The sequence below is a fragment of the Streptococcus oriscaviae genome, from assembly GCF_018137985.1.
Lineage (GTDB): Bacteria > Bacillota > Bacilli > Lactobacillales > Streptococcaceae > Streptococcus > Streptococcus oriscaviae.
In genome coordinates this window covers 1,557,133-1,787,818 of record NZ_CP073084.1, presented here as the reverse complement: position 1 = coordinate 1,787,818, position 230,686 = coordinate 1,557,133, and the positions used below count along the sequence as shown (strand labels likewise).

The following is a 230,686-nucleotide window of genomic DNA, read 5'->3' as shown; positions in this document are numbered from 1 at the left end:
CTTGTTGGATATTTTGAAAAAGGATGCCGGTCTGTATGGTATTGATGAGATTTTGGCCCTATCCATTGTCAATCTCTACGGCTCGATTGGTTTTACCAACTATGGCTATCTGGACAAGGTAAAACCTGGAGTTATCGCCCATCTGGACAGTAAAATCGGACCGTCCTGCCATACCTTCTTGGACGATATTGTCAGTGCCATCGCTGCTGCTGCTGCCAGCCGCATTGCCCATAACGACCCCGCTAAAAGCTACATTACGAACCAAAACTAGTTCAGCAGGTCTTTCCTGCTGTTTTTGTGTGCAAATCATCTCTTGTCAAGCCTGGTCAAATATGCTACAATACTCTTGCGCAAACGTTTTCCTAAAAGGAGTTAAGTATGATTGAAGCCAACCACATCAGCAAAACCTATCAGGTCGTCGTTAAGGAGCCTGGATTAAAAGGGAGTATCAAAGCCTTTTTTAAACCGCAAAAGAAAGCCATCCCAGCTGTTCAGGACATTTCCTTGTCCGTGAGCAAGGGGGAAATTGTCGGATATATTGGCTCGAATGGCTCAGGGAAATCCACGACCATCAAGATGTTGACGGGAGTCCTCTACCCTGATTATGGAGCTGTGACACTCAACGGTCTGGCTCCACAAGAAAACCGCAAGGCCGTCAACAAACAAATCGGCGTGCTATTTGGTCAAAAATCCCATCTGGACTGGAACCTTCCTGTCTATGAATCCTTTGTACTTCACGCTAAAATTTATGATGTACCAGATGCTGTCTTCAATGAACGTTTGAACCGTCTGAAAAAATTGCTTGACTTAGACGACATGCTAAACCAGCCCGTACGCAATCTCTCGCTGGGCCAACGGGTTCGCTGTGAATTTGCAGCCATCTTTATCCACCAGCCGGCTATTGTCTTTCTGGACGAACCTACCATTGGTCTGGATGCCAGCGTCAAGGAAACAATTCGCTCCTTCATTCGCTATATGAACCAGCAGCACCAGACAACCTTCCTCATCACTTCTCACGATATGCAGGACATCGAAAGCCTCTGTGAGCGGATTTTTATTATCGACAAGGGGCGTAAGGTCTATGACGGTTCACTGACTCAGCTGAAAGAACGCTTTTCACAGGTGAAAACCATCAGCTTCTCTAGCGAGCATCCCATGTTGCCGCCACTCGACAGACCGGGTATTGAGGTGGATGTTAAGGACGACTATCATATCACTCTTCACTATGAAACCGCTCTGTGGACCAGCGCCCAGATTATTGAGCAGATGTTCAGGGATTACCGCATTGAGGAAGTGACCATGAAGGAGCTGGACATTGAAACTATTGTCAAGCAGATTTATGAGGAGGGATTGCATGCGTAAGTACCTCTACATGACCCGCCTGAGCATGATGACGGCCCTGCAATACAAGGCCTTCTTTCTGGCCAATATCATCTCCCTCTTAGCTCGGATTCTGGTTTCCCTCTATGTTTGGCAGACGATTTTTTTCAGCCAGCCAGAGGTCAATGGGTATACCTTGGCCAGCTTTACCAGCTACATTATCTTTGCTAATCTGCTTGCCAGTCTAAACTCCTTTTCGATAGGAGAAGAACTGTCACACTCTATTTTGCAAGGTCAGATTGCCGGGGAGTTTTTACGGCCCTATTCCTTTATTGTTGCCTTATTTTTCAAAGATTTGGGGATGAAATGCGTCGAGCTCTTCAAATTTTTACTGATTTTCGCTCTGATTCTCTGTCTTCAAATGGATTTTTACCTGCCAGACATCCAGACAATGCTCGTCTTTCTTATCAGCAGTATCTTGGGGGTCTTTATCGTTCAGCTTCTGGATTTGGCCTTTGGTTTTGCGACCTTTTTTACGGTCAATGCTTGGGGAATCTATGTACTGCGCAACGGTTTGTTTAACATTGCTTCCGGTGCCCTTTTGCCCTTGAGTTTCTATCCTGATGCTGTTGAGAAGGTTCTGTCTTTTCTTCCCTATAATTACGCCGTCAATGTTCCTGTTACCATTCTCTTGGGGAAAGAGAAGGATTTGCTGCCTCTGGGAATCCAGTTAGTCTGGATTCCGATTCTGCTCCTCTTTATCGGTGTACTGTGGCAGCAGGCCCAACGCCGCATTGTTATTTTTGGAGGCTAAGATGAAAAAATACCTACAACTCTATGTTTACAATATCAAGGTGTTCATGATGGCTCAGATGTCCTTTCGAGTGGACTTTTTCATCGGCCTCTTGTCCTCTCTGGTAGAACAAATTGTCTACCTGATTTTTCTAAATGTTCTCTTTGGCAATATTAAGGAAATTGCAGGCTTTAGCTATGGTGAGATGCTCTTTATTTATGGCATTAGCACGGTCGGCCGATCCATTCACTTGATTTTCTTTGATAATCTCTGGATGTTTGGTAGCCGCTATATTCGTCGGGGAGAATTTGAGCGCCTCCTGCTGCTGCCTGTCAATCCACTCTTTCAGCTGATTTGCGAGCGTATCCAGCCACAGGGGCTTGGAACAACAGCCATCGGTTTGCTTGCACTAGTTCAGTCCTCTCAGCTTCTGAACCTTGAGTGGTCTGTGTGGAAACTGGTCTTATTGGTTTTCATCTGCCTCTGCATTGGTCTGCTCTACGCAGCCATCCAACTAGGGCCAACAGCCTTAGCCTTTTGGATTGTTGAATCCTTCCCGCTAACAGTGGGAATCTTCTCGCTCAATCAAATGGCCCAGTATCCCATCAACATCTATCCCAAGGTCATTCAATTTTTCTTGATTTTTATCTTCCCCTACGCTTTTACGGCCTATTTCCCAGCCCTCTACTTCCTTGATTTATCGATGTGGGGCTTACTTCTCCCACTTGTTCTAATCGCCGTTTTCTCCGTCAACTACAAGTTGTTTCGATATGGCATGACCAAATTTACCAGTGTCGGCAATTGATACAAAAAGAAGGCTCCGTTACGACACGAAGCTTTCTTTTTTATCTACTTATTTCCAAATAGGAGCTCTTCAATCACGGTCATCACCCCAGCTTCTCTGTGAGAAGGAGCTTGGTATTTGGCAGCGCGTTTGACCCGTTCGTGTGCATTAGCCATGGCGTAGGAATATCCTGCATAGGACAACAACTCCAAATCATTGTCACTGTCACCAAAGGCTAGGACCTCCTCAGGGCGAATGGCTAATTCCTTCAAAATTTGTTCCAATCCCCAAGCCTTATGGATGCCAGCCGGCAAAATATCTATCGAACCATAACCGCTGGTCACTGCCTCCATCTCCCCTAAAAATTGCTGGTTAAATCGAGCCACCACATCATCCACCAGTTCCTCCTTGACCCACAAGCCCGCTTTATAGACAGTTCTCGTTTTTGGATAATGGGTCAAATCAGGTAAGAAGGAAATCCTTCTGAGAAAAGCCTCCAGCTGTTGGGGTTCAATACTGGTATGCCCATCAAAGGGACGAACAGCCCCTTCCTGCATATAAATGGACGTTTCGGTTCCCAGCATGACGCAGTAGTCCGTCAAGTGCCCTTTATAATAGTTCAAGATAGCATCTATCGCTTGGAGAGATAGAGTCTTTTGAACTTTTGTCATTCCTTTTTCATAGAGATGGGCACCGTTTGCCGCCACAAAAATAATGCGGTCTTCAAAGCCTTCAAAGAGCTTCAATAAGCGCTCCATACCGTTACCGCTTGCCACAACAAAGGGAATCTGTCGGTCTTCGAGCCCACTTAAAATCCGCTCAAAGCGTGCCCTGTCAAAGCTGCCGCGCTCATCCAAAAAAGTGCCGTCCATATCTGTTGCGATTAATTTTATCATACAATCTAACCTTTTCCCTTTCAAGGGGGTGCAAAACCCTAAAGGGGTGTGCAACTCGAATCCTAATATAACTTCTTCTATTATAACACAGAAACACCAAAAAGACGTGCAGAATTGACACGCCCTTGTCTTCTATAAATCAATCCGTACGCCATTTTTGAATGTCAGGCTGATTTTCTTACCCACTTTGATGTCTAGTCTCTCAACACTGGTCTGCCAGAGTTCTTGGTTGAAGTCTGTGATGAGGTCGTCCTGCTCTTTGAGTTGTTGGATAAAACCATCTAGGCTAATTCTCTTACTTTTCTGCTCTTCCAAGGATGACCTAGTTTCCTGCAACTCTTTCTGTTTTTCTTGGTAGGCTGTTACTAGGGTATCGTACTGCTTTTGGTAGAGTTCTTGATTCTGAGCCTTCCTCGCATTCCTATCGACCAAGTCCTTGATGTCTTGTCGTATGGTTTCAAGGTGATGCTCCAAGTCATCAATCCTAGATTCAAGTGGCGAGGTGTCTTTTGCCATGTCAATTAAGAGTTCTGTATTTGCGATAATCTCATCTCGATTACTGAGAAGTTGATTGATAGCTGAGAGGAACCAGGCTTTAATTTCTTCCTCAGTCACATGAGGTGTCCGACATTTATGCTCGCCCTTGTACTTGGCATTGCACTGGTAAATGGTTCGTTTGTACTTGCTGGTGGAGTGCCACACCTTACTTCCAAAAGCTCCCCCACAGTCACCACAGAACAGACGTCCTGTGAAGATGTTACTAGTTTGCCGTTTCTTCTCCAGCTTATCCAATTCAACTTGAACCAAATCAAAGACTTCACGCTTGATAATGGCTTCGTGGCTGTTCTCCACATAATACTGTGGAAGCTCTCCTTCATTGGGTTTAGTGCTTTTCGTCAAGAAATTGGTTGTAAAACTTTTCTGAAGAAGAGCATCCCCTTTGTATTTTTCATTCCGAAGCATACGCTTGACCGTGCCATAACTCCACTTCCTTTTCCCTTGTGGGGTCGGAATTCCTTGGGCAGTCAACTCCCTTGCGATTTTGTTGGGATTGTTTCCCAATAAGACCTGATGAAAAATATACCGAACAATCTTAGCTTCCTCATGGTCTATTTCAAAACCACCCGTGTCACTTTTCTTGAAGCCTAAAACTTGGCTATAGGAAAAGGTCACTTGCCCTTCAGCCAACTGGCGTCGTCTACCCCAAGTCACGTTCTCTGAAATGGAACGGCTCTCTTCTTGGGCTAGACTTGACATGATGGTAATCAGAAGCTCCCCTTTAGAATCAAAGGTCCAAATGTTCTCCTTTTCAAAATAGATTTCAACTCCTGCTTCCTTGAGCTTCCGAACCGTTGAGAGGGAGTCAACCGTGTTTCTGGCAAACCGACTGACCGACTTGGTCAGGATAAGGTCTATCTTTCCGTCAAGGGCATCTTCCACCATCCGTTGAAAGCCAATCCGTGCCTTGGTATTAGTCCCTGAAATCCCTTCGTCTGAATACATCTTGACAAATTCCCAATCCGAGCGACTGTTGATGTAGTCTGTATAGTATTTCATCTGAGCTTCGTAGGAGGTCGTCTGGCCTTCATGATCAGTTGATACCCTGGCATAGCCTGCCACTCGTCGTTTGGTAAAGCTCGGCAGGTCAACCTTATGGCTTACTTGTTTAGCTGGTTCTATCGTGATGACTTTTTTCATGCCTACCGTCCTTTCTGAATGATGATGTGTTTTTCTTTTCCATTTCTATAGGTAGCTTTAGCTTCATTGGTCACGCTATTAAAAGAAATATGGTGAATATCTTCTACCTTTAAGGTCTCGCCAAAAGCTTGAAAAAGTTGTTCTTCTGTAATAGTACGTCCTAGACAAGCCTCAACACCTTTGGCATCTCTTGTCCTGCAGTAATACCTTACTCGCTTTTCCTGATTGGATTTGGTTTCTACAGTCAAAAGCATATCTAAACCACAATGCTCACAATATACTTTGCCTTGTAACTTTGCTAGAGCATCGTGCTTTGAGACTCTCCTCCTAGCACGTCGCTTTTTCTCTTGATTGACCAGTTGGAAATACTCCGGTGTCACAATAGCTTCATGGGCATTCTCAACGATATACTTCGCCATCTGCCCATCATTTGGAATGGAGCGACTGCCAAATTGATCTCGAAAGGTCTTCTGTAAAATCAGTCGTCCACAGTAGGCTTCTTGATCAAACATGTTATAGATGACTCGTTTAGTGAAGCGATTCCCTAGCCTTGTTCGCTCACCCCTATCATCAAGCCTTTTAGCTATTTTAGGGGCTGAAAGTCCTTCCATATACCATTCGAAGACCTGCCTGACAATAGAGGCTTCATGGGGTTCAATCACATACTCGTCGCCATTCCACCGATAGCCAAAGATGTCTTGAGGAATATAAGGTTTCCCTTCTTCAAAGCGTTTCTTCACTCGCCATCTGATGTTTTGACTGATAGACTGTGATTCTTCTTGAGCCATGGAGGCAAGCAGGGTTAAAAGCAACTCCCCTTCAGCGGTTAGGGTGTCAATCTTCTCCTTTTCAAAGCGAACACTGATACCAAGTCGCTTCAGCTCACGAACAGTTTCCAAAAGCTCCACCGTATTTCGCCCAAAGCGTGAAATAGACTTGGTTAAGATAAGGTCAATCTTACCCTTACGACAATCTTCAAGTAACTGTTGAAAGTCTCGTCTATAAGCTTGACTGCGACCACTAATGGCTGAATCGCTGTAAACTCCCACATAGTCCCATTCAGGATTTGCCTGTATCATTTGGCTGTAGTGGCTGACTTGATTGGATAAGGACTGGAGTAAACTCGTATGCGAAACCCTAGTGTATGCAGCCACCTTTAACCTTTTAATGGCAGTTACCTTCTGGGCTTGTATCGTTTTGATTTGTTTCATTGATACATCTCCTTTCGCTATTATATATCACTCTAAAGCCCTTATTTATCAAGTCTTTAGGCCACTAATTGGCTCATAAAAGGCTCATATTTTTCGAGCATTTTTGCCTTAAATTCTTGGAAGATGGCTTCAGAAATCAGACCCTGGGACAGGAGCTGCTTTGCCTGTGCCATAGTCAGTTGGTAGGTAAGTTCTTGTTGAAAGTCTTGTTCTGTCATTTCTTGTCTCCAAATCTAGCAGTCACATAGCACTTACGACTACAATATTTTCTCTTAGGATTAGCGTAGGAGGTAAACTCACCCCCACAAGCCAAACAGACATGCTCGGTATAGGCTTGTCGATTGACTTCCTCCAAATGGCTGTTCCACCATGTTTGACGACAGGATGTTCCACAAAAGCGTTTCTTTTTCTTACCGTCTATATGCGTCAAAACACGACCACAAGCATGACAATAATCTGGCAGTTCGTCATCAGTTTTATCGCCTGCTTTTATTACCTCTCTACGACAAAATGACTTAATGGTATTAATAGATAAATTGAGTTTTATACCTATGGCTTTATAACCAAGACCATGTTCTCGTAAACAGCGAATAGCTACTTTTTGTTCTGGGGTCATTTTATTCCTCCTTCTACCTACTAGGGGAAATTGTGAACAGTTTAGTCCAAATATAATTTTATTCCTCCTACCTTACTAGGTAGGTTTGGGAGTAATTTTTCCGCACTTATTGAAAAAAAGGCAAAAAAAAATAAAGCCTGATGTTTCCACCAGGCTTATAACTAAATTATGAAATTCTAAACCAACCAACAACTTTACCGAGTTTAACTGTTCCAGTAGAATCATAGAGTGAGCCATCCGCCATCCATTGACGTTTCACACGACGAGTGATCCCACCGCCACCAATTTCTAATTGGTCATTGATACCGTTCTTATTATGGTCAGAATATCCATCAATATTCTGTTCCACACCATCAATACTTTTTCCATCTGAATCCGTCACACAAACACCAATATGCCCATAGACCAAACCATCCGTCTGAATGACATAGAAATCACCTGCTTTAGGATTCACACCCCAAGCATCGTAGATTACTTGGAAACCATTTGATTTTGCTTTCTTCAAACAATCAATGGCATTAGTATAGGACATATTCTTATCCGTAAGTTCTTGAACAATCTTATCTACCAAGGCAACACACTGTCCACCATAAGGGTTAGATGGAACGGTCACCTTTTGACCGACCTTAGATAAAGCTGACGCAACCACACGACTTGCAACACTGGTTGGAATAGCGGTTGTTGTCCTTGAAACTGCGTTGACCTTTAGAGTTTGTCCAACTCTTAAAATATCCGTCTTCTTCAAGCCATTTACTGCAAGAAAGGCATCAACTGTCAAACCAAACTTCCGAGCAATACCATAATACGTATCGCCTTTCTGTGCTTGATAGGTCTGCTCACTATGGCCTTTAGTTGTTCCTTCTACATCCTGCTCAAGCACCCATGACTTGATTCCATCAAGTAGATAAGCTCTCTTACTGTTGGACTGGTGAACATTCTTCACTTGGAGGATTTTGTAGGTACGCCCCTTGACCCAGTTAGCGATTTTCTGACCAGTCTGATAATGAGTCGCATGAGGCAACACCCTAAGACTATCACCAACAAGATAGATTGGTTTTGAAGGTGTTCTTGAACTCCCAACGGTTGAACTGGGGGTCGGGGGAACTATTGTCTTGACCTCAACTCCTGTTATTGCTGACACAAGACCTCTCGCAATATCCTCTTTCTTGTTTTCAAAAATCGCCATATCTTGTTCATTATCGATGAAGGCAATCTCCACCAAACGATAGGTATATCCACGACTCGCTGCTTGGTTGGCATTATAGAGCCAATCTACCTTCTTAATACCACGATTTTGGAAATAACGTGAAAGGAGAGATAGGATTGCCATATCTTCCTTATCTGCTTCTAAGGAGGATTGAATCAAGACTTCTGTACCTTTGGCACTGCCATTAAATGCATTGAAGTGCAATTCAGTAATTGAGTCGTATCCCTTACCAATACTAGTAATACTCCGATAATCATAAACATTTTGTTCGGTAATAAAATCAATCTGTTGTCCACTGTACTTAGACATTAACTTGGCTAATTCTCGAACCTTTCCTGCTTCTGTGATGCCTAGTTTGGCATTCACTGCTCCAGGATCATAGCCTGTTCGCCCCTGGCCATGACCACAAATGACTAGATGTATTCCCATATCTTCTCACCTCTCGTTGATTTGTTTTAGGATTGCTTGTAGTTTCTCAGGTATTGGTAGACCAATTCGAACGGTATTTTCTAGAATGCTTAACCCCTCATTACTGAGATAAAAGAATATAACCATGGTTCGAATTGTTCCACCCTGCTTGATAATAGCTGTATCAATCAGATGACCAATTGAAACTAAAAATAAAATGGCTATCTTTTTAAAGATGCCACGAAAACCGATACTACTTGACAATTGTTTCTCTACAACTGCCGCAAAAATTCCTGTTAGATAGTCAATAATAATGAAGACCAGTAGGGCATATAGAATACCATCCAACTCTCCAAATAGACTACCAATCAAGCCTCCAATCATGGAAAATAAAATCTTATTAAGTGTTAACAATTCCTTCATCGGTCACCTCACTTTCTACTGACCCTTCCTGCACAATGGAAGGGTCTGACCAATCTGGTTGACCGTTCTCATCAAACCGCATCAGATAGAAACAATCATGGAACAGATCAGAAAGGTTCAGTGTTAATGTGGTACTGCCCCACTGATTAAATGCCCAAACTGTTTCTGTTGTAACCAACTGCCGCTTTCCATTTTTAATGGCAGGTCGCCTTACTTCTTCAAGATACATGTAAAAATCCTGCTCGGCTGTCTTACAACGTATGAACTCTCCATTCTTACGCATGTAAGATAGGGCTGTCTCCAAATCAAATGGTTCTGTTACTTTGTCAATATTGAGTAGTGCCATAGCAACTATTCTCCTTTCTCTTCTTCAGGTTTTGTCTGAACTTCCAATAACTCAGTCAATTCCTGTTTTTCTTTACGCAATAGGCTAAGTTCCTCATCCCTTTCCACCAATTGGATGGCAATGAGGTTCTTAGCGGTGATTTCATCAGATAGCTTTGTGACAAGCTCTTGGATAGTTAGTTTTAATGATTGGTTGATTTGTTCTAAATTCATCTGTGAACTCCTTTATTTAATCGTATCCCATGTCAAGATGACATCACCTCGACCTGTGATGTTTACTAAGTGTTTGAAATTGTGATTGAATTGATGAAGTACATCCTTCAAGCTGACATAGGTTGTCCCATTTCGATAGATGCGGATATCTCCGATATTCAATATTGAACTTGGTCGGTCAGATGCTTTAAAGGCATCAATACTCAGTCGGTTAGGCAACGTTACAATTTCCCAGCCATCTGGATTGGTATATGGAGCACTGGCCAAACGAACCTTATCACCTACCACATCAATTTGGTCGGTATCTGTACCGTTCCATGCTCGAATTCCTACAAAGCCACCGTCATTGGCATTCCAGTTGTTCCATCGATTGGAACCGACAATGGTTACACCACATGGCTTGCCGTTTGAGGTACCTGTTTCAAATGAAACCCACTGGTGAGGATAACCACTAACCTCACGAGAAATGGATGGAGAGTTTGTAAAGAACTTGATGTTTCCAAGTGACAGATTGATTTTCATGGCTCCGTTGATTGCTGACAAGATTCCACCAGAAATTTTATTGGCAGATAGGGTTACTGCCTGCACTTGGTTTATAAAGGCTGATTTGGCAAACAACTGCTTGAGATAGGCTTCTGTAGCCATAAACTTGGTAAAGAATGCTTGGTCAACCTTTAATTTATCCGCAGTGATTGCTTCTGCTCCAATTCGAGCTGCTGATATGATGCCTGACGTAATCTTGCCTGCATCAAGACTGGCAATCTTACCACTTGCAATGACACCGTCTTGGATATAGGTTGTACCTGTTATTTGAACGAGTTTTCCATCAATCTTGACTGTGCCATCCTTATTGAGATTGAGCTGACTGAGGACTGTCCCTGCACTTGTCAAATTTCGAACCGACCACGACCCTGCAAGTGTTGAAACCTGTGTTTGAATGGCATTTACTGTTGCCGTTGTAGCTCGACTAGTTTCTAGATTGCCAACTCGTGTTACAATCCCAGTAGCCGTTTGAACAACCTGACTGATTTGATTGGCGTGATCTCCAATTGTCCGAGTGTGACTGCTTACAGTATCCCGCACTTCATGAAAAGCTGTCACTGTCGTAAAGTCGTCTAATGACGGTGTCCAATAGTCTGGAAAGATATCACCAGTTGAAACCATTAAGGCTCTCACATGGAACTTACCAGTCTTAACCCCATCAACTCTAACTTGAAGTTCAAATCCTTTAGAGTGTTGGTACATCTCTTGAGTGACGGTAGCGGTCAATTTTATCAAGCGATAGTTGTTACCAGTTGTCAGATTGCTGCTCCATTTATTGTAGAAAGGGTGATACAAATTCCAGTTGGTCCATGTCCAAACATTTTGACTATCCAATATTGGACCTTGAAGTTTCATTGTACGTGTCGTCACCGCAGAGTCAAATGTAATCTCATCCACTGAGACATGAACATATAAATGAACTTTTGATCCAACATAGATACCACTACTATCTCCAAATTGAACTCTTCCTAAAGAGGCTATCCAGTTACTATTGGTATTTATCGTCTGATAAGCACTCCATCTATCCGAAGTACCAGCTATTAAGTTGCGATGCGAAACTGAGGTAGGGATTCTGCTTTCCGTTTGACTGATTCGCTGGGTAAAACTATCAGAGGTGGTTCTAACCAAATTCTGCACACTAGTTGTCGTCGCATAAGGTTGGAGAGAACTGCTGGTTAGATAACCACGACCCATAATATTTGAATCGACCTGTGACTTGGTTTGGTAGCCTTTTGAGTTGATTGCAGATTCAACTTGCGTACTCGTCAGTCGTTGTTCGATTTGCCCAGCCTGTGTTCGGATAGTGGTTTCCACACTTGCTACTCGACCAGTCAAGCTATTAAAATCTGTCTTTGCAACTTTCTGTGAGATGGCATCATTGGCAATCCGTAAATCAGCCTTGGTTTGGGTAATCTGACTAGCGTTTGTGTTGGCCTTAGCTAAGGCATTGTCAGCGGTTGTTTTGACCCCCTCAAGAACAGTCTTATCAGCCTTAAGCAAGATGGATTGCTGTGTTTGTTGGATGGATGTAGTATGTCCTTCGACAGTTCGTTTCAAGTTATTGAAATCCGTTTGACTAACCTTCGAGGATACATCTGAAACTAATTGTCGAATCTGTGTTTCACTACTAGAAATCTTTCCATTTGCTTCGGTTAATCTTGTAGAAACCTGCTCTACACCAGAGGCCGTTTGCGTGATGAGTGTCCGTTGGGCGGTCAATTCTCCAGCAATATCTGCTGGGTTTTCTGAATACCCTGTATCCAGTGAGCTTTTTGCGACTTTCAATCCTGCTACATAGAATTTATTCCCATTTGGGATGGTGCTGCCATTGTACTCTGTCCGAAATTGAAGCGAACCATCAGATAAGACATGGACTGTTTTCCAGTAGCGTTTCCAGTCACTTGTGACGGATATTATATCGTCCGATTCCCTCACCCTTGCTACTGGAGCACGATAGACACTAGAACCGGACCAAATCGCTGAAACTTTGATGGAGGAAAGTGGCTGATTTGCTTTGGCATAAAAGCTAAAAGTAATGACATCTCCTGCTTTCACAACAATATTCTGATGACTTCCGTTATAACCCGATTGGGTCGAACGAACTACTAGTCCCCTAAAATGCTCTGTTTCAGTGGACCAATTATTTCCTAAATGCCAGGCATTTCCTTTATTCGACCAATCACGAGTACCAGTCATCAAATTTAGGCCATCTAGGCTAGTTGGAATTTTCGCATCCACCTGACTGAGTTCAGTTGTAATGCGATTCCTCAATTGCGTAATAGACGACTCGGCAGTTTCGATTCTCTGTTTCGCTTGGTTAAAATCACTGGTTTTAACACGCTGAGAAATTTGGTCTGCTTGTACTTGAATCATGGATTCTGCACCGGATACTCGACCAGTCAGACTATCCACCAGTTGCTTACTCGCAAGAAGTTTTATATCCTCCTTGGTTTGCGAGAGATTGGTACTGACAGTTGCCAACTGTCCACTCAACAGTGATTTTGCTACATCAACTAATCGACTAGCTTCAGTGATAGCTTGTGATTTAGCTGTCGCAATTTTTGACTCTGTTTGACTACGCTCCGTTACAGACAAGCGATTAGCTTCTTGAATGGCATCAAGTTTGGCTTGTTCTGCCCTTCTGAGGGCTTCAGTTGCCCCAGTTTGAGCCTGTTCTGCCTTTTGTTTGGCTTCTGTGGCTAGGTTGGTATTTACCCCAGCCTTTGCCATTAAATCACGAGTTGTGCGTTGCTGTTCCTCTTCTTGTTGCCGCATCTGTTGGTGAATAGTTGAAAGTTCACTGTCAATGCTAGCCTTTAATCGATCCGCATAGACCTCCCCATGACTTTGAGCCTGTTCGATAGCGGCATCGATGGCTACTTGACGTTTCTCAAATTCCGCATCAAAGGCTCTGTTGGCATTCTCAAGGGCAATTTCAACGGCAACATCCTCACTCCGCTTATTCCCATCAATGAGATTATTTGCTAGTGTAGTTAGGCTACCGCCAGTTTTACCTGTTCCGATACTTGCCTTATCATCAAATGTGATAGAACGGTAATTCTTAGCTAAAGGATCATAATCATAAGCGATGGCTTTCTTCCTCACATCAATTCCGTGTAGCTTGCTTTTTAAAGTTACTGTATCGCCTAGATGAACTGTTTGACCGTCTAACTCAAATGCCTCAATGATGATGGCATCTTTTGGTTTATCAATTCCCTCTAAGCGAAACTTGCTACTAGCCCACTCTATTAACTCTTGACGAGATCTGAGGTTATTATTGCTATAGGTCACTTCATTGATGAAAGGATAGGAGTTTATCAGTGGACTGTCTACTGTGACTTGAAGTTCAGTTTCCCTATCCTGCCCCTCTTGTTTAAACCTTGAAGTGGCATGGATTCGAGTGATAATCTGTGAACTTTCTTTTGTTCTCTGATACTTTTTCAAATTGTAGTGAGTAGAGATGACTACCCCACGGTCTTGTCCTCGCTCACTCTTTATAGTTAGGGCAAGATTATCACGAACCAGTTCCCCCTCCCAAGTTCCAATAATAGAATGTTTGCCATCCAACAGGCTGGAGTATAGCGTCTGTTCCTTATCTGTTGTATAGGTTCTGTTCTTGACAATGTCGCTGGTAAAAGAAAAATCTCCCAATGGAGACTTGCTTGCCATGACCATGCTTGATAGTGCTGTTGCACAGGGTACCTGTTCACACCTAAATGGCGATACCAACCTTGTCATGATGTCATCTGATATGTGATAGGCCACAACTTCAAGACTGGTGTCTCCTTCAATGACTTTCTTTATCCGAAACAATTGGTGTCCCAATACTGGAACTGGACTACGAACGAGGTAGTCCTCTTTTAACTCTCGAAATAATCCGCTATCTGTAATTGGATAGGTAAAATTCAGGACAAAATCCCCATTCAAGTTTTCTTTGACACTTGATTTTATGGTCTCTGGGAGTGGTTTCCCATGCCATTTTGCCGTTCGAACGGTTTTGTCTAATAAAGATAGCACTAAGCCCACCCCCAATTCATTTCTATTGTTAATGATGTGATGCCAGCACCTAAGACAACTCCAACTGAGTCATTCCTGCCTGCATCAATGGAGATAAAATCACCAGACCATTTTACAGGCTGACCTCTTTGTGTCTTAAAACTTGGCTGACTAAGATTATTATCCATAATGAGTGTTTCTTGTAATCGCTCCAAGCGGATGACATCATCCCCAATCGTAAAGCTAGTTTCACTACTTGAGTTGCCACTTATGGTAATCTTTGGAAAAGCAATGGCTGAACCTTGACTTCTCAAAGTACCACTAGTCCTAAACACCTGCGAGGTCGTCGTTTTGAACCACTTGGTTGGGTGACAAGAAAAGGTAACCTTAAACTCATACACCCCCAGCTTAGCCTTTTGAACTGGAGTATGGTGTACCTTGTAACACCAAAAGCGTATGGTCTTGAAACTAGCGTTCTCAAGCCAAAATCCTTCTTTCAAAAATAGCTTCAAAAAGGATAATAACTGTTCTTCACTAGGTTTTACAAGATAGAGGGTGTAGCTCAGTTCCATGACACTTCTGCGAGGATTGGTTTGAAGAAGCGCTCCTGACAGGCCTTGGTGTTCTATCAATTGCGTCTTACTTTCACTTACTGTGATAAAAGGGCTATCTTCCACGATTACCTTAAAAGGAAAACTAGACGTGGATACTCCCCCAATGGTTAATGCATTATGTCTAATCATGGTTTCATTCCTCTCAATCCTTGTTGACGTTCTAATTCATATACTAGTTTCTCTCCAACCATCTCCGCTAGTCGATGAAGGTCAGTCTCTTCTCTTACCGTGTTACCTGTAATAGTGATGTGAATGGTCGGTAGATTGCTTGTCATGGTCTTTGCGATTCCTCGACCAATTGCACCTAACGTTTGTTCATTCAAAGGCAAGACTGCTTCTTTTCCAGCCTCACCTCCAACCATTAGGCTATTGCCGTTTACCCCAAATGCGGTTGGTTTGGTTAAAATTCCTCCTTTGGCATACCAATCTATAGAAATTCTTGGAATTCCGCCCTTCAACCAATCGAGCGGATTGGCTGAACCAGATACTCGAAAATGAGGAAGGGGAATATGTGGCCATCTGATTTGGAAGTTAAAAAGATTTTTAATGGCATTGATGGCGTTACTCACGGCATCTTTTGCACCATTGATGGCACTTGAAATGGTATTTTTCACACCGTTCCAAACAGATGAAACTGTATTGGATATCCCATTCAGAATGTTGGATACGGTACTTCTGATACCATTCCATATAGTTGATACTGTTGAACCAATCGCAGACAGGACACTGGAAATTGTCGACTGAATAGCTAACCAGATAGATGAAATGACAGAACTAATGGCAGATAATACATTTGAGATGGTATTCTTGATACCCGTCCAAGCAGTTAAGATGTACTGGGCGATGAAATTGAGAGCTAAGGAAATAAGGGACTTAATGCCCTCCCATACCATCGACAAGCCCTGTTTGATGGTTTCCCAAGCGCCAGTCCAATCACCAGTGATAACCTGCATGACTGCCTTGATGACACCAAGTACCACATTGATAGCAGTCTCGACCACAATCTTTATCATCTCCCAAGCGGCTGTAATGATGAGTTTGATATTCTCCCAACTAGCTTGAATCAATGGTCCAAGAATTGTCATTACTGTAGTGATGACCGTTGAAATGGCATTCCATACTGTGTTTGCAGCATCGAGAATCAGTTGTTGGTTTTCACTCCACCATGTAGTAAGCGTCCCCCAAATGGACATGATAAAACTTGAAACTTCTTGAATGACGGTCGATATAAAGCTGGAAATAGCCGTCCATATTTCCAAAACAGCCGTCCGAAATCCTTCGTTATGTTTCCAGAGCTGTTGTATCCCAACAACTAAGAGGGCGATAACCGCAATTACTCCTAAAACCATACCAACTATGGGAGCTGCTGCAGTTAGTAAACCGACAATAGTTGTTCCCATAGCCATAGCGGCAGCTTGGAGCGCAAGAAAAACTGGGAGTAATAAACCAAAACCAGCAACTAGAAGTCCGACAATCACTAAAAACTGTTTTATCGGTTCTGAAAGACCAGAAAACCATGTCGCAACCTGCTGTAATAACTCCGCCAAGACTTGTAGTACTGGTGCGAGGGTTGATGAAATGGCATCACCTATTTCTGCCATTGCCAACTTGGCACTATTTTGTGCTGTTGTGAACTGGTCAATTGGATCAAGCGTACCCTCGTAGGTTTGAGTGACGATACCTGCAGCTTTTTCCGCTGTTCCTGCTAGGTCTTCAAATGTTAAAGCTCCTCGTTTAATGGCATCAACCATTCGTGGAGCCGCTTTACTACCAAATACCTCTGATGCCAACGACAGGGCTTCGGTTTCACTGGTAGATTGTTTGATTTGTTCTACCGTTCCAGCCAAACCATTTTTTAGAGTCAAGCCATCTTTGGCATAAGCTACTGTTGCTTTGGATAATGAAGAAAGAGCCGCAGATGAGTCCACCCCAGCTTTTTCAAACCGCCCCATAAGCGTCACACCATCATCAAATGATAAACCGAGTGATTTTATCTGAGGTGCTCCCGCAACTGCCTTATCCATCAATTCCTGAACACCGACTCCAGTTTCTTGACTGGTGTAAGTGACTGTATCAAGAACCCTTGCCAAATCACTAGCCTGCAAGCCATACGCTTCAATGGCTTGTTTTGCAGAAATAGCCGAACTTGAAACATCACTATCATTGATTTCAGAGAACTGAATCAGTTGAGTGGATGCTGATTTTAGGGCATCACCTGTCAAATCAAATTGCGTATTCAATAAACCAACTGCAGTCCCTGCGGTATTGAAATCGGTCGGTATCTCTGTCGCAAGCTGCTTAGCCATATCTGTCATCTCGTCAAGGGCGGCTCCAGTTGCCCCTGTCTTTGTGACAATCACGTCCATTCCTTCATCTATTTCAAGAAAGGCATCCAAGGATTGTTTTCCAAAATCAATTAGTTTCTGAGATAATTCGCTAATTTGGTCACCAAACTCCATCAGGAGGTCAGCTTTAAGGAGTTGATTAGTTTCAGAGAGACTAGACTTTGCAACATCTGAACTAGATGCCATTTCCTCCATCTCATTTTGAAGTTGGTTGTAAGCTACCTTAGTTTCATTGAGTATTTTCTCCAGTTTATTGGCTTCGATTGATTGATCACCAAACTCACTCTTAGTTAACTCCAGTTGTTTCTCTAAATTTTGAATCTGACGCTCCAGTATTTCTGAATGACCTGTCACTTTTTGATGAGCCAGTGCCAACTTGTCGGACTCACTTGCGTTTGAGCTAAGAGCGGATTCTTGAAGTTTTATAGAACTTGTTAACTTTTCACTCTCAGATACTAATTGAGCTTGTTCTGACTGAAGAGCTTGTAGTTTAGCCTTATTACTATCAACCTGACTGCTATTTTCAGAAATGGTTCGTGAGACGTTTTCTAGTTTACTTTCATAACTATTCAGAACATTTTTGGTGGTTTCAAGCTCCCGTTGAAAGGCTCTATACTGGTCTGCTCCAATACTACCTGCCTTAAACTGAGCCTCAACCTGTGATTGGGCTTGCCTTAATGTCGCTAGTTTTTCTTTAGTTGTTTCAACTTGTTTCGCTAAAACTTCCTGCTTTTGACTAAGGAGGGTGACATTGCCAGTATCAAACTTGAGAGCCTTATCAATCTGTCTTAGTTCTTTGGTAGCTTCAGATGCTTGTTTGTTTACACCCTTAAGTGCATCTTGTAAGGGTTGGGTATCGCCACCAATTTCAATCGTAATTCCCTTTATGTTTCCAGCCATAGTCCCTCCTTTCTATCATCAGAAATTATCAAAATCAGCTTGAGTTGCTCGTCGTGTTTGAGAAGTTTCTCGAGTACGCATCTCCACATAGTCCGTTTGATAGTCAAGTGCCATCCCAATAGAGATATGTTTTAAATCGTCAATGGTCAGACCAGTCTCCTTACAACAGGAGAAATAACTCTCTACTGTGAAGATTTCCTCACTCGCTGTTTCTGTTTCATCTGCTTTTTTCTAGTGGACATCCCTTGGTTCAACATATTCATCAAGACAGGGGCAATATCCTGCACTGGGAATTCTTCCATCTCCAAATAAAAATCCACAAATGGTTTCACTCGTGGATTGGCTGACTTCGCAAAGACCCAAAAGATTCGGTGGAAAAATGTCATGTCGAAATCAGACAGAATTGAAACATCAATATGATGTGCCTGTAATTCTTCTCCATCTTCTAACTGGTCAAGTTTTGCCAAGATTGCTTGACTATTGACCATAGAGAATAAATCTTGAAAATAGTCCTTGCCAAATTGCTCTTTATAAGCGATTGGTGTGTAGGCATTGGTTGCTAACTCGTAGGTCGTGCCTGCTATGGTAATACTTTCTCTCATGGCCATCTCCCTTACTTACGAGGTTCAAAAACTGCCTTGAACCAGTTTTGACGAATCTCATCACTCGTTTCCTCCGTTGTTCGTCGACGTACAACCTTATCTAGAGGGCGAGGACTGGCAGTAAAGGGCAACTCTACCTCATTGATATCTGAACCAGACTTGGTTTTTGAACCAACAGTCGGACGAGATGCGTAACAATAATACAAAACGTGTAATGTTTCTTTTTTATCCCCTTCAAAACGGAACATCAACGCAAAATTTTTCTTTTCGCTGTTTGCGATCTCTGAAATGGTGTTTGTCGTCGCATCCAACTGTTCTCCAAGGATTCGTGTCAAAAATTCCTGCGTTAGAAGGGCAACTTTTAGTGTTCCCTCATAGCCATCATTTGACTCTGTTGTATAAAAATTGATATTATCTGCCTTATAAGAACCCTTATCTCCTGTTGGTTCAAGGGTTAATTCTGCAGCACCACGAAGGCGTTCTACATTGCCGTACGTCAACGTACCATCAGGACCTTCGCTTGTAACTTCTGCCCAATGGACATCTTGTAGTCCAAAGGTGACCTTATTCTTTTCAGCCATATTATCCTCCATGTAATGTGATGTAATAGGTTATTTGGTAGAGTTTCTCTGATGAGATATAGGTCTCTACTTTTTCAAAATAAATAAGGTGGCTGTCAAATAATGACTCCACCTTTTGTTCAGTTGCTAAATCTTTCTTAGTGGTATAGAGTTCCACTAGAAGGTTATTCTGCTTATGATAGGTCCAATTGTCTGCACCATGATTTTCTGAATCAGTCACCAAATATACTAGATACGGTGGTCTTGGACGACTCCCTTCTTCAAAATGATGGTAGGCGAGTGGAAGCTGTAATTCTTTGAGAATGGAGTACATTTCGCTCAGTAACATGTCAGATCACACTCGCTTTCTCAGCTTTTCTTCTAAGGATTGTATCGCTTGTTTCTCAACAGGTGCGATATGCTTTATCCCCTCAACTCGCCCACCAAAGCTTTTGGCATGACCATTTTCTAACAGATGCGTCAGGCCTGGCGTTCGATTATGAATGGTTTTGGTTAGACCTGTACTGGTATCAATCGTTGCTTTACTCTTCCACCCTTTGGCATAAGATCCACTCTTTCTAGGTGACCTTGCTTTCAAGGTTTCGATGGATTCTTCAGTGACTTCCTCTACAACTTCACGCATCACCTCTGTGGTATCCTTTACATACTCAGCTAGCTCATTTGAGATGGCAGTTTCAAGTGCATCCAGTTCAATTCTAGTCATAACTCTCCTCCCTAATGGCGACGATGTAAATCAGTTGACGTGGCACTGTATCTCCATCAATAGACTCAATCTCATAGGTTTGACCACGAAATTGAATGTGAGTCGTTAAGGAATGAAGTCCAAGAATTGCCTTTTCATACCTGAGGGTGAACTGGACTTTCTCTTGTTCCAGTTTCGTCACACTCCCATCCCTTTCGGTCAAGGTGAGAGGACGACAAGAGCACCACCGGTCAAATAAAGGTATCCATGTCGAAGTTTCATTGCCAATCTCATCTTGAACAATCTGTCGAACATGAAACACCAAGCGTTCCCTCAAAGGTGCAATCTTCATCAGAACACATCCTTTCGTTCAGCCAACAACAAATGATAGAGAGTCTCTTTCAACTCCTTATGATTGGCATCTTCTCTGTGTTCATAAAGATAGGCAACCCCATAAAGGATTGCCGTCCTTAGAACGTCTGAATAAATTGATTGTCGCAAAATATCTTCGCAGAGTTGTTGACTGGTTTCAAGCAACTGCTCAATCAGTCCATCCTCATCCTCATGTTCCACTTTAAGATACTGTTTTGCTTCTGCTAAACTAACCATGACTACTTAGCTTTCACTGTTAGTGTCTTCACGGCTTCAGGTAGGACTAACTTACCATCAACACGTTGTGAAGCAAGAAAACCAATCTGTCCATTATTGGCATAGAGTTCGTTCAAACGTTTGAAGGTACGTCCCTGACGGTCCGCAATCCAATAATAGGAGAAATCACCAAATGCAATGGCCTTGTTTCCTGCTTCAGGGAGTGGGGCAAAGGTTGATGTATAGTATGGACGATTTAGAATCAAATCTGGTTGTCCAGCTTGAGTGGATGGCTGCCAAATGTAATTGCCATTATTATCTTTGAGTTTACGGATAGCTTTGACAGTCGTATCATGTAAAATCCAAACTGCGTTCTTACGATAGGGTGCTGGTAGAGAATGGTACAATTCAATCATGTCATCAAAGGTAATATCCTTTGTAGCTGTCGTTGGACCTGTAACTTCTGCCTGAGTAAAGATACCTGTCGGTTTCTTAGAACCATCCCCAATCAAGAATGCTTTTTCTTCTTCCGTTCCAATACGACGAGCAAATTCTGCTGTCATATAGGACTCAAGGTCGAATACTGAATCGTTAAGCAACTCTTCTGAAATACGAATGGCAGTCCCAATCTTATGAGAGTCTAGAGTCACCTGACCAAAGGTTTCTTCTGTTTCAGGATAGAGACCATTTTCATCCATCCATGAGGCCGAACCATGTCCAGTCACAACAGGAATCTTTCGCTCACCACTAGAGGTTTTGATAACAGTCGCAAGGCTGCGGAAGAAATTCTCTTCTTGTAATCCTTGAACTAGTTTCTTCTCATACTCATCAGGAACCAGATGACCACCTTCGGTATCTTCCCCTACTCGAAGGACATCTTTGACATCAAAGAAGTGACGTTTACGAACACTTGTCCAAAATGTCTTGGCATAGCTATCTGAAGCCACACCCTTCTTTTCCTCTTCAGTAGTCTTGTCATTCAGAACTGTAGTGGGCTGCCCAATTAGAGCCTGTGAGGCTGGTTGAGCAAGTTCAAGGTCAATCTTTTCTTGTCGCTCCAATCGAGCAATCTCTTGATTGTAGAGGTTGATTTTTGCTTCCATGTCATCATAGCGTTTGGAATCTTCCTCAGATACAAGTCCATCTTCTGTTCGAACAGAATCAAGGAAGGTTTTTGCTTGTTGCCAAGCTAGGTTACGTTTTTCTTTCAATTCAAGTAATTTAGACATCAGTTCATATTCCTTTCGTTATTTGAGCAAATTCAATCGTTTTTCCAACTGATTGATAGGGATTGTTTTCTTTGGTTGTTGGACTTCAAGCTTCGTCTGCATTTTGACAAGTAAATCTTGTTGCGCAGCAGTTCGACTGAAAGAATAACTCTCAATATCCATTCCATGTTCTCCTTGTTTGTCAAAGATAATCTTGTCCGCAAAGCCCAGTTCAACAGCCTTTTTGGCATTGAACCACGACTCTGAGTCCATGAGGTGTGATAGCTTGGTTCTTGAAAGTCCTGTTCTTAATTCATAGGCATTGATGATGGATTCCTTGATTTCGCCCAACATTTCAATGACCTTCTGCATATCCTTGGCTTCACCTTGTGCCACAGTCCAAGGGTTGTGAATCATCATCATGGCAACCGGACTCATAGAAACCGTTGTACCTGCCATGGCAATGACACTAGCAGCACTTGCGGCTAAGCCATCAATTACGACATGAACATCACCTTTGTAATCCATCAGCATGTTATAGATTTGAGCCGCCGCAAAAACATCACCCCCTGGACTATTAATCCAGAGGGTGATGTCTCCACTTCCTGCATGTAAATCATTTTTAAATACTTGTGGCGTGACTTCATCGCCAAACCACGTCTCATCAGCAATCTGTCCTTCTATACGAAGTATTCGACCACTATCATCTTCTGTAAAATTCCAAAACTTATGCATCCATATCCTCCTCAGCTTGAGTTTCCTGTTCTAACGGTGCTTGTTTCATAAAGCCACCCGCATCCTTCAGTTTCGTCATGTTTCCATTTATCAAGTAGAGATTGCCTCCTTCCTCATCTGAAAGGAGATTCAAGTCCTCAAGTTCACGAATATCATTCGTCGATAGCCAGCCATTTTGTCTCCCAATCGCATAGCCGTTCATACGACTCTGATAATCGCCACGAAGAAGACCATCTACATTGAACTTCACAAAGTAGGTTTTCTTTTCTTCAGGTAAAAAAAGAGACCTCTTGAAAGCCTGTTCAAGACGAACTACCCAAGGGTCTAAGGTATATTTAACAAATTCTAGAGATTGTTGCTCAATGTTTGAAAATGAGGATTTCTCCAAATCGCCAACCATATGAGGCGGAATGCGGTAGAGCCTTGCAATTTCATTAATTTGGAATTTTCTAGTTTGGAGAAACTGGGCTTCTTCAGGCGGAATGCCTACTTGAGTGTATTTCATCCCTTCCTCAAGGACTGCCACTTTATGGGCATTGGTTACCCCATTATAGACTGCATTCCATGAATCTCTCACTCGTTTGGGATCTTTGAGAATGCCTGGGTGTTCCAAAACGCCACCTGGATTTGCACCATTTTTAAAGAATGATGCACCATAGTTTTCCGTAGCCAAGGTCATACCGATAGCATTTTTTGCAAGGGCAATTGGAGAATAGCCAATCAATCCATCAAAACCCAGACCAGGTACATGAAGAACATCCACAGCTTTTAAAATAGCATCACCCTTTTCCTTAAAGTTAGGATTTTCTTCTGACTGACGCTTGTATTTGTAATAGAGCTTTCCGCTTTCGTCCCGATGAACAGACATCTTATCTGGTAAGAGTGGGTAAAGACTGATTACCTGTCCACTCCTATCTCGGATAATCTGGACATAGGCATTGCCCCATATCAGAAGATGGGTCATCAAGGTTTCTCTAAAGACGAAAGATGACATCTCAGGGTTAGGTTCATCATGTAAGAGAAAATAAAGGGGATGTTCCACCTTCTTCTCCTTTCCAGTTGCCGTTCTCTCAAATACATGAATGGGTAATGAAGCAACTGCTTCAGCTAAGATACGGACACAAGCATAGACAGCTGTCGTCTGCATAGCTTTAAACTCATCCACATTCTCCCCACTGGTCGTTCGTCCAAACAGATATGAGAAGTCCTGACCTTCATAACTATTATGTGGTTTATCTCTAGCACGCTTACGTCCCAGTAAATCTAGTAGTCCCATACTTCCTCCTTTTGAGTACGAAAAAAGCACCTCAATTGAAGTGCTTATCGTTTATTCTTAGATGGTTTTCATCTCTCCTTCTTCAAGAAGATACCAAGTTCAATCACTTTCTTGAAGTTATATCCTCATTAAGGAAAGTTTTAATGATTCCGAATATATTCTAAAATTTCATCATAATCTAATTCTGATGAAGCTACTCCAAGTCCTAGCTTCACTATTTCATCATCAGTCTGATTTAACACGATGCCATTTAATTCTAGGAAAATAATCATGACAAAAACTCCAATTCGCTTGTTCCCATCAAGGAAGGCATGATTATTAACTAGCGAATAACAAAGTCTAGCAGCCTTTTCTTCAATACTTGGATACTTCTCAACACCAAAATATGTACTAAAAGCTGAAGATAGTGAAGATTCTATTAAACCAACATCCCTAACACCATCTAAACCCCCAGTAGCTTGAATTAACCTAGTGTGTAATTCAATAACCTGTTCAACAGTTAATACTTTCATTTTGCCAATTCCTTAAATGCATCAAGATGGCGTGATAAAACTGAAGTCGCAACTTCATCCAATGTTGATTGTTCAACAACCGTAGGGCTTGCCTGTTCCTCTTTAATTAGACTCTGATAATCCACTAATACATACTTGGGTGTGTTATTTTTCAATATTACTGCAGTACCATTCGTATCGACCATACGAGCTACCTTAGAAAAGTTTTGATTTGCTTCAGAAATAGAGACTAAGTTTTCAATATTGATTTGCACGGTAATATCCTCCTTTTCTCTATTCTACCACTTTTTAGGATATATTCAACCTATTTAGGTTGTTTTCATCCTAAAAACTCAATATTCCACGTTCATCATACACACTTCCACCATCGGTTTGATGACGTATACAACGGTCCAGTCCCATAATGAGTGCTACAATACCGTCAATCTTCTCGACTGACTTTTCCTTATCAGGCTTGATATTACCAGCGGGGTCTTGTCTCATGACTACGTTTTGTCCCATCCATTTCAGAACTGGATGCCCACCATGTTGAATCTTGCCTTCCATCATAAGCTTATAAAGTTCCTTTGATGGTGGACTCATATCCTTGTATCCCTGACCAAAAGGCACCATGGTCAAGCCCATCCCTTCTAGATTCTGAACCATCTGTGTCGCATTCCAACGGTCATAGGCTATCTCCTTGATATGATAAATTTCCGATAATTCTTCAATAAATTTTTCGATAAAACCATAGTGAACGACATTACCCTCTGTAGTTTTGATGTAGCCCTGACGCTCCCAAACATCATATAGAACATGGTCACGACGACATCTCAGTTCCAGTGTATCCTCAGGTAGCCAGAAAAATGGCAGAACGATATAATTCTCCTCTTCAAATCTAGGAGGAAATACCAAGACAAAAGCTGTTATATCGGACGTACTAGACAGGTCTAGCCCTGCATAGCAACTACGACCCTTGAGGCTTTCATATTGAATTGGATCATTTCCCTTAGCATAAACATGTTCTGGAATCCAAGCAACACTTGAACTTGTCCACATATTTAGACGGAGCTGCTTAAAGACATTCTCTTCTGCTGGGTTATCAAGCGCCTGTTGGTAGGCTTCTCTAACACGGTCAATCCCAATAGTATGCCCTAGTGAAGGGTTAGCTCTTCTCCAGTTTGCTTCATCATTCCAATCATCTTCATCGGATAACCCATAAACCACTGGATAGAATGAAGTGTCCTTCTTTCTTCCATTCAGAATATCCAATGCTTTAGTATGCAATTCGTAACAGATAGAGTTTCTATCCGTTCCAGCTGTTGTGATAATAAAAAATAGGGGTTGTTCCCTTGCGTCTCCTGACCCCTTGGTTAATACATCATACAAATGACGATTAGGCTGAGCATGGATTTCATCAAAGACCAAGCCAGATACGTTTAGTCCATGCTTTGTCCCAGTCTCTGCAGAAAGAACTTGGTAAAACCCCGCATTAGAATAATTTACAATACGCTTGGTTGCTCCCATTATCTTTGAACGCTTTTCCAAAGGGCGACTCATCTGCACCATTTGCTTGGCTACATCAAACACGATTGACGCTTGGTTTCGGTCACAAGCCGCACCATAAACTTCTGCACTGGCTTCATTATCCGCATATAGTAGATAAAGAGCGATAGCTGCCGCTAGCTCTGACTTGCCATTCTTCTTTGGAATTTCTATGTAGGCTGTTAGAAATTGGCGATTGCCATCTTCCTTGACAATTCCAAATAGGTCACGGACAATCTGTTCCTGCCACGGCAACAAGTCAAATCGCTTTCCTGCCCACTTGCCTTTGGTGTGGGAGAGGTTATTGATAAAGGTTACTGCCCTATCAGCCTTTGCCTTATCATAGTGTGAGGTTGGAAGCATGAATGGACTTGGTTCATAATGATAGCTCATAAAATTCCTCCTAACAAATCTTCCATTTCATCACCACTACCAACTTCCGAATCCATCGTCGCTAAACGGTTACGTGCTGATGGTGTTAAACCAAACTGTTCACAGAATTTAAGCATGATTTTGAGATTAGTCTGGCTGATAGAGACTTGAGGGACTTGTTGGAGATAGCCATTCGGCGTTTTGATAATGGATCCATGCTTGGAAAGGAACTCTTCTGCCTCTTTCCAGCGAGCGTAAGCTTGACAATATCCTGCAAATGCAGTCATGTCCATTTCGGTCAAAATTCCCATCTGTTCGAGAATTTTTCCCATCCGTTTCCACTCCTTCTTTGCATCATCTTCAAGCCACTGTGGGCAACGTGGGGCTTTTTGTTTGGGTTTGACTTCATTCGTAGGGAGTGGTCGCTTACCAGGATTTCCCTCAAGTATTTTCATATTCGTAGGCTTTGGTTTTCGCCCCCTGATTGCCACAATCTCACCTCCTTTAGAATAAGAAAAAAAAGAACTCAATTTGAGTTAATTCTTAATGTTCATTAAAGTTATCAAGTACAGCCTTAAAGACAGTATCAGCAATATCCTCCATTTTATTCCAACATCTATATTAGTAGATATATTTACCATCTCGCTCGATAGTCAGTATTCGATTCCTAGCACCGTCTATGTTTCTCGGATCTGTTGTATCTTCACGGAGAAATTCGCAAACGTAATGTCTATCACCAACCGTTCGAGTCATTATTTCCCACATCTTACTTTACCTTTTCCACAATATCTATTCCATATAAAACATTCAGGCAACTGCCATTTTCCCACTTAACTAAGAGTGAGCCAATGTCATCCACTCCAATAACTGTACCAAGTGTTCCTTTAGGAACTGGATGCGGATCATCCATTTTTACTAATCTAACCTTTGTACCAACCGGATAGATTGTCTTTAGGTTATTGAAAATTTTTGTGTCCATGTTATTCTCCAAACATATCGAATGCCCACTTGACAGCGTGACCAAGATCCGTAACAATTATTGATTCCTTGTATATGCGATTAAGTCGGCATTCAAATAGTTCAAATTTTTCAAGGCTATCAACGATTTCGTAAATCTCAACTACTGTTTCTTTGTTTCCTTTGGATGCAACGATAACCCATTCCTTGTAAGGAATGATGCTTGCAGTTGTTGGGTAGATTTCATAGAGTTTTTCAAGTGTTGTTGTCATGGTTTTGTTCTCCTCTTCTTTTCTTGTGTACATATTAACTCTAAAGGAGACTTATATCCAGTCATTTATAGATTATTTTGAAGGTATTTTCGACTATTTTTCACTTGCTAGAATGGCACATCCAATGGCATAGACAACTGTTACCGTCACACCATTTCCAGCTTGTTTATACAGTTGGGCATCGGAGTTTACTGCTTGGGCTTTCTCGAACAAATCATCCGAAAAACCTTGTATGCGAAAACATTCTCGAGGGGTTAAACGTCTAATTTTCACCACTCGATCATTCCAAACCACAGCACCCATTTGACCACCGCAGGATAGGTTATGGGCGATTCCTTTCCCAACTCTTGCTCGTCTCGTTGGAGAGTTGGGATAAGATAAATCCACTGAATCACCTACCTCAGCAACTTGATAACCTTGCTTCGTACCATTTCTGACCTTGATGCCTTCAAGAACACCATGGCGGTCTTGAGAGGTCAATGTGAACATTGGCTCATCCTGTTCCTTGAGCCTACGTCCATTTTGACGTTTGTGGATTCGATTGGGTGTCAGAATGGGTTGAATTTCTAGTACTCCAGAGTTCATCGCAGTCCGTTTTGTAGCTCCAGCAGTATATCTTGCAGTGATACAGCGTGCCTCATCTGTCAACTTTGGTTCTGTCAAAGATTGGTCAATTAGATAAAGACCTGTCTTAGCACCTAGTCCTCCACCCTCACCAACAAGAGTTGTGGCAATTCCACTAGGGTCGTAGACACGATAGCTTTGCATACCACCTACAAGTTGCTTAAGATGGCTACCGCTTTCTCCGCTGATAGGTAGTACTTTTCGTCGACCTCTGCTTCTAAGATGTCCGAGAGTGTAGATGCGTTCTCGATTTTGGGGAACTCCGTAGTCTTTTGAATTGAACACTTGCCACTCAAGGTCATACCCTGCTTCATCCAGGATAGTGAGATAGTCGAGATAATCTCGTCCCCCGTCACTTGATAAAAGTCCCTTAACATTCTCAAGGAGTACCCACTCGGGTTTATCTTCTTCCTCTTGGCTTTGGAGGAGGTCAACAAATGTAAAAAAGAGTCCACTTCGTTCACCGTATAGGCCTGCTCGCTTTCCTGCGATAGACACATTTTGACAAGGGCTTCCCGCACACCAGAGATCTGCTTTTGGAAGTTGTGTTGGGTCAATGCTTGTGATGTCGTCATGAAACCATTCTCCTTTCGTGTCGTACATTGCTTCATAAGATTTTCTTGCAAATTTATCTTTTTCACAGTAACCGATACATTTGAAACCAGCTAATTCCAAACCACGACGAAAACCACCCACTCCTGCAAAGAAATCAAGAAAAGTTAAGGTCATACCGTCTCCTCCATCATTGAATAGGCTTCATCAAAGGTCAAAGTCTGGCCATCACGCAATACCGTCACGTTGTCATTTCCTGTTGACTCTATATAACGTTTGACAATGACATCCACAAACTTCTCATCCAACTCAATGCCGTAACAAACCCTTCCAGTTTGGTCTGCGGCCATTAGGGTCGAACCAGAACCAAGGAATGGATCAAGAACAATTGTCCCACGCATCGATGAATTTTGAATAGGATAGGCCATGAGCGGAATTGGTTTCATTGTTGGGTGGTCTTTACTAGATTTTGGACGGTCATATTCCCAAATGGTTGTTTGTCTACGGTCACTGAACCATTGATGTTTTCCCTTTTGTTTCCAGCCAAAGAGACATGGTTCATGTTGCCACTGGTAGGGACTACGTCCAAGCACTAATGAGTTCTTTTTCCAAATGCAACATTCACTGAGATAAAAACCAGCATCCTTAAATGCCTTACGGAAGTTCAATCCTTCCGTATCCGCATGAAATACATAGATGGAGGCATCAGCTTCCATATGCTTTTCTACTTGAGTGAACATGGAAAAGAGAAATTGGTAAAAGTCACTATCAGGCATATTGTCATTGAGAATCTTTCCAGCTGTTTCTTCTACATCAACGTTATAAGGAGGATCTGTCACAACCAAATTTGCCTTTTTATCACCTAACAGTTGGTCATATGTTTCAGCTTTCGTAGAGTCTCCACAAATCACTCGATGCTTACCAAGTTGCCAAATGTCTCCTTGTTTTGAAAAGGTGAGTTTCTTTAATTCCTCTTCTACATCAAAGTCATCATCCGATAGGTCTTTATCATGGACATTTGATAGGATGTCATCAATTTCTGGTGGTTCAAAACCAGTCAAGTCGAGATTGAAATCAGCCTCCTGTATATCTAAAAGCAAGTCCGCCAAAAGCTGGTCATCCCATTGACCTGTGATTTTGTTAAGGGCAATGTTCAGCGCCTTTTCATCTTCCTTGGTTAAATCAACAATGACACATTTGGCAGTTTCATAGTCTAAGTCCTTCAATACAGTTAATCGTTGATGACCACCAATTACCGTCAAGTCTTTATTGACGATGATGGGGTCAACGTAACCAAACTTGAGTAGGCTTTGCTTAATCTTTTCATACTCCTTGTCACCCTTTTTGAGTTTTTTTCGAGGATTGTAAGAGGCTGGGTGTAGTTCAGACAATCGAATTTCTCTAATTTCCATTTTTGGTTGGCTTGTCATTGGTTTCTCCTTTATAAAAGCGTGATTGAATGTAACACGAATGGCTACAAAATTTTCTACTTGGATTGGCATAAGATAAAAATGACCTGCCACATTGTTGACAAGTCAAATCTTCATATGCAGTTTTAGATTTATCGTGTTCGTCACAATGTGTTATCCACCAAACCTTACGACACTTATCCGAACAGAACTTCTTTGGTCTTCCTGTTTTATGAATTTTAAGTACTTGATAACACTGGGGGCAACGGAGTCCGTCATTCTGGTCGGCTTTTGCCATCTGCTTTATCGCCGCTCCAGGACCAAGCAATGCTGGATTTCGTTTACAGTATTTCTTAACTGAATCTCTAGATAGACCTGTAGCCCTGCCGATTAAGCCATAGCCAAGACCTTCTGCTCGCATTTTCCAGATTTGTTTGCGTTGACTTTCGTCCATTTGTTTTCCTTTCCATCAAAAAAGGACTAAAAACAACTATTTTCTACATTGTTTCTAGCCTTTTTCACTATTTTATTACCAAAATGACATACTTGGGAACGCTACATCCCCACATTAGAAACGTGATAACGGTGGGAACGAACGTAATAATTGAGCGATTTTAATGTACCCGCTTGCGAATTTTGCGAAATTGCACGTTTGAGGGGGCGTCGGTCTTAGTCTCCCAAGGGTTTAGAGATTTCATCCCCCCTCCCCCAATGAGTGAAAAATGAGATACTTTTGGAACGAAACTCCAAGACTAAAATCGATACGAATACTCCACATATCGGTCAGTTGTCTTGGTCTTGCGGTCGTGACATGACTTACAAAGTGCTTGCCAGTTGGTTTGATTCCAAAAGAGGTCTTGGTCACCTCGGTGGGGTGTGATATGGTCAACCACTGTTGCCTTGGTCAATCGACCTTTGACTTTGCATTGAACACAGAGTGTATGAACTTTTAAGTAACGAAGTCGTGCTTTATTCCACTGGGCATTGTATCCTTTGGCTTTGGTTGACTTGGTATCCAGTTGGTAGTTTGCTTTATGGTTCTCACAATACTTGTGACCATAAGGTACTAAGTTAGGACAACCATTTTGTTTACAAGGTGTGCTTGGCCTTCTTGGCATCTTACTTCTCCCAAGGAAGATAGGCTTTTGTGAAATGCCCAAAGCAAGATGTTTTGGTGTAGTCTACATTCAAGAGATGAAGTTCCTTAATGATACCTTGTGGGGTCAAGTCGTAGCGTTCACAAATCATTCCTTCCAGTTGTGTCGAGGTGTAGCGACTGGTTCCAAAGGTTTCTACATATACCGACACAGGTTCTGCAACTCCAATGGCATAGGCTAATTGTACTTCACATCGTTTCGCATACCCTTCTCTAACAATATCCTTAGCAATCTTTCGTGCCATGTATGCTGCTGAGCGGTCAACCTTGCTTGGGTCTTTTCCAGAGAAAGCACCGCCACCATGATGTGCGAAACCACCATAGGTATCTGCCACAATTTTTCGACCAGTAACTCCTGCATCCGCAAATGAACCACCAAGAACAAAACGTCCTGTTGGATTGACTAGAACTTTGAAATCTAGATTCTGACGGTAACGAAGTGCTACTGACATCATAGCTTCAGTCACAATTCGTTTCACTTTGGCAAGTTCGGCCATTTCAGTATGTTGGATGGAAACTAAGAAGGTATCAATCCGTTTCTTATCATAGTCGTAGGATACCTGAGCTTTTGCATCCTTTCCAAGTAAGGGGTGACCAAGCGACATCAGTTTCTCAAGGACTCGAGTTGCTAAGACATAAGGCAGTGGCAGGTACTCAGGTGTTTCGTCTGTCGCATAACCAAACATCATTCCTTGGTCACCAGCACCTCCATTATCTACTCCTTGTGCAATATCTGAGCTTTGGAGTCCAAGTAGGTTAGTTACCCGAATATTCTTCATACCAAGTGGCTCGACAACCTGACGAACAATGTTCTCGAGATTAAAGTAATGTCTAGTTGAAATTTCACCAGCTACCACAACTTGGTTATCCTTGATTAAGGTCTCAACTGCCACTCGACTTGATTTGTCATACTTTAGACACTCCGTCAAAATGGCATCTGAAATCTGATCACAGATTTTATCTGGGTGTCCAACTGAAACTTGTTCACTAGAAATAATCATAATTCCTCCACGCAAAAAGCCCAACCTTTATGAGGCTAGGCTTTACTTTATTTTACTGATTTTTGGCCTGCTTCGTAGGCTCTCTCCAATGCTCTTTTGATACCCCATACCGAAACATCGTAGAAGTCAAGATTGTCGCTCCAACGTTTTTCCAAGGTTTCTACAAAAAGTTCTTCTTTTGCAATTTCTGTTAAAAGGGCATTGAGCACGCCAAACGCATGAAGAAAATTTTGTTTTCAGAAAACAATTTCATAAAAAATTAGTATTTTATCCATAAAATTGTGCTATAATTATGAGTAAATCTTGGATTAAACGCCAAGTTTAATTTATTTTTTTAGAACAGTTCTAATTAAACGCACGCGATGAAAATTTTAAATTGTGTGCGTTTTCTTCATGCGTACGACGTGGGCATTGAGTTTTTCTTGTTGACGCTTTGTCATGGTATTGTTCTCCTCTTCTTTTGTTGTGTACATATTAACTCTAAAAAGGAGATATATCCAGTCATTTCTGCATAAATTTAAAGATATTTTAAACAGTTAAAACCAGCAAAACCGCCTCAAGAATGGCTTCACGTTCTTCTGTTTCAGGATAGAGTTCCCATCCTCTGTCGTAAGAAACGATTGTTTCTTCAGCTACTTCAATATCTAATTTGAAAACACATCCAAGGTCAATTCCAACTTCTGAAGGTTGGGGACTAACCTTGGCAATGTAATCCACTTTTTGTCCCTGATAATCAATCCGTCCGTCAGTCCACATGGTTATTCTCCTTTGGTTTTTCTAGGTGTATATTACCCTATCAGCCAAAGAATATCCAGTCATTTGAGGGAGATTTTTATCTTTTTTGACATCTTAAGTATATCACATGTCTAGGTTGAAAATCAGTACTAAACCAGTACAAATTTAGTGCTAATTTAGTACCAATTTAGTGCACTCAACCATCACTAGATAGGGATGTGATAATCTTCCACCTTAAGTTCAAGACTTTTTGAAGTCCAACGATAACACTTGCGTATTTGTTTTAGAATCTTACGCCTACGATAAGCAAGTGTTGAATGACTGATTTCATAAATCTCTTCTAGTTCAGTCCAACTCTTGCCTAAGTAAATTAAATCCTTGGCTAATGGCTTCAAATCCTCAGGTATTAGCTCCATAACGAACTCAAAGTAGTAAAGATCCATTTTTAAGCAGTAGTAGGTATTAAGCAAACTACTGAGGTACTCTTGATTTTCTTGTTCTTGTTTTTCTCTAAAACTAAGAGAAATCAGCTCACTACGACCATGGTTTTTACTTTTCTTGACCTTTTCATGCTCTGACTTCTCAAATACCAGTGACTGAATCACACTATTCTCTGAGATAGGTCGATAGTTGAGCAATTTCTCCTGAACTAAATGTAACTTCATTTTCATGTCACGATAGTTTTTAGCTATATATTCCACCTTATCCATCTGTTCCTCCTACTTGTGCTTTAACAGCTTCAATCAGCCGTTCTTGTTGTGCATCTTTGTTTCCTAGTGCCTTGAGGATTTCCTCATCAATCGTTCCTTCAGTCACAATGTGTTGAATAACAACTGTCTCAGCCTCCTGGCCTTGACGCCAAAGTCGTGCATTGGTTTGTTGGTATAGTTCCAAAGACCACGTTAATCCAAACCAGACCAAGTTGTGACCACCTTTTTGGAGGTTCAACCCATGACCAGCTCCAGCTGGATGAAGTAAGCCAACCGGAACATTACCCTTATTCCATTCACGAATATCTTCTTCTGTTTTCAACACCCTATTCTTTACCTTGAGTTTTTCCAAACGACCCATAATCCGAGCCAAGTCATGTTTGAACCAATAGGCAACTAAGACAGGTTCTCCATTTGCGGATTCAAGGATATCTTCAAGGGCATCTAGTTTCTGTTCATGAAGTGGCACAACCGTATGATCATCAGAATATACAGCACCATTAGATAACTGAACTAACTTGTTCGTAAGGCTTGCAGCATTGGCAGCAGTTACTTCTAGTCCATCTAACTCTGACAATACATACTCTTTCTTAAACTGAATGTATTTTTCTTTTTCCTTTTCTGTCATGCGCACCAGTTTCTTGGTAGAGATCAATTCAGGCATATCCAGATAATCTAGGGCTTTCATGGAAATGGTAATATCACTAATCTTGTCTTGAATTTGACACTCCGCATAATCCATGGGGATGTATTCATAGACAAGGTTTCCGTTGCGACGACCTTCTTCAAAGTAGCGACTACGAAACTCACCGATGAAGCGACCAAGACGTTCTCCTCCATCAATGACTTTAAACTCTGCGAACAAGTCCATCAGTCCATTAGAACTCGGTGTTCCTGTTAGTCCAACCACTCGCTTCATGTAAGGTCGCATAGCCATGAAGGCTTTGAAACGCTTGGACTGCCATGACTTGAAAGAACTCAATTCATCAATTACTACCATATCCCACTTGAAATAGGGACTACATTGTTCCACCAGCCAAGGTAGGTTTTCACGATTGACGATATAGATATCCGCATCTTTCTGAAGAGCTTCCTTTCGTTGCTTGGGAGTACCAACTATTTTCGAATAACGTAGGTGACGCAATTCTGCCCATTGCTCAATCTCATCACTCCAGACTGTATTTGCGACTCGCAGTGGGGCAATAACCAAAACCTTAGTAACCTCAAATCGGTCAAACATCAATTCATTTACTGCAGACAAGGTTGTTGCCGTCTTTCCCATCCCCATGTCTAGGATGACTGCTGCATAAGGGTGACCTATGATGAAGTCCTTGGTGACTTCTTGATAATCATGTAAACTCAATTTCATCTAGCACTTCTCCAATCTTCTCAACACTATCTAGCACATGTACCTTGAAACCCAATCCGTCAAACATCTTGTGCCTTGTCACTTGTAGTAAACGTGGCTTTCCACCAGGGGCTTTTACTTCCACCATGCCAAACTTACCCTTGGGTAAAAACACCAACCTGTCTGGCACACCGCCAAACGAAGGCGACACCCATTTGGGACAAACCCCACCACGCTTTTTCACTTCACTCACTAACTTCTGTTCAACAATTTTTTCACGCATACCCAATCCTTCCGTCAGAAACATCGCCAAAGGAAAAGTGCAGTTCACGCTAGTCAGTTACATTACTTTCCTATACCTCTTTTTATCTTTTTTTATTTTTCTTTATATCTAAGTTATAGAAAAGGCCTACTAAACCTGCACTTTGAAATCCCCTATGACAACTTTTGTATATGACCTTATCGACTTGCACTTTTTAAGACCCGTGAAAGTCGTGATAGTTTTGTCTAAACTCTTCTCATTACAAACGAACAATAACTCTCCGTGTTTCAAAGATTTAAGTTGTAACTTGACTATCACGGCTTACACCAACACCCTCTGATGATAAAAGCAACTTTCACTGATTTTCACGGTTAATCAAGAAAATCATCTTCTAATTTCAACTGTAGACCTTTTACCATGACACCCTTATTAGTTCTTTTCTTGGTGAATCCAGCGTTTGCCAAAGCTGTATAAAAGTCCGTCGTGCTGCGCGTGTACTCATTGATACGGGCACAGTGAGCTCGATAAGCAGAGTAAAGTTCTCCTGATTTCTCAGTCAAGTGGTCACCGATTTCACAACAATCTCCAAGGAATTGACCCATCCAGTCATTGGCTTCTCGATAAGCTGAGACAGAGTCCGCAACTACTTGTGGCAAGGTCAATTTGAAGTTTGCTTTGATGGCTTTTTCTGCCCCCTCAATAATCCAAGACATGATAGCTGGTGCTGCTTCGTCGTAAAGGTAGTCCGCAAAGTTTTTGATGTCTGACCGACCAGTGATTTTGGCATTAAAAGGAATGACAATCAGTCGTCTCCAAATCCCATCATCATTCGCACCTACTTTAGGCAGGTGGTTAGTGTAAAGAACCAGTGTATGTGATGGGACAAAATGGAAAGGTGCCTTGTACTTTTTCTCAGCTAAAATTTCATCTGTCGAACAGAGCTGTTTAACCATGGCTGTATTCAATCGCATTCCCTCACTCATCTCTGAAGCAATGATAAGACGTTTCCCTTTAAGTTCAGCCATTTCTGGACTGACATTCCGTCTCACACTCATGGTCAGAGCTTCAGCCGAGAGTTTTCCTGAATAGTTACCAAGAACTCTTGCGATGGTGTTCCAAAAGGTAGACTTGCCGTTTGCACCGCTACCGTAGGCAATAATCATATGCTCTTGATAAACTTTACCAATAGCAGCCATGCCTACAATCTCTTGAACATAATTGATAAGATCTGTATCATCACAAAAGAAGGTCGCAAGGGTCTCCTGCCACAGACAATCTCCCTTATCACTCGGAGAGGCATTGGTCATTTTGGTTAAGTAATCAGTAGAATCATGTTCCCTAACACCAGACAACCCCTTTGATAAGTCAATTGTTGCTTCAGGAGTATTCAGTAAGAGTTCATTTTTATCCAAATCCGACACACTCATACGAACCATATGCTTAGCCGTTTTAGCAATAGCTGACAGATTTCGGTAGTCACGGTATTTCATGACAAATTTATAGAACTCGAGTGCCTTCTTATAGTCCTGATAAGCGACGAGTTGAATTGATGTCTCAATAGCATTTTCCAACTTCTTACCTCCTTGTTGAATCAACATTTCAGGAATACCAGATTGCTTCAGTTTTTGAGTGGCATTATTAAGCTTGGTTACTGCAACTTCTAGCTGCATATCAAGGAACTGATGAATTTGACGCATGGCTAACTGCTCATCTTCCACCCAGTGCTTACCATCGTAAGCGAGGTAGTCTGTTTCCCTAGTAAAGGCAATCTTGTCACCAAACTCTCTAGCGAGAAGACCTGCTTCTCCGATATCTGAATAATCATCTGGTTGCATCTCCCCACGTTGAAACTCTTCTGGAGATTTATAATATTTTGAGTTTTTGATGGTTTTGTTATAGAAGCGAACAGCACTGCCCCAAATGGTATCAAGCTCTCCCTTCTCAAGAGGGGGAACACATTTGAGAGCTTGTTCATCAAAGCCGTCTCGTGCTTCTTTTGTTACACCTAATCGCTTAAGGATTTTCGCCGCAAAAACCGACATGGTTGAGTTCCGACTACCTTCTGTGATTGGTCCTGTTGGTGGTTGATAGAAATCTGAATCGAAGTCTTCTTCATCATCTTGGGAAGTCGTGTCATCAAGCAAATCCTCATCAATGGTCAACCAAGAGTCATGCCATAGGACTTGTGAGTTAGGATTCCCAAAGAAGAAACGAGCCGCATCTTTGGCATTAGTGTCAAAGATGCCATAGCGATTTACAAGTTCTTCTTTCAGTAAGGCATAGGTGTCCTTATCTGTGACTTCATTGATTTGGAAGTAGATATGGAATTTTGGTCTGGCGGCCTTATCCCCTTTTTGAACCAAATGGTTACGACTGGTCACTAAAGCAAAGTTGTAATCCGCAAAGATATCTTTAAGTAGCTCTTCCGTTACCCATTCATCAGAGTTGTCCGTATGGTCATTATCAATATCCATGACCAATACATCTGATTTGATGAAGTTGGCATTGGAACGAGTATTATTGGTAAACAAGCCAGCCACATGGTCATAAAGTGCTATCTTTTGAAGAATTGCTTTGTCTGAAACTGTTACTTGATGAGGATAGACTGTTGTCGTTTGAATACCAGTCTGTCCAGAGTGAGATAAGGTAAATTGCATACATCATGCCTCCATCTTTTGTTATTGATTGAGGAATTTCTCTTCCTAATTTACTAAGTAAAAATCAGACAAGATTTTCCACTTAAACAGAAAATTTTTTCTAAAAAAATAAAAGTTTCCTATTAATTGCACAGGAAACTTTTTTTGATGAGCAAATTTTTTCTTATCAGGTGGAAAAATTTATCTCAACCCTACTTAGTAAGGTGTAAGGGATAAAAAATAAAAAAATCTCTTCCAAAGTGGAAAATCCACTCAAAACCTTACTTAGTAAGATAGGAGGACCCAATATGGCAAACGAACCATACATTGAACCTGATGATGATGTGGCTGATACCCTCATAGCCATCAGCGTTATCTCAAAATTACTCGCTCGGAAAATTACGGAGGAAAGACAACATGAGCAAAATGAAGCAACTGAATGAACTAATTAACGAAATGGAAGGCACAGCCAAATACTACCTTCGCTTGGTAGATGAGTTTAGGAAACTCCTATCTTCTGAGGAAGAAACAACAACTTCAGAAGAACCCAAAGTTGAACCACAAAAGGAACTTAAACTCGAAGATGTTCGTGCCGTCCTTGCGACAAAAGCCAAAGACGGCTTCAAGAACGAGGTGCGGGCTCTTCTCAACAAATACGGTTCAGAGTCCCTGTCAGCCTTAGCTACTGAACACTACGCAGCGGTTATTGAAGAAGCTGGAGGAATCGGTCATGACTAACCATGCTCTTCTCTCTGCTTCCGCATCCCACCGTTGGCTCAACTGTCCGCCTTCTGTTCGATTGACCGAGGACATGCCAGATGTTACCTCTGAGTTCGCCCTTGAGGGAACTGACGCTCACGAGCTTTGTGCTTATCTTGTTGAGAAAGCACTAGGTAGAAAGGCGCGTGACCCAACTGAGGATTTGTCCTTCTACAATGAAGAGATGAAAACCTGTGCAGAAGAATATCGCAACTACATCATGGAACAGGTAGAAAAAGCTAAAGGCTACTCTCGAGATCCTACAGTTCTAGTTGAGCAACGTCTGGACTTCTCCAAATGGGTGCCTGAAGGTTTCGGTACTGGCGACTGTCTGATTGTAGCAGACGGACTGCTTCAAGTCATCGACTACAAGCATGGACTAGGCGTTCTAGTTGATGCAGACCATAACCCTCAAATGATGTGTTACGCTCTCGGTGCTCTTGAAATGTTTGATGGACTATACGACTTTGACAAAGTCACCATGACCATCTTTCAACCACGAAAGAACAACATCTCCACCTTTGAGATGGATAAGGCTGAACTTCTTGAGTGGGCTGAAAACCAACTCTCCCCTAAAGCTGAACTTGCCTTTAAAGGTGAAGGTGAAATGAAATCCGGCAAACACTGCCAGTTCTGCAAACTCAAGAATGTCTGTCGCAAACGTGCCGAGGATAACCTAGCACTCGCTAAGAAGGAGTTCGCAGACCCTGCTACGCTAAATAATGAAGATATTGCAGAGATTTTACCCAAACTGGACTTGCTGGTTTCGTGGGCAAATGATGTCAAAGCCTATGCTTTGAAAGAAGCAACTAAAGGACACAATATTCCAGGCTACAAACTTGTAGAAGGACGTTCGGTTCGTAAATTTTCAGACGAAGCTGCTGTCACTCAAGCTGTGATGGAGGCTGGCTTTGACCCTTACGAAAAGAAACTCCTGACCATCACTGCCATGACCAAACTTCTAGGTAAGAAAACTTTTAATGACCTACTTGGTGGTCTCATCATAAAACCAAGCGGTAAACCAACACTCGTTCCTCTTGATGATAATCGTCAAGAAATGAACTTAGCAACAAATGAATTCAAAGAGGATTAAAGAATGCCAATTAAAGTACAAACAACAAAGGTAATCACTGGTAAAAACACACGCTTCAGCTACCTGAACGCCAATGAACCAAAATCCATTAATGGAAGCACACCGAAGTATAGTGTCTCCCTTATCATTCCAAAAGATGATATTGAGACTGTGGACAAAATCAAAGCAGCGATTGAGCTTGCCTATAAGGAAGGCGAATCTAAACTCAAAGGTAATGGAAAATCTGTCCCTGCTCTTGAAGTATTGAAAACTCCGCTTCGTGATGGAGACTTGGAGCGTCCTGATGATGACGCTTATCGCAATGCCTACTTCGTCAATGCCAACTCACCGCATAAACCTGGTGTTGTGGACGGTAATCGTCAAGAGATTATCGATACTTCTGAACTCTACTCAGGTATCTATGGCCGTGCATCTATCTCCTTCTATGCCTTCAACTCTAATGGCAACAAGGGTATCGCTTGCGGACTTAACAACCTGCAAAAACTCCGTGATGGAGAACCACTTGGTGGTCGCACTCGTGCTGAAGACGACTTTGCAACTGATGACGATGATGATTTCTTGAACTAATAAGGGAGGATTTAACTTATGACAATCTATTACATTCTACTCTCAGCTGTGCTTGGAGCTTATGTCTTTCTTGGACTCTATCTCAACTACATGACCATTCGTGACGATATTCGTCGTGAGAGAGAGCGTAAGGCTGAAAAGAAACATCATAGTGACAACACAACACCGCTACGACGTAGCCGATAATACTTCTGGTGGCAGCACTCCTGCCACCTTTTTATGAAAGGACAAGCCATGCCAATTAAAGAACTATCAATTGACTTAGAAACCTACTGCGAGTTGGATTTAAGAAAATCTGGTGTCTATCGCTACGCAGAAGATGATTCCTTTGAAATCCTCCTCCTTGCCGTATCAATCGACAGTGGTCCAGTAACTGTGTATGACTTAATCCAAGAAGAACTCCCTCATGAAATCTTACAAGCCTTAGTTGATAACAACATTATCAAGTGGGCTTTTAATGCTTCTTTTGAACGTATCTGTCTGTCTAACTGGCTAAAGAAACATCATCCAAAATTATTGTCCAAGGGATTTCTTTCTCCAAACTCATGGCGCTGTAGTATGGTTTGGTCAGCATATCTCGGATTACCACTTTCACTTGAAAGAGTCGGAACTGTCCTTAAACTCAAAGATCAAAAGTTAAAGGAAGGTGGAGACTTAATTCGTTATTTCTCTGTTCCATGTAAACCAACTAAGGTCAATGGTGGACGAACACGAAACTTTCCAAATCATGCACCTGATAAGTGGTTAGCTTTCATTGATTACAATAAGCGTGATGTTGAGGTTGAACTAGCCATCAAAGAAAAACTCCTCAACCACCCTGTTCCTGACTTTGTTTGGGAGGAGTACCATCAAGACCAAGTCATAAATGATCGCGGGATTGGAATCGATGTGGATTTTGTCAAATCTGCTATTGCCATTGATGAAGAAAGTAAAGCCAAAATCCAAGAAGAACTAAAAGAGCTTACTGGGCTTGAAAACCCAAACTCTGTTCTTCAGATGATTGGTTGGCTACGAGAACACGGAGTAACAACTGATTCTCTCGATAAAAAAGCAGTCAAAGAACTATTAAAGGTAGTTGATGAAAAGACAGCTAAAGTCCTTAAGTTGAGACAACAGGCAGCTAAATCCAGCGTCTCTAAATACCAAGCCATGATAAACTGCATCTGTAAAGATGGCCGAGCTAGAGGGATGTTTCAATTCTACGGAGCAAACCGTACTGGTCGATGGGCTGGACGTTTGGTTCAGTTGCAGAACCTCCCTCAAAACCATCTACCTGACCTCGAAGAAGCAAGGAATCTTTTCAGAACTGGTGACTTAGAAGCAACTGAACTTCTCTACGATACGCAAGATAGCCTATCTCAACTTATTCGCACTGCTTTTATTCCAAGCAATGGTAAAAAGTTCATCGTGTGCGACTTCTCTGCCATTGAAGCAAGAGTGCTCTCTCACTTAGCAGGAGAGAAATGGCGGAGCAGAGTCTTTGAACAAGGCAAAGACATCTACTGTATGTCTGCTTCCCAGATGTTTGGAGTTCCAGTTGAGAAGCATGGACAAAACTCCGACCTGCGTCAGAAAGGAAAGATTGCGGAGTTGGCATGCGGATATGGTGGAGCAGTCGGTGCACTCAAAGCCATGGGAGCAATCGATATGGGGATTGAGGAAGATGAGCTCCAGCCACTTGTAGATTCTTGGCGACAAGCCAATCCAAACATCGTACTCTTTTGGTGGGATGTCGACAAAGCTGTAAAGTCTGCAGTAAAGTTTCAAGAGCAAATCGAAACACATGGTCTTCAATTCGAAGCTACTAAAGGCATGTTATTTATCACACTTCCATCTGGACGAAAACTTGCCTACGTCAAACCCAAGATGGGTGAGAACCAATTTGGTGGAGAGTCTGTTACCTATGAGGGCACTGGCACAGCCAAACGCTGGGAAAGACTTGAAAGCTACGGCCCAAAATTCGTCGAGAATATCGTCCAGGCCATCAGTCGAGACATTCTTGCTTATTCTATAAAACAGCTGAAAGACTTCAGGATTGTAGGTCACGTCCATGATGAAGTCATCATTGAGTGTGACCAGGACCAAAGCCTTGATGAGATTGCTTCATTGATGGGAAATCCACCAGTCTGGATGTCTGATATTAACCTCAGAGCTGACGGATACGAATGTCTCTTCTATCAGAAAGACTAGACAAAAAATCGCCACCTCAATTGAAATGGCGATTGGTTTTATTTGTTGAGTTCTTTGTAAAGGTCTAGGCCTTCTTGCTGAGTCTTATTGACTTTCTTATATCCTGCAGACTTCTTGACACCTAGAATTTCAAAGATTTCTTTATTCTCATAACCTTCAAACAGCATGTCCAAAATTACACGCGCATCGAAGTTGGTTTCTGCAATCTTATCCTTCAAAAATTCAAATTGATCCATCACTAGGTATAGTTCAATCGCTTCATCAGCAATTGCTAAATCTTGTTTTTCTGTGAAGGCTTCCCATGATGTGACTTCAAGAGTATTCTTCTTAGGTTTACGAAAATCCTTAAGATAATCATTGACTGAGCTATTATACCACTTAACCATTTGTTCATACACCTCTTCTGCAACAGGTACAAAAGCTGTTAGAATTGGAATACCCATGATACGGCATTGTCGAAATGTCCCACGGATTAGACCTGAATAACTTGACGACATATAATAGCCCTGCACAAACATTGGGGCTAGAACCTCACACTCTAGTGGTTCTACACCAGTTGATGAAGATTGAGCTTGACAGTAGTTGAAAAAGTTGACATTAATTGGCATTGTTTGACTCCTTTGACTTTGGCTTGCAAAGAAAAAGGGGATGACAATGCATTATTAAATTTAAATAGTGACCTCATATGCTTTTCCTTTGCGGTTATACATAATTGGTCAACTAACCATACACGTTGACATTTCCTACTAGCTGGTTCTTATGGTTAATGGTCATGATCAGTGACAGAACTACTAGTAGAAATTTATAAAGAGTTCTTACTCTTTTTTAGTAACTCTAGTGTACTTTAAAACGAAAAACCCTGTGTACCAGCCTAGGTGCACAGGGTTTGCAGTAATATCAACGATTTTCAAAAATTGAGTACAAAAAAAGAGCATTTCTGCTCTGCCAATGCACCTAGCCTAGGTGCAAATTTATTTTTCTATGCTGGAATCTGTTTTACGAGTTTCTCAAACTTATCAATATCGATTCCGTGGTATACAGATAAAAGTTGAGTGATATACTGCATTTTTTGGTCAGTTGGGTTAATGGTTCTGCCAGCAATAGCAAAAAATTTTTCAAGATAGATTGTTGGAATTTTCAACCCTACAAAAAGTTTCAAGAGTGTCATTTCCTCATATGAGGTACCTTTGAATTGACGAAGTTTACCTAAGAAGTTCCGATGAAGATTGGTTTGAGCCATAAATTCTTGATTATCATAACCTCGATAGTCAACGATTTTACTAACTACTTCTTCAAAAGAAAGGCGGATATCATACAAATAATCAACGATTCCAGCATTCTCAGTGATGATTTCCTGGATATAAACATTGAAATTATCAAGTGCGACTACCTCTTCCCTAACATCTAGTACCTCAGCATTTTGGTTAAAACCATTCAGAATTCGACCATAATCAGCATCCGATAACTTAAAGAGTGTGTACTCATACTGAGTTGATAACCCAGAATTAAAGCTTAGGTATTCATAACTAAATGCTAAGCAGCATTTACTCACGTCATTCAGCGCTTCTTCAGTTAATACTAAATGTCCGAATGGTCCAACTTCAACATAGCGCGAATCATTAACACAAACAAATTTGTCTGCATAGACATATTCACCAGAGAGCAGCAATTCGCTGAGCTCTTTATTAGTACTAGCTAAATTAATCAGTTCCGAAAAACCAATTGCAAAAGTCTGGTGTAGATAAATTTCTCCATTTGTCGAAGTGATGTGACTAGGAACATAGGAGCCATCAATATAGTCATATGCGCTACTATTATTTGAGAAACCGAGTTCTTCTAATCGAATCTTGGCGGACTTTCTAGAAGCATGATACGCAATAGCGACCTTATCAACGGCTTTGGCTAGAAGTGATAACTCAGTCACGTTACTAAAACCAAGGTAACTATACTCTCCCATAGTACTAATAACCATCTTCTCAACTGAGTTTTTCGGCATGAGAATTCTTGGTGCAATTCCCTTAGCTTGACATTCCATGGAGTACTCAGGATTATCGTTAACAAGATTGAGAGGTATTAGCTTTGGACTTCCGTAATGGTTAGTGAGCATTCGTTTGAAAGCGAAATGTTGCCAGTGATACTCCCAGTGTACACATTCATGCAAAATAGAATTATTCAACTCTCCAACTCGGTTAGGGTCAAGCAATTTGGCATCGACTATTAAGTCCCCCATATTTGGGGAATACTCGAAGATTTCCCCTGTTTCTGGATCAAAAGCTTTGACAGGTTCACTATCAAATTTGACCATGGCGCGCTGTTGCTCATTTACTTCCGATACATTCAAAAACACCACATTCAAGCCCATTCGTTGTGCCAGTACCATTACATCAATTGTACCAACATTGTCAATAGTCATTGAAAATTCAGGATAGTACTTGGATAAAATATGACTCGCAGCAAGATCGTACTCTCCACAATTCATATAGGGAATTAAATCAAGTCGCTGGGTAAAGTGGTTTTCAAGTCCTTCTGGTGCTGATGTTCTAAAGTTCATAACCTGTAAGTCGTCTACCATAAAGTAACCGTCTAACCAAAATGAAAATCGTGTTGTATAGGTCAACCCTTCACTCAAAGCCTTATACTTAACTACCGTACTGCATTCAGATACAAAATTCTCACGGTCAGTCCAATAGATAGTACAAAACTTGACTTGGTAAATTGAAATTTCAATATCATTAATGAAAAACGGAACATCATGGAGTGCGTCAAGGTATTCACGAATCCAACCATTAATGAAACCAGTAACTCGAGGGTTATTATTTAAATAGTATTTAAAGTCCAATGGCTCACCACTTATCTTTCTATAGTTAATTTTTAAATATTGTTCTCTATCTTTTCTCAGTGATATTATATCAGATAAACGAAAAAAATCAATATCTTGTGTCATCGATATGAATTCCGACACAAGATATTGATTTATAAGTTTGCTGATAAAGTACGTTTAATTAGTCATAGTTTATTAATTAAATAAACAAATTGAAACATGTTTAATTTATTTCAAGCTTAATTAAAATTTGATTTTTATTGAAAGAAAACTAATCTTCAGTAATTACAAACCTCTTATCCACATAATATTGCATTACCTCTTTAATATTGAAATATTCTTCAGAAATAAATAAATTAGGATTATTTTTACCATAGATACTTGATAATTGAAAATGTTGTTTTCTCTTTCGTCTTTCACACGGTAAGATAAGAGCTGAAAAAACACTTTTATATTTTGGTACAATATTATTTATATTCCGCTCATTTTCGATAATACCATAATAACTTTCATCATCAGTCGGAGATCCGTTCATTATAGATAATAAAGATTGTGGATATGGAATATTTGTTTTTGTATTATCAGGATACTCCCTTCCTAAATATCCTTCTAAGAACATATTGTAACAAATTTGCTTGTAGTTCATGCCATGAATATTTGAATAGTATTTTGCATCGAAAATAATTTGATTTTTGGCATCATCAATGAAGTAATAATCAGGTTGAAAATAGTGACTATCATTTAATGAGTTGGGATAAAAAGTTGGTTTTTCAAACTTTGCCTTGTATACGTTTGATTTTAACTTAAGTTCTCCGTCAGTAAAAGAATCAAAATTTCCATTCAAAAATTCTAAAATCATATTCTCCCAAATACTTTTAAAAGAATAATGCTTTAAATAATAGTTTCCTCCTACCTTGACTGACATAAAGAATTCAATAAGAGCATCTAATAAATCAATCTTATAATCCTTGAATTCCTTCTCCCTATACGACTGAAGTATATCAATTACATAATCCTTGTTACCTAAGAAATCAAACTCTGGAAACTCTCTACCGGTTTCAGGAAGGCCAATAAAATCCTTAAATTTCATTAAAGTATAATCAATAGCAAATATCATCGCTTCTGTCAAAAAGACGGAAAAGTTATATTTTTTCTCATAATAGAAAGGATATAGAACTATCTTTCCTCTTTCAATATAAAATTCTCCTTTTAAGATAGTCTCTTTCCATTTAATTTTTCCTCCTAGATTTGGTTTTAATATATACCTATCTTCCTGCAATAGACCAAATTCAGAAAAATAATTATACCCGTGGTGCTAGTTGATTTCAAAATATCTCAAGTTGTAAGCAAGTATGATTTGCTCAATTCTCAATTGTAACCCTGTCATCCCTCTAGCCAAAGTATGCTCTATATCAAAAAGAGTACAAAGCTCTGAAAATCGTGTTTCAATTGTTCGTCTCATAGCAAGCAGTTCCCAATTGTTATGTTGCTTAGCTCCAACCATATTTTGACGTAAAGGTGTCCACAGATGATAGCCCTTGTTTTCTAGGTCAGTTTTAAGTTGCAGACTTAAGTAACCCAAGTCTGCTAAAATAAAGGACTGTCGACAATTCTCTAATAGCTCCTCAACTGCTCTGATATCATGAACAGAGGCTGGTGTGATAACATAGTTCAGAATATAACCTGACAATGTTACTAACATAGATGGCTTTTTCTGTCCAACTTAATTTGACAATTTGGGAACCATAAAACCACATGTTCTTAGACGCATTATAGCCAATATCTGCTACTGTATTGAAAATAGAGACTCTATGGTTACGGACAGGTTGACAAAGTACCAGTGGAAAGCTATCCATAATAAGGATAGTATCAGGAGATATGTCATTATTCATAGCTTGACGAATGACTTGAACTAACCAAATTAAGTGTCTTGCTCGCCGATTAAAGCGACTTCTTTCTAGTAAGTTACCACAGGTGAATAGCCGACAGATTCTATAAAAGTGTCGTTGAGACTGGATACCTAACTCAGCTTGCAATAATAGCAACGTTAGAATGGCTTGATCGGAAACTTTGGCTAATTTAAGGTTACGGCGGTGTTTTAAGGCTTCAGGACAATAATCATTGTAAAATTGGGAACAAATGTTTGACAATTGTTGCATATTCCATTGTAAGTGATGAGATTTAGCGGTATACTGTAAGCGGCTCATTTGGACTAACCTCCTGTTTGTTTAGGCACTTACAGTATAGTCCTTTTGGGCTTTTTATGGTAGTGTCAAATCAACTAGCACCACGGGTAATTGTAACTTGAAATTAACGAACCCTACAGATATAGTTAAAAGTTATAACAACTCCAAAGCACATAGTTTAAAACTATATCTACACCTTAAAAACAGAAATGACTGAAACTGTTGAAATAACAGCAACTATAACTTAAAATAACAAGTGTAAAATAATAAAACAGGTATAGCTCACGAGCACATACCATATAGGAGGTAACTATGACACTAAAAACTTCAACCCTTGGCTACCCTCGTTTGGGAGAACATCGTGAATGGAAATTTTTGATTGAAAGCTATTGGGCTGGCAATATTACTCAAGAAGAGTTGCTAGATAAAACCAAAGAACTTCGTTTGTCATTCTTGAAGAAGCAGGCTGACGCTGGTCTTGATTTGATACCTGTCGGAGACTTTTCTCTCTACGACCATATCCTAGACCTGTCTCTCCAGTTTAATATCATTCCTAAGCGTTTTAAAGACCGCGACATTACACTTGACCTCTACTTTGACATTGCACGTGGCAATAAAGACCATGTAGCTTCTGCCATGAAGAAATGGTTCAATACCAACTACCACTATATCGTTCCTGAATTTAACAATGTCAAACCTCAACTGACTCACAATCGTCTACTTGACCTCTACTCAGAAGCTAAAGACATTATTGGCGATAAGGCTAAACCTGTTATCGTTGGTCCCTTGACTTATGTTTCTCTAGCTAGCGGTGTTGATGATTTTACGGCAACGGTCAAAAAACTGCTTCCACTCTACAAACAAATCTTTAAAGAATTCACCCAAGCCGGTGCTAACTACATTCAAGTCGATGAACCTATATTTGTCACTGATGAAGGCGCTAGTCTTTTAGAGGCTGCTAAATGTGTCTATGCTTATTTTGCTGAGGAAGTTCCTGAAGCTAAACTGATTTTTCAAACCTATTTTGAGGGCTTGATTTCTAAAGAACTTGCAGAGCTTCCCGTTGCAGCCTTTGGCTTGGATTTTGTTCACGGCTTAGAGGACAATCTCAAGCTCATTCACGAGGGATACTTCAAAGATAAGGTTGTCTTTGCAGGTGTGATTGACGGTAGAAACGTTTGGGCAAGTGACTTGACTGCCACCTCAAGCCTCATCACTGATATTCAAGATAAGGTTAAAGAAGTTATCCTTCAGCCTTCTTGTAGCCTACTCCACGTTCCTGTCACCAAGCAAAACGAAACATCTCTAGATCCTGTCTTGAAAAATGGACTAGCTTTCGCTGATGAGAAATTAGTAGAACTCACTATCTTAGCTCAAGGTACATCTCACCCTCTCTATGCTCAGCATGTCGCTGACTTTGAGGCACTCCAGGCAGCTGACTTCCGAAATGTTAACCTAGAAGATATTTCCAGCGTCAAAACAGAGCGAACCGCCTACAGCAAACGCGCAAAAATACAAGATGATAGATTTAAACTACCAACCTTACCAACAACAACGATTGGGTCATTCCCACAATCAGCTGAAGTTCGCCGCACACGCTTGGCTTGGAAACGTGGCGATATTACAGACCAAGACTACGAAAACTTTATTCAAGCTGAAATTGCACGCTGGATTAAAATCCAAGAAGACCTCGACATCGATGTCCTAGTCCATGGCGAATTTGAACGTGTTGATATGGTTGAATTTTTCGGACAAAAACTAGCTGGATTTACCACAACACAACTAGGCTGGGTTCAGTCTTACGGTTCTCGTGCAGTTAAACCACCGATTATCTTTGGTGATGTCAAACATATCCAGCCACTCACTGTCAAAGAAACAGTCTATGCCCAAAGCCTAACCAATCGCCCTGTTAAAGGGATGTTGACTGGACCAATCACTATTGTCAACTGGTCTTTCGAGCGGACAGATATTAGCCGTGGCGACCTCTTTAACCAAATCGGTCTAGCTATTAAGGATGAGATTAAGTTGCTAGAAGAGGCTGGTATTGGTATTATTCAGGTGGATGAAGCTGCCCTACGTGAAGGACTCCCTCTACGCAAGGCTAAACAACAAGCCTACTTAGATGATGCCGTAGTTTCCTTTAGATTGGCAACGTCATCTGTCAAGGACGAGACCCAAATCCACACCCACATGTGCTATTCTAAATTTGACGAAATCATCGACACCATTCGACAATTGGACGCTGACGTTATCTCTATTGAGACCAGTCGCAGTCACGGTGATATTATCCAAAGCTTTGAGACTAACAACTATCCTCTAGGAATTGGTCTGGGCGTTTATGACATCCACTCACCTCGTGTCCCAACCACTCAAGAAATCACGACCAATATCCTACGACCACTCCAACATCTATCTGCCAAACAATTCTGGGTCAACCCAGACTGTGGCCTAAAAACCCGTAAAGAACCTGAAACAGTTGCTGCTCTTGAACACCTAGTCGCAGCAACAAAAGAAGTCCGTGCCAAACTAGGCTAGAAAGTGGTGAACCATGTCAGACTTACTAGAAAAATTAAAAAATAAGGTTTTAGTAGCTGACGGTGCCATGGGAACACTGCTCTACTCCTATGGCTTAGACACCTGCCACGAAGCCTACAACCTCACCCACCCTGAGCAAATCCTAGCTATTCATGAAGCCTATATCAAGGCAGGCGCTGATATTATCCAGACCAACACCTACGGTGCTCAGCGCCACCGACTGACAGAATATGGTTATGATAATGATATTGTCACTATTAACCAGAAAGCAGTTGACTTAGCACGCCAAGCAGCTGGAGATAAGGTCTTTGTCTTGGGAACAATCGGTGCTTCCAGAGGGCGTAAGAGATGTCCACTAGACCTCGAGCAGATACTAGAGGAAACCAAAGAACAAGTTCAAGCCCTCCTCTCTACAGAAAAACTAGACGGACTCTTGTTTGAAACCTACTACGATAGTGAGGAATTACTGGCTGTTCTTGATATGGTACGACCTCTAACTAACTTGCCTATCTTGACGAATATCGCTCTGCACGAGCCTGGTATTACTGAAAACGGTCGTCCCCTTGTCGAGCTCATGAGCCAACTGGTTATGAAAGGTGCCGATATTGTAGGACTCAACTGTCACTTTGGACCTTATCACATGATACAGTCCCTCAAGCAGGTGCCACTATTTGCCCAGTCCTATCTGGCAGTCTATCCTAATGCCAGTCTCCTTGCCATTGACGCTGAAACCCAGCAATACCAATTCAGCTCAAACGCTAGTTATTTTGGAAAATCTGCGGAACTTCTGGTCGCCGAGGGCGTGCGAGTTATCGGTGGCTGTTGCGGAACAACACCTGAGCATATCCATGAAGTTAAAAAAGCGGTTAAGAATCTAAAACCTATTGCGCGTAAGCTCATCACCCCTACTGTCACCGAGGAAGACCTCATCAAGAGAGTTAGGCAAGAGGAAACCCTTGTTGATAAGGTTAAAAAAGAGGTCACTATCATCACTGAATTAGACCCGCCAAAGACACTAGACATCGCTAAATTTCAGGAAGCCATCCAAGCACTTGATAAAAAAGACATTGGTGCTATTACCTTAGCTGACAATTCCTTGGCAAATACTAGAATTTGCAACCTCAGTATTGCCAGTTATCTGAAAGATAGCATTCAAACACCGCTACTGCTACATTTGACAGGACGAGACCACAATCTTATCGGTTTACAATCTCGACTTATGGGACTAGATTTACTAGGTTTTCATAATATCTTGGCTATTACTGGAGACCCGTCAACTATCGGTGATTTCCCTGGAGCTACGAGTGTTTATGATGTCAATTCTTTTAAACTATTAACCTTGATTAAACAACTCAATCAAGGTCAATCTTATAGTGGTGCAAGCCTACGTCAGCAAACTGATTTTACCGTTGCTGCTGCTTACAATCCTAATGTTAAAAATATAGACCGAACCACGCGCTTGATTGAAAAGAAAATCGCAGCAGGTGCCGACTATTTCATAACCCAGCCTATCTTTGATGCCAGCAAATTTGAGCAATTGGCCAAAGTCATCCAGCCTTACGATACCCCATTTTTTGTAGGCATCATGCCCATTACCAGCTATAACAACGCCGTCTTTCTTCACAACGAAGTCCCTGGCATCCAACTCTCTGAAAGTTTTCTAGCTCAGTTAGAAGACCTCAAAGACGATCCTATTGCCTGCCAAGCATTTGCCATGAAATCCACTAAAGACTTGATTGATCAAGCTCTAAAATATTTCAAAGGCATCTATCTCATCACTCCATTCATGAGATACGACCTAACCTGCCAATTGATTGATTACATTAAAGAAAAACAACTTAGATAATTGTTTCCAACGATAAAAAAACGAGCAAATAATCATTTTTATAAATGTCTATTTGCTCGTTTTTTTTTCATGATTTTAGAAATACTCAGCTGACTTTATACAACAAACTAACTTGGCTGCAAACATGCAAATAGCTTTTAGAGTGGGATTGACAAAGTCAGTATCAAAACGTTCATCAGGCTAAGTATAAGTTAACGACCTTAGCTAAGGTTTTCGCTCATTATTAAACTCCCTTTCTTTGGCGAATTCTATGCACTAAGTAAAGTATGGCAAGAGTGTGCATGACAAGAGATAGCCCCGTGCCGTCGTTAATAAGGTCAAGATTACCAGAACTCGTATTTTTGAGATAAACCATACTGTCAGATACCCCATCTTCAAGAGGAGCAAATACGGTGACATCAAAAAAATTCCAAGCTGCATGAAAACCGCTAATAGCCCAAATACTTCCTTGGTATAAGTAAACTAGACAGGCAAAAATACCAAATAAAAACAAGTCTAGCATTCTCATCAGGTCAAAGTAGCCACTGCCAAAATGCAAAATCATAAAATACAAGGAAGATAGCACAACTGATGCTACTACTGACAACTCTCTGCTAAGGCGGCTAAATAGCCAGCCACGCATGCTAACTTCTTCAGCATGAGATTGTACTAGCCAGACAAGCAACCAGAGACAAGATTGAAACAAAAGTTGTGGATTGACTTGAATGCTAGCAATCTGAAAATGCCCAAAAAGAATCATCAAACCAATATAGATAGTGTAAAAGGTGGCACCCAGTCCCCAGCCAGCCGCTAATTGCCTAAGAGCTTTCTTCCGAATCAGACCAAGACTAGATAAAGGAGTCTTTTCACCATAACGAACCCAAATCATCACAACCAGACTTGTAAACGCAAAGGTCAGATTGGTCCATAGTCTAAAGCTAGGGCTATTTTCTGGAACTAAATGACCAACAAAGGCTAAAAATACTGATGATAGGACAGCTGCTAGTAGAGACAAGACCGTGATGATAACTAATACTTTCGCAATATACAAAATCTTTGCTTGCCAGCTTTTCCTATTTCTCTTAATCATTTCCATACTTTTCTCCTCTCATCGTATAGGTCAGCTCAATCATTCTACCAATCTAGGGTAAACCTAACCCAACCGTCATCTGTATTTTCTAAGCGGTAGTTAAATTTATGCCTACTTAAAATTTTCTGGACAATATAGAGTCCCAAGCCCGTGCCACCGTCCTTACGATTACGACTATAATCTGGTCGATAAAAAGGCTCAAAAACCTTGCTCAAGTCCGAATCACTCAGGAGAGTCTGAGCTTGATTTTCCACAACCAAGTGCTTCTCAGTCAACTGAATCCTAATCTTCCCCTCAGGCCTGGTGTACTGAAAGGCATTATCGATAATATTTTTCAAGGCTTTCTCTAGATAAATCCTATTAGCCTCAACCGTCACCTCAGAAAGAGCATAGTCGAACTCATAACCTTTCATCTTTGCCAATAATTGGTAAGTAGGTAACTGCTCCTCCAAAAATCTTGTCATGGCGTAAGTCTCCCAATACTTAGTATCCAAAAAGTCTGCCATATCAATCTTGGAAATGGTTAAAATATCTTGAACCAACTGAGATTGCTCTTCCAAGATACGACGACACTCTTTGAGGTAATAGTCCCTATTTTTAAAATCACCAACCCCCAGTAGCATGCCATCTACAATGCCCATCATACTGGTAATGGGAGTTTTCAACTCATGCGAGGTGATCCGTAAAAACTCCTCCTTTGAACGCTCGCTCAAAGCAGTCTTTTCAATTTCGACCTCTAGCCTAACCACGGTTTGTCGCAATTGCTGATACATACTGGTAATATCTCGACTCAACTCGGCAATCTCATCTTTTCCCTCTAGTTGACAAGACAATCCCTCCTTTAGACTAAGCATCTGTCTGCTTGTCTTAGATAAGAGTTTAATACGTTTGGTTGATGAACGACTGTATATATAAGCTACAATAGTCCCAATCACCAAGGCTATTACTAAAATGACTGGATAAATAGCTAGCAAAACACGGCTAGCATCAGAGATAGGTTGCAGAGAATATTGAGCTTCTAAGGTTATTTCTTGCCCATCTTTAGTCACAATCTTTTGACGCAGACTTCGTATCTCGCCCTCCACTGGTGGGGAAGAAACAGTGATTTCAAAGTCATTTAAAGGTTGGTCACTGTTGGTATTGTTCCTATCAACATAAGGATAGACGACTGTCTCTCCCTCAAACAGATAGAGACTAAAGGGCAAATCTTGATTATCCAAAGTCGTTAGACGCTTTAGCACCTCTTCCTTATCCTGTCCATCTAAATTTTGCTGAACCTTGTCAACTGCTTCCTTTACTTGATCAACCCTGACCTCTTCATAGTAGACAGGCATGAAAATATACAAGATAGCCAGAGTCACCGTAATAACTGAAAAAATTAAGCCATTGATAACCAAAAAATTTTTACTTGTCAGTTTCATACTAGCCCTCTCCCAATTTGTAGCCCATGCCTGTCATGGTTTGCAAGGGTAGCTGAGGGCATTTTTTGCGAATATTTTTGATGTGATTATCCAAAACACGACTGTCTAGCTCGCTGTAACCCCAGACTGTATTCATCAACTGCTCCCGTGTCACCAACCGACCTTGATACTTTATCAAAACCGTCAATATGGCATACTCTTTCTTGGTCAGGATAATTCTCTCTCCCTCATAGACCAAGGCACTATTATCATAATCTAAATGATAAAGGCTATCAGATGAGCTTTTTTGTACCTCTTGACGTAGGATATTTTCCACACGCTTCAACAAGATGAGAGGTGAAAAGGGCTTGACCACATAATCACTGATAAGATGATTAAAGCTGACCAGCTGCGTGTATTCATCATCAACTGCCGTCAGCATCATGATAGGCACTTGGGAAGTTTGACGCACCCTTTTTAGGACATCAATTCCATTGACACTCGGGAGCATAATATCCAAGATAAGCAAGTCAAAGTCTGCTGAAGCAACTTGGTCTAAGGCATCCTGTCCATCAAAAACAGATGTCACCTGATACTTATTCTCTTTCAAAAATTCACAAATAACTTGATTGATGATTGGATCATCTTCGACCACCAAAATATGCTTCATTTTTCGCTACCTCTCATGCCTTTTTCCATTTTTTATTCCTATTCAAAGCGTAGAGCTTCAATCGGATTGAGTTTTGATGCCTTGATTGCTGGCAACAAACCAAATACTATCCCTATTATACAACAAAATAGCAGACTAACAAGAACAGACAACAGGGACAAAATATAAGGATAGGCTAGTGATTGTGTGATGATAAAGCCACTGACAATACCCGTAAAGACGCCAATGAAACCACCAATCAAGGTCAAAATTACCGCTTCAATCAAAAACTGCCTGAGAATAATATTCCTCCTTGCTCCCAAGGCTTTCTTGATACCAATTTCCCGTGTTCGCTCTGTCACAGATACCAACATGATATTCATAACACCAATGCCACCAACCAGAAGAGAGATACTGGCAATACCTGCCAGTAAGACAAAGTTAGACTGATTAAGGTTTTCAATTTGACGCTCAAAATCACTCAAATTCATGGTTCCAAAAGCATAGTCAGAATCAGCGACTTTTTGATTGAGATAGTTACCCACTGCCTGAGAAACAGGCTTTAAATCATCGGTTTTCACAGTCTGCACCACAGTGGTCGGTGCTACATTGATTTCTTCCGTCACATGATGCCACTGCCCCAGAGGAATATAGGCAGTCTTTCCGCCGCCATAGACGTTAGCAGAGTCCTGACTTTGATAAGCACCGATAACCTTAAAAGGAATTGACTTGATATCCACATATTTTCCAATACCGTCATCGTTGGGGAAAAGCTGCTCATAAAGACTTCTCTCTAAAATAGTGACCTGTTCCTCTTCTTTAAAAGAGGCCTGCTCAAATCCTTTCCCTTTAACAATGGCTAGCTGTTTTAAGTCTCTAATATTAGGCGTTGTGGCTACAATTTTACTTGAGGACTGTTTTTCTAGGTAGTAAATGGTGTCGTCTGTCTCATAAGTCAAGGCAACATCTTTGACACCAGCTAACTTTTTAATAGCAGGCACTTCTTCTTGACCAATAAAGGGCAGATAAAGCGGCTTTTTTGCATTGTCTTTACTAGCTATCCTAGCATCCAAGGCACTCTTTTTAGCATAAACCACATCCATAGTATTGTTGCTACCGCCAATCAACTGTCGTTTAGTTGTCTCAGTATTCCCCTCAATGATGGAGAAAATTGCAATGATAGCTGCAATCCCAATAATGATACCTAGCATGGTCAATATAGAACGCATTTTATGAGACAGGATTGATTGTAGAGCTGTCTTGATTTCTTCCATAGCCTCCTCCTTCCGCTAAACAGAATGACCATCTTCAAGCAGTCCGTCACGCAAAACAACTGTTTTTCGACACTTTTGGGCAACTTCAGGTTCATGTGTAATGATAACGATAGTTTTCCCTGCTTGGTTAAATGTCTGAAAAAGCTCCATAATCTGCTCACTCGTCTTAGTATCCAAAGCCCCTGTCGGCTCATCTCCTAAAATAAAAACAGGATCAGTTACCAAGGCACGGGCTATGGCAACACGCTGTTTTTGACCACCCGATAGTTCTGACGGCTTAAAGTTACTTCGTTCTTCTAATCCAACTAAACACAACATCTCCAAAGCTCGCTCTCGACGCTCTTGCTTAGGAACATTAGCATAGGTCAGTGGCAACTCAACATTTTGACAAGCCGTTAACTTGGGCATAAGATTAAAATTTTGAAAGACAAAACCTATCTTTTGATTACGCAAATCCGACAGGTCATTATCAGACAAATTACCTACATCAATATCCTCAATCTGATAGTGTCCACTACTTGCCTTATCCAAGCAACCAATAATGTTCATCAACGTTGACTTTCCTGAACCAGAAGGTCCCATAATAGCTAGAAAATCTCCCTTTTCAATGGTCAAATCAATTCCTTTCAAGATTGGAATTTCCTCACCAGCTTGTAGGTAGGTCTTTTTGATGTCACTGAGTTTTAACATCTTGTCCCACCTCCATACCATCAGTCATACCTGTTTTAGGTAAGGAAAGCCTATCTTCCTGAGTCAATCCCTCTACTAGCTCGTAAAGGTCTTCTGTCACCTTATTGACCTTTACATCCTGTTTTACTATCTTCTTGCCAGTTACTTTCCAGACGAAGGTTTTGCCTTTTTCCCTAACCAAGTAGGACTTATTTAAAATGAATTTACCTGCTTCTGTACTTGAGTCAAACAATTTAACATAAGTATGTGAACCAACAACTGGAGGTGTGTCCGTCTGATCCAATTCAACCTTATAAGGATACTTAGAAAGATTAGGATTTTCCTTACCATCTGCACTAGACTCACTATCTGTTGTCAAATCACCAACTTGGGTCACCGTTCCTAGCCAAGTTTTACTGTTATCCTTACGGTCAATGACCGTCACACGTTGTCCCAGTTGAATCTTGTCACGGTCAACTTCATTAACCTCACCATTGATAAAATATTTGGAGCGGTCAACGATTTCCATAAAGGTTTCTTTTTCTTTTTTATCTGCCGATTGATTCTTTAAATCAGTATTAACACTGGTAACCAGACCAGCGGCATCAGCTATGACCGTATCGTATTTTAATCTCTCATTTTCTGTATTAGAGGTTGCGACAGCTTTTTCATAGTCAATCTGAGCATTTTTAGCTTCATTTTCACCAGTCTGAGCCTCTTCTAGGGCTTGATTGACAGCAGACTGGGCTGTTCTTAAATCTTCTTGACTCGGTTTATCCTCGCCTCCTTGATTATATCTAGCTTGAAGAGCTCCCAAGTCTGCAACTTTTTGATGATAAGTCCCCCATTTTATATCAGCATTACTACGAGCTGTTTGTGTCGTTCCTGCTCGAGACTGAACATCATAACTTGCAGATTGAGCGGTCAAGGCTTGGGCGGTGTCATAAGAAAAAAGTGCTTGTCCTTCTGTCACCGTATCTCCAGCTTTAACAAAGATCTCTTTGACCGCTCCCTTAGAGGAGTCAATTTTGATCTTGCTAGCATGATTAGGCTCTACCTCGCCAGATAGGATTGCTGTTACTTTCTGACTATTAGCAATCGCCTCTTTGACAGGAATTGCTTCAACAACCTCATTAGCACCTGTCCATATTTGAGACTGACTGTACCAATAGTAACCACCAGCCAACAAAGCTAAACCTGCCACTGACAAGCCTATGACTAGCCTCTTTTTCCCATATCCTTTTAGTTTTCGTCCTTTGTAAGCCAACATAAGACTCTCCTTATATCACATTTCAACTACTACTTCAAACAATCTGAGACACAAAAGACTGATAATCTGCACCTCAGCCTTTTATATCCTTATACCTATTCTCCTTGTTCCAGTTCCTTAGCTGCCTCAACATCCTGTTGAATAATCGTACCATCCTTGAGAACATATTCCTCAACCTCTTTGCCATCGATCACTTTTTTCTCAGATTTGACAGCTTCTCCAATATCTACTGTCTCATTATTTTTATCTCCCACACCATTGTTGGCCTGATTACCACACGCCACCATTAACACACCGCTGGCAAATAAAACTACCATACAACTCATTCGTTTCATCATATTCATCTTAAATTCTCCTTTTGACTTATATTTTTGAACATTGACATTATAACAAAGCAATCTATAGTTAACCTATGGTTCATCTGTTTTTTATCTGTTATTTTGGGGTGATGAAACTTTTCCTCATGCTAAAAAACAAAACAAAATCCCTCCCTTCAATCTCACTAGGGACTGAATTTAAGACGGGGCTAGGCTGATTTTAAGACCCCCTAGTCTGTTTTTAACACTACCCCCGTCTGAATTTGAGACTGGGGTAGGTTCATGTTCCAATTCCCCTAAATAAATCTTGTTGGCCAAACTCCCTTTTTCGATGGAAGATTGTTGGACTTCATCAATCAAGCCATATTCTTTCAATGTCTTTTTTATCGTCAGTAATTTCGACTTGGAACAGCCAAGCAGTGCCATCAATTTTGAGTTGGAGTAAATCAAATAGATAGCCCCATCCTCATCTATCCACCCCTTACTCAAAGACAACTCCAAACGGTCTTTTTAGACCTCATAGGTAACCTTAACCTCCAATTTCATATTTTTATATCGGTCACTTTCAAATAAGAGTTTCGGAAGCTTATAATAACGTTCTGACGTTTGATAGTGATTAGCAGTTATTCGTTTCATAATTTCCCTCCAGTATTAGCAGGTTAACATAGATTCACCTTTAAAAATGCTATTTGATTGATAACTTTTAACTAAATTTAAAAGTTCTAGATATGAACTGCACCCCCAAAGTTAGACAAAAAATCTAACTTTGGGGGTGTTTTTCTATGAAATTAAGTTACGAAGATAAACTAACGATTTATCAAATGAAGCAAGCTGGCTATTCTTGGTCGCAAATTAGTCAAACCTATAATATCACCGTATCTAATCTTCGCTATATGGTACAACTCATGGATAAATATGGTCCAGAGATTGTCCGTAAGGGAAAAAACAGGTACTACTCACCAGACTTAAAACAAGAAATGATTGACCAAGTTCTCTTAAATGGTTACTCACAACTGGAGGTTTCTTTAAACTATGCCTTGCCAAATCAAGGTATGCTTCCAAATTGGATAGCACAATATAAGAAAAATGGGTATACTATTGTTGAGAAACAACGAGGGAGACCTGCCAAAATGAGACGTAAACCAAAGAAAAAACTTGAGGAGATGACCGAGTTAGAACGTCTCCAACATGAACTAGAGTATCTTAGAGCGGAGAATGCTGTGCTAAAAAAGCTGAGAGAATACCGATTGAGGGACGAAGCAAAGCTCAAAGAGCAACAGAAATCATTCGAGGACTAATTACTGAATTTCCCTTATCGCTATTATTGGCTATCTTAAAGCTAGCTCGCTCAACTTATTATTATCAGCTTAAGCGATTATCAAAGGAAGATAATAATAGTGAGTTAAAAGAGATGATTCAAGCCATCTATACTGAACACAAAGGGCGTTATGGCTATCGCAGAATTCATCTTGAGTTACGCAATCGTGGCTATCGGATTAATCACAAGAAGATTCAGCGCTTGATGAGAGACTTGGGATTAAAGGCAAGGATACGGACTAAACGTCGCTATAATTCCTACAAGGGAGAAGTTGGCAAGAAAGCAGCTAATCTCATCAATCGTCAGTTTAGTGCCTCTCAACCACTTAGAAAGTGCTACACTGATGTCACGGAGTTTTCGATTCCTGCTAGTCATCAGAAATTGTATCTATCACCAGTTCTTGATGGCTATAACAGTGAAATTATCGCTTATAATCTATCAACATCACCGAATTTAAAACAATTAAGAGATATGCTTGAGGAAGCCTTTCCTAAGCAAGATTATCAAGGGGCTATTCTTCATAGTGACCAAGGCTGGCAGTATCAACACAGCTACTATCACCAGTTTCTAAAGGAACACAACATGAAACCGTCTATGTCTCGTAAGGGTAATAGCTTAGATAATGGGATGATGGAATCTTTCTTTGGCACACTTAAGACAGAGATGTTTTATGGATTTGAGAAGAGTTTTCGATCACTAGACCAGTTGAAACAAGCTATTTCAGATTATATTGATTACTACAACAACAGACGTATCAAACTAACATTAAAAGGACTGAGCCCTGTACAATACAGAACTCAATCCTTCACTTAAAATATACTGTCTAACTTTTTGGGGTCACTTCAAAACCAAGGCTTTTTACTATTGCGATTTATCAAAAGATTCTAGGCTTTTACGAGCAAAGAAACACACTCCACGTGATTTGTCTTTAGAGAATCAATGATACTATTTAACGATTTGACACTTTCTAACGATTAATTTTGAATAAATATTATAAGATGTACTACCATTATAAAAAAGTTTCCTATCATCCTTAAGAACAGCTAAAAAGCCTTGAAACCAAGCTATTTCAATGGATTTTAATCGTTTATTTGTATCATTTAACTTCTACAAATTTCGGTCGCTACTAGTTTAATTGCCATTCCTTTAACCTCTTACCAATTCAAGCCTACATGGGCCTGCATTTCCAAGTAGGCGGTGTCTATCCGCTGCTGCGTTTCTGGATCTAACTGCTCTCGGTACTGCCCACTATCAATAAAATCTTCCAAGATGTAGGTCTGATACAGGTAGTTCTCCAACCCTTCTTCTGTATAGGTTCCCTTAGACGTCTTATTGACCCAAGTTGGATGGGCCTGAGCTGTTTTGATGACGGTCGCTCCATCTGTTTTTTCCAAGGTCACATCAAGAAGAATTCCTCTTTCTGTCCACTGGGCATTGGTTTCCCCGTCCATGGTTTCTATCCGCTGATCAGACAAGAAGTTACCCATGGAGTAAATAATCAGCTTACGTTGGCCGTCTTTTTCCATGATTTCAGCCGGCTCCACCACATGGGGGTGGCCACCGAGAACCAAATCCGCTCCCCACTCCACCATCTGATGGTAAAGTTCGCGCTGTTCCTGCGTTGGTTCAAGCTGGTATTCTGTTCCCATTTGCGGCATGACAATCGTAAAATCTGCCTCCGCTTCTGCACGCGCCAGCTCCGCCTGCATCTTATCTAGGTTCAAATCTGATAGGTAGGCCTCATATTCTTCCTGAGTCAAATTGCCTTCCATACCATTAAAGCCATAGGCATAGCCCAAGATGGCTATCTTAATCCCCTTTACTTCTCGAATCGTTAAAGGAGCTGTTGCCCGATTGCCCTCAGCGTAGACACCGACGGTATCAACTCCCGCTGTCCGAAAGGCATTTACTGTGGAAATCAAGCCGGACAGATGAGAGTCCAAGATATGGTTGTGGGCTAAATCAACCACGTCATAACCTGTTTCCTGAATGGCTGTAACCACGGAAGCTGGAGCATTAAAGAGAGGGTAGCCGCCCAGAGGATAGTCTGACGAAATCGTTCCCTCAAAGTCAGCGATGGCCAAATCCGCCTGTTCAATCCATGGCTTGACGTAGGTAAAATTCTCACTGAAATTGTATGAACCATCTGCCTGCAACACACTACGAATGAGGGGCGTATGGTACAGCAAGTCCCCATGAGCCATGATACGAGCCGTCTGTGCCTGAGGGGTGGAGCTACTGTCACGAGTAGTGGTGACAGGCGATTGAGTACGCTGAGAAGTCAGCAAGGCATAAATGGGCCAGCCTACCGCAACAACAACCAGTACGGCCAGAGGTGCGAGAGCCAACCAAGTCAGCCTTTTTTGCCGTCTGCGCTTTCCAATCCGAGTACGATTTCTTCTCATGGTCATTCTCCTTCCAAATCTCCCTTCTAGTATAAGCTTTTTTTGACTAAAAAGCTAGAGGAAAAAGACAGAGAAACTCTCTGCCCTTAATCTTCTATATAACGCAATTTGCCACGGAAATCATCCAGACTCTCGTAGCCCTTTTCTTTCATAATAGCCTTGAGTTCATTGGTAATTCTCTCAAAAGCCGACAGACCTTCTTTTTGAAGAGTGGTTCCAATTTGAACCATGCTGGCCCCACAGAGGATATGCTCAAAGGCATCACGGCCCGTCAGGACACCGCCAGTCCCCACGATTTGAATCTCAGGCTTGAGCCGCTGGTAAAAGGCGTGGACGTTGGCTAGGGCAGTTGGCTTGATATATTCACCGCCGATACCACCAAAACCGTTTTTGGGCTTGATAACCACTTGCTCGTCTTCGATATAGAGTCCATTGCCAATTGAGTTAACGCAGTTGACAAAGGCCAGAGGAAATTGATTGAAGATGGCCGCCGCCTGATCAAAGTGAACGATGTCAAAATAAGGCGGCAACTTAATGCCTAAAGGCTTGGTAAAGTAGGTGAACACCTCATGCAAGATGGCCTCTGTTGTTTCAAAATCGTAGGCGATCTGTGGCTTGCCAGGTACGTTTGGACAAGACAAATTCAACTCAGTCAGGCCTTTGAAGTCACTTGCTTCTACCTGCTTGAGGATGGTGTGGGTTTCATCAGGCGACATTCCTACCAAAGACAAGACAAAGGTGCGTTCTGGCTCCGTTTCCTGCAATTCTAAGAGGTAGTCCAAGTAGTAGGCGAGACCTTGATTGGGCAGGCCCATGGAATTGATGGAGCCCAAGGGAACATTTTGGTAGCGAGGCTCTGGATTACCAGCCCGATAGTCCAAGGTTGCTGTCTTAGTCACAAAGGTTCCTGCTGCGGAATCCTTGACACCTGCCAATTCTTCCTTGGTCATGCACCAAACCCCTGCTGCATTCATCAGACAGTTATCAAAAGAAAATCCACCTAAAGTCGTATGTGTAGAAACCATATCATCCTCCTTATATGTACTTCCTGTATATTGTACCATAAAAACCCGCAAAAACATTCGTCTTTTACGATAAAATCAAAAAATTCTCAGAATCGTTTATTTTTTTCTTTACTTTTCAAATACTTGGTGCTATAATAATCAACAGAAAATTAAATTGTCAGACAATTTAATAAATAAAAAGAAATCAGGTGACCTTATGACAACTGCAAAAGCTTATATCGCCCAATCTTTTGAAGCAGTAAAAGCTCGCAACCCACATGAAACAGAATTTCTCCAAGCCGTTGAAGAGCTCTTCGCGACCTTGGAGCCAGTCTTTGAAGCCCATCCAGAATATATCACTGAAAACGTCCTAGCCCGTATCGTTGAGCCAGAGCGTATCATCAGCTTCCGTGTACCATGGACTGACAAGGACGGAAATGTGCAAGTTAACCGCGGCTACCGCGTCCAATTCAACTCAGCAGTCGGACCATACAAAGGCGGTCTTCGCTTCCACCCAACTGTTAACCAGTCTATCTTGAAATTCCTCGGTTTTGAGCAAATCTTCAAGAATGTCTTGACTGGCCTGCCAATCGGCGGTGGTAAAGGGGGTTCAGACTTTGACCCTAAAGGAAAAACAGACGCTGAAATCATGCGTTTCTGCCAAAGCTTTATGACCGAATTGCAAAAACACATCGGCCCTTCGCTGGATGTGCCAGCTGGTGACATCGGTGTTGGTGGCCGTGAAATTGGCTACATGTACGGCCAGTACAAACGCCTCCGCCAATTTGATGCCGGCGTCTTGACTGGTAAACCTCTTGGCTTTGGCGGTTCCCTCATCCGTCCAGAAGCGACAGGCTACGGCTTGGTCTACTTTACAGACAATATGTTGGCTGCCAACGGCAAGTCCTTCAAAGACCAAACAGTTCTTATCTCAGGCTCTGGTAACGTTGCCCAATATGCTGTTCAAAAGGCAACAGAGCTCGGCGCTAAGGTTATCTCTGTATCCGACTCAAACGGCTACATCATCGACGAAACCGGTATCGACTTTGACCTCTTGGTAGATGTCAAGGAAAAACGCCGCGCGCGCTTGACAGAATATGCGGCTGAAAAAGCGACAGCCAAATACTTTGAAGGCTCTGTCTGGAACTATGACGGAAAAGCTGACATCGCTCTGCCATGTGCCACCCAAAACGAAATCAATGGTGAACAGGCAGCTCGTCTGGTGAAAAATGGCGTATACTGTGTGGCCGAAGGTGCCAACATGCCGTCTGACCTTGATGCCATCAAAGTTTACAAGGAAAATGGCGTTCTTTACGGACTGGCCAAAGCTGCTAACGCTGGTGGTGTAGCCGTATCTGCCCTTGAAATGAGCCAAAATAGCCTTCGCCTCTCATGGACACGCGAGGAAGTAGACGGCCGCCTCAAGGACATCATGGCCAACATCTTTGACACAGCCAAAACAACCGCGGAAAAATACAACCTGGGTACAGACTACCTAGCAGGTGCCAACATCGCTGCCTTTGAAAAAATCGCAGATACCATGATCGCCCAAGGCTTGGTGTAAATAGAACAACAAAAGAGCTGGAACTTCTAGCTCTTTTGCGTTTACGGCTTCAAGCCATAACAAAACACCCCTGTTGACATCTAGTAAACTAGAAACAGGAGTGTCTTTTGCTGTTCTATTATTGCACGGTCCTTTTCTTTGTCTAAAGCGGAGCATTATCCGGCGCTTGTAAGGTAGCCTCCTCTAGTTGGTTCCAGCTAGAAAAGGCGGTTTCAACGTCTATATGCAAAACCCCAGCACTTCCTTCGTATTCAAAGGTCATTTCAAAACCAGTCATATAGAGTGTTTTCTTGTCAAAGGTCACCTTGAAGCCCTTCTCTACTTCTGTTTGACTAATGCCTGTGATGAATAAATTTAATTCGTCCTTAAAAAGCGAAACCAAATCAATGTTTTGGCTTTTGATAACCAATGTATAACGGTCACTGCTTTCTTCCAATTCTAGGTCGTTCTCCATTGAGGAGAGAATCTTGAGAAAGCTAAAGTACCCTGGCTGAATGTAGTAACGCCCGTCGCTCAGCTGTTTTTCCCAAGCCCCGTCCTTACTGGTTCGTAAATAGACGGGATTGCCTTCCCCACCGGGTAAAATATACTCTTGATAGGTTTCCTGTCCGTTGTTCACTTCATCAATCAGAGCATGGGCACGTTGAATCGTTCCGCCAGTATTGCCGTAATCTATATCGGCTTGCATATCCTGACTTTTTTTATCCTCATTGATTTGGAAAGACAAATCCATATCAAAATGGACTGTTTCCACTTTTTCATTAGCTTGGGCAACTTTATCAAGAAAATCTGCAACGGACATGTTGGTTTCCTCAGTTGTAGCTACATTGCTAGACTCAGTAGTTCCGTCTTTTTCTGCCTGTGTAGCGCAGGCTGCTAAAGAAAATGGCAGCAAGCAAAGAATCCCAAAAAACGCAAGAATCTTTTTCATTATCTTTCCCTCCTAATGGTTATGTGTGTTTCCTTATTCTAACGCGTTTTTCAATTCTGTTCAACAAATTTGAGGTAGTTTGCTCTTTCAAACCTATTCAAAGCAAGCAAAAAAACAAGGATTCGCTTATCCTTGTTTTGTAACTAGATTAGAGTCCTTCGCTTAGAATGATGTCCCACGAAGCTTCGTCATAGGTGAAGGAGAGGTCACTTTCACCGTTGAAACCATAAATCAATTTTAGATTGAGCTTTTCTCCGGGAGCCAATTTTTCTGGAATATTGACATCGTAAGTCCGAAAATCTAGGGATAGGTAGTCATCGGTAAGGCTATCTCTGAGGGAAAAGGCATACTCGTCAAAATAGAAATCCTCATCCAAGGTATTTTCTACCACCAAGTCAACCACCATAGCATTGGAGTTGTAACTATCTACCAGTTTGACAGTCGGATCTTCCTTCATAGACTGGACGGTCACCGTAAGGCCATCGTCAAACTCCACCGCCTCACCAATTTCATAGTTTGTATAAAACGTCACATCATCATAGTAGCCGTATTCATCTGTCAGGTAGTCTGAATTGTTGATTTCATAGGTTCCTAGAGCGACTAGCAGAATAACAACGACAATTCCCAAAATCGCAGAAATCCCAGCCCCCACAATTGTTGTCCAAAACAGTGGTTGCTTGTAGAGAGGCTTCTTGCGGTAGTAAACGATGCCATCTTCGATGACAAATTCTTTTGGAAACATATAATACTCCTTTTCTATTGATTCCTATCGAATGGGGGTAGAGGTTGGCAAATCAATGCCCGCCTGTAAGAGAGCTTCTTGATAAAGCCCATAAAACTGATGGTAGATGGCATGTTGCTGCCCATTTGTCACAAAAAGATGAACACGGAAAGAAAATTGACCAGTGGACGAATTTTGCGGGCCTAAAACGGTCGCGCCTGTTACCTGCTCATAGCGAGGAAGTTCGCGCTGGTTGACTTCTTCGATGACCTGATACACTTTTTCCAAATCGGTCGTCAATCTCAGAGGAATATCAATCTGCGCCCGCATATCGCCGCGCGACTGATTGCTGACGACGAGGATATTGCGGTTGGGGATAAAGTGGAGCGTTCCGTCCGCATCTCGAACCTGAGTTGTCCGAATTCCTACGCTAGTGATGGTACCTGAGATAGTGATGGGGCCATTGGTCAGTCGCACCACATCTCCTACATCAAACTGCCGCTCTAACAGGATAAAGAAACCATTAACCAAATCCGACAGAAAACCTTGGGCACCCAAACCGATAGCAACTCCGGCAATCCCAGCTCCAGCAAACAGACTGGCAACTGGCAGGCCTAAAATCGTCAGAATAAAGTAAAACAGGATGAAATACAAGAGGTAGCTCAACAGGCTATCCACCAGTCGGCTGATGGTCTTCTGACGTCCGATATCCTGCGTGGATACCTTGAGCGAGGGAACTAGAATCTTCTTGATGGAGGCCTTAACTATTTTCTTCACCACCCAAAAGGCAAGAAAGAGCAGAATGAGCGATAAGGTTTTATTGAGAAGGGTTGTTAGAATGGACTCCAGATTAAACTGGGCTAGGTATTTTTGAATAAAATCTGTCATATCATTCCTTTCTTTTCTTATTATAGCAGAAGATAGCTATTTTCGCACCCTTTCGCTAGTAGATAATGGCACTCCGTTACATTTTTTCTAAAACAAGCCCTCAAGACTGGTAAGCCCCTTGACTTTCCTCTCTGCCTAAAGTCTGTTGTTCCTACTCATTTCATCTGACAAAAGATCCAAAAAAAGTCCATATCCTGCTGCTTCCATTTCTTCTCTGGGAATAAAGCGCAGGGCTGCCGAGTTGATACAATAGCGCAGACCTCCTTTGTCACGCGGGCCGTCATCAAAAACGTGACCGAGGTGGGCTCCGCCAGCCCGGCTGCGAACCTCAATGCGGTTCATCCCATGTGATAGGTCTTGGTAATAGCTGGCAACTTCCTTGCTGATGGGTTTGGTAAAGGAGGGCCAGCCGCAGCCCGAGTCAAACTTGTCTGTGGAGAGAAAGAGAGGTTCACCTGTTGTAATGTCTACATAAAGTCCAGCTTCATCACTGTTCCAAAATTCATTCTCAAAGGGGCGTTCGGTGGCGGCCTCCTGAGTGACCTTGTATTGAAGGTCGTTTAGGCTTTCGCGCAGGGCTTCCTGACTCGGCTTTTGATAGTCATCTGCATCGATGACTGGAATCTTGGCCTGTCCCAGATCAATATGGCAGTACCCTTGGGGATTTTTCAAAAGATAATCCTGATGATACTCTTCTGCTAGGATGTAATGGCGCAGCGGCTCTACCTCAACAGCTAGCGGACGACCGCCAAACTGGACTGATTGTTCCTCCATAACGGCTTCAATGATGGGCAAATCTGCCTCATCCACATAGTAGATACCTGTCCGATACTGACGCCCCTTATCCGGCCCCTGCTGGTTGACGGAGAGCGGGTCAATGACACGGAAATAGTAGAGCAAGATGGTCCGTAAGTTTAGTCGGTTCTCATCGTAGCTGACATAGACCGTTTCTGCATGATCCGTCTGCTTGAGCAGCTGATAGGAAGTTGTTTCCACCTGACCATTGGCATAGCCGACACTGGTTTCTAGAATGCCGTCAATCTGGGAGAAATAACCTTCCAAACCCCAAAAGCAACCACCTGCTAGATAGATTTTCTTCATATTATTGTCTGTCCTTTCTGTGCAAAAAACTCAGGACCTGCCTGAGTTCATCTTTTCTATTCAATACTTGGATGTTAGCCAATTTCAGCTAAGATAGCCTGAATTTGTGCTTTGGTATGAACACCGGCTACCTGTTTGACCACTTGACCATCCTTCTTAAAAAGAAGGGTCGGAATAGACATGATGCCAAACTGGCGAGCAGTTTCTGGATTTTCATCCACGTTCATCTTGTAGATACGCAAGGTATCTTCATCCACTTCTTCAGCAAGCTGCTCAAGGATTGGAGCCTGCATGCGACAAGGGCCACACCAAGGTGCCCAGAAGTCCACCAGAACAACGCCTTCTTGTGTTTCAGCTTCAAAGTGTGCATCAGTAATAACTTGAACCATTTTCTTTCTCCTTTTGTTTTCGTACTCTTATTCTACACCAAAGCAAGAGAATTATCTAATATTTGCTACGGGGTGGCATTGGGAGAGCTATTCTTAGAAAATATCGGAGAAACAGACAAGCCACTCCTGCAAAACAACTTCGCAGAATGGGATGCATTCTCTTTTTCCTTTTGTTTTAAGCTATATTGCAGTAAAATCCACCACATAGGTCAATTCTTGGTAAACAGATTCTATGTCAAAAAGTTCCAAGCTTGATTTTTCACTGACTACATAGACACCCTCTCTGAGATAGTAGGGAAGATTCCTGCCTGATTCGTCAGAAAAGGCTAATTGTCCCTTGTCTAGGTCGATTCCAAAACGGACATAAGGAGTATCCTTGGGCACTCCTACAACCAAATAGTCTGAGCAGACTAGCTGCCCACCCCATTTTTGATAGAGGTGATTGGTCACAGCTCCTTCTCTAGTAAAGATAGCTAACTTTTCTACCCCTTGCTCTCTTAATTCCTGCTCTGCTTTTTCATAGAGAGCCTGGGCAAGCCCTTGCCCTTGAAAGTCAGGATGAACCGCCAAATTAGTAAAGTAGGCTGTACGCTTAGAGGGAGCATAAAGGTAGGCCTGACTGTTTTCTTGATTATAAATATCAATGTCCAGCAAGCCAACAATCTCACCATCCTGCTCAGCCACCCACTCTACCCGATAGTCGTAAACGTCTGCCAAAAGAGCTGGCTTTTCTGTTTCCCTATCGTCAAAAAAAGGTGAAAAGAGGTAACTGAGTGCCTTACAGTAGACCCAGCCTTTTTCGTCGCCAACTTGGTATTTTCTAATAATCATGGGGACTCCTTGTCAATCGATTTTCTATTTAAACGTCACAATCGTACAGCCGGAGCCGCCAGCATTTTGTGGGGCGTAGCCAAATTCCTTGACGTTGCGGTTGCGGCGCAGGTATTTGGTCACAGCTTCGCGGATGACACCGGTACCGATACCGTGGATGATGTCCACTTGAGAAAGGTTGTTGAGAAGGGCTTGGTCGATAAATTCATCCAGCTCCAACATGGCCTCCTCGTAGCGTTTGCCACGCAGATCCAATCTTGCCTTAGGGCCTTTGACATTGGCCCGCTTAACAGTATGAACCTGACGCTGTTTGGGCTGGTTATCCTTTTCAGCTTTGACAAGGTTGAATTCATCGGGTTTGAGGGTCATCTTAATCAAGCCGACCTGAGCTTCCCAACGGCCATCCTTGAGTTGGTTGGTGAGCGTTCCCCTTTGTCCATAGGCTGTGACCACAATATCATCACCAACCTTGGCTGCTCTTTCCTCCTTGACCTTTTTCAGAACCTTGTTTTTGGATAAATCCACCACTTGCGGAGCGAGTTTTTTCAGTGCTGCCTTGGCTTCAATAATCTGATGAGGTTTGAGGCTGGCTTGTTCATGGAGATTTTTGAGGATACTTTTACTTTCAGCGAGAGCCACATCCACGATTTCCTGCGCTTCCAGCCGCGCCTTGTTTAATTCATTTTCCCGCTCCCGATTCAACTCATCATACAGTTTGCGCAGGACGCGATTCATCTTGAGATTTTCTTGTTCCACCTCTCGGATATGGTCTAAACGCCTCCGGCTTTCCACCGTTTGGTGTTCCAGTTTTTCAATAATCCGATTGACATCGCTGTCGGTATCTGTCCAGTTTTGGGCGGACTGAATAACCTTGTCTGCCAAGCCCAGTCTGCGAGCAATTTCAAAAGCATTGGAACGGCCCGGAACTCCCTGCATGAATTTGTAGGTCGGACGCAAGGTGTTGCTGTCAAATTCCATGCTGGCATTTTCGACACCTGCCATCTCAATCCCATAGGCTTTGAGTTCTGGATAATGGGTTGTCGCCATGGTCTTGATTCCCCGTAACCGCAGCTCATCCAAAATCGCCATAGCAAGAGAGGCTCCCTCTTGAGGGTCAGTTCCTGCTCCCAATTCATCAAACAGAATGAGGGAATCCTGATCGGCCTGCTCCAAAATAGCCACTGTATGAGTCATGTGACTGGAGAAGGTTGATAAACTTTGCTCGATAGACTGTTCATCTCCGATGTCCGCAAAAATTTCCCTAAAAACAGCTACTCGACTGCCCTTGTCCGCTAGAATGGGCAGGCCGGATTGGGCCATGAGGTGTATCAAGCCCAAGGTTTTGAGCATGATGGTCTTCCCACCCGTGTTGGGACCTGTAATCACAATTGCCTGCAATGCTCTGCCAAAATAAAGGTCGTTTGGCACAGCCTGTGTCAGCAAGGGATGGCGCACATTGAGAAGTGCAATGTCTTGACTGTCTGATAGCTGGGGAACCACCGCCTGTTGATCACGCGCAAAGAGGTGCTTGGCCCGTACGAAGTCAAGATGCCCGATAATCCAGGCATTATTGCGGATGATCCCACTGTGAGGGCGGAGGTGGTCGGACAGGTCTTGCAGAATACGGCTTATTTCATGCCGTTCTTCTGCCCGACTATTGGAAATGTCCTCGTTGATGGCCACTACTGCCCTTGGTTCGATATAGACGGTTGAGCCTGAGGCTGAAATATCATGAACAACTCCGGCGATCCGATTGCAGTAGGTATTCTTGACCGGCAATACATTGCGACCGTTTCGACTAGCCAAGACCGTATCAGACAGCATATCCCCCTTGGTCTTGAGCAAGTCTTGCAGCACCTGACGAACCTGATCTTCTGACTCACGAATCCGGCGGCGAATCTTGCTCAAGTTTTCCGAAGCAAAATCCTCAACAAAGCCAGCTTCGTTGATTGCTTGTAAGGCTCCTTGCACACTTGGGAAAAGTTCAATTTTTTCAAACAGCTGGGGGAGTTGAACCAGGTCTACATTTTCTAAATTGCTATAAAAGTCCACAAGCTCTTTGGAAACAGCCAAGACTTTTTTTACTGCTAACAGCTCTGGTATGTTGAGGTCAGTATCCAGCTCCAAACGCCGCATAGCAGGGCCAATTTCACTGGTCGCTCCCAGTGCAAAATGCGGTCGCTCGACAAAAATCTGCCCCATATCGCTCAACTCGTCAAAGGCTTGCTGGATGCGGCTACTTTCTGTCATAGGCATCAGTTCCTGCAGCTCTGCTTGCCCTTGCTCGGTGACCAGATAAGGTTCTACAAGTGCTTTCACCTTGTGAAATTCCAAGGTTTCTAGTATCTTTTTATTCATCGTCTTTCCTTATAAAAAGAGGAAGTGAAGTGGCCTTCACTACCTTTTTTGTGTCTAGTATGTAAAGGTACCCCTAGCCTGTGATATTGCTCAGCCACAGTTGCTTGAAAAAACTGCTGGTAATAGGGGTGTACTGGATAATGGCATTGGCCAAGAAACTATTGTGAAGCGCATCCTGAACAGCGGCTACTGGGATGGTGCTGAGGATGGTCAGCCCAATCTGTAAGGAAATCAAGGTGACCACAACAGAAAGTCCGCCACTGAGCAGGTTCATCTGCAAATTATCTGGACTGAAGTTGTCCAACAGGTGCATAAAAATCCCGATGATGCGCATGAGGACATATACTGCCGTGTAGACCACAAGAAAAGCCAAGCCAGCATAAAAGACCTTATCCAAGTCAAACAGGTATTCTTGTTCAAAATAATAGGTGCTGGCACCTTCGGTCGCATTGGCAAACGGCACCCAAAGATAAAGCAAATCCGCCAATTTTTTATAAGAGCCTGTCGCAATAATCAAAGCCAACAGGCTTGAAAAGGTGTAATAGGCTTGCAGAATCAGTCCGCGACTGTACCCGATGTAGAAACTCCAAGCTAAAATAATCAATAAGACAAGTGAAATCATAGCTTAGTCCTCTAGTTCGTCCAGGTCAATCAAGGTCACATTTTTTTTCAAAACCTTCTCTTTCATTGAAGCCAGTTCCGCTTCAGTCTTCTCAAAAGCCATCTCACGGGTCAGCTGCACAGAAAAAGCATTGATGGCAAGCAAGAGGGCCAAGGTTTCCTGATCTGCTGTCGGCATTTTCTCTCTCAGCGCCTTGTATTTCTCTTGCGCGATGCGCTCAATTTCTTCCATAAAAAGGTTGTCATGCTCAGTTGTCAGGGTCAACTGCTTACTACCAAATGTAAATTTGTATCGATTTAAATTTGCCATAAAAATACCTCATTTTCCATTATACCTTAAAATAGGATTTTTGGCTATTGCCAAGAAAAGGCCTAAAGAGAGTGTTTGCGGCGGGCAAAGTCAACAAAGCGGAATTTGTCAATCTTGTGCTTGCTTTCTGTGTACTGAAATTGACGGGTATCCCCCAGATAGACGCGGGAACGAATTAAGACCAGAAACTCATCTTGGGTATGCATCAGCTTTTGCTCTTCCGGACTGGTTGGCTCCACCGTAATCTCTTTCTGTGCATAGGCAATGTCCAATCCCAGCTCCCCTTCTAGGTAGGCATAGATGGACTGACTAGCAATTTCCTCTGTCAGTACAGGAATCAATTCCTGTGCCAGATAGTCGGTGTCGAGGACAGAAACCTTTCCATCAATCGACCTTGTACGGACAACCTTCCAGACCTTGCTAAACACTTCAAAGCCTGTCAGTTGGGCCAGATTGCTATTAACTGTTAGCAATTCTAGGCTAACCACTTCTGTCTGGCTATTGATATGAAGGCTTTGAGCTAATTCTTGATAAGAGGTCAAGCCCGATACCGGAAAGTTGAGGACTTCTTGCTTGAGAACCAGCGAGCCTCTCCCTTGCACCTTTTGAATCAAGCCACGTTCGGTCAGGAGGGAGAGAGCCTTTCGAATCGTGTCCCGGCTGACACCGTAAAGAGTTTGCAGCTCTTTTTCAGTTGGCAAGGAACTTTCTGCAGGATAGGTCTGATTGATAATTTTTTCTTTTATGTCATTAAAAATTTCTTGGTATTTTTTCATCATTTCCTCATAATTGGTCTGGTATTCATCATACAACTGCTACTATTATAACAAATTTTAAACTTTTTTTGTCAAAAGGCTTACATTCTTTTTTGAAATCGGATACAATATGCTTATCTAAAATTTGTCCGTACAAATTTTTATAAAAGAAAGGAGAGGCAATAGGTTATCTATTGCTCACGGGAAATATAATGGGTAAATTTGAAAAAGAAGCCAAGTTGCTCCTTGATGCTGTCGGTGGTAAGGAAAACGTCACCGCTGTTAGCCACTGTGCAACTCGGATGCGTTTCGTACTTGCTGATGAGAAGAAGGCAGATGTGAAAGCCATCGAAGCCATCTCTACTGTAAAAGGAACCTTTACCAATGCCGGTCAGTTCCAAGTCATTATCGGTAATGATGTGCCAATCTTCTACAATGACTTCACAGCTGTATCTGGTATTGAGGGGGTGTCAAAAGAAGCGGCTAAAGCTGCAGCCAAGAGTAACCAAAATCCTCTGCAACGCGTTATGACCATGTTGGCTGAAATCTTCACACCAATCCTGCCGGCTATTATCGTAGGTGGTTTGATTCTTGGTTTCCGCAACCTCTTGGAAAGTGTTGGGATGCCTTGGTTGGGGCAAGCAATGGCAGACGGCAAACTCTTGTTTGATGCTGACGGAAACCCTATCTGGAACACCATCGTTCAAGTGTCACCTTTCTGGAGCGGAGTTAACCACTTCCTATGGCTACCAGGTGAAGCGATCTTCCACTTCCTGCCGGTTGGTATCACCTGGTCTGTAACCCGTAAAATGGCTACCTCTCAAATCCTCGGTATCGTTCTGGGTATCTGTTTGGTATCACCACAACTTCTCAACGCTTATGCCGTGGCAAGCACCCCAGCAGATGTCATCGCTAGCGACTGGGTTTGGAACTTTGGGTTCTTCACTGTTAACCGTATCGGTTACCAAGCTCAGGTTATTCCTGCTCTCTTAGCCGGTCTATCTCTTTCTTACCTTGAAATCTTCTGGCGCAAACGTATCCCTGAAGTGATTTCTATGATTTTTGTGCCATTCCTATCCCTCCTACCAGCCCTCATCTTGGCCCACACAGTTCTTGGCCCTCTCGGTTGGTGGTTAGGTCAAGGCCTCTCTACTATTGTCTTGGCTGGCTTGACTGGACCATTGAAAGCTGTCTTCGGTGCCATCTTTGGTGCCCTCTACGCTCCATTCGTTATCACTGGTCTTCACCACATGACCAACGCCATCGACGCACAACTGATTGCTGATTTTCACGGAACTGGTCTCTGGCCTATGATTGCTCTTTCAAACATTGCACAAGGTTCTGCCGTTTTGGCCTACTATTGGATGAATCGCAAGAGCGAGCGTGAAGCTCAAATCTCCCTTCCAGCTGCTATCTCTGCCTATCTAGGTGTTACTGAACCAGCCCTCTTTGGTGTCAACGTCAAATATGTTTATCCATTTGTAGCTGGTTTGATTGGTTCTGGTATCGCAGGCCTTCTGTCTACTACATTCGGTATCCAAGCCAACTCGATTGGTGTCGGTGGTCTACCAGGTATCTTGGCTATTAAGTCCCAATACTGGGGGGCCTTCCTGATTGCTATGGCCGTTGCTATTGTCGTACCATTCATCTTGACAATCTTCTTCCGCAAGTCTGGTTTCTTAACCAAGTCAGAAGATGAAACTGTCAAAGCTCCTCAAGTAGAAGCTATTGCGGAGGCTGAAAAAGCTGCTGTTTCTACTGGAACCCTCGTAGAATTGATTAGCCCATTGACTGGACAGGCGAAACCTCTTTCTGAAGCAACTGACCCTGTATTTGCATCAGGAGTTATGGGACAAGGCGTTCTTATAGAGCCATCTGAAGGCGAATTGGTTGCTCCTGTGGATGGCGTTGTGTCTGTACTTTTCCCAACCAAACACGCCGTTGGTCTTGTATCAGAAGCAGGCGTTGAGATTCTCATCCATATCGGTATGGATACTGTCAGCCTTGAAGGCAATGGCTTTGAAGCCCATGTTGCGCAAGGTGATAAGGTACAGGCAGGCGACAAGTTGATTAGCTTTGACCTTGATGTCATCAAAGGTGCGGGACTTGTGACAGAAACTCCTGTCATTGTTACCAACCAAACAGATTATCAGCCGGATGTTCTGGGTGACCTTCCTCGCCAAGTTGAACGTGGCCAAGCCATTCTTACTGCAAGCAAACTGTAATAGGTGTTAAAAAGTTGGGGCAGCCCAGCTTTTTACCCGTCACTTAGAAAAGGAGACCAACATGACAATCGACAAACGAAAGGTTGTCTATCAAATCTATCCAAAGTCTTATAAAGACACGACAGGTACCGGTGTCGGCGACCTGCGGGGGATTATCGAGAAACTACCCTATCTAAAGGAATTAGGGATTGACATGATATGGCTCAATCCATTTTATCCGAGCCCTCAGCGGGATAATGGCTACGATATTTCAGACTATACAGCTGTCCACCCAGACTTTGGCAGCATGGCTGATTTTGAGGAAATGGTGGCTGTCGGTCAAGATTTGGGAATTGACTTCATGCTGGATATGGTACTCAACCACTGCTCCACTGAGCATGAGTGGTTTCAGAAGGCTCTGGCTGGCGACAAGTACTACCAAGACTTCTTTATCCTGCGGGATCAGCCGACTGACTGGGTATCCAAGTTCGGCGGAAACGCTTGGGCTCCCTTTGGTGACACTGGAAAATATTATCTTCACCTCTTTGATGTGACTCAAGCAGACCTCAATTGGCGCAATCCCCATGTTCGTAAAGAGCTCTTCAAAGTCGTCAATTTCTGGAAGGATAAGGGTGTCAAGGGCTTCCGCTTCGATGTGATCAACCTGATCGGCAAGGATGAGGTGTTAGAAGACTGTCCTGTCAATGATGGTAAGCCCGCCTATACCGACCGTCCTATCACCCATGACTATCTTCGTATGATGAACAATGCCACTTTTGGAAGTGAAACAGGCTTCATGACTGTGGGAGAGATGTCTGCGACAACCATTGAAAACTGTATTCTCTATACAGCTCCGGAACGGGAAGAATTGTCCATGGCCTTCAACTTCCACCATCTCAAGGTGGACTACAAGGACGGTCAAAAGTGGACGCTCATGGACTTTGACTTTGAGGAACTCAAGCGTCTCTTTCACACTTGGGGGGAAGAAATGTCTGTCGGAAACGGCTGGAACGCCCTCTTCTATAACAACCACGACCAGCCTCGCGCCCTCAACCGCTTTGTTGATGTGAAAAACTTCCGCACAGAAGGAGCAACTATGCTGGCCGCTTCTATCCATCTCTCTCGTGGAACGCCTTATATCTACATGGGTGAAGAAATCGGGATGATTGACCCAGACTTTGACAGCATGAGTGATTATGTAGATGTCGAGTCTATCAATGCCTACCAGATGCTGCTGGAACAAGGGCATTCTCCTGAGCAAGCCTTCAAGATTATTCAGGCCAAATCCCGTGATAATTCCCGAACACCCATGCAATGGGATGCTAGTCTAAATGCCGGTTTTACCAGTGGAAAACCGTGGCTTAAACCCGGCAAGTCCTACACAACCATCAACGTTGAAAATGAAAAGACTGGTCCAATTTTCCGCTTTTACCAAGACTTGATCAGACTTCGCAAGGAGCTGCCAATCATCGCAGAAGGCGACTACAAGGCAGCCTATAAAGACCACGATAAGGTTTACGCCTTTGAACGTGTGCTTGCCGATGAAAAACTCCTTGTCCTCAACAATTTTTTCGCTGAGGAAGTCGTGCTAGAATTATCAGATGAGTACGCCCGTGGCCAAGTTCTCATCAGCAATTACCCAACAACCAAATTGGCTAAGAAAGTCAAACTCCAACCATACCAAAGTCTAGCCATTTTGGTTCAATAATACAAAAGGAGCGTTCCCCTACGCTCCTTTTCTGATAATTCGTTCCTTTTCAACAGCCAAAGAGGCAGGACGGTTATCCCAACCCACTATTTTGCGCCATTACCGATATGAAGAAAGCTATGGAGAAGGTGAGCAACCACAACAAGACCAACTGCCACCACTGCCATTCTTGCTTGAGTTTGTAGCCCAGCCACATAAATGGAAATTGCAAAAAACTAGCCACCCCTGCATAGTAGTTCAAGAAAATCAGCCAAACCGCTTCTGGAGTGAATTGGGAAACAAGGTAAATAGTCAGTAGCAACAACAACTGACAGATGATATTTCCCAAAAACCAGTATTTAAACCATCTCATCACTCATCCTCCTTTCATATTGGCGAGTTGTTGGACATATTATAACACGTCTGCAGAAAAAATCGACTAAAAAGCGGTTTTAACTTTTCTTTAAGACAGGTAGTCTATACTAGCATCAAGCTAGAAATAGCAAACCATTCTTTTTCATATAACCTCCTAGAAAGGGCCGGCTCTATGAGCTGGTTTTTTCCTTATATCTGAAAAAAAGCCCCTTTCAGATGAAAGGGACTCGTTTCCTCTAAGGATTAAAGGATACATGAACATGGTCGTAGTGGTTTTCTGTTATGCTACCACGGTCTGGCATAAGGTTCCAGGTATAGGCTGGGCCATAGATATTGTCAAATGGAGCATAGAAACGTTGCTTCCAAATGATATAGGAAATATTTTGGGAGCCGATATTGGCAATAGCATAGTCTGCAACCTTATCTCCCAAGGCAGCGTCAGTACCTACCATGAAGTCAATGGCAAGCCCCTTACCGTGGTCACCCGAGTCGCCGGCACGATAGCCAGAGAAGGAGGTAATACCAAAAATCCCTGCTACTTCTGCACGAAAGGCTGCTACTTGCGGTTTCAAGCCAACATCGTATGAGCTATTACTTGCCACTGCTGCTGTTGAGAGTGGGGTAACCGTAACGGCTGGTGTCACCTCCACTACATTTTCCGCAACCTCTTCAGTGATTGGTGCCTCAATGACCGGTTCTTCAAGAACTTCTTCAGTCGCTGGCGCTTCTGTGATTGGTGCTGGAGCCACTTCTTCGGTCACAGGCACTTCTGCAACAGCCTCAACAGTGGTTTCTTGAGTCGTCGGCAACTCAGTAGTTGCCTCCGTTACCGGTACTTCTTCGGTTTGTTCTACAAGAGCTTCCTCAGTTACAGGCGTTTCTGCAACAGTCGTTGCGACAGCCTCTTGAGTGGTTGTTTCTTCAACCGTTGTCGTTTCTTCAACTGCAGGGGCAGTGGTTGTGGTGGTTTCTTCGGTTACAGGCGCTTCAACCACCGGAGCTTCTGTAACAGTTCTTTGTCCAACTCCCTCAAGCGTGGTTGTAATCTCATCCAGATTCACTACAACTTCATCCACTTTTGCTTGGTTGGTCGTCAAATCAACGCTAGCCTGAACCGTTTCATCCTGTTCTTCCTGACTTGGTGTCGCAATCTCAATATGAGTTACTCGCTGGTCTTCATCAACGATGGTCTTCAAAACTGTATCAGGGAAGATAAGGTTGATGTCGCTAATCTGATTGATTTTAGCCAATACCTCCACGTCAATATCCATAGCAGTAGCAATGGCACCAAGAGTATCTCCATACTTGACGGTGTAGGTCTTGTAGCCATCCTGCTCTGCAATCTCTGTGCTAATCTCAGAAACACTGCGCGGCGACCATTCCAAGGCTGCTACTTGCATGCCAACAGCACTGGTTGCAAAGAGTGATAAGGCTAGAGAAGAGGTATACATCATCTTTTTATTGTTTTTCAAAATAGGAGTTTTCCTCTTCCTCCTCATATAGGCGGGCTTGTTGGTTCTCTTACGTTTCATCTGTCTTTCCTTTCATTTTTGCTATCCCTATCATAGCTGATAAAAACCTTAAAAACAAGCCCTTGGCCCATCATTTAAACAAGCTGTAATCTAGGAGTTTTCTTGTCACACAATAGACATATTCTTTACCAATTTGTCATATTTTTTGCTTGGTTATTTCAGTTAAACTATTCTTCGTCCTCACTCCTCTTCTGGGTAAATCAAGCCCCAATCTTGGCGAAGTTTGGTCATAATCGCCATGACATCTCGTGTATAGGCTAGGTGCATGGTGTTTTCATGCCCAGCGACAGCTTTTTCCATATCCTCAACCTCGTAGGAGAGAGCTCTAGCAGTTTCGCCAGCTTCTATAATTTCCTGACTGCCGTCTTCTGTATAAGTAATGACAGCTTTTTGACCGCGGGGATATTCATAGAGTTCAATATACCCCTTATCGTAGGCGATGGTGCCCCGCTTAGGCTGTTTAGCATGGAGGGTCAAAGCGATGGTGGCCATTTCACCTGCATCGTTACTGAGGAGGATGCCGACTTGCTCGTCCACTCCTGTCGGTGCTAGTTTTACTTGCGACACGACTTGAGTGGGTGTTTCAGACATAAACCAGCGGACAAAGGACAAGGCGTAGACACCGATGTCTAGCAGGGCACCGCCAGCCAGCTTTTTATTGAAAAAGCGGTTGGTCATATCGTAGTCTTTATAGCTGCCGAAGTTCATCTGGATCATCTTGAGCTGACCCAGCTTGCCAGACTGAACTATTTCTGCCAATCCGCGGTAGATAGGCATGTGGAAAATGGTCATAGCTTCTGCTAGGACAACCTTATTTTCCTCTGCCAGCTGGATGGCTTCCTCCAGTTCCTGACTGTTGAGGGTGATGGACTTTTCGCAGAGGACGTGTTTTCCTGCGGCTAGGGCCTTTCTCAGATAGGTGATGTGGGTATTGTGCGGGGTAGAAATATAGATGATGTCTACTTCAGGGTCTTCAAAAACCTCATCTATTTCCTGATAAACCTTTTCAATCCCATATTTTTGTGCAAAGGCCAGACCCTTGTCATAGGTGCGATTAGCCACGGAATAGAGCTTGCTGCCCATGGCTTCTAGAGCCTGAGCCAGTTCATTGGCAATGACCCCTGTTCCCAACGTAGCCCATTTGTAGTTGACTTGTGCTGTCATCTTGTTTCTCCTTGGTTTGTAGTCCTCTCTACTATAGCAGAATTCGAGGTTTTCTGCACACTCTCACCTGCTTTTGTGTTACAATAAGAGCATGACTAGCCTTGTATTGAACCTAACATCCCGTCAGAAGCAAGAAATTAGCAGCCACTACGCTGCCTATCGGACAACCAGCAAAAATCCTTATATCGAAGCCTTCTTCAAGCTGGATGGAGCCAGTTTGTCCATTTATCAAACAGGCAAAGCTGTTTTTCAGGGTGAAAAAGCTGCATTTTACGCTCAGAACTGGGGCTATCAAGAGGAAGAACAGGACCTAGGTAAGGGCGGGCAAGATTGCGCTCTTATCGGAACAGATGAGGTCGGAAACGGTTCGTATTTTGGAGGCATCGCCGTGGTGGCTAGTTTCGTCACGCCAGACGACCATGCCTTTCTAAAGTCCTTGGGCGTAGATGACTCTAAGAAGATGACTGACCAAAAAATCCGGCAAATCGCCCCCCTCTTAAAGGAGAACATTCCTCATCAAGCACTGCTCTTATCTCCTAAAAAATACAACGAGGTTATGGAACAAGGTTATAATGCTGTTTCTGTCAAGGTGGCACTGCACAATCAGGTGATTTTTCTGCTCTTACAAAGGGGAGTTCCCGCTGAAAAAATCGTGATTGATGCCTTCACCTCCAGTCAAAATTACAAGAAATATGTGGCAAAAGAAACCAACCAGTTTCCCAATCCTGTCACCCTTGAAGAAAAAGCCGAAGGCAAGTATCTGGCTGTTGCCGTTTCGTCCATCATCGCCCGTGCCATGTTTCTGGAAAATCTGGAAACTCTCGGTCAAAAACTCGGACTGACCCTGCCTTCTGGTGCAGGCAGCAAGTCTGACCAAGTGGCCAGCACCATCCTTGCTAAATACGGCATGACCGGACTAACTGAAACAGCCAAACTCCACTTTGCCAACACTAAGAAAGCTCAAAAATTACTCCAACGAGGTACACAATGAAACACTTTATCAAAGAATGGGGACTCTTTATCCTCTTCATTTCTGCCTTTATCCTATCCCGACTCTACATCTGGAGCCCGGTGACTGTGGATGGCCACTCTATGGATCCAACCTTGCAGGATCAGGAACATCTCATCATGGTCAGGACAAGCTCTATCGAACGATTTGACATCGTGGTAGCTGCTGAAGACGACGGAACTGGCTCGGAAAAGTTGATTGTCAAACGGGTTATCGGTATGCCGGGGGATACGATCCACTACGAAAATGATGTTCTCTATGTCAATGACAAAGAGGTCGACGAACCTTATCTGGATGACTACTTGGCTGCATTTGCCAAAGACAAACTCCAAGACACTTACTCTTACAATCCTCAATTCCAAGCAGTTGCTCAGGCAGCGACCGCCTTTACCCAAGATGCCAATGGTTCTGCCAGCTTTACTGTGACAGTTCCCCAAGGTCAGTATTTCCTTCTCGGCGACGATCGTCTGGTATCTCAAGACAGCCGTCGGGTAGGAAACTTTGACAAGTCTGCTATTAAGGGCGAAATCGTTCTTCGTATGTGGCCACTCAACCGCATCTCCCTCTTCTAGCCTGCGCCCACCGCAACTATCCCAGCCTAGCAATAGGCTTTTTTGGTCTAATAAGTCAAAGGAAATGCTATGACTGAACTTTATTTTACAGGAACGATTGATCGCATCGTTTTTGAAAATCCTGCAAATTTTTATAAAATCTTGCTGCTGGAAATCGAGGAAACCAACAGTGATTTTGATGATTACGAAATCATTGTGACAGGAACCATGGCTGATGTGATTGAGGGGGAAGATTACCGATTTTACGGTCATCTAGTTACCCATCCCAAGTATGGCCAGCAGCTCCAATTGACCCGGTACGAGCGAAGTAAGCCGACCTCAGCTGGTTTAATCAAATACTTTTCAAGCAGCCATTTCAAGGGAATCGGCCGTAAGACAGCAGAAAAAATTGTCGACCTCTACGGCGAAGAAACCATTGACAGGATTCTTGCTGAACCTGAAAAACTCCAGCAGATTAGCGGTCTTTCTAAAAAAAGTCGCGAAGCTTTCTTGGACACCTTACGGCTTAACTATGGAACCGAGATGATTTTAGCCAAGCTGGCAGAGTATGGTATCCCCAACAAACTGGCCTTTCAAATTCAAGACCAGTATAAGGAAAAAACCTTAGAGATTATTGAAGAAAATCCCTATCAGCTGGTTGAAGACATCCAAGGTTTGGGCTTCACCATCGCCGATAAAATCGCTGAAAACCTCGGAATTGAAAGCACCTCCCCCCAACGTTTTAGGGCTGGGATGCTCTTTAGTCTGATTAATCGCTCTATGGAAACCGGGGATACCTATATTGAAGCCCGCGACCTCTTGGAAGCTACTTTGGAAGTTCTGGAAAAAGCCCGTCGGGTTGAATTGGATCCGGCTGCCGTCGCTCAAGAACTAACGGGATTGATTGCCGACGGCAAGGTACAGCAGGTCGGAACCAAGATTTTTGACAACAGCCTCTTTTTTGCTGAACAAGGTATTCATACCAATCTAACCCGCCTTATGGAAAAAAACGGCTTCAAACCCTTCCCTCGGGAACTGGTCGAAGAAGCCATCGAGGAACTTCAAAGCCTCTCCCAGCTCCGCTATGATGCCATTCAGAAAGAGGCGATTATTCAAGCCATCAACAACCCTCTCTTTATCCTAACAGGAGGGCCGGGAACGGGGAAAACAACGGTTATCAATGGTATTATTGCTGTTTATGCCATGCTCAACCGCATCGACCTCAACAAGGTCAAAGAAGACTGCCCCATCCTGCTTGCCGCACCAACTGGGCGAGCAGCCAGACGGATGAACGAATTGACAGGACTCCCAAGTGCAACCATCCACCGCCATCTGGGGCTAGTCGAAGGACAGGAAGAAACCTTCCGAGAAGATTATCTGGATGCAGACTTTATCATTGTTGATGAGTTTTCCATGGTGGATACTTGGCTGGCCAACCAGCTCTTTCAAAACATCTCCTCCCAGACCCAAGTCCTCATCGTCGGAGATGCTGAACAACTCCCATCTGTCAGCCCCGGTCAGGTATTGGCCGACCTGCTCAAGGTTAAAAAATTACCAAGTATCACTCTGGAGAAAATCTACCGCCAATCCGAAGATTCAACCATTGTGACACTGGCCAGTCAGATTCGTCAGTGCAAACTCCCTGAGGATTTTCGTGAGAAAAAAGCCGACCGCTCCTATTTTGAAGCCCAAAATGAACAAATCCCTGCCCTCATTGAACGCATTGTCACAGCTGCCATTAAATCCGGTATCCCCGCTCAGGAAGTTCAAATCTTGGCTCCGATGTATCGAGGCAGCGCCGGGATTGACCAACTCAATACCATGACCCAAAACCTGCTCAATCCGCTAGCTGAAGGCCAACTGGAATTTCTCCACAACGATCAGGTTTTCCGTCAAAACGATCGGGTTATCCATTTAGTCAATGACGCAGAAGCCAATGTTTTCAATGGTGATTTGGGCTACATCACTGACCTCCTGCCTGCCAAATACACCGACTCCAAACAAGATGAAATCACCATCAATTTTGACGGCAGCGAAGTGACCTACCCTCGCAATGAATGGTACAAGATTAGTCTTGCCTACGCCATGTCCATCCACAAATCACAGGGCAGCGAATTTCAGGTGGTCATTTTACCCATCACCCGGACAAGCTACCGCATGCTCCAACGCAATCTCATCTACACCGCCATTACTCGCTCCAAAAGCAAGCTCATTTTGCTGGGAGAAATCTCCGCCTTTGACCATGCTGTAAAAAATGCAGGCACTCTGCGCAAGACCCACCTGGTGCCCCGCTTCCAGCTTTCCCCAGAAGAAGACCAGCAGCCTCCTGCAAAGCAAGCGCAAAAAGAAACTGTAACAAGCCAAGCGCCAGCAAATACTTCTGAAGAACCGCACCAGCTTTCTCTCTTGGAAGAGCAGCAAACAGAAACCTTGGCTGAAGGTGACAGCTACGTCCTTACGGCGAACAATTTTCTATCGATTGACCCCATGATTGGGCTGACTGAAGCTGATATTGCGCAATTTTTCAAAAACGAATAAGAAACCAGCCCCTGAAAGGTTGCTGGTTTCTTTTCTATACAAATAACTCCGTCACTTCTACCTGTTGGTAGCTATCTTGGAATTGCTGTGGCTCCACCTCAGGGAAATAGTTCAGGCAGTTCGCACGAGCAAAGGCTGTCGCCGCCCTCAGGTATTCCTCTGGCTGTTGGCCTTGGCAGATACCCTTGACCAAGAGCCCCAGATAAAAATCTCCCGAAGCAATAGAATTGGCTGTTTCAACTTTTGGTGATTGGACGCGGAAATAGCGCTGGCCAATCTTGGCAAGACTTCCCTTAGCCCCCATAGTTACAATCATCTGCTCATGAGGAACCCTGTTCTTCAATATCGCCAAAATCTGGTCAGGGTCTTTCTCATCCAAGTCAGGATAGAGTTCCTTGAGTTCTTCATTGTTGATTTTGATAAGGCTTGGTCGCGCTTCAAAAGCAGCACGCAAGGCGGCACCGCTCGTATCCACAATAGTATGAACTTGCGGAAAAGTCTCGATAAAGTGCTTGATATAGTCATCAGGCATTCCTTTCATCAGGCTACCTGAGAAGACCAGATAATCTCCTTCCTTTAGACTGGATTCTAGCTGTTGAGTAAAGGCCGCCAATAAGCTTTGATCCAACTCTAGACCCTTTTCGTAGAAAAGGAGGGTATCACGCGATTGCAGGTCAAGGTAGATGTTGCAGGTCCGTGTATTTTGACTGCTTTCAATAAGAGCCAAGGGATTCCCTCGTTGGGCATTGAGTTCTTGGATATAAGCTCCGATAGGCCCACCCAAAATCGTGTGGATGAGATAATCCTCCACCCCATTTTCTTTAAGGGCATAGGCCACATTGAAACTCTTCCCGCCTGGATACTCTCGCACCTCACTCGGTCGCAGAGGGATATTCTTTTCAAACCCATCTACTAGTAAGGTTCTGTCAAGGGCAGGATTGGGACAGACTAAGTGAATCATCTTTTTCTCCTTCGTTGCTTTTCTTTTATTATAGCACGACGACTCTATATCGTATATTATTATATTAAAAAAGACCGAGTTACCTCGGTCTTACTGCTATTTCTTAGGCTTGCAGAACAGAAATCCGTTCTTGGTTAAAACGATTTGCCTCAATCTCATCTACAAGGGCCAAGGCAAAATCAACATAGCTGATAACACTTTCCCCCTTGCTATTGAGGGTAAAGACTTCTCCAGCAAGGATATAGTGACCGGTTTTCTCACCCGCATCTTGGAAGTCAGCTGCCGGACTCACATAGACCCAGTTGAGATCTGTCACCGTCCGCAAAAAGTCCAGTCCTTTTGCCATGGCTTCTGCAATTGGCAGATAGGCTGCTGGAAAATCTGGCGCTTCCATCAAACGAAGGCTACGCCCTTCATCCAGATACAGACTGCCAGCACCGCCAACCACAAACAAACGAGTCGAACTTCCCGCCAAAGCCTTGGTCAAGACCTGAAGAGTGCTGGTGTGCTGAGGAAGGGTTTCTGGTGTCCACGCTCCAAAGGCTGAAACCACCACATCAAAACCTGCCAAATCTTCCTTGGTCAACTCATGTATATCCTTTTGCAAAACAGATGTTGCTGCTGTTTTATTCTCAGATCTGACAATAGCGGTCACTTGGTGCCCGCGATCTAGAGCCTCCTTGACAATCAACTGCCCTGCTTTCCCATTTGCTGCTACTACTGCGATTTTCATTTATCGTCCTCCTGAATCGTTGTATTGTTCTTTGTTACAACACCACTATATCATTCGCTGGTTGTAATGTCAATTATTACAACTCGAATTTTAAAAAACTCTCCTTCCTACGAAAGAGAGTCCATTTTCTCTAGTAAATCCGAAAGCTTGGTCTGAGCCAATTCGTTTTCCAAGGCTGCCTGAGCTCGCTCTAGTTCATCGTCCAATAAGTGATGGATATTCTTGCCGACTTGACAAGCTGGATTGGGCTGCTCATGAAAACCAAACAACTGACCCGACTGACCCAAACTCTCAACTGCCTGATAAATATCCAACAAGGTCACATCTCGGACGTCCTTTGCCAGAGTAGCACCACCGACACCACGCGCCACATGGACCAATCCTGCCTGCTTGAGTTGGCCTAAAATATTGCGGACAACAACAGGATTGACACCTACACTGCCGGCAATAGCCTGACTGGTCAGTTTTTCAGTCTGACCCTCTAGAGCCAACAGCGTCAAAATATGACTGGCAATGGTAAAACGACTTGAAATCTGCATAATAACTCCTTTGCTTCAGTGTATCACAGACGCGGACGCAACTCAACTATCTGCCTCAAAATTGGTCACCGTCACGCCCAACAACCGAATCCCTTTAGCAGGCTGTGCCACCTGATCAAAGATTTCCAGAACCTCTCGTTCGATAGCTTCTTCTTGAAAGATAGCCTCTTCTAGACTGTGCCGTTTGGTCAGAGTAGTAAAATCACCGTAGCGAATTTTCAGCACAATCGTTCTGCCCTTCTTGCCATGCCTGGTTAGACTGAGCGCCACTCGTTTGACCAGATTGGTCAGCTCCTTTTTGGCGTCTTCTTCTCTGTAAAGCAGTTTGCGATAGGTTCGCTCCTTGCCAATGGACTTTCTAATCCGATTGACCTTCACAGGTGAGTTGGAAATCCCTCTTGCCTTGCGATAGAGGTCGTATCCAAAGCGACCGAACCGGTCTATCAAGGTCATCTCAGGAATCTGGAGCAAGTCTTTTCCTGTAAAAACTCCCATTTCGTGAAGTCTTTCCACCGTCTTTTTCCCTACCCCATGGAACCGCTCGATAGGCAGATTGGACAGAACCTCTTGTGCTTGCTCAGGTAAAATCAGCGTTAGCCCGCGAGGTTTTTCCATGTCAGATGCCAGCTTAGCCAAAAATTTATTGTAAGACACTCCCGCAGAAGCTGTCAAACGAAGTTCCTTCCAAATATCATATTGTATCAACTTGGCCACCTTGACAGCAGATGACAGCCCCAGCTTGTTTTCCGTCACATCCAGATAAGCCTCATCGATGGACATGGGCTCCACCAAATCGGTATAGCGGTGAAAAATTTCCCGCACCTGCATGCCGACCTTCTGGTACTTCTCATAATTGCCAGAAATGAAAATCCCCTGTGGACAACGTTCATAGGCTTCTTTAGAGGACATGGCAGAGCGGACACCAAAGGCCCTGGCTTCATAATTACAGGTTGAGACCACTCCGCGTCCTCCTGTTAACCGTGGGTCACTTCCGATAATAACAGGCTTCCCGCGAAGACTGGGATTGTCCCGCACTTCAATGGCCGCAAAAAAGGCATCCATGTCAATATGGATAATCTTGCGTGATGTATCATTGATCAGCGGAAAAATTAACATGCCTTCTCCTTCTCTTATTTTGAAAAAAATGAGTCAACCTTTACATGACCAAGCTCTGCTAGCTTTCTATTCTATTATACAACAGGAAAATCATTTCTTCTACTCGCTCGTTCTCGTTGCTTGAGTTTTTGTGTGAAAATTTGTGAAAGAATTATCAAGATACTTTCATTCTTTTTCATTTATTTTCAAGTACCTACGCCTTGTAGAAAGAGTTTTCAAATGGTATAATATTACCAAATAGTGTGAATAAGCCACACTAAATGTAAAAAAGGAGTACCCTCATGTCAACAAAAGTAAAAACAAAAAATGTTACTGAAGACATTTTCGCCCAAGCCTGGGAAGGCTTTGCAGGTACTGACTGGCAAGAAAAAGCCAGCGTAACCCGCTTCGTACAAGCTAACTACACTCCATATGATGGTGATGAGAGCTTCCTTGCTGGCCCTACTGAGCGTTCTCTTCGTATCAAGAAAATCATCGAAGAAACCAAAGCAGGCTACGAAGACACTCGTTTCCCAATGGACGTAGATCGTGCGACTTCTATCGCTGACATCCCAGCTGGTTTCATCGACAAAGAAAACGAATTGATCTTCGGTATCCAAAACGATGAGCTCTTCAAATTGAACTTCATGCCTCGCGGTGGTATCCGTATGGCTGAAACGACTCTGATCGAAAACGGCTATACTCCAGACCCACTCCTTCATGAAATTTACACCAAGCACGCAACAACTGTAAACGACGGTATCTTCCGCGCTTACACTTCTGACATCCGTCGTGCTCGCCACTCTCACCACGTTTCTGGTCTTCCAGATGCTTATTCACGTGGCCGTATCATCGGTATGTACGCTCGTCTTGCTCTTTACGGTGCAGACTACCTGATGGAAGAAAAGGTTGCAGACTGGAACGCGATCACTGAAATCGACGAAGAATCAATCCGTCTTCGCGAAGAAATCAACCTTCAGTACCAAGCTCTTCAACAAGTTGTTCGCTTGGGTGACCATTACGGGGTTGACGTTCGCCGTCCTGCATTGAACACCAAAGAAGCTATCCAATGGACAAACATCGCCTTCATGGCTGTCTGCCGTGTTATCAACGGTGCTGCAACATCTCTTGGTCGTGTGCCAATCGTGTTGGACATCTACGCAGAACGTGACTTGGCTCGCGGTACTTTCACCGAATCAGAAATCCAAGAATTCGTTGACGACTTCGTATTGAAACTTCGTACAGTGAAATTCGCTCGTACAAAAGCCTTCGACGAAATCTACTCAGGTGACCCAACCTTCTTGACAACATCTATGGCTGGTATGGGTAACGATGGCCGTCACCGTGTTACCAAGATGGACTACCGTTTCTTGAACACCCTTGACAACATCGGTAACTCTCCAGAACCAAACTTGACCGTTCTTTGGTCTGACAAGCTTCCATATGCTTTCCGTCGCTACTGTATGGCAATGAGCCACAAGCACTCTTCTATCCAGTACGAAGGTGTAACAACTATGGCTAAAGACGGTTATGGAGAAATGAGCTGTATCTCTTGCTGTGTATCTCCACTTGACCCAGAAAGCGAAGATCAACGCCATAACATCCAGTACTTCGGTGCGCGTGTAAACGTTCTGAAAGCTCTCCTTTCAAGCTGGAACAACGGTTACGATGATGTTCATAAAGATTACAAAGTATTTGGCGGAGTTGAGCCAAACACTTCTGAAATCTTTGACTACGACCAAGTTGTTAAGAACTTTGAAATCGCCCTTGACTGGTTGACAGACACTTATGTGGATGCCATGAACATCATCCACTACATGACAGATAAGTACAACTACGAAGCAGTGCAAATGGCCTTCTTGCCAACTCACCTTCGTGCAAACATGGGCTTCGGTATCTGTGGATTTGCCAACACTGTTGACTCCCTGTCAGCTATCAAGTACGCTCAAGTTAAACCAATCCGTGACGAAGATGGCTTCATCTACGACTACGAAGTAACTGGCGACTTCCCACGCTACGGTGAGGATGACGACCGTGTAGATGACATCGCGAAATGGCTCATGGAAGCATTCTTCACTCGCTTGAACAAACACAAGCTCTACAAGAATGCAGAAGCAACTGTGTCTATCTTGACCATCACTTCAAACGTTGCTTACTCTAAACAAACAGCTAACTCACCAGTTCACCGCGGAGTATTCCTCAATGAAGATGGTTCTGTGAACACTTCTCAAGTAGAATTCTTCCCACCAGGTGCTAACCCAACGTCTAAATCTCGTGGTGGTTGGTTGCAAAACTTGAACACTCTTTCAAAACTCAACTTCAAACACGCTAACGACGGTATCTCCTTGACTACTCAAGTTTCACCAAAAGCTCTTGGTAAAACATTTGACGAGCAGGTAACCAACTTGGTAACTATCCTTGACGGTTACTTCGAGCAAGGTGGTCAGCACGTTAACTTGAACGTTATGGACTTGAACGATGTGTATGACAAGATTATGGCAGGTGAAGATGTTATCGTTCGTATCTCTGGATACTGCGTAAACACCAAGTACCTCACTAAAGAGCAAAAGACTGAATTGACTCAACGCGTCTTCCACGAAGTTCTTTCAATGGATGACCACGCTGCTGAAATTTCAGGCCAATAATCACTGAAAAGACTTGGATATTTCCAAGTCTTTTTGGCTTCCATAAAAAAGCAGAACGATATATCCAAATCGCTCTGCTTTTTTCTATTAAATAATCTTTCCCTCCAGATGATCCAGCTCATGCTGAACAATCTGAGCCTGGAAGTCTGTCAGCTTTAAGCGTTGCTTTTTCCAAGAAGCGTCCAAAAATTCTACTTCAATCTCCTGATAACGAGTGGTTGGGCGGCTACCTTCTAACGACAGGCAGCCTTCCTCAGTCTGATAGGGCTTAGCCCTGCTGATGAGGACGGGATTATACATCACTAGATTGGCGAAGCCCATATTAACGATAATAATCCGCTTTTTGACGCCAATCATGTTTGCTGCCATGCCCACGCAAGCATGGGCATTGGCTACTAGAGTGTCCTGTAAATCCTGACCGACCTGCAGGTCTGCCTGTGTCGCAGGCTCGGACCGCTGCTGGAGGAAAAAATGTCTTTCATAATCGGTTGAATCATGGAAAACTCCTTTTAATCTTCATGGTTAGGTTGAAAAATATTGCTCTTATCTCTCCACCCTCACCGGCACGCGCCCGTAAGTCTGCTCTGCCACTTCCTTAACAGCCAACTGATAGACTGTATCTGCCTGCTGGGTCAGGCTGTCCCAAGGTTCCTTGCCAATCCGCGTCACCAAGTCCACCCGCTCCTTGATTTCTTTGAGATAGGCTTGCCCTCGTGACGTGAAGCCCAGCACATGAACGGCCGCTGGCAAGGGATTTTCCGCTGCATTGACCAAAATGTAGGTCAAAATCCGCCGCACCCGTGCCTTGGTATAACGCTTGGTCGCAACTGCCTCTACCAAGTCTTCCACGGTCGCTACGCTCCCAATAGCTACGCGGATACGATTGGCGATTTCTTCGTTGACTTGAAAGACCTGGGTCAAATCTTGGTGGGTCGCAATCTGGTAGCGGAGCAGGGGAAAATAATCTTCCCAACTGACCTTGGCCACCTCTTCAAACAAACTAGCAGACGGTAAAAAAGCTCGCACCAAGTCCAGCTCTTTTGCCCCCTTTCGGATAGCCGTAGCCGAGGCATAGGTGGTTTCAACCTCTTCCGAATGAAAACCAGACCCCTGCCGCTGAACAGGACAGAGCTGAATCCCCGTCCCTGTCACCGCTTTGGCATAGGCCAGAGCCAGAATATGATTAGGTGTCGCACCTGTAAAACTCAGACCTGCAAATTCCTGCCACATGGCTTGGGTTTTCTGTGGATAAGACAGATGGTCAGGCAAGTTTTTCACAAAGGTTTCCATCTCTGCAGACTGTTCCGCATAGACGGCCGCAATTTTCTGGTAGTCCAGCATTTCTTCCGTACCGAAAACCAAGCGTTCTACACCCAACTTGTGCAAGATGTCTACGGCCCCTTTGGCGAAATGATCTGCAGACTGAACCGACACCAAAAAAGGCATTTCGACTACCAAATCCGCTCCATGCTCCAGAGCCATCTGAGCCCGTGTCCACTTGTCTACAATCGCAGGTTCCCCCCGTTGGACGAAATTACCAGACATGACCACGATTTTTAGACCCTCAGCCTGTTCCAAGAGGTATTTGTGGCCTGTGTGGAAGGGATTGTATTCTGCTATAATACCGGAAATCATGCCTTTACCGCCTTGAAAAACCAACGCTGGCTGGTTTCAGTTGGGGCTTGGTCCTCAAAGTCCGCAAAGACTTCCACAGAGGTAAAACCAGCTTGTTTTAATAAATTCATATAGGTTTCAATCGGATAAGTCCGTTCTTCATGAACTTCGTCCCGACGGATAAACCGCTCTTCTTCATTCTCCTCATCCTTGACAAAGAAGGTCAATTCATGAACGATAGAATGTGCACGCTCCCCCTCATAGGTATCCCAGACAAAGGCAAAATCTTCATAATTTTCATGATAGCTGTACCCTGCGAAGACTTCCGCCATCTGATAGATGGAGTGGACATCAAAGAGGAACACACCTTGGGCATGGAGAACAGAGTGAACACCTTCAAAGACCCGCAAAACAGCCTCTTCATCTGCCATATAGCACAGGCTGTCTGAGTAGCAAGTCACAGCATCAAAGTCTCCAACACCTTCTAAGGCCATCATGTCTGCCTGCGCGAGTTCCATCATGACGCCAGCTGCTTCTGCCTTTTTCTGAGCCAATTCCAGCATTTCATAAGACAGGTCAAGCCCTGTCACTTCGTAGCCCTTTTGGGCAAAACGAACAGCCTGAATCCCTGTTCCACAGGCCAACTCTAGGAGTGTTCTCGTTTGCTTTGGCAAGTGACGAAGGCTGAAAGCCGTCCATTTATCATACAAGCTGTCATCCATAATTTCATCATAGACAGCCGCAAAGGTTTCATAAGTTGCCATATATCCTTCCTTCTTTTCGATGAAAAAACAGTCTTACGACTGTCTTAGGCCAGAAGCCAACTCCCTGCTAAGAGGTAAAGAGCTAAATCCAAGGTAAAGACACCAGCTAAGATATAAATAAGCCCCGTCAGTCCCCTATTTAGTATTGGACGATACTTGTCCATGAAAGCATTGAATTCTAGAACAAATTTCTCATGCTGGTTGAAAATCACAGCAATAGTGAGGAGAAAGAGTGGAGCTTGACTCAGCAAGACCCAGATTGTACTGTAAAGCAAGGACAAGAGAAAATGATTGCGATGTCCAGATATGGCTAAGACTGCGAGAAAACTAGGGTCAGTCAGAGCAGTAAAAACCATAAAGACTACTCCAGCCCAGATACCTGTTATCTTCTTTTCGCTTTGATTCTCTTTGATTTCTTTTTGATTGTCACGGCGAATGCCCCAATAAATCAAGAGAGCGATTAGGGCGACATCAATCCAAATCCAACTGGCATCAGGCAGTTGATTGATAGCTGTGCCGACTTCCCCAATAAAGTCGCTCAGTTTATTGAGACTAGATCCTAAAAGTGTCGATAAGGCCACACCTAGCAGGGTTGTACCAAAGAGAACAAGCCCTGCAAAAAGAACTGCTTGACGCTTGCTTCCACCAGCAGCAAGCTGTGCCATAAGCATCAACATACCAACAGGGTCTATGCCCGCTAACCCCAACCCTAAAACGGTTACTAAATTTGCCATAAAGCTCTCTCTATCCTAGGTACTCCGACACTTCCAAGAAACGACCTTCATGCCAGAGTTTTTCGAGGTTGTAAAGGTCACGCATTTCTTCTGAGAAGACATGAACCACAACGCCGCCCAAGTCCAAAAGGACCCAGCCACCATTGCTATCGCCTTCCACACGGCTCCCCTTGATTCCAGCCTCGGCTACCTTTTCACGGATGTTTTCCGCAATAGCTTCCAACTGACGGCTGTTCATAGAGCTTGCAATAACAAAATAATCTGTCACGCTGGTCAGGCCTTGCACATCAATGACAACAAGGTCTTCGGCCCGCTTGTCATCGGCTGCCTGAACCACAATTTTTACTAGGTCTAGTTCTTTCATCTTATCCTCTCAACATATTTTCTAATGTATCTACCTGGGCAAAATTCCATGACCAGATGTTTTGGTAGTGGTCAATCAAGTCTTTTGTATCCAATTGTCCTGAATAACCTGTCGTTGTCCCATCCTGAATGACAGCCACTTTGTAGCCTAATTCAAAGGCAACCTTAACCGTCGTGTCAATGCAAAAATTGGTCGCCATCCCCATGATAATGAGCCGCTTGACTTCCTTCTCCTGCAAATAGGCATGGAGTCCTGTTTCCTTGAAAGCACTGTTGAAGGTTTTGTCGAAAATCTTCTCACCTTCAAGCGGAGCGACAAGAGGATAAATCTCCCAATCATCCGTTCCTTTGACTAAGAATTGGTCACTATGACGAATATGAATGACTTCAATCTCTGCTTGACGAGCTTTTGTGATGCTATCTTTCCAGAGGGCTAAACGCTCTTCAATAGCATAAGGTTTTTCCTCCACTAGGAGGTTTTGAATGTCAATGACTAACAAGGCTGTTTTCATACTGCTCCCTAAGGCGTTTCCAAACGGAAGACCAATTCCCTTTCTTCTTCACTATCCAAGACAAAACCATTTTTCTCTAAGAGTCTAGCCATTTTCTGATTGCCCTTGACATAAGAAGCAATCAAATGATCGCAGACAGGATGTGATTGAGCCAATTCTATGACCGCTTCCAATAGAGCCTGTCCGTAGCCTTGTCCCTGAAATTCTTTTCCAATCATCATGCGCCAGATCATGTACTGCCGGATGTCTTCATCAATATCAATCAGGGTAAAACCGACCACCTGCTGACCAGCCCAAACAGCGTAAGGGAAGACATCCCCATTTTCTCTGTAAAGCCAGGCGTCAGCGAGTGAGCGCACATTGGGAGCCACAAATCCTTGGTCCTCTTCTGCTACTGTCAAGTCCAAAACTGCCTGATAGGAGCTTTCGTCAACAGGTTTTAATACAATCATCTCTACTCCTTCAAATAGGCGACATAGCCATTATAGGTTTTCAGCGTCTGGGGATGAATGGGAATCCGTTTTTTGGCCAGATAGGCGATGGTCTGGGCAGTTTCATAGGCCACTGCCTGATCCAAATCACACTTAGCAAGTCGTCGTGCTTCTTCAACTCCCGGAAAATCCCTGTTGGGCTCAATATAATCTGCCACATAGAGCACCTTGTCCAGCAAGGTCATCTGGCTTGCTCCAACAGTATGGCGTTGAATGGCTTGAAAAATTTCTGGGTCTTTCAGACCAAAATCCTCTGCAATTTTATAGGCTCCCACCACACCGTGCCAAATATTGTTGTCCCAGTTGAGCAGGTCCTTATCCAAGTCATACTTAGCAATCAAGTCAATAAAAACCTGATTTTCTACTTCCTTGGCATAGTCGTGTAAAAGCGCTGCTAGGCTGGCTTTTCTGGTATCGCAACCGTACTGCTCCGCCAAGGCAAGCGCCACCTCTTCCACTCCCAAGACATGCTGAAACCGCTGGGGATTCATGGCTGCACGAATTTTTTCTAAAAGCGCTTCACGATCGAAGCTTAAATCTGCCGCAATCATCGATAGAGTCCTTTTTCTTCAATATAGGCCAGTACTGTTTCTGGCAGGAGAAATTCAGGCCAGCGATCCTTTTTGATAAAATCCCGTACCATACTAGAAGAAAGATCCATCAACGGCACATCGACCCAAATCAAGGGATAGGATGTTCCTGCCCGATAGCGGGGCCGTTGGACACCAACAAATTGAACCAGCTGCAACAAGTCATCAATCCGATGCCATTTAGGCAGAGTGTCAATCAAATCAGCCCCCAAAATGATATAGAAGTCCGTATCTGGATGACGCTCCATCAATTCCGTAATCAAATCTACCGTGTAGCAAAATTCACGTTTTTCTAACTGAATGGTTTCCAGACCCAAGCCTTTTCGGTCTTTTATCGCCAGCTGCAACATCTTGAGGCGATGGAGGTCGTCAACGCTATCCAGCTTGTCGGCATAAGCTGGCAGAAGTTCTGGCATCAGCAAAACAGCATCTAAATTCAACTGCTGACGAACCTGATCAGCTACCAAAAGATGGGCATTGTGAACAGGATTGAAATTCCCAGCCAAAAGTCCGACCTGCTTGCGATCGCTGGTGACTTCTTGGGTTTCTAGTTCCACCTTGGTGAAGGGAGTTAAGAGTTCAATCGCCATAGGCTCTCCTTGTTAGATGTCTCTGACTTTGATAGATAGTTTCCGGTTTTCTTTTTTGCTAGATTGTTTATATAGAATCAGAATTCGGCCGATTTTTTGAACAGTATCAACACCGATTTCTTCTTCCAAGATTTCTGCGACTTCGTGGATATTTTCATCCGTATTCTGCAGTAAAGTGACCTTGATGAGTTCGCGCGCGTCAAGTGCCTGACGAACACTGGTTTTGATCTGGTCGTTGAGACCGTTTTTTCCAATCTGGATAATGGGTTTTAGACTATGTGCCTGACTGTTCAAGAAGGCACGTTGTTTCGATGTAAGCATATTTTTTCCTTTTATTTGTCTTTAGAATCACAGGCATCTGTCTACTTCTCAAGTCCGCAGCCATCCCTAATGGTGGGGCAGGCGAGAAAAGGAGGTCTGAGAGGAAGGCCTGAGTTAGATAATAGCCTTGCGTAGAACCACATCCACGCCCTTTGGCGCCCAAGCTGCAATGGTAGCAGCCTCGTTGACTCGAATCCAGCCCAAACCAGAGAAGACCACATCTGTCTTTTCCTTGATGGTAAATTCGTGGCGAACTAGTTCAGGAAAGACCTTCAATTCCTTACTAGTTGGAGGAACAAGGAGAGTTCCCGCATGCTTTTTGTAAAATTCACCAGCCCCTTGGAGCTTGGTCCGGTGAAGCTTGAGTTCATTGTCAAAGAAGGCTGTAAACCCTTGACGGTTTCCTGAGATAAAATCAAAGCGGCCTAGACCTGCCAAAAAGAGAGTCTGCTCGGGATTGAGCTGGTAGGTTTTGGGTTTGATTTCCTTTTTGGGGCTGATATACTTGAGATTTTTAGCCGTCAGGTAGTGAGCCATCTGGTGACGGTGGATAATTCCTGGTGTATCGTAGATAAAGGCCCCATCGTCCAAGGGAATCTCAATCTTATCTAAGGTTGTCCCCGGAAAGCGAGAAGTGGTAATGACGTCCTTATCACCTGTAATTTCCTGAATGATGGCGTTGATGAGGGTCGACTTGCCAACATTGGTCACTCCGACCACATAGACATCACGTCCCTTGCGGTGGGCTTCAATTTTTGCAATCAACTCCTGAATGGCCTGCTTGTTCTGGGCGGAGGTGAGAATCACATCAACCGGACGAAGGCCGATTTCGTGAGCCCGTTCAGTCAACCACTGAGTCACCTTGCCATCCTTGACAGATTTTGGCAAAATGTCCTTCTTATTACCGATAAGAAGCACATCGTTTCCTGCTACAAAACGAGAAAGACCTGGAATAACAGAGCCATTAAAGTCAAATATGTCAACAACGTTCACCACAAGAGCGTTGCTTTCTCCCACGCTGTGCAGAAGCTTCATAAAGTCGTCATCTGAAATATTGACATCTGAAATCTCATTATAATGACGGAGGCGGAAACAGCGCTGGCAATAGACCTGTCCTGTTTCCAATCCTTTTTCTAGGGCAGACTGAGGCGTGTAGCCTGCCTGTTCTTTTTGCTCTGTCTGGATTTTGGCCCCACAGCCGATACAAAATAATTCTTCCACTTACATTTCCCTCTTGTAGTCAATTCCACCGCGCTCTGCCTTGATGCGTTTCATCATGCGACGTTCCCGCCAACGGTTAATCTGAGTATTGATGGAGTCGGTCTGGATTAAGGGTTTAACCAACACAGACTTGAGACCTGCGCGCTTGGCTGCTCGGATGTCCGTCATCAATTGATCGCCAATCATCACCACCTCCTGTGGCTGAACATCAAAACGCTTGAGGGCTCGGTTAATCCCGAAGGTAAATGGTTTGAGGGCAAAGGCCTCAAAATCAATCCCAAACTGTTCAACCGCCCGTTTCACCCGTTCGTACTTGTTGTTCGATACCACCACGACTGGAATACCTGCATCTCGTAGGTCGTGAAGCCACTGGCGCATTTCGGGGGTTCCATCTGGGTTGTTCCAGGCAATCAAGGTGTTGTCCAAATCCACAAACACAACTTTTATCTTGTGCTTGCGCAAGCCCTCTACTGTCACGTCATAGGCCTTTTCTAAGGCAAAATCTGGCATATACTGTTCAATACTCAAGATGCTTCTCCAATTTGTGTAATACAGATAATTATACCACATTTAGGCCTAAATAGCGAACGGGAAATAAGCAGCAAAAGGCCAAGCCCGCTTGCTTAGCCGATAAGATTCACCCTGTTTTCAGCTGACAGATGGAAGGCGCTCTGAGAGGGATCCCTAGCTCACCAAAACAAGCGTGTTCCGTGTACTTGATCAATCCCAAGCTCATCCACTAGAAGAAACAGATTGCCCCGGTTCAAACCGCCGCCTGCTACTATCTCAATCCGCCCTGCTGCATGGGTGAGTAGCTCTTGTAGCCAGGCACGATTCTCCACAGCGCTACCAGCCAGACCGCCACGGCTTAAAATCCGCGTGACACCATGGTCTGCCAACCAATCAATGGCTTCAAACTGCCGCTTGCGCGGAATCTGATCAAAGGCCATATGAAAGACCGTTTCGCAACCACTGGAAGCAACTAAGAGTTGCTCAAGGGCCGCTTCATCTAGCCAATTGTCCTTGGTCAGAACTCCAAAAACCAACCCGTCACTGCCAGCCTCCTTAGCAACTCGGCAGTCTGTCAGCATCAGTGATAGCTCGGTTTCGTCATAGTAAAAATCTCCCCCTCTAGGACGGATCATGGTCATGACGGTCGCTCCCTGCTCATGGGCCAACTGGCAGACATAGGCAATGACTGCATAGCTAGGCGTGGTACCGCCGACTGCCAAATTATCGCACAGCTCAATGCGATTCGCTCCCAATGCTAGGGCACGGGCTACCTGACTGTGGTTCTCTGCACAAAATTCTTTAATCATTGCTTTACCATCCTTGAAAACCTTTTCTTTTAGTATACCAAAAAAAGAGTATCTTATCGAATACTCTTTGAGCGCAATAGTAAATCTTTTAGGGAAATCAGGGTGACTGCCAGCAGAATCAACAGCATTCCCAAAAAATCAACCAGATAAAATTGCTCATTGACCAGAAAAACCGCAAAAACAACCGAGGCGATGGGTTCAACAGAAGCTAAAAGGCTACCCTTGACTGGGCCAACCATACTGACACCTTTGAGAAAGGCTGTATAAGCAAAGATGGTTCCAACACCGACTATCCCTGTCAATCCCAGTAAACTCTCTCCTGTGAGAGGCAAAGAGGCTGTCCATGTCTGTCTGACTAGGGTAACGACCAACCCACCCATCAGCATTCCTAGCCCAATCACAACCAAAGAACCGTGGGTTTGTATCAGTCGACTGGGAAGGATGATGTAGAGGGCGTAGGTTACTGCGGAAAAGAGCCCCCAAAAAAGACCGACAGGAGTAACTGCCAACTCATTTAACTGACCGTGGGTCGCAATGAAAAAAGTTCCTGCAACAGCAAGCAGGATGGAAACAATCTCCACACCACTGGGCAACTCCCTCTCTTTTAAACAAGTATAACCCAAGACCAAAATTGGACAGAGATACTGCAAGACGGTTGCCGTCCCTGCATTTGTATGGGCGATGGCTGTCAGATAGGCTACTTGATTGAGTACCAAGCCCAGCATAGCAAAGCCAAAGATAGCCAAAAGAGCCTGCTTATCCCTTAGGACGGACTTGAGCTGATTCCTGGAGGTAAAAATGGCTAAAACGAGCAAGACAGCACCTGACAGCAACAGGCGCAGAGAGGTTAGCAAGTCCACACCAATTCCCATATCCATTAAATACTGGCCGCTAACTCCTGACAAGCCCCAAGCTATACCAGCTGCTAGAGTAATCAGCGTTCCCTTTGTTGATTGATTCATTCTTTCTCCTTTTGTACCAAAGAGTAGTATATCAAAAAAATAGCCCTAAGGACTATTTTTTCTCTGGTTGCTGCCAGAAATCTCTTTCTAGCTAATATCCGTATCTTGCTCAGCTAACCCGACCGCCTGTACAAAGCGCAAGAAGGCCGCTTGCCCTTGTGGGGTCCGTTTGTAGACACCAGCATCTTCCAACACTCGGCTAAAGACTTGACCGACCGCCTCTTGGACTACTTGGGTTACATTTTCAGGTGAGACCTCCTTATCAGCTTTTATCTGGTTTGCCCATTCTTGATGATAGTCGGCTACCTGATCCACTTTCCCCAGCAGAAAATCTTCGACAACCTTCAGCTCGTCCTTGAGCCGTGGCGGCAAAATAGCCAGACCCATGACTTCGATAAGGCCAATATTTTCCTTCTTGATGTGTTGAACATCGGGATGGGGATGGTAGATGCCGTCTGGAAATTCTTCCGAAGTTTGGTTGTCGCGCAGAACCAGGTCCAGCTCAAAGAGACCTTCTTTTTTGCGGGCAATAGGTGTGATGGTATGGTGAGCTTGGCCATTTGAGGAAGCCAAAATCCCCATTTCTGGGTCCGAATAGCCCTGCCATTTCTCCAAAATCTTGTCAGCCAAGTCAACCAGGCGAGATTTATCTGGCCCAGCAATCCGAACGACAGACATGGGCCACTTGACGATGCCAGTCTGCACATCCTCAAAGCCTGCGATGGTAAAGACCTGCTCCAGCGGAGCTTTTTCCATGGCAAAGGTATGGCGGCCGCCCTGGTAATGCTCATGGGTCAAGATGGAGCCGCCCACGATGGGCAAATCAGCATTGGAGCCTGCAAAGTAACCCGGGAAGAGATCCACGATGTTGAGGAGACGCTCAAAGGTCAGGCGACTGATTTTCATGGGCTCGTGCTGGCCATAAAAGAAGATACAATGCTCATTGAAATAGGCATAGGGCGAATACTGAAAGCCCCAGGTTTGTCCTTCCATCTCATAGCGGATGATTCGGTGGTTGGCCCGTGCAGGGTGGTTGATGTGGCCCTGGTAGCCTTCATTTTCCATGCAGAGCTGACAGAGTGGATAGCTCGAAGACTTAGCCAACTTAGCAGCCGCGATGGCCTTGGGGTCCTTTTCTGGCTTGGACAGATTGATGGTGATTTCCAAATCGCCATATTCCGTCGGGCTTTGGTAGTAGACATTTTTAACGATAGCCTTGTTTTTGACATAGTCATTGGCCTGACTGAGCTGATAAAAGTCCGCAATAGCCTGTTCAGGATCTCTTGCATAGATTTGCCAAAAGTTAGCATTGACCTGGCTAGGAGCTGGCGTGATGAGGTCCATGAGCTGGGCACCTATGATGTCCTGCTCCTCGAGGAGTTCCCCACAAAAGCCATTTTTGACAGCCAGAGCGACCAATTCATCCTTCAGATCAATGAGGTTCGTAGCGGTTGTTTCAGCCTCCACCCCTTCTTCTCCAACCAGAGCCATGACCCGATTGGAGAGGTAGGTGCGGTCCAATTCCTGGTAGAAACTAGAGGCGATGACCTGGCTGACAAAGCGTTCAAGTAAGGTTTCTGTCATGTGAATTTTCCAATCTTATTTGCGGGAAAGGACGCGGCTGCCACCAGCAATTTCTGCTAGATAGAAGGCTGGTGCGTAGCCGATTTTCTCAGTATAGATCCGACCGACAGTCTCAGTAAAGGCCTCCGCCTTGTCCTTGGCTACGATAGCAATGCCGCAGCCACCAAAACCTGCCCCCGTCATGCGGGCACCGAGAACTCCTTCTTGTTCCCAAGCTGTATGGGCTAGGGTATCCAGCTCAATGCCCGTCACTTCATAGTCATGTTCCAAGGAAACATGAGAAGCATTGACCAGACGACCGAAGCGCTCCAAATCCCCTGCTACCAAGGCAGCCTTGGCTTTAAGAGTACGCTGGTTCTCAGAAACGGCGTGGCGGGCTCGTTTGAGGCGGTTGGCATCCTTGATTAAGTAAGCATATTCATCGAAAGTTGCTTCATCCAATTCGCCCAAGGTCTGGATGTCCAAGGCAGCCTGTAATTCTTCCACTGCTTTTTCACATTCCGCCCGGCGCTCATTGTACTTGGAATCCGCCAATTCCCTACGCTTGTTGGTGTTCATGATGACAATCACATGGTCACCCAAATCAAGGGGTACCAATTCGTATTCTAAAGTGTTGGTATCCAGATAGATGCCCCTTTGATCCGCCCCCATACCGATGGCAAATTGGTCCATGATACCGGAATTGACCCCGATAAATTCATTTTCCGTCTTCTTGCCAATTTTCACCAAGTCCAGACGCTCCAGCTTCAAGGCAAAAAGTTCTTCTGCGATGATACCAATCAAGAGTTCCAGAGAAGCAGATGATGACAGGCCTGAGCCATTTGGAATATTGCCAAAGACATAGACATCCATCCCCGCATCAATAACATGACCCGCTTCCTGCAAGAATTTGAGAACCCCTTTTGGATAGTTGGTCCAGTTGTCCTCTTTCTTGAAAACCAGATCTGCCAAGTCCACTTCAATGACGCCCAAATCCTCAAAATTTCCTGAATAAAAGCGAAGTTTCTGGTCATCCCGCTTGCGGGCAGCCCCATAAGTTCCTAGTGTAATGGCTGCTGGAAAAACATGGCCGCCATTGTAGTCCGTATGCTCCCCAATCAGGTTGATACGGCCTGGTGAAAAGAAAGTGGCATCTGGTTCCTGACCAAAAATGGCTGAAAAGGCTTGATTTAATTGCTCTGTGTTCATAAGAACCTCCTTGCATCTTGTAATCGTTTTCTTTATTGTAGCCTAAACTCTATTGTTTTGTCAATATATTTACTAAAAATTTACTAACTATTTACGAAGCCGTTGATTTTATGGTATAATAGTGACAACTGATACAAGGAGACTGCCATGGTAACCATTAAAGACATCGCCCACCAAGCTCAGGTTTCTCCTGCGACCGTTTCTCGTGTTCTCAAAGGTGACAGCCGTCTGGCTGTTAGCCAAGAAACCCGCGAGCGAATCCAAAATCTGGCGCAAGAGTTGGGCTATACCAAACATTTGAAAAAACAACTTCCCCAAGAGAAAAAAGGCACCATCGGCATTGTCCAATGGTACACAGAAAACGAAGAGTTGGCTGACCTTTACTACTATTCGATCAGGGTCAGTATAGAGCAAGCAGCAAGCCAACTGGGCTACCAACTCGTTCGTGCCTTCAACGACTTGAACCACCCGCTTCTCGACCAGACAGATGGTATCATTGCCATCGGTAAATTTAGCGCCAAGCAGATTCAACAACTGGCTCACATACAGGACAAGCTCGTCTTTGTAGACTGCGATACATTAGAAGCAGGTTTTTCCTGTATCACGACAGATTTTGAACACTCTGTCAAAAAGGTCATCGATCACTTTCGATCTAAGCAGATAGAAGACATCGGGCTAATGGTCGGGGAAGAGGTAACCACAGATGGCTTGGAAAAACTGCTCGACCCCCGTCTGACCGCTTACAAGAACTACATGACCCAACTAGACCTCTATGAACCCCAACGGGTCTTTATCGGTAATTTTTCAACCCAATCAGGCTACCAACTCATGTGCCAAGCTATTGAAGAGTTAGGCGAAAAGCTGCCTGCAGCCTTTTTCATGGCCAATGATACTCTGGCTGTCGGTGCCTTGCGAGCTCTACAAGAGAAGGGAATCGCTGTTCCTGATAGAGTCCAGCTTATCACTTTCAACGATACCGCTATTACCAGACAGGTCTATCCTGCCCTATCCTCCATCAGTGTCTATACAGAGGAAATGGGGGAGGAAGCCCTCTTTCTCTTAGACAAAATGTTGACCACCTCTTCCCATTGTCACCCACGAAAAATCAAGCTAGGAACCCAGCTCACCATCCGTGACAGCAGCCTTTAAGCTATTCAGACAGAAAAAGTCGCGCATTCTCAATGACTGCGCGACTTTCGTTTAGCCCAATAAAATCTTTTCCAATTCAAGTGGCAGGATGTACTCATCCCCCTTGTAGGCCCGCATATTGCCTCCTGAAATTTCATCAATGAGCGCGACCTTGCCATCAATCAAGCCAAATTCAAACTTGATGTCATAGAGTTCCAGACCCTTTTTAGCCAATTCCTCCTTGACCACATCACCGATTTTTTTAGCCAAGTCAGCCAGCTCCTCATAGCTTTCTTCAGACATGATGCCCAAGAGAGCCAGAGCATCCTTGGTAATGAGGGGGTCGCCCTTAACATCATCCTTGAGGGTCACTTCCACATAGGTTGGAATTTCTGTACCAGACTCGATATAATCCCCATAGCGGCGGATGAAAGAGCCAACCGCACGGTAGCGAACGATGACTTCCGCACCCTTGCCAAAGACTATCGCCTTTTTGACAACTGCCTCATTCTTGTCCAAATCAGCGGAAACATAGTGGGTGTTGAGACCAAGAGCATTCAGCTTTTCATAGAAAAATTGGGTCATAGCCAATGCTGCACGACCAGCTCCCTCAATTTGAAGACCAACCTGGTTCTCACCTGGATCAAAGACTCCGTCCTTACCTGTCACATCGTCCTTGAACTTGAGCAAGACTGTTTTGTCATCCAGTTCATAGACATCCTTGGTTTTTCCTGTATAGATTTTTTTCATGTGTAACTCCTTTATGATAGATAGGAATGTTTTTCCTTTTTACAGTCTTATTATACACATTTCACGGACACAAACCTAATCATTTCCAATTTTTTATGAATAAAAACAGCAAAAAACGAACATTGCTCAAAAAGGTTGGATACAACATCCAACCTTCTTACTATTAACCGAGAACAAGTAGGAAAACAGACTCCCCTTTCTTCCAGTACCGCACCCTATATTCACCTTTAAGGTAGGGATTGTGGGAACTTAACCGAATCACACGCCCATTCAAAGCCTCAACGAGACCATAGGGGTTCCGATCTGTCACAAAGCGATAATGTGAGAAAATCATTTTATGCGCATAGACACCCACAGAAAATCGTCCTTTCGTATAGTTACTGGTCAGTTTGACGGGTAGGACCAAGTCCTCTCCATAGCGCATCACCTGTCGCATTCGGATGAACCTATATAACTTAAAGCATAGATAGGGCAAGAGCAGGAAAGCTACCAAAGCGATCATTAGGACTTTTCCCATACATTCTTACTCTAATCCAACAATTTCTGCAATTCTTGAGCCAAGAGCTGTTGAGCAACTTGTGGATTGGCCTGCCCCTTGGTCGCTTTCATAAGGAAACCGGTAAAAGCTTTGTCAGCGTTGCGTTTACCAGACTTGAAGTCTGCAACCGCTGCCTCATTGTCCGCAAAGACTTGATGGATAATCGGAATCAGGACGGCTGGATCTGAAATCTGTACCAGACCAGCTTTTTCAACATATTCTTTGGCAGAACCGCCTTCTTTTGCCAGATGAACGAAGACTTTCTTAGCGATTTTAGAGGAAATGGTTCCGTCCGCAATCAAGGCAATCATTTCAACCAAGTTTTCTGGTGTCAATGCAATTTGATCCAGCGTCTTGTTTTCGGCGTTGAGGAATTGAGCCACTTCACCCTGCAGCCAGTTGGACACTTGTTTGGCATCACCACCAAGGGCCACCGCTGCTTCAAAGAAATCCGATAAGACCTTGGTTGCAGTCAATTGTCCAGCATCATAATCTGATAAACCTAGATTGGTAATGTAGTGAGCGCGACGTGCTTTTGGAAAGACTGGCAATTCCGCACGCACTTCCTCAATCCAGCTATCATCAATCTCATAAAGCGGTAGGTCCGGTTCTGGGAAGTAACGGTAATCAGATGAACCTTCCTTAACCCGCATGAGAACTGTCTCGCCTGTTGACTCATCATAACGGCGGGTTTCCTGTTGGATTTGACCGCCAGAGCGAAGGATTTTTGCCTGACGCTCAACTTCGTATTGGAGTCCTTTGCGAACATAGTTGAAGGAATTAAGGTTTTTCAGCTCAGTCTTGGTACCAAAGGCTTCCTGACCGTAAGGACGAAGCGAGATGTTGGCGTCCACGCGCATAGAGCCTTCTTCCATTTTTACATCTGAAATACCTGTGTACTGGATGATTTCCTTGAGGGCAGTCAAGTAAGCATAGGCCTCTTCAGGCGAACGCATATCGGCTTCTGATACAATCTCAATCAATGGCACACCCTGACGGTTGAGGTCTACATAAGAATAGCCGTCTGTTCCGTGCGTGTTCTTACCAGCATCCTCTTCTAAGTGAGCGCGTTCGATACGGATTTTCTTGGTTGAGCCGTCTTCTAGCTCAATCTCAATCCAACCGTTGTAGCCAATCGGCTCGTCAAACTGGGAAATCTGATAAGCTTTTGGGTTGTCAGGATAGAAATAATTTTTCCGGTCAAAGTGCATTTCCTTGTGAATGTCCATGTTCAAGGCCAAAGCAGCCTTGATTCCTGCATCCACAACACCCTTGTTCAAAACCGGAAGAACACCCGGGAAGGACCAATCAATGATATTGGTGTTGGCGTTTGGATCCTCACCAAAATGAGCTGATGAAGGCGAGAAAATCTTAGAGTTAGTGTTCAACTCCACATGGACTTCTAGACCAATAATCGTTTCAAAGTTCATTAGGCTTCACCTCCAAAAATCACAGGTTGTTGCTTGTGGTAATCTGTTGTCGCTTCAAATGCAGCCGCTACTTGGTAGATGGTCTCTTCTGAGTATTTTGGACCAATCAACTGCAAACCAACTGGCAATCCTTCTACAAAACCTGCTGGAATGGAAATTCCTGGCAGGCCTGCCAAGTTGACAGGGATGGTCAAGAGATCCGCCAAGTACATGGCCACCGGATCATGGTTGAGCGTGTCCAGACCGAAAGCAACTGTCGGAGCTGTCGGCCCCAAAATCAAGTCATAGTCAGCAAAGACTTTTTCAAAGTCGCGGATAATCAAGGTGCGTACCTGACCTGCTTTTTTGAAATAAGCATCGTAATACCCTGCGGACAAACTGAAGGTTCCCAACATGATGCGACGCTTAACTTCCTCACCAAATCCCTGACTGCGGGTCTGAACATAGATTTCCTCCAGACTGGTCGCATCTTCTGCACGGAAACCGTAACGGATACCATCAAAGCGTTGCAGGTTAGAAGAAGCCTCTGACGATGCAATGATGTAGTAAACCGCCACCCCATACTTAGAATGCGGCAAACTCACTTCTTCAACGATAGCTCCGAGACTTTCCAGATGACGCGCTGCCTTCAGAATCACTTCTTTCACGGCAGGGTCAATCCCTTCACCCATATATTCTTTCGGGAGGGCAATCTTCATGCCCTTAATGTCTTGACCAATCTTGCTGGTAAAGTCTGCCACCTCTTGCTTGGTTGAGGTCGCATCTTTGACATCATGACCAGAAATAACATTTAGTAGCTGAGCATTTTCCTTTACCGTTTGAGAGAAAGGACCAATCTGATCCAAGGAAGAACCAAAAGCAATCAGACCAAAACGAGATACCCGGCCATAGGTCGGTTTCATGCCGACAATCCCACTAAAGGCTGCTGGCTGGCGAATGGAGCCACCTGTGTCCGAACCGAGCGATAAACGCACCTGCCCAGATGCCACAGCTGAGGCAGAACCTCCTGATGAACCTCCGGGAACCTTGGTCTGATCCCAAGCGTTTTTGGTTGGTTTAAAGGCGGAATTTTCATTGGAACCACCCATAGCAAACTCATCCAAATTCGTTTTCCCAATGACAATCATGTCCTTGGCGTAGAGTTTTTCAACTGCTGTCGCATCAAAAATCGGCTCATAATTGTAGAGCATCTTGGAAGCGGCTGTTGTCAAAATTCCCTTGGTAGAAATATTGTCCTTGACTGCAATCGGAATAGCTGCCATCACATTGTCAGCATCAATGCCTTTTTCGTCCAAGGCTTCGGCTTGAGCCAGAGCAGCCTCTTCTGAGATTGTCAAGAAACTATCAACCGCCCCTTCACGGCTTTTGATGTCTTCCAAAGTCGCCTGAGTCAGCTCAAGAGCCGAAAGCTCCTTCTTTACTAGGAGGTCGTGCAATTCTTCAATAGATAAATGATTCAAACTCATTAGGCGTCGCCTCCCCCTTCTAGGATGGCAGGAACCTTGATATAATTATCCTGCGCTTCTGGTACATTCTTAAACAAGTCTTCTCTTGCTTGTCCTTTTACAGCCACATCTTCCCGCAAGACATTCTTACGATCTGCCATGGTTGTTGTTACCGGAACTCCGGTCGTATCTACTTCGTTCAAGAGTTCTACCATGTCAACAATCTTGGTCAAAGTAGTGGCAAACTCACGGGTTTCCTGTTCCGAAAAAGCCAATTTTGACAATTTGGCAACATGTCGAACATCTTCTTCAGAAATCTTCATATTCTGCTCCTTATAAACTTTCACTATCTCCCTATTTTATCACAAAAATCGCAAAAGCTCCACGCAAGAAATACCAGCATCCACCTTTTCTGTAACGCTACAATTGATGTGAGAATCCTAGAAGTCAAAAAGAAGATTCACTGATAGGATAAGAGTACCACCACTCACCAATTCTGTTTTGTTGTGTTCTGAAACGCAACAATTTTCCTTATCGTTCCGAACCATATGAAAAAAGCCCAGATAAACATCTGGACTTGATTGTTAATAATCACGTTTTTTGATTTCATCGAAGATAGCTGGAATGAGAACCTTGAGATAGGTTCCTTTCATCCCCAGCGATCGACTCTCAATAATTCCTGCACTCTCAAGTTTCCGCAGGGCATTGACGATAACGGAACGGGTGATACCGATTCTGTCTGCGATAACAGAGGCTGTCAACTGGCCTTCGTTGCCCTTGAGTTCACCCAAGATGGCAGAAACTGCCTTCATTTCGGAGTAAGATAGGGTGTTGACTGCCATATTCACCGCTGCACGGCGGCGGATATTTTTCTCGTCTTCTTCCCGCTGGAAATTGAGCAACTGAATACCTACTACGGTCGCCGCAATTTCTACTAGGATTAAGTCATCCTCCAAAAACTGCTCTTCATTGCGCCAGATAATCAGCGAGCCAAAGCGGATACCCGTCACATGGATTGGGGCAATTGTCGTCAAGCCTCCTGGGTAGGTTGAACGCGACTCAACCGGAATAGCTGTCAACTCACTCTCCACTGGAAGGTTGACCTGCGTGTCGTAGACTTGGGCCACAGCCTTAATGTAGTCCTCTGGGAATTGCTTGTTGATAAAAAATTCCTCTACTCGGTCGTTGTTGGTCTTATACTTCATGTGATAGCCCAAGACTTCACCTTCGCTGTTGATAATACAAGCATTACAATCGATAATCTCTGACAAATGCTCTGCTATGGCATTGTATGGCAACTCTTCTGCCAACTGCTCCTCAGAACGCTTCAAAATCGAGGTAATGTCGCGTGTTTTTTCTAATAATGTTGTCATATTTTCCTCTTTACACTGTAATTGCTTACAGTATATCAAATTTTCGATTGAATTTCAATAATTATCAGAAAATTGGGTATTTTGCCTTTTCTTTTTCCTAAACAAGCCGAACAGGTTACCACTTTCCTAGAAAAATAAACTTCTACCATTTTATGTTTGTATTTATTTTTAGCTAAAATATGAAATTTTTGGCATTTTGCAACCCCTTTCAATGTTATAATAGTAGCGACCATTTTTATCCAAAAAAAGAAAAAGAAGGGTGATGCTTATGCTTAAAAAGAAACAGCTCATGAAACAGTTGACCCTTGGCGGTGCATCCTTGGCGGTTGGAATGGGACTCTTGGTCTCCTCCCAATTACCGGTGCAAGCCTTGGCTCCAACTCCAAATTCCGTGACGGTTCAATACCGCTACCTAGCTGAATCAGAATTGACCAAGGCGCAAAAGGACCTGATTCTTCCTAAACTAGAAAAACAGTCCTTAACCGCTGCAACTGCCACTGAAAACCAAACCCTCTATCTGGTTTACCGGGCAGATCAGAAAAAAATCTTCGGCATCCTCCCTGCAACAGGTGAGGGGAGCGGAGCCCTCCTAGCTATTAGTGGCATTGCCTTTCTTATCTTGGGCGTCAGCCTTGCGGGCAAAAAGAAAAAAGGAGTGATTTCCTCTATCCTTGTGATTACAGCTACCGGCTCCATCCTATCTCTCCATAGCATTGCAGCCTTGCAAGGACAGGTTTTAGCCGCCCACAACCAAAGCCATCAACTCACTGTCGGAGATAAACTGCCTGAAGCTAGTCAAATCAAGGGGTATACCTACTTAGGCTACGTCAACGAAAAAGACATCGCTGACATCCTAAACTCATCCTCTTCTACGGACACTAGTACAAGTAGTTCTACTTCTACCAATACCAGCTCCTCTACATCCATCAGCAGCGAGCAGGAAATTGCCTACTACAATCTCCAAAAATTGCTCCCATTTGCCAGCAAGGAAGACTGGCTTAAGGCTCTCAAACAGATTCCGCTGGATCATCCACTTGCCACTACAAAAATTGTCAGTCTGGTTCCGATGGCAGATAAAACTGTTCTTTCTGACTTAGCAGGAAAAGAGGGCAGTGCCAACCAGCTACTCCTCCATTTTGAAAATGGCAGCGTCCAATTCCTACCCATTCAACATCAGGAAAACAAGGGAGATTTGGCCCACTACAACCTTCTTGATTTACAGGTAGGCTACACACCGCGTCAAAACCTGAAAAATTACAATGCGATTCTCGATCAAGTACTCCCAGCTCTGTCTGCTGTTGAATTCCGTTCAGACAATGTTTATCAAGCTCTCGGCCTGACAGACAACCAAGAACACCAGATGGATCGACTCTTCTTAGAGCCATCCTTCAATAAGATCAAGGAAAACCTGACCGACTATCTCAAGAAAACTCTGGTCAACGACGATTCCGTCAACCCAGACGACCCAACATCCGTCAAAGACACCGTTCAAACAATCCTAAACAACAAGGAAAAAATCCTTCTCAGTCTTGCCTACCTTGACCGCTGGTACGATATTCAGTACGGCGACATCAGCAGTAAAGAACTGACTCTTTTCCACACCGATTTCTTTGGCGGAAAAGCGCAAGCCTTGGCCAACCTCTTAGTGGTCGGACAAAATGGCTATACTAGTTATAGCCCACAGCGCAACTACGCTGCCTACGGCGAATCACTTGCGACCGTGACAGGTAAGGCTAGTTTGACTGACTTCCTAGAAAGCTACCGCAAACTCTTCCTTCCTGATATGAGCAACAACGACTGGTTCAAACAAACCACAGATGCCTATGTGTTGGAAACCAAATCGTTAGCCCTGAGCGAAGAAGAAAATCAACAGCTGAACGTCTACGACCGCCTCAGCAACCCGCAAATACCAGAGGAGGTCATCACTACAAGAGTCCGTGAAAGCTACCTCAATATGCTCCTGCCACTCTTGACGACAAGTGAAGAAAACGTCTATATCGTATCAAACATGTCCAACCTGATTGTCAGCATGTACGACCGCTACATTGATATGAGCCTCAAGACCAGTGACCCACAAGCCTATCAAACAGAACTGGACAAGATCAAGGCGCAAATTCAGGCAGACGCTGAACTCTATCGCGCTCACTATGATATGTGGTATCGGGTTCTTCCTGAAAATCACCGCCATACCATGCTCTACTTCCAACCTGTTTGGGGGGGCTATGGTAAGTATGCTTACGATACTTCCGCCTACGCTTGGAAGGGAATCTGGTATTCTGAAACTGGTAAGCTGACGCAAGAAGCGCAAGACAAACTACAAGATGCTGCCACAGCCGAAACCACTCAGGCAATCCAAGAAGTCTTTGGCCCATCTGGCACCTACTTCTTACCTGAATTAACCTGGGCCGGCGCCTACGCCTGGAGGCAGGAAGTTAGCTTTGTCATTACCCCATTACTGGGCACTGACGGGGCAGTTACCCTGACCCATGAAATGGTACACGCCTTTGACTATGACAAGTATATGCTTGGCTACAATCACAGAGCAGGCATGCAGCTAGAAGCCTATCCGGAAGGCATGCTCCAAGCACCTGACCGCGTTGATTACAGCATTGTCGGCTTCAACTCTCTCTTTGACCACTCTGCCCATACCGGCACACGCTACCATAACTTGACTCCAGACCGCTTCCAGAATGCGGATGACCTCCAGCAATATGTCCGCGGACTCTTTGACTTGATTTATACACTGGAGTATGCAGAAGGCACCTCCGTTCTCAAGCAGACCAAAGACGTCCAACGGCAATGGTTCCACAAGCTGGAAACTACTGAAAAAACCTATCCAGGTTACGAAGAGTATGGCCCTTATGGTGTCAATATCAAGCGAGACTTCACAGATGAAGAATGGGCAAGCATGGAGTTGAAAACCATCGATGACCTCATCGACTACGATGTCACTGTACGTCGCGAATCTGCCAACCGCATTGAGCGCGATACCGAGAATCCGACCGAAGTCATGAACAACGGCTATCATAAACTCAGCCTTTTCGCTCCAATCTGGGCAACAGCCACAACTGAACGAGTGCCGGGAGACCTCTCCTTCCGTCGAACTGCCTTTGAACTCTTAGCAGAAAAAGGCTATGTCAATGGTTTGGTTCCTTACATGTCCAACCAGTACAAACAAGAAGGAAGCGATGTAGTTCCAGACTCTCTCATCTTCAGCCATATTCTGCCAGAATACGCTGGAGACTATAAGATCTTCAAAAAAGCCATGTACCAAGAACGGGTACAACAATTTGGCCAACTCAAACCAGTCACCATCCAATACGATGGACTGACCATTACCATTTCATCCTACGAGCAATTACAGGAACTCATGGATAAGGCCGTTGAAGCAGATGTTAGCGCAGGAAACTTCACTACCGAAGAAAACAAGGTATCTGAACTCAAAGGTGCACTTCACGATGCTTACCTGAAGTTGACGGATGACTACCGAACTACTATTTTTGAGTAACTCCCTGACAAAAAGGACCGAGAACAAACCTCGGTCCTTTTCCAATTGAACATTATGGGTGACTGACAATCATTTCTAAACAACCATCAAAGGTCCAGGCTTCAACATCAGTCGGCAGAATAAAATGGCTGCCTTTTTTGATGGGGTAAACTTGGTCATCGACCTCAATCTGTCCTTCCCCATCCAGAACACTGAGCAAGCTATATGGGGCACTCCGTTTCATCTCTACTGGCCCGTCCACCTGCCACTTGTAGACGGTGAAAAAGGGATTGCTGACATAGGTCGTCACGGTCAAATTCCCCACCACCACGGTATCAGGATGGCTGTTAGCAGGCTCGCCGATAGTCATGACATCGATTGACTGCTGGATGTGAAGCTCCCGTAAGTTGCCTGCGTCATCCTTGCGGTCAAAATCATAGACTCGATAAGTGGTGTCGCTAGACTGCTGGGTTTCCAAAATCAGAATGCCCTTACCGATAGCATGCATGGTACCACTAGGGACGAAGAAGAAATCACCCGCCTTGACCGGAACATGGGTCAAAAGGGGGTCCCATTCACCCTTCTCAATCATCTGTGCCAACTCCTCGCGGCTCTTAGCCGCATGACCATAGATGATTTCTGCCCCTTCTTCTGCAGCAATCACATACCAGCACTCGGTTTTGCCTAACTCTCCCTCATGCTCCAATCCATAGGCATCATCTGGGTGAACCTGCACACTGAGCCAGTCATCCGCATCCAAAATTTTGGTCAAAAGGGGAAAAACAGGACTCTGGCTATTGCCGAAAAGATCCCTGCGCTCCGCATACAGTTGGTCCAAGGCTTTTCCCTTGTGGAGGCCGTTAGCCACGACTGAAACCCCATTGGGGTGAGCGGAAATAGCCCAGTACTCCCCTGTCGTCGGACTAGGAATCTCATAGCCAAACTCTGTCTTCAGGCGCTGTCCGCCCCAGATTTTTTCCTGCATGACGGACTGTAAAAATAATGGTTCTGCCATAACAATGCTCCAATCTTACTTCTTTAAAGCAATCATATCAAATTTTTCGATTGTTTGCCAGAAGAAAAAAACCCAGTCAAGCTGGGTCTATCGTTTATTCCGAAATCTGCTTAGCCAGAGCAAAGTTGCCCAGTGTGGCAGAGCCGTTTTCAGCTACGGCTGGCGTGACAATGTATTCCTTCACATCTGGTACTGGCAGGTAGTCATTCATCAGACCTGTAAATTTCTCACGGACTCGGTTGAGCATGTGCTCTTGCGCCATCACTCCACCACCAAAGACAATCACTTGTGGACGGTAAAGAAGGGTCGCCTGTACAGCCGCCTGAGCAATGTAGTAGGCTTGGACATCCCAGACATCTGAATGGAGATCAATCAGCTCACCGCGGATACCCGTACGACCTTCCAATGACGGGCCAGCTGCCAAACCTTCCAAGCAACCATTGTGGAAAGGACAAACGCCATTAAATTCGTGTTTGACATCATAGGGATGGAGGGCTACATAGGTATGTCCAGCCTCTGTATGGCCGACACCGCCGACAAACTCACCATTTTGGATAGCTCCTGCCCCGATACCTGTCCCAATTGTATAGTAGACCAGGCTCTTCACACCCTTACGAACCAAAGCCTCACCAAAAGCAGATGAGTTAACATCCGTCGTAAAGTAAAATGGAATGTTAAAGTGCTTAGCAATCAAGCCCAACAAATCCACATTGGCCCAGTTTGGTTTTGGTGTAGAGGTGATAAAGCCATAGGTTTGAGAATTTTGGTCAATATCAATCGGACCAAAAGATCCAATAGCGATACCAGCCAAGCGGTCCTCATAGCGCTTGAAAAATTCAACCGTGCGCTCAATGGTTTCATAAGGTGTCGTTGTTGGAAACTGGGTCTTTTCAACCACTTGAAAATGCTCATCTCCTACTGCACAGACAAACTTGGTGCCACCTGCTTCTAAGCTACCATACAATTTTGTCATCAATCTTCTCCCTTTAATAAAATTTACTTTATTATACCATATATTTTAGCGAAAGGAAAAAGGCTTTCGCCTTTTTCTTCTTATTTTCTTTGATTTTTAGTTTTGACAGAAGTCATATTTTGTCAGAAAACGAACAATCAATTATTTAGCAACTTTGAGGAAGTCTGCTCCATGAGCAACTGTGCCTTGAGCAACTCCTTCAACCACTGCAAAGTCTGCTGTGTTGGTTACGATAACCATAGTTGTGTCATCCAAACCAGCTGCAGCAATCTTGCTAGAGTCAAACTTGGCAAGAGGAGCACCAGCCTTAACCTTATCGCCTGCTGCTACCAATTTCTCAAAACCTTCACCGTTCATTGATACAGTATCAATACCGATGTGGATGAGGAGTTCTGCACCGCTTGCTGTTTTCAAACCATAAGCGTGCCCTGTTTCAAAAGCAATGGTTACTTCTGCATCTGCAGGAGCGTAAACAACACCTTCAGATGGTTTAACTGCAAGACCTTTACCCATAGCACCAGATGAGAAGACTGGATCATTCACATTTGCCAATTCAACAACTTCACCTGAAAGTGGGGATACAAGCGTTTCTTCAGCAACTTCAACAAGTGGAGCTGATGCTACTGAAGCCTCAGGCTTTTTTGCAGGAGCTGCTCCTTCAGTCACTTCGTCTTCATAACCGAACATGTAAGTGAGGGCAAAACCAAGTGCAAAGGAAACTGCTACCATGAGGAGGTAAGTAAGAAGTTGGCCATTCCCTAAGTAGAGGGTCATACCAGGGATGATTGTTACACCCATACCTGTACCAGCAAGACCAAGGATAGATGCGAAGGCACCACCGATTGCACCTGCGATCAAGGAAAGAACAAATGGTTTACGGAAGCGCAAGTTGACACCGAAGATAGCAGGCTCAGTGATACCGAGGAAGGCAGAGAGAGCTGCTGGGAAAGCAAGTGCTTTCAACTTAGGATTTTTAGTCTTCACACCAACCGCTACGGTTGCAGCACCTTGTGCTGTCATCGCTGCTGTGATGATGGCGTTGAATGGGTTGGCACCTGTTGCCACCAATTGTGCTTCAAGGAAGTTGAAGATATGGTGCACTCCGGATACCACGATGATTTGGTGTACCCCACCGATGAGGAGACCACCCAAACCAAATGGCAAGTTCAAGACCGTTTGGGTCGCCACAAGGATGTAGCTTTCTACTACGTGGAAGACTGGACCGATGACAAAGAGTCCAAGAATAGACATGACAAAGAGTGTCACAAATGGCGTTACCAAGAGGTCCAAAACTTCTGGAACCACCTTGCGGACTGCTTTTTCAAAGTTAGCACCCAAGATACCAATGATGAAGGCTGGCAAGACGGAACCTTGCAAACCAACAACTGGGATGAATCCGAAGAAAATCAAAGGTTTCACATCGCCACCTGATGCAACGACCCAGGCATTTGGCAATTGACCAGCAATCAACATCATACCGAGAACGATACCGATGGTTTGGTTCCCACCAAATACGCGGAAGGTGGACCATACCACCAAGGCAGGCAAGACGATAAAGGCTGTGTCAGTAAGAATTTGGGAGTAGGTTAAGATATCACCTTCCAATGGCATGTTGAAGGCTGCCAACAATCCGCGAAGACCCATGAAGAGACCTGTCGCAACGATGGCTGGGATGATTGGAACAAAGACGTCACCGAAGGTACGAATTGAGCGTTGGAACCAGTTACCTTGTTGTGCAGCTTCTGCCTTCATTTCTGCCTTAGTAGCTGTCGGCAAGCCAAGAGCTACGACTTCTTCATAAATCTTGTTTACAGTACCAGTACCAAAGATGATTTGGTATTGACCTGAATTAAAGAAAGCACCTTGAACTTTTTCAATGTTCTCAACAGTGTCCTTGTCAATTTTTCCTTCATCGACAACCATGACACGAAGACGAGTCGCACAGTGAGCTACACTGCGAACATTTTCGTGTCCGCCAAGAGCGTCAATGACTTTTTTTGCAATTTCTGTATTGTTCATTTGCAAAAATCTCCTTATTGATTTTTTATGTTTTTGAAAGTGTTTTCACGCTTTCTATGGTCTTATTATATCACTTTTAAAAAATATGTCAAACGTTTTGCAGAAATTTTATTTTTTTCCGAGATAAAAGTTGCTTTTTTTGCAAAAAACATCTACTATTAGTGTATAGATACTTTTGGAGTAAATAATCATAAGAAAAATATGTGGAGGATACCATGTCACTAAGTATTGAACAGAGATATAAACCATATTCAGAGTGGACGGAGGACGAAATCAGCAAAATCAAAGAAAATGCTGCTTCATCTCCATGGCGCTCTGAGTTTCATGTGGAGCCTCCTCATGGTTTGCTCAACGACCCCAACGGTTTTTCATTCTTCAAAGGAAAATGGCAGTTGTTTTATCAGTATTTCCCATTCGGAGCCGCACACGGTCTGAAATCTTGGGTACAAACTGAGTCCACTGACCTCGTACACTTTAAGGAAACAGGTACCATTCTCTATCCGGATACCGAACTGGATAGCCACGGTATGTATTCTGGCTCTGCCATGCAGTTTGGCGACAAGCTCTTTATCTTCTATACAGGCAATGTCCGCGACGAAAACTGGGATCGCCTGACCTATCAAAATGGCGGACTGCTGGATAGCCAGGGAAATCTTGAAAAAGTTCCTCACACCCTCATTGAAAAACCAGAGGATGTGACTGAACATTTCCGTGATCCGCAGATTTTCTTCTATAACGGGGAATACTACGCCATCATAGGGGCACAAAGTCTTGACAAGAAAGGTTTTGTCAAACTTTACAAAGCAGACAAAGATAATTACAAATCTTGGAATTTTGTAGGGGACTTGGATTTTGAAAACGACGCCACTTCCTACATGATAGAATGCCCGAATTTGGTCTTTGTAGATGAACAACCTGTCTTACTTTATTGTCCACAAGGTCTTGATAAACGTGTCATTGATTACGGAAACATCTATCCAAATATGTATAAAATAGGTCAAACGTTTGACACAAAGACCGCAACCATCGTCAATCCTTCTCCGATTCAAAACTTAGACTACGGCTTTGAGGCCTATGCTACCCAAGCCTTCAATGCTCCTGATGGACGAGCACTTGCCATCAGTTGGATTGGTCTGCCAGATGTTACCTATCCAACTGACCGCTATGATTATCAAGGAGCCATGAGCTTGGTCAAGGAGCTGACCATCAAAGACGGAAAACTCTATCAGTACCCTGTCGAAGCCATTAGCAGCCTGCGCCAGTCAGAGCAGGACTTTACCAATCTTTCAAATACCAACAATACCTATGAGCTTGAATTGACCTTTGCGGCGGATACCAAGACCGAGTTGGTTCTCTTAGCAGACAAGGACGGTAAGGGCTTCAACATTACGGTAGATACCAAGGAAGGTGCAGTCACTATCGATCGTTCAAATACAGGTGAACAATATGCTCTTGAGTTTGGAACCAGCCGTTCTTGCAGCATTGACAAAGCTGAAACAACTGCTTCCATCTTCATTGACAAGTCTATTTTTGAAATCTTTATCAACAAGGGAGAGAAAGTATTTACCGGCCGCGTCTTTCCTCGCGAAGACCAGACAGGTATTCTTCTACAAGCAGGTGAGGTCACTGGTAAATACTATGAATTGAAGTATTAAGATATGGTCACTAAACTTACAGATGTTGCGAAATTAGCGGGGGTTAGCCCCACCACCGTTTCACGAGTTATCAATCGCAAGGGTTATCTCTCGGAAAAAACAATCCAGAAAGTTACTGCTGCCATGAAAGAGCTGGGCTATAAGCCCAACAATCTGGCACGGAGTCTGCAGGGGAAATCCGCCAAACTGGTTGGACTTATCTTCCCCAATATCAGCCACATTTTCTATGCTGAGCTGATTGAATACCTGGAACAAGAATTGTTTAACAAGGGCTACAAAACCATTATCTGCAACAGCCAACAAGACCCCGTCAAGGAACGGGAATACTTAGAAATGTTGGCAGCCAATCAGGTCGATGGGATTATCTCAGGTAGCCACAACCTCGGTATCACGGATTACAACCGTGTCGGAGCTCCTATCGTTGCTTTCGACCGCAATCTATCCCCTGAGATTCCCGTAGTATCCTCGGATAACTATGCCGGCGGTGTCCTAGCAGCCCAAACTCTGCAGCAAAGCCACTGCCAAACCATCGTCATGATTACCGGTAACGACGATAGTTCCTCTCCAACTGGACTCCGACGAACCGGCTTTAGCTCCATCCTGCCCGATGCCCACTACATCAATCTCTCCAGTGACTACTCTCCTATCCGAAAGGAAATGGAAATCAAACGGATTCTCAAGGAAATCAAGCCAGATGGCCTCTTTGCATCTGACGATTTGACTGCCATCTTGGTCATTAAGATTGCCAAAGAATTAGGAATCGCTGTTCCACAGGAGTTGAAGGTCATTGGTTATGACGGAACAACCTTCATCGAAAACTATGTTCCACAATTAACCACTATCAAGCAGCCTATTCAAGACATCGCAAAACTGACCGTCGAGCTCTTGCTCAATAAAATCGAAGGCCAAGAAATCCCGGCAACCACCTACTCCTTGCCCATTAGCCTACTTCCCGGAAAAAGCATTTAAAAAAGATTGGCGCGGCCAATCTTTTTTATACGATAAAATCATCTGTGACAGAAGATTTTAGCTCCCAAGCCCGAATCTGAACTCCCTGATCCAATTTCAAACCAGTTTCGGTTGCCGTCGGATAGAGGTGGCTGGTGAAAGTCGCTTCCCCATCATTAAAGAAGAACTCAATTGAACTGCGGTCGATAAAGACTCGTAGGCTTGTCAGCTCCTGCTCCAAAGGAACTGACAATTGTTCTCCAATAGCAACATTGAAACGCTGCTCCATCTGGCTGCGGTCAAAGTGACAGACTTTTTCCTGCGCATCATAAACCAAGCGCAGTCCACCCTTATCCCCTTCTTGACAGAAGAAGGCTAGGTCTAGGTTATCCTTACCAGTTGTTGTCAACTCTAGTTCACATACTCGCGGCAATCTCCCATCAAGCGCCAGTTCTTCTCCCCGTAGCTGGCTCAAGCCGGAAATAGGAGCCTGTTTGAGCCGGTTATCCTCAATCCGCAATTCCCGCGGAACAATCAAACTACCTTCCCAATCTTCACTCTCTGTCGGATAGTGATTGTCAGGCAGACCAATCCAAGCAGTCAAGATAGCCTTATCCTCTTCTTGGACATTGGCCGCAAACTGGGCAGCATAAAAATCAAATCCATAATCCAGATGGCGGTAATCTCCCTCTGCAGTAAAGGTTAATTTGGAGAAGTCCATCTGTCCAATGAGATAGATATTGTGATTGGTACTTGGCCCGCGATGAGGAAGCGTGGTGTACTGAGGTGAGAAGACGAGGACATCTTTTCCATTGATGCGCTCAATAGAGGGACATTCCCACATGCCACCCAAGTCCTCAAAGCCTGGTACCTTTAACTCACCAGCAAATGTCCACCCCTCAAGCAAAGAAGCAGAGGAATAGATAAGAACACGGCCTTTCAGTTCTTGCGACTGGGCTCCTAGAAGAATATAGTAGCGTTCCGTATCCTTGTCATAGACGACTTTTGGATCTCGCTGATGCTCCGTATAGGCAGGATGTGGCCCAAAGAGCGGCTCAGGATGTTTGATTAGTTGGCCTTGGTCTGTCAACTCCGCTACGCAAGTGTAGGGAGTTCGCACCCAGTTTTCATCTCGGTGGTTTCCTGTGTAGAATAAATACAGTTTGTCATCTGCTGAAAAACCTGAACCAGAGTGAACCCCTTTATTGTCGTAGATAGTATCCGGATGGATTCCCACTCCTTCGTTACGCCAATGAACCAAGTCAGCCGAAGTCGTATGATACCAATATTTAAGCCCGTGAACCGCTCCCCATGGACACCATTGATAGTAGAGGTGCCAGACACCCTTGTGATAGACAAAACCATTGGGGTCACTGGAAAGACCTGTTATCGGCTGGAGGTGGTAGGTCTGACGGTAATCGGAAGTCTGTATCTTTTCATACAATTCTGCAATCTCACTCTTGTCCTGCAAAACGCGATAGCGTTCTTCTTGAGTCCATTCTTTCATTTTCAGTCCTCTTTCAATTTATTTACTTCATTATAATGCAAGCGCTTCATTTTTTCAATTCTTTTTGAAGTAAAAAAGTATTTGCTTCACCAATTTCCAAACGTTCGGATTTTTTAGCAATAAGAAAAGCCTGCCTTCAAAAGGCACGCTTTTAATTTTCTTGAATAAACTGGCTTAACACACCATTGATAAATTTAGCGGAAGCTTCGTCAGAAAACTCTTTGGCCAGCTCGATGGCTTCATTGACAGCCACGCGAGCAGGTGTTTCTTCAAAATACAGAATTTCAAAGAGCCCCAACCGCATGATGTTCTTGTCAATCAACGTCAGACGCTCCAAGGTCCAACCAGTCTTAAGTTTGCCTGCGAGAGCCTTATCCAAATCTGACTGGTGGTCTGCAACGCCCGTCACCAGATTCAGGAGGAAGAGTGGAATTTCCACCTCACCCTGCTCTTCTTCCTTATCGTACAGATAAGAAAACTGGGCTGCCTGAAGGGGGTCTTGACCAAATTCCAACGAAACAATGGCTTGCAGGGCGCATTGCCGAAGGGAGTGTCTGGATTCTTGTTGCTTATTCTTCATCGAGGAAATCCTCGCCAAACAAGTCTTTCAAGTCTGGTTTTGGTGTTTTGTCTGGAACAATGCCATCCACATGGATATTTACAGCAACAACTGCTACATCTGCGTAGTTGGCAACTGCTGTTTTGACTGCACGCTGAATGTCCATGGACACCGCTGGCACATTGACACCGTATTGTAGATAAACGTAGATGTCTGCTGTCACGTTACCTTCTTCATCTGCCTGAAGATAGACACCGCGGTTCAAAGCTGTCTTTGATAGGCTGTCTGCCACGCGCTTGTTGTGGAGCGAGTGAACGCCATCCACCTTAGCTGCTGCAATGCCTGTAATCACCTCAAGAACTCGAGGGGCAATAACAATTTCGCCTAGATTCTCTTTTGTCATGAGCTCTCCTTTCTAAGTGCTGATTAAGCTCGTGAAACGTAGGTTCCTTCTGCTGTATTGATAACTAATTTTTGGCCGGCCTCGATAAAGTCTGGTACATTGACCACAAGACCTGTTTCCATTGTTGCAGGCTTACCAGAACCTGTTACGGTTGCTCCTTTGATAGATGGTTGTGTTTCTGCAACCACCAATTCAACAGTTGTTGGCACGGTTACACCGATTACCTCTGTTCCATAAAACTGGATTTTCACATCTGAATTTTCCAAGATATAGAGCAATTCTTCCTTGATGTTTGCCACTGGAATTTCATATTGGTCATAGGTTTCAGTGTTCATGAAATAAGCAGTGTCATCCATTTGGTAAAGGTATTGAGCAGGAACTGTTTCGATAATGGCTTGCTCAAATTTTTCATCTGGACGGTAGGTTGTATCAAAAGTAGAACCTGTACGAACGTCACGCAATTTCATCCGCATGATGGTATTTCCCTTACCTGGCTTGTGGTGGCTGGCATCCAAAACCTTGATTAGTTTGCCATCTGCTTCAAAGGTCATACCAGCTCTAAGTTTACTTGCTTCAATCATTGTATTGAGTACCTCTTAAATTTTTTTGATTCGTTTTATTTTACCACAAAATGCTGGATTTCTCAAATCTTGCAATACTGAACTGTCAAAGTCATTCAAACGCTCAATAGGCTTTTATACCCGTTTCCAGCAACAGACTAAAAACCCCCAGTGGGGGCTTATCACCATCATAGATTACAAGACAATCAACTCTTTTGGCGCCAAGGTTAATACTTCACAACCCGTTTCTGTAATCAATAGATCATCTTCAATACGGACGCCGTACAAACCGTCCAAATAGATACCAGGCTCATCCGTCAAGACCATTCCTGCCTTGATGGTTTCGTCAGAGTTACCAAAATAAGGATACTCATGAATGTCTAAACCGATACCATGGCCAATCCCGTGTGTAAAGTTGGCACCGTAGCCCGCCACGTTGATAATCTCACGCGGAATGCTGTCAAATTCACGATAGGTAAGACCTTCTTTGGCCTGCTCAATCAAGGCCTTGTTGGCACGCAAGACCACATCATAGATCTCGCGTTCTTGGTCTGTTACATGACCGATATGGATGGTGCGTGTCATATCACTCACATAGTGCTGATAGTAGCAACCAAAGTCCAGCGTCAAGCTCTCGCCTGTCTGAATAACCTTGTCCGATGCTCTTCCATGGGGCATAGCAGAGCGGTAACCAGATGCCACGATGAACTCAAAAGAAGCCCCTTCCGCCCCAAGCTGGCGCATGCGATGATCCAGGAAATGATTGACATCCATCTCCGTCGTCTGACCCGGTTTGATAAAGTCCAAAACATCCAGAAAGGCTTGGTCAGAAATCTGACAGGCACGGCGGATGGTCGCAATTTCCTTCTCATCCTTAATCATGCGCAAGTCTTCGATAAAGTTTGACATGGCAACCAACTGATAGCCTGCGAAAATGCTAGTCAGCCCTTGATAGAACCCATAGGTCACCTCACTGTCAAAACCAATTTTTTCAAGACCATCTTCCTTGATAACCTTAGCAATTTCTTCAAGTGCAAAACGGCTTTCAATAATATCAAAGCCTTGTACGGTCGCCTTGGCAATCAAGGTGTAGCGTGCATCTGTCACAAACAAGCGGCGCTTGCCACTGATGAAGACGGTCGCCTCTGTTCCCCAGAAACCTGTTAGATAATAAATATTATTCTGCCCAGTCACCAAGATGCCATCCACATCTGACTGGACCAATTTCGCTTCAAATTTTTCAAGTCTTTTTTGCATCGTAGCCCTCCAAAGATTTTGTAACTATTATAGCAGAAATGCGGACAAATACCAATTCTTTCCAGTAAATCCAGAAAAAAGTCGCCTAAGCGACTTTTCAAAACAGCATTAAGAGTTTCTTCTCATTTCCCTTTAAATTCACGAATCCGTTGAGGAATACCCTCTAAAAATTGATTCATTTTTTGTTGCCATTCATTTTCAAGAGCTTTCCTTTCTTGAGAATCTAGGTCGTCAATAGCCTTACTATTTAGGCCGATTTCGCTTAAAACTGGACTGACATTAGAGATTGTCTTTTTGCCAAAATGAATTTTACTCTCTTCCATCCATAAATTAAGTGACGAGCTTAACTCAACTTGTTCCCAAGGGATTCTGACAAGTGCTGGTTTGCCGAATAATTTCTTCTTAAAGGTGTAGACAGCTTCCTCTGTAAAGATAAGATTTAAACTTAGAGTTCCTTCAAACATGGCAAAAATATGTTCTTCATGCAACTCCTTGTAGCTTGGATAATGATACCAAAATACTCTAGCCGAATAAAGACTTGCATACTCCTTTGGTAAAAGAATTGTATCTTGTTCTTGCAAGTTTTTTTCTGCAATCATCCATTCAAGATTATTCTCAATAAGGGGAGTCCAAAAAACATAATCTGCAAGTTCGCTCAGGTACTGATAGCGTTCATAATCGATAAAAGTTGGGTCTATAGAGGTTCCTTCTAGGGAAGCAAGCAAATCATTTGAAGGCGCAGTAAGTCCTGGAATCTCACCCTTATAATCCACACGATTTTGCCTTGGTTTTAACTCTTTAACAATTTCTTCAGGTAAGAGGTTTTCTAACAAGGCTGTCAAGTTGGCTAACTCATGATTTGCCCAAAAAGTAGCATAAGAAAAGACATTCGTCAGTGCAATACAAAAAGAATAAACATCTACCACATATTCCTCAACGCTTGTAATCGTTTCTGAGCTAGGAACAAACTGAAGTAATTTTCCCAGTACACAAGAGGCCAAATAGTGTTCCCAAGTCTGATAACTATTTTTGATACGCTCTGTTTGCTTGGTAAACAGTTCCTCAAATTCTTCTTTAGTAATCAAGCGAGCAGCATGCGATTTCGTCAAAACATCAATTATACGGCAGTCATCAAACCCTTGAATGGTTCGAGAACCTGTTAATGAATTTAAAGAAAGGTAAAAGTCTTTTACATCAGGATTGGCTATTCCATCAATAAATGACGAAACATCTTCTAAAGCATGATAACGACCATCTTCAAGCTTATCAATTTCTTCTTTTAAACTTGAATAATCTGTAATGCCATAGTTTGTTTCTAACATGGTTCGCAACAGGCCTCTAGTCATCATATTGACACCTGGCATGACGACACTCATTAGTTCTTTTTCAATCAACTGTCCACTGACAGCATTGGCAAAAACTGAACTGTATCTATATGGACTGCACAATAAAACGTATTCCGATTGCATGGAGATCTCCTTGTTAAGAAACTTATTTTTTATATTATATCTGATTTGTACTAGCTTATCAAGCGTAGAAAAAATCGGTGTAAGCTCCAAAAAAAGAGCCAAAAAAACGACTCTTTTTAAAATGCTTATTTCAACTTCGTTTTCAAATACTGGCCTGTAAAGCTGGCTGGGTTGCTAGCTACATCCTCTGGTGTGCCTGTCGCGACAACCGTACCGCCACCGACACCGCCTTCTGGTCCTAGATCGATGATGTGGTCGGCGGTTTTGATGACATCCAAATTGTGTTCGATGACAAGAACTGTATTGCCGTCATCTACAAAACGCCCCAAAACCTTGAGGAGCTGAGCGATGTCTTCGGTGTGAAGTCCCGTCGTCGGCTCATCTAAGATGTAGAGGGATTTGCCCGTCGAGCGCTTGTGGAGCTCCGAAGCCAATTTCATCCGTTGCGCTTCGCCGCCAGAGAGGGTCGTAGCAGGCTGACCCAGCGTAACATAGCCCAGTCCCACATCTTGGATGGTGCGGAGTTTGCGCTCAATTTTTGGAATATGTTTAAAGAATTCGACCGCATCGTTGACCGTCATATCAAGAACTTGAGCGATATTCTTCTCCTTGTAGTGAACCTCCAAGGTTTCCGAATTGTAGCGCCGGCCATGGCAGACCTCACAAGGAACAAAGACATCTGGTAAAAAGTGCATTTCAATCTTGATGATACCATCGCCTGAGCAAGCTTCACAGCGTCCACCTTTTACGTTAAAGGAGAACCGCCCCTTCTTGTAGCCACGGATTTTCGCTTCATTTGTCTGGGCAAAGAGGTCACGGATGTCATCAAAGACACCTGTATAAGTTGCTGGATTGGAACGAGGGGTGCGCCCAATCGGACTCTGGTCAATATCAATCAAGCGGTCCAAATGTTCAATACCTGAAATCGACTTGAACTTGCCTGGCTTATCTGAGTGACGGTTGAGTTTTTGGGCCACCGCTTTTTTCAAGATGGCATTGACCAAGGTAGATTTACCCGAACCAGAAACTCCCGTGACAGCGATAAACTTACCCAGCGGGAAGCGAACGGTCACATCTTGCAGGTTGTTTTCTTTGGCACCGCTAATCTCAATGAAACGCCCGTTGCCAACTCGGCGCTCTAAAGGAACTGGAATGGCGCGTTTCCCGGAAAGATATTGCCCGGTGATCGATTTTTTATTCTTTGCCACTTGTGCAGGAGTGCCAGAAGCGACAATCTCCCCACCAAAAACACCTGCTCCTGGTCCAATATCAATTAGCCAGTCAGCTTCGCGCATGGTGTCCTCATCATGTTCTACCACAATCAAGGTATTGCCCAAATCTCGCATTTTCTTGAGACTGGCAATCAGGCGATCGTTATCTCTTTGGTGCAAGCCGATAGAGGGCTCATCTAGGATATAAAGAACACCGGATAGGTTGGAGCCAATCTGGGTTGCCAAACGAATCCGCTGGCTTTCTCCGCCAGAGAGGGTGCCTGCTGATCGTGATAAAGTGAGGTAGTTGAGGCCTACATTGTTGAGGAAGGTCAGACGGTCCTTGATTTCCTTCAGAATCGGAGTTGCTATCGTCGCCTCGTTGGCAGAGAGTTCCAACTGAGATAGGACTTCCAGATGATCTGCAATTGATAGGTCTGATAGTTCACCAATATTCATTCCTTTTTCACCGCCTACGCGAACAGATAGGGCCTGATCGTTGAGACGGTAGCCTTGGCAGGTCGCACAGGTCAGCTCATTCATGTAGCCCTTCATAACCTGACGAGTGTAGTCACTATTGGTTTCACGGTAGCGGCGACTGATATTGGCAATGACTCCTTCAAAAGGAATGTCAATATCCCGTACGCCTCCAAATTCGTTTTCATAGTGGAAATGGAATTCCTGTCCATCTGACCCATAAAAAATCAAGTGTTTTTCTTGGTCTGTCAGCTCGTCAAAAGGCTTGTCCATGTCCACTCCGAAGTGGTTCATGGCCTGCTCCAACATCTGAGGGTAGTAGTTGGAAGATATGGGATTCCAAGGTGCCAAGGCTCCCTCACGAAGAGACTTGCTCGCGTCTGGAACGACCAAATCCTCATCCACTTCTAACCTCATCCCTAGTCCATCACACTCTCCACAAGAGCCAAAGGGGGCGTTGAAAGAAAAGAGTCGCGGCTCCAACTCTGGAACAGTAAACCCACAGACTGGACAGGCATAATACTCAGAAAAAAGCATCTCCTGACCGTCCATGGTATCGATGACCACATAGCCGTCAGCAATCCGCAGGGCTGCTTCAATCGAGTCAAAAAGACGAGACCGAATCCCTTCTTTGATGACAATCCTGTCCACCACCACTTCAATATTATGCGCCTTGCTCTTGGACAGTTCCGGCACTTCTGATACGTCGTAAACATCTCCATTGACACGAACTCGGACATAGCCATCCTTTTGTACTTTTTCAAAAACTGTCTTGTGCTGGCCTTTTTTCTTACGAACAATCGGAGCCAAAATCTGCAGGCGCTGCCGTTCTGGTAACTCCAAGACCTCATTGACAATCTGTTCAACAGACGAGGCTGAAATAGCCCCGTGTCCGTTTATACAATATGGTTTACCGACTCGTGCATAGAGCAGGCGGAGATAGTCATTGATTTCTGTCGTTGTTCCTACTGTCGAGCGGGGGTTTTTAGAAGTGGTCTTTTGGTCGATGGAAATGGCCGGACTCAACCCTTCAATGGAATCCACATCCGGCTTGTCCATATTGCCCAAAAACTGGCGAGCATAAGCCGAAAGGCTCTCTACATAACGCCGTTGTCCTTCGGCATAAAGAGTATCAAAGGCCAGACTGGATTTGCCCGACCCCGATAAACCTGTTACCACTACCAATTTTTCTCTGGGAATGGTTACATCTATATTCTTTAAATTGTGGGCACGCGCCCCATGTATCACGATTTTATCTTGCATAGCTTTTTCCTTTTAAAATACCTCAATTATACCACAAAATCATAAAAAAACTTTCCTTTAAAGAGCTTTTTTTGATATAATAAAGGGTGCGTCTAAACGTAAAATTAACTGAGGAGGGTTCCGTATGAAACAAATATTTCTTTCTACCATGACTGAATTAGAAGAAATCCAAACCTTTGAACCGGGCGCTTGGATTAACTTGGTCAACCCTTCCCAGAGCGAGTCGATGGAAGTGGCTGAACACTACAATATTGACATTGCAGACCTGAGAGCCCCACTTGATGCGGAAGAAACATCTCGTATTTCCGTTGAAGATGACTATAAGCTCATCCTCGTGGACGTTCCAATTTTGGAGGAACGGAATAACAAGACCTACTATATCACCATCCCGCTGGGTATTATTCTGACAGAGGATGCCATTATTACGACTTGTTTGGAAAAACTCCCGCTCTTTGAGCAGTTTATCCACCGCCGCCTGCGCAACTTCTTTACTTTTATGAAGTCACGCTTTGTCTTCCAAATCCTCTACCGCAATGCCCAGCTCTATCTATCGGCCCTGCGAACCTTGGACCGTAAGAGCGAGGAGATTGAAAAACAACTCCATGAAGCGACCCGAAACGAAGAATTGATTGTCCTCATGGAATTGGAAAAGACGATTGTCTATTTCAAGGCCTCCCTCAAAACCAATGAGCGAGTGGTCAAGAAGCTGGCATCTTCTTCCAGTCTGTTGCGCAAGTACGAAGAAGATGAAGACCTTTTGGAAGATACTTTGGTCGAAACCCAGCAGGCGATTGAAATGGCGGATATTTATGGCAGCATCTTGAACTCCATGACGCATGCCTTTGCTTCTATTATTTCCAATAACCAAAATACCATCATGAAAACCTTGGCACTGGTGACCATTGTTCTTTCTATTCCAACCATGGTCTTCTCCGCCTACGGTATGAACTTTAAGGATAACATTATTCCCTTTAATGACATTCCTTATGCCTTCTGGTGGATTATCCTATTTGCCTTTGCAATCAGCCTATCCCTCACCTTCTACTTCATCCGCAAGAGATGGTTCTAACACAAGGAGATTATTATGTCATTCACACCATTGAAAGAATTAACTAAGAAAAACCAAGAATTTATCCACATCGCAACCAACCAGCTAATTGAAGCAGGCAAGTCCGACCAAGAAGTCAAGGAATTGCTGGAAGAAATTTTACCGACCATTATTGAAAACCAAAAAGCCGGCATCACTGCTCGCACCCTGTATGGTTCCCCAAGCGAGTGGGTAGCCAGCAAGGTTGCGACAGATGCTGAAGAAAAACCAGCTGAACTGAATGAAAATCCTTGGTTGATGTGGCTGGATTCTAGTCTTTTGATGCTTGCCATCATCAGTCTGGTCAACGGTGTCATGAACCTCTTTGGCCAAGGTACCCAATATGGTCTTCTCACTCTCTTGATTATCGGCTTTGGGGTCGGTGCAGGGATGTATATGATGTACCATTTTGTCTACCGCGATCAAGTAAAAACTGGTCAACGTCCAAAATTTATCAAGGCTATCCTCTTTTTGGGTCTTGCTACTCTTGCTTGGTTTGTCGTTTTCTTCCTAGCAGCTCTTATTCCTGCAATCATCAACCCAGTCCTGCCTCCTTTCGCAGCTATTGTGCTGGGTGCTGCGGCATTTGGTCTTCGCCATCTCTTGAAAAAGAAATACAACATCCGCAACGCTATGCAACCTATCCAATAATCAGTTAAAAACAGACGATTGCGTCTGTTTTTGTTATAATATAGTCAAGGATTGGAGGTATCGACATGAATCTGAAAAAATCTTACTCTTGGCAAATCTTTCTTATTATCTTTGCTATCTATCTCATTCTCCTAGCCTTTTTCCCTGGCTTGGACATCATCTTTAACTATTTCCGCTTGTCACTCTTGTTTGCACTAGCCTTTCTCTGGCTAGGAGCCGAGCATAGGAACGCCATCCTCTTTTTCATCGGTTTGGCCTTCTCTGCCTTTTACGTTAGAGAAATCACCCCTCATTGGTACTTTGATTTCAACGGCGCTCCGCTCTTTCTCGGTCTCTTGGTTCTGGGGATTGCCATTCATAGCATTAACCGCAAGCGTCGCTATAAGAAATTGGTCGACTTTGATACGATGACCGATTCAACCGTCATTTCAAATGACTCAAACTACCTGACTGTGGAAGCTAACTTTAGCGATAAATACGAGTATTCTACCGCCCCTGCCCTTCAGTCTGTTTCTATCAAGAGCTTCTGCGCCAACTGCAGGATTGACCTTTCTGGTGCTACGTTTGAAAACGAAGTGACCTACGTCACCCTAAACAACTCCCTATCTTCCTGCTACATCCGCCTTCCGAGAGGCTATAAGGTGGTCAATACGCTCAAGTCTAACTTCGGCGAGGTGACCCTTCCGCCCACAGAAGAAGGGCGCGGCCAAATCTACTTGACCGGAAACAATTTCATGGGTTCGCTTTCTATCCAATACATTGACTAAACCATCTCACCACTGGAAGCTTTCAGTGGTGTTTTTGTTGCTCCCACATCGGAGTCGGGGAAAAATACAGAACGTTCCTACTGAGGCAGGGTATAAAAAAAGCAACCGCAGGGGTTGCTAGGATAGAAGCGGAAGAGCCGCTTGCTATTATTAGTCTTCGTTTACGAATGGCAAAAGAGCCATTACGCGAGCACGTTTGATCGCAGTCGTTACCTTACGTTGGTTTTTAGCTGATGTTCCAGTCACACGGCGTGGAAGGATTTTTCCACGTTCTGAGATGAAACGGCTAAGAAGCTCAGTATCTTTGTAATCAACATATTCAATTTTGTTAGCTGCGATGTAATCAACTTTTTTACGGCGTTTGAAACCGCCACGACGTTGTTGAGCCATGTGTTTTCTCCTTATAGTTTTATTCGTTCAACCTAGAATGGTAGGTCATCATCTGAAATGTCCATTGGATTGGTTGCTCCAAACGGACTTTCTTCTCGAGCAAAGTTTGGTGTAGACTGTGCAGGTGCTTGGTAGGATGAACCATAGTCGTTCCCGCCAGCAAATGAATTGCCAGCTCCGTATCCTCCAGCTTGCCCTTCTCTTGCAGTACGGCTTTCCAAGAGTTGGAAATTTTCTGCAACGACTTCTGTTACATACACACGCTGTCCCTGTTGGTTTTCATAGTTACGGGTCTGGATGCGACCTGTAATTCCAATCAAGGCTCCCTTTTTAGCCCAGTTTGCCAAGTTTTCAGCCTGTTGGCGCCAAATTACCACGTTGATAAAGTCCGCTTCACGCTCGCCGCTTTGATTTTTAAAATTGCGGTTAACCGCAAGTGTAAATGTCGCAACAGCTTGGTTTGACGGAGTGTAACGAAGTTCTGCATCACGAGTCATACGACCCACTAGTACCACATTATTTATCATAGTCTACCTTCTTACGCGTCAAGCTTTACGATCATGTGACGAAGAATGTCAGCGTTGATTTTTGAAAGACGGTCAAACTCTCTAAGAGCTTCATCGTTTGTTGCTTCAACGTTAACGATGTAGTAAAGTCCTTCGCGGAAATCTTTAATTTCGTAAGCCAGACGACGTTTTTCCCATGCTTTTGATTCAACGATGGTTGCACCGTTGTCAGTCAAGATAGAGTCAAAGCGTGCCACCAAAGCGTTTTTCGCTTCTTCTTCAATGTTTGGACGAATAATATAAAGAATTTCGTATTTAGCCATTGATATGTTCCTCCTTTTGGTCTAATGACTCATGGTCTAGCCACGAGTAAGTGAGGGCTACTCACAATAATCTATTATACCACATTTCCTGCAGATAGCAAGTAGAAAAGAACGGCAAAAGCCGTTCTTTTATTCAACACTAAAGAGATATGGGTAAACAGGCTGGTCACCTTGGTGGATTTCAACTTCGATATCCTCGAACTTCTCCTCCAAGTCTTGGGCAAGGTTTTGCGCCAATTCTTCATCGCCATCTTCCCCTACATAGATGGTCACAATTTCACTGTCCTCATCTAGCATTTTTTCAAAGGTTGCCACCAGTGTTTCGACCATATTTGGGTTGGAAACCACAATCTTGCCGTCTACCATACCCAAATTGTCATTTTCGTGTATCTCCAATCCATCAATGGTGGTGTCACGAACAGCGGTCGTCACACTACCACTCTTGACATCTGCTAACGAAGCTGTCATAGCTGCATGGTTGGCCTCAATATCGCGACTTGGATCAAAGACCAAAAGGCTAGTGAAGCCCTGTGGCAAGGTCTTGGTTTCCACAACCTTGACTGCTACTTCAGCTACTTCAGCAGCAGATTGAGCTGCCATCAGGATATTCTTGTTGTTTGGCAGGAGGATAACATTGCGGGCATTTACCAAGTCAATAGCCTTCACAAAGTCTTCTGTTGAAGGGTTCATGGTCTGACCGCCTGAAATCACATAATCAACACCTTGTGATTTGAAGATGTTGGTCAATCCTTCCCCTGCTGCAACTGCGATAATGGCATAGTCTTTTTGCTCAGCTGGTTTTTGGAAAGCTTCTTCTTTTTCAACTTGCGCTTCGTGTTGCTCGCGCATATTATCCACTTTAACTTTGACAAGACTACCGTATTGAAGACCTGCCTGCATAACCAATCCTGGGTCTTCTGTATGGACATGGACTTTTACAATCTCATCGTCGTTGACAACAAGGAGTGAGTCGCCCAAATCATTGAGGTAGTTGCGGAATTCTTCATAATCAAAATCTTTGACATAGGTTGGGCCTTGGCGGAGAGCCACCATAATTTCCGTACAATAACCGTAGGTGATGTCTTCTGTCGCTACATGACCTGCCACTGATTTGTGGTGCTCTGCATTGATCATTTCTGACATGACAGCCGGTGTCACCTCAAAGTCTTCTGAAGCGATATACTCACCTGTCAGCGCTGATAGGAAACCTTCATAGATGTAAACCAAGCCTTGTCCGCCTGAGTCTACAACACCGACTTCCTTCAAAACAGGAAGTAGATCCGGTGTCTTTTGAAGGGCACGGTTAGCACCCTTCAAGGTGGCACGCATCACCTCAACCGCGTCGTCTGTTTCTTCGGCTTTTTTCAGTGCAGCTGTCGCCGCTCCACGAGAAACCGTCAGGATAGTCCCTTCAACTGGTTTCATTACGGCCTTATAGGCCACTTCAACACCATGCTGGAAGGCTTGAGCCAAGTCCTTACCGGTCAGCTCTTCTTTTCCTTTAACAGACTGTCCAAAACCACGGAATAATTGTGAGGTGATAACGCCTGAGTTTCCACGCGCCCCCATCAACAAGCCCTTAGACAAGATTTGTGCTACTTCACCGACAGTGCTGGCAGGCTTGTCAGCAACTTCCTTGGCTCCGTTGGTCATGGTCATGCCCATATTGGTTCCTGTATCCCCATCTGGCACAGGAAAAACATTCAATGAGTTGACATATTCGGCTTGTTTATTCAGACGGGTAGATGCTGCCTGCACCATTTCTTGAAATAAACTAGTAGTAATATTAGACACAATTATTCTCCTACAACTTTGATATTTTGAATATAAACATTCACGGCATCGGCAGCGATACCCAATTGGTTTTCCAAGTTAAACTTCACACGCTCTTGGATATTGCGAGAAACCTCACTAATCTTAACGCCGTAGCTCATCACTGTGTAGACATCAACGGCGATACGCCCTTCCTCAGTTGTCTTGATAACAACTCCTTTGGCGTAGTTTTCTTTCCCTAGCAGGGCCTGGAAATTGTCCTTGATAGCTGACTTGCTGGCCATGCCGACGACTCCAAAAATTTCAGTGGTGGCTCCGCCAACAACAGTAGCAATCACATCGTCTGTCAATTCGATTTGGCCGTCTTTGGTATTGATCTTAACAGTCATATCTTGTTACCTCAAATAATTTTATCACTCTATTTTATCACAATTTCCGAATCATGTAAAAAACTTGGCTGTCACAGCCGAAAACAAAAAAAGCCTTGTGGCTTTTTCTTAAACGCGTTCAACTTTGCCTGATTTCAGCGCACGAGCTGAAGCCCAAACTTTCTTAGGTTTACCGTCGATCAAAACAGTAACTTTTTGAAGATTTGGTTTAACGGCACGTTTTGTTTGGTTCATAGCGTGTGAGCGGTTGTTGCCTGATACAGTCTTACGACCTGTAAAGTAACATACTTTAGCCATTTGTGTATTTCCTCCTCATTTGATCAAATATTACGGATGTGCTAGCACCACATACCTTACTAGTCTACCAAAAAAAAGAGAGCTTGGCAAGGATTATTTTTCAATGAATGTGCAGAATGCTATCTCTCAAAAGAAAAACCTATATCATCTAAGAGGGAGGGTAAGGTCAATCGGAAATTTTGACAAGCTTTCCCTTCTATGCTATGCTTAGTTTTATCAACTTGTCCGTACAAGTAAGAGGAGAAACTATGACACTATTTTTAGGAATCATTGCTGGGCTAATCGCCTTTGCCATCGGCGGTTTATGGTATGGTTTGGTATTTCGTGATGCTTGGATTGAAGCATCTGGCATTGACATGGCTACAGTTGAAGCTAACAGTAAGGAAGGGAAAAAGGGGCAGAAAGAAATGTTGCTCTCTTTGGCCATCGAAGTTGTAACTGCTGTGGTTACCATCTTTTTCATCAAAACTCTTGACGTTTCACCGCTACACGCTGCTGGCGGCATGGGAGTCATCGCCATTCTTGCTTCCCTTAAAAACTACATCTTCGAGCAACGTCCAATCAAGCTCATCCTTATCAATGAAAGCTACAAGTTGGTCTGCTACTTAGTTGTCGGAATCATCGCCTTGTTTGCCTAACCTCAAAAATCCGCTGTGAAATTGGCGGATTTTTCTATGTCTACCTAAATTGAACAAGGTTTTATGGTACAATAGTCCTATATCTAGAAAGGGATCCGCAATGTCCATTTTACACCGTACTATAAAACTAATGTTAGCCACCGTTCTTGCAGTTTATCTGGCGGACTGGCTGGGACTGAGCTACGCTTCTTCCGCTGGTATCATCGCGATCCTCAGTGTTCTCGATACCCGCAAGTCGAGCTTAAAGATGGCACGAAACCGCCTCTTTTCTACTCTCTTAGCTCTCTGTCTGGCGCTAGCAACCTTTGCATTTTTGGGCTTTGGCATTTGGACTCTTGGCATCTTTCTAGCAGCCTATGTTCCCCTAGCCTATCGCTTCAACTGGGAGGCAGGGATTGCCCCTTCAACTGTCCTTGTCACTCACCTCTTGCTGGAACAGAATATTTCGCTTTCTTTTTTGGGAAATGAGCTGGCGCTTTTTCTGATTGGGGCGGGGCTAGCCCTTCTTTTCAACTTCTATATGCCCTCCCAAGAGGCCACCATCGAAGCCTATCACCAGCAGGTTGAGGACTTACTCAAGCAGATTCTCCTGCGTTTTGAAGCCTTTTTGCTCAATGGCGACGGTAGAAATGATGCCCAGCTAATCAACCAATTGGACCAGATTTTGGAAGACGCTCTCAAAGTGGTCTATCTGGATCGTCATAATCAGCTCTTTCATCAAACCAACTACCAAGTCCACTACTTTGAAATGCGGGCCGCACAAAATAAAATTCTGCGGACCATGGCAGGAACTATCAACAAATGCCTTCTGGAAGGTCGAGAAAACATCATCTTAGCTAGCCTCTTTGAGCGAGCGGCTCAGCAGCTCAGCCGAGAAAATTCCGCCAAGGAACTGCTCCTTGACATCGAACTCTTCCATGCCACCTTCCGCGAACGGCCCCTGCCTCAAACCAGAGAAGAATTTGAAACCCGTGCCACCCTCTTTCAGCTCCTACATGATATGGAAACCTTTATTCGCCTCAAGGTTAATTTCTATAACAACTATTCTCAGAATGAGAAAGACCCATCAGTTTAAAACCGGTGGGTCTTGGTGTTTTATGAACAAATTTAGACAATCGCCTTGTCTGTTTCATCATCAAAGAAGTGAGCCTTGTTAAGATTGAAAGCAAGGCGAACTTTTTCACCTGGTTTGTGGAAGTCACGCGCATCTACACGGGATACAAACTCTGTACCGCCCACTTTAGAATAGAGCATAGACTCCGCACCCAGCAACTCTGATACTACCACTTCTGCTTCAACAACTGAACTTGGGTAAGTATCTAGCTCCAATTGAGAAGCTTTGATGTCTTCTGGACGAATACCAAGAGTGAAGGTTTTCCCATTGTAGCCTTTTTCTTCCAAGTGTTTCCGACGTCCTTCTGGCAGTTCTACTCTGAAACCATCACCTGTAAGAACACCATCTGTTAGCGTTACTGCAAAGAAGTTCATGGCTGGGCTACCGATGAAGCTTGCAACGAACTTATTGACAGGAGCATTGTAGAGTTCTTCTGGACTACCAATCTGCTCTACGCGGCCGATAGTACCAGTTCCCGCTTCGTTCTTGGTTGCACTCATGATAACAATGCGATCTGCAAGTGTCATCGCTTCTGTCTGGTCGTGGGTTACATAGATAGTAGTAGCCCCGATGCGGCGGTGAATTTTGGCAATCTCAGTACGCATGGATACACGCAGTTTGGCATCCAAGTTTGACAAAGGCTCATCCATCAAGAATACTTTTGCATCACGGACAATGGCACGCCCCATGGCAACACGTTGGCGCTGACCACCAGACAGGTCTGCTGGCTTACGTTGCAAGAATTCGGTCAAACCAAGGATTTGTGCTGCTTCTTCCACACGTTTTTTGATTTCATCCTTGCTGTACTTGCGCAATTTAAGACCGAAGGCCATGTTGTCAAATACAGTCATGTGCGGGTAAAGAGCGTAGTTTTGGAAAACCATGGCGATGTCGCGGTCTTTTGGAGCCACATCGTTCATGAGCACACCATCAATGTAAGCTTCCCCTTCCGTAATGTCTTCCAAACCTGCAATCATACGAAGTGTCGTTGACTTACCACAACCAGAAGGCCCTACGAAAACGATAAATTCTTTGTCCTTGATGTCTAGGTTGAAGTTCTCAACGGAGTAGTGTTCGCTGTTTGGGTATTTTTTGTAAATGTTTTTTAAATTCAGTTGAACCATGTTCAGACCTCGCTTTTATTTTATACACCCAGTATATATGAAAACGCTTTATCATTCCACGGCAGTTTGGACAAAAATAAAAAGATATTTTGTACAAGTTGCACAAAATATCAACGAAGACTTGTTTGAAGCACCTGATAACATAGGGCTAGATCTGTCAGGTTGCGCAATTCAAGCCCTGTCAGCTCTTGCCACTTATCTAAGCGATAGTTTAAGGTATTGCGATGGATATAAAGACGTTGCGCCGCCTTGGTCACCACCGCTGTTTCCTCCCAGAGAGCTAAAATACTGTCTGATAACTCTTCCTGACTGGCAATCATCAGGGCCAATTGCTGCTGCAAGGGGTCTAGCAGGCGGCTGGCTTGGGACAAGCCCCATAAATAGAGTTGGCCAAAGCCAAGCACCTTAGACTGTTGATGGCTTGACAACCATAGACTCAGAAGTTGATGCTCTGCTTGGTAGAGAGTCTGCCAACTTTGAACAGCCTGCGGCCAGACCTGACCTAAAAAGATGGTCAAGCTTAAGCCAAAATCAAATTCCATGGCCGATAAGGTATCCTGCAAAACTTCTCGAACAGCTAGCAGCTGCGATTGTTCCAAGACAAAAACGTAGCTCTGATGACTCGCCTGAAACCAGCCTAGCTGATTAGGCAAGAGGGCTGCCATCATATCCAGCCACCCCTGAAGAGCTTCTTTATCGGCTACCGGCGTACGCAGATAGACATGGATAAATTGCAAAGCCTGGGCAGGCTGAGGCAAATCGCCTTTATGCTGGACAAAATACCGGTACCAAGGATTAGCGGATACAGCTTCTGTTTGGGGAAACAGCTCCCCTAGAAGAACACGTTCACGAGCTGTCAATTCCTTTATAGCCAAGCTAAACCAACGGCCTTCTGATAGAGGAAGAAAAAACATCCCCTCCTCATCTTGTCGTCGTTCTACTATCTTTCCTTCAGGAAATAGAGCTTTTAAGCCTTCTTCTTGCATGTCACGCCTCTTTCTACCTGTTCAATACACCAGTCAATCAACTCTTCCATTCGCTCTGTCTGGTCAGTCATATGAAGATAGCCGATCACAGCCTCAAAACCTGTCGACATCCGATAGGTCACCACATCCGCATTCTTAGCCTTGGTGTAACTATGGGCATTGCGCCCTCTCTTGTAGATTTCTTCCTCTTTTTCGGTCAAAAGCTGAGCTTCTAATAGGGCTGAGATCAGGCTTGCCTGTGCTCTGGCTGAAACATACTTGTTGGCCTCACTATGTAGCTTATTGGGCTTGGTCAACCCCTTGAAAATCAAGTGACGTCTGATATACATGGCGAAGACCGCATCCCCTTCGAAAGCAAGAGCAATGCCGTTAATGAGATTGACGTCTACTGCATTAGTCACGCGTCCACCTCACACCATCCTTGGTATCCAAGAGCTTGATTCCCTGCACTGCCAATTCATCCCGAATTCGGTCAGCTGTCGCAAAGTCACGATTGGCGCGAGCTGCCTGACGCTTCGCAATCAAGGCTTCAATCTCGCTGTCCAAGACTTCCTCTTCAAAAACGATACCAAATACTACCAACATCCTGCCAAAAGCTTCCTTGACACTTTCATCGTAGTTACCAGAGTTTATCCACTTGGCAAAGTCAAAGATGGCAGTAATCCCATTTGCCGCGTTGAAATCATCATCCATAGCTGCTTCAAAGGCTGCCAAGTGTTTGGCTAGGCCTGTTTCATCTGCCAAGGCAGACACTGGTTGGGTGTAGGTGTTTTTCAGATATTTGAGATTGATTTCCGCATCCGAAATGGCCTTTTCTGTGTAATTAAGCGGCCGGCGATAGTGTTGGGTAGATAGGAAGAAACGCAAGACTTGCCCATCAATTTGCTCCAACATCTCATGGGCTGTCAGGAAATTCCCCAAGGACTTAGACATCTTCTCATCGTTGATATTGAGCATGGCATTATGCATCCAGTAGTTGGCAAAGGTCTGGCCTGTCTTACACTCTGACTGGGCAATTTCATTGGTATGATGAGGAAATTCCAGGTCTGCCCCACCGCCATGAATGTCGATGGTATCACCTAAAATCTCTGTCGCCATGACCGAACACTCGATATGCCAACCTGGACGGCCTGCGCCCCACGGGCTTTCCCAAGACACTTCACCCGGCTTGGCAGTTTTCCAGAGGGCAAAGTCAAAGGGATGCTCTTTGAGCTGGCCTTCGCCTTCGACCCGACCGGAAGCCCCAGCCTCTAGGTCAGACAAGGTTTTGTTGGCCAAACGGGCATAGTTTTCAGCCTTTTCCACACGGAAATAAACATCACCAGCCGCTTCATAAGCATAGCCCTTGTCAATCAAGACCTGCACAAAATCAATGATTTCGTCCATGTAGTCAATGACACGAGGATTTTGGGTGGCAGGTTTTACACCTAACTTGGCCACATCTTCCTTAAAGGCTGCGATAAATTTATCCGACAGCTCCTTGGTCGTCATACCGGCTTCGTTGGCGGCCTTGATAATCTTGTCGTCTACATCCGTAAAGTTGGAAATATAGGTCACATCATAGCCGCGGTATTCAAAATAGCGGCGGATAGTGTCAAAAGCTACCACGCTGCGGGCATTCCCGATATGGATGTAGTTGTAAACTGTTGGTCCACAGACATACATCTTGACCTTACCCTCTTCCAAGGGCACAAAGTCACGCAAACTGCGGGTCATGGTATCGTAAATTTTAATCATGCTTTCTCCTACTTTTACTTCCGCTGGATCCAAACTAGGACCAGTCGAATCACCCAAAAGATGGAAACGGCAGCCCAGATATGGCCTATCCCATAGGAACCACGATTATAGTTTAAAATAGCCAACAGAATGGCCAAAACGAGATTGACTAGATAGAGCCAGTCCCTTCCCTTAAATGCTTTCATTTGTCACTCCTTTTGCAATAGCCATGGCAACATCAAAGAAAATCATGCAGTCAGCAGTCCGTTCCTCTCGACGGGCATCCCATTCGTTCTTGTGGTGATCCACATAGTCTGCTGTGTAGAAAAACTGATAGACCTTGGCTTGACGAAAGTCTGCCCAAGCCATAATCGCCGAGGTTTCCATATCCACAACGGTGGCTCCAGCCGCCAAGCGGCGTTTGACCTTGTCGACTGTTTCCCGATAGAAGGCATCCGTGGTCCAGGTCTTAGTCCGCACATGCTCGATTCCAGCTTGGTTCAGGGCTTTTTCCATGGCCAATAGCAGAGCAGGCTCATAGCTGATTTCCTCGCTAGCAGGTGCGTAGTGGTAACTAGTTCCCTCGTCCCGAAGAGCAGAGCTAGGAAGGATAATCTTATCCGCTTCGATAGACTCATCCAGCACTCCGCAGGAACCAAGAACGATAAAGTTCTCAAAGCCACAAGCCCTCAATTCTTCCAGATGACCAACCGCCATAGGAGCACCGACGACTGCTAACATGACCGCAACTCGCACCCCATCTCTTTCCAAAATATACCAAGGATGGCGACCGTTAATGCTTTCTAAGTAGCCACTTTCTCTACTTTCAGGCATCTGACGGACACGGTCCACGATTTCCCCATTGAAGGAGAAAATCATGGTCTCACAGACTTCGCCACCGCCTCGGATGGCCTTATCCGTTGGTTCAATGACAGCAGGACTTGGTTCAAATTCTTCTAGTAGCATGTCAACCTTCTTTCGGGTCTAAGTAGATCACTTGTGTCTGCTTTGTAAAACCGATATTTTCATACAGCCGCTTAGCGATGAGGTTATCATCTTCGACGGCGATTTGAAAAGGTTTGTCATTTTTCCTGATAAGGTCATTGATGACAGCTTTGACTAAGTAAGTACCATATCCTTTTCGTTGCTGGTCGGGTGCAATAGCTAAACCGTAAAGATAGTTATCATCGGTCGATATATCTACTGTGCAAGAACCGATAACCGCTCCGCTATGTTCCAAAAGATAAAGCAAGCTATCCGCATCAGCGATAGCCTCACGTGCGTAACGAAGAGCCACCTCATAGTCGCTATCAAAGACCTTCGTCTGGAAACGTGCAATGTCGTCTGCATGGTGAGCCTGTGCCAAACTTACTGTGAGTTCAGCCTGTTGTGAGAACCGATAAGGCTCTCGCTCACGTCCCAGCCATGTCTCAGTATCCGTATCTTCTACCAAGTTCCATGCTGGCGCAAGGTCTGGGTGCTTGTCAAGAAAGACACGTTCGGTCTGAAAGGTCACACTAGCGATAGGATAGTTTGCCGTCTTCGTCTGGTAGCAATCATAGAGCTTGCGTGCCAGACCCTGTCTACGGTAGTCTGGGTGCACGAGAATTGCAAGTTCTACATCCTCATCATCGGCATATACAGTCAAGAGTCCCACCAACTGTTCGCCTTGATAAGCCAAGAAAAAAGCTGGCATTTCAGGGTCAAAGTTGAGCATATTTGACAGGTAAGGGTCACGATAGGTTCCGTCATGGGATTGTACAGTGCTTATCAGAGTTTTTGCTGCGGATAACTGCTGGGGATTTAGGACATTAGTGGCTAGTATCATGCTTATTTTTCCTCTCTATGGCTAAATCACATAGGACTTACTATATGTGGCTTTCCTACAAATGCGACGAACGATGACTGGCCTCTCTTAATTCAGACAGCTTGGTCGTATAATGTTCTCGGCCGCCCTCCATATCATGAATAACCTTCTCATCTTTCCTACCATGGATACGGACAATTTTAGCCGGCATACCAACTACTGTCACATCTGCCGGGACATCCGAGAGCACAACGGCTGCTGCTCCCACCTTGGCATTTTCACCAATTTCGATAGGCCCAATCAACTGTGAGTGGGCAGAAATCAGCGCCCCTTTGCGGACAGTTGGATGACGCTTGCCGGTATCTTTGCCAGTTCCACCAAGAGTAACCCCGTGGTAGAGCATGACCCCTGACTCAACAATGGCTGTTTCACCAATGACTAGACCTGCCCCGTGGTCAATAAAGACACCTGAGGCAATTTGTGCACCGGGGTGAATTTCAATATTGGTCCAAAAACGCCAAAACTGACTGTGCATCCGAGCTAGGAGTTTGAAACCGTGTGTCCACAAGAAGTGGGATAGGCGGTGGGCCGCTAAAGCCTTGACGCCAGGGTAGGTCAAAAGAACCTCCAAGGTCGTCCGAGCCGCCGGATCTTTCTCTTTTACAATCTCAATGGTGTCCTTCCACCAACCCATATGTTCACCTCCTCTTAGTGAGAAGACAAGTCCAGGTCTGAACTTGTCTTTCTCTGTTTCTTATTTTTCAACCTTGTGGAATTTGAATTCACCAAATCCCTTGTCTTTTTTGTCTTTGTGGTCTTTATGACGGCGTGGTCTGTCTGAACGCTCGTGCTTCTCGCTGCCTTCCACTCGTTCTGGACGCGGAAGAAGCACCTTCATAGAAGCGTCTACACGCCCTTTTTCATCAATCTTGATAACCTTAACGTCGACCTCGTCACCAATGGCAACTAAATCTTCTGGCTTGTTGACACGAGTCCAGGCCATTTCAGATACATGCACGAGGGCATCTGTCTTATCAAAGAGGTTAACGAAGGCCCCGAATTTCTCGATACGAACAACTCGGGCACGGAAGATCTCATCGACCTTAGCCTCGCGGACAAGACCCGCGATGATTTCCTTGGTACGCTCGATGGCATCGCGATCTGGTGAGAAGATGGATACGAGGCCGTCATCATCAATATCAATTTTCACGCCAGTTTCCGCAATAATCTTATCGATGGTTTCGCCACCCTTACCGATCACAATCTTAATCTTGTCTACATCAATCTTGATGGTGTCAATCTTCGGTGCAGTTGGTGCCAAGTCAGGACGAACTTCTGGAATGGTCGCTTCGATGACATCGAGGATTTCAAAACGTGCCTTCTTAGCCTGTGCCAAGGCTTCTTCCAAGATTTGTGGGGTAATGCCGTCAATCTTGATGTCCATTTGAAGGGCGGTGATACCCTCGCGAGTACCTGCCACCTTGAAGTCCATGTCGCCGAAGTGGTCTTCAAGACCTTGAATATCGGTCAAGACGGTATAGTTGGTTCCGTCAGAAATCAGACCCATGGCAATACCTGCAACTGGTGCCTTAATTGGTACACCACCTGCCATAAGGGCAAGGGTGCCAGCTGTGATGGAAGCCTGCGATGAGGAGCCGTTTGATTCCAAGACTTCCGCCACCAAGCGGATAGCATAAGGGAAGTCTTCCAAGCTTGGCAAAACTTGCTCAAGGGCACGCTCACCAAGAGCTCCGTGACCAATCTCGCGACGACCTGGCGCACCGTACCGACCGGTTGACCCCACAGAGTATTGTGGGAAGTTATAGTGGTGCAAGAAGCGCTTCTTGTACTCGTCATCCAAACCATCGATGATTTGGGTTTCACCCATTGGTGCTAGGGTCAAGACAGAAAGGGCCTGCGTCTGACCGCGTGTAAAGAGGCCTGAACCGTGTACTTGTGGCAGGAAGTCTACTTCCGCTTCAAGCGGTCGAATTTCATCAACACGGCGTCCGTCTGGGCGGACCTTGTCTTCTGTAATCAAACGACGAACTTCCGCGTGCTCCATGAGTTCCAAGATTTCATGGACATCACGCATGATGCGGTCGAATTCTTCGTGGTCAGCGTATTTTTCTTCGTAGGCTGCGATGACGGTTTCACGAACTGCGTTGGTCGCATCTTCACGGGCCAGTTTTTCTTCAACCTGCACCGCTTTTTTCAAATCGTCATTGTAAGCTGCAACAATCTCAGCCTGCAATTCTGGGTCAACTTGAAGGAGCTCAACATCTGCTTTTTCCTTGCCGACTGCTGCTACGATGTGATTTTGGAAGTCTAGCAATTCTTGGATAGCAGCGTGACCTTTCAAAAGAGCTTCCAGCATAATGTCTTCTGACAATTCTTTGGCGCCAGACTCAACCATGTTGATAGCGTCCTTGTTACCAGCTACTGTCAAGTCTAGAAGGGACTCTTCCATCTGTGCCTTGTCAGGGTTGATGATGAGTTCGCCATTGATATAGCCGACTTGAACACCTGCGATTGGGCCGTTAAAAGGAATGTCTGAAATCGCCAAGGCCAATGATGAGCCAAACATGGCTGCCATTGGAGCAGAGGCATCTGGGTCGTAAGAGAGAACCGTATTGATAACTTGGACTTCATTACGGAAGCCTTCGGCAAACATTGGGCGGATTGGGCGGTCAATCAAACGCGCTGTCAAGGTTGCATCCGTTGACGGACGGCCTTCACGCTTGAGCCAACCACCTGGGAATTTCCCGGCTGCGTACATTTTTTCCTCGTAGTTGACCTGCAAGGGGAAGAAATCGCCTGTTGCCATTTTCTTAGACATAACAGCCGCTGTCAAAACTGTGGAATTTCCATAGCGAACAACCACAGCACCGTTGGCTTGCTTGGCTACCTGACCGGTTTCAACAACCAATTTTTTACCAGCAAAAACCGTTTCAAAAACTTGTTTTGACATAAATTGTCTCCTGATGTTTATTTTGTGCAGTAAAAATCAAATCCAAACTGGGCAACCACCACGTAGTTTGCCTGCCCCCTCGTAGACTGTTTGGAGATAAAAGCTACGCTAGTCAGACAATCCCTTAGGGTTTATCCAGTTGTATCCATAAAAAATGAACTTAATTTTTTTGCATTGAATATGTGTTTTCTACAAAGTTCAACCCAATACACATTTATTGGATTCAGCTTTGCACAAAACCACATATCTCAACTATTCTATCATAATTTTGGTAATTTTTAAAAGATGGGAAATGCATTTTTCAAAAAAACTACTAAAAAGAGAAGCTTGCTTTGTTTAAGGCGACCGATTCACTCCTGTCTGACCAATCCGAGCTTAAAATCGGCAGTAAAAAGAATGAAAAAGAAGAAGGGATTTATCCCTCCTTCCATTCATTCATTCATGAATGCTTAAGCTAATGATTAAGCCTTTTTCTTATGGAAATAAAATCCAATACCAGATAGAACCAGTGCTCCCAAACCAAGAAGAGTCATCCACACATTTGATGTGTCCCCTGTATTTGGCAAGACCTTCTTCGGTTCCGTAGTTGTTGTTGAACCTGGAGTTGGCGCTTCTGGAGTTGTAGTACTTGGCTCTTCAGTGGTTGTGGTTTCTGAAGTTGTTGTAGTTGGTTCTTCAGTGGTGGTTGTGATAGTTGAAGTAGTAGTTGGTTCTTCTGTTGTCGTAGTGGTGGTTGTGGTGGTAGTCGTTGTTGTGGTGGTTTCATAAGTGTTGTTAAACTCTTTATCTGCTGAGTAAACAACAACCGCCTCCAACTGTCCTTGACGATTGTCTGTAACAGTAACTGTCGCAGTCACGCTCAAACCATCATAAGTTACATCGCCAACCTTAGTACCACCATTCACCTCTGTGATGGTATAGGTATAAGTACCTTCAGTAGTGTACTCAATTTCTGGGAAGACAACCTTACCAGCTGCTGTATTTTTAGCAGTCAATGAAGTTCCATCTGTACCAGTCAGGGTAAACTCAAACTCATCAGCTTCAAGAGTACGACCTGCCAAAGTCTTATCCACTTCCAATGCTAGCTTGGTTGAAGCGGCCTTATAAACGTTCGTAAACTCAGTGCGATCATAAGAAATTGCCGCATTCTTCATACCGCCACTTTCAGTTACTCGAACTGTTACTTTAATATCGGTATCTGCATCATCTGTCACACCTCCGAGACCACTAGCCACTTCGCGAATAGTATAGGTAAATTCGCCAACTGTTGAGAATTTAATCTTCTCAAAGGTTACAGAGCCATCTGTCGCATTTTTAACAGTTTGCACAACTGTACCAGTCGCATCATCTACCAATTCAAAGGTAAATTCATCAGCATTGATGGTACGGCCATTTAGGACCTTGTTGACTGTGAAGACTGCTTCGTCTGAACGGACGCCAGATCCGACACCATCAGTCGTTGTGATAGGTGCGAATGGACGAGCAATAAGGGCTTCCATTGGAGTTCCGTTTGAGGTAACAACGATATCGTTATATACTTTTTTGTCTACCTTGTCAACCGGAGCTGTCAAGAAGGTTTTGTAGATAATGAAGATACCACGATTGCTCAAGTCACCAGCGTTGATGGTAAAGTTGTTGCTGTCTGTGATGGTAACAATCGATGGGTCGTTAGCTGTAAAGGGGGTTCTTGGACCATTATCCCAGTCATCAAAGTAGTAACCTGTGATATCCGTTGCCAATTCTTGACCTTCAGGAATGACGTCTTTGATGACAACTTGGCCAAGGTTATTGATATCCCGGTTAATACGGATACGCCAGTTAACATAGTTTGGATTTACAGAATCTTGAACACCCCATTTAGAGTAACCTTGAGGCTCTTCATCCACCTTGATACGAGTCAGAGTGTATTCTGGTGCACCTTGTAGGGTAAAGGTTTGAGCAACATTGTAAGGTGTTGAATCATTCCATACAACTGTAAACAAGAAGGAGAGCTTCTTCTCTTCACTCAAACGAGCGAAATAGGCAGCATCTGTAATGGTCACAGTTACCTTGCCAGAAGATGGATCTGTCACCATCTGGGCAATTGTCTCACCAGTAGGTGCGGTGAGTGGTTGATTCAATGGCTGCTCTAATTTGAAAACAGATGGGACTGAATAAACCAGAGTATCTCCATTGTTCAAAACAGTAGCATCATCAAAGGTGTAGGTTGGATTAATATAGAATTTGGCCTCACCATAGGATGCATTATTGACTACAGGGTTATTATTAACAGTAAAAACAGTGGACACGGTGTATCCAGATGTCAATTCGTCAGCTAAAGTTGGAATCGATAGCGCCGAAAAAACAAGTACTACTGCTGATAGTAATCCCATCAATTTGCGAAATACTTTCATTTTCTTTCTCCGTAAGTCTATTTTAGGTACAAAACACCTCTCATATTATATACTTTATTGACCAAAAATGCAAGATCTTTCACTTGTTTTTTGATAAAAATTTTACTGTTTTTTCGTTCCATCTCAGCGCAATATTCTCACCTAAAAATTTACGCTTTATCTAACTCTTTCCATGAAAAAAGAACCTGAAATAACCATTTCAAGTTCTTAGTAATTAGGAATCGGAAGATGCCTATTCCAACCTATTTAAGCCTTTTTCTTATGGAAATAAAATCCAATACCAGATAGAACCAGTGCTCCCAAACCAAGAAGAGTCATCCACACATTTGATGTGTCCCCTGTATTTGGCAAGACCTTCTTCGGTTCCGTAGTTGTTGTTGAACCTGGAGTTGGCGTTTCTGGAGTTGTAGTACTTGGCTCTTCAGTGGTGGTTGTGGTTTCTGAAGTCGTTGTAGTTGGCTCTTCAGTGGTGGTTGTGGTGGTTGTCGTTGTAGGTTCTACATAGACATTGTTGAACACTCCGCCATCAGAATAGTCAACCGTATGACTCAAAGCACCAGTTGCTGGTTCAGCAGTTACGGTGATGGTAGCTGTGATAGTTTTGCCATCATAGGTAACATTGTCAATGGTTTGACCACCATTGGTTTCAGTGATGGTATACACATATTGACCTGCTTGGTTGAAGGTCAAGGCGGTAAAGTTCACTGCACCGTCTTGGACATTTTTCACACGTTCAACAACTTTGCCATCCTTGTCTGTCAAAACAAATTCAAACTCATCTGCCTGCAAGGTACGACCTGTCAAGTCCTTCTTCACAGCCAACGGAACAGATGTAGAAGCTTTTTTGTTGGTAATTGTCCGAATGGCACCATTTGCAGTAACTGTTACTTCTACTGGAGTGTCATTCAAAACGTATCCAGCTGGAGGGGTAAGCTCTTTGACGATAAACTTCCCTGCTGCAATTTCTGCTTCTGTAAAGACTGGTGACTGAGTCCGACCATGTGTCGCATCAGTTGGATCTAGGGTGAGAACCGTACCGTCTGGCTTAGTGACTGTAAAGACAGCACCGCCCAGACGCTGACCTGTTTCGGCATCGGTCTTGTAGATGGTAATACGGTTGCCTGTTTCAATCGAAATAGTTCCACCTTCTTGGATACGGCTCAAACGAGTAACAGTTAACTCTGTTACCTTGTTGGCAATCGTATTTGTCATTTGACCTTTATCAGTTGTGATGGATACGGTATTTCCAACAGTAGAACCATCTGCTGGAGCAGAGGTTGAATAGTCAATCATGAAGCGGCGATTGCCAGGATTGAAAATGGTCAATTCAAAACTAGTGTAGGCGCTGTTGAAGGTTACTTCATAGTCTACTCCAGGTGCCAAGGTTACAGGGTTAGTAAGCAACCAAGCTTGGTTGATGCCATCACCTGCTGTAACAACAAAGCTCTCGGGGATGAATTGCATTGGGCCGCCTGTTTCAAGGATTGAATCTCTTACAACAAAGCTAGAATAGGCCGTTCCGTTGGTATTGGAACGGATACGCCACTTATGCCAATAATCACCTGATTTTCCTAAAATAGCTGAAGACCATTTAACATCATCAATGACGCTACCATATTTTGCAAAGTTTTCTTTACCAATAGCTTCTGTATTATCAGTCACTTGGCGTTGGGAAATCTTGAAGGCGATATCCTTGGTATTGGTATCCTTAATGTTGGTGAAGGTTTCAGTTGTCAAAGCCTTCTCAACTTCCAGTGTAAAGGAAGTAAAGAAAGAACCTTTTACGTTCAGAACTTCTGTCGCGTTTTTCTTAGCCAGATACTCTTGAAGATTTTTCATCGTAATCTTGACTGTTCCGCCTTGACCGGCACCGTTCGATGTAATCACTGCATCTGCAATGGCAACCTTTGTCTCAGGGTCTGTCAATTCGATGGTCACACCGTCCTTAACTGTAAAAGGAGCTGGAACTGTAAAGGTGAAGTAATCTCCATTTTCAACATTGTTGTTATAGGCAGATAGGTCGAATTTGGTGTCAAAGGAATAGTTATTTCCGATAACCAAAGCATAGGCACCGGACTCCTTTGATGCTTCACGACCATTAGAATTGTCCCAAATAACAATGTCCGTAAGGACGTTGGTCAACTCCTTAGCCTCTGTCGTCTGACCAAAGGCAGTTGCGCCGAAAAGCACCGAGAGTGTCATAACGAATCCCGTCAGCCACTTTTTGACATTTTTCGTAATTGATTTCCTTTCATCCAACCAAAAGATTCTTTGTCTGCATCATCATAAACTCAACTTACATTATGCCTCATACATTTTTAGTATCTTCGAGAAGGATTTGATATATTTTTGGGGAAAATCCCTCAGACATTGTACCCTTTAAAGCGTGGAGGAGTCAAGTTTTTTGACTCATAAAACCATTTTGATTCCCAAACTAAAAAAACCGTTATCTTCTTCAAAAAACCGTTCCTGCTCAAAAACAAAAAACCCGCAAAAGCAGGTTTTTGGGTTGGTTGTTCCAATCTTAGCGGCGAAGGCCCAATGAGTGGATCAATTCGCGGTAACGGTTAACGTCTGTGCGGCGAAGGTAAGCCAACAAGTTACGACGGCGACCGATTTTTTTCATCAAACCACGGTAAGTTGCGTGGTCTTTTTTGTGTTCTTTGATGTGGTTGTTGAGGTGGTTGATTTCCCAAGTAAGGACTGCAACTTGCACTTCTACTGAACCAGTGTCGCCGTCATGACGAGCATATTGCGCCATGATTTCATTTTTTTTCTCTTTTGAGATTGCCATGAGTATTCTCCTTTGTATTTGAGCTGAATCTGAGTGACAGGTTGGCATGGCCTGCAACCAAGAATCGCTAGATTGTCCATCGGACTTTAATCATTCTACCAAGGTTTAGGGCATTTGTCAATCAATATGGAAGAGAAAGGGTGTGCGCTCTGCTTTTCTACAAAACCTAGGCAGCTTTATCCTGCGGTAAGATGACATTGAGGATAATGCCAACGATGGCAGCCAGGGCCGTACCTGATAAGGTTACCGGTCCGAGTGCAAGCACTGCGCCACCAAGCCCTAAGACCAACATGGAACTCGCGATAATCAGGTTACGAACTTGACCAAAGTCTACACGGCTTTCAATCAAAACCTTAAGTCCATTTGAAGCAATCACTCCGTAAAGCAGGATGGACATACCGCCAAGAACTGCACTTGGAATGGTCGAGATAAGGGCTGTAAACTTACCTAAAAACGAGAAGGCAATGGCAATCAAGGCTGCATTACGGATAACTGCTACAGAAGCGATTCGGGTCATGCCAACAACGCCTGTATTTTCACCGTAAGTGGTGTTGGCAGGTCCGCCAATGAAGGCAGAAACGGCTGTCGCTACTCCATCACCAATCAGGGTGCGGCTGAGACCTGGATCTTTCAAGAAGGGACGGCCGCAAATTTGACTGAGAACAGTATGGTCTCCAATATGCTCGGCAACTGTTACAACAGCAATCGGTAAGATGGCAATCATTTCTGGTCCGAAATAGAAATTATAGGACTTGAAGAGACCTGTTTCAAATGGTAGGTAAAAGCCTGGCAACTCAAACCAAGCTGCTTCTAAGACAGGCTGAAAGTCTACTAATCCCAGTGCAAGGGCAACTAGGTAACCACCGACAATGGCAATCAAAAATGGAATAATCTTGGCGAAGCCTTTCCCTTTGGTATTGACAAAAGCCGCAATCAAGAAGGTTGAGATAGCTGCAAGGACATTTCGCCAGTCGCCATCTGCAACAAAACCAGCGGAAGTCACTGCCGAGTTAGCTAGACCAAGACCGATAACGATAATCATAGGCCCAATGACGACAGGGGGAAGAAGGGTATCAATCCACTTGGTACCGATAGCCTTGACAAGGGCTGCAATCAGTACATAGAGCAATCCGACAAAGAAGACACCTGTTTGAGCCGCCGAAATATCGCCACCCATCTCCTTGATGGCCAAGGCCATGGCTGAAATATAGGCAAAGGACGATCCGAGATAAACAGGCACTTTGAACTGAGTGGCCACTTGATAAATCAAGGTTCCCACACCAGAAGCAAAGAGGGCAACGGAAACTGGCATGCCGAGGATGAGCGGCACCAGAATTGTCGCTCCAAACATGGCGAACACATGCTGAAAACTCAGCAAAATCCCTTGAAGAGGAGCTGGTTTCTCGTGAACATCGAGCAATAAATTAACTTTATTTTCCATCATCTACCTATTTCTGGGCATACAAAAAGCCCAGACTTTCTAACTATATAGTCATAGGCCTTCATTTTTCCCTTTGTCTTTCTCACCTCACGGGATGAGTTTAAAAACCTACGCTTTTGGTATTGTAGCACACTTAGGCTTTTTTGGCTAGCCCTTTTTCACTTTGTGACGCTTTCTTCTTTTTTCAAATTATCTAGCAAGTGATAATAATAGCGTTTATCCATGCCAGACCTAAAGAAGTTCCAATACTTGGCAGCCGTTGAATAGGCTAGATTCGCCTCAACAAAATATTCTTTTGACATATCAAAGAAGAGGTCAACCAAGGTAGATTGACCTTGACTGGCTCGGTTTTTTCTCGCAAGCAAATCATCTTTCAAATCTGGCTCAAGATGGGTCAGATAGGCGTCGATGGCTACCTCATAAAAAGTCAAACTGTCGTAAGATGCCCGCAATTCTGCATAGAAGTCAATCGGATCTTTCTTGCCAAATATTTTATAGACGATAGTTGTAATTTCCTTCAGAATATCCTGACTTTGGCCAAGAGTAAGCACTTCCTCTTCCTGATGGTGTTTTCCCGTCAAAATCCAGAGTCGCCCAGCCTGTTGGGTCACATGGCTAGGCTGGTTAGCCGCATAGGAGGTTCCTGCCCCATAACTTGCAATCATTTGCCGCACAGCTTCTTCACTACTAGATGAGCTTATCTCACAAATCGTACTGAGTATCTTAGCTTTGATTAAAGTTTGCAGCTCCATCCGAGCTTCCTCTACACTGGCTGTTTGCCGGATACCTCTTTTTGACATCAATTTCCCCCTCTTCCTTGAAACCGTAGAGCAGCTGCTTTATAACCCCACCCCAAATTCTTCCAATTTCGTCAACTCCTCCTCGGTCAATCTGCGGTAGTCGCCAAGCGCAAGGTCTGGATCTAAGAGTAGCGGCCCCATGGACAGGCGCTGTAAATCAACAACTTCCTTACCGCAGGCAGCCACCATCCGTTTGACCTGATGGAACTTTCCTTCCCTAATCCTAATGTCTACCAGTGAGGTTTGCTGGCCTTCGTCAACTGACAAAATGGTCAGCTCAGCCGGCTGGCAGGTAAAGTCTTTTAGCTCAATCCCTGCCGCAAATCGCTCCACATCTGACTGGTTCATTATCCCCTCAATCCGAGCCCGATAGCATTTGTCCACATGTTTTTTAGGAGAGAGCATGGCATGGGCCAACTGGCCATTATTGGTCAAGAGGAGGAGACCGTGGGTATCAATATCTAAACGCCCTACTGGGAAAACTTCCTTGTGCCGAGCGGTGTCATCCAGCAAATCCAAAACCGTCCGATGACGGTCATCTTCGGTTGCAGAAATGACCCCTTTTGGCTTGTTGAGCAGGTAGTAGACAAAGGTTTCATGATTCAGAAGCTGACCGAAGACCGCGACCTGATCAGCTTTTTCATCAATCTGACACTTTGGCGAGGTTTCCACCTGTCCGTTGACGGTGACCTGCTTATTTTTCAAGATTTTTTTGACTTCTGTTCGACTGCCAACACCGCAATCTACTAAAAATTTATCCAGTCGCATGTTCTTCCTTTCTAACTCTACTGCTCTGCCTTTTCCCAAAACCGCTAGCAGCTACTTGGAGCGAATCTGCTGGTAAATCAAGCCTGCACTAATCAGGGCGCAACCGACAGCGTAAATGCCGAAGGCTCCTGTGGCAGTTGGATTGAGCTTCTCCAGATAGGTGGGGAGAAGGGCTGAGCTTGCTCCGCCGATATTGCAGCCCATAAGGACAATGGTCATGACCGTATTGAGCAAGGCCTTGGGCGTACGCTCCGTCACCTGACTAAAGACAATGGTCAAGATGATGCTGTAAAAGAAACCTGACACCATGCCACCTAAACCAAGCACCCACAGGTTGCTGGCAAAGGCAATGCCAACAACAGCCACCCCAAACACTACATAAGAAACTGCCAGAAGCCACCCCTTCAGACGCTCGACCAAAAAGCTAAAGAGAGTCCCAGCCAGAATCCCCATTACCTGCATAAGGCTGAGGATAAGACTGGCTTCTTGGGCTGTTCCAATCCCCTTTTCCAAGACAATTTGCGGGATACGAATGGTCAAAAAAGTGTTGACATTGATAACGAAGAAGGCCAGAAAGGCTAGATACAGCCCCATCTTCCACATGGCTTTGTCCAATTTTACCTTAGGAAGATTTTCCTCATCCTTCCTTTCACTATGCGCCACAAACTCTTCCCGTGGCACAAAGAGGAGAAAGAGGATTAGAATGACAAGTGCAAAGAGATAGACCATAAAAGCTGGCTGCCAGCCAAACTGAGTCAACCAACCCACCAAGAGGGTCAAACTAGCGCTTCCCAATACCTCCGCAGAACCACGCAGACCCATCATCTGCACGCGCTCTTTTCCAGTAAAAAATTGACCGATGATATTGATTGCACGCGCATTGATTAGGCCAATTCCCAGTCCTAGTAAAATCCTTGCCAGAAAAATCAAGGGAAAGGCTGTAAAAATCGCAGGCAAGACTCCACCCACCGCCATTAACAAAAGACCCAGAATGATGATAAGGCGTTCTGATAAAAAACGAATAATAAGCCCATTCATCAACAGACTGACCATAATGGCCAAGGAAGTCACGGTAATCAGATTCTCCACCTGACTGGCTACAATGCCTTCCTTGGCAAAATGTTCCATCATCTGTGGAATGGCTGGGGACACCGCAAAGGTTGATACCAGCATGGTGGATAGAGCCAAAAGGCTCATTTTTTCTAAAATTCGTTTCACAACTTCTCCTTTTTAATGTTCGTCTTTTACCAGTATAACAGATTGGATACAGAATGGACAAGACGCTCCGACTTTTATTCTCTCCTATTTCATGCTATACTTAACTAGAATATATCCAAAGGAGAGAAGCATGTCTGTAATTGAACGACTAACCAAGCCTGCCCACTTGATTGACATGGACGACATCATCCGAGAAGGGCATCCTACCTTAAGACAAATCGCCGAGGAAGTCCAATTTCCCCTGTCTGATCAGGAAATCATTCTGGGAGAAAAAATGCTGCAATTCCTCAAACATTCCCAGGATCCCGTTATGGCTGAGAAAATGGGTTTGCGAGGAGGAGTCGGCCTGGCTGCACCTCAGATTGATGTATCCAAGCGCATCATCGCCGTCTTAGTTCCCAATCCGGAAGATGCTGAGGGCAACCCACCCAAGGAAGCCTACGCCCTAGAAGAAGTCATGTATAACCCTAAAATCGTTTCCCACTCCATCCAAGAAGCAGCTGTTGAAGGGGGAGAGGGATGCTTATCTGTGGATCGCGAAGTCCCTGGTTACGTCATCCGCCACGCCCGTATTACCGTGGACTACGTTGACAAACATGGGGAAAGCCACCGCATTAAACTCAAGGGCTTTAATGCTATCGTTGTCCAACACGAAATTGACCACATCAACGGCATCATGTTCTACGATCGCATCGACCCAGAACACCCTCTGGCAGTTAAAGACGGGGTGTTAATCATTGACTAACCAACAAACCGCTTCCTGTCAGCCGACAAGGAAGCGGTTTTTACTTGTATCGTTTAAAAAACAGGTTATCGTCTGCTGTTAAACAGGGCTACTAAAAGGATTGCCCCCAAGATAGAGGGAACAACTGCCATACCTGCTAGCTGGGGGCCCCAAGACCCAAAGAGGAACTGTCCAATCCAAGAGCCAGCCAAGCCCAGAATGACATTGCCAATACAGCCCCTACGATCATCTGAGGAGGTAATAGCTCCTGCAATCAATCCGATAATAGCACCTGCGATAATACTTGATAACACGATAGTAGTCCTCCTTCATTTGCAAAATAAGACTGGTTGCCCAGCCTTATTGGAATCGTTCATTAGATTGCCCACTCACCATCACGGAAGATTGGCACACGAGTACCGTCTTCACGAATACCGTCAATGTTCATCTTGTTTGAACCAATCATGAAGTCCACATGGACATCCGAACGGTTGAGGCCTGCTTCTTTGAGTTCTTCCTGACTCATTTCTGTACCACCTTCGATAGAAAAGGCATAGGCAGACCCGATGGCGATATGGTTGGAAGCATTCTCATCAAAGAGAGTGTTGAAGAAGGTCACGCCTGATTGAGAGATTGGACTCTTGTCTGGCACAAGGGCTACTTCCCCAAGACCACGCGCACCTGCGTTGTCAAAGACCAATTTCTTCATAACTTCATCGCCTTTGTCAGCGGATACTTCGACAATTTCACCATCCTTAAAGGTCACTTTGATTCCTTCAATGATATTGCCATTGTAGCTAAGTGGCTTGGTTGATGTCACATACCCGTCTGCCACACGATAGTCAGGTGCTGTAAAGACTTCTTCCGTTGGCATGTTGGCAATAAATTTTTCGCCTTGGGCATTGACTGAGCCAGCCGCTTCCCACAGGTGGTTTTTTGGCATACCAAGCACAAGGTCCGTTCCCGGTGCTGTATAGTGGAGCTTGACAAACTGCTCATCATTCAAAATTTTAGCCTTGGCTACCAAGCGTGCTTCATGTTCTTCCCAAGCCTTGATTGGATCTTCTTCGTAAACACGGCAAGTCTTGAAGATTTGATCCCAAAGCAGATCCACCGCTTCTTCGTCAGAAGCCGCATTTGGAAAGACTTTTTTAGCCCATTCCAAACCAGAGGCTGCACCAAGTGTCCAGCTGACCTTGTTGGCCTGCGTTGCTTGCCGCATTGGATTCAAAGCCTGACTGAGCGCACGCGCATTGCGAGAGAGTTTCTCTGGATCCACACCATCCAAGGCACCTGGATCATCTGACAAGACCACCAAGCGACTAGCCTTTTTCTCCAAGAGATAGTTCATCTCTGTAATACGCTGTGGATGCACTTGCTCCAAAAGCTCTACGTCTACATTGACCAAGCGCTCACGATTGACAACATCATCTGACCAGTTGACAAGAACTTCTGCAGCTCCGCGTGCATAAGCTTCTTTAACAATTAAACGAGCCAATTCAGCCTGCTCAACTGCGATAGTCAGCTGAACAGTGTGACCAGCTTGGACATTGATACCTGTTGATACCAAGAGTTTTGCATATTTTGCTAGGTTTTCTTTAAAGTTTGGTAAAACCATATTTTTCTCCTTTGTAAATTTATACTCCCCTATTGTACCATATTTCCATCTATTTGAAGTCTATAAAAACATCAAACCACCGACCATGATTTGGCGGTGGTTTCTTACTATGCTAAAAGGAGGAAACACCTTACACCGTGTTGCTTCTTCCAGTTCCTTTCTATCTTAAAACAAATCATCAAAGAGGCTGAGTTGGTTGTCCTCTGGCATTTTTCCAAGAATCCCCATCTCGTCCATCTTTTCAACCAGGGTGCTGGAGAGCCCGCCACGTTTGCGCAGTTCTGTCTTAGAAAGGAATTCCCCTTCTGCTCGAGCTGCGACCAGCTGTTTGGCAACGTTCTCGCCCAGACCATCCATGGCAACAAATGGAGGAATCAGGGTATCGTTCTCCTCAATCAAGAACTCCGTCGCATGGCTCTTATAGAGATCGAGTTTGCCGAACTTGAAGCCACGCTCCAGCATTTCATTGACCAATTCAAGTGTTGTGAACAGGTCGACTTCCACATTGGAAGCCTCATTGTTTTTGCGCTTGAGGGAAATTTCTTCCATCTTGGCCTTGACCTTATCCAAGCCACCACTCATGGTTGCCAAGTCAAAGGCCTTGGCGCGGATGGAGAAGTAGGCACAATAGTAGTAAATCGGATGATGAACCTTGAAGTAGGCCACCCGCAGGGCCATCATAACGTAGGCAGCTGCATGGGCTTTAGGGAACATGTACTTGATTTTCCCACAGGATTCAATATACCAGTCTGGAACATTGTTATCCTTCATGGCCTGAATATAGCCGTTACGCTCTTCTTCTGAAATCTTGAGCCATGCACCTTTACGCACCCGCTCCATGATGTTAAAGGCCATCTTAGGCGGAAGACCTGCGTGCATGAGGTAAACCATGATGTCATCCCGACAACCGATAACGGTCGAGAGGTCCGCAATTCCTTGACGAATCAAATCCTGAGCATTTCCCAGCCATACATCCGTACCATGTGAAAGTCCTGAAAGCTGCAACAACTCCGAAAAGGTGGTCGGATGTGTTTCTTCCACCATGCCCCGAACGAAGTTGGTTCCAAATTCTGGGATTCCCAGCATACCAGTCGGCGTGCCAATCTGCTCTGGGGTTACTCCCAAGATTTCCGTGCCAGAAAAGAGCGCCATAACCCCCTTGTCATCGGCAGGAATGGTCTGCGGATCAATCCCTGACAAATCTTGAAGTTTCCGAATCATGGTCGGATCATCGTGTCCCAAAACATCAAGTTTAAGGACGTTTTCGTCAATATCATGGAAGTTAAAGTGAGTTGTCTGCCAGCTGGCTGTTACATCATCTGCCGGATACTGAACAGGGGTGAAGTCATAAACATCCATGTAATTTGGGATAACAACAATACCGCCTGGGTGTTGACCAGTCGTCCGTTTCACACCTGCCGCCCCCGCTGCCAAGCGCTCCACCTCTACATCTCGGTAAAACTTCCCATAATCTCGCTCATAACCACGAACAAAACCATAGGCTGTCTTGGCGGCTACCGTACCTACTGTACCTGCCCGAAAGGCATACTCTTCTCCGAAAATCTTGCGGACGTCCAAGTGGGCCGCCGGCTGGTCATCTCCAGAGAAGTTCAAATCAATATCGGGAACCTTATCCCCATCAAATCCCAGGAAGGTTTCAAAGGGAATATCTTGACCATCCTTGTTGTAGGTTGTTCCACATTGCGGACAGGCCTTATCCGGCATATCAAATCCTGATCCGTACGTTCCATCTGTGATAAACTCACTGTGCTGACAATTTGGACAGACATAGTGCGGTGGCATAGGATTGACCTCAGTAATCCCAATCATGGTCGCAACGAAGCTGGAGCCGACAGACCCCCGCGATCCCACCAGATAGCCCCTTTCGTTAGAGCGAGTTACGAGCATCTGCGAAGCGAGGTAAATCACGGCAAAACCATTTCCCAGAATAGAGGACAATTCTTTTTCAATCCGCAAATCAATAATGTCAGGCAAGGGATTCCCATAAATCTCAAAGGCTTTTTGATAGGTCAACTCCGCAACGGTTTCCTCAGCCTTTTCGATATAAGGAGTATAGAGATCCTTTTTGACAACCTCGACATCTTCAAAGCGATCCAGCATAGCATTTGGATTGCTAATGACAATCTCACGCGCCAGATCATCACCTAAAAAGGCAAATTCGTCTAGCATTTCATTGGTGGTTCTAAAGTGGGCCTTGGGCAGCGGAGCCGGCTGGGCATTTTCTCCCTGACCGATTGGCCGGTTAATCATGGCACCTTGACCCAAAGCACGGACAATAATCTCGCGATAAATCTCTTCTTCAGGGTCAATGTAGTGGACATTTCCCGTCGCAAGTACTGGCAAATTGGCCCTGCGGCCGACTTCAATCAACTTCTTGATTAGCTCTTCAATTTCAGCCATATTCTGGAATTGCTCCTTGGCGATCATTGGCGCATAGAGAGCTGGTGGCATAACCTCGATAAAGTCATAGTAGCTGGCTACCTTGACCGCATCTTCAATCCCCTTGGACAAGAGCTCGTCAAATACCTCCCCCTCCTGACAGGCTGTTCCCAAAATTAAGCCTTCACGGTGTTCGTTGAGGACGGTTCTAGGAATGCGAGGAACTCCCTCAAAGTACTTGGTATTGGAGAGCGAAACCAATTTAAAGATATTTTTCAACCCCACTTGGTTGGTCACGTAGAGGGTGGCGTGTTTGACACGAGCCTTTTTATACGAATCTTCCGCTATCAAGTCTGTATTGAGCTGGGTGAGGTTGGTGAGGTTGTGTTTTTCCAGTGCATCTTTCAGGAAGATGAAGAGCAGGCGGCCGGTTGCTTCAGCATCGTAGTTGGCCATGTGGTGGTGCTCAAGAGCAACACCAAAGCGCTTGGTCAATGGCCCCAAACCGTGACGCTTGTACTCTGGGTAGAGATTACGGGCAAATTCTAGGGTGTCAATAACCGGCTGACTAATGGTCGGCAACCCCGCACGCTCGTAGTTGACGTTCATAAATCCCACGTCGAAGCTAGCGTTATGGGCCACCAGAATCGCATCCTGACAAAACTCCTGAAACTCTTTTAGAACCTGCTCCAGTGGTTTGGAACCTCTGACATGCTCATCTGTAATCCCTGTCAGGTCTGTGGTAAACTGGCTCAAGGGATGGCCCGGATCAATAAACTCATCAAATTCAGCAATGATATTGCCCTTGTGCATTTTGGAGGCCGCAATCTGAATCAAATCATTGTAGACTGCAGACAAACCTGTTGTTTCCACGTCGAAAACCACATAGGTCGCATCTGATAAGTCTGTATCTTTTTCGTTGTATACAATAGGCACACTGTCTTCCACGATATTGGCTTCCAGCCCAAAGATGGCCTTGATGCCAGCCTTTTTCGCCGCATGGTAACCATGAGGGAAGGATTGGACATTGCCGTGGTCGGTGATGGCGATAGCCTTATGCCCCCACTTGGCTGCCCGGGCAATCAGATCCTCAACCGGAGGAAGGGCGTCCATGGTGGACATATTGGTATGAGCGTGAAATTCAACCCGCTTCTCACCTTCTGGCATCAGGTCCTTACGAATATCCTTTTTGACCTCTTGGACTTCCTGAACATTCATCGTCAAATCTTTGGTAAAATGATTGGTTTCCACATTACCACGCACACGAAGCCAGTTGCCTTTTTTGACCATATCAAACTTCTGAGCTTCTTCTTCGTTTTTGGCCCACTTTTGAAGGGTAAAGGAGGATGAATAGTCCGTCATCTTAAAGTTGATGATAATCCGTCCAGTCTTGGTCGTTTTTTGCTCAACGTCAAAGACCAGCCCCTCAAAGACAATGCGGTTTTCTTCTGTCGTCACATCAATCATCTGAGTCACTTCAGATTTATCAAGACTGACCTTGGGCTGGCGTGTCTTTTTAAAGTCTTGGAAGGAAGGCTGAGCTGCTTCTGGTGGAGGAGCCATCTGAGACAATTGTTCCAAGGCTGCTAGATTTTCCTCATTGGCCTTCTGGTAAATTTCCTCGTTCTGGGCATGAAAGGCTTCTTCCTGACTGGCTGTCATGTCCTGACAGACCTCAATGTCCACCTTAAGATTGGCAAAACCAAAGCGACCGTACTGTTCCACCAGATTTGGCAGATGATTCTTGCGAAAATGAACGGTGTCTATGGTTTCAGGCCCTTTAATCCATAAGATTCCATCTCGGTAGCTAACCTCCAAACCTTGAAAAAGAGCTTTAAAGCCCACGCTTTGGCAAAGTTCCTCTGTAAAAGCTTCAGGATAGTAGGCCTCAACCAATTCCTTATCAAGGTCAGTTGCATCTGTCACCAAACGAAAACGAGCCTGATTGCCAGTCTTTTGAAATTCATTGGCCAGACGAGCCTTAAAGTGTTGGTAATCTACTAGAGGCAGAGGCCGAGCAAAGCGGAAGGTAAATTCCCAGACCTTGCTGCGACGATGCACGATCACTTCTTCAATCTGACCACTGGAAAAAACACTTGTTCCTTCTGGATCAAGCGGCATTCCAATCTGCTGAAGTAAGAGTTGAAAGGTATCTGTCATGCTGGTTTCCTTTGTGGTAAATAGTAGTTCTATTTTATCATATTTTGCATGTCTATGGCAGATAAAAAGAGCCTGACGGAAAAGGAACTGCCTCCAAGGCTGGAGACAGTTCAAATCGTTTTTATGCCTGTAACAAAATCTTCAAGGTTTCAAGCAACTGGTCTACATGCACTTCAACAGTATCGCCTGTTCCTTTGATTTTCACTTCAACCACGCCATCAGCTGCCTTCTTCCCAACGGTGACACGGACTGGCAGGCCAATCAGATCACTATCAGAGAATTTTACACCGACACGCTCATTGCGGTCGTCTGTCAAGACCTCGTAACCTGCTTGTAGAAGCTGGTCTTCGATGTTCTGGGTCAGAATCATGGCCGCCTCATCCTTGACATTGACTGGAATCAAGTGAATATCATATGGAGCCAATTCTCTAGGGAAGTTGATACCCCAAGCATAACGATATTCCCCTTTAGGAGTCTTGTTAACAAAGAGTCGCGCATGCTGTTCTAAAATCGCTGACAATAGACGACTGACACCAATACCATAGCAGCCCATAATCATCGGCATAGCACGGCCGTTCTCATCCAAGATGGTCGCATTCATGCTATCTGAATAGCGGGTACCCAGTTTGAAGATATGACCGATTTCGATACCACGCGCAAACTGCAGGATTCCTTGTCCATCAGGTGACTGCTCGCCTTCTTTTACTTCACGGATGTCTACATACTCTGTCACCTGGAAATCACGGCCTGCGTTTGCTCCGGTATAGTGGAAGCCGTCCTCGTTGGCTCCGACTACAGCATTTTTCACATCTTGAACCTTGCGGTCAGCAATGATTTTGACACCCTCTGGCAGACCAACTGGGCCAAGCGAGCCAAAACCAGCACCAAAGACCGCAGCAGCATCTTCCGGACTGGCTGCATCGAAGAAGTCTGCCCCCAGATGGTTTTTCAATTTCACATCATTAACCTGGTCGTTTCCGACAAGCAGGGCAACAACTGGTTGACCGTCCGCCATAAAGAGCATGGTTTTGATGGTTTGTTCTTCTGGAACATCCAAGAAGGCAGCTACCTGATCAATTGATTTAACGTCAGGCGTCGCTACCTTAGTCAAGGCTTCCTCATTCACCACCAAATTGCGGGGCTTGTAAAGACTGGTAGCCATCTCAAGGTTGGCTGCGTAGCCAGACTCATTGGAATAGGCGATGGTGTCTTCGCCAGAAACAGCCCAAGCCAAGAGTTCCTCCTTGATAGCCTCCAAAACATCCTCTGGGATTTCCTCAAAAGAAGCAACAGACTTATCTAAAACTACCCAGCGGTTCAAATCGGTACGGTCTGGGGTAATCGCCATAAATTCTTGGCTGTCCTTACCGCCCATCGCCCCGCCATCCCCGATGATGGCCTTAAATTCCAAACCAGCACGAGTGAAAATAGCCTCATAGGCTGCCTTGTAATCATCGTAGGTCTTGTCTAAACAGTCGTAGCTAGCGTGGAAGCTATAACCGTCCTTCATGATAAACTCACGACCGCGCAAGAGCCCATTACGAGGACGCTTTTCGTCACGATACTTAGGCTGAATTTGATAGATATTGAGGGGCAGTTGCTTGTAGGATTGGATGGCATCACGCGCCAAGAGGGTCACCGTTTCTTCATGGGTTGGCCCCAAGATAAAATCTGACCCTTCACGGTTTTTGAGCTTGTAGAGATCATCACCATAGGTTTCATAACGGCCTGATTCTCTCCAAAGGTCTGCCGACAAGAGGGCTGGCGCCAAAAATTCCACCGCACCAATCTTGTCAAACTCCTCCCGCATAATGTGTTTTGCCTTTTCAATCACGCGATTAGCCAGAGGCAGATAACTATAAATCCCTGCCGAAACCTGACGGACATAACCCGCCCGCACCATGAGAGCATGGCTAATAACAGAAGCGTCAGATGGCATCTCACGCAGGGTAGGGATAATCATTTTAGATTGTTTCATGTAGTTGAAAACTCCTTCAGTTCATTCTTTAGAAAAACACGCGCATAATATCGTTCCAAGTGACAACGATCATGAGCAAAACCACGATGGCTACGCCGGCCAAGGTGATGTAGGATTCTGTTTCCTGTTTGAGCGGCTTGCGGCGGACAGCTTCAATCATATTGATTAAAATCTTTCCACCGTCCAAGGCCGGAATCGGAATCAAGTTAAAAATACCCAAGTTAATGGACAGCATGGCCAAAAGATAGATAACAGACAAGATACCGTTCTCTGCTGCTTGGGCACTAACCTTGTAAATGGCTACCGGCCCACCCAACTGTTGGATATCAAAATTGGCAATGAGGTTACGCAGGGCTGTCACGATTAAGAGGGCTGTTTCACCGGCGCGGACAATCCCGCCCCAAATCTTATCTAAGAAGCCCGTCTTCAAACTAGGAGATACACCCAAATAGTAGTTGCCGTCCGTTTCCTTCAACTGCACCCGCACCGTCTTCTCCTGACCATCATGTTGAGCCACAACTTCCACAGTCGGGGCACTGGTAGCGTCCTGACTGACATCGGATATAATTTGAGCAATCTCCGTGTAAGAATCCGTTTTTTGACCGTCAATAGAGAGAATCTGATCTCCCGTCACCAAACCTGCCGCTTCAAGGGCTCCACCTGGTGTAATGGTTACCACATTCGTATCAACATTGGCAACACCCCCCTGCAGAAACACTAGGATGATGAAGGCAAGAATCCCCAAAATAAAGTTATTGAGAGGGCCAGCAAAGTTGGTCATCAAGCGACCCCAAATGGAAGCATTCTGGTACTGAACGTCTAAAGGCGCAATCCGAACTTCCGTTCCGTCCTCTTCCACAATCGTCGCATCATGGTCTACTTTAAAGGTCTTTGTTTCGTCCAAAACCAGACCAGTGATTTCCAGTTTATCCTCAAAATCAAAACTGGTCACATTCATAGGCAGACTGGCCGAATCCAGCTGCTTGTCAGACAGATTGACCCGGGTAACGACACCCTCCTCGTTCAAGGTTAGGGACAAAGGGGTTCCCGTCTTAATCTCCGTCTTATCTTCGCCCCAACCTGCCATGCGAACATAGCCACCCAAGGGCAGGATGCGGATGGTATAAGCAGTTCCGTCCTTGCCAATATGGGCGAAAATCTTCGGCCCCATACCGATTGCAAACTCACGGACCAAAATCCCCGCCTTTTTGGCGAAATAGAAGTGCCCAAATTCATGAACCACTACGATAACACCGAAAATGAAAATAAAGGTTAAAATTCCTTGCATAGTTACTCCTTAGAAAAGGCCAAAGAGGTGCATGATGGGAAAGACAAAAATCATCGAATCAAACCGATCCAAGATTCCACCATGACCAGGAATCAATTTCCCAGAATCCTTGACACCAAACCTACGTTTAATGGCACTTTCTACCAAATCTCCAAACTGGGCAAAGGCAGAAAAGACCGCTACCAAGCCCAAGAGAACCGGCAATGAGTAGCCTGCGGCTACCGTTTTATCAAAAAAGACGAATAGCGCAGCCACAATCACTGCAATCACAATCCCTCCCCAGAAGCCTTCTACTGACTTATTAGGAGAAACCAGCGGCATCAACTTGTGTCGTCCAATCCGGCTGCCAATCATATAGGCTCCAATATCTGTCGCCCAGACGATGAAAAGGGCAAACAGCACCTTATTCAAACTGTCCATTCGTGCCAAAATCAAGCTGTGAAAGCCAATGCCGACATAAAAACTAGAGGCAATCGGAAACACCGCTTCCGAATAAGAATAGGTCCTTAGATTAAAGACCGTTGACCCCAAAAGCAAAAAGACAATCAAGGCGTAAGCCGTGTAATTGCCATCCGTCGGCAAAAAGGGCAAGTAATTTTCCAAGGGCAGGGTCAAGACCAAGCTCCCCAGCATGGCCAAGATTCCCTCAATCGAACTTGGCGACAAACGGTGCATCTTAATCAATTCAGCCGTTGATAGCATGGCGAGTAGCCCGACGAAAATTTGAAAGGCAACGCCTCCTGTCCATACAAATGGCATGAAGATGGCAAAGGCTAAAACGCCAAATACCACTCGTTTCCGTAAATCTCTCCTCATTTCATCTCCCTCTTAGACACCGCCGAAACGTCTGTGGCGTCTGTTGTATTCTTTAATCGCTAGCTGCAGGGCCTCTCCATCAAAATCTGGCCAGGCCACATCGGTAAAATAGAGTTCGCTGTACGCAGTCTGCCACGGCAAAAAATTGCTGAGACGCAATTCCCCACTGGTCCGAATCACCAAATCCGGATCTCTGAAACTAGCTGGCAGGCTATTGGTATACAGATGGTCGCCGATGAGCTTCTCATCAATATCTCCAGGATTGAGTTTACCATCCAAGACATCTTGGGCAATGGCCTTGACTGCACTTGTGACCTCTGCCCGACCACCGTAGTTGAGTGCAAAGTTCAAAATCAGACCTGTATTGTTCTTGGTCTTTTGCTCCGCCTTATACAGGGCAGCCTTGGTCGCTTCTGGCAAACGACTGTGGTCCCCAATCATCTGAATTTTGACATTATTAGCGTGAAGGTCAGGAACATACTTGTCGTAGAATTCCACCGGCAAATTCATGATGAAGGCGACTTCCTTCTCCGGCCGAGACCAGTTTTCGGTTGAAAAAGCATACACTGTCAAAACCTTAACGCCCAGAGCTGATGCGGTTTTGGTTACCTTTTGCAGAGCATCCATCCCAGCCTTATGCCCCATAATCCGTGGCTGCATCCGTTTCTTGGCCCAACGACCATTTCCATCCATAATGATGGCAATATGCTTGGGAACCTCAACTGCCGTCTTTATCGTTTCTTTTTTCTTAAAACCAAAGGTAAACATCTTTTTAATCCTTTAATGTATAATCAGTCTATTATATCATATTTTACCAAGAAAGAAAAAGTCAAGCACCCAGCTAAAAGCGCTAAAAACAAGGAAAATCCTCGGGAACTCCCAAGGACTTATCTCTGTATTAGTCTTCTGAAATAATCGCTGACTCAGAAGTTTCTTCAGCTTGAACAGGCTGGCTTGCTGGTGTGACCGTTCTTCGGATTGCAGAGCGTTCAAATGTCAAGTAAACACCGTCCACATCCAGAACAACCTTTTGGTCATTGATTTCATCCACGATACCGTAAAGGCCACCGATTGTAACAATCTCATCACCTTTTTTGATTTGGTTGAGAGCCTCTTGGTGTTTTTTCTGCTGTTTGCGTTGCGTGAAAATCATAAAACCAAGCATAGCAAGCATCAAGAGCGGGAATAAAAATTGGTTCATCTATATATACCTCATTCATTATTTCTAGGACTTATTATAGCAAATTCAGCTTAGAATGCAAAGCAACAACCTCAACCACAAAAAGAGGGGGATTCCCTCTTTTATCATCTTTAGTTACTCCACACGCTCTCAAGAATATTGGTCTGTTCACGACCTGGCCCAACTGAGAAGGTTGAGATACGGACACCAACCAATTCACTGATCCGGCGGACATAGTTGCGAGCTGCTTCTGGCAATTCATCCAAGCTACGAACACCTGTAATGTCCTCTGACCAACCTGGCATTTCCTCGTAGATTGGCTTGCAGCGCTTGAGCTGCTCCAAACTTGCTGGATAGTGGTCAATCCGCTCACCATCCAAGTCGTAAGCCACGCAGATTTTCAAGGTTTCAAGACCAGACAGGACGTCAATCGAGTTGAGCGACAAGTTGGTAATACCTGACACACGGCGGCTATGGCGCATGACAACCGAGTCAAACCAGCCCACACGGCGCGGGCGGCCTGTCGTTGTGCCGTACTCTTTACCGATTTCACGGATACGGTCGCCGATTTCATCGTGCAATTCAGTCGGGAAGGGGCCGTCACCCACACGACTGGTGTAGGCCTTACATACACCAACAACCTTGTCAATCTTACTTGGCCCCACGCCACTACCGATTGTCACCCCACCCGCAACAGGGTTTGATGAGGTAACAAATGGATAGGTTCCTTGGTCAATATCCAACATAACCCCTTGCGCCCCTTCAAACAAGACACGCTTGCCTTGATCCAAAGCGTCATTCAAGATAACAGAGGTATCTGTGACATACTTCTTAATTTCTTGGCCGTAAGCATAGTATTCTTCAAAAATTTCGTCAAATTCAATCGGTGTTGACTCGTACATTTTTTCAAACAGACGATTCTTCTCAGCCAAGTTGGTGCGCAAGCGCTCTGCGAAAATATCCTTGTCCAAGAGGTCTGCAATACGGATACCCACGCGGGCAGCCTTGTCCATATAAGCAGGACCAATCCCCTTGTTGGTTGTACCAATCTTGTTTTCACCCTTGGCTTCTTCTTGCAGCTGATCGAGTTTGATATGGTAAGGCAGGATAACATGGGCGCGGTCAGAAATCCGCAAATTATCTGTTGTCACACCTGACTCATGCAGATAGTTGATTTCCTTGACCAAGGATTTTGGATTGACAACTACACCATTTCCGATAACAGAGATTTTTTCTGGGAAGAAAATACCTGATGGAATCAGATGCAGCTTGTACTTGGTGCCGTCGATTACAATCGTATGCCCGGCATTGTCACCCCCTTGGTAACGAGCAATGACTTCGGCATTGGCTGACAAGAAGTCTGTGATTTTTCCTTTTCCTTCATCTCCCCATTGGGTTCCAACAACAACTACTGATGTCATATTTTTTCTTTTCTCTTGAACTAGTTGCCCAGTTCAACCTTTCTTCAACTCAGGCAGGAATCTCACCTGCGGTTTAAGTCTTACACTCTATTTTACAAAAAAACGAACTTTTTTTCAAGAATTGGACGGTTTAAAAGGAAAAGCGAATGTTAGACTTGGATAAAATTTCTTTTTCCGCATTTTTCCTAATCATACCCTGCCTGTTAGAAGATTTTCTTCAAACGTAGCAGAAATTTGTATTTCTTCTCCAAACTGTTTAGAATAAGAGTACTATTAGCCAGCGAGGATCTTTCTATGAAATTGACCAATCTACTCCAAAAAGCACCTCATCACCTCCCCATTTTGCAGGCCAACTTCGGCCTAGAAAGGGAGTCTCTTCGTATCAATGAAAATGACCGCATTGCCCAAACCCCACACCCAACTTCTCTAGGCTCACGCTCCTTTCACCCTTACATCCAAACCGATTACAGCGAGCCACAACTGGAACTCATCACCCCGGTAGCAGGCTCTACCAAGGAAGCCCGTAGAATGCTAGGAGCCATCACAGACGTGGCCACCCGTTCTATGAATAAATCTGAATACCTTTGGCCTCTTTCCATGCCTCCGCAGATTGAGGAGGAAGAGATTCAGATTGCCCAGTTGGACGATGATTACGAATACCAGTATCGCGTTGGTTTAGGGCAGCGATATGGCAAACTGCTCCAGTCAATGTCGGGCATCCACTACAACATGGAGCTAGGAAAAGACTTGGTTCAAGCTCTCTTTGCCCAAAGCGACTACGAGGAATTGCTCACCTTTAAAAACGACCTTTATCTCAAACTGGCTCAAAATTTCCTGCGTTACCGCTGGCTGTTGACCTACCTCTACGGTACCAGCTCTTTAGCGGAAAAAGGTTTCCTAAAAGAGGAGTTAGGCCTTGTCCGCTCTATCCGTAACAGCCGCTACGGTTATGTCAATGCAAGTGACATCCAAGTATCCTTTGACAGTTTGGACCAATATGTGGCCGACCTAGAAGGCTATGTCGCTAGTGGCCAGCTCTCTGCAGAAAAAGAATTCTACTCCGCTGTTCGCTTGCGTGGCAGCAAACGCAACCGCGACTACCTGACCCAAGGGATTACTTATCTGGAATTCCGCTGCTTTGACCTCAATCCCTTTGAACCAGTCGCCATCAGTCAGGAAACCTTGGATACGGTTCACCTCTTCGTCCTTAGCCTGCTCTGGCTAGATGACATGGAGCAGGTCGACCAAACCCTGAGTCAGGCTTCAGAGCTCAATAACCGGATTGCTCTCAGCCACCCTCTTTCAGCCCTGCCTGCTGAAGCCGATAGCCAGACCATTCTGACTGCTATGAAGGAGCTGGTTGCCCACTTCCAGCTGGATGACTCCTACAAGCAACTCATCCACACGATTGAACAACAAATCGCAAATCCGAGTCTGACCTTGGGCGGTCGTTTGGCAGAACAAGTCCTTGACCAATCCTTGGAAACCTTTGGACGCAAGCAAGGTCGTAGCTATCGTGAGTACGCTTGGACCGCACCATACGCCCTCAAGGGTTATGAGAACATGGAACTCTCCACCCAGATGCTTCTTTTTGACGCTATCCAAAAAGGGCTTCATATCCAGATTTTGGACGAGGAAGACCAATTTCTCAAGTTTTGGCATGGGGAGCATATCGAGTACGTCAAAAATGCCAATATGACCTCCAAAGACAACTATGTCATCCCTCTGGCCATGGCCAATAAGGTGGTCACCAAAAAGATTTTAGGACAAGCAGGTTTTCCAGTTCCTGCGGGAGCAGAATTTTCTAACAAACCCGATGCCCTGCGCTACTACCAACTGATTCGTAGCTCTGCTATTGTGATCAAACCCAAATCCACTAATTTCGGGCTTGGCATCTCCATCTTCCAAGAACCAGCCAGTCTTTCTGACTACGAAAAGGCTCTGGATTTGGCCTTTGCAGAAGACAGCCATGTTTTGGTTGAAGAATATATCGCAGGAACCGAGTACCGTTTCTTTGTGCTAGATGGTCACTGCGAGGCTGTACTGCTGCGCGTCGCAGCCAATGTCACAGGGGATGGTCAGTCTACCATCCGTGAATTGGTCGAAAAGAAAAATCAAGACCCACTGCGTGGCCGTGACCATCGTTCACCGCTTGAAATCATCGACCTAGGCGCTATCGAACTGCTGATGCTGGAACAACAGGGCTACACCCCTGACACCATCCTCCCACAAGGAGTACAGGCCTTTTTACGTCGCAATTCCAATATCTCAACCGGTGGTGATTCTATTGATATGACCGACCAGATGGACAAAAGCTACAAACAGCTGGCTGCCCAAATGGCGACTGCCATGGGAGCTTGGGCCTGCGGGGTAGATTTAATCATCCCTGATCTGACCCAACCAGCGAGCAAGGACCAGCCAAACTGCACCTGTATTGAACTCAATTTTAACCCAGCCATGTACCTGCATACATATACCTATGCCGGCCCTGGCCAACGCATCACCCCAAAAATCCTTGATAAACTCTTTCCTGAGTTATAAGAAACCGACCAGAAGCCCCTTGCTTTTGGTCTTTTGATTGTTCAGACGATGAAACAGCCCTCTTCTTGATTTTCAAAGAGTATAACTAGCATTTTTCGTCACTTGTGCTATAATAATCCTTATGGATAAAATGATTAAGACGATTTCAGAGAGCGGGTACTTTCGTGCCTATGTACTGGACAGCACACAGACCGTAAGGACTGCCCAGGAAAAACATGATACCATGGCTTCATCAACTGTGGCTCTCGGCCGCACCCTGATCGCCAACCAGATTTTGGCTGCCAACGAAAAGGGCGATACCAAGATTACCCTGAAAATATTAGCTGACGGAGCCGTCGGAGCTGTCATCTCAGTTGCCAATACCCAAGGTCAAGTCAAGGGCTACATTCAAAATCCTGATTTGGATTACAAACGGACTTCAACGGGTGAAGTTATCGTTGGGCCGCTAGTCGGCAACGGACAATTCCTCGTTATCACAGATTACGGAACAGGCCGCCCCTACCATTCGATGACCCCCTTGATTTCCGGAGAAATTGGCGAAGACTTTGCCTTCTTCCTAACCGATAGCCAACAGACTCCTTCAGCTGTCGGCCTTAATGTTCTCTTGGACAAGGAAGACAAGGTACGGGTCGCAGGAGGCTTCTTGTTACAGGTTCTTCCAGGTGCGACCGAGGCAGAAATTGCTCGTTTCGAGAAACGCATCCAAGAAATGCCTGCCATCTCAAGTCTGCTGGCCTCTGAAAACCACATTGAAGCTCTGCTTTCCGCCATTTATGGCGAGGACGGCTTTAAACGCCTGTCAGAAGAAGAAATCGGTTTTGTCTGCGACTGCTCCAAAGACCGCTTCCTCGACGCTCTGGCCAGCCTACCAAAAACGGATCTAGAAGAGATGAAAGAGGAAGACAAGGGGGCAGACATCACCTGCCAATTCTGCCAGACCCATTACCACTTTAACGAAAGAGATTTGGAGGAACTCATCAATGGCTAATCTTAATACCCCTTTCATGATTGGCGATGTTCAGATCCCCAATCGCTGTGTGCTGGCCCCAATGGCTGGTGTAACCAACTCGGCCTTCCGCACCATTGCCAAAGAAATGGGCGCAGGACTGGTCGTCATGGAGATGATTTCTGAAAAAGGCTTGCTCTACAACAACACTAAAACCCTTCACATGCTCCATATCGATGACAACGAATACCCCATGTCTATCCAACTGTTCGGTGGCGATGCTGAGGGACTCAAGCGTGCCGCAGATTTCATCCAGACCAACACCAAAGCGGACATCGTAGACATCAACATGGGCTGCCCTGTCAACAAGGTCATCAAAAATGAGGCCGGTGCCAAGTGGCTCAAGGACCCAGATAAGATCTACCACATCATCAAGGAAGTGACCTCGGTCCTCGATATTCCCCTGACCGTTAAGATGCGGACAGGATGGAACAATGCCGACCTAGCGGTCGAAAATGCCCTGGCCGCAGAAAGCGGCGGTGTGGCTGCCCTAGCCATGCACGGACGTACCCGCGAACAGATGTATACAGGAACCGTTGACCTAGACACCCTCACCAAGGTGGCTGGCAGCCTGACCAAGATTCCTTTCATCGCAAACGGCGACATCCGTAGCGTAGAAGACGCTCGCCAACGCATCGAAGAAGTCGGTGCCGATGCCGTCATGGTGGGACGCACTGCCATGGGCAACCCCTACATTTTCAACCAAATTAACCACTACCTTGAAACAGGAGAAGTCCTGCCCGACTTGACCTTCGAAGACAAACTCAATGTCGCCTACGAACACTTGAGCCGACTGGTCAATCTCAAAGGCGAGTCCATCGCCGTCCGCGAATTTCGTGGTCTGGCACCTCACTACCTACGCGGTACAGCGGGAGCAGCAAAGATCCGCGGAGCCGTTGCCAAAGCTGAAACCATGGCCGAAATCCAAGAACTCTTTGCCCAAGCCCGCGAAGCTGCTCAGACAAAACGAGTTCACTCATCATAAAAAGTCGCTGGAAAATTCCAACGACTTTTTTCTACGACCCGCTAATTGCCGGTCTGTTTTGCTTTCAAACGATAGGTTTTTTTCGGCTTTTTCTTCGGAACTCGCTCCACTCCCGCCTCCTCCACATATTCTCCATATTTACTAAGGAAATTGTTGTGGAGGATTTTTTTATCCGGAGAAATGAGGTTCACCAAGTCTGTCGCCGCATAGATGGTAAAAGGAGTCTGCAGGAGATTGAGGAAGGTCGGGTTCCACTTCATCCGCCCCTGAATCCGCTTGATAGAAGTCATGACAATTTCATAATGGTCAAAAGCGAAATCCTCGGCCGTCAGGAGCTGACCTTGGTAGCTGCACTGAGCTTTTTTAAAGTCCACATCAATGACAATCGGCTCTCTGCCATCTTCACCTGCCTGCACCAAATCCAAGGCCTGACTAGGCAGGTAGACCAAGTGGGCAATCGTCATGACCCAGCCACGCGGATCGCGATTGGGATCCGAAATGGTCAACAGCTGCTCGATATGATGGCGAGGCAGATCCAGCCCTGCTTCCTTCTTGATTTGCCGCTGACAGGTCTGATAGGCATCTTCGTCGCGCCCGATAAAGCCGCCGACTAAGGACAGCTTGTGTTGGCAAGGGTGAGCTGCACGGCGAATAAGAAGAAGCTTAATCTGTCCATCGACAAAACTGTAAACCACCATGTCCGCTGTCACACTAGGCTTTTCAAAACGGGGAGCATCTTGCTGTTTGTACCAATCCAAAAACTCGGCTTCTGTCGCCACTCGCTCAAAATATTCCTTATCTGATAGACCGACCGGCCGAGTCATCTTAGGCCCCCTTTCTCTCTTTTACCGCCTTAGACCACTGGTACCAACCTACGATTGAGTTGATGGTCCAGACAAAATACATCGCAGCCATCTGAAGATTGCCGCTATCTGGCCCCATCCACCAGAGGTAGATAGAAAAGAGGTTGGTCGCAATCCAGAAGACCCATTGCTCACGGTAGAGATAGCTTTGAAGAAACTGCCCTGTCCAGTTGGTACCATCTGTAATGGAGTCACGGAAAGGACGGGCTGCTCCGATAGACTGGTAAATCAAACCGAACGTTCCCCAAACCAAGACAGTAAAACAAAGCCATTTAATCCAACCAAAGAAGTTCAATTTGCGGGTTGCGAATTCGGACACCTGCGGCTCCTCTTTCTTCTCACCTTTCACCCGATCTGCCAGCCAGAAATACAGACCAACCGGCTGCATGACGATGAAAAAGATGGCCGTCATAACTTCTCCATAAAACATATTTTGGAAGGACAAGGCAAAGTAGACTACGTTGCTCAAAAAACCAAACAGATAGTTGCTGGCACGGCCTTCAGCTACCAAGATAACACAGAGGTTTCCGGTCCATGCAGTAAACAAGCCCATCCAGTCATTGCTGCCTGAGGTAAAATGCAAGACAATGGGTACACTTGACAGAACAATCAGGTAGAGCCACTGAAAAAGGCTACGCCCTACAAACAAATCATTGTAAGCTGCCTTAGCCACTCCACTAAATCCCATCTGACGGGCTACGGCAAAGATTTTTCCTATATTCTGCGGCACTTCTTTAAAAGATTGCAACAGGTTGTTCTTACGATTTTCCAAAGTAGTCATAATTTTCTCCTTATTTCATTCAAAGGGAATCCCTAGTCAAACCACTTGTCTGACGGTGCGAATTCGTTGTAGATGGTGTCAATGAGCTGGATAGCCTGGCTGTAATTTTCTGCATAGGAGCCACCGATAAAGGCCACCGGTGTATGAGGATGATTTTTTGCCACCAATTCTTTCAAGTGTTCGGTGAAGGCATGGCGGATTTCACTATCAGCCATGGTCATATCCCGATAACCATCATCAATATAAGAACCCGTCGGCAAAACAAAGATAATCAAGGCCCATTTTTCACTCTTAACCGTGTCCGCACAGAGAGAGTGGAAAGAGCTGGAGGTTTCACCGATATAATAATCATAGTAGGCCTCTGTCACCGTAGCATTGGTATCTGCAATCACCAGACCACGATTGGTATCCGAGTCAATCAGGTTGGAGGTCTGGCGATACTGGCCTGTCAAAAGGTAGTTGTAGTCTTTCCCCGTCAACTCATCATCGCGGACATTGTAGCGTTGCTGGTAGTGGCGAGAATATTCCAGAGATACAGGACAGGAATAATAGCGGCCCAAATCCCTGACCAAGGTTGTCTTCCCATTTGAGGCAGACCCCAATACTAGGACGTTCTTGGAGAAATGGCGACGGAAAGGCTTGGCAATTGAGTTCCAGTACTTGGCTGGATTTTCTCGAATCAGTGTGGCAGAAATTCCAAAATTGCGCTCGGTGCAAGAAGCTCTGTACCCTCGGCTTCTCAACTCCTCTGCGTACTCTTCCTCTGACACATAAAAGACCAACTCTTCGTCTGAGCTCAAGGTTATCAAGTCTGTCAAAGCGGCCAACCACGGTTTCCAACCATGAGGGTAAGGCGGAATCCCTTCCTCATCTAGCTTAAAGACGGACACCAAACTCTCGTCGTTAAAGGTTTCGCGGATATAGCGGAAGCGCTTCTGAAGCCCCAGCCCAATCTGTTGCCCGCGATCATTCTGATAACCTGAAACAATGACAACGGCGCGGTCGCATTCCCGCTTGGCCCGTTGAACTAAGTCGATATGCCCCTTGTGCATAGGTGCAAAGGTGCCGAAGATAACGGCTACTGTTTTTTTCATAGTGTACCTTTTTATTATTTTTTATATTTTATATCATACTACTTGTTTGAGAGAAAGTCAAGGGTTTTTTATATTTTTTTATAAAAAGGTTGTAAAAAAATGAACCAAGCTAAAAACTTAGTCCATCTTTTTTTCAAAACGGAAAAATCGGGAAATCAGATTGGATCTTGGATAACATCCATCCACATCACTTTCTCCATTCTAGTCCTGACTCGTCACTGTAAAGGTCAGCCTACCAGACTTAACCCCTACTTTCAGGATAGAGCCTGCTTCCAACTCCCTTTTCAGCAACATCTCTGCCAACGGATCCTCCAGCTTGGTCTGAAGAAGCCGGCGAAGCGGTCTTGCACCCATTTCTGGATCATAGCCTTCTGTTGCCAACTGTTTGAGTGCTGAAGGCTGTAATTTGAGCTGGATGCCTTTTTCGGCCATGACTCCAAGAAGCGGTGCCACCATAACCTTGACCACCTCCTGCATATCCTGCTCGGACAGACTGTGAAAGACAACCTTTTCATCAATCCGGTTGATAAATTCTGGACGATAGGCCTTCTTCAATTCCTCAAAAATCCGCTTTTCAACATGTTCCTGACTGCGAGAAAGGTCAAGAGCCCCGAACCCAACTGTCTTGTCATCTCTTAAAGCCGTCGCCCCCAAGTTAGAAGTCATGATAATCAGGGTATTGGAGAAATCTACCTTACGCCCCTTGCTGTCCGTCAATTGACCATCGTCTAAGACTTGCAAGAGAATATTAAAGGTATCCGGATGGGCCTTTTCCACCTCATCAAAGAGGAGAACCGCATAAGGCTTGTTGCGAACTTTTTCTGTCAACTCGCCCCCTTCTTCATAGCCCACATAACCAGGAGGGGCTCCATTCAAGCGGCTGGCCGCAAACTTTTCCATATACTCACTCATATCAAAGCGAATCAAGGCAGCTTCATCATCAAACAGCACCTCCGCCAGTGCCTTAGCTAGCTCGGTCTTTCCGACACCTGTCGGCCCCAAAAACATGAAGGAACCGATAGGACGGTGGCCAGTTCGAATACCTGATTGATTGCGACGGATGGCACGGCTGACCGCTGAAATGGCTTGGTCTTGTCCAATAACCCGCTTATGGAGTTCGCTTTCCAAGGATAGATATTTCTTCGCATCTGTCTTACTGAGTTTGGATACAGGAATCCCAGATAGGCGACTGAGAGTCACCAAAACATCATCTTCTGTCACAGCCAACTGGCTAACGGGTCTTTGAATGTCCTCGGTTTCTTTAATCAAGAGCTGGCTGACCGTCTTATATTTTTTAGACATCAGAGCCCTGTCAAGAGCTGTTAGTTCTCCTTCTGCACCTTCTGACTTGATACGATTTTGGACAGTAGCGCTGGCTTCATCCAGCAAATCAATAGCCGAATCGGGTAGGTTCTTGCTGGTCAGATAGCGCTTGGCATAGGTTACAGCAGTGACTAGCGCCTGATCTGAAATGATTACCCTGTGGTGCTTCTCGTAGGCCGATTTGAGGCCACGCAAAATAGCGATACTGTCTGCCACACTTGGTTCTTCAATGCTCACCTTAGCAAAGCGGCGGGCTAAGGCCGCGTCTTTTTCAATGTGCTTTTGGTATTCGTCTTGAGTGGTTGCCCCGACTGTTCGTAGACTGCCACGCGCTAGAGCAGGCTTGAGGATATTGGCTGCATCCAACGTAGAATCAATTCCTGAACCAGAGCCCATGATGGTGTGGAGCTCATCGATGAAGAGGATGACTTGCCCGTCTTCTTCAATATCGTTGATAATATTGTTCATCCGCTCTTCAAAATCCCCACGGAAACGAGTACCTGCAATGACATTCATCAAGTCCAGCTCCAAAACACGCATTTTGGATAGGCTAGATGGAACTTCCCCATCTGCTACCTTTTGAGCCAATCCCAATGCTAGAGCAGTCTTTCCGACACCGGCATCCCCAACCAAAACAGGGTTGTTCTTGGTCTTACGGGAAAGAATTTGAATCATGCGAGAAATTTCTTCATCTCGACCAATCACAGGTTCAATCTGCCCCGCTCGCGCCAGAGCTGTCAAATCGCGGGTATAATCTTCCAACCCACCGCTCTGAGCTGTCGGTGGCATCCCCATCATATTGGCCATACTTGGCTGCTTGGACTTGCCTCCCTTCATGAGGGCGCGGATGGCCTTGAGGTGTTCCTTGCTAAAACCCGCCTTGGCTTCCAAATTCTTTCGCAAATCAAGAAAACGCACCTTGTCATCGGAGTCTTCAAAATGAAAGCCCACCTTGTCCAAAATCTGCGAAGCAATGGTCCGCTTGTTTAGAAGCATAGCCATAAAGAGGTGCTCTGTTCCCAACTGCTTCGCCTTCACAACCTCACCAATCTGCCTTGCAAATTGAAGCGTTTCCTCCAAGCGCTTAGACGCTGGCAAAATGGTGACCGCTTCTAGCTCTTCACGGTAGACTTTTTCTGTCACGACATAGGCTGCATGTTCATAGTCTTCAACATCGGCAGGGTACTCCACCAGAGTGGACCCTGCAATAGTATCTGGATTGATAACAAAAGCCAGCAGGATGTGCCAGGTTTCTAAAAAATCACAGCTATATCGCTGGGCAATCAGTTGCGCGTCCTCAAACGTCCGCTGCAAACCACTTGAAAATTTCATATTAGTCCTCTTTCCTATCTAAACGGCGCAGGATTTGACGCATCATCCGCGCTCTTACTTGGTTGGCCTCCCTGCCTAACACCTCATCGCTACTAGTTGCTAGAAGGAGATTGCCCTCTCTTTCCGTCATCAAACCTTCATCAAACAATAGCTGCAAAATATCTGTAAAGACTGTTGCAGATAACTCGTCGCCCATATTCTTAAGCAAATCGCGAACTAGTTCATGCTTGTCTGAAAAGGTAATTCGGCCAATACGAATATAGCCACCACCACCTCTTTTACTTTCGACAATATAGCCTCGGCTAGCTGTAAATCGGGTCTTAATCACATAGTTAATCTGACTGGGCACCACCTCGAAACGACTGGCCAATTCACTGCGTCGCAACTCAGCAACATTAACCTGTTCCAAAATGGCCTTGATATGTTCTTCAATATAGTCGGATGTATTTTTCATCGCCATAGGACTCGCCTCTTTCTCTGACTTTCTTTGACTATTGTACCCTAAAACGGCAAATTTTAAAAGTAAAAGCCTCGCACCCCATCCTCGTAGCGAAATCTTGCTTTCCTCCGTCTTTTTTCCTATAATAAAAAGAAAACCTCCAAGGAGACTACAATGACATTTCAAACCTTAACTCAAGATTTTACCGCCCTTACTCCTGCTCAAGCACAAGAATTGCTTCAAAAACAAGATGGAGGCATCCTATTTTTAGGTCGCGCCACCTGCCCTTACTGCCAGCGGTTTATTCCAAAACTACACCGTGTCGCACAAGACAAAAAATTGACAGTCCACTTTCTTGACACTAGCTCTCCAAGTCCAGAACTTCAAACCCTACGTGAACACTATCAGGTTCCAACCGTTCCAGGCCTCTTGGTCGCAAAACCAACTGGCGTCCAAGTCCGCTGCGACTCCAGTATGACAGAGGAAGAGATTGCGGAATTTGTCGGGGTTTAATCACTAAATAAAAAAGACAAACACCAATTACGATGTTTGTCTTCGTCTAAAAAAGCCAGATGGCTTTTTTAGTTTATTCTCCTTTTGATTTGCGGCGGCCTAGCACATAGCCTCCGCCCAACATGAGACCAGAACCCAACAATAGGAGCAAGGCTATATTTTGTTCCGTTCCTGTTGCTGGTAAAATGCCTTTGACAAAGTTTGTTACTGGATTTCCTGTTGCAGACTGGCCAGCAGCAAGAACTTGCCCATCTTTACCATCAACTCCCTTAGCAGGAATCCCTGTATCTGCCCCGTTGACAATCCAGTTGCCGTTGCTTCCGATTTCAATCGTTGGCGTCTGACCGTCACGGCCCGCTTCTCCTTTTGCCTTGGTTGTCGTTAACTGGCCATTGATAACCCAATAACCGTCTGCATTGATTGCGATGACCGGACTTGAACCATCTTGGCCTGCTTGTCCCTTATGGACACTGACTTGGCTACCATCAGAGAAAACGATTAGAGTATTACCGTCTTTGTCTAGTTTGGTTTCAACAATCGATAGAGATTGGCCATCTTTTCCATTCTGACCGGTTGCACCATCTTGACCTTTAGGCCCCTGAGCTGGTTTTCCTGTGTCAACACCATTGACAAACCAGTTGCCATTGCTTCCAATATGAATCTGCGGAGCCTGAGCATCTGCTCCCTTGTGGATGGTTAAACTGGTACCGTCTGAGAAGATTACAACCGTATTCCCATTGGCATCTAACCTTGTTTCCTGTACAGTAATGGATTGACCGTCTTGACCTGATGTCCCTTGTGAAGGCTTACCAGTGTCCACACCATTAACAAACCAATTGCCGTTGGTACCAATCTCTACCTTAGGAGCGGTCGCATCTTGGCCTTTTTTGACTACGACAACACTCTTGTCTGAGAAGGTGATAACGGTGTTGCCATTCGCGTCTTCCTTGCTTTCAAGGATGGTTAACGGCCTAGCATCTTCTCCCTTATTAACTTGCATACTCGTGCCATCTGAGAAGGTTACGATTGTATTGCCCGCTGCATCTTGACTAGTGCTAAGGATAGTGACAGAGGTGCCATTGGTACCGTTTTGTCCGTCTGTCCCCTTCTTGATGGTCACTTGACTATTATCCGAGAAGGTAACAACTGTATTCCCAGCAGCGTCAAAATCCGTTGCCGTTACAGTCAATGCTTGAGCATCTGCTCCTGCAGGGCCTTGTGATGGTTTACCAGTATCTACACCATCAATAAACCAATTGCCATTGGCACCGATGGAGAGTGTTGGAGCATCTTTTTTGTATTTTGCATAATAAGTAAGGTCTTTCTTGACGCCAGTTGCCAGAATGGTGGCATCATCCACAAGGTTAGTCGTGTGATCAGCATACCAGCCAAGGAAGGTGTAGCCAGGTTTAGCTGTTGCTACTGGAAGACTACCGCCTACGAGATTAGTGACAGCCGAGCCATTTCCTTCCACCGTGTAGCTAACTACCGGCTGGCCATTGATAGTTCCCTTTTCTTCATCTGTTGCAAAGCTGACTGTGTAACTCGGAGCTTCATAAACCGCTTCTAGGATAATATCGGCCGTAATACGCGTATTTCCAACTTCCTCACTGCTATATATCACATCACTTTGATTGATTCGCCAGCCCTTGAACTCCCATCCATAGGCTTTTTCATCAGCTGATAGGGTTGGCTCTGTCAACGCATTGGAATAAAGACCAATGGTGTCATTGAAGAGCGCACCCTTAAAGTAAACATAGTTGACACCAGCCTGCGTATAAAGGGAAGCTACATCACCTCCTTGGTACCAAATACGGTAGTGGACTGGGTTCCCAAGTTGATCCACATCAGCAGTGCCTCCAGGGAAAGTGCCTCGCTTACTGAGCGCAAGGATTCGTTTTGATTGACTTGCCAAAATCCAGTTTAAGTTCTTAATTTCTGAGTCAGAAGTCAATTGGACAGAAACCGTCATCTGTGGCTGAACCGTTGCTCCCACAGCAAAAGGCAAGGCTGTTAGATCATTGGCAGACAAGGTTATGGTGTAGGTTCCGACTGGCAAATTAGGCACAGCAAAATAGCCCCCAACCCCAGTTGCGGTATTTCCTGTTTCACCGGAGTACACAACTGTCCCATCTGCGGCTTGTACGGTTACTGCAATCCGATTGAGATAAGCAGACTGGCTCCAGGCTGGCTGTGTTGCCGAAAATCGGCCGTTAGGCTGTTGGACAAAGCTCCGAGCCTGTTCGTTGGTAAATTGTTTGACAAAGCCACGAATTTCGGCAGCCTCCACACCTATCCAGCTCCCAAGACTAATCAATGCTACAACAAAGCTAATAAACAACTTCTTGTTCATACATTCCTCCTTTTCTATATGTACCATACTACATTAGAACAGGTATAATTGCAACAAAATTTTATTTACATATTATTTCAATATTCTCGGAAAATTCCTTGAAATTTTCATTTTGCTGCATCAAAAAACGAGCTGCTTTGAATGCAACTCGTTAGTTTTAGTGCAAATTATTTACCAAGCGCTGCGGCCATGGTTGCAGCTACTTCTGCTTCAAAGTCGTTTGAAGCTTTCTCGATACCTTCACCCACTTCAAAGCGAGCAAATTCTACTACTGAAGCATTTACTGAGTTCAAGTAAGCTTCAACTGTCTTGCTATCGTCCATGATGTAGACCTGGGCAAGAAGAGTGTAAGCTTGGTCAACCTTGGTGTTGTCAAGAAGGAAGCGCTCCATCTTACCTGGGATAATTTTGTCCCAGATTTTTTCTGGTTTGCCTTCAGCTGCCAATTCTGCCTTGATTGCTTCTTCAGCTGCCGCAATCACTTCGTCAGTCAATTGAGCTTTAGAACCGTATTTCAAGAGTGGCAAGGCTGGTTTGTCAACCATCGCACGGCTTTCGTTATCTTGCTCAATCTTGTGGTTAAGCTGTGCCAACTCGTCTTTCACAAACTGCTCATCCAATTCTGTGTAAGAAAGAACAGTTGGTTTCATCGCAGCGATGTGCATAGATACTTGTTTAGCAAGCGCTTCGTCACCACCCTCAATAACAGAGATAACTCCGATACGGCCACCGTTGTGTTGGTAAGCACCAAATGCTTGAGCGTCTGTTTTTTCGATAAGAGCAAAACGACGGAATGAGATTTTCTCACCGATAGTTGCTGTTGCACTAACATAAGCTTCACCAAGAGTTTCGCCGCTTGGCATTACCAAAGCAAGTGCTGCTTCGTTGTCAGCTGGTTTGCCTTCTGCAATCACTTTTGCAGTTGCATTAACCAAGTCAACGAATTGAGCATTTTTCGCAACGAAGTCTGTTTCAGCATTCACTTCCACAACTGCTGCTACATTTCCGTTAACATATACACCTGTCAAACCTTCAGCTGCTACACGGTCAGCCTTCTTAGCTGCCTTAGCCATCCCTTTTTCACGAAGCAATTCAATCGCTTTTTCGATGTCACCGTCAGTTTCTACCAAGGCTTTCTTAGCGTCCATAACGCCAGCACCTGATTTTTCACGCAATTCTTTTACAAGCTTTGCTGTAATTTCTGCCATGAGTGTTCTCCTTTTTCTTTTATAAAATAAGGGGCCTGGGCACCGCCCCGCCCCTTTAGGATTCTTTTTTGGGCTTAGCCCGAATTTCTGATAATTACGCGTTGTCGCCTTCTACAACTTCAACCAATTCTTCGATTGATTCTGCAGATGCTGGTTCAGCTGCCAATTCAGCTTCAACTGCTGCTACGCTGTCTTCACCTTGACGGCCTTCGATAATCGCGTCAGCCATTTTAGCTGTGATCAATTTAACAGCGCGGATAGCGTCATCGTTAGCTGGGATAATCACATCGATGTCATCTGGATCAGTGTTGGTGTCCACCATCGCTACAACTGGGATACCCAATTTCTTAGCTTCTTTAACAGCGATTTGCTCTTTGTGTGGGTCAACTACGAACATAACATCTGGAATGCGTGGCATGTCAGCGATACCACCCAAGAATTTTTCAAGACGAGCGCGTTGTTTGTTCAACAATGCTACTTCTTTCTTAGGAAGGACTTCAAAGACGCCTTCTTCTTCCATGCGGTTGATTTCTTTCAAACGAGCGATACGTTTTTGGATTGTTCCCCAGTTTGTAAGAGTTCCACCCAACCAACGGTGGTTGATGAAGTATTGACCTGAACGGATAGCTTCGTCTTTAACTGCTTCTGCAGCTTGTTTCTTCGTACCTACGAAGAGGATAACTGCGTCGTTTGCTGCTGCGTCACGGATGAAATCGTAAGCTTGGTCAGCCAATTTTACAGTTTGTTGCAAGTCGATAACGTGGATACCGTTACGCTCTGTGAAGATGTACTTAGCCATCTTAGGGTTCCAGCGGCGAGTTTGGTGACCGAAGTGTACACCAGCCTCAAGAAGTTGTTTCATTGAAATTACTGCCATGAGTATTTCTCCTTTTTGTTTTTTTCCTCTCCTAGACGTCAGCTCGCAGGCCAACCCGTAGGCAACAGGACCACGATTGGTCATAGGATGAGTATTTGCTGCCGAAGCAACTCTATAATGATACCAAATTTTTTCCCATTTGACAAGGAATTTCCACTTGACGTACGGCTTTTTTTTCGGTAGAATAGTTTCTGTTATGGCGGTATAGCCAAGTGGTAAGGCACGGCTCTGCAAAAGCTTGATCGTCGGTTCAAATCCGTCTACCGCCTTTTTATAACAACACAGCGCCCTCTGGGTGCTTTTTCTTGCCCCAAAAAATCGCCCTCCTACGAGAAGGCGATTTTTTTACTATTACAATTCTGCGATTTGGCTGAGGTTGACCTCGGCAATCGTGTCGTTTCCAAACATGGAGATAATCATCTTCACCTTATGGTTGTCGATTTCGGTAATCTTACCAGTGTAGTCGGTGAAGGCCCCGTCGATAATACGCACTGTATCACCAACTTTAACATCAATGTCAAATTCCTGAACCGTTTGACCCATTGATACCAAGATTTGACGGATTTCTTCTTCTAAGAGCGGGGTTGGTTTTGAGCGGTTACCATGTGAACCTACGAAACCTGTAACGTTTGGAGTATTCCGAACCACAAACCAAGCTTCGTCTGTCATCACCATCTCCACCAAGACATAGCCTGGGAAGCGGTTTTCTTCTACTTCCTTGACCTCGCCATTCTTCTCAACTTGAACTGTCTGTGTAGGGATTTCCACGCGGAGAATATTTTCCAGCATATTGTAGGTGTGGGCACGTTGGAGCAGGTTTTCTTTCACCTTGTTTTCATATCCTGAGTAGGTTTGCAAGACAAACCAGCCTTTATCAAAACTATCGTACATAAGCTATTTCCTTTCTTTTGGAAGCTGCATTTTTAGACGCTAAAAAAAGCCCGAGGGCTTTCGCTTTTCCTTATTATATCACTACAATTTTAGAAATTGCAAGTATTTTCTAGAAAAGATTGATGAGGCTGATTAAGCCTTTTGACAAAACAAGGTCAAAAAGATAAATCACTGCCACGAAGAATGCTGTATATTCAACAACGGATAAGAAATCTTTCCAACTTTGTTTACGGGTTGGCCAAGAAGTATCCTTCAAAATTTGAATCGTATCTTTGAAAAATTTCACGTCTGACTCCTATCTGGTTTCTTTGTGGATGGTATATTGTCCACAATGCTTACAATATTTATTTACTTCTAATCGTGTGGGCTTGGGATTGCTAGAAAGTTTGATTGAGTAATTTCTAGAGCCGCAAACAGCACACGCTAGGCTTGCTTTTTTTAATGCCATAAAGCCCTCCATCCTTAGTATTCTACCATGTTTTTTTTCATTTGACAACTACTGGAACCAACTAATAAAGGTATCCCACAGGGTTTTGGCCCGTTCTGGCAGTTGGGCATCCAAGATATTTTGCTTGGTTTCCTCAATGAGGTTTTGAGCCCGACTGGTGATGTCATTGAGTTGGTCTTGGTTGGTCGCTTGCTCAGACGAGGTATCCTCTTCTGCTATGGAAACAATGCCGTTTTGCACATAGGCATTTTCTACCGTAAACTGGGTGCCTGCTGTGTTGGGCAGGATGGAATTGGCCACCGTTTGAAAGACTGCTGGCGCCTTCCAATAGTTGGAGCTGTCAATATAATGCTGTTCATCGGTTGTTTCAAAGCCGACCCACTGGCTAATCACCAAATCTGGGGTATAGGCGATGTACCATTGATCGTTAACGGCGTTAACATCGAAACTGGTTTCGGTGGTTCCGGTTTTTCCTGCGATGTAGTAGTTGGCTGTATCTGCCACAACCCCTGTACCGTTGGTATAGGTCCCTAGCATCATAGAGGTCATCTTATCTGCAACCGACTTGTCAATGACACGGCTACTGCTTTCCTTGTGGCTGACCAACACTTTTCCGCTGGCTGTTTCGATTCGGGTAATCAGATGGGCGTCTTTCATCACGCCGCCATTTGCAAAGGTCGAGTAGGCTTGAGCCATTTGAAGAGGGTTGGTTGACACGCCGCTTCCGATGGACACACCCAGCACTTTTTCCACATTGCTCATGTCCAGACCAAACTTATCTCCATATTCAAACGCGCGGTCAATCCCCAGTGTATTGACGATAGAGGCTACCGGGAGGTTGTAGGAGAGAGCTAGGGCCTGATACATAGGGATGGATTCGGAAGTGGAGTAATCGTAGTTGTGGAGGGTATAATCTCCGTAGGTTTCGGTGTGGTTGTCCAGTTCCTGATTGATAGACCAACCCGCAGCTACCGCTGGAGCGTAGGCCACTAGGGGTTTGATGGTCGAGCCCGGACTACGGTTGGACTGGGTGGCAAAGTTAAAACTTCGGAAATCTGCATCTTCTGAACTGTTGATGCGTCCAACCAGCGCTCGGACACCACCTGTTGTCGGATCAAGGGCTACGCTGGCTGATTGGGCGTAGGTTCCGTCATAGATGGACTGCGGGAACATGGTTTCATCATTGTAGATGATTTGCATACTGGCCTGGGAATTTTGATCCATCTCGGTGTAGATGCGGTAGCCATTGTTGATGATGTCGCTTTCCTTTAGGCCATAGCGGTCAATGGCTTCTGCGATAACAGCATCGAAATAGGACGGATAACTGTAATTGCTCTGTTTCCCTGCGTAGGCATCGTATAGCTGGCTAGCCAAATCTACCTGAAAACCGGCGTCGGCAGTGGCTTGATCAATATAGCCTGCGTTGACCATGTTTTGCAGGACTGTGTCCCTGCGGTTGACGGCATTTTCTAATGAATAGTAGGGATTGTAAATCTCAGGCCCCTTGAGCAATCCGACAATCATGGCCGCTTGCTCTAGGGTTAATTGACTGGCAGAAACACCAAAATACTTGAGGCTAGCGTCTTCGACACCCCAGACCCCGTTTCCAAAATAGGCGTTGTTGAGGTACATGGTTAGAATTTCTTCCTTGCTGTACTTCTTATTGATTTCAAGTGCCAAAAAGTATTCTCTGGCCTTGCGGCTGATGGTCTGTTCTTGTGTCAAGAAGGCATTTTTAGCCAACTGTTGGGTAATGGTGGAGCCGCCCCCTGATTTTCCAAGGGTCAAAACCGCCAGAATAGTCCGCAAATAGTTAATCCCTGAGTTTTTGTAAAAACTCCTGTCCTCAGTGGCGATGACGGCATTTTCCAGATGATCGGAAATCGCATCAAGTTCCACATAGGTTCCCTTCTGTCCAGACAGGGTACCTGCCTCATTGCCGTCTTTGTCATAGATGACGGTCGTTGCCTTAAGGGCCTGCTGCAAATCACCGACATTCGCTGTCTTTGCTAGATAGAAGAGATAACCCCCAACCGTCAAAATACCGACCCCCAAGATAATCAGCAAAATCTTGGTCAGCTGGTAGCGGCGCCAGAACTTACGAATGGGCTCTGGAATCCGAGATTTTTTCTTGGGCTTATCCGACTGTCCACGATTTCCCCTACGACTGCGGGTTGGGCGCCCCTCGTATTCGGCTTGAAAATCTTCTGGAACTTCAATCGGTTGATGTTGTAAATCGTCCATAGAACACCTCTTTCTAGTGATTTTGTACCATTATACAATATTTTGCTCCAGCTGGCAGAGAAAAACACCAGATTAGACCTGTCACAGCTGACCAGAAGAAAATTTTTTCAAAATGTGATAAAATAAGAACATTCTATACACGAAGGAAGTACCATGACGCACGTTTACGATATTACCATTATTGGGGGCGGGCCGGTCGGACTCTTTACCGCCTTTTATGCCCACCTCCGCAAAGCCAAGGTCAAACTCATCGACTCCCTGCCCCAGCTGGGCGGGCAGCCTGCTATTCTCTATCCTGAAAAGGCCATTTTAGACATCCCTGCCTTTCCAAGTTTGACCGGTCAGGAATTGACTGACAACCTGCTGGCTCAACTGGCCCCCTTTGATACCACTGTCTGTCTTAACGAAACCCTAACAGGTATCGAGCAGGGTGACGTGATAACCCTTACGACCAATAAGGGAATTCATCAGACCAAGGCTCTCATCATCGCCATGGGAGGAGGAGCCTTCAAGCCACGTCCGCTAGAAATTGATGGAGCAGACAACTTTGAGAATGTCCGTTACCATGTTGCCAATATCCAGCAGTATGCAGATCAGGAGATTGTGGTCTTGGGCGGCGGTGATTCTGCCGTAGACTGGTCCTTGGCCTTTGAAGACATTGCCAAAAAAACCAGCATTGTTCACCGCAGGGATAATTTCCGGGCTCTGGAACATAGCGTAGCTGACCTCAAAAATTCTAGCGTTGCCATCCATACTCCTTATGTGCCTAAGGCTTTGGTCGAAGAAAATGGCAGAGCAACCCATATTGAACTGGCCAAGGTCAAGAGCGAGGAAACCCTGACCTTGCCTTTTGATCAGCTCTTTGTCAATTATGGCTTTAAATCTTCTGTTGGAACCCTGAAAGAATGGGGGCTAGACCTCCACCGTCACCGCATCCTCGTCAATAGCAAACAAGAAACCTCCCTACCAGGTGTCTACGCGGTTGGGGACTGCTGCTACTACGAGGGCAAGGTGGATTTGATTGCGACTGGTTTAGGAGAGGCCCCAACAGCTGTCAACAATGCCATGAACCATATCAACCCAGATGAAAAAGTGCAACCAAAGCACTCAACCAGCCTATAAGATGAAAATTACCATTCCTATTCCCCAAGCCTTTCCAGACCTCACGGTCAAGGAGGTCTTGGAAGACTATTTCCTCATTCCGAGAAAAATCCGCCATTTCTTGCGCACCAAGAAACATGTCCGTGTCAACGGCGAGCTGATTAACTGGCAGAGTCCCATCTTGGCGGGTGACTTGCTAGAATTGACCTTTGACGAGGAAGATTACCCCGAAAAAAGCATTCCTCTGGGACAGGCGGACTTGGTGGAGGAACTCTATCAAGATGAGCATCTCATCATCGTCAATAAGCCCGAAGGCATGAAAACACACGGCAATGAACCGAACGAAATCGCTCTGCTCAACCATGTATCGAGCTACGTTGGTCAAACCTGCTATGTGGTCCACAGGCTCGATATGGAGACCAGCGGTGCCATTCTCTTTGCCAAAAATCCCTTTATCCTACCCATTCTCAATCGGCTCTTGGAAGACAAGGTTATCTACCGTGACTACCTAGCCCTCTGCCAAGGCCAGCTAAAAATGACAGACTGGACTATTACCGATAAGATTGGACGGGACCGGCATGACCGCAGAAAGCGAGTGGTGGACAATCGCAAGGGGCAAGCAGCTCTGACGGAGATTCGTCGCCTGGAAACGACCGGCAAAAGCAGTCTGGTCAGCTGCCACCTGCAAACCGGTCGAACCCACCAAATCCGTGTCCATTTAGCCCACCACGGCCATGCCATTATCGGCGATCCGCTTTATAGTACCATTTCCGCACCTCGCCTGATGCTTCATGCCCAAAAATTGAGCTTGACGCATCCCTTGACCTTAGAAAAAATCAGCGTGGAAGCACGATCGGAAAGTTTTGAAAGAGAAGTAAAAAAGACAGGTTTCAACTAACAAAATGAACTGCACCCCCAAAGTTAGACAAAAAATCTAACTTTGGGGGTGTTTTTCTATGAAATTAAGTTACGAAGATAAACTAACGATTTATCAAATGAAGCAAGCTGGCTATTCTTGGTCGCAAATTAGTCAAACCTATAATATCACCGTATCTAATCTTCGCTATATGGTACAACTCATGGATAAATATGGTCCAGAGATTGTCCGTAAGGGAAAAAACAGGTACTACTCACCAGACTTAAAACAAGAAATGATTGACCAAGTTCTCTTAAATGGTTACTCACAACTGGAGGTTTCTTTAAACTATGCCTTGCCAAATCAAGGTATGCTTCCAAATTGGATAGCACAATATAAGAAAAATGGGTATACTATTGTTGAGAAACAACGAGGGAGACCTGCCAAAATGAGACGTAAACCAAAGAAAAAACTTGAGGAGATGACCGAGTTAGAACGTCTCCAACATGAACTAGAGTATCTTAGAGCGGAGAATGCTGTGCTAAAAAAGCTGAGAGAATACCGATTGAGGGACGAAGCAAAGCTCAAAGAGCAACAGAAATCATTCGAGGACTAATTACTGAATTTCCCTTATCGCTATTATTGGCTATCTTAAAGCTAGCTCGCTCAACTTATTATTATCAGCTTAAGCGATTATCAAAGGAAGATAATAATAGTGAGTTAAAAGAGATGATTCAAGCCATCTATACTGAACACAAAGGGCGTTATGGCTATCGCAGAATTCATCTTGAGTTACGCAATCGTGGCTATCGGATTAATCACAAGAAGATTCAGCGCTTGATGAGAGACTTGGGATTAAAGGCAAGGATACGGACTAAACGTCGCTATAATTCCTACAAGGGAGAAGTTGGCAAGAAAGCAGCTAATCTCATCAATCGTCAGTTTAGTGCCTCTCAACCACTTAGAAAGTGCTACACTGATGTCACGGAGTTTTCGATTCCTGCTAGTCATCAGAAATTGTATCTATCACCAGTTCTTGATGGCTATAACAGTGAAATTATCGCTTATAATCTATCAACATCACCGAATTTAAAACAATTAAGAGATATGCTTGAGGAAGCCTTTCCTAAGCAAGATTATCAAGGGGCTATTCTTCATAGTGACCAAGGCTGGCAGTATCAACACAGCTACTATCACCAGTTTCTAAAGGAACACAACATGAAACCGTCTATGTCTCGTAAGGGTAATAGCTTAGATAATGGGATGATGGAATCTTTCTTTGGCACACTTAAGACAGAGATGTTTTATGGATTTGAGAAGAGTTTTCGATCACTAGACCAGTTGAAACAAGCTATTTCAGATTATATTGATTACTACAACAACAGACGTATCAAACTAACATTAAAAGGACTGAGCCCTGTACAATACAGAACTCAATCCTTCACTTAAAATATACTGTCTAACTTTTTGGGGTCACTTCAAAAACCTGTCTTTTTAACTAATCAAAAATATTTCCCAACTCAACAGAAACCTTGTTTTCTTTGACATTGATGTCGGTCACGGCCAAAAGGGATTTGTAGTTGCTCACACTGCGGTCGCCTTTTTGGTTTTCTGCAAATACGGCAACGCCTGCAAGACTGCTGTCAAACTCTGAGAGAAGACTGATCATCCCGTTGATGGTACCTCCGTTTTTCAGGAAGTCGTCTACAATCAGGACGCGGCTGCCAGCCTTGAGACTGCGCTTGGAGAGGAACATTTTCTCGATGCGGTCGCTAGAGCCTGATACATAATTGACCGAAACGGTTGAGCCTTCTGTGATTTTCAAGTCGCGACGAACAATGACAAACGGTACATTGAGAACGTTGGCCACTGCATTCGCCAAAGGAACCCCTTTTGTTGCAACGGTCATAACAGCATCAATCTTTTCATGCTTGAAACTGTCCGCGATAATACGTCCAACATTTTTCAAAATATGGGGAGTAGAAAGCAAGTCGGATGAGTAGATGTAGCCGCCTGGCAGGATACGATTGCTCTCTGCCATCTGCTTGCGTAGCTCTTCAGCGATAGCGATAGACTCTTCCCTTGAGATAGAAGGAGTAAATACAACTCCCCCGCTAGCGCCTGTGATGGTTTCAATCTGGCCGATAGAACTTTGTTCAAAAGCCTTTTTGATAATGGCAATATCTTCTGAAATCGATGATTTTGCCGACTCGTATTTCTCCGCAAAGGTATTCAAGCTGGTCAATTCGTACGGGTGATTGATCAGGTAATTGGAAATCACAACCATACGTTCACTTCTTCTCAACTTCATAATTTGTTTCCTTTTTCACTTTTTTACTATTATAACATAAGGAAAGTAAAAAACGAACCTTTTTTGTCTAAAAGGTTCATCTTTTTCGTTTTATTTATCGTTTTCAGAAAATCCCTGATACCAGCTTGGCACTGTCACCTGCATCCGTCGGTAACAGGACAAAATAGCCTTGGCCTGTTCTCGCATGACGGGCACCTGCAAGGGATCAACCTGATAGGCCCAAGGCAGAGAACCCAGACAATTCGTTGCCACATAAAGCGCCAATAGCTGCCAGAAATCTGAAGGAATGTTGCCCTCAAAATAGCCGTCCAACATGGCGGAAGCTAGAAGTGGCGAAACCTCCACCGTGAAAAAAATCCGATTGAATTCCTCCCAAGGATCTCCGACATCCTGTCGATCAACATCAATTAGATAGACCCGATTGTCCTTACCCAAGAGCATATTGCCGATATGAAAGTCTCCATGTTGGTGGGCAATAGGTCTGCCTTCTAAGAGATGGCGATGCTGCTCCACAAAGTCCACCAAGACCTGCCCGTCCTCGTAGAGTTCTGGACAGGCTTTGTAGGCCTTCAACTTGGCATCAATTTTCTTCTGGTAGAAACTAGACCAGTCCAAGCGGGTTTGATCAATAGCAAGATGATGCAAGTGTTGCAAGGTGCGACCCATTTCCAGACCATGGCGATAAATCTCGTCCGGCGTCAACCGAGCAAGGGAGCTGGACAAATCTTCCCCGTCAATCCACTGGAGTAAGAGGTGCACTTCTTGCCCATTGCAGTCCAGCTCGACCGGAATCGGAAGAGGCAAATTCATTTTTTGAGCCTCTTGCAAGAAAGCAATATTCGCCTGCCTTGCTTCTAGCATGTCCAAGTCTGACACCCTAAGTAAGTAGGCTTGTCCTCGCTCGTCCAAAGCATAGTATTTTTTATCTTTAGACCAGCCCTTGTGTATGGGCCGCATCTCTACCAGACGTGTCTGCACCATCCTAGTCAAGCCTCGGTTTGTAGAACGAGCGATTGTCCATCGCAAAAATACGACTTGTCATCTCTCCAGGAGCTACCTTGTCTAGGGCAGAAAGCATCATCATCATCTCCGCATCGATATTATCAATCATATGGAGGATTTCCGCCTCCATAATCTGTGGACGCACTGGACTGCCGTATTCCAGCTGACCATGATGGCTAAGGATGAGATGGCGCAGCACCGTCACATCTTCGCGGCTATCATCAATGCCCAACTCTACCAATACCTTGGTTATTTCTTCATCAATCAGAGAGATATGGCCAATCAGATTCCCGCGGACAGTGTAGGAGGTATTGTCCGGCCCAGTCAACTCAATCACTTTGGCCAAGTCATGCAGAAGAATCCCCGCAAACAATAGACTCTTGTTAAGCTGAGGGTAGACATCCCCGATCTTATCTGCTAGACGAACCATGGTGGCTGTATGATAAGAAAGACCGGAATAAAAGGCATGGTGATTGGTCTTGGCTGCTGGATAGGAATAAAACTCCTTGTCATACTTGCTGAAAAGAGCGCGAACAATCCGCTGCCAGGTCGCATTTTCAATCCGAAACACAATCTGACTCAAATAATCCCGTGTATCCTTCACGTCTACCGGCAGTTTCTCCTTAAAATCAGCTGGGTCATTGGGTTCGCCTAGTCTTGGTAGGCGCAGGCTAATCTGGTTGACCTGAGGAGTGTTATTGTAAATCTCGCGCCTCCCTTGCATATAGACAACCACACCTGCTACAAAATCCTTGATTTTCCCCGGCTGGGCATCCCAAATTTTTCCCTCAATTTCACCGGTATCGTCCTGGAAGGTCAGGGCTAGATAGTCCTTCCCTGCCCGAGTCTGCCGCACTTCGGCGGCCTTAATCAGATAGAATCCGTCAAAGAATTCATCTGCCTTCATCTGGTTAATCTTCATCTAATTCCTCATTCATTTCTGCTAATTGTAGTAGACTTTTAGTCTGCTCATCTTCGTACAATTCAATCGTCCGTAAGGTTCGTTCAATGGCGTTGGTGCGGGTCGTCAAGAGTTTATCAATGTTGCTGCTGGCCTGATTAAGCTGTTTTTGAGCCTTTAGCAAGAGGTCGCTGAACTTGCCAAACTCCAATTTGACATTGCCCAAGACCTTGCTGATGTCATCAGCTGACTTTTGGATATTCAATGTCTTAAAACCAACTGACAGGGAATTCAATAGGGCAGAGAGGGTGCTTGGCCCAGCTACTACGATATTTTCCTGACGGCGTAACTCGTCAAAGAAGATGGGATTGCGTACCACTTCTGAATAAAGTCCTTCTGTTGGCAAGAAAAGAATACCGAAATTGGTTGTTTGAGGAGGTTGGAGATACTTGCTTTGGATGTCCTTGGCAAAACGTTTGATGGCAGCCAGAAGATTTTTCCGGTTCAGCTCAATCTGCTCCTTATCTCCCGCTTCATAAGCCTCTTCTAAGCGGTAGTAATCTGCCAACGGAAACTTGGAGTCAATGGGCAGATAGACATACTCGTTTTCTGTCAGCCCCGGCAACTTGATTGCATACTCAACTCGCTCACTGGAGCCCTTGACTGTCGCAAATTCTCTCTCGTACTGACTCGGCGTCAGAATATCTTCGATAATTTGTCCCAGTTGCAACTCACCCATAATGCCCCGGCTTTTGGTTCCTGAGAGAACCTTGTTGAGGCTGCCGACATCACGCGCCACATTTTGCATCTCTCCTAGACCGCGGTTGACAGACTCCAGCTGCTTCGATACGGTTTCAAAGGAAGCTTGCAGTCGGGTTTGAAGGGTCTTCTCCAACTTTTCTTCCACCGTCTGCCGCATTTCTTCCAAACGTTTGTCATTAGACTCCTGAATGGCCACCAGTCGGCGGTCGGTGGAATCACGATTTTGGAGCAGGCTCTGGTGAATATCCTGTCGAATTTCGGTTAAGTGTTGATATAGTTCACGGCGTAGCTCGGTCACTTCCTGACTGAGCTTTTGGGCTTGCTGATAACCATGACTCTCCAACTGGTAGGTCAGCTGGTCGGACAAGTGGTCTGCTGTTGTTTCTGCCTGATCTTGTGCTTGATTGCTGAGTTGCTGCAGTTTGATATAGACTAGACCTACCCCAAAAACCAACAAGACCAGCATTCCTAAAAGTAGAAATTCCATTCTACCTCCTATCTTTACTGTATATGACAATGACATAGCCCTTATCTAGGCCGATGTTCATCTCCCTATCTATAAATTCGTTAGAAGCGTAGCATTTTTTTAAAAAATAGTGAGCTTCATCTAAGGGATACTTGGCTCCCCAAATACTCAGACGACCTCCTCCTTCTGGCATAAAGGAAACGTAGGTCATATCCTTCTGAGGAAACAGGCGATGCTGACCTGCAGGATAAAAACGGACTAGATTGAGCTTGTCGACCAACTCGATTTGCCTCATAAAAGGTGCCAAAGCTGGCTCACTAGCTAAAAAGAGGTTGGCCATCATGTGATCCAGACGACCTCCAAAGGCCCCATAAATCGTAACCTGAGCCTCAGGATAGCGCTGAAAAACCTCTTTCAAGGCCAACTCTAAATCTGTATCATCCTTCTCTGCAGGCGCTTGGATAACTAACCTTGCCTGAGCCTGAACTCTTGCCAACTCCTCTTTAGAAATCGAGTCAAAATCTCCAACCGCTATGTCTAAGGGAAGACCGTTGTCCAACAGAGCAAGACAGCCCGCATCCACCCCGATGTAGCCATCATAAGCCGTTGGCAGCAATTCCAAATCTCCGCCTGCTACTACTGCTAGCTTAGTCATGAAGAGCTGCTCGCAGACTAGCTACATTGGCTTCCAAATCTCCCTTAAAGAGATAGGACCCCGCCACAAAGACATTAGCTCCCGCGGCCTTAGCAGAGCGAATCGTCTTGTCATCAATTCCGCCGTCTACTTCAATATCAAACTGCAACTGTTTTGCATGGCGTAAAGCCACCAAGTCCGCAATTTTCTCGGCTACTTCTGGAATATAGGCTTGTCCTCCAAAACCGGGATTAACCGTCATTAAAAGAACCTGGTCAACCAAGTTAAGCACTGGTTCGATGGTAACTAGTGGGGTTCCTGGGTTGATGACCACTCCAACTTTCATTCCGGCCGCTCGAATTTTTTGAAGAGTTCCATGCAGGTGAACGGTCGCTTCTGCGTGAATGGTTAGAATATCTGCACCGGCACGCGCAAAACTGTCAATATGATTTTCAGGATTGGACACCATGAGGTGGCAGTCGAAAACCAACTTGCTGTGAGGACGCATAGCAGCTACCACATCCGCGCCAAAACTGATATTGGGTACAAAATGACCGTCCATGATGTCAATATGCACATACTCTACGCCAGTTGCTTCTAAGCGTTTGAGTTCTTTTTCAAAATTGGCGTAGTCTGCTGCGAGGATGGATGGAGCGATTTTATAATGTGACATAGGAGCCTACTTTCTATTTGATTTTCTTGCTGACTTTTTTGAAGGTTTCCCGGCGATTTTGAATTTCACTCAGGAACTGCAGGTAATTATCATAGCGGCTTTGGGAAATCATTCCCTCTTCCACCCGTGGTTTAACACCGCAGTCAGGTTCATGAGTATGGGTACACGTTCGAAACTTACAGAATTGACTGGCTTCAACCAGTTCTGGGAAGCAGTCATTCAGCGCTTCCGCTTCCTTGACTTCATAATCAAGCGAGGAGAAGCCCGGGGTATCCGCAATTTTCCCTCCATAGACAGGATAAAAACTGACTGCCCGTGTCGTATGGCGGCCCCGACCGAGACTGTCTGAAATTTCTCCCGTTTCCAGATTGAGTTCTGGGACTAGTTTGTTGAGCAAGGTTGACTTTCCGACACCGGTCTGACCCATAAAGACTGTTAACTTGTCTTTCAAAAGGGGAATCAGACTGTTCAGTTCATACAGGAAGGGATAGCCGATTTGTTCATAGACAGCCTTGTAGTTATCCAGCTCTGTTCGATCGTCCACCAAGTCTAACTTGGTAATATAGATGATGGGGGCAATGGCCTTTTGCTCCAAAAGAACCAAAAAGCGGTCCAGGAGATTGGCGTTGAAATCAGGCTCCTTGGCCGACATGATGACTACCGCCTGATCAATGTTGACAATGGGCGGTCTGACCAGACTGTTCTTCCGTTCATGAATCTTGAGGATGTAGCCTTCGGAATTTTCCTCAGCAGAAAAATCGACCACATCACCTACATAAGGGGTCTGACCCTTCTTGCGGAAATTTCCCCGCGCTCGTGTTTGGTAAACCTGTCCCTGCGACTCGACATAGTAGAAGCCTGCCAGAGCCTTGATAATTGTACCTTTCAAATGAACTCCTTCAACCTTTTCTTTCCCCCTATTATATCAAAATTCTAGGCAAATAACTGTAAATAGGAATGTTTTCCTTTCCCAGAGAATTTTTTCACCCCTACCCCTAGCCAAGTCTAGAAAAAAATAGTATAATAAAACATACGCGGAGGTGGTGGAACGGCAGACACGCATGCTTCAGGCGCATGTGCCCATCGGGTGTGAGGGTTCAAATCCCTTCCTCCGCATTATAAACAAGAAACCCAAGTCAGATTACTGGCTTGGGTTTTGCTTATCTAGCATATTTGGGGTTGGCTAAGCCAAGAGCTGAATCACGGTCCCATCCTGTAAGCTTGGAAGGCTTTCCCCTTCAACATGGAGGGTGCCCGGAAGGCTTCCTGCGCGGGAACCATCAAAATGAATACTGATATGACCGAGGTTGCGAAGATTCTTCTCCACTACGTTACCAACAGCTGTAATCACAAACTCCTGCTGGTCTATCCGGAGTTTTCCCCCAACTGGAATACTGCCTTTTAGGTCCTTGTTATCAATGGTAAAACAAAATTCTGCAAGGTCTGCAGGGGCGCCCTCGCCGAAGAGGATCAACATATTTGCCCCTTCAATCATCCCGAGCGCTTCTGGTCCAATGGCGACCACTCTAGTTTCAAAAATTACTGACATGTCTTTCCTCTTTTTTCTGTCATTGGCTGGTGAGAGTAGGAGTGGGTTCTAGAAACGAGCCCACTCTTTTCTTCACCTCTATTATACTCTTTTCCTTTCTTTTTGAAAGAAAGAATCTTATTGGTAGAGACCGATGGAGGCAATCCAAGCCGCTACGACACGGGGAACGCCACTCAAGAAGCGAGAGTAGAGAACAGAGGGAACCCCAACTTCAACAGTCTCCGCTTCTGCTTCTGATAAACCTAGGGCAACGGGGATAAAGTCACAACCATTTTGCGTATTGATGGCAAAGAGGGCTGGGAGAGCCATTTGTGGCGGAATATTGCCCTTGCCGATTTCCACACCGATCAGGGTTCCGATGATTTGAGAGATGACCGCACCAGGTCCAAGCAGGGGTGAAAGGAAGGGCAGCGAACAGATGAAGCCGATGATGATGAGGCCCCACACATTTCCTGCCAGGGGAACCATGAGTTTGGCAATCCAATTCCCCACGCCAGAGCCATTGATAACCCCAATCAAGAGGGAAACAAAAGCCATGAAGGGCAGGATGGTATTGAGCATAGTTTGGATGGCATCGCGGGCTGCCTGGTTAAAGATGGCAACAACCTTACCAGCCCCCATCCCGATGCGGGCTACAAAACTGGATTCTGCCCGTTGTTCGGTAATTTTCTTGCTGGTGTCATAGGTCCCAACCTTTGGCTCTACCGCCACTGGCCTTGCTTCGACTGCAGATTCCCCCGTTGCTGAAATCTGGTCCAGCCCCACTGCTGACACATAAATATCTTCTGTGATGTATTGGGCCAAGGGGCCAGACTTGCCAGTCGCTACGATGTTGATGGTCGGAATCCCTTTTTTCGGATAGATGCCACAACGAAGAGTGCCTCCACAATCTACGATGGCTAGGGCAATTTCTTCATCTGGGATGGATGTCTTGAAGCCATTGACGGCTTCCATCCCAGTCAAAGCGGCAATCTTATCCACAATCTCAGGCTTTTCACCGCCGCCAGTAATATAAATAAACTTATGTTTTTCTTCCGTTGGGGTAATCACGAGAGGACCGCCAAATCCACCGCTACCTTTGACAACTTTGATGCTTTGATATGCCATGATTGTTCTCCTTCGTCCTTTTCTAGTTCAATGTTTTGCTGAGGGTCACGCCCTGTTGCTTGCAGACCCAGGCAGTCGTAAAGTCTGTTATCCAGCCTGCAAAGAAGTTCATAACCAAGCCCACCAAGAGATAGCGAATGGCCAAATCCATGGTGCTCAGGCCCAGGGTTTCAATGCCTGATGCGATCCCTAGCCAAACGAAGAGCTCTCCTGGATTGATATGGGGAAATACCCCGTTAGAGGTGTGGCAAAACTGCATCTGGGAGGCAACATAGCTTGGCTTGTAAAATTCGGGCATAAAGCGCCCCATTGAAATGGCCATGGGATTTCCCAGCATAAAGGCTGAAATGAAAGGTAAAATCATATAGCGACTGATGGGGTTCTTAGCAGACACCTGGGCCAGCTTATTGACCTTTTCTTCCCCAAGAATGGCAATGAGGGCGTTCATGGCCACCAGGAGCATGAGAACGACCGGTACAATGCCTGTCATCCAGGAAATAAAGGTTTCTCCTCCCAGTTGGAAGAGGCGCATAAAGCCTTCCGCAAAGTTAATAATGAAATCCATACTAAACTCCTTTTCTTCGAGCTTTCCTCGATTGTCTTAAGATTTTTTGAAATGATATTTGAAACGCGACAGTAAGTACTTGGCATTGGTCGTCACATCCAAGGCCGAGCCATATTTTGGAACATCCTGATAGTTGCCAGCTTCCACGCGGAGAAAGACCTCACGCGCATCCTCTATGGCTATCTGAAGCAGCTTATTTTCCTGGCGTACCAAGGGATTGTAGCAATCCAGATAGTGGATGTCCTGCCCGATATAGGCTGGCATGTCCTTGAAACGAGCCAGGATGGTCACTCCCTGCATCTTTTTCGCAGCCAGCACTTTTCCCTCCCTATCCAGGGCAAAGAGGACAATAGTGCCAGACTGAATCTTGCCAGAACGCCGTCCGATGGCAACCCGGCCCAGTTTCCTCAACTGACCATAGGTGACATTGAAGTTTTTGAGCTGTTTCAAGCCAAGGAGGATCTGCAGGACATAGGCTGCCGCGCAAAATGCTCCAAACAGTATCATGCTGTTCATTTAAAAGACTCCTTTACTTCGTGTAAATGCAAGGAACTCTGCCTCTGTTGCCACCTTTTTCAGGTCCCCTTTGAGAGAGGCGTCACTCGCAATCCTGAAAATGTCATCGTACAATTCCAGCAACTCCGTTTCCATCTGGTCTTGGACTTGTTGGGGAATGGCGACTAAAAAGATCAACTCCACCACCCCTAGCTCATCTTGAAGAGGCTGATCCAAGATCCCCAACATGAGAATGGTCTGGCCCTCTTTTTGATTGATGGTGTGGGGAAAACCAATCCCATTTCCAAAGATAGTGGACTGCTGCAACTCCCGATTTAGGGTCCGGTCCAGAAACTGACTGTCCACCAGACCCTCCCTTTCCAGACTAGCCACCATCTTTTCCAAATAGGCCTGATAGCTGGCTTCCTCAGAAAGACGGGCAAATTTCAAGGTGATGGTCTCCAGGTTTTTCTGATGGTAACGATTCACCCGCTGCCACTCATCCTTTAACCACTGATCATCAAAGAGCTTTGTCAGATGGACCACCGGGGATTTCAATCCCGTCAGCTTGAGGGGGATGGTCGTAAAAATGGCGAAATAATCGTCATCCTCTAGCGGATTAAATTCTTCCTCTGAATACTGGGAGATGCTAATTCCCTGACCCAGAACCCGCCTCAGTTGCCGGCAAATCATGTTGGAAGTTCCCCGACCGGTCGTACAAACCACCGCAATCTTTCGTGTTCGCAACTGCTTGTCCGACTCTTCTTCTCGCAAGGCCAATTCAAAATAGAGGGCCATATAGCTCAACTCAGAGAGGGCCAGTTGATAGCCAACGGATTGCTGCAATTCTTGGGCAGCAACCTTGGCCATCTCAAAGGCCAAGGGGTATCTGTTGGGAATGTCCCCATGGAAAATATCCTTGGCCTGCGCATGAAAGATGAGGCGATGGAGGAGAAACTTCAAGTGCCGGTGCATTTCAACATACAAGTTTTCCTCGTTAAAGGTCACCAGCAGGGTTTCCTTGACCTTTTGGACCATTTTTTGGAAAAGGGCCAAGAGTTCTCTGCTCGGACTGGGACGATAGGGCAGCCCATCGATATACTGGATATGGAGGGGAAAACTGATAAAGTCCTGCTCATACTGGCTGAGGGAGAGGTGGTAGGTCATCTCGATATGGTAGACCAACTGGTGCACCAGGTCTGAATCAGCCAGTTCATTGGTATAGTAGGCAAGGGGTTGCTGCAGCTGTTGCCGCCTCCGCAGGCGAGCAATCGTAATGGCAATCACCTTTGTGAGCAAGTCCTGGGTCTTCTTGGGCAGCTTGAAGGTCTGATACAAGTCCTCTAAGAAGCACTGGCTTTCCTCCGTCAAACTGTCCGAGTCAAAGTAGGCATAGACATGGTGGATATAGAAGAGCCGCAAGTTCAGTTCTGAGCCAGAAACTTCTAGTCCTCGATTGGGTCTTCCTAGGATGTTCACCTGATAGGCTGCTGCCAAGTCCTTGACCTACCGCAAATCCTTGTTGATGGTGGTTCGACTCACCCCAATTTCTTCTGCTAAGTCATCAATCAGCAGTGGTTGGGAACTGCGAACCAGCCGTCTGATTAAGTAGGAAGTCCGTTTGCTGGAGGAATTAAAATCACTTCCCTTGCGCAAACTCCCTGCCAGGATATCTTCTAGCCTCCGATAATCATAGACTTCCAGGCTGACCAGCTGACCTTCCTGTTTGATTTGCAGGTCTGAATCCAGCAGTTCGTTGAGCTGTTCAATACTTTTTTGCAGGGTAGACAGGCTGATATTCAAATCTGAGCGCAACTCTTCCAGGGTCAGACGCTGCTGGGTCACTAAGAGTTCTAAGATACGATACCAACGATTGACTACTGCCACTTTTCTACCTCAACTTTTATCCTCGGGTTTTGCCACCCGCTACATTTGTTGTAATTCCTGTGATATAACTAGACCGATCCGAGATGTAATAGGCCACCAGGTCTGCCACCTCACGCAACTGCCCGCTGCGACCTAGGGGAGTCGTGCTGGTGGAGGCATAGCCTGCCCGTATCTCATCTACTGTCTTTCCTCTAGTATAGCCCAGCGCCTCCTCATAGGCAAGGGTCCGCAAACCTGTTGCTTCCATAATGCCTGGTGCAACACCCACGACGCGGACATTGTACTTGCCCAACTCTTTTGCCCAAGAACGGGTATAACTATAGACCGCAGCCTTTGTAGCTGCATAGGCACTCTGGCCTTCCGAACCTTCCAGACCAGCTTCCGAAGCCATATTGATGATGACTCCCTTACCCTTTTCGACCAAAATCCGGCCAACGGCCTGGCTGACCAAGTAGAGCCCCTTTTGGTTGATCATGGTGATTTTCTCAAATGTCGCATCATCCAATTCATATGGACCATGGGGATTCTTGGGATCCACTAAAAGTCTGGGAATGTTGATTCCCGCATTATTGACAACCGCATCAATGGTTCCAAAACGCTCCACCGTGGCTGAAACAGCCGCCTCTACCTGCTCCCTGGAGGTCACATCGACCTTCTGAAAGAAGAGGTTTTCATGGCTTTCTCCATTGTCCGCAATGTCAAAATTAGCCACCTTAAGGCCCAATTCCAGCAGTTCATCTACTATGGCCTTCCCGATACCCGAGGAAGCCCCTGTGACCACCACTGTTTTACCAGCAATATTTAACCAATCTGCCATTTTTGTCCTCCTTTTGTAATCTATTGATTGACAAGTCTAGTATAAAACGCTTTCTCAAAATAATTAAGACACACTTTTTACTGGAGGAAAAAAATTTGCTGACCTAATTCACAACTATCGATTTTTATGCAAAAAACTCTACCCTTTCGGGTAGAGCAACTTACTTTTAGAATCCCACTTCTTTCAGACTATCCGCCAAACGCGCGAAGTCAGCCATAGAAAGGGCTTCGCCACGGACACTGGCTTCCAGCTCTGCCATGCCAAGTGCCTGCGTCAGCTTATCCTTGACTTCTTCGGACTTGCCGAAATGGTTGGTCAGGTTGTTCCAGAGGGTCTTGCGGCGGTGCACAAAGCTGGCCTTGGACACCCGAAAGAAGAAATCTTCGTCACGGACTGCGACCAAGGGTTGTTCGCGGCGAACCATCTTCAGAATAGCGGAGTCCACATTTGGCGCGGGCACAAAGACGGTACGGGGCACGATAAAGGCCACCTTGGCGGTCATGTAATACTGGACCGCGATGGACAGGCTACCGTAGGCCTTGGTGTTTGGCTCGGCAGAAATGCGGTCGGCCACCTCCCGCTGCATCATGACTACAAACTCGCTGAAGGGAATCTTGCTCTCAATCAGGTGCATGAGGATAGGGGTGGTGATGTAGTAAGGCAGATTGGCCACGACCTTGATGGGCAGGTCAGGATTCTTGAAATTCTGAATTTGGGTTTGTAAGTCGGTCTTCAAGATGTCTTGGTTGACCACGGTCACATTGTCAAAGCGGCCCAAGGTATCCGCCAGAATCGGAATCAGGCGGTCGTCAATCTCAAAGGCCATGACCTCGGCAGCACTCTCCGCCAAAAACTCGGTCAAGGCTCCGATTCCAGGTCCAATCTCGATGACATTGACATTCTGGTCAATCTCTGCCGTGTCCACAATCTTCTGTAAAATATTGGTATCGGTCAAAAAGTTCTGACCGAAGGATTTCTTAAAGGTAAACCCGTGACGCTCAAGGACGGCCCGAGTAACGTTTTTGTCTGCGATTCTCATGTGTGTTCTTTCTTGTTTTATTTTATAGAAAAGCTGAGCGAACTATCTACTTTATAAAAGATAGTTTTTAGCTAATCAAGGCAGTTTTTTGAGAGAATACTGACTGTATTTTGAAAAAAACTAACGATGAGTAGCTGAAAACTAGCCTTAGGTGGAAGTACTGAACTGTGAATATAGGTCCTAACATTTCAACGAAAAAAATAAACAGTAAAACCGCACTTCCAACTTTGACCGGTCTGTAAGTAGCGGTTTTTCTGTTATCTACAAATCCGTCCCGTCTTTAAAACGGTCCTACTGATCATCAAGTTAGCGCTTGTGACCTTTTTCTATTTTCATTGTAGGCTTTTCAAGGAAAATTGTCAAGTCAAGGTGATTCTTAGTCTTGCCAGCGCTACTTATTCTCCACCTGCCACTCACCCTCTTCAAAACAAAAATAGTTCTCAGTCAACTGTAGATACTCAAAGATGTCCAGCATGGTTTCAAAACCGTCAGCCAGCTGAACATTCTTCAATTCTGCACGGTCAATCCAGAAGACCTCCCCCTCAGCTGAAGATTGAATAGAACCTGAAAAATGGCTGGTTTTGTAACAAAAGACCAGATAACGATAATGGTCAGTAGGGTCCGTCCAGTTTTGAATGCCACAGAGTTCGAGATTGGATATCGTCAAGCCTGTTTCTTCTTTGACCTCTCGAATGACGGAGGAAACAATACTCTCTCCACGTTCGACATGACCACCTGGGAAGGCAATATCTTTCCAATGGTAACTTTTAAGATTAAGAATTGCGGTTAAGGCGTTTTTAACTATATATTTGATTTAACACAAGTTTATCCAGATATTGAATCTGCTATTGGTCTTTTATATTTCTTTTATACAATTTATCATAAAAAAGTATTACTAACTATCAGTGCTTAAATCAGGAATAAGTTTAGCCTCTTTTTGATACTTCAGATGATCTTGATACATTTTTCTAGCTTCTGCAATAATTTTGCTATATTTTAATATTGTTATATTACTAATATCCAACATCTGTTTTTCTCTAGCAGTAAACTCTATTTTATTTCCAGCACCTATCATTCCTGTATTTTCTGATAACACAAATATAACTTTTATATCTGTTTCATCTACTGTACGCAATTCTGGGATATTTTGAATCATAGCTTGTCTATAGTTAGTAATCTGTTCGTTTATCATATTAAAGTCAACTCTTGCGTATCCATCAGCAGTATTCTTTTTCAGTTCAATGATTATAGGATATTCCTCTTCTGCAACCCTAATTGAAATATCCAAGAAATTCCTTTTAAATTCATCATTTCCTCTATCAAGATTAAAAAATTCTTGATTTCTTAAATAATCTGTTTCTGTTGGAGTATTTCTATCCACATTCCAATAAGGATTTATTAACCAAGGATTATCTGATAAATGTTTTTCAAATACTTTTTCTGCTGTTGAATCATCCGCCATCAAACGTTCTAGTTTTTCGATAGCAGAAAGACGTTTCCTAATAAGATTAGCATGATTCAAGTCTTCCATCTTTGCGATATTAGTCATTAATTTGAATAATAAAGCATATTGTGCATCAGAATCTTCTTCTTCCTCAAAACTAGCAATCAAATCATCTGCTTCAATATTGTTTATTACAGTAGAGATAGAAGTTACCATTGAATCTACAGCATTTGCATCCAGCGCAACATCATCATCCAATTTATTGGAAAACAAATCCAAAAGTTTATTATTAATCTTTTTTTGTTCTTCAGTAAGGCCAGAAAGCCAATCTGTATAAGATTGATTACTTTTAATTCTCTCTGGTAAGTTCTCTATAGCGTTCTCTCGCCTAATTTCATCCCACCGTTCAATAACAAAATCTCTTACCTTGTCTAAATTCAATATTAATTCTTCAACCTCAGGAATAGAATCATCTAAGCCTTGGCGACTAGAGGTTATTGGATCATCCAATTTTGATATAAAATCATCTGCTACAATTTCCCCAACAATATAATTATTTGCTATTCGTGCATTTGACTTACTCTTTAATATATCTTCATCAGCAATTTTTCCATTAGCTAAAATAATGATATTAGCAAAACTTGCACCGTCCTCATTTTTCAAATCTTTTGGTTTATTAGTTGTACCAATCCAGCCAGAGATATTAGAATTAGAAAAATAGGTTGCTATGTGGGGAATTTTCGAGTACTTTTCAAGTATTTCAACATTTTCAAACTTTGATTTTATTTCATCCTCTTCAAGATTTCCAAAATATACTACATACTGAATTTTGTTGTAATACTCATTTGACGCTAACTCTAATTCTTGACCATCTAGTTTTAGTTTAAAGTTAGTTTTAGACTGATTTATGTAGAACCTTCTAGAAAGTTGTTTTCTTATATTATTTCTAGTGGCTTCTGTTATACGACGTCTAGTATCTGTAATTTTCACTATAAAACCTGAAGTATAACTCTCAAATTCCGAAAACTCTTCCGGTAGCTCTGTCTCAGTGACTTCTACATCATAATCATTACTAGCGGTCATCTGTCTGTAATTCAACGTAAATTTTAGCCAGTCATTTGCGCTTGAGCCACGGCTCTTAGAATAAACTGTATAAATATTTCCCAAACTAAATGCGGCTAACTTACCAATACCCTTTTTCCCCATTGGTTTTCGCTCATCTAACCCATTGATAGGAGCTTCTTCTTGTTTCTCAGAACCAATAATAGCATATTTTTGCTCTAATTCTACTAAATCTAGCCCTTTACCATTATCAATAATAACAATAGAATCATTGGATAATTTTATATTTACCTCAGTCGCATAAGCATCATACGAATTAGCTACTAATTCTGCTAAAGCAGGCGGAGTCGTTGAATATAAATTTCTACCTAGATGAGTAACAGCATTATTTGCTATTGAAAACTTTAAACTAGTCATGATAAATCTCCTCTAAATGTTGTTTGATACTCTGACCAATAATCTCACCTAACTTAGGAGGAACAGCGTTGCCAATTTGTAACGCAACTTGTGCAATAGGGTAATTTCCACCAAGTTCAGGTTCTGTAAAAAGATAGTCCCTCGGAAAAGTTTGTAGCATCGCTCCTTCACGTAAGCTCAATGCTCTATCTTGTTCTGGATGACCAAAACGACCATTTCCGATACCTGGAAACTGTGTTGTTATTGTATTAGAAGGCTGGTCCCACTCTAAACGACCATAAACAGATCCAAATGATGCTCCACTCTTTTTCTTATAAGCTTCAAGTAAAAGTTCTTCGTCCCAATCCTTCCAAGTTCCACCCGGCTTTGACTGTTTTATCCTTTTCATATTTAATTCGGAAAGTTTTCTACTTCTATGTAGAGGATCTTTCAAATTAGTTTCTCCCGCCTTTAGTTTTGGTAAATTTCCAATTGTCTCCCTAAGTGTCGGGTAATTATCTTTAGCAAATTGAGGAGGCAGTAATTTTATCTCTCCTAATTTCGAGGCTAAAAGTAATAGGCGTTTTCTTTTTTGTGGAACACCATACTCTGGAGCGTAAACTACTTTATAATCAATCGAATAATCATTATCTTTCAAAATTTGGATAAAGTTATCAAACACCTTCTCTTTAGCCATCTGAGGAACATTTTCCATGGAAACAATATCTGGTTGAACATATTCAATTTGTTGACCAAAGTAGTCTAAAAGATCCATTTTCTGAAGTGTATTCTCATTGTTCTTGTACTTATGACTATATGTCGAAAAGGGTTGGCATGGAGCACAACCCATTAAAATTTTTATATCCGTATTATCTGGATAAAGATTATTAATTTCCTGGCCATCAATTTCTTTAACATCTTTTAATATGAATCTCGCCTTATTATTAAATTCATAAGCAAATTGACTACGAGGATCTATATCATAACCTGCAACAACGTTTATACCCGCTTGTTGAACGCCACAGGTCAACCCTCCAACACCGCAAAACAGATCCACAGCATTAATTTTCATGGTAATATCCTCCACTCTAAATTATACCACTATTTTTGACCTTTTTACAATATTTATATTTTATAGAACGCTCAAATCCTTGATTTATCAGCGTTTTAAGCACCTGTCATTATTATGACACAATCCCCTCCAGGAAATGTAAGTCCTGACCACTTTTCAGATTTTCTATCCTGGACCAATACCCGCTGACCGTCTATAATCATACACATATTGGTTAGGATGACTTGTTCCTGTCTACTCATACTCCCCCATCACTTCCTCAACTTCCGTCAAACTAATTCCAAATAGTTCCAAGCGTTTGAGCAGTTGTTTGCCATTGCAGTAGCCGATGCGCAAGCGTTCTCCCAGATACTCACGGCGCTTGCGGCTATCGCCGCCCATGAGGAGGCCTAGGCGCATCAGGTCTGACTTGGTAATGTCAAAGTGATTTTCGTCATCATAGTAGCCACGCACGCCTGCCAGGGCCTTTTCCAAGTCCTCGAAGCTGGCATGCTCAATACCCAAGGACCGGCCTTTTGTCTTGGACTTAGGTCTGGCTTCGTCCCGCTGTAAAAAGGCGTGTTTGACCGTAGGAACGGCCTGCATAATAATTTTCCGAATCCGCTCGCCATTGTAGTCGGGGTCGGTAAAGACAATGACCCCCCGTAGCTTATGGAGCTTTTCGATGCGCTCCAAATCATCCTCTGAGATGGCCGAGCCTCTGGTTTCGTAGGTGTCCACCTCGTAAAAGCGTTTGAGGTTGGCTGTATCGTCCTTGCCCTCGACCACCAGGACTTCTTGTATCTTCATTTTCTTAGTCAATCTTAAACAAGCTCCTTGCATTCTCGTAGGTCGCTTTCGCCACTTCCTCGACCGACTGGTTGCGAAGCTGGGCCAGCATTTCCACCACATATCTGGTGTAGCCGGTGCGGTTTTCCCGACCGCGCTTGGGCACAGGGGCCAAGTAAGGTGCGTCCGTTTCAACCAGGATTTTTTCTAGGGGCAAAGCTTGCGCTGCTTCCTGAAGTTCTCTGGCTTTTTTGAAGGTCACGACTCCCGAGAAGGAGATGTGCATGCCCAGGTCTGTGAATGCCTGAGCCTCCTCCAGCGTACCAGAAAAGGAATGCATAATGCCGCCCCGCGGGCCGACACCCACTTCCTTGATGACCGAATAGGTATCTTCCAGAGCGTCACGAGTGTGAACCACAAAAGGCAAGTCCAGTTCCTTAGCCAGCTCCATCTGCCGCTTGAAAACCCGAGCCTGGGTCTCCTTATCTGCCGTCATCCAGTAGTAGTCCAAGCCAATTTCCCCCAGGGCGATGACCTTGGGATGCTGGAGGGCCTTGAGTAGGTAGCTTTCCGCTTCCTCGTCATAGGTGCCAGCCTCTGTCGGATGCCAGCCCAGGGTCAGATAAATTTCAGGGTGCCGGTCTGCCAGTTCAATAGCCTTATCAATCGTTGCCCGGTCAAAACCGACTACATTGTGGAGGGTGACGCCCATTTCCTTGGCAAAGTCTAATTCTTCTTGGACCCGACCGTCAAATTGCTCAACGTTGAGGTGGGTATGGGTATCAAAAATTTGTATTGTCATGCTTCTATTGTACCACAGAGAGGCTCGTTTTTGGCCATAGATGACAGACCATTGATGCTTATGTTACAATGGCATCAGAGAACTATTCAAAAAGGAAAAAACTATGATTAAACTCATTGCCTTAGACATGGACGGCACCTTGCTGGATTCAAACAAAACTATATCAGCCGCGAACAAACTGGCGCTTCAGCAGGCCGCTCAGCTTGGGATTCAAATCGTTCTATGTACTGGCCGGCCCAAATCAGGCATCCAACCTTATGTGGATGAACTAGCCCTTCCCATGGACGATTATGTCATCGGCAACAACGGCTGTTTTATTCTCCACAGCAAGGACTGGCAGGTCGTTTACCAGACAGGAATTGAAATAGAGCAATTAGACTATCTAGCCAGTCTTCTCGAGGATTTTCCCAGCCTTAACCTAGTCCTCTTTACCCTTGATGCGAATTATGTCATCGGCCAAGAGGTCAATGCGGCGGCCCGACATGATGCTCAGGTGGAATTTTCTACACTCTACCATGTGGGGCTGGAGGCCTTTAAAGCACTGGACATCCCTGTTCTGGTCCCGATTTTTATGGGTGAAGAAAAGGTTCTGGATGCCTTCCAAGAGCGCTTTGAAGAAGCGTTAAGAGAAGAGTTCAGTCCTGTCCGCAGTCTGGATTATGCCCTTGAAGCTCTGCCATCAGGAATCAGCAAAGCTGCTTCCCTAGCTAAACTGACCACAATCTTAGGGCTCCAGCCCCAACAAGTTATGGCCATCGGGGATGGCAACAACGACTTAGAAATGCTGGAGTGGGCAGGTTTGTCCATCGCTATGGGAAATGCTCATCCGAAAATCCAAGCTCTTGCAGATGATGTGACAGATACCAATGACCAATCAGGGGTTGCCAAAGCCATTTCCAAATATATTCTCAACCAAGATTAAACCAGCAAAAAACCAGCAGACTCGAGTTTCTGCTGGTTTTCTAATTATTCTTATGCTACAGCAAGCACTTTGCGTCCTTTACGACGACGAGCTGCTAAAACGCGACGGCCGTTTTTAGTTGACATACGGTTACGGAATCCGTGTTTACGCGCGCGACGGATTTTACTTGGTTGAAAAGTACGTTTCACGATGAATACCTCCTCTTAGATTTTCGTATTCGTTTAGCCGGCTAGTTTGATCAGTTACTAAACATACCTATCCATTCTATAACAACTAGTGGCCTTTGTCAAGTGAATGTTTCCTCTCCCGCAATTTTTCATTGATTTTGGTCACCTTTTGCCGTGTCATAAACACAACAACTGCCCAAACCAGGACATAAACCAATAAAAACTGAATAAGGGTGACGAGTGATAAGAAATTCTCAGTATTCCCACCGATGCGGTTGGCAAGCAGATAGAGGGTGTAGACTACCAGAAAATGGTAAAGAAAAAGGACCCTAAGACGACTCTTAGGGCTCCTTTCTCTCATTCACTTTTAAAGGTCATCCACCAGTTTAGGCTCTCTTCTTGTGGAAGTAGAAGCCAAAACCAGACACTAGAAGGATTACCAAACCAAGAAGGATAGTCCAAATTGTTGAGCTATCACCAGTACTTGGCAAGACTCTCTTCGGTTTAGCCGGCGGTTCTTCAGTCGTTGTAGAAGGAACCGATGGTTCTTCCGTAGTTGTGGTCGTGGTTGTTGTTGACTCTTCAGTAGTTGCTTCTGAAGTGGTCGTTGTTGGCTCTTCAGTAGTGGTTGTGGTTTCTTCTGAAGTAGTCGTTGTTGGCTCCTCAGTTGTAGTCACTTCTGAAGTAGTGGTTGTTGGTTCTTCAGTTGTGGTTGACTCTGTAGTGGTTGTGGTTTCCCCTTCAGAAGTGGTTGCTTCCTCGGAGGTAGTTGTCGTTGTTGCTTCAGTAGTCGTTTCTTCCGTGGTTGTTTCGGTAGTCGTTGACTCTGTAGTGGTTTCAACTGTTGTTGTTTCAGTGGTTGTGGTTGTTGTAGTCGGTGCATACTGATCCGTAACCACCAACTTACCATTCTTGTACTCAACGGCGTTGCTGTTGGTGTCAAGAACGGTTACACTGCCATCATAGTTCACTTGGAAGGTGATGTCCGTTACTGCGACATAGCCGTTTGGTGCCGCTTCTTCGTGGAAGACGTACTTGCCTGGTTTCAGGTTAAGCTCTTTAGACTTGCCTGCTTCTGAAGTCCATTCTTCAACCTTGTTCTGTTGCTCGTCGAAGATTTGGATAGCAGCGCCTGCGATTTCTTCACCGCCGAGGTTGACCTTAGAGAAGGTCACTTTCTTAGGTGTTTCGTCGTATTGGTCTGTGATAACCAACTTACCATCCTTGTACTCAACGGCGTTGCTGTTGGTGTCAAGAACGGTCACACTGCCATCGTAGTTCACTTGGAAGGTGATGTCCGTTACGGCTACATAGCCGTTTGGTGCCGCTTCTTCGTGGAAGACGTACTTGCCTGGTTTCAGGTTAAGCTCTTTAGACTTGCCTGCTTCTGAAGTCCATTCTTCAACCTTGTTCTGTTGCTCGTCGAAGATTTGGATAGCAGCGCCTGCGATTTCTTCACCGCCGAGGTTGACCTTAGAGAAGGTCACTTTCTTAGGTGTTTCGTCGTATTGGTCTGTGATAACCAGTTTGCCATCCTTGTACTCAACGGCGTTGCTGTTAGTGTCAAGAACGGTCACACTGCCATCGTAGTTCACTTGGAAGGTGATGTCAGTAACAGCTACATAGCCGTTTGGTGCGGCTTCTTCGTGGAAGACGTACTTGCCTGGTTTCAGGTTAAGCTCTTTAGACACGCCAGCTTCTGAAATCCATTCCTCAACCTTGTTTTGCTGCTCGTCGAAGATTTGGATAGCAGCGCCTGCGATTTCTTCACCACCAAGGTTAACCTTAGAGAAGGTCACTTTCTTAGGGGTTGTGTCGTATTGGTCAGTGATGACCAGCTTGCCATCCTTGTATTCAACGGCGTTGCTGTTGGTGTCAAGAACAGTCACACTGCCATCATAGTTCACTTGGAAGGTGATGTCCGTAACTGCCACATAGCCGTTTGGTGCCGCTTCTTCGTGGAAGACGTACTTGCCTGGTTTCAGGTTAAGCTCTTTAGACTTGCCTGCTTCTGAAGTCCATTCTTCGACCTTGTTTTGCTGCTCGTCGAAGATTTGGATAGCAGCGCCTGCGATTTCTTCACCACCAAGGTTAACCTTAGAGAAGGTCACTTTCTTAGGGGTTGTGTCGTATTGGTCAGTGATGACCAGCTTGCCATCCTTGTATTCAACGGCGTTGCTGTTGGTGTCAAGAACAGTCACACTGCCATCATAGTTCACTTGGAAGGTGATGTCCGTAACTGCCACATAGCCGTTTGGTGCCGCTTCTTCGTGGAAGACGTACTTGCCTGGTTTCAGGTTAAGCTCTTTAGACTTGCCTGCTTCTGAAGTCCATTCTTCGACCTTGTTTTGCTGCTCGTCGAAGATTTGGATAGCAGCGCCTGCGATTTCTTCACCGCCGAGGTTGACCTTAGAGAAGGTCACTTTCTTAGGTGTTTCGTCGTATTGGTCTGTGATAACCAGTTTGCCATCCTTGTACTCAACGGCGTTGCTGTTAGCATTGAGAACTGTTACACTACCATCGTAGTTAACCTTGAAGGTAATATCTGTTACCGCTACATAGCCGTTTGGTGCGGCTTCTTCGTGGAAGACGTATTCCCCTGGCTCTAGGGTTAATTCCTTAGACTTATCTGCTTCGGAAGTCCAACTTGCTACTTCCGTACCTTGGGTATTGCGGATTTTGATTTCCGCACCTGCGATTTCTTCACCGCCTAGGTTGACTTTAGAGAAGGTTACTTTCTTAGGGGTTGTGTCGTATTGGTCAGTAATCACCAATTTGCCATCCTTATACTCAACGGCATTGCTGTTGGTATCAAGAACGGTCACACTACCGTCATAATTCACTTGGAAAGTGATGTCTGTTACTGCTACATAGCCGTTTGGTGCCGCTTCTTCGTGGAAGACATACTTGCCTGGCACCAAGTTAAGCTCTTTAGACTTACCAGCTTCGGAAGTCCAACTTGCTACTTCCGTACCTTGGGTGTTGCGGATTTTGATTTCCGCACCTGCAATTTCTTCGCCACCAAGGTTGACTTTAGAGAAAGTCACTTTCTTAGGCATTGTGTCATATTGGTCTGTAATCACCAACTTGCCATCCTTATACTCAACGGCGTTGCTGTTAGCATTGAGAACTGTTACACTACCATCATAGTTAACCTTGAAGGTAATATCTGTTACCGCCACATAGCCGTTTGGTGCCGCTTCTTCGTGGAAGACGTATTCCCCTGGCTCCAAGGTTAATTCCTTAGACTTATCTGCTTCGGAAGTCCAGCTGGCTACTTCAGCACCTTGATCATCACGGATGACGATTTTGGCACCTGCGATTTCTTTACCGCCGAGGTTGACTTTAGAGAAGGTCACTTTCTTAGGTGTTTCATCATATTGGTCAGTAATGATCAGCTTGCCAACTTGGTCTACAAATACGGCATTCCCGTTTGCATTTACGACGCTAACCACACCGTTGTTATTTACCTTAAAGGTAATGTCTGTTACGGTTAGGTAGCCATTTGGTGCCGCTTCTTCGTGGAAGACATATTCTCCAGGCATCAGGGTTAATTCTTTAGACTTACCTGCTTCAGAAGTCCAACTTGCTACTTCCGTACCCTGTGTATCACGGATTTTGATTTTTGCACCTGCGATTTCTTGGCCACCAAGATTGATCTTCGAGATGGAAACTTGCTTCGGTTGGGCATCCTTTTCATTCGTAATGGTCCGGGAAGCAACCTTAGTTGTACCAAAGTCATCTGGACCGATTGGGATAGTCGTAGCCAAAGGCTTGTAGCCTGGTGGTGGGGTTACCTCGCGAATGGTATAGTTGTCCTTAAGAAGGTTGTTAAAGACAGCCTTGCCGTCAGTGCCTGTTGTAATAGTGCCCACAACAACACCGTTCCGGTCACGGGTCACTTCGAAGACTGCACCTGCAAGTGGTTGACCACTTTCGTCTGTCTTGGTCAAATCAATGCTGAAAACATAACCTTCAGCTGTACCACCTGCAACAAAGTAGGTTGTACTTGCGGTATCATCCTCAACGAGAGAACCGTTCGCATTCATTGCCGCATCATTCAGGAAGACTTCCCCATCAACGGGAGTATACGGAAGTTTGACTTTATAATTAATCAAGATGCCTCGATTTGTTAAGTTCCCCAAGTTAATTGTAAAACTTCTCTTATCACTAGCAATCTGAATATCTGTTTGGGCAGTTAAATCTGCATGGTTGGAATGTGTCCAATCTCCATTATCCCAGGCCCAATCCAAGGCGAAAACCTGGAAGGAATCTGGAACCAATTCCAAACCTGGACTACGAACATAGTCTGTTATCACAACATTTTGGAAGGATAACATGTCACGGTTTATGGCCAATTCGTATTGAAGTTTTGTTGAGTCATTATTATCCTGCCAACCAGATTTTTCCAGTTTTGAAGAATACTGCCCTGGAGGTCCATTATAGTGGATTTTCCCTGCATAGATAGGGGTTCCCTCCACAGTAATATTTAAATCAATGTCTTGGTCAGTCTTCACAACACTATGGTCAACACGGCCATAGAAGAAGAAGTTCCCTGTCACATTTGATTTTCCAGAAGCATAACTGGTATACGTCAAAGTGACTGTTTTGGTACTGCCATCAAAAGTACCCTTCGCAACCAGTTCCCCACCCGTCGTCCGCACATCAAATGGAGCAGTTAGTGGGAAGGTAATTTCGTTCGGAACTTGAATAACTGTTGTATCGCCTTCTTCAACAATATTGTTTGGCAAGGCAAATTCAGCATACAATCGAAATTGGCCCCACATATCTAACCCAGATGTAAGCGGATTTCCGGCAGCATCTGTCACAGACATAGAGGTAACGATACCTGAAATTGTCTTGGCTTCAACTGTTCGATAACTAGCCAGTGAAGGTAAGAAAAATCCAGCTAACAAGACCACTAGTTGCAACCAGGACCCTATTTTCTTTTTCATGCTAATTCCTTTCTAATTTTTCTTTTTCATTAGCTTTGTATTTACTGAATCATCCCTTCTCTCACCCCGTTTTAGAAAGAAGCGCTGATTAGTAATACAGTCCTATTTTATCACTAATTCCTTCAAATTACTAGTGCGTTCTCCCGTTTTTCCCTAAAATTTTTATTATCTCATCAGCAAGAGAACGTGTGGATTTCCTTCACCCAGAACTGGCCCTCACTACTGTTGACAAAAAGCCAAAAAGACCAGGTTTCCCTAGCCTTTTATTTTAATCATGTTGCCCTTCAATGTCCACAACAACGTAGCGATTTGGTTCGCTTCCCTCAGAATAGCTAGTTAGGCCATCCATCTTAGAGATAATCCGGTGGATAATTTTACGCTCGCTGCTAGACATTGGGTCTGTATGGTAAGCAACTTGTTCTGCCATCACTCGTTCTGCCAATTTTTGGGCGTAGCCTTGAAGGACTTCTGCGCGATGTTCTACATAGTCATTGACATTGATAGTGATGTAAAAATTACGTTCATAGCGGTTATAAAGGAAGTTTTGAGCCAGAAGTTGCAAGGCTTTCAAGACCTTCCCATGGTAGCCGATGACACGACCCGGCTCGTTGGTATCCACTTGAATATTGATAGTGCGACGGCTGTGGCTGCTGTCAATGCGGGCTTCCACATCCATGTCATCCAGAATTTCTTGGATGTAGGTGGATACTTCTTCTACCACTTGATTGATGTCATACTTTGGTTCCACCTTAATGTCCAAGTCATCAAAGCCTTGACTGCTTTCAGCCGTTTCATTTTCTGCTGTATCTTTGATAATTTCAATACGGCCTGTTTCTTCAAGGATGGTTTTCGCATCTTTCTTATTCTTTAAAATCTTGTCCTTGATTCCCTTTTCTAGGGTTTGACCGGACTTTTCATACTCTTTCACCGCCGCAACAACCTTACCTAGGTCAATCGTTGCTTCAGACACACTCTTTACGGGTTCGTTGAGGTCGTTGATTTCAGAAGGAACTCCACGAACAGCCTTTTGATTGGCCTTGACAACCGTTGTTTCGTTGATAACGTCAATTTCTACTTGGGCTGGTTTTTTCCCAAAACCTAGGAAACCTTTTTTCTCACGCGCCAACACGGTGATATGTGCTTTTTTGCGAGGAATATTTAGTTCTGCCAATCCATTTTGGATAGCTTCTTCAACAGTTGCTCCTGTAAATTTCATCTTCTCTCTCCTATATCCTATTTCTTTATCCTATTTCTTTCTGCGAGCTTTTTTCTGGGCTCTTCGTATTTTAGCCTGACGTTCTTTTTCCGCATCAATCTTAGCTTGGCGTTCTGCCTGAATCTTGAAAGGGTTGTTAAACAGCAGGGTTTGGAACACCTGAAAGGCGTTGGAAACTGTCCAGTAGAGGGCGACACCACTAGCAGCTGTTACTGCAAACATGAAAATCATAATCGGCATCACATAGGTCATAACCGTCATCGCACCGTTCTTTTCTGGAGCAGCCTTGTTGGTCAACCATGAGCTCAGGAAGGTGAAGACCGCTGCCAAGATAGGGAGGATGAAGTAGGGGTCTGTTCCACCTAGATTCAGCCATAGGAAATGACCTACTTTGAGGGCTTCCACTCTTGTCAGAGCTTGAAAGAGGGCAATCAAGATAGGCATCTGGATAAGAAGCGGGATGAAGGAAGCGTACATATTCACGCCATTGTCCTTATAGAGCTTTTGGGTCGCTTCAGCTAAAAGCTGGCGGCTCTCCATATCTTTTCCAGCATATTGTTCTTGTAATTCTCGTATTTGCGGTTGCAGCTCTTGCATCTTGCGCGTCGAGTTCATTTGGAACTGGAAGAGCGGCAACAAGAGGGTCCGAATCAAGAGGGTAAAAAGGATGATACCGATACCAATTTGACCATTGATGGACAGGAATTGAATGATGCTAGCAAACCAATAAATAAGTTGGTCCCAGGCACCTGTGGATTGGCTGGTCACTTCGCCGGTTCCGCAAGCGGTCAGCACAAGTAAGGTCAAGGTCAATAGACCAGCCCATTTAACTTTCTTTTTCAACAGCAACACCTTCCTGGTATAATTTAGCTAGTTTTAAAACATGGAGGAGATTTTGTTTGATTTCTTGGTAGGACAGGTTCTCCACACCCTTGCGAGTAATGACTACAAAGTCTTCACTGGTAAGCTGGTCGGCATATTCGATGAGAACGTGGCGGATTCTTCGTTTAATCCTGTTGCGCATGACAGCGTTTCCTAATTTTTTACTGACGGAAAGACCTACTCGAAAGTGGTTTTGTTCCTTGGGTAAACTGTAAATGACAAACCTTCGATTGGCTACGTTTCTTCCTTTGGTAAAAATATCATTAAAATCACGTTCACGCTTGACACGATACGTTTTCTTCAAAATGTCGCTCCATATTCCAAAATTACCTCTATTATACCATAAATTTAAAAAAAGCCAATAAACTGCGTGTTTATAGGCTTTTCTCCTGATTAAGTTCGGTTTTTGCTGTCTGAATTTGCCATTCAACCTGTGAAAATCCTGTTCCGCCCAGAGAAGTGCGGCGCTCCACAGCCGTTTTAGAGGACAGTGCCTGATAGACGTCTGCTTCAATCAGCTCTGAAATGGCCCGATAGGTAGCCAGAGGTACATCTTGAAGATAGTGGCCAGCCTTGCTGCAATCAAGAACCAGTTTGCCGACAATTTCGTGGGCCTGACGGAAGGGAATCCCCTTATTAGCCAAGTAGTCTGCGAGCTCCGTTGCATTGGAAAAATCTTTTTGGGTTGCTTCTTCCATGATTTGCTCGTTGACCGTCATGGTCTGAAGCATACCAGACAAGATGTCCAGAGCGACGGTGATGGTATCAACCGTATCAAACATACCCTCCTTATCTTCCTGAAGATCTTTATTATAAGCCAGAGGCAGAGATTTCATGACTGTTAAAAGGCCTATCAGATTGCCATAGACTCTTCCTGACTTGCCGCGAATCAACTCGGCCATGTCGGGATTTTTTTTCTGAGGCATGATGGAAGATCCTGTTGAGAAGGTGTCTGATAAGGTGACAAATTGATACTCATGGGAACACCAATTGATAATTTCCTCGCAAAGGCGAGACATGTGCATCATAAGCAGGCTACTGTTGGAAAGAAACTCCAGGATGAAATCTCGATCCGACACCGCATCCAGCGAATTGCTGTAAGGCTTGGCAAAGCCCATCAACTCCGAAGTCAGCTCGCGGTCAACGGGAAAGGTTGTCCCTGCTAGCGCTGCTGCTCCCAAAGGGGATAAATCGGCATGTTTCCTATTGAAAGCAAAGCGCTCACTATCTCTGCTAAACATACTGTAATAGGCCATCAAATGATGTCCAAAGCTGATTGGCTGAGCGTGTTGAAGATGGGTGTAGCCCGGCATGATGGTTTCAACATGCTGGCTTGCCAAATTGACCAAGGTTTCACGAAGTTTCCAGAGTTTATCCAAAACAAGCACCAACTGTTCCTTCAGATAAAGGTGCATATCCGTAGCGACCTGATCATTGCGTGAACGTGCTGTGTGAAGTTTACCAGCAAGGGGCCCGATTTTTTCCGTCAAAAGGCTTTCAATATTCATGTGGATGTCTTCGTTGGAAACATCGAAGCTCAAGCGACCAGCTTGACAGTCTGCCAGTAATTCCTGCAAACCGGTCTGAATAGCCACCGCCTCCTCCGGCTGAAGAATACCTTGTTTCCCCAACATCGTGACGTGTGCAATTGAACCCTGAATATCATACTGGGCTAGTCGTTGGTCAAATCGAATGGAAGCACCGAATTCCTCCACCCACTCCTCTAATCCGGCCTCAAACCGACCGCCCCACAATTTCTTTTCTACCATGTGCTTTCAGCCTCCTAATCTTGGTGGTGGACTTCTGCGTTCACTTTGGTCGGCAAGCCCCACAGTTTGATAAAGCCGATTGCTGCATCCTGATCAAAGGTATCCGCACTGGTATAGGTAGCGAGATTTTCATCGTAGAGAGAGTTGGGAGATTTTCTTGCAACGACCTGCGCATTTCCCTTGTAGAGTTTGACCTTGGCAGTACCATTGACCACTGTTTGAATCTGCTTAATGTAGGCAATCAAGGCGCTGGTTGCTGGGTTGTACCACAGACCGTTGTAGATCAGGTTGGATAATTCGTTTTGGACAATTGGCTTGAAATGAGAAACTTCACGCACCAAGGTCAAATCTTCAATCTCCTTGTGGGCCTTCAAAAGAGTGATGGCACCTGGACATTCATAAATTTCCCGCGACTTGATACCAACCAGCCTGTTCTCAACATGGTCAATCCGTCCCACACCATGCTTGCCAGCAATCTCATTGAGTTTTTGGATCAGTTTGGCCAAGCTGAGCTGTTCTCCATTGACAGCAACTGGCACTCCCGCCTGAAACTCGATTTCCACATATTCTGGCTGGTCTGGGGCATTTTCTGGTGAATTGGTAATGCCGTAGGCTTCTTCTGGCGCTTCATTCCAAGGATTTTCAAGAACACCGCACTCATTGGCACGCCCCCAGAGGTTCTGGTCTACCGAATAAGGGCTGTCCAAATCCGCAGGAACAGGAACGCCGTTTTCCTTGGCAAAGAGAATTTCTTCCTCCCGAGACCACTTCCACTCACGCACCGGAGCAATCACTTTAAGGCTAGGGTCCAAGGCTGCGATGGCTACCTCAAAACGCACCTGATCGTTCCCTTTTCCGGTACAGCCATGGGCAATCGTCGTCGCTCCTGTCTGATGGGCAATTTCAACCAACTTTTTAGAAATCAGCGGACGACTGAGAGCCGAAACTAGGGGGTATTTTTGCTCATAATAAGCGTGGGCTTGAAGGGCTGGCAAAACATAGTCTTGGGCAAACTCTTCCTTGACATCAATAACGTGTGATTCCACTGCACCAATACTCAAGGCCTTGTCATGGATGAAATCCAAATCCTTGCCTTCGCCTACATCTAAGCAAACCGCAATGACTTGATAGTCTTTTTTCAACCATGCGATGGCAACGGATGTGTCCAATCCTCCGGAATAGGCTAAAATCAATTTTTCTTTGGTCATCATGTCGTCTCCTTTCCTATTTCGCTAAGGTCACTAAAACTAGCTTAGGGTACAGTATAATGTATAATTATTATTTTTTCAACATATTTATGCAATTTATTCAAATTTTTTTCATTTTTAATAGAAAAAAGGGTTGGAAACCCCTTGCAATATCAAAAATTCTCCTTTACTCCCTTCTCTCACATATGCTATACTATTATGCATAAGGAGAACAGAATGGAAATTTGGAACGCCTACACAGCAGACGGTCACCTGACCAATCATAGCCTCACACGCGGAGAACCCATTCCCCACGGACTCTATCACTTGGTGGTCGAGTGCATCATCCGCCACCGCGATGGCAGCACCCTCTTCATGAAACGCGCCAGCATCAAGCCCTCCTACCCGAGCTATTACGAAGCGACAGCAGGAGGTTCAGCTTTGTTTGGGGAAATAGCAGAGCAGGCCATTTTGCGCGAAGTCCGCGAAGAAACCGGCATTGAGCTGACAACTGACCAACTCCGCCACCATACACATTTCGTCGCCCATGACGACCAGTGTATCTTCCACTGCTACTGGGCAGAAACCGACTGGGACAAATCTGCCATCCAACTCCAAGCCAACGAAACCAGCAACTTCATCTGGGTCAAACAAGAAGACCTAGAACACTTTCTAGAAACAGAACTTGTCATTCCCAGACAGAAGGCCTATGTGGAAAACTTGTTTTTAAAACATGAAAAGCCCTAAAGCCAAGACCAGACTTACCGCCAGATGAGAAAGAAAATGGCTAAGATGATTTTCCCCAAAAATCAGGAGACCTCCTAAAACGCGTACCCCGCAAGCTAAAGCCAACCCCAACAGAAACCCCCAACTGGTCTGCCATAGGAAAAGGCAGAGCAAAAGAGGGCAGGCATATAAAACCTGTAACCACTTGGGCATCTGCTTGCGATAAACCCAAGCAGATAGAGGCGACAGCCCCAAATAAAACACAATCAACCATTTAATGATGACCATATAGAACTCCTTTCCCCATCAATTTATCATAAGGGGCTAACCCCCTGTCAAGAGGAGATTATGAAAACAGGACAAGTCATGCAACAATTCGGTATTAAACGAGATACGCTCCGTTTCTACACCGAACAAGGGCTCTTGCAGCCACAACTGATTGACGGCAACTACCATTGGAGTGCCGAAGAAATCAACAACCTAGAAAATATCCTATCCCTTCGCCAATTAGGCTTATCCGTCAAAGCCATTATCCGTATCAAAGAACTCCACGACACCAAATGTGGCAGTTTAGAACAATTGGAAGAAAATAAGCAGGTTATATTGGACGAAATCAGCGACCGAAAAAAACAAATCCTCCTGTTCCAAGAACAGAAGGATAATTTGGAAAATCTTCTCAAGCAAATTGAAGAAAAACTACAAGATTTCTAGCAAAATCCCCGCTGTCACGCGACAGCGGGGATTCATTTATTTCAATCCTGCAGCAAGGCTAGCAATATCAGCTGGTCGGGTTCGGCAGCAGCCTCCAACAATCTTACTGCCCAATTGACGCCATTTTTTTGTATTATCTAACAGGCTATGGCTATGATCTGCCTGAGATTGCCAAGTTTGGCTTAGCCCATCATACACCTCACCTGAGTTTGGATAGGATACCAAGGGTTTGTCTGTCAGCTCTGCCATTTCTCCTAATAAACCATCAAACAACGAAGGGGCGGTGCAGTTGAAGCCGAGGGCCAAAATCTGAGGACTGTCCTTGACCAAGCTGATAACTGCTGCAAGCGGGGTGCCATCCGAAATCTTTCCTAGCTCCTGCGCAGTAAAACTCATATAGGCTTCTGCTTCTGGAAATTCTTGCGCAAGGAGTTCTACTAGAGCTTGTACTTCTAAGCTATTGGGAATGGTTTCCAAGCAGAGTAATTCCGCCCCAGCATCTAGGAGCAGCTGGATGCGAGGTCTGTGGAAATTTTTGAGCCCTTCAAGGTTAATCGTACCATAATCACCAGTATACTCAGAACCATTAGCAAGATAAGCGGCATAGGGACCGACACAGCCTGAAATCAGTGGGTAGGTACGCTGAGCCTTATTTTCTACTGACAGTCCAGACCAAACCTGTTCTCGTGCAGCCAAGGCCAATTCGACAGTTTGAACAATGACCGCCTTTGCCTCTTCTTCCGTCAGCCCCGCTTCCACCAAACCTGGAATAGTGGCTTGATAACTGGAAGTCGTTAGGATATCCGCCCCTGCTTGTAGGTAGGTTTCATGAATAGCCTTAATAACCTCTGGCTGGCTGAGAAGATATTTTGCAGACCAGAGGTTACCAGAAACATCATAGCCGAGAAATTCCAATTCTGTTCCCAAAGCTCCATGTAAAATAAGATAATCTTTAATAGCTAAAACTTCTTTAAATCGTCCCATAACGAATCTTTCTACCACTTTTTAAAACGAATATAATGGTAAACATAGCAAGCAATCATAAACGGCACACCGAAGTAAAGACCTGCTCGCTGAGAAGGATCCCAGCCGATTCCGATGATTGAAATAAGCAGCAAAATGACCGTAATCCATGGCAAGGTTGGCGAGAATGGCGCTTTATATTCCAATTCATCTTCGCTGTGGTTCTTCAAAAATTCACGACGGAAACCAATTTGCGCTAGAGGAATAGCTAACCAAGCGATAACAACTGCAAAACCAGCAATAGAAACCAGAGCGAGGAAGATGGTATCCGCTGCATAAATTGATGCCACAAGCGCGATAACAACGCCAATCATTGAAAGAATCATGCCACGCATCGGTACCCCATGTTTATTGATTTTTACCAAGTCTTTACTAATCATACCCTCATTTGCCAAAGACCAAAGCATACGACTTGAAGCGTAGAGCCCTGAGGTAGAGGCTGACAGAATGGCTGTCAGAATGATAAAGTTCATGATGTCTGCAGCGTACGGAAAACCAATCTTGTCCAAGACAAGTACAAAAGGAGCCTCTGTTACACCTGCTTCTGACATCGGAAGAAGAGCAGCTAAGACAACAATCGTCAAAACAAAGAAGACAACCAGAAGACCAATAGTAGATTTAATCGCTTGTGGCACAGCTTTCTTGGGATTATCCGTTTCGCCTGCTGCAATCCCAATCATTTCTACACCTGAAAAGGCATAATTAACAGAAAGCATGACTGAAATCAAGCCAACTAGACCGTTGGGCAACAATCCCTGAGCTGTAATATTATTGAAAAGCGGCGCACCCTTCGTTCCTTCAAAAGGTAAAATTCCAAAAATTGCTAAGATTCCCAGAATGATAAAGGCCATGATAGCATAGACTTTGACAGAAGAAAGCGCATCCTCCGCTCTGGCAAACCAACCGACAGACAGCATATTCAAACCAAAGACAATGACCGCAAAAATAGTTGCAAAAATCCAAATAGGTACACTAGGAAACCAACGTTGCATGAGCTGGGCTGCACCAACAAACTGAGAGGCTAATGCAACGACCCAGCAGAGCCAGTACATCCAGGCCACCATAAAACCTGTTCCAGGACTGATAAACTTAGTGGCATAGGTATGAAAAGAGCCTGTTACTGGCATGGCTACAGAAAGCTCCCCAAGTGAGAACATGACCAAGTAAACCATAACCGCTCCAAAGAGATAGGCCGCAATCGCCCCAAAGGGTCCGGCTTGAGCAATTGTATATCCTGAACTCAAGAAAAGCCCTGTTCCGATAACACCACCTATGGACAGCATACGCAGATGGCGACTATTCATCTCTCAATTGAAAGTCCCCTCGTTTTTAAAATTGTGATTTTCCATAACTTCTCCTTTTTCATAGTCTGATCTTCAAACCTATACAGTCTTTCAGCAGACTGTTTTCTTATAAAACTATCATACCACATATTTTTTGTAAACAGCATTATTTTTTCATAATCATTTCCATAGTCTTAGCCTATACTGGTTCTTACAGAGCTTAATGGACTAAGAATGGCAATCAAAAACCGCAATTCTGTGAGAATGCGGTTTTTAACTGTTTATGCTGAATCATTCGTTTGAGTCTGGAACATATTCTAAAATATCTCCCGGCTGGCAGCCCAGCTCTCGACAGATAGCATCTAGTGTGCTGAAACGAATGGCCTTGGCCTTGCCTGTTTTCAGGATGGAAAGGTTGGCTGGGGTAATGCCGATTTTTTCTGCCAAATCACCCGAACGCATTTTTTTCTTGGCTAGTTCAACATCAAGATTGACAATAATCATGGGCTAGCCTCCTTAGACTGTAAATTCATTTTCTTCTGCGATGGCGTTGGCCTTTTCCAAAATCTTAGAGAGGGTCATCAGCACAATCCCAGCTAGGATATAGGTCACATTAAAAAGGGTATAGGAAAAGTCGCCATGTCCTGCATGAATAAAGCCTCCGCTCTTACCGATAACCGAGCCTGCTAGTAGAAAGAGAGCAGCCCAGCGGGTTAAGCGGACATTTTGAGCGATAAAAATCGCCTCGCGGGATATATTCTGCAAGAAGAATCTGAGGCAGACCAATAGGCCCAAGATGCTGGTAGCCCCCAGCAGACCGATAAGAGCATCCAACAAACTAAGGTTTGCTCCTGACGAGCCTTGAAGGCTGAGAGTCAGACCATCCCGATTGACCAATAGACTGCTAATCCATGCCTGAAAGTTTTCCTGTCCCATCAGGAGTAGGCATAGGGTAAAGACCAAGCCAATGAAGACTCCTATTCCTGCGACGATAATAGCTACTGTAAGCAAGGGCAAGAACCACCTCAGATAGCCTAGACTTTCTGCACTCCCTTTTTTGGACTGTTTTGCCACTGACAAATACCCTATGATAACTGCAATAACTAGAGCAGCCACTACCACGATTGGAATTACTTGAGTCATCTATATTCTCCTTCTTTCACGTCTCCTAATCATTATACCTTAATTTCCTGATTTTTTGACAGAAATATTTCCTGCAGCGTGAAGCTCAACCATTTCCTTGCCCTGTCCTGCCTGTGGCTGCTCTAAAATCTGTCCGCCATCCTTGGCTTCCAACTCGTAGCCCCCATCGTAATCTGAAGGCAGGGTGAGAGCAACTTCTCCGTGAGTGCTTTGTAGGTAAAATTCCTGAAAGGAGGCTGCTTTGCCTAATACAATCTCAATCGTCACTGTCGGCTTGTCCTGCTTAACCGTCATAATAAGGCCGTCCTTAGAAAAAGGCAGGGTGACGATACCCTCTTCTTCCTGAAAACCTTCTTTTACGGTCTTCAAGGTTTCTTCTGCCACCGTCCCACTGACTCGAACTGTGGTCTTTTCTTCTTCTGAGCGCTGAATAATCACCTCAACTGGCTGCTCTAAGCCTGAAATGTTGATTTCCTGAATCTGATCACTTTCCACTGTCCACTTTTCATCGATAAGCTCCGTGGCCTGATCGTTCATAACCCCATTATACATAGCTGCTCCCAAGCCAAGAAGCAACAAGCCCACCAGACCGACTAGTATCCACTTTTTCATTTTCTATCTCCTCGTAATTTATTTGTATTCTCGCTTGGAAAAAATCCAGTAGCCTAGACCAAAATAGACAAGAGTAAACAGCATGGCTGCAATGCTAGACTTGTTCCAGTATTCTGTCCGATTGATTCCAAAGGATAGCTGCTGAAACATGAAATAGGGTTGCAGAATATCACTCTTTAGCAGCAACCGCACCAACTGACTAGCCAACTGATCAAAGAGCACAGCCAGTAAAATATAGGTCAGGTAAGATTGGTAAAGTTTGTCAAAGAGGTTAAAAATCAGATTGCACAGGCTGATGAGTACCAGATAGAACGGCAAGAGCTGCCAAAAGGCTTGAGTCAGCTCCCCATAGTGAGCCTGTCCTGTCAAAAGATGACGAACTATACCAGCTACCAAGATTCCGTAAGCAGCGTAAAAGAGTGAGAGGAAGGTACTTGCCAACCATTTGTAGACAAAGATTGTCAAGCGATTGCGTGACTTGATAATCCGCTGGTTAATCGTGCGAAAACCAAAGTCCTCCCCAAAGAAAATCTTGGCTGGTGTCACAAAAAAGATGGCAAAGAGCGGAGCCACCCCCCGCAAGATAGCCGTAGCACCTGCAGGAGTAGAGTCATCCTTGCCCAGATAGGCAAACAGACCAAACAAAATCGTCAATAAAACCATAGAAACTAATGACAGACGTTCTTTACCAATGCGGAACCAGTCCGCCTTCCATTCGTGTAGCATATTAGTTGCCCTCCTTTACTAAGTTCAGATAATAATCTTCAAATCCCTGTCCGGCTGGATAAATCGCCTTGATTTCCACTCCCAGTGTCAGTACATGCTGAATCAGTTCTTGTACGGACCAAACCGGCGGTAATTTTACGAAATCTCCACCAATTTGACCGCTCACTCCCTGCTGTTCCAACGAAGTCAACACAAGCGGATTGTCTGAGGTTGATAAATAGATTTTTTCAGCCACAGCGGCCTTCAAATCATCCTTACTCAAATCTTGAATGACCCGCCCCTTGTTCATAATGACATAGCGGTCTACCACTTGTTCCAGCTCTGATAGGATATGGCTAGAAATCAAAACTGTAATACCAAAGCGGTCGCGTAGATTGAGGATAATTTCCCGCATCTCCTTAATTCCCGCAGGATCTAAGCCGTTGATGGGTTCGTCCAAGATGAGAAAATCCGGAAAATCAATCAGCGCCAGTCCGATGGCCATCCGTTGGCGCATGCCGAGCGAAAAGTCCTTGACCTTCTTCTTTTTATCAACATCCGATAGCCCCACCAAACCTAGCACTTGCTGAATGCGCTCTTCTACTTGGTCAATCCCGCATTGAAGCGCTGCAAACCGAAGGTTGTCATGAGCAGATAGATTGGGATACAGACTAGGCGACTCAATCAAGGCACCGATACGAGGAGGGTGCGCAACACTAATTTCACCTCCGCTCTGCCGAATCAAACCAGATAGAATCCGCAACAGGGTCGTCTTGCCTGCACCGTTTGGCCCAACCAATCCACAAATCTCGCCCTTGCTGACTGAAAACGTCACATCTGACAGAGCTGCCTGTTGTCCGTAGTGCTTGCAAATCCCTTGAATCGTTAATAGAGTTTCTTTTGTTTTCATCCTCTTTCTCCTTTCACAATAAACGAATATTGTTAAATGAAAACACTTTATCGTTTTTCGATATAATCATAACACACAATTTTTCATTTTTCAAGCACTTTTTATCGTTTTTTGATATTTTTTGGATAATTTTCGATAACAAAAGAAAAAACTGACGGATAAGCGACTGATGAGCAGCAAAAAAATCCCCTCGAAACCGAGAGGATTGAACATCAATTACGCTAGTTTCTCCAACATGTTGGCAAGGTGTTGGATGGACTTTTCGCGTCCTAAAAGATAAATCGTGTTTGGCAGTTCTGGCCCATGCATCTCACCTGATACAGCGATACGGATTGGCATGAAGAGGTTTTTACCCTTGATGCCCGTTTCTTTCTGCACTTCCTTAATCAGTGGGAAGATGGTATCTGGCTGGAAGTCCTCGTCCGTCATAGCCTCTAATTTTTCCTTGAGGGCTGTCAAGACAGTTGGAACTGTTTCAGCCACCATTACTTCTTCTTCTGCTGCTGATAACTCTGGGAAATCTGAGAAGAAGAGATCGGTTAGAGGAACAATCTCATCCACCGAGGTCATCTGCGGCTTGTAGAGTTCTACTAATTTTTCTGCCTTATCTGTCAACCGTCCTGCAGCTTCTAAATATGGCTTCGCCAAATCAAAGATGCAGCTCAAATCAGCCTTTTTGATATACTCATTGCTCATCCAGTCGAGTTTTTTCGAGTCAAAGGAAGCTGGTGACTTGCTGAGACGGTTTTCATCAAAGAGCTGGATAATTTCTTCTTGGGAGAAGATTTCCTCTTCCCCACCTGGAGTCCAGCCCAAAAGAGTAATGAAGTTGAAGATGGCTTCTGGTAGGTAGCCCTTCTTGCGATAATCTTCAATGGACATGGTATTGGGATCGCGCTTCGACAGTTTCTTGCCAGTGTCCGCATTGATAATCAAGGTCATGTGGCCAAAGGCAGGTGCTTCCCAGTCCAGGGCCTCGTAGACCATCAGCTGCTTCGGTGTGTTGGCAATATGGTCATCTCCACGGATGACATGGGAAATCCCCATTAGGTGGTCATCAATCACAACCGCAAAGTTGTAAGTTGGGTAGCCATCACGCTTTTGAATCACCCAGTCACCACCGATATTGCCGCCTTCAAAGACGATTTCGCCCTTAACCATATCATCCCATTTGTAGATGCCTGCTTCATTGACAGCCAAGCGTACGGTCGGTACGATACCTGCCGCTTCGCGTTCTGCAATATAGGCAGCTTTTTCCGCATCAGTCATTCCTAGATACTCATTGATATAGCGCGGTGGCTCACCTGCTGCTTCCTGACGCTCCCGCTCTGCGGCTAACTCTTCTTCTGTTACATAGGACTTATAGGCCTTGCCTGTCGCAATCAACTGATCCACATAAGTCTGATAAATATCCAGACGCTCGGACTGACGGTACTGTTCATGGGTTTCTGGGCTTTCATCCCAGTCAATTCCTAGCCACCGCAGGTTTTCCAACTGAGAACGCTCCCCGTCTTCGATATGGCGTTTGCGGTCAGTGTCTTCGATACGAATGATAAAAGCTCCACCATGATGACGGGCAAAGAGGTAGTTAAAGAGGGCTGTACGAGCATTTCCGATATGTAAAAAGCCTGTCGGACTAGGTGCGTACCGCACACGAATTGGTTTTGTCATAATATAAGATACCAGAGCCGATCAGAAGGTCTTGAAATGGGTTCTTTTGGAGCCTTCTAATCGGGGTCCGTTCCTTTCTCCTGTAAAATTTCAATCAAGAAGATTATAGCATAAATTGGGAGCTGCGCCAAAAAAAAATCAGCCCATAAGACTGATTTTTAAGGATAAGTTATACTGGATAAATTTTCAAGCCTGAAAAGACGAGCTCCCCCGTTACTACCAAGGTCTTCTCCCCGGATCTTGGACGCAGATGATTTTCGACTCCACTAAAAGGACCACCGGCCTCAATGACAAGGTTCCAATCAGAAGGCACATAGAGATTGATGGATGAGAAGACCCCCTCTACTTCAAGAGTCCCACGTTCCCCCAATAGTTGCGCGTGATCAAAGTAGACATTGACACTACCAAAAGTCACTTCTACTGAGTCGCTTACAAAGTCCGTGTCACTAATGTAGCGGTTAGAACTGCTAAACACAGTTCCCTTGCCCTGATACCGTCCGTCTTCAATAAAATAACCTGTCACAAAATTATCTTTGGGTTTAAAGAGGATATTGATGCCTATGCAGGCCAGAACCGCTCCCAAAATGATTGTTCCCGTACCAATATTAACCAGTTTAAACTGGTTGTTGAGGAGGATAAACAGCCAAGTCCCATATACAAAAGCTCCGTTGACCGCCTTCTTGCTGACGCGCTCTAAAAACAAGACGCCCACTCCCACCATAAGCACCAAGCGCCAGAGCGGGATGGAAAAATCCGGCAGCTGGTCTTGAAACAAGACGAGGGCAGATAACACCAATAAACCGATTCCTAAAATATATTTTTTCATGTGATCACCTCAATTCCTGTAATTTTTCTTTTAATAAATGATAATAATGCCGTGAAACATGGACTTCCTTATGGGTGTTGGCAAAGCGAATGCGACTGGGCCCCGAAAAAGATTTGTCCAAAGAATAGACGGCCTTACTATTGGCTATCGTAGACTTGGAGATGCGGCAAAAGTATACAGGAAGAACGTCTTCCAACTCGTAGAGTTTCATCTTCACCTCATAGACATCCTCTCTGGAATGGGCAACAATCTTAGCCCCATTGGTTTCAAAAAAGAGCAAATCATCCAGTTTAAGAAAATACTCACTGTTTCCCTTATAAAAGACAAGCGAAGGCTTGTTCAATCGCGTCAAAGCTTGCTGAACTTCTGTAACAGCGAGATCCAATTCCGGCGCGCGAATGATAACTTCCATCTCATCCAGACTATCGTCAAGTTCAATCCTAACCTTCATAACTCCCTCCTTTCTACCTACATTCATTATAGCAGTTCTATTTCTGAAAACAAGGGAATTTCAGTAAGTGGTCAATTTCCCCTGCCAAGTGGTTCATAGCGACAGGCAAAAAGAGCAGGAAAGAACTTGAAACTTCAAAAAAGTTCCCCTCCAAATTGGCAAATTGAATCTGAACATAAGCTCCACAAATAAAAAAACGCATAAAATCATCTCGTTAAAACGTTGATTTCATGCGTTTTATAATGTGGACCGTTTCTATCTTTCTATTGAAATTTGAGTGTATGCTCAGCCTTTCTTCTTAAAAAATAGCATCTAAAATAGTGGTGCTGCCGCCACCGCCATCACCGCCTGTGCCAGTCAAGTGACTACCGATAACACCTGCAAATGTTTCAATATTGAGGCTCTGCACATAAATTTCACCATAGCCAGTAAAGGTATTGACAATCCCTTCACCGGTACCGATGGATTGAAGGAAACCATTTTCCAGATGGATGTCATAGTTGAGATCGCGACTCCAAGCCACCACATGGGCATTGTCAATGGTGATGGTTCCTCCATTTAACTCCAATTTTTTAATAGAGCCAAAGGCGTTGGCTAAAAGGGTTCCTTGGCCTTCTGTCGTCATAACAAAGAGACCGCCCTGACCGCCAAAGAAGGCACGTCCAATGCTCTGGCGCTCCATTTTATACTGGGCAGAACCATCAAGAGCCAAGAAGGCCCCGTCATTAAGACGA

General features: G+C 44.6%; 219 protein-coding genes, 2 tRNA genes and 5 pseudogenes (2 of these 226 running past the window's edge). 42 read left to right on the top strand and 184 right to left on the bottom strand.

Features of this window, described 5'->3' with window-relative positions:
* The 4 genes from INT76_RS09045 to INT76_RS09030 form a co-directional block, all read left to right on the top strand.
* A protein-coding gene (locus INT76_RS09045) for a phosphatidylglycerophosphatase A family protein (RefSeq protein WP_212570108.1) crosses the window boundary here: on the top strand, positions 1 to 271 show its 3' portion. The gene continues 239 nt to the left of window position 1, outside the view; 271 of the gene's 510 nt are visible here — the last part of the coding sequence; its start codon lies off the left edge, out of view; the stop codon is at positions 269 to 271.
* A 107-nt stretch (positions 272 to 378) separates the two neighbouring features.
* A complete protein-coding gene (locus INT76_RS09040) occupies positions 379 to 1,362 on the top strand; it encodes an ABC transporter ATP-binding protein (RefSeq protein ID WP_212570107.1) in 984 nt (327 codons plus the stop codon).
* Positions 1,355 to 2,134, top strand: coding sequence for an ABC transporter permease (locus tag INT76_RS09035; protein ID WP_212570106.1), 780 nt, complete (start codon positions 1,355 to 1,357; stop codon positions 2,132 to 2,134). The genes INT76_RS09040 and INT76_RS09035 overlap by 8 nt, the downstream gene beginning before the upstream one ends.
* A gap of 1 nt (position 2,135) precedes the next feature.
* The gene (locus tag INT76_RS09030) at positions 2,136 to 2,918 is read left to right on the top strand and encodes an ABC transporter permease (RefSeq protein WP_212570105.1); all 783 of its coding nucleotides are present in this window, start codon (positions 2,136 to 2,138) and stop codon (positions 2,916 to 2,918) included.
* A gap of 44 nt (positions 2,919 to 2,962) precedes the next feature.
* Here INT76_RS09030 and INT76_RS09025 read toward each other — a convergent pair whose 3' ends face one another.
* From INT76_RS09025 to INT76_RS08845, 38 genes are all read right to left on the bottom strand, one after another.
* The gene (locus INT76_RS09025) at positions 2,963 to 3,793 is read right to left on the bottom strand and encodes a Cof-type HAD-IIB family hydrolase (RefSeq protein WP_249116144.1); all 831 of its coding nucleotides are present in this window, start codon (positions 3,791 to 3,793) and stop codon (positions 2,963 to 2,965) included.
* A 132-nt stretch (positions 3,794 to 3,925) separates the two neighbouring features.
* Complete coding sequence (locus tag INT76_RS09020) at positions 3,926 to 5,491, bottom strand: recombinase family protein (protein ID WP_212570104.1); 1,566 nt, start codon at positions 5,489 to 5,491, stop codon at positions 3,926 to 3,928.
* A 2-nt stretch (positions 5,492 to 5,493) separates the two neighbouring features.
* A complete protein-coding gene (locus tag INT76_RS09015) occupies positions 5,494 to 6,702 on the bottom strand; it encodes a recombinase family protein (protein WP_212570103.1) in 1,209 nt (402 codons plus the stop codon).
* Positions 6,703 to 6,758: 56 nt separating this feature from the next.
* Positions 6,759 to 6,920, bottom strand: a complete 162-nt coding sequence (locus INT76_RS09010; RefSeq protein WP_017643178.1) for an SHOCT domain-containing protein — start codon at positions 6,918 to 6,920, stop codon at positions 6,759 to 6,761.
* Positions 6,917 to 7,318: an RNA polymerase subunit sigma-70 gene (locus INT76_RS09005; protein ID WP_212570102.1), complete on the bottom strand. Its 402-nt coding sequence runs from the start codon at positions 7,316 to 7,318 to the stop codon at positions 6,917 to 6,919. Before INT76_RS09005 ends, INT76_RS09010 begins: the two co-directional genes overlap by 4 nt.
* 166 nt (positions 7,319 to 7,484) lie before the next feature.
* Positions 7,485 to 8,954 carry a LysM peptidoglycan-binding domain-containing protein gene (locus INT76_RS09000; protein ID WP_212570101.1) on the bottom strand — a complete coding sequence of 490 codons (1,470 nt, stop codon included), beginning with the start codon at positions 8,952 to 8,954 and terminating at the stop codon, positions 7,485 to 7,487.
* Between the two features lie 6 nt (positions 8,955 to 8,960).
* On the bottom strand, positions 8,961 to 9,356 hold the full coding sequence (locus INT76_RS08995; RefSeq protein ID WP_002943563.1) for a phage holin family protein: 396 nt from the start codon (positions 9,354 to 9,356) through the stop codon (positions 8,961 to 8,963).
* The gene (locus INT76_RS08990; RefSeq protein ID WP_212570100.1) at positions 9,334 to 9,702 is read right to left on the bottom strand and encodes a hypothetical protein; all 369 of its coding nucleotides are present in this window, start codon (positions 9,700 to 9,702) and stop codon (positions 9,334 to 9,336) included. The genes INT76_RS08995 and INT76_RS08990 overlap by 23 nt, the downstream gene beginning before the upstream one ends.
* 5 nt (positions 9,703 to 9,707) lie before the next feature.
* Complete coding sequence (locus tag INT76_RS08985) at positions 9,708 to 9,914, bottom strand: hypothetical protein (RefSeq protein ID WP_105208209.1); 207 nt, start codon at positions 9,912 to 9,914, stop codon at positions 9,708 to 9,710.
* A gap of 12 nt (positions 9,915 to 9,926) precedes the next feature.
* The gene (locus INT76_RS08980) at positions 9,927 to 14,474 is read right to left on the bottom strand and encodes a phage tail spike protein (protein ID WP_212570099.1); all 4,548 of its coding nucleotides are present in this window, start codon (positions 14,472 to 14,474) and stop codon (positions 9,927 to 9,929) included.
* On the bottom strand, positions 14,474 to 15,196 hold the full coding sequence (locus tag INT76_RS08975) for a phage tail protein (RefSeq protein ID WP_212570098.1): 723 nt from the start codon (positions 15,194 to 15,196) through the stop codon (positions 14,474 to 14,476). Before INT76_RS08975 ends, INT76_RS08980 begins: the two co-directional genes overlap by 1 nt.
* Entirely contained in the window at positions 15,193 to 18,312 is a 3,120-nt protein-coding gene (locus INT76_RS08970) for a phage tail tape measure protein (protein ID WP_212570097.1), read from the bottom strand. The genes INT76_RS08975 and INT76_RS08970 overlap by 4 nt, the downstream gene beginning before the upstream one ends.
* A gap of 182 nt (positions 18,313 to 18,494) precedes the next feature.
* A complete protein-coding gene (locus INT76_RS08965) occupies positions 18,495 to 18,914 on the bottom strand; it encodes a hypothetical protein (protein WP_212570096.1) in 420 nt (139 codons plus the stop codon).
* Positions 18,915 to 18,925: 11 nt separating this feature from the next.
* Complete coding sequence (locus tag INT76_RS08960; protein WP_212570095.1) at positions 18,926 to 19,495, bottom strand: major tail protein; 570 nt, start codon at positions 19,493 to 19,495, stop codon at positions 18,926 to 18,928.
* Position 19,496: 1 nt separating this feature from the next.
* Complete coding sequence (locus INT76_RS08955) at positions 19,497 to 19,823, bottom strand: hypothetical protein (RefSeq protein WP_029173170.1); 327 nt, start codon at positions 19,821 to 19,823, stop codon at positions 19,497 to 19,499.
* 6 nt (positions 19,824 to 19,829) lie between these two features.
* The gene (locus tag INT76_RS08950) at positions 19,830 to 20,198 is read right to left on the bottom strand and encodes an HK97 gp10 family phage protein (protein ID WP_212570094.1); all 369 of its coding nucleotides are present in this window, start codon (positions 20,196 to 20,198) and stop codon (positions 19,830 to 19,832) included.
* The gene (locus INT76_RS08945; RefSeq protein ID WP_029173172.1) at positions 20,191 to 20,529 is read right to left on the bottom strand and encodes a head-tail adaptor protein; all 339 of its coding nucleotides are present in this window, start codon (positions 20,527 to 20,529) and stop codon (positions 20,191 to 20,193) included. The genes INT76_RS08950 and INT76_RS08945 overlap by 8 nt, the downstream gene beginning before the upstream one ends.
* The gene (locus tag INT76_RS08940) at positions 20,529 to 20,786 is read right to left on the bottom strand and encodes a head-tail connector protein (protein ID WP_172054711.1); all 258 of its coding nucleotides are present in this window, start codon (positions 20,784 to 20,786) and stop codon (positions 20,529 to 20,531) included. Before INT76_RS08940 ends, INT76_RS08945 begins: the two co-directional genes overlap by 1 nt.
* 2 nt (positions 20,787 to 20,788) lie before the next feature.
* Positions 20,789 to 21,994 carry a phage major capsid protein gene (locus tag INT76_RS08935; protein ID WP_024052957.1) on the bottom strand — a complete coding sequence of 402 codons (1,206 nt, stop codon included), beginning with the start codon at positions 21,992 to 21,994 and terminating at the stop codon, positions 20,789 to 20,791.
* A gap of 18 nt (positions 21,995 to 22,012) precedes the next feature.
* The gene (locus INT76_RS08930) at positions 22,013 to 22,708 is read right to left on the bottom strand and encodes a head maturation protease, ClpP-related (protein WP_212570093.1); all 696 of its coding nucleotides are present in this window, start codon (positions 22,706 to 22,708) and stop codon (positions 22,013 to 22,015) included.
* Entirely contained in the window at positions 22,701 to 23,984 is a 1,284-nt protein-coding gene (locus tag INT76_RS08925; RefSeq protein ID WP_212570092.1) for a phage portal protein, read from the bottom strand. Before INT76_RS08925 ends, INT76_RS08930 begins: the two co-directional genes overlap by 8 nt.
* A gap of 140 nt (positions 23,985 to 24,124) precedes the next feature.
* Positions 24,125 to 24,496: a type II toxin-antitoxin system death-on-curing family toxin gene (locus INT76_RS08920; protein WP_212570091.1), complete on the bottom strand. Its 372-nt coding sequence runs from the start codon at positions 24,494 to 24,496 to the stop codon at positions 24,125 to 24,127.
* Positions 24,493 to 24,750, bottom strand: a complete 258-nt coding sequence (locus INT76_RS08915; RefSeq protein WP_024418899.1) for a type II toxin-antitoxin system Phd/YefM family antitoxin — start codon at positions 24,748 to 24,750, stop codon at positions 24,493 to 24,495. Before INT76_RS08915 ends, INT76_RS08920 begins: the two co-directional genes overlap by 4 nt.
* A gap of 70 nt (positions 24,751 to 24,820) precedes the next feature.
* A complete protein-coding gene (locus INT76_RS08910; protein WP_212570090.1) occupies positions 24,821 to 26,413 on the bottom strand; it encodes a terminase large subunit in 1,593 nt (530 codons plus the stop codon).
* Positions 26,410 to 26,883 carry a phage terminase small subunit P27 family gene (locus INT76_RS08905; RefSeq protein ID WP_024388644.1) on the bottom strand — a complete coding sequence of 158 codons (474 nt, stop codon included), beginning with the start codon at positions 26,881 to 26,883 and terminating at the stop codon, positions 26,410 to 26,412. Before INT76_RS08905 ends, INT76_RS08910 begins: the two co-directional genes overlap by 4 nt.
* A 275-nt stretch (positions 26,884 to 27,158) precedes the next feature.
* Positions 27,159 to 27,371 (bottom strand): DUF4314 domain-containing protein, encoded by a 213-nt coding sequence (locus INT76_RS08900; RefSeq protein WP_024399324.1) that lies wholly within the window; start codon positions 27,369 to 27,371, stop codon positions 27,159 to 27,161.
* Between the two features lies 1 nt (position 27,372).
* Positions 27,373 to 27,621 (bottom strand): Nmad4 family putative nucleotide modification protein, encoded by a 249-nt coding sequence (locus INT76_RS08895; RefSeq protein WP_212570089.1) that lies wholly within the window; start codon positions 27,619 to 27,621, stop codon positions 27,373 to 27,375.
* A 93-nt stretch (positions 27,622 to 27,714) separates the two neighbouring features.
* Positions 27,715 to 28,974, bottom strand: coding sequence for a DNA cytosine methyltransferase (locus INT76_RS08890; RefSeq protein WP_212570088.1), 1,260 nt, complete (start codon positions 28,972 to 28,974; stop codon positions 27,715 to 27,717).
* Entirely contained in the window at positions 28,971 to 30,227 is a 1,257-nt protein-coding gene (locus tag INT76_RS08885; protein ID WP_212570087.1) for a site-specific DNA-methyltransferase, read from the bottom strand. The genes INT76_RS08890 and INT76_RS08885 overlap by 4 nt, the downstream gene beginning before the upstream one ends.
* On the bottom strand, positions 30,199 to 30,660 hold the full coding sequence (locus tag INT76_RS08880; RefSeq protein WP_212570086.1) for a helix-turn-helix domain-containing protein: 462 nt from the start codon (positions 30,658 to 30,660) through the stop codon (positions 30,199 to 30,201). Before INT76_RS08880 ends, INT76_RS08885 begins: the two co-directional genes overlap by 29 nt.
* A 298-nt stretch (positions 30,661 to 30,958) precedes the next feature.
* A complete protein-coding gene (locus tag INT76_RS08875; protein WP_212570085.1) occupies positions 30,959 to 31,324 on the bottom strand; it encodes an HNH endonuclease in 366 nt (121 codons plus the stop codon).
* Between the two features lies 1 nt (position 31,325).
* The gene (gene metK / locus INT76_RS08870) at positions 31,326 to 32,363 is read right to left on the bottom strand and encodes a methionine adenosyltransferase (protein ID WP_212570084.1); all 1,038 of its coding nucleotides are present in this window, start codon (positions 32,361 to 32,363) and stop codon (positions 31,326 to 31,328) included.
* Positions 32,364 to 32,410: 47 nt separating this feature from the next.
* Entirely contained in the window at positions 32,411 to 32,572 is a 162-nt protein-coding gene (locus INT76_RS11255; protein WP_428843975.1) for a DUF6900 domain-containing protein, read from the bottom strand.
* Positions 32,573 to 32,891: 319 nt separating this feature from the next.
* Positions 32,892 to 33,119, bottom strand: coding sequence for a DUF7678 domain-containing protein (locus INT76_RS08865; RefSeq protein ID WP_024418908.1), 228 nt, complete (start codon positions 33,117 to 33,119; stop codon positions 32,892 to 32,894).
* A 185-nt stretch (positions 33,120 to 33,304) separates the two neighbouring features.
* Positions 33,305 to 33,808, bottom strand: coding sequence for a hypothetical protein (locus tag INT76_RS08860; protein ID WP_212570083.1), 504 nt, complete (start codon positions 33,806 to 33,808; stop codon positions 33,305 to 33,307).
* Positions 33,801 to 35,177: a DEAD/DEAH box helicase gene (locus INT76_RS08855; protein ID WP_212570082.1), complete on the bottom strand. Its 1,377-nt coding sequence runs from the start codon at positions 35,175 to 35,177 to the stop codon at positions 33,801 to 33,803. Before INT76_RS08855 ends, INT76_RS08860 begins: the two co-directional genes overlap by 8 nt.
* Positions 35,158 to 35,439: a VRR-NUC domain-containing protein gene (locus tag INT76_RS08850; RefSeq protein ID WP_001208304.1), complete on the bottom strand. Its 282-nt coding sequence runs from the start codon at positions 35,437 to 35,439 to the stop codon at positions 35,158 to 35,160. Before INT76_RS08850 ends, INT76_RS08855 begins: the two co-directional genes overlap by 20 nt.
* A gap of 350 nt (positions 35,440 to 35,789) precedes the next feature.
* The gene (locus INT76_RS08845; protein WP_212570081.1) at positions 35,790 to 38,075 is read right to left on the bottom strand and encodes a phage/plasmid primase, P4 family; all 2,286 of its coding nucleotides are present in this window, start codon (positions 38,073 to 38,075) and stop codon (positions 35,790 to 35,792) included.
* Positions 38,076 to 38,362: 287 nt separating this feature from the next.
* Here INT76_RS08845 and INT76_RS11185 point away from each other — a divergent pair, with 287 nt between their 5' ends.
* The 6 genes from INT76_RS11185 to INT76_RS08820 are packed head-to-tail and all read left to right on the top strand — an operon-like array spanning position 38,363 to position 42,663.
* Positions 38,363 to 38,497: a hypothetical protein gene (locus INT76_RS11185; protein ID WP_257360492.1), complete on the top strand. Its 135-nt coding sequence runs from the start codon at positions 38,363 to 38,365 to the stop codon at positions 38,495 to 38,497.
* Entirely contained in the window at positions 38,472 to 38,792 is a 321-nt protein-coding gene (locus INT76_RS08840) for a hypothetical protein (protein WP_212570080.1), read from the top strand. The genes INT76_RS11185 and INT76_RS08840 overlap by 26 nt, the downstream gene beginning before the upstream one ends.
* Entirely contained in the window at positions 38,785 to 39,906 is a 1,122-nt protein-coding gene (locus INT76_RS08835) for a DUF2800 domain-containing protein (protein ID WP_212570079.1), read from the top strand. The genes INT76_RS08840 and INT76_RS08835 overlap by 8 nt, the downstream gene beginning before the upstream one ends.
* Positions 39,907 to 39,909: 3 nt before the next feature.
* Positions 39,910 to 40,473 carry a DUF2815 family protein gene (locus tag INT76_RS08830; RefSeq protein WP_212570078.1) on the top strand — a complete coding sequence of 188 codons (564 nt, stop codon included), beginning with the start codon at positions 39,910 to 39,912 and terminating at the stop codon, positions 40,471 to 40,473.
* 18 nt (positions 40,474 to 40,491) lie between these two features.
* Positions 40,492 to 40,659 carry a hypothetical protein gene (locus tag INT76_RS08825; protein ID WP_212570077.1) on the top strand — a complete coding sequence of 56 codons (168 nt, stop codon included), beginning with the start codon at positions 40,492 to 40,494 and terminating at the stop codon, positions 40,657 to 40,659.
* Positions 40,660 to 40,707: 48 nt separating this feature from the next.
* Positions 40,708 to 42,663, top strand: coding sequence for a DNA polymerase (locus INT76_RS08820; RefSeq protein WP_212570076.1), 1,956 nt, complete (start codon positions 40,708 to 40,710; stop codon positions 42,661 to 42,663).
* A gap of 38 nt (positions 42,664 to 42,701) precedes the next feature.
* Here the strand turns inward: INT76_RS08820 and INT76_RS08815 are convergent, their stop codons facing one another.
* The 4 genes and pseudogenes from INT76_RS08815 to INT76_RS08800 all read right to left on the bottom strand — a co-directional run bounded on the left by INT76_RS08815 (position 42,702) and on the right by INT76_RS08800 (position 47,691).
* Positions 42,702 to 43,271 (bottom strand): hypothetical protein, encoded by a 570-nt coding sequence (locus INT76_RS08815; protein ID WP_212570075.1) that lies wholly within the window; start codon positions 43,269 to 43,271, stop codon positions 42,702 to 42,704.
* Between the two features lie 371 nt (positions 43,272 to 43,642).
* Entirely contained in the window at positions 43,643 to 45,607 is a 1,965-nt protein-coding gene (locus INT76_RS08810; RefSeq protein ID WP_212570074.1) for a hypothetical protein, read from the bottom strand.
* Positions 45,608 to 45,755: 148 nt separating this feature from the next.
* Complete coding sequence (locus INT76_RS08805) at positions 45,756 to 46,763, bottom strand: hypothetical protein (protein WP_212570073.1); 1,008 nt, start codon at positions 46,761 to 46,763, stop codon at positions 45,756 to 45,758.
* 36 nt (positions 46,764 to 46,799) lie between these two features.
* A pseudogene (locus tag INT76_RS08800) lies at positions 46,800 to 47,691 on the bottom strand (IS982 family transposase).
* 291 nt (positions 47,692 to 47,982) lie between these two features.
* On the opposite strand from INT76_RS08800, the gene metE reads away from it, so the two are divergent.
* Positions 47,983 to 50,205 carry a 5-methyltetrahydropteroyltriglutamate--homocysteine S-methyltransferase gene (gene metE / locus INT76_RS08795; protein WP_212570072.1) on the top strand — a complete coding sequence of 741 codons (2,223 nt, stop codon included), beginning with the start codon at positions 47,983 to 47,985 and terminating at the stop codon, positions 50,203 to 50,205.
* A 13-nt stretch (positions 50,206 to 50,218) separates the two neighbouring features.
* The gene (locus INT76_RS08790; protein WP_212570071.1) at positions 50,219 to 52,051 is read left to right on the top strand and encodes a bifunctional homocysteine S-methyltransferase/methylenetetrahydrofolate reductase; all 1,833 of its coding nucleotides are present in this window, start codon (positions 50,219 to 50,221) and stop codon (positions 52,049 to 52,051) included.
* A gap of 223 nt (positions 52,052 to 52,274) precedes the next feature.
* Here INT76_RS08790 and INT76_RS08785 read toward each other — a convergent pair whose 3' ends face one another.
* The 8 genes and pseudogenes from INT76_RS08785 to INT76_RS08750 all read right to left on the bottom strand — a co-directional run.
* On the bottom strand, positions 52,275 to 53,126 hold the full coding sequence (locus INT76_RS08785) for a CPBP family intramembrane glutamic endopeptidase (RefSeq protein WP_212570070.1): 852 nt from the start codon (positions 53,124 to 53,126) through the stop codon (positions 52,275 to 52,277).
* Positions 53,127 to 53,164: 38 nt separating this feature from the next.
* Entirely contained in the window at positions 53,165 to 54,541 is a 1,377-nt protein-coding gene (locus INT76_RS08780; RefSeq protein WP_212570069.1) for a sensor histidine kinase, read from the bottom strand.
* Between the two features lies 1 nt (position 54,542).
* Positions 54,543 to 55,190 carry a response regulator transcription factor gene (locus INT76_RS08775; protein WP_212570068.1) on the bottom strand — a complete coding sequence of 216 codons (648 nt, stop codon included), beginning with the start codon at positions 55,188 to 55,190 and terminating at the stop codon, positions 54,543 to 54,545.
* Positions 55,191 to 55,228: 38 nt separating this feature from the next.
* On the bottom strand, positions 55,229 to 56,443 hold the full coding sequence (locus tag INT76_RS08770; protein WP_212570067.1) for an ABC transporter permease: 1,215 nt from the start codon (positions 56,441 to 56,443) through the stop codon (positions 55,229 to 55,231).
* A gap of 15 nt (positions 56,444 to 56,458) precedes the next feature.
* Entirely contained in the window at positions 56,459 to 57,133 is a 675-nt protein-coding gene (locus INT76_RS08765) for an ABC transporter ATP-binding protein (RefSeq protein WP_212570066.1), read from the bottom strand.
* Positions 57,117 to 58,382, bottom strand: coding sequence for an efflux RND transporter periplasmic adaptor subunit (locus tag INT76_RS08760; RefSeq protein ID WP_212570065.1), 1,266 nt, complete (start codon positions 58,380 to 58,382; stop codon positions 57,117 to 57,119). The genes INT76_RS08765 and INT76_RS08760 overlap by 17 nt, the downstream gene beginning before the upstream one ends.
* Positions 58,383 to 58,477: 95 nt before the next feature.
* Complete coding sequence (locus INT76_RS08755; RefSeq protein WP_212570064.1) at positions 58,478 to 58,726, bottom strand: hypothetical protein; 249 nt, start codon at positions 58,724 to 58,726, stop codon at positions 58,478 to 58,480.
* A gap of 148 nt (positions 58,727 to 58,874) precedes the next feature.
* A pseudogene (locus INT76_RS08750) lies at positions 58,875 to 59,335 on the bottom strand (replication initiator protein A); the annotation flags it as partial.
* A gap of 146 nt (positions 59,336 to 59,481) precedes the next feature.
* Here INT76_RS08750 and INT76_RS08745 point away from each other — a divergent pair.
* A protein-coding gene (locus INT76_RS08745) for an IS3 family transposase (RefSeq protein ID WP_212569952.1) occupies positions 59,482 to 60,830 on the top strand; the annotation gives its coding sequence in 2 pieces (ribosomal slippage) (positions 59,482 to 59,932 and positions 59,932 to 60,830; 1,350 coding nt in all).
* 341 nt (positions 60,831 to 61,171) lie between these two features.
* Here the strand turns inward: INT76_RS08745 and INT76_RS08740 are convergent.
* Together INT76_RS08740 and INT76_RS08735 are read right to left on the bottom strand one after the other, a co-directional pair.
* The gene (locus INT76_RS08740; protein WP_212570063.1) at positions 61,172 to 62,422 is read right to left on the bottom strand and encodes a CapA family protein; all 1,251 of its coding nucleotides are present in this window, start codon (positions 62,420 to 62,422) and stop codon (positions 61,172 to 61,174) included.
* An 86-nt stretch (positions 62,423 to 62,508) separates the two neighbouring features.
* Entirely contained in the window at positions 62,509 to 63,447 is a 939-nt protein-coding gene (locus tag INT76_RS08735; protein ID WP_212570062.1) for a dihydroorotate oxidase, read from the bottom strand.
* Positions 63,448 to 63,643: 196 nt separating this feature from the next.
* Between INT76_RS08735 and gdhA the strand changes: the two genes are divergently transcribed.
* On the top strand, positions 63,644 to 64,990 hold the full coding sequence (gene gdhA / locus INT76_RS08730) for an NADP-specific glutamate dehydrogenase (protein ID WP_212570061.1): 1,347 nt from the start codon (positions 63,644 to 63,646) through the stop codon (positions 64,988 to 64,990).
* Between the two features lie 142 nt (positions 64,991 to 65,132).
* On the opposite strand, the gene INT76_RS08725 is transcribed toward gdhA, so the two are convergent.
* The 10 genes from INT76_RS08725 to treR all read right to left on the bottom strand — a co-directional run bounded on the left by INT76_RS08725 (position 65,133) and on the right by treR (position 73,916).
* Positions 65,133 to 65,921 (bottom strand): DUF6612 family protein, encoded by a 789-nt coding sequence (locus INT76_RS08725; RefSeq protein WP_212570060.1) that lies wholly within the window; start codon positions 65,919 to 65,921, stop codon positions 65,133 to 65,135.
* Between the two features lie 148 nt (positions 65,922 to 66,069).
* The gene (locus tag INT76_RS08720) at positions 66,070 to 66,663 is read right to left on the bottom strand and encodes a DUF4352 domain-containing protein (RefSeq protein ID WP_212570059.1); all 594 of its coding nucleotides are present in this window, start codon (positions 66,661 to 66,663) and stop codon (positions 66,070 to 66,072) included.
* A 24-nt stretch (positions 66,664 to 66,687) separates the two neighbouring features.
* Complete coding sequence (locus tag INT76_RS08715; protein WP_212570058.1) at positions 66,688 to 67,530, bottom strand: mechanosensitive ion channel family protein; 843 nt, start codon at positions 67,528 to 67,530, stop codon at positions 66,688 to 66,690.
* Between the two features lie 135 nt (positions 67,531 to 67,665).
* Positions 67,666 to 68,631, bottom strand: a complete 966-nt coding sequence (gene msrB / locus INT76_RS08710) for a peptide-methionine (R)-S-oxide reductase MsrB (protein ID WP_212570057.1) — start codon at positions 68,629 to 68,631, stop codon at positions 67,666 to 67,668.
* A 74-nt stretch (positions 68,632 to 68,705) separates the two neighbouring features.
* Positions 68,706 to 69,020 (bottom strand): thioredoxin, encoded by a 315-nt coding sequence (gene trxA / locus INT76_RS08705; RefSeq protein WP_212570056.1) that lies wholly within the window; start codon positions 69,018 to 69,020, stop codon positions 68,706 to 68,708.
* A gap of 180 nt (positions 69,021 to 69,200) precedes the next feature.
* Entirely contained in the window at positions 69,201 to 69,851 is a 651-nt protein-coding gene (locus INT76_RS08700) for a GNAT family N-acetyltransferase (protein ID WP_212570055.1), read from the bottom strand.
* Between the two features lie 24 nt (positions 69,852 to 69,875).
* Positions 69,876 to 72,209 (bottom strand): endonuclease MutS2, encoded by a 2,334-nt coding sequence (locus INT76_RS08695; protein ID WP_212570054.1) that lies wholly within the window; start codon positions 72,207 to 72,209, stop codon positions 69,876 to 69,878.
* Between the two features lie 73 nt (positions 72,210 to 72,282).
* Positions 72,283 to 72,831, bottom strand: coding sequence for a CvpA family protein (locus INT76_RS08690; protein WP_212570053.1), 549 nt, complete (start codon positions 72,829 to 72,831; stop codon positions 72,283 to 72,285).
* 3 nt (positions 72,832 to 72,834) lie between these two features.
* A complete protein-coding gene (locus tag INT76_RS08685) occupies positions 72,835 to 73,140 on the bottom strand; it encodes a hypothetical protein (protein ID WP_212570052.1) in 306 nt (101 codons plus the stop codon).
* 62 nt (positions 73,141 to 73,202) lie between these two features.
* Positions 73,203 to 73,916: a trehalose operon repressor gene (treR, locus tag INT76_RS08680; RefSeq protein WP_212573054.1), complete on the bottom strand. Its 714-nt coding sequence runs from the start codon at positions 73,914 to 73,916 to the stop codon at positions 73,203 to 73,205.
* 191 nt (positions 73,917 to 74,107) lie between these two features.
* On the opposite strand from treR, the gene treP reads away from it, so the two are divergent.
* Positions 74,108 to 76,120 (top strand): PTS system trehalose-specific EIIBC component, encoded by a 2,013-nt coding sequence (gene treP / locus INT76_RS08675; RefSeq protein WP_212570051.1) that lies wholly within the window; start codon positions 74,108 to 74,110, stop codon positions 76,118 to 76,120.
* A gap of 61 nt (positions 76,121 to 76,181) precedes the next feature.
* Positions 76,182 to 77,807 carry an alpha,alpha-phosphotrehalase gene (gene treC, locus INT76_RS08670; RefSeq protein WP_212570050.1) on the top strand — a complete coding sequence of 542 codons (1,626 nt, stop codon included), beginning with the start codon at positions 76,182 to 76,184 and terminating at the stop codon, positions 77,805 to 77,807.
* A 73-nt stretch (positions 77,808 to 77,880) separates the two neighbouring features.
* Here the strand turns inward: treC and INT76_RS08665 are convergent, their stop codons facing one another.
* The 3 genes from INT76_RS08665 to INT76_RS08655 all read right to left on the bottom strand — a co-directional run bounded on the left by INT76_RS08665 (position 77,881) and on the right by INT76_RS08655 (position 80,857).
* Positions 77,881 to 78,159: a hypothetical protein gene (locus tag INT76_RS08665; protein ID WP_212570049.1), complete on the bottom strand. Its 279-nt coding sequence runs from the start codon at positions 78,157 to 78,159 to the stop codon at positions 77,881 to 77,883.
* A 238-nt stretch (positions 78,160 to 78,397) separates the two neighbouring features.
* A complete protein-coding gene (locus tag INT76_RS08660) occupies positions 78,398 to 79,693 on the bottom strand; it encodes a LysM peptidoglycan-binding domain-containing protein (protein WP_212570048.1) in 1,296 nt (431 codons plus the stop codon).
* Between the two features lie 180 nt (positions 79,694 to 79,873).
* Positions 79,874 to 80,857: a Gfo/Idh/MocA family protein gene (locus tag INT76_RS08655; RefSeq protein WP_212570047.1), complete on the bottom strand. Its 984-nt coding sequence runs from the start codon at positions 80,855 to 80,857 to the stop codon at positions 79,874 to 79,876.
* Between the two features lie 91 nt (positions 80,858 to 80,948).
* Here INT76_RS08655 and rnhC point away from each other — a divergent pair, with 91 nt between their 5' ends.
* From rnhC to recD2, 3 genes are all read left to right on the top strand, one after another.
* The gene (gene rnhC, locus INT76_RS08650) at positions 80,949 to 81,848 is read left to right on the top strand and encodes a ribonuclease HIII (protein WP_212570046.1); all 900 of its coding nucleotides are present in this window, start codon (positions 80,949 to 80,951) and stop codon (positions 81,846 to 81,848) included.
* The gene (gene lepB, locus INT76_RS08645; RefSeq protein ID WP_212570045.1) at positions 81,845 to 82,438 is read left to right on the top strand and encodes a signal peptidase I; all 594 of its coding nucleotides are present in this window, start codon (positions 81,845 to 81,847) and stop codon (positions 82,436 to 82,438) included. Before rnhC ends, lepB begins: the two co-directional genes overlap by 4 nt.
* Before the next feature lie 69 nt (positions 82,439 to 82,507).
* A complete protein-coding gene (gene recD2 / locus INT76_RS08640; RefSeq protein WP_212570044.1) occupies positions 82,508 to 84,955 on the top strand; it encodes an SF1B family DNA helicase RecD2 in 2,448 nt (815 codons plus the stop codon).
* Positions 84,956 to 84,989: 34 nt separating this feature from the next.
* Here the strand turns inward: recD2 and INT76_RS08635 are convergent, their stop codons facing one another.
* The 4 genes from INT76_RS08635 to dinB form a co-directional block, all read right to left on the bottom strand.
* On the bottom strand, positions 84,990 to 85,916 hold the full coding sequence (locus INT76_RS08635; protein WP_212570043.1) for a 1-phosphofructokinase family hexose kinase: 927 nt from the start codon (positions 85,914 to 85,916) through the stop codon (positions 84,990 to 84,992).
* 103 nt (positions 85,917 to 86,019) lie between these two features.
* The gene (locus INT76_RS08630) at positions 86,020 to 86,649 is read right to left on the bottom strand and encodes an NAD(P)-dependent oxidoreductase (protein WP_212570042.1); all 630 of its coding nucleotides are present in this window, start codon (positions 86,647 to 86,649) and stop codon (positions 86,020 to 86,022) included.
* A gap of 107 nt (positions 86,650 to 86,756) precedes the next feature.
* The gene (locus tag INT76_RS08625) at positions 86,757 to 87,188 is read right to left on the bottom strand and encodes an Rrf2 family transcriptional regulator (protein WP_212570041.1); all 432 of its coding nucleotides are present in this window, start codon (positions 87,186 to 87,188) and stop codon (positions 86,757 to 86,759) included.
* A 42-nt stretch (positions 87,189 to 87,230) separates the two neighbouring features.
* Positions 87,231 to 88,304, bottom strand: a complete 1,074-nt coding sequence (dinB, locus tag INT76_RS08620; RefSeq protein ID WP_212570040.1) for a DNA polymerase IV — start codon at positions 88,302 to 88,304, stop codon at positions 87,231 to 87,233.
* A 281-nt stretch (positions 88,305 to 88,585) separates the two neighbouring features.
* Here dinB and pflB point away from each other — a divergent pair, with 281 nt between their 5' ends.
* Positions 88,586 to 90,928: a formate C-acetyltransferase gene (gene pflB, locus INT76_RS08615; protein ID WP_212570039.1), complete on the top strand. Its 2,343-nt coding sequence runs from the start codon at positions 88,586 to 88,588 to the stop codon at positions 90,926 to 90,928.
* 87 nt (positions 90,929 to 91,015) lie between these two features.
* On the opposite strand, the pseudogene INT76_RS08610 reads toward pflB, so the two are convergent.
* The 16 genes and pseudogenes from INT76_RS08610 to INT76_RS08535 all read right to left on the bottom strand — a co-directional run bounded on the left by INT76_RS08610 (position 91,016) and on the right by INT76_RS08535 (position 103,181).
* Positions 91,016 to 91,425, bottom strand: a pseudogene (locus INT76_RS08610) (peptide deformylase).
* A 46-nt stretch (positions 91,426 to 91,471) separates the two neighbouring features.
* Entirely contained in the window at positions 91,472 to 92,563 is a 1,092-nt protein-coding gene (locus tag INT76_RS08605) for a nucleotidyltransferase (RefSeq protein ID WP_212570038.1), read from the bottom strand.
* Positions 92,560 to 93,306 carry a class I SAM-dependent DNA methyltransferase gene (locus INT76_RS08600; protein WP_212570037.1) on the bottom strand — a complete coding sequence of 249 codons (747 nt, stop codon included), beginning with the start codon at positions 93,304 to 93,306 and terminating at the stop codon, positions 92,560 to 92,562. The genes INT76_RS08605 and INT76_RS08600 overlap by 4 nt, the downstream gene beginning before the upstream one ends.
* A 44-nt stretch (positions 93,307 to 93,350) precedes the next feature.
* A complete protein-coding gene (locus INT76_RS08595; protein ID WP_212573078.1) occupies positions 93,351 to 94,040 on the bottom strand; it encodes a hypothetical protein in 690 nt (229 codons plus the stop codon).
* Positions 94,041 to 94,050: 10 nt separating this feature from the next.
* Entirely contained in the window at positions 94,051 to 94,404 is a 354-nt protein-coding gene (rsfS, locus tag INT76_RS08590) for a ribosome silencing factor (RefSeq protein ID WP_212570036.1), read from the bottom strand.
* Between the two features lies 1 nt (position 94,405).
* Entirely contained in the window at positions 94,406 to 94,915 is a 510-nt protein-coding gene (locus tag INT76_RS08585) for a cysteine hydrolase family protein (RefSeq protein WP_212570035.1), read from the bottom strand.
* A gap of 8 nt (positions 94,916 to 94,923) precedes the next feature.
* Positions 94,924 to 95,367 (bottom strand): GNAT family N-acetyltransferase, encoded by a 444-nt coding sequence (locus INT76_RS08580; protein WP_212570034.1) that lies wholly within the window; start codon positions 95,365 to 95,367, stop codon positions 94,924 to 94,926.
* Positions 95,368 to 95,369: 2 nt separating this feature from the next.
* Complete coding sequence (gene yqeK, locus INT76_RS08575; RefSeq protein ID WP_212570033.1) at positions 95,370 to 95,957, bottom strand: bis(5'-nucleosyl)-tetraphosphatase (symmetrical) YqeK; 588 nt, start codon at positions 95,955 to 95,957, stop codon at positions 95,370 to 95,372.
* Entirely contained in the window at positions 95,954 to 96,586 is a 633-nt protein-coding gene (locus INT76_RS08570; RefSeq protein ID WP_212570032.1) for a nicotinate-nucleotide adenylyltransferase, read from the bottom strand. The genes yqeK and INT76_RS08570 overlap by 4 nt, the downstream gene beginning before the upstream one ends.
* A 12-nt stretch (positions 96,587 to 96,598) precedes the next feature.
* Positions 96,599 to 96,907, bottom strand: a complete 309-nt coding sequence (yhbY, locus tag INT76_RS08565) for a ribosome assembly RNA-binding protein YhbY (protein WP_212570031.1) — start codon at positions 96,905 to 96,907, stop codon at positions 96,599 to 96,601.
* Positions 96,908 to 97,021: 114 nt separating this feature from the next.
* Positions 97,022 to 98,128 carry a ribosome biogenesis GTPase YqeH gene (gene yqeH, locus INT76_RS08560; protein WP_212570030.1) on the bottom strand — a complete coding sequence of 369 codons (1,107 nt, stop codon included), beginning with the start codon at positions 98,126 to 98,128 and terminating at the stop codon, positions 97,022 to 97,024.
* Entirely contained in the window at positions 98,129 to 98,656 is a 528-nt protein-coding gene (locus INT76_RS08555) for a YqeG family HAD IIIA-type phosphatase (RefSeq protein ID WP_212570029.1), read from the bottom strand. It lies immediately after the preceding gene.
* A gap of 161 nt (positions 98,657 to 98,817) precedes the next feature.
* Positions 98,818 to 99,447 (bottom strand): copper homeostasis protein CutC, encoded by a 630-nt coding sequence (locus tag INT76_RS08550; protein WP_212570028.1) that lies wholly within the window; start codon positions 99,445 to 99,447, stop codon positions 98,818 to 98,820.
* A 53-nt stretch (positions 99,448 to 99,500) separates the two neighbouring features.
* On the bottom strand, positions 99,501 to 100,409 hold the full coding sequence (locus INT76_RS08545) for a DMT family transporter (protein WP_212570027.1): 909 nt from the start codon (positions 100,407 to 100,409) through the stop codon (positions 99,501 to 99,503).
* A gap of 87 nt (positions 100,410 to 100,496) precedes the next feature.
* Entirely contained in the window at positions 100,497 to 101,993 is a 1,497-nt protein-coding gene (gene galT / locus INT76_RS08540; RefSeq protein ID WP_212570026.1) for a UDP-glucose--hexose-1-phosphate uridylyltransferase, read from the bottom strand.
* A 15-nt stretch (positions 101,994 to 102,008) separates the two neighbouring features.
* On the bottom strand, positions 102,009 to 103,181 hold the full coding sequence (locus INT76_RS08535) for a galactokinase (RefSeq protein ID WP_212570025.1): 1,173 nt from the start codon (positions 103,179 to 103,181) through the stop codon (positions 102,009 to 102,011).
* 147 nt (positions 103,182 to 103,328) lie between these two features.
* Between INT76_RS08535 and INT76_RS08530 the strand changes: the two genes are divergently transcribed.
* Complete coding sequence (locus INT76_RS08530) at positions 103,329 to 104,330, top strand: LacI family DNA-binding transcriptional regulator (protein WP_212570024.1); 1,002 nt, start codon at positions 103,329 to 103,331, stop codon at positions 104,328 to 104,330.
* A 51-nt stretch (positions 104,331 to 104,381) separates the two neighbouring features.
* Here the strand turns inward: INT76_RS08530 and INT76_RS08525 are convergent, their stop codons facing one another.
* The 6 genes from INT76_RS08525 to codY form a co-directional block, all read right to left on the bottom strand.
* Positions 104,382 to 105,059: a phosphoribosylaminoimidazolesuccinocarboxamide synthase gene (locus INT76_RS08525; protein ID WP_212570023.1), complete on the bottom strand. Its 678-nt coding sequence runs from the start codon at positions 105,057 to 105,059 to the stop codon at positions 104,382 to 104,384.
* A gap of 163 nt (positions 105,060 to 105,222) precedes the next feature.
* The gene (locus tag INT76_RS08520) at positions 105,223 to 105,576 is read right to left on the bottom strand and encodes a hypothetical protein (protein WP_212570022.1); all 354 of its coding nucleotides are present in this window, start codon (positions 105,574 to 105,576) and stop codon (positions 105,223 to 105,225) included.
* A gap of 11 nt (positions 105,577 to 105,587) precedes the next feature.
* Positions 105,588 to 107,027, bottom strand: coding sequence for an Asp-tRNA(Asn)/Glu-tRNA(Gln) amidotransferase subunit GatB (gene gatB, locus INT76_RS08515; protein WP_212570021.1), 1,440 nt, complete (start codon positions 107,025 to 107,027; stop codon positions 105,588 to 105,590).
* A complete protein-coding gene (gene gatA / locus INT76_RS08510) occupies positions 107,027 to 108,493 on the bottom strand; it encodes an Asp-tRNA(Asn)/Glu-tRNA(Gln) amidotransferase subunit GatA (protein WP_212570020.1) in 1,467 nt (488 codons plus the stop codon). Before gatA ends, gatB begins: the two co-directional genes overlap by 1 nt.
* Positions 108,493 to 108,795 (bottom strand): Asp-tRNA(Asn)/Glu-tRNA(Gln) amidotransferase subunit GatC, encoded by a 303-nt coding sequence (gene gatC, locus INT76_RS08505; protein ID WP_212570019.1) that lies wholly within the window; start codon positions 108,793 to 108,795, stop codon positions 108,493 to 108,495. Before gatC ends, gatA begins: the two co-directional genes overlap by 1 nt.
* 261 nt (positions 108,796 to 109,056) lie before the next feature.
* A complete protein-coding gene (codY, locus tag INT76_RS08500) occupies positions 109,057 to 109,845 on the bottom strand; it encodes a GTP-sensing pleiotropic transcriptional regulator CodY (protein ID WP_212570018.1) in 789 nt (262 codons plus the stop codon).
* A gap of 268 nt (positions 109,846 to 110,113) precedes the next feature.
* Here codY and INT76_RS08495 point away from each other — a divergent pair, with 268 nt between their 5' ends.
* Positions 110,114 to 113,353, top strand: coding sequence for a ZmpA/ZmpB/ZmpC family metallo-endopeptidase (locus INT76_RS08495; protein WP_212570017.1), 3,240 nt, complete (start codon positions 110,114 to 110,116; stop codon positions 113,351 to 113,353).
* Positions 113,354 to 113,405: 52 nt separating this feature from the next.
* On the opposite strand, the gene manA is transcribed toward INT76_RS08495, so the two are convergent.
* From manA to INT76_RS08480, 3 genes are all read right to left on the bottom strand, one after another.
* The gene (gene manA, locus INT76_RS08490) at positions 113,406 to 114,347 is read right to left on the bottom strand and encodes a mannose-6-phosphate isomerase, class I (RefSeq protein ID WP_212570016.1); all 942 of its coding nucleotides are present in this window, start codon (positions 114,345 to 114,347) and stop codon (positions 113,406 to 113,408) included.
* A gap of 94 nt (positions 114,348 to 114,441) precedes the next feature.
* Positions 114,442 to 115,320 (bottom strand): fructokinase ScrK, encoded by an 879-nt coding sequence (gene scrK, locus INT76_RS08485; RefSeq protein ID WP_212570015.1) that lies wholly within the window; start codon positions 115,318 to 115,320, stop codon positions 114,442 to 114,444.
* Positions 115,321 to 115,461: 141 nt separating this feature from the next.
* Complete coding sequence (locus INT76_RS08480; protein ID WP_212570014.1) at positions 115,462 to 117,339, bottom strand: PTS sucrose transporter subunit IIABC; 1,878 nt, start codon at positions 117,337 to 117,339, stop codon at positions 115,462 to 115,464.
* A 215-nt stretch (positions 117,340 to 117,554) separates the two neighbouring features.
* On the opposite strand from INT76_RS08480, the gene INT76_RS08475 reads away from it, so the two are divergent.
* Both INT76_RS08475 and INT76_RS08470 read left to right on the top strand, forming a co-directional pair.
* Positions 117,555 to 118,994, top strand: a complete 1,440-nt coding sequence (locus INT76_RS08475; protein WP_212570013.1) for a sucrose-6-phosphate hydrolase — start codon at positions 117,555 to 117,557, stop codon at positions 118,992 to 118,994.
* Positions 118,995 to 118,997: 3 nt separating this feature from the next.
* Positions 118,998 to 119,963 carry a LacI family DNA-binding transcriptional regulator gene (locus tag INT76_RS08470; protein WP_212570012.1) on the top strand — a complete coding sequence of 322 codons (966 nt, stop codon included), beginning with the start codon at positions 118,998 to 119,000 and terminating at the stop codon, positions 119,961 to 119,963.
* Between the two features lie 25 nt (positions 119,964 to 119,988).
* Here INT76_RS08470 and INT76_RS08465 read toward each other — a convergent pair whose 3' ends face one another.
* The 7 genes from INT76_RS08465 to uvrA form a co-directional block, all read right to left on the bottom strand.
* Positions 119,989 to 121,449 carry a glycoside hydrolase family 32 protein gene (locus tag INT76_RS08465; RefSeq protein ID WP_212570011.1) on the bottom strand — a complete coding sequence of 487 codons (1,461 nt, stop codon included), beginning with the start codon at positions 121,447 to 121,449 and terminating at the stop codon, positions 119,989 to 119,991.
* 151 nt (positions 121,450 to 121,600) lie between these two features.
* Entirely contained in the window at positions 121,601 to 122,029 is a 429-nt protein-coding gene (gene nusB, locus INT76_RS08460; RefSeq protein ID WP_212570010.1) for a transcription antitermination factor NusB, read from the bottom strand.
* On the bottom strand, positions 122,019 to 122,411 hold the full coding sequence (locus INT76_RS08455; protein ID WP_212570009.1) for an Asp23/Gls24 family envelope stress response protein: 393 nt from the start codon (positions 122,409 to 122,411) through the stop codon (positions 122,019 to 122,021). The genes nusB and INT76_RS08455 overlap by 11 nt, the downstream gene beginning before the upstream one ends.
* Before the next feature lie 23 nt (positions 122,412 to 122,434).
* The gene (efp, locus tag INT76_RS08450) at positions 122,435 to 122,992 is read right to left on the bottom strand and encodes an elongation factor P (protein WP_212570008.1); all 558 of its coding nucleotides are present in this window, start codon (positions 122,990 to 122,992) and stop codon (positions 122,435 to 122,437) included.
* Between the two features lie 174 nt (positions 122,993 to 123,166).
* Positions 123,167 to 124,228 carry a M24 family metallopeptidase gene (locus INT76_RS08445; protein WP_212570007.1) on the bottom strand — a complete coding sequence of 354 codons (1,062 nt, stop codon included), beginning with the start codon at positions 124,226 to 124,228 and terminating at the stop codon, positions 123,167 to 123,169.
* 122 nt (positions 124,229 to 124,350) lie between these two features.
* Entirely contained in the window at positions 124,351 to 125,697 is a 1,347-nt protein-coding gene (locus tag INT76_RS08440; RefSeq protein WP_212570006.1) for a DUF1266 domain-containing protein, read from the bottom strand.
* A 125-nt stretch (positions 125,698 to 125,822) separates the two neighbouring features.
* Positions 125,823 to 128,648: an excinuclease ABC subunit UvrA gene (uvrA, locus tag INT76_RS08435; RefSeq protein ID WP_212570005.1), complete on the bottom strand. Its 2,826-nt coding sequence runs from the start codon at positions 128,646 to 128,648 to the stop codon at positions 125,823 to 125,825.
* Positions 128,649 to 128,772: 124 nt separating this feature from the next.
* On the opposite strand from uvrA, the gene INT76_RS08430 reads away from it, so the two are divergent.
* The 3 genes from INT76_RS08430 (at position 128,773) to INT76_RS08420 (ending at position 131,153) form a co-directional block, all read left to right on the top strand.
* Positions 128,773 to 129,717, top strand: coding sequence for a magnesium transporter CorA family protein (locus tag INT76_RS08430; RefSeq protein WP_212570004.1), 945 nt, complete (start codon positions 128,773 to 128,775; stop codon positions 129,715 to 129,717).
* Positions 129,718 to 129,732: 15 nt separating this feature from the next.
* Positions 129,733 to 130,386, top strand: a complete 654-nt coding sequence (locus INT76_RS08425) for a DUF1129 domain-containing protein (RefSeq protein WP_212570003.1) — start codon at positions 129,733 to 129,735, stop codon at positions 130,384 to 130,386.
* A 65-nt stretch (positions 130,387 to 130,451) separates the two neighbouring features.
* Positions 130,452 to 131,153, top strand: a complete 702-nt coding sequence (locus tag INT76_RS08420) for a hypothetical protein (RefSeq protein ID WP_212570002.1) — start codon at positions 130,452 to 130,454, stop codon at positions 131,151 to 131,153.
* A 150-nt stretch (positions 131,154 to 131,303) separates the two neighbouring features.
* Here the strand turns inward: INT76_RS08420 and rpsR are convergent, their stop codons facing one another.
* From rpsR to rpmB, 6 genes are all read right to left on the bottom strand, one after another.
* Positions 131,304 to 131,543, bottom strand: coding sequence for a 30S ribosomal protein S18 (gene rpsR / locus INT76_RS08415; RefSeq protein WP_002939250.1), 240 nt, complete (start codon positions 131,541 to 131,543; stop codon positions 131,304 to 131,306).
* Between the two features lie 32 nt (positions 131,544 to 131,575).
* A complete protein-coding gene (locus tag INT76_RS08410) occupies positions 131,576 to 132,070 on the bottom strand; it encodes a single-stranded DNA-binding protein (protein WP_212570001.1) in 495 nt (164 codons plus the stop codon).
* Positions 132,071 to 132,081: 11 nt separating this feature from the next.
* Positions 132,082 to 132,372, bottom strand: coding sequence for a 30S ribosomal protein S6 (gene rpsF, locus INT76_RS08405; protein ID WP_212570000.1), 291 nt, complete (start codon positions 132,370 to 132,372; stop codon positions 132,082 to 132,084).
* Between the two features lie 129 nt (positions 132,373 to 132,501).
* A complete protein-coding gene (locus tag INT76_RS08400) occupies positions 132,502 to 134,166 on the bottom strand; it encodes a DAK2 domain-containing protein (RefSeq protein ID WP_212569999.1) in 1,665 nt (554 codons plus the stop codon).
* Positions 134,167 to 134,168: 2 nt separating this feature from the next.
* Entirely contained in the window at positions 134,169 to 134,534 is a 366-nt protein-coding gene (locus tag INT76_RS08395; RefSeq protein ID WP_212569998.1) for an Asp23/Gls24 family envelope stress response protein, read from the bottom strand.
* 108 nt (positions 134,535 to 134,642) lie between these two features.
* Complete coding sequence (gene rpmB, locus INT76_RS08390) at positions 134,643 to 134,831, bottom strand: 50S ribosomal protein L28 (protein ID WP_001140948.1); 189 nt, start codon at positions 134,829 to 134,831, stop codon at positions 134,643 to 134,645.
* A gap of 248 nt (positions 134,832 to 135,079) precedes the next feature.
* Between rpmB and INT76_RS08385 the strand changes: the two genes are divergently transcribed.
* On the top strand, positions 135,080 to 135,469 hold the full coding sequence (locus INT76_RS08385) for a DUF1761 domain-containing protein (protein WP_212569997.1): 390 nt from the start codon (positions 135,080 to 135,082) through the stop codon (positions 135,467 to 135,469).
* Between the two features lie 100 nt (positions 135,470 to 135,569).
* Positions 135,570 to 136,544, top strand: coding sequence for an aromatic acid exporter family protein (locus tag INT76_RS08380; RefSeq protein WP_212569996.1), 975 nt, complete (start codon positions 135,570 to 135,572; stop codon positions 136,542 to 136,544).
* Positions 136,545 to 136,576: 32 nt separating this feature from the next.
* Here the strand turns inward: INT76_RS08380 and INT76_RS08375 are convergent, their stop codons facing one another.
* The 16 genes from INT76_RS08375 to INT76_RS08300 form a co-directional block, all read right to left on the bottom strand.
* Positions 136,577 to 137,707: an ABC transporter ATP-binding protein gene (locus INT76_RS08375; RefSeq protein WP_212569995.1), complete on the bottom strand. Its 1,131-nt coding sequence runs from the start codon at positions 137,705 to 137,707 to the stop codon at positions 136,577 to 136,579.
* Between the two features lie 110 nt (positions 137,708 to 137,817).
* On the bottom strand, positions 137,818 to 138,693 hold the full coding sequence (locus INT76_RS08370) for a helix-turn-helix domain-containing protein (protein ID WP_212569994.1): 876 nt from the start codon (positions 138,691 to 138,693) through the stop codon (positions 137,818 to 137,820).
* Complete coding sequence (locus tag INT76_RS08365; RefSeq protein WP_212569993.1) at positions 138,675 to 139,094, bottom strand: Mini-ribonuclease 3; 420 nt, start codon at positions 139,092 to 139,094, stop codon at positions 138,675 to 138,677. The genes INT76_RS08370 and INT76_RS08365 overlap by 19 nt, the downstream gene beginning before the upstream one ends.
* Positions 139,087 to 140,430, bottom strand: a complete 1,344-nt coding sequence (gene cysS, locus INT76_RS08360) for a cysteine--tRNA ligase (protein WP_212569992.1) — start codon at positions 140,428 to 140,430, stop codon at positions 139,087 to 139,089. The genes INT76_RS08365 and cysS overlap by 8 nt, the downstream gene beginning before the upstream one ends.
* 14 nt (positions 140,431 to 140,444) lie before the next feature.
* Complete coding sequence (locus INT76_RS08355; protein WP_212569991.1) at positions 140,445 to 140,615, bottom strand: hypothetical protein; 171 nt, start codon at positions 140,613 to 140,615, stop codon at positions 140,445 to 140,447.
* Positions 140,602 to 141,375 carry a nucleoside phosphorylase gene (locus INT76_RS08350; RefSeq protein WP_212569990.1) on the bottom strand — a complete coding sequence of 258 codons (774 nt, stop codon included), beginning with the start codon at positions 141,373 to 141,375 and terminating at the stop codon, positions 140,602 to 140,604. Before INT76_RS08350 ends, INT76_RS08355 begins: the two co-directional genes overlap by 14 nt.
* Position 141,376: 1 nt before the next feature.
* Positions 141,377 to 142,237 (bottom strand): GNAT family N-acetyltransferase, encoded by an 861-nt coding sequence (locus tag INT76_RS08345; RefSeq protein ID WP_212569989.1) that lies wholly within the window; start codon positions 142,235 to 142,237, stop codon positions 141,377 to 141,379.
* 55 nt (positions 142,238 to 142,292) lie between these two features.
* On the bottom strand, positions 142,293 to 142,910 hold the full coding sequence (gene cysE / locus INT76_RS08340) for a serine O-acetyltransferase (RefSeq protein ID WP_212569988.1): 618 nt from the start codon (positions 142,908 to 142,910) through the stop codon (positions 142,293 to 142,295).
* Positions 142,911 to 142,970: 60 nt separating this feature from the next.
* The gene (gene pnp / locus INT76_RS08335; RefSeq protein WP_212569987.1) at positions 142,971 to 145,187 is read right to left on the bottom strand and encodes a polyribonucleotide nucleotidyltransferase; all 2,217 of its coding nucleotides are present in this window, start codon (positions 145,185 to 145,187) and stop codon (positions 142,971 to 142,973) included.
* A gap of 461 nt (positions 145,188 to 145,648) precedes the next feature.
* Positions 145,649 to 147,580, bottom strand: coding sequence for a Spy0128 family protein (locus INT76_RS08330; RefSeq protein ID WP_212569986.1), 1,932 nt, complete (start codon positions 147,578 to 147,580; stop codon positions 145,649 to 145,651).
* 246 nt (positions 147,581 to 147,826) lie between these two features.
* Positions 147,827 to 149,782, bottom strand: coding sequence for a Spy0128 family protein (locus INT76_RS08325; RefSeq protein WP_212569985.1), 1,956 nt, complete (start codon positions 149,780 to 149,782; stop codon positions 147,827 to 147,829).
* A gap of 322 nt (positions 149,783 to 150,104) precedes the next feature.
* Positions 150,105 to 150,374, bottom strand: coding sequence for a 30S ribosomal protein S15 (rpsO, locus tag INT76_RS08320; RefSeq protein WP_212569984.1), 270 nt, complete (start codon positions 150,372 to 150,374; stop codon positions 150,105 to 150,107).
* A 166-nt stretch (positions 150,375 to 150,540) separates the two neighbouring features.
* A complete protein-coding gene (locus INT76_RS08315; protein ID WP_282960523.1) occupies positions 150,541 to 151,815 on the bottom strand; it encodes a uracil-xanthine permease family protein in 1,275 nt (424 codons plus the stop codon).
* Positions 151,816 to 151,973: 158 nt separating this feature from the next.
* The gene (locus INT76_RS08310; RefSeq protein ID WP_212569982.1) at positions 151,974 to 152,615 is read right to left on the bottom strand and encodes a hypothetical protein; all 642 of its coding nucleotides are present in this window, start codon (positions 152,613 to 152,615) and stop codon (positions 151,974 to 151,976) included.
* 39 nt (positions 152,616 to 152,654) lie between these two features.
* Positions 152,655 to 153,383, bottom strand: coding sequence for a pseudouridine synthase (locus INT76_RS08305; protein WP_212569981.1), 729 nt, complete (start codon positions 153,381 to 153,383; stop codon positions 152,655 to 152,657).
* 51 nt (positions 153,384 to 153,434) lie between these two features.
* Complete coding sequence (locus tag INT76_RS08300; RefSeq protein ID WP_212569980.1) at positions 153,435 to 154,601, bottom strand: MFS transporter; 1,167 nt, start codon at positions 154,599 to 154,601, stop codon at positions 153,435 to 153,437.
* Positions 154,602 to 154,731: 130 nt separating this feature from the next.
* Here INT76_RS08300 and def point away from each other — a divergent pair, with 130 nt between their 5' ends.
* Positions 154,732 to 155,346 carry a peptide deformylase gene (gene def / locus INT76_RS08295; RefSeq protein ID WP_212569979.1) on the top strand — a complete coding sequence of 205 codons (615 nt, stop codon included), beginning with the start codon at positions 154,732 to 154,734 and terminating at the stop codon, positions 155,344 to 155,346.
* 65 nt (positions 155,347 to 155,411) lie between these two features.
* Here the strand turns inward: def and INT76_RS08290 are convergent, their stop codons facing one another.
* The 9 genes from INT76_RS08290 to INT76_RS08250 form a co-directional block, all read right to left on the bottom strand.
* Positions 155,412 to 155,639: a GlsB/YeaQ/YmgE family stress response membrane protein gene (locus tag INT76_RS08290; RefSeq protein WP_212569978.1), complete on the bottom strand. Its 228-nt coding sequence runs from the start codon at positions 155,637 to 155,639 to the stop codon at positions 155,412 to 155,414.
* Between the two features lie 62 nt (positions 155,640 to 155,701).
* Entirely contained in the window at positions 155,702 to 156,943 is a 1,242-nt protein-coding gene (locus tag INT76_RS08285) for an aminopeptidase (protein WP_212569977.1), read from the bottom strand.
* A 165-nt stretch (positions 156,944 to 157,108) separates the two neighbouring features.
* Complete coding sequence (locus INT76_RS08280) at positions 157,109 to 161,503, bottom strand: PolC-type DNA polymerase III (RefSeq protein WP_212569976.1); 4,395 nt, start codon at positions 161,501 to 161,503, stop codon at positions 157,109 to 157,111.
* A gap of 121 nt (positions 161,504 to 161,624) precedes the next feature.
* Positions 161,625 to 163,481, bottom strand: a complete 1,857-nt coding sequence (locus INT76_RS08275; protein WP_212569975.1) for a proline--tRNA ligase — start codon at positions 163,479 to 163,481, stop codon at positions 161,625 to 161,627.
* A 28-nt stretch (positions 163,482 to 163,509) separates the two neighbouring features.
* Positions 163,510 to 164,769, bottom strand: coding sequence for an RIP metalloprotease RseP (rseP, locus tag INT76_RS08270; RefSeq protein ID WP_212569974.1), 1,260 nt, complete (start codon positions 164,767 to 164,769; stop codon positions 163,510 to 163,512).
* 9 nt (positions 164,770 to 164,778) lie between these two features.
* Positions 164,779 to 165,585, bottom strand: a complete 807-nt coding sequence (locus INT76_RS08265) for a phosphatidate cytidylyltransferase (protein WP_212569973.1) — start codon at positions 165,583 to 165,585, stop codon at positions 164,779 to 164,781.
* A 12-nt stretch (positions 165,586 to 165,597) separates the two neighbouring features.
* On the bottom strand, positions 165,598 to 166,353 hold the full coding sequence (uppS, locus tag INT76_RS08260) for an undecaprenyl pyrophosphate synthase (RefSeq protein WP_212569972.1): 756 nt from the start codon (positions 166,351 to 166,353) through the stop codon (positions 165,598 to 165,600).
* A gap of 130 nt (positions 166,354 to 166,483) precedes the next feature.
* Positions 166,484 to 166,786, bottom strand: coding sequence for a preprotein translocase subunit YajC (gene yajC, locus INT76_RS08255; protein WP_212569971.1), 303 nt, complete (start codon positions 166,784 to 166,786; stop codon positions 166,484 to 166,486).
* Between the two features lie 110 nt (positions 166,787 to 166,896).
* The gene (locus INT76_RS08250; RefSeq protein ID WP_212569970.1) at positions 166,897 to 168,186 is read right to left on the bottom strand and encodes an adenylosuccinate synthase; all 1,290 of its coding nucleotides are present in this window, start codon (positions 168,184 to 168,186) and stop codon (positions 166,897 to 166,899) included.
* A 294-nt stretch (positions 168,187 to 168,480) separates the two neighbouring features.
* Between INT76_RS08250 and gshAB the strand changes: the two genes are divergently transcribed.
* The 3 genes from gshAB (at position 168,481) to dusB (ending at position 172,718) form a co-directional block, all read left to right on the top strand.
* Complete coding sequence (gene gshAB, locus INT76_RS08245; protein WP_212569969.1) at positions 168,481 to 170,727, top strand: bifunctional glutamate--cysteine ligase GshA/glutathione synthetase GshB; 2,247 nt, start codon at positions 168,481 to 168,483, stop codon at positions 170,725 to 170,727.
* A 121-nt stretch (positions 170,728 to 170,848) separates the two neighbouring features.
* Positions 170,849 to 171,715, top strand: coding sequence for an Hsp33 family molecular chaperone HslO (gene hslO / locus INT76_RS08240; protein WP_212569968.1), 867 nt, complete (start codon positions 170,849 to 170,851; stop codon positions 171,713 to 171,715).
* Complete coding sequence (gene dusB, locus INT76_RS08235) at positions 171,708 to 172,718, top strand: tRNA dihydrouridine synthase DusB (RefSeq protein WP_212569967.1); 1,011 nt, start codon at positions 171,708 to 171,710, stop codon at positions 172,716 to 172,718. The genes hslO and dusB overlap by 8 nt, the downstream gene beginning before the upstream one ends.
* Positions 172,719 to 172,759: 41 nt before the next feature.
* Here dusB and INT76_RS08230 read toward each other — a convergent pair whose 3' ends face one another.
* From INT76_RS08230 to INT76_RS08210, 5 genes are all read right to left on the bottom strand, one after another.
* The gene (locus INT76_RS08230) at positions 172,760 to 173,542 is read right to left on the bottom strand and encodes an NUDIX domain-containing protein (protein WP_212569966.1); all 783 of its coding nucleotides are present in this window, start codon (positions 173,540 to 173,542) and stop codon (positions 172,760 to 172,762) included.
* Between the two features lies 1 nt (position 173,543).
* Positions 173,544 to 174,362: a nicotinamide riboside transporter PnuC gene (pnuC, locus tag INT76_RS08225; RefSeq protein ID WP_212569965.1), complete on the bottom strand. Its 819-nt coding sequence runs from the start codon at positions 174,360 to 174,362 to the stop codon at positions 173,544 to 173,546.
* Positions 174,363 to 174,394: 32 nt separating this feature from the next.
* Positions 174,395 to 175,456, bottom strand: coding sequence for an AAA family ATPase (locus INT76_RS08220; RefSeq protein WP_212569964.1), 1,062 nt, complete (start codon positions 175,454 to 175,456; stop codon positions 174,395 to 174,397).
* A gap of 201 nt (positions 175,457 to 175,657) precedes the next feature.
* Positions 175,658 to 178,111 carry an ATP-dependent Clp protease ATP-binding subunit gene (locus INT76_RS08215; RefSeq protein ID WP_212569963.1) on the bottom strand — a complete coding sequence of 818 codons (2,454 nt, stop codon included), beginning with the start codon at positions 178,109 to 178,111 and terminating at the stop codon, positions 175,658 to 175,660.
* 1 nt (position 178,112) lies between these two features.
* On the bottom strand, positions 178,113 to 178,571 hold the full coding sequence (locus tag INT76_RS08210) for a CtsR family transcriptional regulator (RefSeq protein ID WP_212569962.1): 459 nt from the start codon (positions 178,569 to 178,571) through the stop codon (positions 178,113 to 178,115).
* Positions 178,572 to 178,724: 153 nt separating this feature from the next.
* Here INT76_RS08210 and INT76_RS08205 point away from each other — a divergent pair, with 153 nt between their 5' ends.
* Positions 178,725 to 179,063, top strand: coding sequence for a DUF6568 family protein (locus tag INT76_RS08205; protein WP_212569961.1), 339 nt, complete (start codon positions 178,725 to 178,727; stop codon positions 179,061 to 179,063).
* 73 nt (positions 179,064 to 179,136) lie between these two features.
* On the opposite strand, the gene INT76_RS08200 is transcribed toward INT76_RS08205, so the two are convergent.
* The 3 genes from INT76_RS08200 to rpsB all read right to left on the bottom strand — a co-directional run bounded on the left by INT76_RS08200 (position 179,137) and on the right by rpsB (position 183,501).
* On the bottom strand, positions 179,137 to 181,416 hold the full coding sequence (locus tag INT76_RS08200; RefSeq protein WP_212569960.1) for a PL29 family lyase N-terminal domain-containing protein: 2,280 nt from the start codon (positions 181,414 to 181,416) through the stop codon (positions 179,137 to 179,139).
* Between the two features lie 167 nt (positions 181,417 to 181,583).
* Entirely contained in the window at positions 181,584 to 182,624 is a 1,041-nt protein-coding gene (tsf, locus tag INT76_RS08195; RefSeq protein ID WP_212569959.1) for a translation elongation factor Ts, read from the bottom strand.
* Between the two features lie 94 nt (positions 182,625 to 182,718).
* Positions 182,719 to 183,501 (bottom strand): 30S ribosomal protein S2, encoded by a 783-nt coding sequence (rpsB, locus tag INT76_RS08190; protein ID WP_212569958.1) that lies wholly within the window; start codon positions 183,499 to 183,501, stop codon positions 182,719 to 182,721.
* Positions 183,502 to 183,699: 198 nt separating this feature from the next.
* Here rpsB and INT76_RS08185 point away from each other — a divergent pair.
* Positions 183,700 to 183,770, top strand: a tRNA-Cys gene (locus tag INT76_RS08185).
* Positions 183,771 to 183,852: 82 nt separating this feature from the next.
* Here the strand turns inward: INT76_RS08185 and nusG are convergent.
* The 4 genes from nusG to pbp2a all read right to left on the bottom strand — a co-directional run bounded on the left by nusG (position 183,853) and on the right by pbp2a (position 187,084).
* A complete protein-coding gene (nusG, locus tag INT76_RS08180; protein WP_212569957.1) occupies positions 183,853 to 184,392 on the bottom strand; it encodes a transcription termination/antitermination protein NusG in 540 nt (179 codons plus the stop codon).
* A 109-nt stretch (positions 184,393 to 184,501) separates the two neighbouring features.
* On the bottom strand, positions 184,502 to 184,678 hold the full coding sequence (secE, locus tag INT76_RS08175; protein ID WP_212569956.1) for a preprotein translocase subunit SecE: 177 nt from the start codon (positions 184,676 to 184,678) through the stop codon (positions 184,502 to 184,504).
* Between the two features lie 9 nt (positions 184,679 to 184,687).
* Positions 184,688 to 184,840: a 50S ribosomal protein L33 gene (gene rpmG, locus INT76_RS08170; protein WP_075099028.1), complete on the bottom strand. Its 153-nt coding sequence runs from the start codon at positions 184,838 to 184,840 to the stop codon at positions 184,688 to 184,690.
* A gap of 48 nt (positions 184,841 to 184,888) precedes the next feature.
* On the bottom strand, positions 184,889 to 187,084 hold the full coding sequence (pbp2a, locus tag INT76_RS08165; protein ID WP_212569955.1) for a penicillin-binding protein PBP2A: 2,196 nt from the start codon (positions 187,082 to 187,084) through the stop codon (positions 184,889 to 184,891).
* Positions 187,085 to 187,237: 153 nt separating this feature from the next.
* Between pbp2a and INT76_RS08160 the strand changes: the two genes are divergently transcribed.
* The 3 genes from INT76_RS08160 to INT76_RS08150 all read left to right on the top strand — a co-directional run bounded on the left by INT76_RS08160 (position 187,238) and on the right by INT76_RS08150 (position 190,490).
* On the top strand, positions 187,238 to 188,206 hold the full coding sequence (locus INT76_RS08160) for an NAD(P)/FAD-dependent oxidoreductase (RefSeq protein WP_212569954.1): 969 nt from the start codon (positions 187,238 to 187,240) through the stop codon (positions 188,204 to 188,206).
* A 1-nt stretch (position 188,207) separates the two neighbouring features.
* Entirely contained in the window at positions 188,208 to 189,083 is an 876-nt protein-coding gene (locus INT76_RS08155) for an RluA family pseudouridine synthase (protein WP_212569953.1), read from the top strand.
* Between the two features lie 58 nt (positions 189,084 to 189,141).
* Positions 189,142 to 190,490, top strand: a protein-coding gene (locus tag INT76_RS08150) for an IS3 family transposase (protein ID WP_212569952.1) whose coding sequence is annotated in 2 segments (ribosomal slippage) — positions 189,142 to 189,592 and positions 189,592 to 190,490 — 1,350 coding nt in all. Because the reading frame shifts where the segments join, the coding sequence is not laid out codon by codon here.
* Between the two features lie 49 nt (positions 190,491 to 190,539).
* Here the strand turns inward: INT76_RS08150 and purR are convergent.
* The 7 genes from purR to rsgA form a co-directional block, all read right to left on the bottom strand.
* Entirely contained in the window at positions 190,540 to 191,352 is an 813-nt protein-coding gene (gene purR, locus INT76_RS08145; protein WP_212569951.1) for a pur operon repressor, read from the bottom strand.
* Between the two features lie 90 nt (positions 191,353 to 191,442).
* Positions 191,443 to 192,333, bottom strand: coding sequence for an aminoglycoside phosphotransferase family protein (locus INT76_RS08140; protein WP_212569950.1), 891 nt, complete (start codon positions 192,331 to 192,333; stop codon positions 191,443 to 191,445).
* A gap of 1 nt (position 192,334) precedes the next feature.
* The gene (locus INT76_RS08135; RefSeq protein ID WP_212569949.1) at positions 192,335 to 193,276 is read right to left on the bottom strand and encodes a 3'-5' exoribonuclease YhaM family protein; all 942 of its coding nucleotides are present in this window, start codon (positions 193,274 to 193,276) and stop codon (positions 192,335 to 192,337) included.
* Positions 193,266 to 194,504, bottom strand: a complete 1,239-nt coding sequence (locus tag INT76_RS08130) for a DNA recombination protein RmuC (RefSeq protein ID WP_212569948.1) — start codon at positions 194,502 to 194,504, stop codon at positions 193,266 to 193,268. Before INT76_RS08130 ends, INT76_RS08135 begins: the two co-directional genes overlap by 11 nt.
* A 1-nt stretch (position 194,505) precedes the next feature.
* Positions 194,506 to 195,138, bottom strand: coding sequence for a thiamine diphosphokinase (locus tag INT76_RS08125; RefSeq protein ID WP_212569947.1), 633 nt, complete (start codon positions 195,136 to 195,138; stop codon positions 194,506 to 194,508).
* Positions 195,131 to 195,790 carry a ribulose-phosphate 3-epimerase gene (gene rpe, locus INT76_RS08120; RefSeq protein ID WP_212569946.1) on the bottom strand — a complete coding sequence of 220 codons (660 nt, stop codon included), beginning with the start codon at positions 195,788 to 195,790 and terminating at the stop codon, positions 195,131 to 195,133. Before rpe ends, INT76_RS08125 begins: the two co-directional genes overlap by 8 nt.
* Positions 195,791 to 195,803: 13 nt before the next feature.
* Positions 195,804 to 196,679 (bottom strand): ribosome small subunit-dependent GTPase A, encoded by an 876-nt coding sequence (rsgA, locus tag INT76_RS08115; protein ID WP_212569945.1) that lies wholly within the window; start codon positions 196,677 to 196,679, stop codon positions 195,804 to 195,806.
* 145 nt (positions 196,680 to 196,824) lie between these two features.
* On the opposite strand from rsgA, the gene INT76_RS08110 reads away from it, so the two are divergent.
* Positions 196,825 to 196,906, top strand: a tRNA-Leu gene (locus INT76_RS08110).
* 67 nt (positions 196,907 to 196,973) lie between these two features.
* Here INT76_RS08110 and INT76_RS08105 read toward each other — a convergent pair.
* From INT76_RS08105 to INT76_RS08050, 13 genes and pseudogenes are all read right to left on the bottom strand, one after another.
* Positions 196,974 to 197,339: a PTS glucitol/sorbitol transporter subunit IIA gene (locus tag INT76_RS08105; protein WP_212569944.1), complete on the bottom strand. Its 366-nt coding sequence runs from the start codon at positions 197,337 to 197,339 to the stop codon at positions 196,974 to 196,976.
* Positions 197,340 to 197,456: 117 nt separating this feature from the next.
* Positions 197,457 to 198,446, bottom strand: coding sequence for a PTS glucitol/sorbitol transporter subunit IIB (srlE, locus tag INT76_RS08100; protein WP_212569943.1), 990 nt, complete (start codon positions 198,444 to 198,446; stop codon positions 197,457 to 197,459).
* A 22-nt stretch (positions 198,447 to 198,468) separates the two neighbouring features.
* Positions 198,469 to 199,011, bottom strand: coding sequence for a PTS glucitol/sorbitol transporter subunit IIC (srlA, locus tag INT76_RS08095; RefSeq protein WP_124776571.1), 543 nt, complete (start codon positions 199,009 to 199,011; stop codon positions 198,469 to 198,471).
* Positions 199,012 to 199,047: 36 nt separating this feature from the next.
* Entirely contained in the window at positions 199,048 to 199,527 is a 480-nt protein-coding gene (locus INT76_RS08090; RefSeq protein ID WP_212569942.1) for a transcriptional regulator GutM, read from the bottom strand.
* Positions 199,528 to 201,393, bottom strand: a pseudogene (locus INT76_RS08085) (BglG family transcription antiterminator).
* Between the two features lie 16 nt (positions 201,394 to 201,409).
* Positions 201,410 to 202,210, bottom strand: coding sequence for an SDR family oxidoreductase (locus tag INT76_RS08080; protein ID WP_018166679.1), 801 nt, complete (start codon positions 202,208 to 202,210; stop codon positions 201,410 to 201,412).
* Between the two features lie 166 nt (positions 202,211 to 202,376).
* The gene (gene rsmA / locus INT76_RS08075; protein ID WP_212569941.1) at positions 202,377 to 203,249 is read right to left on the bottom strand and encodes a 16S rRNA (adenine(1518)-N(6)/adenine(1519)-N(6))-dimethyltransferase RsmA; all 873 of its coding nucleotides are present in this window, start codon (positions 203,247 to 203,249) and stop codon (positions 202,377 to 202,379) included.
* A 391-nt stretch (positions 203,250 to 203,640) separates the two neighbouring features.
* Positions 203,641 to 204,054, bottom strand: coding sequence for an 8-oxo-dGTP diphosphatase (locus INT76_RS08070; RefSeq protein ID WP_428843993.1), 414 nt, complete (start codon positions 204,052 to 204,054; stop codon positions 203,641 to 203,643).
* 90 nt (positions 204,055 to 204,144) lie between these two features.
* Positions 204,145 to 206,172 (bottom strand): ATP-binding protein, encoded by a 2,028-nt coding sequence (locus INT76_RS08065; protein ID WP_212569940.1) that lies wholly within the window; start codon positions 206,170 to 206,172, stop codon positions 204,145 to 204,147.
* Positions 206,165 to 207,223 (bottom strand): DNA cytosine methyltransferase, encoded by a 1,059-nt coding sequence (locus tag INT76_RS08060; protein WP_212569939.1) that lies wholly within the window; start codon positions 207,221 to 207,223, stop codon positions 206,165 to 206,167. Before INT76_RS08060 ends, INT76_RS08065 begins: the two co-directional genes overlap by 8 nt.
* A gap of 125 nt (positions 207,224 to 207,348) precedes the next feature.
* Positions 207,349 to 207,465: pseudogene (locus tag INT76_RS11205) on the bottom strand (DNA mismatch repair protein MutT); the annotation flags it as partial.
* Entirely contained in the window at positions 207,458 to 208,024 is a 567-nt protein-coding gene (rnmV, locus tag INT76_RS08055) for a ribonuclease M5 (protein ID WP_282960481.1), read from the bottom strand. The gene rnmV and the pseudogene INT76_RS11205, both read right to left, overlap by 8 nt.
* The gene (locus INT76_RS08050; protein WP_282960522.1) at positions 208,017 to 208,787 is read right to left on the bottom strand and encodes a TatD family hydrolase; all 771 of its coding nucleotides are present in this window, start codon (positions 208,785 to 208,787) and stop codon (positions 208,017 to 208,019) included. The genes rnmV and INT76_RS08050 overlap by 8 nt, the downstream gene beginning before the upstream one ends.
* 109 nt (positions 208,788 to 208,896) lie before the next feature.
* Between INT76_RS08050 and INT76_RS08045 the strand changes: the two genes are divergently transcribed.
* Complete coding sequence (locus INT76_RS08045) at positions 208,897 to 209,715, top strand: Cof-type HAD-IIB family hydrolase (protein ID WP_212569937.1); 819 nt, start codon at positions 208,897 to 208,899, stop codon at positions 209,713 to 209,715.
* 50 nt (positions 209,716 to 209,765) lie between these two features.
* Here INT76_RS08045 and rpmH read toward each other — a convergent pair whose 3' ends face one another.
* The 8 genes from rpmH to INT76_RS08005 all read right to left on the bottom strand — a co-directional run bounded on the left by rpmH (position 209,766) and on the right by INT76_RS08005 (position 219,912).
* A complete protein-coding gene (rpmH, locus tag INT76_RS08040) occupies positions 209,766 to 209,903 on the bottom strand; it encodes a 50S ribosomal protein L34 (protein ID WP_018368178.1) in 138 nt (45 codons plus the stop codon).
* Positions 209,904 to 209,988: 85 nt separating this feature from the next.
* Positions 209,989 to 210,243 (bottom strand): DUF3021 family protein, encoded by a 255-nt coding sequence (locus INT76_RS08035; protein WP_212569936.1) that lies wholly within the window; start codon positions 210,241 to 210,243, stop codon positions 209,989 to 209,991.
* A 25-nt stretch (positions 210,244 to 210,268) separates the two neighbouring features.
* Entirely contained in the window at positions 210,269 to 214,837 is a 4,569-nt protein-coding gene (locus tag INT76_RS08030; protein ID WP_212569935.1) for a SpaA isopeptide-forming pilin-related protein, read from the bottom strand.
* Positions 214,838 to 215,105: 268 nt separating this feature from the next.
* On the bottom strand, positions 215,106 to 216,053 hold the full coding sequence (gene jag, locus INT76_RS08025; RefSeq protein WP_212569934.1) for an RNA-binding cell elongation regulator Jag/EloR: 948 nt from the start codon (positions 216,051 to 216,053) through the stop codon (positions 215,106 to 215,108).
* A gap of 30 nt (positions 216,054 to 216,083) precedes the next feature.
* Positions 216,084 to 216,896 carry a YidC/Oxa1 family membrane protein insertase gene (locus INT76_RS08020; RefSeq protein WP_212569933.1) on the bottom strand — a complete coding sequence of 271 codons (813 nt, stop codon included), beginning with the start codon at positions 216,894 to 216,896 and terminating at the stop codon, positions 216,084 to 216,086.
* Entirely contained in the window at positions 216,880 to 217,239 is a 360-nt protein-coding gene (rnpA, locus tag INT76_RS08015) for a ribonuclease P protein component (RefSeq protein WP_212569932.1), read from the bottom strand. Before rnpA ends, INT76_RS08020 begins: the two co-directional genes overlap by 17 nt.
* Positions 217,240 to 217,309: 70 nt before the next feature.
* Positions 217,310 to 218,704, bottom strand: coding sequence for an argininosuccinate lyase (gene argH / locus INT76_RS08010; RefSeq protein WP_212569931.1), 1,395 nt, complete (start codon positions 218,702 to 218,704; stop codon positions 217,310 to 217,312).
* A gap of 14 nt (positions 218,705 to 218,718) precedes the next feature.
* Positions 218,719 to 219,912 carry an argininosuccinate synthase gene (locus INT76_RS08005; RefSeq protein WP_212573050.1) on the bottom strand — a complete coding sequence of 398 codons (1,194 nt, stop codon included), beginning with the start codon at positions 219,910 to 219,912 and terminating at the stop codon, positions 218,719 to 218,721.
* A 216-nt stretch (positions 219,913 to 220,128) separates the two neighbouring features.
* On the opposite strand from INT76_RS08005, the gene INT76_RS08000 reads away from it, so the two are divergent.
* Positions 220,129 to 220,638, top strand: coding sequence for an NUDIX hydrolase (locus tag INT76_RS08000; RefSeq protein WP_212569930.1), 510 nt, complete (start codon positions 220,129 to 220,131; stop codon positions 220,636 to 220,638).
* Here INT76_RS08000 and INT76_RS07995 read toward each other — a convergent pair.
* On the bottom strand, positions 220,618 to 220,905 hold the full coding sequence (locus INT76_RS07995; protein ID WP_212569929.1) for a hypothetical protein: 288 nt from the start codon (positions 220,903 to 220,905) through the stop codon (positions 220,618 to 220,620). The genes INT76_RS08000 and INT76_RS07995 overlap by 21 nt on opposite strands.
* A gap of 60 nt (positions 220,906 to 220,965) precedes the next feature.
* Here INT76_RS07995 and INT76_RS07990 point away from each other — a divergent pair, with 60 nt between their 5' ends.
* A complete protein-coding gene (locus INT76_RS07990) occupies positions 220,966 to 221,328 on the top strand; it encodes a MerR family transcriptional regulator (RefSeq protein WP_212569928.1) in 363 nt (120 codons plus the stop codon).
* Between the two features lie 36 nt (positions 221,329 to 221,364).
* Here INT76_RS07990 and mmuM read toward each other — a convergent pair whose 3' ends face one another.
* The 11 genes from mmuM to INT76_RS07935 form a co-directional block, all read right to left on the bottom strand.
* Complete coding sequence (gene mmuM / locus INT76_RS07985) at positions 221,365 to 222,312, bottom strand: homocysteine S-methyltransferase (RefSeq protein ID WP_212569927.1); 948 nt, start codon at positions 222,310 to 222,312, stop codon at positions 221,365 to 221,367.
* An 11-nt stretch (positions 222,313 to 222,323) separates the two neighbouring features.
* Positions 222,324 to 223,655, bottom strand: a complete 1,332-nt coding sequence (locus INT76_RS07980; protein ID WP_212569926.1) for an amino acid permease — start codon at positions 223,653 to 223,655, stop codon at positions 222,324 to 222,326.
* A gap of 270 nt (positions 223,656 to 223,925) precedes the next feature.
* A complete protein-coding gene (locus INT76_RS07975; protein ID WP_212569925.1) occupies positions 223,926 to 224,138 on the bottom strand; it encodes a helix-turn-helix domain-containing protein in 213 nt (70 codons plus the stop codon).
* Between the two features lie 12 nt (positions 224,139 to 224,150).
* On the bottom strand, positions 224,151 to 224,777 hold the full coding sequence (locus tag INT76_RS07970) for a DUF2975 domain-containing protein (RefSeq protein WP_212569924.1): 627 nt from the start codon (positions 224,775 to 224,777) through the stop codon (positions 224,151 to 224,153).
* Between the two features lie 39 nt (positions 224,778 to 224,816).
* Positions 224,817 to 225,389: a hypothetical protein gene (locus INT76_RS07965; protein WP_212569923.1), complete on the bottom strand. Its 573-nt coding sequence runs from the start codon at positions 225,387 to 225,389 to the stop codon at positions 224,817 to 224,819.
* An 18-nt stretch (positions 225,390 to 225,407) separates the two neighbouring features.
* Positions 225,408 to 226,115: a hypothetical protein gene (locus INT76_RS07960; RefSeq protein ID WP_212569922.1), complete on the bottom strand. Its 708-nt coding sequence runs from the start codon at positions 226,113 to 226,115 to the stop codon at positions 225,408 to 225,410.
* Between the two features lies 1 nt (position 226,116).
* On the bottom strand, positions 226,117 to 227,004 hold the full coding sequence (locus tag INT76_RS07955) for an ATP-binding cassette domain-containing protein (RefSeq protein ID WP_212569921.1): 888 nt from the start codon (positions 227,002 to 227,004) through the stop codon (positions 226,117 to 226,119).
* Between the two features lie 216 nt (positions 227,005 to 227,220).
* Positions 227,221 to 228,675, bottom strand: a complete 1,455-nt coding sequence (gltX, locus tag INT76_RS07950; protein ID WP_212569920.1) for a glutamate--tRNA ligase — start codon at positions 228,673 to 228,675, stop codon at positions 227,221 to 227,223.
* A 169-nt stretch (positions 228,676 to 228,844) separates the two neighbouring features.
* Positions 228,845 to 229,501 carry a hypothetical protein gene (locus tag INT76_RS07945; protein WP_212569919.1) on the bottom strand — a complete coding sequence of 219 codons (657 nt, stop codon included), beginning with the start codon at positions 229,499 to 229,501 and terminating at the stop codon, positions 228,845 to 228,847.
* 4 nt (positions 229,502 to 229,505) lie between these two features.
* On the bottom strand, positions 229,506 to 229,952 hold the full coding sequence (locus tag INT76_RS07940; RefSeq protein WP_212569918.1) for a LytTR family DNA-binding domain-containing protein: 447 nt from the start codon (positions 229,950 to 229,952) through the stop codon (positions 229,506 to 229,508).
* A gap of 298 nt (positions 229,953 to 230,250) precedes the next feature.
* A protein-coding gene (locus tag INT76_RS07935) for a TIGR00266 family protein (RefSeq protein ID WP_212569917.1) crosses the window boundary here: on the bottom strand, positions 230,251 to 230,686 show its 3' portion. The gene runs 323 nt beyond the window's last position; only the last 436 of its 759 coding nucleotides appear in the window; its start codon lies off the right edge, out of view — the gene reads right to left on this strand; it ends in the stop codon at positions 230,251 to 230,253.

What these genes read in the sequence shown, in the direction of transcription:
- INT76_RS09040 (WP_212570107.1), top strand. Translation starts at nt 379, where the DNA reads ATGATTGAAGCCAACCACATCAGCAAAACCTATCAGGTCGTCGTTAAG.
- INT76_RS09035 (WP_212570106.1), top strand. Translation starts at nt 1,355, where the DNA reads ATGCGTAAGTACCTCTACATGACCCGCCTGAGCATGATGACGGCCCTG.
- INT76_RS09030 (WP_212570105.1), top strand. Translation starts at nt 2,136, where the DNA reads ATGAAAAAATACCTACAACTCTATGTTTACAATATCAAGGTGTTCATG.
- INT76_RS09025 (WP_249116144.1), bottom strand. Translation starts at nt 3,793, where the DNA reads ATGATAAAATTAATCGCAACAGATATGGACGGCACTTTTTTGGATGAG.
- INT76_RS09020 (WP_212570104.1), bottom strand. Translation starts at nt 5,491, where the DNA reads ATGAAAAAAGTCATCACGATAGAACCAGCTAAACAAGTAAGCCATAAG.
- INT76_RS09015 (WP_212570103.1), bottom strand. Translation starts at nt 6,702, where the DNA reads ATGAAACAAATCAAAACGATACAAGCCCAGAAGGTAACTGCCATTAAA.
- INT76_RS09010 (WP_017643178.1), bottom strand. Translation starts at nt 6,920, where the DNA reads ATGACAGAACAAGACTTTCAACAAGAACTTACCTACCAACTGACTATG.
- INT76_RS09005 (WP_212570102.1), bottom strand. Translation starts at nt 7,318, where the DNA reads ATGACCCCAGAACAAAAAGTAGCTATTCGCTGTTTACGAGAACATGGT.
- INT76_RS09000 (WP_212570101.1), bottom strand. Translation starts at nt 8,954, where the DNA reads ATGGGAATACATCTAGTCATTTGTGGTCATGGCCAGGGGCGAACAGGC.
- INT76_RS08995 (WP_002943563.1), bottom strand. Translation starts at nt 9,356, where the DNA reads ATGAAGGAATTGTTAACACTTAATAAGATTTTATTTTCCATGATTGGA.
- INT76_RS08990 (WP_212570100.1), bottom strand. Translation starts at nt 9,702, where the DNA reads ATGGCACTACTCAATATTGACAAAGTAACAGAACCATTTGATTTGGAG.
- INT76_RS08985 (WP_105208209.1), bottom strand. Translation starts at nt 9,914, where the DNA reads ATGAATTTAGAACAAATCAACCAATCATTAAAACTAACTATCCAAGAG.
- INT76_RS08975 (WP_212570098.1), bottom strand. Translation starts at nt 15,196, where the DNA reads ATGATTAGACATAATGCATTAACCATTGGGGGAGTATCCACGTCTAGT.
- INT76_RS08970 (WP_212570097.1), bottom strand. Translation starts at nt 18,312, where the DNA reads ATGGCTGGAAACATAAAGGGAATTACGATTGAAATTGGTGGCGATACC.
- INT76_RS08965 (WP_212570096.1), bottom strand. Translation starts at nt 18,914, where the DNA reads ATGAGAGAAAGTATTACCATAGCAGGCACGACCTACGAGTTAGCAACC.
- INT76_RS08960 (WP_212570095.1), bottom strand. Translation starts at nt 19,495, where the DNA reads ATGGCTGAAAAGAATAAGGTCACCTTTGGACTACAAGATGTCCATTGG.
- INT76_RS08955 (WP_029173170.1), bottom strand. Translation starts at nt 19,823, where the DNA reads ATGTTACTGAGCGAAATGTACTCCATTCTCAAAGAATTACAGCTTCCA.
- INT76_RS08950 (WP_212570094.1), bottom strand. Translation starts at nt 20,198, where the DNA reads ATGACTAGAATTGAACTGGATGCACTTGAAACTGCCATCTCAAATGAG.
- INT76_RS08945 (WP_029173172.1), bottom strand. Translation starts at nt 20,529, where the DNA reads ATGAAGATTGCACCTTTGAGGGAACGCTTGGTGTTTCATGTTCGACAG.
- INT76_RS08940 (WP_172054711.1), bottom strand. Translation starts at nt 20,786, where the DNA reads ATGGTTAGTTTAGCAGAAGCAAAACAGTATCTTAAAGTGGAACATGAG.
- INT76_RS08935 (WP_024052957.1), bottom strand. Translation starts at nt 21,994, where the DNA reads ATGTCTAAATTACTTGAATTGAAAGAAAAACGTAACCTAGCTTGGCAA.
- INT76_RS08930 (WP_212570093.1), bottom strand. Translation starts at nt 22,708, where the DNA reads ATGCATAAGTTTTGGAATTTTACAGAAGATGATAGTGGTCGAATACTT.
- INT76_RS08925 (WP_212570092.1), bottom strand. Translation starts at nt 23,984, where the DNA reads ATGGGACTACTAGATTTACTGGGACGTAAGCGTGCTAGAGATAAACCA.
- INT76_RS08920 (WP_212570091.1), bottom strand. Translation starts at nt 24,496, where the DNA reads ATGAAAGTATTAACTGTTGAACAGGTTATTGAATTACACACTAGGTTA.
- INT76_RS08910 (WP_212570090.1), bottom strand. Translation starts at nt 26,413, where the DNA reads ATGAGCTATCATTATGAACCAAGTCCATTCATGCTTCCAACCTCACAC.
- INT76_RS08900 (WP_024399324.1), bottom strand. Translation starts at nt 27,371, where the DNA reads ATGGACACAAAAATTTTCAATAACCTAAAGACAATCTATCCGGTTGGT.
- INT76_RS08895 (WP_212570089.1), bottom strand. Translation starts at nt 27,621, where the DNA reads ATGACAACAACACTTGAAAAACTCTATGAAATCTACCCAACAACTGCA.
- INT76_RS08890 (WP_212570088.1), bottom strand. Translation starts at nt 28,974, where the DNA reads ATGACCTTAACTTTTCTTGATTTCTTTGCAGGAGTGGGTGGTTTTCGT.
- INT76_RS08885 (WP_212570087.1), bottom strand. Translation starts at nt 30,227, where the DNA reads ATGACAAGCCAACCAAAAATGGAAATTAGAGAAATTCGATTGTCTGAA.
- INT76_RS08880 (WP_212570086.1), bottom strand. Translation starts at nt 30,660, where the DNA reads ATGGACGAAAGTCAACGCAAACAAATCTGGAAAATGCGAGCAGAAGGT.
- INT76_RS08875 (WP_212570085.1), bottom strand. Translation starts at nt 31,324, where the DNA reads ATGCCAAGAAGGCCAAGCACACCTTGTAAACAAAATGGTTGTCCTAAC.
- metK (WP_212570084.1), bottom strand. Translation starts at nt 32,363, where the DNA reads ATGATTATTTCTAGTGAACAAGTTTCAGTTGGACACCCAGATAAAATC.
- INT76_RS08865 (WP_024418908.1), bottom strand. Translation starts at nt 33,119, where the DNA reads ATGTGGACTGACGGACGGATTGATTATCAGGGACAAAAAGTGGATTAC.
- INT76_RS08860 (WP_212570083.1), bottom strand. Translation starts at nt 33,808, where the DNA reads ATGGATAAGGTGGAATATATAGCTAAAAACTATCGTGACATGAAAATG.
- INT76_RS08855 (WP_212570082.1), bottom strand. Translation starts at nt 35,177, where the DNA reads ATGAAATTGAGTTTACATGATTATCAAGAAGTCACCAAGGACTTCATC.
- INT76_RS08850 (WP_001208304.1), bottom strand. Translation starts at nt 35,439, where the DNA reads ATGCGTGAAAAAATTGTTGAACAGAAGTTAGTGAGTGAAGTGAAAAAG.
- INT76_RS08845 (WP_212570081.1), bottom strand. Translation starts at nt 38,075, where the DNA reads ATGCAATTTACCTTATCTCACTCTGGACAGACTGGTATTCAAACGACA.
- INT76_RS11185 (WP_257360492.1), top strand. Translation starts at nt 38,363, where the DNA reads ATGGCAAACGAACCATACATTGAACCTGATGATGATGTGGCTGATACC.
- INT76_RS08840 (WP_212570080.1), top strand. Translation starts at nt 38,472, where the DNA reads ATGAGCAAAATGAAGCAACTGAATGAACTAATTAACGAAATGGAAGGC.
- INT76_RS08835 (WP_212570079.1), top strand. Translation starts at nt 38,785, where the DNA reads ATGACTAACCATGCTCTTCTCTCTGCTTCCGCATCCCACCGTTGGCTC.
- INT76_RS08830 (WP_212570078.1), top strand. Translation starts at nt 39,910, where the DNA reads ATGCCAATTAAAGTACAAACAACAAAGGTAATCACTGGTAAAAACACA.
- INT76_RS08825 (WP_212570077.1), top strand. Translation starts at nt 40,492, where the DNA reads ATGACAATCTATTACATTCTACTCTCAGCTGTGCTTGGAGCTTATGTC.
- INT76_RS08820 (WP_212570076.1), top strand. Translation starts at nt 40,708, where the DNA reads ATGCCAATTAAAGAACTATCAATTGACTTAGAAACCTACTGCGAGTTG.
- INT76_RS08815 (WP_212570075.1), bottom strand. Translation starts at nt 43,271, where the DNA reads ATGCCAATTAATGTCAACTTTTTCAACTACTGTCAAGCTCAATCTTCA.
- INT76_RS08810 (WP_212570074.1), bottom strand. Translation starts at nt 45,607, where the DNA reads ATGACACAAGATATTGATTTTTTTCGTTTATCTGATATAATATCACTG.
- metE (WP_212570072.1), top strand. Translation starts at nt 47,983, where the DNA reads ATGACACTAAAAACTTCAACCCTTGGCTACCCTCGTTTGGGAGAACAT.
- INT76_RS08790 (WP_212570071.1), top strand. Translation starts at nt 50,219, where the DNA reads ATGTCAGACTTACTAGAAAAATTAAAAAATAAGGTTTTAGTAGCTGAC.
- INT76_RS08785 (WP_212570070.1), bottom strand. Translation starts at nt 53,126, where the DNA reads ATGGAAATGATTAAGAGAAATAGGAAAAGCTGGCAAGCAAAGATTTTG.
- INT76_RS08780 (WP_212570069.1), bottom strand. Translation starts at nt 54,541, where the DNA reads ATGAAACTGACAAGTAAAAATTTTTTGGTTATCAATGGCTTAATTTTT.
- INT76_RS08775 (WP_212570068.1), bottom strand. Translation starts at nt 55,190, where the DNA reads ATGAAGCATATTTTGGTGGTCGAAGATGATCCAATCATCAATCAAGTT.
- INT76_RS08770 (WP_212570067.1), bottom strand. Translation starts at nt 56,443, where the DNA reads ATGGAAGAAATCAAGACAGCTCTACAATCAATCCTGTCTCATAAAATG.
- INT76_RS08765 (WP_212570066.1), bottom strand. Translation starts at nt 57,133, where the DNA reads ATGTTAAAACTCAGTGACATCAAAAAGACCTACCTACAAGCTGGTGAG.
- INT76_RS08760 (WP_212570065.1), bottom strand. Translation starts at nt 58,382, where the DNA reads ATGTTGGCTTACAAAGGACGAAAACTAAAAGGATATGGGAAAAAGAGG.
- INT76_RS08755 (WP_212570064.1), bottom strand. Translation starts at nt 58,726, where the DNA reads ATGAATATGATGAAACGAATGAGTTGTATGGTAGTTTTATTTGCCAGC.
- INT76_RS08740 (WP_212570063.1), bottom strand. Translation starts at nt 62,422, where the DNA reads ATGAGAAGAAATCGTACTCGGATTGGAAAGCGCAGACGGCAAAAAAGG.
- INT76_RS08735 (WP_212570062.1), bottom strand. Translation starts at nt 63,447, where the DNA reads ATGGTTTCTACACATACGACTTTAGGTGGATTTTCTTTTGATAACTGT.
- gdhA (WP_212570061.1), top strand. Translation starts at nt 63,644, where the DNA reads ATGACAACTGCAAAAGCTTATATCGCCCAATCTTTTGAAGCAGTAAAA.
- INT76_RS08725 (WP_212570060.1), bottom strand. Translation starts at nt 65,921, where the DNA reads ATGAAAAAGATTCTTGCGTTTTTTGGGATTCTTTGCTTGCTGCCATTT.
- INT76_RS08720 (WP_212570059.1), bottom strand. Translation starts at nt 66,663, where the DNA reads ATGTTTCCAAAAGAATTTGTCATCGAAGATGGCATCGTTTACTACCGC.
- INT76_RS08715 (WP_212570058.1), bottom strand. Translation starts at nt 67,530, where the DNA reads ATGACAGATTTTATTCAAAAATACCTAGCCCAGTTTAATCTGGAGTCC.
- msrB (WP_212570057.1), bottom strand. Translation starts at nt 68,631, where the DNA reads ATGAAGAAAATCTATCTAGCAGGTGGTTGCTTTTGGGGTTTGGAAGGT.
- trxA (WP_212570056.1), bottom strand. Translation starts at nt 69,020, where the DNA reads ATGGTTCAAGTTATTACTGATGCACACTTTGAAGCTGAAACACAAGAA.
- INT76_RS08700 (WP_212570055.1), bottom strand. Translation starts at nt 69,851, where the DNA reads ATGATTATTAGAAAATACCAAGTTGGCGACGAAAAAGGCTGGGTCTAC.
- INT76_RS08695 (WP_212570054.1), bottom strand. Translation starts at nt 72,209, where the DNA reads ATGAATAAAAAGATACTAGAAACCTTGGAATTTCACAAGGTGAAAGCA.
- INT76_RS08690 (WP_212570053.1), bottom strand. Translation starts at nt 72,831, where the DNA reads ATGATTTCACTTGTCTTATTGATTATTTTAGCTTGGAGTTTCTACATC.
- INT76_RS08685 (WP_212570052.1), bottom strand. Translation starts at nt 73,140, where the DNA reads ATGGCAAATTTAAATCGATACAAATTTACATTTGGTAGTAAGCAGTTG.
- treR (WP_212573054.1), bottom strand. Translation starts at nt 73,916, where the DNA reads ATGAAAAAATACCAAGAAATTTTTAATGACATAAAAGAAAAAATTATC.
- treP (WP_212570051.1), top strand. Translation starts at nt 74,108, where the DNA reads ATGGGTAAATTTGAAAAAGAAGCCAAGTTGCTCCTTGATGCTGTCGGT.
- treC (WP_212570050.1), top strand. Translation starts at nt 76,182, where the DNA reads ATGACAATCGACAAACGAAAGGTTGTCTATCAAATCTATCCAAAGTCT.
- INT76_RS08665 (WP_212570049.1), bottom strand. Translation starts at nt 78,159, where the DNA reads ATGAGATGGTTTAAATACTGGTTTTTGGGAAATATCATCTGTCAGTTG.
- INT76_RS08660 (WP_212570048.1), bottom strand. Translation starts at nt 79,693, where the DNA reads ATGAAACGTAAGAGAACCAACAAGCCCGCCTATATGAGGAGGAAGAGG.
- INT76_RS08655 (WP_212570047.1), bottom strand. Translation starts at nt 80,857, where the DNA reads ATGACAGCACAAGTCAACTACAAATGGGCTACGTTGGGAACAGGGGTC.
- rnhC (WP_212570046.1), top strand. Translation starts at nt 80,949, where the DNA reads ATGACTAGCCTTGTATTGAACCTAACATCCCGTCAGAAGCAAGAAATT.
- lepB (WP_212570045.1), top strand. Translation starts at nt 81,845, where the DNA reads ATGAAACACTTTATCAAAGAATGGGGACTCTTTATCCTCTTCATTTCT.
- recD2 (WP_212570044.1), top strand. Translation starts at nt 82,508, where the DNA reads ATGACTGAACTTTATTTTACAGGAACGATTGATCGCATCGTTTTTGAA.
- INT76_RS08635 (WP_212570043.1), bottom strand. Translation starts at nt 85,916, where the DNA reads ATGATTCACTTAGTCTGTCCCAATCCTGCCCTTGACAGAACCTTACTA.
- INT76_RS08630 (WP_212570042.1), bottom strand. Translation starts at nt 86,649, where the DNA reads ATGAAAATCGCAGTAGTAGCAGCAAATGGGAAAGCAGGGCAGTTGATT.
- INT76_RS08625 (WP_212570041.1), bottom strand. Translation starts at nt 87,188, where the DNA reads ATGCAGATTTCAAGTCGTTTTACCATTGCCAGTCATATTTTGACGCTG.
- dinB (WP_212570040.1), bottom strand. Translation starts at nt 88,304, where the DNA reads ATGTTAATTTTTCCGCTGATCAATGATACATCACGCAAGATTATCCAT.
- pflB (WP_212570039.1), top strand. Translation starts at nt 88,586, where the DNA reads ATGTCAACAAAAGTAAAAACAAAAAATGTTACTGAAGACATTTTCGCC.
- INT76_RS08605 (WP_212570038.1), bottom strand. Translation starts at nt 92,563, where the DNA reads ATGATTTCCGGTATTATAGCAGAATACAATCCCTTCCACACAGGCCAC.
- INT76_RS08600 (WP_212570037.1), bottom strand. Translation starts at nt 93,306, where the DNA reads ATGGCAACTTATGAAACCTTTGCGGCTGTCTATGATGAAATTATGGAT.
- INT76_RS08595 (WP_212573078.1), bottom strand. Translation starts at nt 94,040, where the DNA reads ATGGCAAATTTAGTAACCGTTTTAGGGTTGGGGTTAGCGGGCATAGAC.
- rsfS (WP_212570036.1), bottom strand. Translation starts at nt 94,404, where the DNA reads ATGAAAGAACTAGACCTAGTAAAAATTGTGGTTCAGGCAGCCGATGAC.
- INT76_RS08585 (WP_212570035.1), bottom strand. Translation starts at nt 94,915, where the DNA reads ATGAAAACAGCCTTGTTAGTCATTGACATTCAAAACCTCCTAGTGGAG.
- INT76_RS08580 (WP_212570034.1), bottom strand. Translation starts at nt 95,367, where the DNA reads ATGATTGTATTAAAACCTGTTGACGAAAGCTCCTATCAGGCAGTTTTG.
- yqeK (WP_212570033.1), bottom strand. Translation starts at nt 95,957, where the DNA reads ATGATTGCGGCAGATTTAAGCTTCGATCGTGAAGCGCTTTTAGAAAAA.
- INT76_RS08570 (WP_212570032.1), bottom strand. Translation starts at nt 96,586, where the DNA reads ATGGCGATTGAACTCTTAACTCCCTTCACCAAGGTGGAACTAGAAACC.
- yhbY (WP_212570031.1), bottom strand. Translation starts at nt 96,907, where the DNA reads ATGCTTACATCGAAACAACGTGCCTTCTTGAACAGTCAGGCACATAGT.
- INT76_RS08550 (WP_212570028.1), bottom strand. Translation starts at nt 99,447, where the DNA reads ATGATTAAAGAATTTTGTGCAGAGAACCACAGTCAGGTAGCCCGTGCC.
- INT76_RS08545 (WP_212570027.1), bottom strand. Translation starts at nt 100,409, where the DNA reads ATGAATCAATCAACAAAGGGAACGCTGATTACTCTAGCAGCTGGTATA.
- galT (WP_212570026.1), bottom strand. Translation starts at nt 101,993, where the DNA reads ATGACAGAAACCTTACTTGAACGCTTTGTCAGCCAGGTCATCGCCTCT.
- INT76_RS08535 (WP_212570025.1), bottom strand. Translation starts at nt 103,181, where the DNA reads ATGAACACAGAGCAATTAAATCAAGCCTTTTCAGCCATTTTTGGTCAG.
- INT76_RS08530 (WP_212570024.1), top strand. Translation starts at nt 103,329, where the DNA reads ATGGTAACCATTAAAGACATCGCCCACCAAGCTCAGGTTTCTCCTGCG.
- INT76_RS08525 (WP_212570023.1), bottom strand. Translation starts at nt 105,059, where the DNA reads ATGAAAAAAATCTATACAGGAAAAACCAAGGATGTCTATGAACTGGAT.
- INT76_RS08520 (WP_212570022.1), bottom strand. Translation starts at nt 105,576, where the DNA reads ATGGGAAAAGTCCTAATGATCGCTTTGGTAGCTTTCCTGCTCTTGCCC.
- gatB (WP_212570021.1), bottom strand. Translation starts at nt 107,027, where the DNA reads ATGAACTTTGAAACGATTATTGGTCTAGAAGTCCATGTGGAGTTGAAC.
- gatA (WP_212570020.1), bottom strand. Translation starts at nt 108,493, where the DNA reads ATGAGTTTGAATCATTTATCTATTGAAGAATTGCACGACCTCCTAGTA.
- gatC (WP_212570019.1), bottom strand. Translation starts at nt 108,795, where the DNA reads ATGAAGATTTCTGAAGAAGATGTTCGACATGTTGCCAAATTGTCAAAA.
- codY (WP_212570018.1), bottom strand. Translation starts at nt 109,845, where the DNA reads ATGACAACATTATTAGAAAAAACACGCGACATTACCTCGATTTTGAAG.
- INT76_RS08495 (WP_212570017.1), top strand. Translation starts at nt 110,114, where the DNA reads ATGCTTAAAAAGAAACAGCTCATGAAACAGTTGACCCTTGGCGGTGCA.
- manA (WP_212570016.1), bottom strand. Translation starts at nt 114,347, where the DNA reads ATGGCAGAACCATTATTTTTACAGTCCGTCATGCAGGAAAAAATCTGG.
- scrK (WP_212570015.1), bottom strand. Translation starts at nt 115,320, where the DNA reads ATGACAAAATTGTATGGTAGCTTAGAAGCAGGTGGCACCAAGTTTGTC.
- INT76_RS08480 (WP_212570014.1), bottom strand. Translation starts at nt 117,339, where the DNA reads ATGAACAATACAGAAATTGCAAAAAAAGTCATTGACGCTCTTGGCGGA.
- INT76_RS08475 (WP_212570013.1), top strand. Translation starts at nt 117,555, where the DNA reads ATGTCACTAAGTATTGAACAGAGATATAAACCATATTCAGAGTGGACG.
- INT76_RS08470 (WP_212570012.1), top strand. Translation starts at nt 118,998, where the DNA reads ATGGTCACTAAACTTACAGATGTTGCGAAATTAGCGGGGGTTAGCCCC.
- INT76_RS08465 (WP_212570011.1), bottom strand. Translation starts at nt 121,449, where the DNA reads ATGAAAGAATGGACTCAAGAAGAACGCTATCGCGTTTTGCAGGACAAG.
- nusB (WP_212570010.1), bottom strand. Translation starts at nt 122,029, where the DNA reads ATGAAGAATAAGCAACAAGAATCCAGACACTCCCTTCGGCAATGCGCC.
- INT76_RS08455 (WP_212570009.1), bottom strand. Translation starts at nt 122,411, where the DNA reads ATGACAAAAGAGAATCTAGGCGAAATTGTTATTGCCCCTCGAGTTCTT.
- efp (WP_212570008.1), bottom strand. Translation starts at nt 122,992, where the DNA reads ATGATTGAAGCAAGTAAACTTAGAGCTGGTATGACCTTTGAAGCAGAT.
- INT76_RS08445 (WP_212570007.1), bottom strand. Translation starts at nt 124,228, where the DNA reads ATGCAAAAAAGACTTGAAAAATTTGAAGCGAAATTGGTCCAGTCAGAT.
- INT76_RS08440 (WP_212570006.1), bottom strand. Translation starts at nt 125,697, where the DNA reads ATGCAATCGGAATACGTTTTATTGTGCAGTCCATATAGATACAGTTCA.
- uvrA (WP_212570005.1), bottom strand. Translation starts at nt 128,648, where the DNA reads ATGCAAGATAAAATCGTGATACATGGGGCGCGTGCCCACAATTTAAAG.
- INT76_RS08430 (WP_212570004.1), top strand. Translation starts at nt 128,773, where the DNA reads ATGAAACAAATATTTCTTTCTACCATGACTGAATTAGAAGAAATCCAA.
- INT76_RS08425 (WP_212570003.1), top strand. Translation starts at nt 129,733, where the DNA reads ATGTCATTCACACCATTGAAAGAATTAACTAAGAAAAACCAAGAATTT.
- INT76_RS08420 (WP_212570002.1), top strand. Translation starts at nt 130,452, where the DNA reads ATGAATCTGAAAAAATCTTACTCTTGGCAAATCTTTCTTATTATCTTT.
- rpsR (WP_002939250.1), bottom strand. Translation starts at nt 131,543, where the DNA reads ATGGCTCAACAACGTCGTGGCGGTTTCAAACGCCGTAAAAAAGTTGAT.
- INT76_RS08410 (WP_212570001.1), bottom strand. Translation starts at nt 132,070, where the DNA reads ATGATAAATAATGTGGTACTAGTGGGTCGTATGACTCGTGATGCAGAA.
- rpsF (WP_212570000.1), bottom strand. Translation starts at nt 132,372, where the DNA reads ATGGCTAAATACGAAATTCTTTATATTATTCGTCCAAACATTGAAGAA.
- INT76_RS08395 (WP_212569998.1), bottom strand. Translation starts at nt 134,534, where the DNA reads ATGACTGTTAAGATCAATACCAAAGACGGCCAAATCGAATTGACAGAC.
- rpmB (WP_001140948.1), bottom strand. Translation starts at nt 134,831, where the DNA reads ATGGCTAAAGTATGTTACTTTACAGGTCGTAAGACTGTATCAGGCAAC.
- INT76_RS08385 (WP_212569997.1), top strand. Translation starts at nt 135,080, where the DNA reads ATGACACTATTTTTAGGAATCATTGCTGGGCTAATCGCCTTTGCCATC.
- INT76_RS08380 (WP_212569996.1), top strand. Translation starts at nt 135,570, where the DNA reads ATGTCCATTTTACACCGTACTATAAAACTAATGTTAGCCACCGTTCTT.
- INT76_RS08375 (WP_212569995.1), bottom strand. Translation starts at nt 137,707, where the DNA reads ATGGTTCAACTGAATTTAAAAAACATTTACAAAAAATACCCAAACAGC.
- INT76_RS08370 (WP_212569994.1), bottom strand. Translation starts at nt 138,693, where the DNA reads ATGCAAGAAGAAGGCTTAAAAGCTCTATTTCCTGAAGGAAAGATAGTA.
- cysS (WP_212569992.1), bottom strand. Translation starts at nt 140,430, where the DNA reads ATGATTAAAATTTACGATACCATGACCCGCAGTTTGCGTGACTTTGTG.
- INT76_RS08355 (WP_212569991.1), bottom strand. Translation starts at nt 140,615, where the DNA reads ATGAAAGCATTTAAGGGAAGGGACTGGCTCTATCTAGTCAATCTCGTT.
- INT76_RS08350 (WP_212569990.1), bottom strand. Translation starts at nt 141,375, where the DNA reads ATGCTACTAGAAGAATTTGAACCAAGTCCTGCTGTCATTGAACCAACG.
- INT76_RS08345 (WP_212569989.1), bottom strand. Translation starts at nt 142,237, where the DNA reads ATGATACTAGCCACTAATGTCCTAAATCCCCAGCAGTTATCCGCAGCA.
- cysE (WP_212569988.1), bottom strand. Translation starts at nt 142,910, where the DNA reads ATGGGTTGGTGGAAGGACACCATTGAGATTGTAAAAGAGAAAGATCCG.
- pnp (WP_212569987.1), bottom strand. Translation starts at nt 145,187, where the DNA reads ATGTCAAAACAAGTTTTTGAAACGGTTTTTGCTGGTAAAAAATTGGTT.
- INT76_RS08330 (WP_212569986.1), bottom strand. Translation starts at nt 147,580, where the DNA reads ATGAAAGTATTTCGCAAATTGATGGGATTACTATCAGCAGTAGTACTT.
- INT76_RS08325 (WP_212569985.1), bottom strand. Translation starts at nt 149,782, where the DNA reads ATGACACTCTCGGTGCTTTTCGGCGCAACTGCCTTTGGTCAGACGACA.
- rpsO (WP_212569984.1), bottom strand. Translation starts at nt 150,374, where the DNA reads ATGGCAATCTCAAAAGAGAAAAAAAATGAAATCATGGCGCAATATGCT.
- INT76_RS08315 (WP_282960523.1), bottom strand. Translation starts at nt 151,815, where the DNA reads ATGGAAAATAAAGTTAATTTATTGCTCGATGTTCACGAGAAACCAGCT.
- INT76_RS08310 (WP_212569982.1), bottom strand. Translation starts at nt 152,615, where the DNA reads ATGTCAAAAAGAGGTATCCGGCAAACAGCCAGTGTAGAGGAAGCTCGG.
- INT76_RS08305 (WP_212569981.1), bottom strand. Translation starts at nt 153,383, where the DNA reads ATGCGACTGGATAAATTTTTAGTAGATTGCGGTGTTGGCAGTCGAACA.
- def (WP_212569979.1), top strand. Translation starts at nt 154,732, where the DNA reads ATGTCTGTAATTGAACGACTAACCAAGCCTGCCCACTTGATTGACATG.
- INT76_RS08285 (WP_212569977.1), bottom strand. Translation starts at nt 156,943, where the DNA reads ATGGTTTTACCAAACTTTAAAGAAAACCTAGCAAAATATGCAAAACTC.
- INT76_RS08280 (WP_212569976.1), bottom strand. Translation starts at nt 161,503, where the DNA reads ATGACAGATACCTTTCAACTCTTACTTCAGCAGATTGGAATGCCGCTT.
- INT76_RS08275 (WP_212569975.1), bottom strand. Translation starts at nt 163,481, where the DNA reads ATGAAACAATCTAAAATGATTATCCCTACCCTGCGTGAGATGCCATCT.
- rseP (WP_212569974.1), bottom strand. Translation starts at nt 164,769, where the DNA reads ATGCAAGGAATTTTAACCTTTATTTTCATTTTCGGTGTTATCGTAGTG.
- INT76_RS08265 (WP_212569973.1), bottom strand. Translation starts at nt 165,585, where the DNA reads ATGAGGAGAGATTTACGGAAACGAGTGGTATTTGGCGTTTTAGCCTTT.
- uppS (WP_212569972.1), bottom strand. Translation starts at nt 166,353, where the DNA reads ATGTTTACCTTTGGTTTTAAGAAAAAAGAAACGATAAAGACGGCAGTT.
- yajC (WP_212569971.1), bottom strand. Translation starts at nt 166,786, where the DNA reads ATGAACCAATTTTTATTCCCGCTCTTGATGCTTGCTATGCTTGGTTTT.
- INT76_RS08250 (WP_212569970.1), bottom strand. Translation starts at nt 168,186, where the DNA reads ATGACATCAGTAGTTGTTGTTGGAACCCAATGGGGAGATGAAGGAAAA.
- gshAB (WP_212569969.1), top strand. Translation starts at nt 168,481, where the DNA reads ATGAAATTGACCAATCTACTCCAAAAAGCACCTCATCACCTCCCCATT.
- hslO (WP_212569968.1), top strand. Translation starts at nt 170,849, where the DNA reads ATGGATAAAATGATTAAGACGATTTCAGAGAGCGGGTACTTTCGTGCC.
- dusB (WP_212569967.1), top strand. Translation starts at nt 171,708, where the DNA reads ATGGCTAATCTTAATACCCCTTTCATGATTGGCGATGTTCAGATCCCC.
- INT76_RS08230 (WP_212569966.1), bottom strand. Translation starts at nt 173,542, where the DNA reads ATGACTCGGCCGGTCGGTCTATCAGATAAGGAATATTTTGAGCGAGTG.
- pnuC (WP_212569965.1), bottom strand. Translation starts at nt 174,362, where the DNA reads ATGACTACTTTGGAAAATCGTAAGAACAACCTGTTGCAATCTTTTAAA.
- INT76_RS08220 (WP_212569964.1), bottom strand. Translation starts at nt 175,456, where the DNA reads ATGAAAAAAACAGTAGCCGTTATCTTCGGCACCTTTGCACCTATGCAC.
- INT76_RS08215 (WP_212569963.1), bottom strand. Translation starts at nt 178,111, where the DNA reads ATGAAATTTTCAAGTGGTTTGCAGCGGACGTTTGAGGACGCGCAACTG.
- INT76_RS08210 (WP_212569962.1), bottom strand. Translation starts at nt 178,571, where the DNA reads ATGGCGATGAAAAATACATCCGACTATATTGAAGAACATATCAAGGCC.
- INT76_RS08205 (WP_212569961.1), top strand. Translation starts at nt 178,725, where the DNA reads ATGACATTTCAAACCTTAACTCAAGATTTTACCGCCCTTACTCCTGCT.
- INT76_RS08200 (WP_212569960.1), bottom strand. Translation starts at nt 181,416, where the DNA reads ATGAACAAGAAGTTGTTTATTAGCTTTGTTGTAGCATTGATTAGTCTT.
- tsf (WP_212569959.1), bottom strand. Translation starts at nt 182,624, where the DNA reads ATGGCAGAAATTACAGCAAAGCTTGTAAAAGAATTGCGTGAAAAATCA.
- rpsB (WP_212569958.1), bottom strand. Translation starts at nt 183,501, where the DNA reads ATGGCAGTAATTTCAATGAAACAACTTCTTGAGGCTGGTGTACACTTC.
- nusG (WP_212569957.1), bottom strand. Translation starts at nt 184,392, where the DNA reads ATGTACGATAGTTTTGATAAAGGCTGGTTTGTCTTGCAAACCTACTCA.
- rpmG (WP_075099028.1), bottom strand. Translation starts at nt 184,840, where the DNA reads ATGGCATTAAAAAAAGCAAGCCTAGCGTGTGCTGTTTGCGGCTCTAGA.
- pbp2a (WP_212569955.1), bottom strand. Translation starts at nt 187,084, where the DNA reads ATGGACGATTTACAACATCAACCGATTGAAGTTCCAGAAGATTTTCAA.
- INT76_RS08160 (WP_212569954.1), top strand. Translation starts at nt 187,238, where the DNA reads ATGACGCACGTTTACGATATTACCATTATTGGGGGCGGGCCGGTCGGA.
- INT76_RS08155 (WP_212569953.1), top strand. Translation starts at nt 188,208, where the DNA reads ATGAAAATTACCATTCCTATTCCCCAAGCCTTTCCAGACCTCACGGTC.
- purR (WP_212569951.1), bottom strand. Translation starts at nt 191,352, where the DNA reads ATGAAGTTGAGAAGAAGTGAACGTATGGTTGTGATTTCCAATTACCTG.
- INT76_RS08140 (WP_212569950.1), bottom strand. Translation starts at nt 192,333, where the DNA reads ATGGTGCAGACACGTCTGGTAGAGATGCGGCCCATACACAAGGGCTGG.
- INT76_RS08135 (WP_212569949.1), bottom strand. Translation starts at nt 193,276, where the DNA reads ATGAAGATTAACCAGATGAAGGCAGATGAATTCTTTGACGGATTCTAT.
- INT76_RS08130 (WP_212569948.1), bottom strand. Translation starts at nt 194,504, where the DNA reads ATGGAATTTCTACTTTTAGGAATGCTGGTCTTGTTGGTTTTTGGGGTA.
- INT76_RS08125 (WP_212569947.1), bottom strand. Translation starts at nt 195,138, where the DNA reads ATGACTAAGCTAGCAGTAGTAGCAGGCGGAGATTTGGAATTGCTGCCA.
- rpe (WP_212569946.1), bottom strand. Translation starts at nt 195,790, where the DNA reads ATGTCACATTATAAAATCGCTCCATCCATCCTCGCAGCAGACTACGCC.
- INT76_RS08105 (WP_212569944.1), bottom strand. Translation starts at nt 197,339, where the DNA reads ATGTCAGTAATTTTTGAAACTAGAGTGGTCGCCATTGGACCAGAAGCG.
- srlE (WP_212569943.1), bottom strand. Translation starts at nt 198,446, where the DNA reads ATGGCATATCAAAGCATCAAAGTTGTCAAAGGTAGCGGTGGATTTGGC.
- srlA (WP_124776571.1), bottom strand. Translation starts at nt 199,011, where the DNA reads ATGGATTTCATTATTAACTTTGCGGAAGGCTTTATGCGCCTCTTCCAA.
- INT76_RS08090 (WP_212569942.1), bottom strand. Translation starts at nt 199,527, where the DNA reads ATGAACAGCATGATACTGTTTGGAGCATTTTGCGCGGCAGCCTATGTC.
- INT76_RS08080 (WP_018166679.1), bottom strand. Translation starts at nt 202,210, where the DNA reads ATGGCAGATTGGTTAAATATTGCTGGTAAAACAGTGGTGGTCACAGGG.
- rsmA (WP_212569941.1), bottom strand. Translation starts at nt 203,249, where the DNA reads ATGAGAATCGCAGACAAAAACGTTACTCGGGCCGTCCTTGAGCGTCAC.
- INT76_RS08065 (WP_212569940.1), bottom strand. Translation starts at nt 206,172, where the DNA reads ATGACTAGTTTAAAGTTTTCAATAGCAAATAATGCTGTTACTCATCTA.
- INT76_RS08060 (WP_212569939.1), bottom strand. Translation starts at nt 207,223, where the DNA reads ATGAAAATTAATGCTGTGGATCTGTTTTGCGGTGTTGGAGGGTTGACC.
- INT76_RS08045 (WP_212569937.1), top strand. Translation starts at nt 208,897, where the DNA reads ATGATTAAACTCATTGCCTTAGACATGGACGGCACCTTGCTGGATTCA.
- INT76_RS08035 (WP_212569936.1), bottom strand. Translation starts at nt 210,243, where the DNA reads ATGAGAGAAAGGAGCCCTAAGAGTCGTCTTAGGGTCCTTTTTCTTTAC.
- INT76_RS08030 (WP_212569935.1), bottom strand. Translation starts at nt 214,837, where the DNA reads ATGAAAAAGAAAATAGGGTCCTGGTTGCAACTAGTGGTCTTGTTAGCT.
- jag (WP_212569934.1), bottom strand. Translation starts at nt 216,053, where the DNA reads ATGAAATTTACAGGAGCAACTGTTGAAGAAGCTATCCAAAATGGATTG.
- argH (WP_212569931.1), bottom strand. Translation starts at nt 218,704, where the DNA reads ATGGTAGAAAAGAAATTGTGGGGCGGTCGGTTTGAGGCCGGATTAGAG.
- INT76_RS08005 (WP_212573050.1), bottom strand. Translation starts at nt 219,912, where the DNA reads ATGACCAAAGAAAAATTGATTTTAGCCTATTCCGGAGGATTGGACACA.
- INT76_RS08000 (WP_212569930.1), top strand. Translation starts at nt 220,129, where the DNA reads ATGGAAATTTGGAACGCCTACACAGCAGACGGTCACCTGACCAATCAT.
- INT76_RS07995 (WP_212569929.1), bottom strand. Translation starts at nt 220,905, where the DNA reads ATGGTCATCATTAAATGGTTGATTGTGTTTTATTTGGGGCTGTCGCCT.
- INT76_RS07990 (WP_212569928.1), top strand. Translation starts at nt 220,966, where the DNA reads ATGAAAACAGGACAAGTCATGCAACAATTCGGTATTAAACGAGATACG.
- mmuM (WP_212569927.1), bottom strand. Translation starts at nt 222,312, where the DNA reads ATGGGACGATTTAAAGAAGTTTTAGCTATTAAAGATTATCTTATTTTA.
- INT76_RS07980 (WP_212569926.1), bottom strand. Translation starts at nt 223,655, where the DNA reads ATGAATAGTCGCCATCTGCGTATGCTGTCCATAGGTGGTGTTATCGGA.
- INT76_RS07975 (WP_212569925.1), bottom strand. Translation starts at nt 224,138, where the DNA reads ATGATTATTGTCAATCTTGATGTTGAACTAGCCAAGAAAAAAATGCGT.
- INT76_RS07970 (WP_212569924.1), bottom strand. Translation starts at nt 224,777, where the DNA reads ATGACTCAAGTAATTCCAATCGTGGTAGTGGCTGCTCTAGTTATTGCA.
- INT76_RS07965 (WP_212569923.1), bottom strand. Translation starts at nt 225,389, where the DNA reads ATGAAAAAGTGGATACTAGTCGGTCTGGTGGGCTTGTTGCTTCTTGGC.
- INT76_RS07960 (WP_212569922.1), bottom strand. Translation starts at nt 226,115, where the DNA reads ATGCTACACGAATGGAAGGCGGACTGGTTCCGCATTGGTAAAGAACGT.
- INT76_RS07955 (WP_212569921.1), bottom strand. Translation starts at nt 227,004, where the DNA reads ATGAAAACAAAAGAAACTCTATTAACGATTCAAGGGATTTGCAAGCAC.
- gltX (WP_212569920.1), bottom strand. Translation starts at nt 228,675, where the DNA reads ATGACAAAACCAATTCGTGTGCGGTACGCACCTAGTCCGACAGGCTTT.
- INT76_RS07945 (WP_212569919.1), bottom strand. Translation starts at nt 229,501, where the DNA reads ATGAAAAAATATATTTTAGGAATCGGTTTATTGGTGTTATCTGCCCTC.
- INT76_RS07940 (WP_212569918.1), bottom strand. Translation starts at nt 229,952, where the DNA reads ATGAAGGTTAGGATTGAACTTGACGATAGTCTGGATGAGATGGAAGTT.